Annotated in this window: 212 protein-coding genes, 3 tRNA genes, 3 pseudogenes, 1 CRISPR repeat array, 2 riboswitches and 4 other annotated features (2 of these 225 only partly in view); of the genes and pseudogenes, 47 read left to right on the forward strand and 171 right to left on the reverse strand. The window is 34.0% G+C overall.

The genetic code is table 11. The annotated features are described in order from the left end of the window. The 7 genes and pseudogenes from UMR38_02925 to cas9 form a co-directional block, all read right to left on the reverse strand. On the reverse strand, nt 1-640 hold the 5' portion of the coding sequence (locus tag UMR38_02925; GenBank protein MEC9484814.1) for a hypothetical protein. It extends 53 nt beyond the left edge of the window; only the first 640 of its 693 coding nucleotides appear in the window; it begins with the start codon at nt 638-640; the stop codon falls past the left edge of the window. Nucleotides 641-809: 169 nt separating this feature from the next. Continuing rightward, nucleotides 810-1,292 carry a hypothetical protein gene (locus UMR38_02930; protein ID MEC9484815.1) on the reverse strand — a complete coding sequence of 161 codons (483 nt, stop codon included), beginning with the start codon at nt 1,290-1,292 and terminating at the stop codon, nt 810-812. A gap of 336 nt (nt 1,293-1,628) precedes the next feature. Beyond that, a CRISPR array of direct repeats spans nt 1,629-3,714; the repeat unit is 36 nt; unit sequence GTCCTTGTATAGCAAAATTTTCGAGGGTGACAAAAC. Nucleotides 3,715-3,757: 43 nt separating this feature from the next. Next, entirely contained in the window at nt 3,758-4,633 is an 876-nt protein-coding gene (locus tag UMR38_02935) for a hypothetical protein (protein MEC9484816.1), read from the reverse strand. A 12-nt stretch (nt 4,634-4,645) separates the two neighbouring features. Then, a complete protein-coding gene (gene cas2, locus UMR38_02940; protein MEC9484817.1) occupies nt 4,646-5,059 on the reverse strand; it encodes a CRISPR-associated endonuclease Cas2 in 414 nt (137 codons plus the stop codon). Beyond that, a pseudogene (locus tag UMR38_02945) lies at nt 4,959-5,339 on the reverse strand (CRISPR-associated endonuclease Cas1). Before UMR38_02945 ends, cas2 begins: the two are co-directional and overlap by 101 nt. Further along, nucleotides 5,306-5,860, reverse strand: a complete 555-nt coding sequence (cas1, locus tag UMR38_02950) for a type II CRISPR-associated endonuclease Cas1 (protein ID MEC9484818.1) — start codon at nt 5,858-5,860, stop codon at nt 5,306-5,308. Before cas1 ends, UMR38_02945 begins: the two are co-directional and overlap by 34 nt. Before the next feature lie 133 nt (nt 5,861-5,993). Further along, nucleotides 5,994-9,161 (reverse strand): type II CRISPR RNA-guided endonuclease Cas9, encoded by a 3,168-nt coding sequence (gene cas9, locus UMR38_02955; GenBank protein MEC9484819.1) that lies wholly within the window; start codon nt 9,159-9,161, stop codon nt 5,994-5,996. Nucleotides 9,162-9,408: 247 nt separating this feature from the next. Next, nucleotides 9,409-9,516, forward strand: a riboswitch (SAM riboswitch). 42 nt (nt 9,517-9,558) lie between these two features. Between cas9 and UMR38_02960 the strand changes: the two genes are divergently transcribed. Then, a complete protein-coding gene (locus tag UMR38_02960; protein MEC9484820.1) occupies nt 9,559-10,377 on the forward strand; it encodes a hypothetical protein in 819 nt (272 codons plus the stop codon). A gap of 109 nt (nt 10,378-10,486) precedes the next feature. On the opposite strand, the gene UMR38_02965 is transcribed toward UMR38_02960, so the two are convergent. From UMR38_02965 to UMR38_03010, 10 genes are all read right to left on the reverse strand, one after another. After that, complete coding sequence (locus UMR38_02965) at nt 10,487-11,014, reverse strand: hypothetical protein (protein MEC9484821.1); 528 nt, start codon at nt 11,012-11,014, stop codon at nt 10,487-10,489. A 167-nt stretch (nt 11,015-11,181) separates the two neighbouring features. Continuing rightward, complete coding sequence (locus UMR38_02970; protein ID MEC9484822.1) at nt 11,182-12,648, reverse strand: HNH endonuclease signature motif containing protein; 1,467 nt, start codon at nt 12,646-12,648, stop codon at nt 11,182-11,184. A gap of 45 nt (nt 12,649-12,693) precedes the next feature. Beyond that, on the reverse strand, nt 12,694-13,440 hold the full coding sequence (locus tag UMR38_02975) for a nuclease-related domain-containing protein (protein ID MEC9484823.1): 747 nt from the start codon (nt 13,438-13,440) through the stop codon (nt 12,694-12,696). Nucleotides 13,441-13,468: 28 nt separating this feature from the next. Then, nucleotides 13,469-13,795, reverse strand: coding sequence for a nucleotide pyrophosphohydrolase (locus tag UMR38_02980; GenBank protein MEC9484824.1), 327 nt, complete (start codon nt 13,793-13,795; stop codon nt 13,469-13,471). Beyond that, nucleotides 13,782-15,410, reverse strand: a complete 1,629-nt coding sequence (locus UMR38_02985; protein MEC9484825.1) for a DNA/RNA helicase domain-containing protein — start codon at nt 15,408-15,410, stop codon at nt 13,782-13,784. Before UMR38_02985 ends, UMR38_02980 begins: the two co-directional genes overlap by 14 nt. Nucleotides 15,411-15,643: 233 nt before the next feature. Further along, nucleotides 15,644-16,966, reverse strand: a complete 1,323-nt coding sequence (locus tag UMR38_02990; GenBank protein ID MEC9484826.1) for a DUF3883 domain-containing protein — start codon at nt 16,964-16,966, stop codon at nt 15,644-15,646. A gap of 196 nt (nt 16,967-17,162) precedes the next feature. Continuing rightward, nucleotides 17,163-17,345 (reverse strand): nucleoside triphosphate pyrophosphohydrolase, encoded by a 183-nt coding sequence (locus tag UMR38_02995; protein ID MEC9484827.1) that lies wholly within the window; start codon nt 17,343-17,345, stop codon nt 17,163-17,165. Nucleotides 17,346-17,349: 4 nt separating this feature from the next. Then, on the reverse strand, nt 17,350-18,309 hold the full coding sequence (locus UMR38_03000) for an HNH endonuclease domain-containing protein (protein MEC9484828.1): 960 nt from the start codon (nt 18,307-18,309) through the stop codon (nt 17,350-17,352). Between the two features lie 44 nt (nt 18,310-18,353). Further along, the gene (locus UMR38_03005; GenBank protein MEC9484829.1) at nt 18,354-23,099 is read right to left on the reverse strand and encodes a RecQ family ATP-dependent DNA helicase; all 4,746 of its coding nucleotides are present in this window, start codon (nt 23,097-23,099) and stop codon (nt 18,354-18,356) included. Between the two features lie 264 nt (nt 23,100-23,363). Then, entirely contained in the window at nt 23,364-24,695 is a 1,332-nt protein-coding gene (locus UMR38_03010) for an MATE family efflux transporter (GenBank protein MEC9484830.1), read from the reverse strand. Between the two features lie 375 nt (nt 24,696-25,070). Between UMR38_03010 and UMR38_03015 the strand changes: the two genes are divergently transcribed. Continuing rightward, entirely contained in the window at nt 25,071-25,412 is a 342-nt protein-coding gene (locus UMR38_03015; protein MEC9484831.1) for a transposase, read from the forward strand. Nucleotides 25,413-25,835: 423 nt separating this feature from the next. Then, nucleotides 25,836-26,057, forward strand: a complete 222-nt coding sequence (locus UMR38_03020) for an IS3 family transposase (GenBank protein ID MEC9484832.1) — start codon at nt 25,836-25,838, stop codon at nt 26,055-26,057. A gap of 73 nt (nt 26,058-26,130) precedes the next feature. On the opposite strand, the gene UMR38_03025 is transcribed toward UMR38_03020, so the two are convergent. The 9 genes from UMR38_03025 to UMR38_03065 all read right to left on the reverse strand — a co-directional run bounded on the left by UMR38_03025 (nt 26,131) and on the right by UMR38_03065 (nt 38,187). Continuing rightward, nucleotides 26,131-27,390, reverse strand: coding sequence for an ABC transporter substrate-binding protein (locus tag UMR38_03025; GenBank protein ID MEC9484833.1), 1,260 nt, complete (start codon nt 27,388-27,390; stop codon nt 26,131-26,133). 43 nt (nt 27,391-27,433) lie between these two features. After that, entirely contained in the window at nt 27,434-29,614 is a 2,181-nt protein-coding gene (locus tag UMR38_03030) for a glycosyl hydrolase family 65 protein (protein MEC9484834.1), read from the reverse strand. Between the two features lie 96 nt (nt 29,615-29,710). After that, on the reverse strand, nt 29,711-30,568 hold the full coding sequence (locus tag UMR38_03035) for a carbohydrate ABC transporter permease (GenBank protein ID MEC9484835.1): 858 nt from the start codon (nt 30,566-30,568) through the stop codon (nt 29,711-29,713). Then, complete coding sequence (locus UMR38_03040) at nt 30,568-31,809, reverse strand: sugar ABC transporter permease (GenBank protein ID MEC9484836.1); 1,242 nt, start codon at nt 31,807-31,809, stop codon at nt 30,568-30,570. Before UMR38_03040 ends, UMR38_03035 begins: the two co-directional genes overlap by 1 nt. A 95-nt stretch (nt 31,810-31,904) precedes the next feature. Then, nucleotides 31,905-32,885, reverse strand: a complete 981-nt coding sequence (locus UMR38_03045) for a LacI family DNA-binding transcriptional regulator (protein ID MEC9484837.1) — start codon at nt 32,883-32,885, stop codon at nt 31,905-31,907. Between the two features lie 11 nt (nt 32,886-32,896). Then, a complete protein-coding gene (locus UMR38_03050; GenBank protein MEC9484838.1) occupies nt 32,897-34,357 on the reverse strand; it encodes a glycosyltransferase in 1,461 nt (486 codons plus the stop codon). Further along, on the reverse strand, nt 34,354-35,280 hold the full coding sequence (locus UMR38_03055; GenBank protein ID MEC9484839.1) for a PfkB family carbohydrate kinase: 927 nt from the start codon (nt 35,278-35,280) through the stop codon (nt 34,354-34,356). The genes UMR38_03050 and UMR38_03055 overlap by 4 nt, the downstream gene beginning before the upstream one ends. After that, a complete protein-coding gene (gene pgmB, locus UMR38_03060; protein MEC9484840.1) occupies nt 35,277-35,915 on the reverse strand; it encodes a beta-phosphoglucomutase in 639 nt (212 codons plus the stop codon). The genes UMR38_03055 and pgmB overlap by 4 nt, the downstream gene beginning before the upstream one ends. 10 nt (nt 35,916-35,925) lie before the next feature. Continuing rightward, complete coding sequence (locus tag UMR38_03065; GenBank protein ID MEC9484841.1) at nt 35,926-38,187, reverse strand: glycosyl hydrolase family 65 protein; 2,262 nt, start codon at nt 38,185-38,187, stop codon at nt 35,926-35,928. A gap of 192 nt (nt 38,188-38,379) precedes the next feature. Between UMR38_03065 and UMR38_03070 the strand changes: the two genes are divergently transcribed. Further along, a complete protein-coding gene (locus UMR38_03070) occupies nt 38,380-39,243 on the forward strand; it encodes a hypothetical protein (protein ID MEC9484842.1) in 864 nt (287 codons plus the stop codon). 416 nt (nt 39,244-39,659) lie between these two features. Here the strand turns inward: UMR38_03070 and UMR38_03075 are convergent, their stop codons facing one another. From UMR38_03075 to UMR38_03085, 3 genes are all read right to left on the reverse strand, one after another. Then, complete coding sequence (locus tag UMR38_03075) at nt 39,660-40,856, reverse strand: iron-containing alcohol dehydrogenase (protein MEC9484843.1); 1,197 nt, start codon at nt 40,854-40,856, stop codon at nt 39,660-39,662. 379 nt (nt 40,857-41,235) lie between these two features. Continuing rightward, nucleotides 41,236-44,109: a glycosyltransferase gene (locus UMR38_03080; protein MEC9484844.1), complete on the reverse strand. Its 2,874-nt coding sequence runs from the start codon at nt 44,107-44,109 to the stop codon at nt 41,236-41,238. Further along, nucleotides 44,102-46,123, reverse strand: coding sequence for a response regulator (locus UMR38_03085; GenBank protein ID MEC9484845.1), 2,022 nt, complete (start codon nt 46,121-46,123; stop codon nt 44,102-44,104). Before UMR38_03085 ends, UMR38_03080 begins: the two co-directional genes overlap by 8 nt. An 820-nt stretch (nt 46,124-46,943) precedes the next feature. On the opposite strand from UMR38_03085, the gene UMR38_03090 reads away from it, so the two are divergent. The 5 genes from UMR38_03090 (at nt 46,944) to UMR38_03110 (ending at nt 50,329) form a co-directional block, all read left to right on the forward strand. Beyond that, the gene (locus tag UMR38_03090) at nt 46,944-47,432 is read left to right on the forward strand and encodes a permease (GenBank protein ID MEC9484846.1); all 489 of its coding nucleotides are present in this window, start codon (nt 46,944-46,946) and stop codon (nt 47,430-47,432) included. After that, the gene (locus UMR38_03095) at nt 47,426-47,962 is read left to right on the forward strand and encodes a permease (GenBank protein MEC9484847.1); all 537 of its coding nucleotides are present in this window, start codon (nt 47,426-47,428) and stop codon (nt 47,960-47,962) included. The genes UMR38_03090 and UMR38_03095 overlap by 7 nt, the downstream gene beginning before the upstream one ends. 329 nt (nt 47,963-48,291) lie before the next feature. Next, nucleotides 48,292-48,990, forward strand: coding sequence for a GNAT family N-acetyltransferase (locus UMR38_03100; protein ID MEC9484848.1), 699 nt, complete (start codon nt 48,292-48,294; stop codon nt 48,988-48,990). 18 nt (nt 48,991-49,008) lie between these two features. Beyond that, nucleotides 49,009-49,809 carry a type II CAAX endopeptidase family protein gene (locus UMR38_03105; protein ID MEC9484849.1) on the forward strand — a complete coding sequence of 267 codons (801 nt, stop codon included), beginning with the start codon at nt 49,009-49,011 and terminating at the stop codon, nt 49,807-49,809. 13 nt (nt 49,810-49,822) lie between these two features. Next, nucleotides 49,823-50,329 (forward strand): hypothetical protein, encoded by a 507-nt coding sequence (locus UMR38_03110; protein MEC9484850.1) that lies wholly within the window; start codon nt 49,823-49,825, stop codon nt 50,327-50,329. 148 nt (nt 50,330-50,477) lie between these two features. Here the strand turns inward: UMR38_03110 and UMR38_03115 are convergent, their stop codons facing one another. From UMR38_03115 to glf, 8 genes are all read right to left on the reverse strand, one after another. Next, complete coding sequence (locus tag UMR38_03115; GenBank protein ID MEC9484851.1) at nt 50,478-53,360, reverse strand: glycoside hydrolase family 3 N-terminal domain-containing protein; 2,883 nt, start codon at nt 53,358-53,360, stop codon at nt 50,478-50,480. A gap of 57 nt (nt 53,361-53,417) precedes the next feature. Further along, a complete protein-coding gene (locus tag UMR38_03120) occupies nt 53,418-53,969 on the reverse strand; it encodes a hypothetical protein (protein ID MEC9484852.1) in 552 nt (183 codons plus the stop codon). 46 nt (nt 53,970-54,015) lie between these two features. Further along, nucleotides 54,016-55,128: a glycosyltransferase gene (locus tag UMR38_03125; protein ID MEC9484853.1), complete on the reverse strand. Its 1,113-nt coding sequence runs from the start codon at nt 55,126-55,128 to the stop codon at nt 54,016-54,018. Beyond that, complete coding sequence (locus tag UMR38_03130; GenBank protein ID MEC9484854.1) at nt 55,128-56,006, reverse strand: hypothetical protein; 879 nt, start codon at nt 56,004-56,006, stop codon at nt 55,128-55,130. The genes UMR38_03125 and UMR38_03130 overlap by 1 nt, the downstream gene beginning before the upstream one ends. A gap of 13 nt (nt 56,007-56,019) precedes the next feature. Continuing rightward, the gene (locus UMR38_03135) at nt 56,020-58,467 is read right to left on the reverse strand and encodes a glycoside hydrolase family 3 C-terminal domain-containing protein (GenBank protein ID MEC9484855.1); all 2,448 of its coding nucleotides are present in this window, start codon (nt 58,465-58,467) and stop codon (nt 56,020-56,022) included. An 87-nt stretch (nt 58,468-58,554) separates the two neighbouring features. Then, a complete protein-coding gene (locus UMR38_03140) occupies nt 58,555-59,883 on the reverse strand; it encodes a GHKL domain-containing protein (protein MEC9484856.1) in 1,329 nt (442 codons plus the stop codon). Continuing rightward, nucleotides 59,883-60,596 (reverse strand): LytTR family DNA-binding domain-containing protein, encoded by a 714-nt coding sequence (locus tag UMR38_03145; GenBank protein MEC9484857.1) that lies wholly within the window; start codon nt 60,594-60,596, stop codon nt 59,883-59,885. The genes UMR38_03140 and UMR38_03145 overlap by 1 nt, the downstream gene beginning before the upstream one ends. After that, a complete protein-coding gene (glf, locus tag UMR38_03150; GenBank protein ID MEC9484858.1) occupies nt 60,593-61,723 on the reverse strand; it encodes a UDP-galactopyranose mutase in 1,131 nt (376 codons plus the stop codon). The genes UMR38_03145 and glf overlap by 4 nt, the downstream gene beginning before the upstream one ends. A gap of 194 nt (nt 61,724-61,917) precedes the next feature. Beyond that, nucleotides 61,918-62,168, forward strand: a binding site (T-box leader). A gap of 45 nt (nt 62,169-62,213) precedes the next feature. Here glf and UMR38_03155 point away from each other — a divergent pair. The 5 genes from UMR38_03155 (at nt 62,214) to UMR38_03175 (ending at nt 66,224) form a co-directional block, all read left to right on the forward strand. Further along, nucleotides 62,214-63,197, forward strand: coding sequence for a methionine ABC transporter ATP-binding protein (locus UMR38_03155; GenBank protein MEC9484859.1), 984 nt, complete (start codon nt 62,214-62,216; stop codon nt 63,195-63,197). Further along, a complete protein-coding gene (locus UMR38_03160) occupies nt 63,187-63,843 on the forward strand; it encodes a methionine ABC transporter permease (protein ID MEC9484860.1) in 657 nt (218 codons plus the stop codon). Before UMR38_03155 ends, UMR38_03160 begins: the two co-directional genes overlap by 11 nt. A gap of 17 nt (nt 63,844-63,860) precedes the next feature. Beyond that, nucleotides 63,861-64,673 carry a MetQ/NlpA family ABC transporter substrate-binding protein gene (locus UMR38_03165; GenBank protein MEC9484861.1) on the forward strand — a complete coding sequence of 271 codons (813 nt, stop codon included), beginning with the start codon at nt 63,861-63,863 and terminating at the stop codon, nt 64,671-64,673. Between the two features lie 261 nt (nt 64,674-64,934). Continuing rightward, nucleotides 64,935-65,138 (forward strand): hypothetical protein, encoded by a 204-nt coding sequence (locus UMR38_03170; protein ID MEC9484862.1) that lies wholly within the window; start codon nt 64,935-64,937, stop codon nt 65,136-65,138. Nucleotides 65,139-65,606: 468 nt separating this feature from the next. Continuing rightward, nucleotides 65,607-66,224 carry a prepilin-type N-terminal cleavage/methylation domain-containing protein gene (locus UMR38_03175; GenBank protein ID MEC9484863.1) on the forward strand — a complete coding sequence of 206 codons (618 nt, stop codon included), beginning with the start codon at nt 65,607-65,609 and terminating at the stop codon, nt 66,222-66,224. Nucleotides 66,225-66,605: 381 nt separating this feature from the next. On the opposite strand, the gene UMR38_03180 is transcribed toward UMR38_03175, so the two are convergent. The 4 genes from UMR38_03180 to UMR38_03195 form a co-directional block, all read right to left on the reverse strand. After that, nucleotides 66,606-67,049 carry a hypothetical protein gene (locus tag UMR38_03180; protein ID MEC9484864.1) on the reverse strand — a complete coding sequence of 148 codons (444 nt, stop codon included), beginning with the start codon at nt 67,047-67,049 and terminating at the stop codon, nt 66,606-66,608. Nucleotides 67,050-67,069: 20 nt separating this feature from the next. Next, nucleotides 67,070-67,399, reverse strand: a complete 330-nt coding sequence (locus UMR38_03185; GenBank protein ID MEC9484865.1) for a Rieske 2Fe-2S domain-containing protein — start codon at nt 67,397-67,399, stop codon at nt 67,070-67,072. 72 nt (nt 67,400-67,471) lie between these two features. Further along, a complete protein-coding gene (locus UMR38_03190) occupies nt 67,472-67,798 on the reverse strand; it encodes a hypothetical protein (protein ID MEC9484866.1) in 327 nt (108 codons plus the stop codon). Nucleotides 67,799-68,111: 313 nt separating this feature from the next. Further along, nucleotides 68,112-68,309, reverse strand: coding sequence for a cold-shock protein (locus UMR38_03195; GenBank protein MEC9484867.1), 198 nt, complete (start codon nt 68,307-68,309; stop codon nt 68,112-68,114). 308 nt (nt 68,310-68,617) lie between these two features. Here UMR38_03195 and UMR38_03200 point away from each other — a divergent pair, with 308 nt between their 5' ends. Then, nucleotides 68,618-69,799 carry an L-serine ammonia-lyase gene (locus tag UMR38_03200; protein MEC9484868.1) on the forward strand — a complete coding sequence of 394 codons (1,182 nt, stop codon included), beginning with the start codon at nt 68,618-68,620 and terminating at the stop codon, nt 69,797-69,799. 46 nt (nt 69,800-69,845) lie between these two features. On the opposite strand, the gene typA is transcribed toward UMR38_03200, so the two are convergent. The 7 genes from typA to UMR38_03235 form a co-directional block, all read right to left on the reverse strand. Next, nucleotides 69,846-71,663: a translational GTPase TypA gene (gene typA / locus UMR38_03205; GenBank protein MEC9484869.1), complete on the reverse strand. Its 1,818-nt coding sequence runs from the start codon at nt 71,661-71,663 to the stop codon at nt 69,846-69,848. A 22-nt stretch (nt 71,664-71,685) separates the two neighbouring features. After that, nucleotides 71,686-73,284 carry a DEAD/DEAH box helicase gene (locus UMR38_03210; protein MEC9484870.1) on the reverse strand — a complete coding sequence of 533 codons (1,599 nt, stop codon included), beginning with the start codon at nt 73,282-73,284 and terminating at the stop codon, nt 71,686-71,688. A 138-nt stretch (nt 73,285-73,422) separates the two neighbouring features. Then, nucleotides 73,423-76,146 (reverse strand): EAL domain-containing protein, encoded by a 2,724-nt coding sequence (locus UMR38_03215; protein ID MEC9484871.1) that lies wholly within the window; start codon nt 76,144-76,146, stop codon nt 73,423-73,425. Between the two features lie 162 nt (nt 76,147-76,308). Further along, nucleotides 76,309-76,479, reverse strand: a complete 171-nt coding sequence (locus UMR38_03220) for a hypothetical protein (GenBank protein ID MEC9484872.1) — start codon at nt 76,477-76,479, stop codon at nt 76,309-76,311. Between the two features lie 48 nt (nt 76,480-76,527). Further along, nucleotides 76,528-77,268 (reverse strand): hypothetical protein, encoded by a 741-nt coding sequence (locus tag UMR38_03225; GenBank protein ID MEC9484873.1) that lies wholly within the window; start codon nt 77,266-77,268, stop codon nt 76,528-76,530. Nucleotides 77,269-77,289: 21 nt separating this feature from the next. Beyond that, entirely contained in the window at nt 77,290-78,279 is a 990-nt protein-coding gene (rsgA, locus tag UMR38_03230) for a ribosome small subunit-dependent GTPase A (protein MEC9484874.1), read from the reverse strand. A 177-nt stretch (nt 78,280-78,456) separates the two neighbouring features. Continuing rightward, the gene (locus UMR38_03235; GenBank protein MEC9484875.1) at nt 78,457-79,473 is read right to left on the reverse strand and encodes a serine hydrolase domain-containing protein; all 1,017 of its coding nucleotides are present in this window, start codon (nt 79,471-79,473) and stop codon (nt 78,457-78,459) included. Nucleotides 79,474-79,624: 151 nt separating this feature from the next. Here UMR38_03235 and UMR38_03240 point away from each other — a divergent pair, with 151 nt between their 5' ends. From UMR38_03240 to UMR38_03250, 3 genes are all read left to right on the forward strand, one after another. Next, complete coding sequence (locus UMR38_03240; GenBank protein MEC9484876.1) at nt 79,625-80,311, forward strand: Crp/Fnr family transcriptional regulator; 687 nt, start codon at nt 79,625-79,627, stop codon at nt 80,309-80,311. Nucleotide 80,312: 1 nt separating this feature from the next. Beyond that, nucleotides 80,313-80,741 (forward strand): DMT family transporter, encoded by a 429-nt coding sequence (locus UMR38_03245; GenBank protein ID MEC9484877.1) that lies wholly within the window; start codon nt 80,313-80,315, stop codon nt 80,739-80,741. Nucleotides 80,742-80,889: 148 nt separating this feature from the next. Next, nucleotides 80,890-82,872: an HD domain-containing phosphohydrolase gene (locus UMR38_03250; protein MEC9484878.1), complete on the forward strand. Its 1,983-nt coding sequence runs from the start codon at nt 80,890-80,892 to the stop codon at nt 82,870-82,872. On the opposite strand, the gene UMR38_03255 is transcribed toward UMR38_03250, so the two are convergent. Further along, complete coding sequence (locus tag UMR38_03255) at nt 82,873-83,769, reverse strand: hypothetical protein (protein MEC9484879.1); 897 nt, start codon at nt 83,767-83,769, stop codon at nt 82,873-82,875. It abuts the gene before it with no gap. A 99-nt stretch (nt 83,770-83,868) separates the two neighbouring features. Between UMR38_03255 and fabV the strand changes: the two genes are divergently transcribed. Next, nucleotides 83,869-85,065 (forward strand): enoyl-ACP reductase FabV, encoded by a 1,197-nt coding sequence (fabV, locus tag UMR38_03260; GenBank protein ID MEC9484880.1) that lies wholly within the window; start codon nt 83,869-83,871, stop codon nt 85,063-85,065. Nucleotides 85,066-85,086: 21 nt separating this feature from the next. On the opposite strand, the gene UMR38_03265 is transcribed toward fabV, so the two are convergent. The 3 genes from UMR38_03265 to UMR38_03275 form a co-directional block, all read right to left on the reverse strand. Further along, nucleotides 85,087-85,281 (reverse strand): hypothetical protein, encoded by a 195-nt coding sequence (locus UMR38_03265; protein MEC9484881.1) that lies wholly within the window; start codon nt 85,279-85,281, stop codon nt 85,087-85,089. 77 nt (nt 85,282-85,358) lie between these two features. After that, the gene (locus UMR38_03270) at nt 85,359-86,024 is read right to left on the reverse strand and encodes a phosphotransferase (GenBank protein ID MEC9484882.1); all 666 of its coding nucleotides are present in this window, start codon (nt 86,022-86,024) and stop codon (nt 85,359-85,361) included. Further along, complete coding sequence (locus UMR38_03275; GenBank protein MEC9484883.1) at nt 86,017-86,718, reverse strand: DUF2161 family putative PD-(D/E)XK-type phosphodiesterase; 702 nt, start codon at nt 86,716-86,718, stop codon at nt 86,017-86,019. The genes UMR38_03270 and UMR38_03275 overlap by 8 nt, the downstream gene beginning before the upstream one ends. Nucleotides 86,719-86,908: 190 nt before the next feature. Here UMR38_03275 and UMR38_03280 point away from each other — a divergent pair, with 190 nt between their 5' ends. Genes UMR38_03280 through UMR38_03290 form a run of 3 tightly spaced genes read left to right on the forward strand, consistent with a single transcriptional unit; the run spans nt 86,909 to nt 89,983 of the window. Continuing rightward, on the forward strand, nt 86,909-87,163 hold the full coding sequence (locus UMR38_03280) for a (2Fe-2S) ferredoxin domain-containing protein (GenBank protein ID MEC9484884.1): 255 nt from the start codon (nt 86,909-86,911) through the stop codon (nt 87,161-87,163). Then, the gene (locus tag UMR38_03285) at nt 87,151-88,848 is read left to right on the forward strand and encodes a [Fe-Fe] hydrogenase large subunit C-terminal domain-containing protein (GenBank protein MEC9484885.1); all 1,698 of its coding nucleotides are present in this window, start codon (nt 87,151-87,153) and stop codon (nt 88,846-88,848) included. Before UMR38_03280 ends, UMR38_03285 begins: the two co-directional genes overlap by 13 nt. Continuing rightward, the gene (locus tag UMR38_03290) at nt 88,832-89,983 is read left to right on the forward strand and encodes a SpoIIE family protein phosphatase (protein ID MEC9484886.1); all 1,152 of its coding nucleotides are present in this window, start codon (nt 88,832-88,834) and stop codon (nt 89,981-89,983) included. The genes UMR38_03285 and UMR38_03290 overlap by 17 nt, the downstream gene beginning before the upstream one ends. Nucleotides 89,984-90,262: 279 nt before the next feature. Here UMR38_03290 and UMR38_03295 read toward each other — a convergent pair whose 3' ends face one another. The 7 genes from UMR38_03295 to UMR38_03325 all read right to left on the reverse strand — a co-directional run bounded on the left by UMR38_03295 (nt 90,263) and on the right by UMR38_03325 (nt 96,711). Next, the gene (locus UMR38_03295; GenBank protein MEC9484887.1) at nt 90,263-90,976 is read right to left on the reverse strand and encodes an alpha/beta hydrolase; all 714 of its coding nucleotides are present in this window, start codon (nt 90,974-90,976) and stop codon (nt 90,263-90,265) included. Between the two features lie 327 nt (nt 90,977-91,303). Then, the gene (locus tag UMR38_03300) at nt 91,304-92,095 is read right to left on the reverse strand and encodes a carbon-nitrogen hydrolase family protein (GenBank protein ID MEC9484888.1); all 792 of its coding nucleotides are present in this window, start codon (nt 92,093-92,095) and stop codon (nt 91,304-91,306) included. Beyond that, nucleotides 92,096-93,088: a recombinase RecA gene (gene recA / locus UMR38_03305; protein MEC9484889.1), complete on the reverse strand. Its 993-nt coding sequence runs from the start codon at nt 93,086-93,088 to the stop codon at nt 92,096-92,098. 60 nt (nt 93,089-93,148) lie between these two features. After that, the gene (gene pgsA, locus UMR38_03310) at nt 93,149-93,703 is read right to left on the reverse strand and encodes a CDP-diacylglycerol--glycerol-3-phosphate 3-phosphatidyltransferase (GenBank protein MEC9484890.1); all 555 of its coding nucleotides are present in this window, start codon (nt 93,701-93,703) and stop codon (nt 93,149-93,151) included. Between the two features lie 112 nt (nt 93,704-93,815). After that, nucleotides 93,816-95,030 (reverse strand): MFS transporter, encoded by a 1,215-nt coding sequence (locus UMR38_03315; protein MEC9484891.1) that lies wholly within the window; start codon nt 95,028-95,030, stop codon nt 93,816-93,818. Nucleotides 95,031-95,096: 66 nt separating this feature from the next. Further along, the gene (locus UMR38_03320) at nt 95,097-95,804 is read right to left on the reverse strand and encodes a YebC/PmpR family DNA-binding transcriptional regulator (protein MEC9484892.1); all 708 of its coding nucleotides are present in this window, start codon (nt 95,802-95,804) and stop codon (nt 95,097-95,099) included. A 49-nt stretch (nt 95,805-95,853) separates the two neighbouring features. Further along, a complete protein-coding gene (locus UMR38_03325) occupies nt 95,854-96,711 on the reverse strand; it encodes a S1-like domain-containing RNA-binding protein (GenBank protein MEC9484893.1) in 858 nt (285 codons plus the stop codon). Between the two features lie 103 nt (nt 96,712-96,814). On the opposite strand from UMR38_03325, the gene UMR38_03330 reads away from it, so the two are divergent. The 3 genes from UMR38_03330 to rpsT all read left to right on the forward strand — a co-directional run bounded on the left by UMR38_03330 (nt 96,815) and on the right by rpsT (nt 98,147). Then, nucleotides 96,815-97,324 carry a putative ABC transporter permease gene (locus UMR38_03330; protein MEC9484894.1) on the forward strand — a complete coding sequence of 170 codons (510 nt, stop codon included), beginning with the start codon at nt 96,815-96,817 and terminating at the stop codon, nt 97,322-97,324. A 64-nt stretch (nt 97,325-97,388) separates the two neighbouring features. After that, nucleotides 97,389-97,823 (forward strand): DUF188 domain-containing protein, encoded by a 435-nt coding sequence (locus UMR38_03335; protein ID MEC9484895.1) that lies wholly within the window; start codon nt 97,389-97,391, stop codon nt 97,821-97,823. Nucleotides 97,824-97,883: 60 nt separating this feature from the next. Then, complete coding sequence (rpsT, locus tag UMR38_03340) at nt 97,884-98,147, forward strand: 30S ribosomal protein S20 (protein ID MEC9484896.1); 264 nt, start codon at nt 97,884-97,886, stop codon at nt 98,145-98,147. Between the two features lie 71 nt (nt 98,148-98,218). Here the strand turns inward: rpsT and mutS are convergent, their stop codons facing one another. From mutS to UMR38_03390, 10 genes are all read right to left on the reverse strand, one after another. Further along, a complete protein-coding gene (gene mutS / locus UMR38_03345) occupies nt 98,219-100,768 on the reverse strand; it encodes a DNA mismatch repair protein MutS (protein MEC9484897.1) in 2,550 nt (849 codons plus the stop codon). Nucleotides 100,769-100,782: 14 nt separating this feature from the next. Further along, nucleotides 100,783-101,775, reverse strand: coding sequence for a hypothetical protein (locus UMR38_03350; GenBank protein ID MEC9484898.1), 993 nt, complete (start codon nt 101,773-101,775; stop codon nt 100,783-100,785). Nucleotides 101,776-101,866: 91 nt separating this feature from the next. Then, a complete protein-coding gene (locus UMR38_03355; protein ID MEC9484899.1) occupies nt 101,867-102,187 on the reverse strand; it encodes a YlbF family regulator in 321 nt (106 codons plus the stop codon). Next, complete coding sequence (gene miaB, locus UMR38_03360) at nt 102,180-103,622, reverse strand: tRNA (N6-isopentenyl adenosine(37)-C2)-methylthiotransferase MiaB (GenBank protein ID MEC9484900.1); 1,443 nt, start codon at nt 103,620-103,622, stop codon at nt 102,180-102,182. The genes UMR38_03355 and miaB overlap by 8 nt, the downstream gene beginning before the upstream one ends. Next, a complete protein-coding gene (locus tag UMR38_03365) occupies nt 103,606-104,397 on the reverse strand; it encodes a TIGR00282 family metallophosphoesterase (protein ID MEC9484901.1) in 792 nt (263 codons plus the stop codon). Before UMR38_03365 ends, miaB begins: the two co-directional genes overlap by 17 nt. 209 nt (nt 104,398-104,606) lie before the next feature. Continuing rightward, nucleotides 104,607-105,143 (reverse strand): NUDIX domain-containing protein, encoded by a 537-nt coding sequence (locus UMR38_03370; protein ID MEC9484902.1) that lies wholly within the window; start codon nt 105,141-105,143, stop codon nt 104,607-104,609. 37 nt (nt 105,144-105,180) lie between these two features. Beyond that, nucleotides 105,181-106,743: a ribonuclease Y gene (gene rny, locus UMR38_03375; GenBank protein MEC9484903.1), complete on the reverse strand. Its 1,563-nt coding sequence runs from the start codon at nt 106,741-106,743 to the stop codon at nt 105,181-105,183. A 192-nt stretch (nt 106,744-106,935) separates the two neighbouring features. Beyond that, on the reverse strand, nt 106,936-107,904 hold the full coding sequence (holA, locus tag UMR38_03380) for a DNA polymerase III subunit delta (GenBank protein MEC9484904.1): 969 nt from the start codon (nt 107,902-107,904) through the stop codon (nt 106,936-106,938). A 61-nt stretch (nt 107,905-107,965) separates the two neighbouring features. After that, nucleotides 107,966-110,056, reverse strand: a complete 2,091-nt coding sequence (locus UMR38_03385) for a DNA internalization-related competence protein ComEC/Rec2 (GenBank protein MEC9484905.1) — start codon at nt 110,054-110,056, stop codon at nt 107,966-107,968. Further along, nucleotides 110,025-110,579, reverse strand: a complete 555-nt coding sequence (locus UMR38_03390; protein ID MEC9484906.1) for a helix-hairpin-helix domain-containing protein — start codon at nt 110,577-110,579, stop codon at nt 110,025-110,027. The genes UMR38_03385 and UMR38_03390 overlap by 32 nt, the downstream gene beginning before the upstream one ends. Before the next feature lie 93 nt (nt 110,580-110,672). Here UMR38_03390 and UMR38_03395 point away from each other — a divergent pair, with 93 nt between their 5' ends. Continuing rightward, complete coding sequence (locus tag UMR38_03395; protein MEC9484907.1) at nt 110,673-111,479, forward strand: DUF975 family protein; 807 nt, start codon at nt 110,673-110,675, stop codon at nt 111,477-111,479. A gap of 27 nt (nt 111,480-111,506) precedes the next feature. On the opposite strand, the gene UMR38_03400 is transcribed toward UMR38_03395, so the two are convergent. From UMR38_03400 to spx, 31 genes and pseudogenes are all read right to left on the reverse strand, one after another. Beyond that, nucleotides 111,507-112,172: a class I SAM-dependent methyltransferase gene (locus tag UMR38_03400; GenBank protein MEC9484908.1), complete on the reverse strand. Its 666-nt coding sequence runs from the start codon at nt 112,170-112,172 to the stop codon at nt 111,507-111,509. Further along, nucleotides 112,172-112,510, reverse strand: a complete 339-nt coding sequence (gene rsfS, locus UMR38_03405; protein MEC9484909.1) for a ribosome silencing factor — start codon at nt 112,508-112,510, stop codon at nt 112,172-112,174. Before rsfS ends, UMR38_03400 begins: the two co-directional genes overlap by 1 nt. Next, nucleotides 112,497-113,090, reverse strand: a complete 594-nt coding sequence (gene yqeK / locus UMR38_03410) for a bis(5'-nucleosyl)-tetraphosphatase (symmetrical) YqeK (protein MEC9484910.1) — start codon at nt 113,088-113,090, stop codon at nt 112,497-112,499. The genes rsfS and yqeK overlap by 14 nt, the downstream gene beginning before the upstream one ends. After that, nucleotides 113,090-114,196, reverse strand: a complete 1,107-nt coding sequence (gene yqeH / locus UMR38_03415; GenBank protein ID MEC9484911.1) for a ribosome biogenesis GTPase YqeH — start codon at nt 114,194-114,196, stop codon at nt 113,090-113,092. Before yqeH ends, yqeK begins: the two co-directional genes overlap by 1 nt. Nucleotide 114,197: 1 nt before the next feature. Beyond that, the gene (locus tag UMR38_03420; GenBank protein MEC9484912.1) at nt 114,198-114,749 is read right to left on the reverse strand and encodes a YqeG family HAD IIIA-type phosphatase; all 552 of its coding nucleotides are present in this window, start codon (nt 114,747-114,749) and stop codon (nt 114,198-114,200) included. Nucleotides 114,750-114,760: 11 nt separating this feature from the next. Next, entirely contained in the window at nt 114,761-116,548 is a 1,788-nt protein-coding gene (locus UMR38_03425) for a YgiQ family radical SAM protein (protein MEC9484913.1), read from the reverse strand. A gap of 4 nt (nt 116,549-116,552) precedes the next feature. Next, nucleotides 116,553-117,221, reverse strand: coding sequence for a M48 family metallopeptidase (locus UMR38_03430; GenBank protein ID MEC9484914.1), 669 nt, complete (start codon nt 117,219-117,221; stop codon nt 116,553-116,555). Then, entirely contained in the window at nt 117,202-117,891 is a 690-nt protein-coding gene (locus tag UMR38_03435; GenBank protein MEC9484915.1) for a 5'-methylthioadenosine/adenosylhomocysteine nucleosidase, read from the reverse strand. Before UMR38_03435 ends, UMR38_03430 begins: the two co-directional genes overlap by 20 nt. Before the next feature lie 54 nt (nt 117,892-117,945). After that, nucleotides 117,946-118,413 (reverse strand): transcription elongation factor GreA, encoded by a 468-nt coding sequence (greA, locus tag UMR38_03440; protein ID MEC9484916.1) that lies wholly within the window; start codon nt 118,411-118,413, stop codon nt 117,946-117,948. 20 nt (nt 118,414-118,433) lie between these two features. Then, complete coding sequence (gene udk, locus UMR38_03445; GenBank protein ID MEC9484917.1) at nt 118,434-119,066, reverse strand: uridine kinase; 633 nt, start codon at nt 119,064-119,066, stop codon at nt 118,434-118,436. Nucleotides 119,067-119,163: 97 nt separating this feature from the next. Beyond that, complete coding sequence (locus UMR38_03450) at nt 119,164-120,357, reverse strand: U32 family peptidase (GenBank protein ID MEC9484918.1); 1,194 nt, start codon at nt 120,355-120,357, stop codon at nt 119,164-119,166. An 11-nt stretch (nt 120,358-120,368) separates the two neighbouring features. Next, nucleotides 120,369-121,274 carry a U32 family peptidase gene (locus UMR38_03455; GenBank protein MEC9484919.1) on the reverse strand — a complete coding sequence of 302 codons (906 nt, stop codon included), beginning with the start codon at nt 121,272-121,274 and terminating at the stop codon, nt 120,369-120,371. Further along, nucleotides 121,252-121,866, reverse strand: a complete 615-nt coding sequence (locus UMR38_03460) for an O-methyltransferase (protein MEC9484920.1) — start codon at nt 121,864-121,866, stop codon at nt 121,252-121,254. Before UMR38_03460 ends, UMR38_03455 begins: the two co-directional genes overlap by 23 nt. After that, nucleotides 121,866-122,117 (reverse strand): DUF1292 domain-containing protein, encoded by a 252-nt coding sequence (locus UMR38_03465; protein ID MEC9484921.1) that lies wholly within the window; start codon nt 122,115-122,117, stop codon nt 121,866-121,868. The genes UMR38_03460 and UMR38_03465 overlap by 1 nt, the downstream gene beginning before the upstream one ends. Nucleotides 122,118-122,129: 12 nt before the next feature. Then, entirely contained in the window at nt 122,130-122,546 is a 417-nt protein-coding gene (gene ruvX / locus UMR38_03470; GenBank protein ID MEC9484922.1) for a Holliday junction resolvase RuvX, read from the reverse strand. Continuing rightward, nucleotides 122,543-125,170 (reverse strand): alanine--tRNA ligase, encoded by a 2,628-nt coding sequence (alaS, locus tag UMR38_03475; GenBank protein ID MEC9484923.1) that lies wholly within the window; start codon nt 125,168-125,170, stop codon nt 122,543-122,545. Before alaS ends, ruvX begins: the two co-directional genes overlap by 4 nt. 39 nt (nt 125,171-125,209) lie before the next feature. Further along, nucleotides 125,210-125,401: a binding site (T-box leader), on the reverse strand. A gap of 38 nt (nt 125,402-125,439) precedes the next feature. Next, a complete protein-coding gene (locus tag UMR38_03480; protein MEC9484924.1) occupies nt 125,440-127,773 on the reverse strand; it encodes an ATP-dependent RecD-like DNA helicase in 2,334 nt (777 codons plus the stop codon). 69 nt (nt 127,774-127,842) lie between these two features. Continuing rightward, nucleotides 127,843-128,388: a hypothetical protein gene (locus UMR38_03485; protein MEC9484925.1), complete on the reverse strand. Its 546-nt coding sequence runs from the start codon at nt 128,386-128,388 to the stop codon at nt 127,843-127,845. A 57-nt stretch (nt 128,389-128,445) separates the two neighbouring features. Beyond that, nucleotides 128,446-128,691 (reverse strand): adenylyl-sulfate kinase, encoded by a 246-nt coding sequence (locus UMR38_03490; GenBank protein ID MEC9484926.1) that lies wholly within the window; start codon nt 128,689-128,691, stop codon nt 128,446-128,448. 37 nt (nt 128,692-128,728) lie between these two features. Beyond that, entirely contained in the window at nt 128,729-129,988 is a 1,260-nt protein-coding gene (locus tag UMR38_03495; protein ID MEC9484927.1) for an aminopeptidase P family protein, read from the reverse strand. A 117-nt stretch (nt 129,989-130,105) separates the two neighbouring features. Then, entirely contained in the window at nt 130,106-131,161 is a 1,056-nt protein-coding gene (gene arsB / locus UMR38_03500) for an ACR3 family arsenite efflux transporter (protein MEC9484928.1), read from the reverse strand. Continuing rightward, entirely contained in the window at nt 131,161-131,559 is a 399-nt protein-coding gene (locus UMR38_03505) for an arsenate reductase ArsC (protein MEC9484929.1), read from the reverse strand. Before UMR38_03505 ends, arsB begins: the two co-directional genes overlap by 1 nt. Before the next feature lies 1 nt (nt 131,560). Further along, nucleotides 131,561-131,794 (reverse strand): annotated as a pseudogene (locus UMR38_03510) (thioredoxin family protein). 39 nt (nt 131,795-131,833) lie between these two features. After that, nucleotides 131,834-132,796 (reverse strand): permease, encoded by a 963-nt coding sequence (locus tag UMR38_03515; GenBank protein MEC9484930.1) that lies wholly within the window; start codon nt 132,794-132,796, stop codon nt 131,834-131,836. A 47-nt stretch (nt 132,797-132,843) separates the two neighbouring features. Continuing rightward, on the reverse strand, nt 132,844-133,134 hold the full coding sequence (locus tag UMR38_03520; GenBank protein MEC9484931.1) for a metalloregulator ArsR/SmtB family transcription factor: 291 nt from the start codon (nt 133,132-133,134) through the stop codon (nt 132,844-132,846). A gap of 138 nt (nt 133,135-133,272) precedes the next feature. Further along, nucleotides 133,273-134,142 carry a DUF1295 domain-containing protein gene (locus UMR38_03525; GenBank protein MEC9484932.1) on the reverse strand — a complete coding sequence of 290 codons (870 nt, stop codon included), beginning with the start codon at nt 134,140-134,142 and terminating at the stop codon, nt 133,273-133,275. Between the two features lie 97 nt (nt 134,143-134,239). After that, on the reverse strand, nt 134,240-135,190 hold the full coding sequence (locus UMR38_03530; GenBank protein ID MEC9484933.1) for a bile acid:sodium symporter: 951 nt from the start codon (nt 135,188-135,190) through the stop codon (nt 134,240-134,242). Nucleotides 135,191-135,314: 124 nt separating this feature from the next. Then, nucleotides 135,315-135,650 carry a hypothetical protein gene (locus tag UMR38_03535; GenBank protein MEC9484934.1) on the reverse strand — a complete coding sequence of 112 codons (336 nt, stop codon included), beginning with the start codon at nt 135,648-135,650 and terminating at the stop codon, nt 135,315-135,317. Nucleotides 135,651-135,730: 80 nt separating this feature from the next. Continuing rightward, nucleotides 135,731-135,815: transfer RNA gene (locus UMR38_03540), tRNA-Leu, on the reverse strand. A gap of 99 nt (nt 135,816-135,914) precedes the next feature. Then, nucleotides 135,915-136,928 carry a type I glyceraldehyde-3-phosphate dehydrogenase gene (gene gap / locus UMR38_03545; GenBank protein ID MEC9484935.1) on the reverse strand — a complete coding sequence of 338 codons (1,014 nt, stop codon included), beginning with the start codon at nt 136,926-136,928 and terminating at the stop codon, nt 135,915-135,917. Nucleotides 136,929-137,184: 256 nt separating this feature from the next. Beyond that, nucleotides 137,185-137,541, reverse strand: a pseudogene (gene spx, locus UMR38_03550) (transcriptional regulator Spx). Nucleotides 137,542-137,705: 164 nt separating this feature from the next. On the opposite strand from spx, the gene pepF reads away from it, so the two are divergent. The 3 genes from pepF to UMR38_03565 all read left to right on the forward strand — a co-directional run bounded on the left by pepF (nt 137,706) and on the right by UMR38_03565 (nt 141,634). Further along, nucleotides 137,706-139,466, forward strand: coding sequence for an oligoendopeptidase F (gene pepF / locus UMR38_03555; protein MEC9484936.1), 1,761 nt, complete (start codon nt 137,706-137,708; stop codon nt 139,464-139,466). Nucleotides 139,467-139,485: 19 nt separating this feature from the next. Then, nucleotides 139,486-139,686: a binding site (T-box leader), on the forward strand. 38 nt (nt 139,687-139,724) lie between these two features. Next, entirely contained in the window at nt 139,725-140,723 is a 999-nt protein-coding gene (gene trpS, locus UMR38_03560) for a tryptophan--tRNA ligase (protein MEC9484937.1), read from the forward strand. Continuing rightward, nucleotides 140,723-141,634, forward strand: coding sequence for a hypothetical protein (locus UMR38_03565; protein ID MEC9484938.1), 912 nt, complete (start codon nt 140,723-140,725; stop codon nt 141,632-141,634). Before trpS ends, UMR38_03565 begins: the two co-directional genes overlap by 1 nt. A gap of 23 nt (nt 141,635-141,657) precedes the next feature. On the opposite strand, the gene UMR38_03570 is transcribed toward UMR38_03565, so the two are convergent. Beyond that, nucleotides 141,658-141,933: a hypothetical protein gene (locus UMR38_03570; GenBank protein MEC9484939.1), complete on the reverse strand. Its 276-nt coding sequence runs from the start codon at nt 141,931-141,933 to the stop codon at nt 141,658-141,660. Between the two features lie 92 nt (nt 141,934-142,025). Further along, nucleotides 142,026-142,166: a hypothetical protein gene (locus UMR38_03575; GenBank protein ID MEC9484940.1), complete on the reverse strand. Its 141-nt coding sequence runs from the start codon at nt 142,164-142,166 to the stop codon at nt 142,026-142,028. 88 nt (nt 142,167-142,254) lie between these two features. On the opposite strand from UMR38_03575, the gene UMR38_03580 reads away from it, so the two are divergent. Next, nucleotides 142,255-143,166, forward strand: coding sequence for a hypothetical protein (locus tag UMR38_03580; protein MEC9484941.1), 912 nt, complete (start codon nt 142,255-142,257; stop codon nt 143,164-143,166). A 19-nt stretch (nt 143,167-143,185) separates the two neighbouring features. On the opposite strand, the gene UMR38_03585 is transcribed toward UMR38_03580, so the two are convergent. Together UMR38_03585 and UMR38_03590 are read right to left on the reverse strand one after the other, a co-directional pair. Continuing rightward, a complete protein-coding gene (locus tag UMR38_03585) occupies nt 143,186-143,446 on the reverse strand; it encodes an HPr family phosphocarrier protein (protein ID MEC9484942.1) in 261 nt (86 codons plus the stop codon). Between the two features lies 1 nt (nt 143,447). Then, nucleotides 143,448-143,774: an ATP-dependent metallopeptidase FtsH/Yme1/Tma family protein gene (locus tag UMR38_03590; GenBank protein MEC9484943.1), complete on the reverse strand. Its 327-nt coding sequence runs from the start codon at nt 143,772-143,774 to the stop codon at nt 143,448-143,450. Between the two features lie 101 nt (nt 143,775-143,875). Here UMR38_03590 and UMR38_03595 point away from each other — a divergent pair, with 101 nt between their 5' ends. Continuing rightward, on the forward strand, nt 143,876-144,295 hold the full coding sequence (locus UMR38_03595; GenBank protein MEC9484944.1) for a GNAT family N-acetyltransferase: 420 nt from the start codon (nt 143,876-143,878) through the stop codon (nt 144,293-144,295). Nucleotides 144,296-144,319: 24 nt separating this feature from the next. On the opposite strand, the gene mgtE is transcribed toward UMR38_03595, so the two are convergent. Further along, nucleotides 144,320-145,684 carry a magnesium transporter gene (gene mgtE / locus UMR38_03600; protein ID MEC9484945.1) on the reverse strand — a complete coding sequence of 455 codons (1,365 nt, stop codon included), beginning with the start codon at nt 145,682-145,684 and terminating at the stop codon, nt 144,320-144,322. Nucleotides 145,685-145,835: 151 nt separating this feature from the next. On the opposite strand from mgtE, the gene UMR38_03605 reads away from it, so the two are divergent. The 3 genes from UMR38_03605 to UMR38_03615 all read left to right on the forward strand — a co-directional run bounded on the left by UMR38_03605 (nt 145,836) and on the right by UMR38_03615 (nt 147,976). Continuing rightward, on the forward strand, nt 145,836-146,330 hold the full coding sequence (locus tag UMR38_03605; GenBank protein MEC9484946.1) for an inorganic diphosphatase: 495 nt from the start codon (nt 145,836-145,838) through the stop codon (nt 146,328-146,330). A 17-nt stretch (nt 146,331-146,347) separates the two neighbouring features. Further along, the gene (locus UMR38_03610) at nt 146,348-146,743 is read left to right on the forward strand and encodes an OsmC family protein (GenBank protein ID MEC9484947.1); all 396 of its coding nucleotides are present in this window, start codon (nt 146,348-146,350) and stop codon (nt 146,741-146,743) included. A 522-nt stretch (nt 146,744-147,265) separates the two neighbouring features. Then, nucleotides 147,266-147,976, forward strand: a complete 711-nt coding sequence (locus UMR38_03615; GenBank protein MEC9484948.1) for a peroxiredoxin — start codon at nt 147,266-147,268, stop codon at nt 147,974-147,976. 378 nt (nt 147,977-148,354) lie between these two features. Here UMR38_03615 and UMR38_03620 read toward each other — a convergent pair whose 3' ends face one another. The 6 genes from UMR38_03620 to UMR38_03645 all read right to left on the reverse strand — a co-directional run bounded on the left by UMR38_03620 (nt 148,355) and on the right by UMR38_03645 (nt 153,685). Beyond that, complete coding sequence (locus UMR38_03620; protein MEC9484949.1) at nt 148,355-150,298, reverse strand: EAL domain-containing protein; 1,944 nt, start codon at nt 150,296-150,298, stop codon at nt 148,355-148,357. Between the two features lie 1,462 nt (nt 150,299-151,760). Beyond that, nucleotides 151,761-151,834, reverse strand: a tRNA-Gly gene (locus UMR38_03625). Nucleotides 151,835-151,861: 27 nt separating this feature from the next. After that, nucleotides 151,862-151,935: transfer RNA gene (locus UMR38_03630), tRNA-Gly, on the reverse strand. 64 nt (nt 151,936-151,999) lie between these two features. After that, a complete protein-coding gene (rsmH, locus tag UMR38_03635; protein MEC9484950.1) occupies nt 152,000-152,929 on the reverse strand; it encodes a 16S rRNA (cytosine(1402)-N(4))-methyltransferase RsmH in 930 nt (309 codons plus the stop codon). Nucleotides 152,930-153,003: 74 nt separating this feature from the next. Next, the gene (rpmF, locus tag UMR38_03640) at nt 153,004-153,204 is read right to left on the reverse strand and encodes a 50S ribosomal protein L32 (GenBank protein MEC9484951.1); all 201 of its coding nucleotides are present in this window, start codon (nt 153,202-153,204) and stop codon (nt 153,004-153,006) included. Between the two features lie 13 nt (nt 153,205-153,217). Further along, the gene (locus tag UMR38_03645) at nt 153,218-153,685 is read right to left on the reverse strand and encodes a YceD family protein (GenBank protein ID MEC9484952.1); all 468 of its coding nucleotides are present in this window, start codon (nt 153,683-153,685) and stop codon (nt 153,218-153,220) included. 82 nt (nt 153,686-153,767) lie between these two features. On the opposite strand from UMR38_03645, the gene UMR38_03650 reads away from it, so the two are divergent. Continuing rightward, nucleotides 153,768-154,922: a nucleotidyltransferase gene (locus UMR38_03650; protein ID MEC9484953.1), complete on the forward strand. Its 1,155-nt coding sequence runs from the start codon at nt 153,768-153,770 to the stop codon at nt 154,920-154,922. 44 nt (nt 154,923-154,966) lie between these two features. Beyond that, nucleotides 154,967-155,956: a P-loop NTPase gene (locus UMR38_03655; GenBank protein ID MEC9484954.1), complete on the forward strand. Its 990-nt coding sequence runs from the start codon at nt 154,967-154,969 to the stop codon at nt 155,954-155,956. Between the two features lie 27 nt (nt 155,957-155,983). Here UMR38_03655 and UMR38_03660 read toward each other — a convergent pair whose 3' ends face one another. The 10 genes from UMR38_03660 to UMR38_03705 form a co-directional block, all read right to left on the reverse strand. Next, the gene (locus tag UMR38_03660) at nt 155,984-157,390 is read right to left on the reverse strand and encodes an MATE family efflux transporter (protein ID MEC9484955.1); all 1,407 of its coding nucleotides are present in this window, start codon (nt 157,388-157,390) and stop codon (nt 155,984-155,986) included. 56 nt (nt 157,391-157,446) lie between these two features. Then, nucleotides 157,447-158,712 (reverse strand): helix-turn-helix transcriptional regulator, encoded by a 1,266-nt coding sequence (locus UMR38_03665; GenBank protein MEC9484956.1) that lies wholly within the window; start codon nt 158,710-158,712, stop codon nt 157,447-157,449. A gap of 199 nt (nt 158,713-158,911) precedes the next feature. Then, complete coding sequence (nth, locus tag UMR38_03670) at nt 158,912-159,535, reverse strand: endonuclease III (GenBank protein MEC9484957.1); 624 nt, start codon at nt 159,533-159,535, stop codon at nt 158,912-158,914. Next, nucleotides 159,523-160,155 (reverse strand): DnaD domain protein, encoded by a 633-nt coding sequence (locus tag UMR38_03675; GenBank protein ID MEC9484958.1) that lies wholly within the window; start codon nt 160,153-160,155, stop codon nt 159,523-159,525. Before UMR38_03675 ends, nth begins: the two co-directional genes overlap by 13 nt. Before the next feature lie 86 nt (nt 160,156-160,241). Then, the gene (rnc, locus tag UMR38_03680) at nt 160,242-160,922 is read right to left on the reverse strand and encodes a ribonuclease III (GenBank protein MEC9484959.1); all 681 of its coding nucleotides are present in this window, start codon (nt 160,920-160,922) and stop codon (nt 160,242-160,244) included. After that, nucleotides 160,915-161,916 (reverse strand): phosphate acyltransferase PlsX, encoded by a 1,002-nt coding sequence (gene plsX, locus UMR38_03685; protein MEC9484960.1) that lies wholly within the window; start codon nt 161,914-161,916, stop codon nt 160,915-160,917. Before plsX ends, rnc begins: the two co-directional genes overlap by 8 nt. A 33-nt stretch (nt 161,917-161,949) precedes the next feature. Continuing rightward, nucleotides 161,950-163,962 carry an ATP-dependent DNA helicase RecG gene (gene recG / locus UMR38_03690; GenBank protein ID MEC9484961.1) on the reverse strand — a complete coding sequence of 671 codons (2,013 nt, stop codon included), beginning with the start codon at nt 163,960-163,962 and terminating at the stop codon, nt 161,950-161,952. A 79-nt stretch (nt 163,963-164,041) separates the two neighbouring features. Then, on the reverse strand, nt 164,042-164,281 hold the full coding sequence (locus UMR38_03695) for a DUF6054 family protein (protein ID MEC9484962.1): 240 nt from the start codon (nt 164,279-164,281) through the stop codon (nt 164,042-164,044). A gap of 170 nt (nt 164,282-164,451) precedes the next feature. After that, nucleotides 164,452-166,104, reverse strand: coding sequence for a DAK2 domain-containing protein (locus UMR38_03700; protein ID MEC9484963.1), 1,653 nt, complete (start codon nt 166,102-166,104; stop codon nt 164,452-164,454). 170 nt (nt 166,105-166,274) lie between these two features. After that, nucleotides 166,275-166,853 (reverse strand): class I SAM-dependent methyltransferase, encoded by a 579-nt coding sequence (locus tag UMR38_03705; GenBank protein ID MEC9484964.1) that lies wholly within the window; start codon nt 166,851-166,853, stop codon nt 166,275-166,277. A gap of 149 nt (nt 166,854-167,002) precedes the next feature. On the opposite strand from UMR38_03705, the gene rpmB reads away from it, so the two are divergent. Then, a complete protein-coding gene (gene rpmB, locus UMR38_03710) occupies nt 167,003-167,194 on the forward strand; it encodes a 50S ribosomal protein L28 (protein ID MEC9484965.1) in 192 nt (63 codons plus the stop codon). 79 nt (nt 167,195-167,273) lie between these two features. Here the strand turns inward: rpmB and UMR38_03715 are convergent, their stop codons facing one another. The 7 genes from UMR38_03715 to rlmN form a co-directional block, all read right to left on the reverse strand. Continuing rightward, nucleotides 167,274-167,888: a thiamine diphosphokinase gene (locus tag UMR38_03715; GenBank protein ID MEC9484966.1), complete on the reverse strand. Its 615-nt coding sequence runs from the start codon at nt 167,886-167,888 to the stop codon at nt 167,274-167,276. Continuing rightward, the gene (gene rpe / locus UMR38_03720) at nt 167,885-168,517 is read right to left on the reverse strand and encodes a ribulose-phosphate 3-epimerase (GenBank protein MEC9484967.1); all 633 of its coding nucleotides are present in this window, start codon (nt 168,515-168,517) and stop codon (nt 167,885-167,887) included. The genes UMR38_03715 and rpe overlap by 4 nt, the downstream gene beginning before the upstream one ends. A gap of 9 nt (nt 168,518-168,526) precedes the next feature. Then, the gene (rsgA, locus tag UMR38_03725) at nt 168,527-169,393 is read right to left on the reverse strand and encodes a ribosome small subunit-dependent GTPase A (protein MEC9484968.1); all 867 of its coding nucleotides are present in this window, start codon (nt 169,391-169,393) and stop codon (nt 168,527-168,529) included. Nucleotides 169,394-169,408: 15 nt separating this feature from the next. Next, nucleotides 169,409-171,775, reverse strand: a complete 2,367-nt coding sequence (locus UMR38_03730; GenBank protein ID MEC9484969.1) for an ABC transporter permease — start codon at nt 171,773-171,775, stop codon at nt 169,409-169,411. A gap of 1 nt (nt 171,776) precedes the next feature. Continuing rightward, complete coding sequence (locus UMR38_03735; protein MEC9484970.1) at nt 171,777-172,478, reverse strand: ABC transporter ATP-binding protein; 702 nt, start codon at nt 172,476-172,478, stop codon at nt 171,777-171,779. A gap of 10 nt (nt 172,479-172,488) precedes the next feature. Continuing rightward, nucleotides 172,489-173,097: a TetR/AcrR family transcriptional regulator gene (locus UMR38_03740; GenBank protein MEC9484971.1), complete on the reverse strand. Its 609-nt coding sequence runs from the start codon at nt 173,095-173,097 to the stop codon at nt 172,489-172,491. 74 nt (nt 173,098-173,171) lie between these two features. Continuing rightward, nucleotides 173,172-174,203, reverse strand: coding sequence for a 23S rRNA (adenine(2503)-C(2))-methyltransferase RlmN (rlmN, locus tag UMR38_03745; protein ID MEC9484972.1), 1,032 nt, complete (start codon nt 174,201-174,203; stop codon nt 173,172-173,174). Nucleotides 174,204-174,365: 162 nt separating this feature from the next. On the opposite strand from rlmN, the gene UMR38_03750 reads away from it, so the two are divergent. Further along, nucleotides 174,366-175,649: a PLP-dependent aminotransferase family protein gene (locus UMR38_03750; protein ID MEC9484973.1), complete on the forward strand. Its 1,284-nt coding sequence runs from the start codon at nt 174,366-174,368 to the stop codon at nt 175,647-175,649. Between the two features lie 80 nt (nt 175,650-175,729). On the opposite strand, the gene pheT is transcribed toward UMR38_03750, so the two are convergent. From pheT to UMR38_03770, 4 genes are all read right to left on the reverse strand, one after another. Further along, entirely contained in the window at nt 175,730-178,099 is a 2,370-nt protein-coding gene (pheT, locus tag UMR38_03755; GenBank protein ID MEC9484974.1) for a phenylalanine--tRNA ligase subunit beta, read from the reverse strand. Beyond that, nucleotides 178,096-178,803, reverse strand: coding sequence for an alpha/beta fold hydrolase (locus UMR38_03760; protein ID MEC9484975.1), 708 nt, complete (start codon nt 178,801-178,803; stop codon nt 178,096-178,098). Before UMR38_03760 ends, pheT begins: the two co-directional genes overlap by 4 nt. Further along, entirely contained in the window at nt 178,800-179,837 is a 1,038-nt protein-coding gene (pheS, locus tag UMR38_03765) for a phenylalanine--tRNA ligase subunit alpha (protein ID MEC9484976.1), read from the reverse strand. The genes UMR38_03760 and pheS overlap by 4 nt, the downstream gene beginning before the upstream one ends. Nucleotides 179,838-180,168: 331 nt before the next feature. After that, nucleotides 180,169-180,918, reverse strand: a complete 750-nt coding sequence (locus tag UMR38_03770) for a Bax inhibitor-1/YccA family protein (protein ID MEC9484977.1) — start codon at nt 180,916-180,918, stop codon at nt 180,169-180,171. Between the two features lie 236 nt (nt 180,919-181,154). Between UMR38_03770 and UMR38_03775 the strand changes: the two genes are divergently transcribed. Further along, nucleotides 181,155-186,500: a hypothetical protein gene (locus UMR38_03775; protein ID MEC9484978.1), complete on the forward strand. Its 5,346-nt coding sequence runs from the start codon at nt 181,155-181,157 to the stop codon at nt 186,498-186,500. Nucleotides 186,501-186,523: 23 nt separating this feature from the next. Beyond that, complete coding sequence (locus UMR38_03780; protein MEC9484979.1) at nt 186,524-186,871, forward strand: cupin domain-containing protein; 348 nt, start codon at nt 186,524-186,526, stop codon at nt 186,869-186,871. An 11-nt stretch (nt 186,872-186,882) separates the two neighbouring features. Here the strand turns inward: UMR38_03780 and UMR38_03785 are convergent, their stop codons facing one another. The 4 genes from UMR38_03785 to gmk form a co-directional block, all read right to left on the reverse strand. Continuing rightward, a complete protein-coding gene (locus UMR38_03785) occupies nt 186,883-187,761 on the reverse strand; it encodes a DMT family transporter (GenBank protein MEC9484980.1) in 879 nt (292 codons plus the stop codon). 102 nt (nt 187,762-187,863) lie between these two features. Then, nucleotides 187,864-192,306, reverse strand: coding sequence for a PolC-type DNA polymerase III (locus tag UMR38_03790; GenBank protein MEC9484981.1), 4,443 nt, complete (start codon nt 192,304-192,306; stop codon nt 187,864-187,866). 90 nt (nt 192,307-192,396) lie between these two features. Further along, complete coding sequence (gene rpoZ / locus UMR38_03795; GenBank protein ID MEC9484982.1) at nt 192,397-192,609, reverse strand: DNA-directed RNA polymerase subunit omega; 213 nt, start codon at nt 192,607-192,609, stop codon at nt 192,397-192,399. Nucleotides 192,610-192,611: 2 nt separating this feature from the next. Next, nucleotides 192,612-193,232 (reverse strand): guanylate kinase, encoded by a 621-nt coding sequence (gene gmk / locus UMR38_03800; protein ID MEC9484983.1) that lies wholly within the window; start codon nt 193,230-193,232, stop codon nt 192,612-192,614. A 129-nt stretch (nt 193,233-193,361) separates the two neighbouring features. On the opposite strand from gmk, the gene UMR38_03805 reads away from it, so the two are divergent. Further along, nucleotides 193,362-195,026: an NFACT RNA binding domain-containing protein gene (locus UMR38_03805; GenBank protein MEC9484984.1), complete on the forward strand. Its 1,665-nt coding sequence runs from the start codon at nt 193,362-193,364 to the stop codon at nt 195,024-195,026. A gap of 18 nt (nt 195,027-195,044) precedes the next feature. Here UMR38_03805 and thrS read toward each other — a convergent pair whose 3' ends face one another. The 15 genes from thrS to pepV all read right to left on the reverse strand — a co-directional run bounded on the left by thrS (nt 195,045) and on the right by pepV (nt 209,788). Beyond that, nucleotides 195,045-196,964 (reverse strand): threonine--tRNA ligase, encoded by a 1,920-nt coding sequence (thrS, locus tag UMR38_03810; protein MEC9484985.1) that lies wholly within the window; start codon nt 196,962-196,964, stop codon nt 195,045-195,047. Then, the gene (locus UMR38_03815; GenBank protein MEC9484986.1) at nt 196,957-197,274 is read right to left on the reverse strand and encodes a MazG nucleotide pyrophosphohydrolase domain-containing protein; all 318 of its coding nucleotides are present in this window, start codon (nt 197,272-197,274) and stop codon (nt 196,957-196,959) included. Before UMR38_03815 ends, thrS begins: the two co-directional genes overlap by 8 nt. A 273-nt stretch (nt 197,275-197,547) precedes the next feature. Continuing rightward, a complete protein-coding gene (dnaI, locus tag UMR38_03820) occupies nt 197,548-198,429 on the reverse strand; it encodes a primosomal protein DnaI (protein MEC9484987.1) in 882 nt (293 codons plus the stop codon). 8 nt (nt 198,430-198,437) lie between these two features. Beyond that, entirely contained in the window at nt 198,438-199,619 is a 1,182-nt protein-coding gene (locus UMR38_03825; GenBank protein MEC9484988.1) for a DnaD domain protein, read from the reverse strand. A gap of 12 nt (nt 199,620-199,631) precedes the next feature. Beyond that, on the reverse strand, nt 199,632-199,997 hold the full coding sequence (locus UMR38_03830) for a hypothetical protein (GenBank protein ID MEC9484989.1): 366 nt from the start codon (nt 199,995-199,997) through the stop codon (nt 199,632-199,634). Between the two features lie 3 nt (nt 199,998-200,000). Beyond that, complete coding sequence (gene coaE, locus UMR38_03835) at nt 200,001-200,597, reverse strand: dephospho-CoA kinase (protein MEC9484990.1); 597 nt, start codon at nt 200,595-200,597, stop codon at nt 200,001-200,003. Nucleotides 200,598-200,654: 57 nt separating this feature from the next. Then, nucleotides 200,655-201,479, reverse strand: coding sequence for a DNA-formamidopyrimidine glycosylase (gene mutM / locus UMR38_03840; protein ID MEC9484991.1), 825 nt, complete (start codon nt 201,477-201,479; stop codon nt 200,655-200,657). Then, nucleotides 201,479-201,982, reverse strand: a complete 504-nt coding sequence (locus UMR38_03845) for a nitroreductase family protein (protein MEC9484992.1) — start codon at nt 201,980-201,982, stop codon at nt 201,479-201,481. Before UMR38_03845 ends, mutM begins: the two co-directional genes overlap by 1 nt. Beyond that, entirely contained in the window at nt 201,979-202,851 is an 873-nt protein-coding gene (locus UMR38_03850) for a cation diffusion facilitator family transporter (protein MEC9484993.1), read from the reverse strand. The genes UMR38_03845 and UMR38_03850 overlap by 4 nt, the downstream gene beginning before the upstream one ends. 7 nt (nt 202,852-202,858) lie before the next feature. After that, on the reverse strand, nt 202,859-205,480 hold the full coding sequence (gene polA, locus UMR38_03855) for a DNA polymerase I (protein MEC9484994.1): 2,622 nt from the start codon (nt 205,478-205,480) through the stop codon (nt 202,859-202,861). A gap of 80 nt (nt 205,481-205,560) precedes the next feature. Then, nucleotides 205,561-205,791 carry an acyl carrier protein gene (gene acpP, locus UMR38_03860; GenBank protein MEC9484995.1) on the reverse strand — a complete coding sequence of 77 codons (231 nt, stop codon included), beginning with the start codon at nt 205,789-205,791 and terminating at the stop codon, nt 205,561-205,563. 70 nt (nt 205,792-205,861) lie between these two features. Beyond that, nucleotides 205,862-206,605, reverse strand: coding sequence for a type III pantothenate kinase (locus tag UMR38_03865; protein MEC9484996.1), 744 nt, complete (start codon nt 206,603-206,605; stop codon nt 205,862-205,864). Nucleotides 206,606-206,626: 21 nt separating this feature from the next. Then, nucleotides 206,627-207,694, reverse strand: coding sequence for a M42 family metallopeptidase (locus tag UMR38_03870; GenBank protein ID MEC9484997.1), 1,068 nt, complete (start codon nt 207,692-207,694; stop codon nt 206,627-206,629). Between the two features lie 10 nt (nt 207,695-207,704). Beyond that, on the reverse strand, nt 207,705-208,337 hold the full coding sequence (trmB, locus tag UMR38_03875; protein ID MEC9484998.1) for a tRNA (guanosine(46)-N7)-methyltransferase TrmB: 633 nt from the start codon (nt 208,335-208,337) through the stop codon (nt 207,705-207,707). A 101-nt stretch (nt 208,338-208,438) separates the two neighbouring features. Beyond that, the gene (gene pepV, locus UMR38_03880; GenBank protein MEC9484999.1) at nt 208,439-209,788 is read right to left on the reverse strand and encodes a dipeptidase PepV; all 1,350 of its coding nucleotides are present in this window, start codon (nt 209,786-209,788) and stop codon (nt 208,439-208,441) included. Between the two features lie 171 nt (nt 209,789-209,959). On the opposite strand from pepV, the gene UMR38_03885 reads away from it, so the two are divergent. Then, nucleotides 209,960-212,017: a heavy metal translocating P-type ATPase gene (locus UMR38_03885; protein ID MEC9485000.1), complete on the forward strand. Its 2,058-nt coding sequence runs from the start codon at nt 209,960-209,962 to the stop codon at nt 212,015-212,017. A 13-nt stretch (nt 212,018-212,030) separates the two neighbouring features. After that, nucleotides 212,031-212,330: a metalloregulator ArsR/SmtB family transcription factor gene (locus UMR38_03890; protein ID MEC9485001.1), complete on the forward strand. Its 300-nt coding sequence runs from the start codon at nt 212,031-212,033 to the stop codon at nt 212,328-212,330. 36 nt (nt 212,331-212,366) lie between these two features. Here UMR38_03890 and UMR38_03895 read toward each other — a convergent pair whose 3' ends face one another. From UMR38_03895 to UMR38_03975, 17 genes are all read right to left on the reverse strand, one after another. Beyond that, nucleotides 212,367-213,809: an EAL domain-containing protein gene (locus UMR38_03895; GenBank protein ID MEC9485002.1), complete on the reverse strand. Its 1,443-nt coding sequence runs from the start codon at nt 213,807-213,809 to the stop codon at nt 212,367-212,369. Nucleotide 213,810: 1 nt separating this feature from the next. Next, nucleotides 213,811-214,836, reverse strand: a complete 1,026-nt coding sequence (locus UMR38_03900; GenBank protein MEC9485003.1) for a rod shape-determining protein — start codon at nt 214,834-214,836, stop codon at nt 213,811-213,813. Nucleotides 214,837-214,848: 12 nt separating this feature from the next. Then, complete coding sequence (locus UMR38_03905; GenBank protein ID MEC9485004.1) at nt 214,849-215,871, reverse strand: rod shape-determining protein; 1,023 nt, start codon at nt 215,869-215,871, stop codon at nt 214,849-214,851. Nucleotides 215,872-215,882: 11 nt separating this feature from the next. Further along, entirely contained in the window at nt 215,883-216,914 is a 1,032-nt protein-coding gene (locus UMR38_03910) for a rod shape-determining protein (GenBank protein ID MEC9485005.1), read from the reverse strand. Between the two features lie 133 nt (nt 216,915-217,047). Next, nucleotides 217,048-217,131: riboswitch (cyclic di-GMP riboswitch) on the reverse strand. 212 nt (nt 217,132-217,343) lie between these two features. Then, the gene (tyrS, locus tag UMR38_03915) at nt 217,344-218,582 is read right to left on the reverse strand and encodes a tyrosine--tRNA ligase (protein ID MEC9485006.1); all 1,239 of its coding nucleotides are present in this window, start codon (nt 218,580-218,582) and stop codon (nt 217,344-217,346) included. Between the two features lie 40 nt (nt 218,583-218,622). Next, nucleotides 218,623-218,823 (reverse strand) — a binding site (T-box leader). Then, nucleotides 218,819-219,820, reverse strand: a complete 1,002-nt coding sequence (locus UMR38_03920; GenBank protein MEC9485007.1) for a LacI family DNA-binding transcriptional regulator — start codon at nt 219,818-219,820, stop codon at nt 218,819-218,821. It overlaps the preceding feature by 5 nt. A gap of 148 nt (nt 219,821-219,968) precedes the next feature. After that, on the reverse strand, nt 219,969-220,316 hold the full coding sequence (gene rplS / locus UMR38_03925; protein ID MEC9485008.1) for a 50S ribosomal protein L19: 348 nt from the start codon (nt 220,314-220,316) through the stop codon (nt 219,969-219,971). Nucleotides 220,317-220,438: 122 nt separating this feature from the next. Next, a complete protein-coding gene (trmD, locus tag UMR38_03930; GenBank protein ID MEC9485009.1) occupies nt 220,439-221,131 on the reverse strand; it encodes a tRNA (guanosine(37)-N1)-methyltransferase TrmD in 693 nt (230 codons plus the stop codon). After that, nucleotides 221,128-221,625, reverse strand: a complete 498-nt coding sequence (gene rimM / locus UMR38_03935) for a ribosome maturation factor RimM (GenBank protein MEC9485010.1) — start codon at nt 221,623-221,625, stop codon at nt 221,128-221,130. The genes trmD and rimM overlap by 4 nt, the downstream gene beginning before the upstream one ends. A gap of 8 nt (nt 221,626-221,633) precedes the next feature. Beyond that, on the reverse strand, nt 221,634-222,827 hold the full coding sequence (locus UMR38_03940; protein ID MEC9485011.1) for an ABC transporter permease: 1,194 nt from the start codon (nt 222,825-222,827) through the stop codon (nt 221,634-221,636). Continuing rightward, a complete protein-coding gene (locus tag UMR38_03945; protein MEC9485012.1) occupies nt 222,820-223,599 on the reverse strand; it encodes an ABC transporter ATP-binding protein in 780 nt (259 codons plus the stop codon). Before UMR38_03945 ends, UMR38_03940 begins: the two co-directional genes overlap by 8 nt. 1 nt (nt 223,600) lies before the next feature. Next, a complete protein-coding gene (locus UMR38_03950; GenBank protein MEC9485013.1) occupies nt 223,601-223,843 on the reverse strand; it encodes a GNAT family N-acetyltransferase in 243 nt (80 codons plus the stop codon). After that, nucleotides 223,818-223,973 carry a hypothetical protein gene (locus UMR38_03955; GenBank protein MEC9485014.1) on the reverse strand — a complete coding sequence of 52 codons (156 nt, stop codon included), beginning with the start codon at nt 223,971-223,973 and terminating at the stop codon, nt 223,818-223,820. The genes UMR38_03950 and UMR38_03955 overlap by 26 nt, the downstream gene beginning before the upstream one ends. A gap of 143 nt (nt 223,974-224,116) precedes the next feature. Beyond that, nucleotides 224,117-224,371, reverse strand: coding sequence for a KH domain-containing protein (locus UMR38_03960; GenBank protein MEC9485015.1), 255 nt, complete (start codon nt 224,369-224,371; stop codon nt 224,117-224,119). An 11-nt stretch (nt 224,372-224,382) separates the two neighbouring features. Continuing rightward, nucleotides 224,383-224,643, reverse strand: a complete 261-nt coding sequence (rpsP, locus tag UMR38_03965) for a 30S ribosomal protein S16 (protein ID MEC9485016.1) — start codon at nt 224,641-224,643, stop codon at nt 224,383-224,385. Between the two features lie 68 nt (nt 224,644-224,711). Further along, a complete protein-coding gene (locus tag UMR38_03970) occupies nt 224,712-224,948 on the reverse strand; it encodes a DUF2129 domain-containing protein (protein ID MEC9485017.1) in 237 nt (78 codons plus the stop codon). Next, a complete protein-coding gene (locus tag UMR38_03975) occupies nt 224,927-225,340 on the reverse strand; it encodes a YlbF family regulator (GenBank protein MEC9485018.1) in 414 nt (137 codons plus the stop codon). Before UMR38_03975 ends, UMR38_03970 begins: the two co-directional genes overlap by 22 nt. A gap of 148 nt (nt 225,341-225,488) precedes the next feature. Between UMR38_03975 and UMR38_03980 the strand changes: the two genes are divergently transcribed. From UMR38_03980 to UMR38_03990, 3 genes are read left to right on the forward strand one after another with little or no spacing between them, the layout of a single operon-like run. After that, nucleotides 225,489-226,730, forward strand: coding sequence for a hypothetical protein (locus tag UMR38_03980; protein ID MEC9485019.1), 1,242 nt, complete (start codon nt 225,489-225,491; stop codon nt 226,728-226,730). Between the two features lie 12 nt (nt 226,731-226,742). Next, entirely contained in the window at nt 226,743-227,027 is a 285-nt protein-coding gene (locus UMR38_03985; GenBank protein MEC9485020.1) for a hypothetical protein, read from the forward strand. Nucleotides 227,028-227,031: 4 nt separating this feature from the next. Next, nucleotides 227,032-228,177: a cysteine desulfurase family protein gene (locus tag UMR38_03990; protein ID MEC9485021.1), complete on the forward strand. Its 1,146-nt coding sequence runs from the start codon at nt 227,032-227,034 to the stop codon at nt 228,175-228,177. Here the strand turns inward: UMR38_03990 and UMR38_03995 are convergent. From UMR38_03995 to UMR38_04005, 3 genes are read right to left on the reverse strand one after another with little or no spacing between them, the layout of a single operon-like run. Next, on the reverse strand, nt 228,174-228,878 hold the full coding sequence (locus tag UMR38_03995) for a pseudouridine synthase (protein ID MEC9485022.1): 705 nt from the start codon (nt 228,876-228,878) through the stop codon (nt 228,174-228,176). The genes UMR38_03990 and UMR38_03995 overlap by 4 nt on opposite strands. 38 nt (nt 228,879-228,916) lie before the next feature. Further along, entirely contained in the window at nt 228,917-229,156 is a 240-nt protein-coding gene (locus UMR38_04000) for a UPF0223 family protein (protein MEC9485023.1), read from the reverse strand. Beyond that, entirely contained in the window at nt 229,156-230,283 is a 1,128-nt protein-coding gene (locus UMR38_04005; protein ID MEC9485024.1) for an ATP-dependent 6-phosphofructokinase, read from the reverse strand. The genes UMR38_04000 and UMR38_04005 overlap by 1 nt, the downstream gene beginning before the upstream one ends. A gap of 177 nt (nt 230,284-230,460) precedes the next feature. On the opposite strand from UMR38_04005, the gene def reads away from it, so the two are divergent. Further along, nucleotides 230,461-230,686, forward strand: partial view of a peptide deformylase gene (gene def, locus UMR38_04010; GenBank protein MEC9485025.1) — the 5' end (the start) only. It continues 380 nt past the right edge of the window; the window shows 226 of its 606 coding nt (coding positions 1-226); it begins with the start codon at nt 230,461-230,463; its stop codon lies off the right edge, out of view.

Raw genomic sequence — 230,686 nt, forward strand, 5'->3', positions numbered from 1 at the left:
CTTTATGATAATAGGGGATATTATAAAAGCATTTTGTATTTAAACGTTTTGGGATTGTATTACGATTGTCATAGTTGAAATAAAACACCTGTGTGTTTGATTTCAAGGCGGTTTCTACAATTCGATGGATATGGTTATCATCTTTAGAAAACGAATATCCAATTATGATTAAATGATTTTGTGTTTTAACGGCTTCTTCAAATTGATTAAACCGATGTCTTACTTGTGGGATGTTAAATGACTTTTGCGCACTTTGTAACATCAAGTATGGAAATGAGTTCAACTTAAATACTGAGTTATCGTAGTTACACATCCCAATCTCATGGTCATCACTATAATAACATTCCCAAAAGTTACCATGTAAATAATGGGTTTTTACGTTACTAATTTTATGAAACGCATCCGTGTAATTGGTTGTAAAGGCCACGGCGTTCTTAAACGCTTTTTTAAAGTACTGATAGAGATAGTTATTCTCTAAGTTATTTAACGAAATATGAGCATATTTATGTTTTAAAATCTGCCCAATTAACGCAAGATTAATCGGTTTAAAACGATCATCATCAAAGGCGGTATCAAACGTTGTATAGATATCAGATAAATACTGACTAAAGTCAGTGGTTTGAACTAAGTATCGCCTCAAAAAGACTACGAGTTTGACAAGCTTGTCATAATCTTCTAACTCCTGGATATGTTTAGAATCAGATAAAATATCTTTACGATACGTTACATTACGTAATACATACTCATAGATTGGTCGATTAAAATTACGCTCAAAATGGCGTTTATTTAGTTTTTTAAAATTGGTGATGTCATCTGTTAAAAATATGACCTATACGCATCATCACCGCTTCTATGTTTTCTGGGATATCAGTGTCATCTGGCATATCGAGAATCTTCGCTTGGATTAAGATATAGAGTGGTAAAATAAACAGTTTTCGCACATCTTTTAAAAACCGTGTCTCTGCCTCGATTAATTGTGTTGTTAACTGTTTATGTTGTTTAAGAATATCAATTTCATTGATCTCATCAAATGACTTACCATAGTAATCTTTAATAACTTCTTTAACCGTTTCAAGTTTATAACTTAAAAAAGACTGTTCACATAAATGATTAATATGTGTATCAGTATAGATAAAATCAATATGACTACTATGTTTTAGATTAATAAAAATATTTCCGGGATAACTTAAAAACACTTCGGCAAGAAAGTCATTACCTAACGGGATACCAATATCTTTCTCCGCACCAGAACCAACCAGATACACCACGCTGTCTTGTTTGTTTATTGTCATAAATACACCTTCCAATAGTTGTTTTAAAGACTTGTCTGAGTTAATGTATTCACTTCTACTTTACTTGTTATCTGTTTAGTTACTTGTATTAGCTAAATATGACTAATCATCACATCCTTTTAGTGTTTCTATTGCCCAGAACACTTATCTTATATTATAAAATGCTTTACCGAACTATTCAAGGACAACCTTTAAAGAAAAAAAGTTAGATGGATTCGTTTAATTAAAAGAATAAAATAATTTATTATTGTCTAATATTCATAGTTAGAAAGATCATAAAATAAAAAAACTACAAGTATAAAATTAAAAAAATTGTGAAATAGTATACTTCTAGATTATTTCATATTGCAAAATTTTCGAGGGTGACAAAACTGTACTAGAGCCCCTTTTTATATTTTGTTAGTCCTTGTATAGCAAAATTTTCGAGGGTGACAAAACGATTTCCGAGACTTAGAGAGACTATAAATAGTCCTTGTATAGCAAAATTTTCGAGGGTGACAAAACGGGACGCATTATGGGATTGGAAATCATTAGGTCCTTGTATAGCAAAATTTTCGAGGGTAACAAAACACAGGACAAGTTGGTAGTGCTAATGCAGATGTCCTTGTATAGCAAAATTTTCGAGGGTGACAAAACGCGCTTGAGTTGGTTGTGATACACCTAATAGTCCTTGTATAGCAAAATTTTCGAGGGTGACAAAACAGTAATCAAGTATTTATATATATACCAGATGTCCTTGTATAGCAAAATTTTCGAGGGTGACAAAACTATAACACACTCCAATATTCTTCATATTTTGTCCTTGTATAGCAAAATTTTCGAGTGTGACAAAACACAGACAAAACTTTTATTGGGTATAGTTGAGTCCTTGTATAGCAAAATTTTCGAGGGTGACAAAACGGAATTTATGAAGATATTTTTGGGATTAAAGTCCTTGTATAGCAAAATTTTCGAGGGTGACAAAACTCTCCATAGTTTTTTTATTTCTTATTATAAGTCCTTGTATAGCAAAATTTTCGAGGGTGACAAAACGGCTTTGGTCGGTCCAAATCAGTTTCCCATGTCCTTGTATAGCAAAATTTTCGAGGGTGACAAAACATTTTGGAGACTATGTAGACTTTATAGAAAGTCCTTGTATAGCAAAATTTTCGAGGGTGACAAAACTTTTAAATGTTTGAGTTTCTAAACTGTCAAGTCCTTGTATAGCAAAATTTTCGAGGGTGACAAAACGGTGGTAAAAAGAGGGTAGGGTTCAACATTGGTCCTTGTATAGCAAAATTTTCGAGGGTGACAAAACTCCTTACCAAGCAACCGTTAACGGTCACTTGTCCTTGTATAGCAAAATTTTCGAGGGTGACAAAACTGTAATGCAAATCGGCGTGGACTGCAAGTCGTCCTTGTATAGCAAAATTTTCGAGGGTGACAAAACACAAGTTCAATTACATATCCACCATATCGCAGTCCTTGTATAGCAAAATTTTCGAGGGTGACAAAACGTCTGTTGTAGGGTTCAGTCCCAAACTCGAGTCCTTGTATAGCAAAATTTTCGAGGGTGACAAAACCACTAATTGTTTGCACTGGTGTTCTTAATGGTCCTTGTATAGCAAAATTTTCGAGGGTGACAAAACATATGTTACATTTTCTAAGAAAAAAATAAAGTCCTTGTATAGCAAAATTTTCGAGGGTGACAAAACATTCTTCGCCTGTTTCAAATTTTTTCATTTGTCCTTGTATAGCAAAATTTTCGAGGGTGACAAAACCTTGTTCCAGCCAATCTTCTATTATTGCTAGTCCTTGTATAGCAAAATTTTCGAGGGTGACAAAACGCGTCTAAATTGTTTGTGCTTTGGTACAATTGTCCTTGTATAGCAAAATTTTCGAGGGTGACAAAACATCTGAGTAGACTTCGTCTATCATGCGTAAGTCCTTGTATAGCAAAATTTTCGAGGGTGACAAAACTTTCAAGAAGTATAGAGTGCCGCGATATTTGTCCTTGTATAGCAAAATTTTCGAGGGTGACAAAACGATTTAACTCTTGTGTGGGAACGTGGAAAAGTCCTTGTATAGCAAAATTTTCGAGGGTGACAAAACTTGTATATATATTTATATATATATTTTCTTGTCCTTGTATAGCAAAATTTTCGAGGGTGACAAAACTGTATTAATTCTTGTGGTGTGTCTGCTAAAGTCCTTGTATAGCAAAATTTTCGAGGGTGACAAAACAAGCATAGTGGATTATCTAAAACACAAGCAAGTCCTTGTATAGCAAAATTTTCGAGGGTGACAAAATGCCTATGGCTATGTCTATGCCGTTCTCTGGGTCCTTGTATAGCAAAATTTTCGAGGGTGACAAAACACTGTTAGTTTTGATGGGCTACAAGAAAATGTCCTTGTATAGCAAAATTTTCGAGGGTGACAAAACCTCAAATACATTATACCATGTATTTAATAGGTTTTGTTAAATTTTATAGTATTGCTTCTATTTTAGCGGTTTTTTGTTCTTTAATATATGATTTCAGTTCAGTTTTTGTAGTTTTAAGATCAATTAAATCAGAGTGTTGTAATGTTATTTTTTCATAAATTTGATTATCATCTGCAAAGTCAATCACTTCGTCTTTAAGATAAACAATATGTTCTAAATTAATATTTACTGGAGGAGTTGTATCAATTAAAATAATTAGATTAGGTGAGTTTAATTTATTCAACTGACTAATAATATCTTCATTCGTTTTTACCATTTTAATATAGCAGATATGAGTTTTATTTAAATTATCTTTCGCAATAGTAGAAAGCATCTCAATCCACAAAGTCATTTTTTCATTAATTTTTAGTTCATCAAAGTGTATACTGATTTCATCCTTCAAGATTCTAGGCTCAACCAACTTCAATATCTGTTTTATTGTTAACTCTGGTAACTGAATATCAAAGTTAATATCTTTATTAATAGAGTTTACATATGAATTAATAACCTCAGAAAAATCTTGAAATAGGATTGATAATGTCGTATATTCCTCATCTAGCTCAATATCTTTTAATTTCACTTCTAAGTATCTTTTTAGGACACTATTTCTTTTTAATTTTAACTCTTCATTAAAATTAATGTAAGGGTGAATAATAAATAAATTTGTATTTCGTTTTGTAATTTCATTATCATCAACTTTAATATAATTTTTCAAGTTATTATCTTCAGAATAATCACTGTCGTCTAGTTTATTAATATACATATTCATTAGTGTGGGTATAATTTGCTTTTTTAGTTGATTGGATCCAAGTAAATATTTTTTTACACCAGCGCCAAATTCTACATAATCATGATGTAGTTGAAATGTAAGTTTCTTCATGTCACTCCCCTTTCAAAATAAAACAAATGGTTCAATTGTCAGTTTATTTTCAATAAAAGATTTTCCTCCTACAATAACTTTAATATTTGCATATTGTTTTTCTGTAATCATCATTACTCTTATATTTCCTTTATTAGGTGCATTTTTCTTTATAAATTTAATGTGGTTTTTGGCTGCATCGCGATTGTTTAATATCTTTGAATAGACAGAGTATTGAATCATAGTATATCCATTTTTAATTAGTATACGTCTAAAGCGTCGGTATATTTTTTTATCTTTATTGGTTTTTATCGGAAGGTCATAAAAAACTAAGGTTCGCATAAACTCATATGTGTTCATATTTAATAATTGGATGCTCAAACGAGTTAGTAATATCTCCAGTTTCCAAAAAAGATACAATATAATCAACATATAAACGGATAACATTAAAAATGGTTTGTGATACATCTTTGAAATATATATTTTGTGTCAGATGTTTTACTAGATTAATTTTATGCTCTGAATTGAATACTGTTTCCTCTGTCACATGATCATACACATACTTATCAACTATAGGTCGAAATGGTTCTATTAAATCATCACTTAAATTGAAAAAATTATTCGGTCCTTTATGGAATAGTCCTAATGATGGATTTAATCCTTTTGCAATAATAGACTGGCTAATTTGCGATCTCAAGATCGCATAACCGTAATTAAGAGCTGCATTTCTCGGTGTTTCAGTAAATCGCTTGAAACCTTTACCATATAGTGCTCTAAAATAAACTTTGCCGAGAGGCCTTCTCTATTTGTTTTATCTCCAATTGAGACATCATTATAGTATTCGTCTAGTTTAGAAATCGCAAAATTATCCTTATTAAAATATTTAAGTAATTCTAATTGATTATATATTTTTGCTTGGACTATTTCTTTTTGAATAAACTCTTTGATATATGTAGACCACTTCAATTGTTTTTTCAACATTAATGCAGCTTGTGCATTACCTTCAATTGGAAAGAATAAAGATGCTGGCATATGATCAACACCACATGCTATAACATTGACATTCTCATCTGTTAACTTATTAATCAACTGTACTGTTAAAACCGCTTTATAATTATCTAGAATTAATGTATGTACATCTCTAATCGGTACCAGTAATTCATTATCATTTTGATCAATTATTTTAAGATTATCTAGGTATAAATTCATAAACTTACCGTCAGAAACATACAATACTCTCCAACCCATTAAACAAAAAAGAAGCGCAATAATTGCGCTTCGATTTCGGAACTGGGGCTTTCGCCCTGTCCTTGTTTTATCAGGTCCTCGAAAACCTTGCTATACAAGTGAGTATATTTCAACTCACCTATATAATACCATGTTACACACGCAATTTCAATATTTCATTATTAATTTTTCTATACTGCCCAATTGGACTTACTGCATATTTTTCAATTTTTTGTATATTTTTTGATATAGTCTTTAATAACCTTTTAGATGAAATGTGATTAATATACTTTAACTCAATAATATTATTAGAGTCATTGTTTATGCCATTAAACTTGTAATATTTTGGGCGTGCATTTTTTTGAAGCCATTTGATGATTTCATTTTTGTGTAATGAAAACAAAAATCTTGCTTCTTTAGAAATTTCCTTTTCTTTTAGTTTTTCTTGATAAACTTCTTCACTAACCTTAAATCCCTTTCTAAATGGTTTTAGATCATAATATCTAATCGTTACAAACTTATAATCTCCATTCGGTTCTTGGTATAAGTCTAATCGGTAGGCAGAAATTTTTTGCAACACAACTTTTTTATCAGTTTTATAATTAGAAGATATGTCAAGGTGATTCCCTAATTTTTTAGTTAAACATTTAACAAAAGTAATTTCTGGGCCATTATTTTGTTTAGCATATTTGGTGATTTTCTTACCTTGATTTTCTTGAAATGCTAAGAAGGGTTCTTTTTCTGTTTGATATTGTTTATAAGCCTTAATAAGTTTATCGTATGTCTTTCTATCATGTTTGTAGACAAGACATCTTTCTTTTTCCTTAATTAAGCGACGTTCAATATCCTTTGCTTTCATTTCATAAATATTATATTTTTGCACTACATATTCTTCATCTTGATGCACTCTTGTTGAATATATTGTCTCATTTGAAAACGCACGATTTACTTTTTTGTCGACTTTCCAAGCAAAGTTAATGTCATCATCAGTAATGTCGCCAAGTGTCGCTAGTCGTTCGACAAATGAATAATCTAAAATAGGGTTTTTATAGTAAAGTTCTCCTGTTTCTTCATCCATCTCTTGGTTACGTTCATCGATGATTAACTGTTTCAACAATTTTTGTTCTGAAAGCATTGCGACAATCAAAGCATCAATGGCATGGTGTCGATAATAATCACGATCTTTATGAAGTGGATTATCCATATCTTTAAGTAACTGTTTTCCATACTCATAAGCTGCTCTACTTCTAAACAAAGATGTATGTTTCCCTTTAACAGTAAATACTTTGGTATCAATATTATTGCTTTTATAATAATTTCTTAAAGACGTCATAAATTGTCTCACAGAATATGAAGTGTCAACAAGGTTTCTTGCTAGAAACTCTTCTTTAACATCAAATTTATTGACATCTTGTGCGAATAAGAGTAATTCTCTCTTGCGCTTTTTACCTTTATAATTTGAATTACCATTAATATGTTTTTTAAATTCAGTAAAGGTTGTTATTTTTCCATATGCTAACCCACGAGTGAAATACTCAAATGGTGTTTTATTGCCTTTTAGTTGATTTACTTTTCCTTCGACTAAAACTTTATTATTTTGAGAATTATCTAATGAAATGGAATATGGGATTATATGGTCAATTTCATAATCATCCGTTTGGTTAGCAATTGCTTTCAAGCTTAAGGCATTTCCTGTATAGGCGCATTTCCCATTTTGCTCCTCATACAACATCACTTTTTGTACCATTCGATTACTCATACGATCAGAACTATACTCACCAAGTATTTCTTTAGCTTTGTTACGTAAGTCTTCAAAGTATTTCTGTGTTTTCTGAATTCTACGACGTTGTTCAGCTGAATTTCTATCTCGAGTAGTTTCAATGACTACCTTATCAAAATTACCATACTTCTTTTGCAAAGCTTTTAGCACCTTAATCGCCTCACGCTGTACGCGCTTGACCACAGGCGACATTGGTTGTGTTTCATCAATATCTAACGATGTTTTACCCTGATCTTTTTTTAGATTTAAGCTCTCAATTAACTGCATTTGGTTTTGTAGTGTCGTCATCATTTCTTTATTTAACAAGTAAATAGCTTTAAATGATAGTCGATGGTACTGTGTATATCCTGGTAATGTTGCAATGGCTTTATATAGCGTTTCATTATCAATAAATTCAGCTAATTTTTCTAGTCGCTCAGATTCAGTTTTATGACTAGTTAAGATTTCAGCTATTCGATCCACTACTGTTTCATTTAAGTAAAGATCTGAATCAAGTTTTTTACATAATTTTGCTAGCCTATTATAATCACTAAAATCTGTCATTATTGGTTTATTACTTTTGTTGGTCCTAAACCCTGTAATATTTCGTTCATCTAAATCAAAAAACTTTGCCAAAGCCTTTGCGGGATTACTTTTCGGACTTAAATATCCCTTTTCTTTTATTACATCAATGACTTTCATTTTTTTCTCTTCGGTCCATTCAAAATCTTCATTAATAAAAGATAAATTATTTAATTCATTTAATAAGTTAAATTTCAAAGCAGAAAAAGCACTACTTGGTGCGCGTAACTCATCATCATATATAGAACATTTACCACGCATTTCTTCAATTAAATTTACTTTATATATCTTCCCTTCATCATCTTTTCTATAGCGCCCATAAGGGGTTGGTGATGTTTTTGATCCCGGCCCATCTGAATAATGTCGTTTTCGCTTAATTAATTCAATTATTTTATCTTTAGCCGATTCAGATAATGTCTGGTTTTTCAATATTGCTTTTGTTTCTTTAATATAGTCTTCTGTTCTAAAATTATTTGTCTCACCACGAACTTTTTGATGGTTTAACAGTCGGTCTAATTGCACTTCACAAACATACTTATCTGCTTTATCAAGCTGTTTTGTATTGTTCTGTAAGACACCCTTCATTTTTTTTGCTTCATCATCTGAATCATCCGTAATTACAATATCTAGTGATGACCCTCTACGTTTCACAATATGTAATAATGCAGTGGCGAGTTCACGATTGTTTAATTTTTCATTTAATCCTTTGACACGAATGTGATAAGGATTATCTAAATGAACAAAGTTATCATCAATTATATTTTCTCTTTTCAGCAATCGCTTCATTTCAACTATACGCTGTTTTCGACGTCGCTTAACTCTTCTAGACCCTCTTTTTTCTCTTCGTTTAGCATTAAGATCTTTGTCGGCCTCATCAAATAATCTCACTCCGCAATCAACTACTTCTTTTTCATGATTAATAATTCCCCAACCTACTGAAGTTATACCTAAATCAAATCCCAAAATTAATCCATTACTCATTGGCCTCATCCTTTCTTTTTCCTTCAAAAAATAATACTTAATTTATTTTGTTAATATATAAAAATAAAAAACTCCCCTTACAAGAAGTGATATAAAAACTATTGATTTGTTTTTTCCCTCCCCTATAATTTTAATTTTATCATATGGGCACCTTGCATACAAGAAATTATCTAAAGTACACTCTTGATAAACATAATGCATTTCTAAAGTTGAATTGTTTTTAATATTAAAACCTGTTATAATATAATTACCATAAAGAGTGTACGAGAGAGAGGCTCTATGACTACACAGCAACCTACTTTGACTAAAGCAAGGTGCTAATTCCTTACAGATGGCTCTTTTTTTATTAGGATAGATCCACTTAAAGGGATTAGTACCAATAAGAAAGGAAAGTATTATGAAAATAACGATCATTGATCCCTTTGTATCCGAACGCTATCATTTTCCTAGACATATATTCAAATTGAATGGCAAGAAATTATGGCGTGGATTTGGCAAGACCTCTGAGCATATTGTAGATGGCATTCCTAAACTCGAATTTAAACATATTAGTAAAATTTATCGAAACTATAAACCGATAAGGATTGAAAAGAACAAAGATTGTCTAATTAAAATCAAATGGATGATTCCTCTATTTACTTACCGGTATACTATTTATTACTGGGAAACAAACACGCCACCTTCACCATTAGGTCAACCACTGACACTAGAAGAACGAATAAAAAACACTACGAAATCTATAAATTATTATCGCCTGAGACACATCACAGATAATCTTGTAGATTATGAAGGAGACTATTTTAGATCATATGAAGATTGCACAAAATCTAACGAACCAACCGAAGTCACCATCTATGGAAAAACAATCGAAATAAAACAATACTATCAAAAGAATATATTACGTAAATATTATCCAAAGTCAGTTAAAGAAATCCCTTTTAAATCATATCGGTTTAATTTGATGCAGCTGATCAAATATGAGATAATTGACGGTAACCTTTATCGATTATGGTTTCATAAAGATATGAATGAGAAGAAAGAAATCATAATTTACAGAGGATTTGATCGTGAAAATCAAACAATCAAATATAATGGCAAAGTAGTGTTGGTTTCATCGGATAAACGACCTGAATTTGAAAGTCTTTTGAGTAAGTGGACCGAAGTTAATCAAGTGTATTATGATGTTGTTATGAGAATAATACAATCTTCTATATAAATAGCCTTATCGTATTTAAAACAACCGAGCAATTCACTAAAATCCGTGAATTGCTCGGTTGTGTCATTCTAATATATTGTTTTGTTAAAACATTACTATCGTTAACTTCTTAATCATTTATATAATGTTTAATTTTATCTTTCCATTCGGTTTTATTCATAAAAATAATATTCGTCTTATTTGGGAAAAAGAGATTATTAATAATTGGGATTAATAAAAAGATTAACCAACCTGGATGCCAAAAACTATCTCCTAGAAGTCTCAAACTATCTGGGAAAAATGCTCTAGGATAAATGATCCCAATAATAATGTATATAAAGGTAATCGATACGCTCACAACCTTACGTGCATCTATTTTCCCCTCATAGATCATATCTGATAATGGGATTAAGAAAAAGACAACCCATCCAGGATGTGCTAAATCAAATCCAAACGCTAACCATAAAAATAAAATCACAGTAATCAAGGGCATTGATTGATGTATTCTTTTCCCTAAATGATCACTGAGTAATATCCATGATAATGGCACTAAAAATAAAAAACTAAAGCCTAATTTCCAATTATCAAATACAAATCCACTCACTAATAACATAAACAGTGAGATCAGTGGCATTGTTGCGACAAGTCTTTGTTTCATTGCATATCATCTTCTTTCTCTTCAAAATAATTTAATTTCAATTTAGTTTAGAAAAATCTAATATTTTCCTATGATTTAAGAAGTAATATAACTTATTATATATCTAGTTTAGTAAATGATATATTAAAAAGGATAAATTATCCCCATACTGACTATCTTCTAATTACCTAATCATAATTTAAGTTCTTAAAAATTAATCTATGATAATCTAAATATTTTTTGTTTCCATAACTTATTGCTATTTTCATGTTCTCATTCAGATTGAGGGATGTTCTATTTGCCTTAGATAATCTATCTGAAATTAAAATTCTCCCCTCTACAGTAAATGAAATGTAGTGATTATCGAATAATTTATCGTGATTCGGGCATAAAAGTAACCCATTATCTTCATCCAAATGTTCACCATCTTTACAATCTTTCCAGGGTTTTATGTGACTTGCAATTAAAAACTCTGGATTTTCTACCCCGCACAGGACACATTTATTGTTAAATTTATCTAATATAAGATTTCTATATTGGCTCTGACCTACTCTAGATTTTATGAGAGTTTCTTTATATTTATCAGGAACATCTTCTAAATCTTTTTCAATTTTCTCTTTCAATCCTTGTTTGTCATAAAGACTAGGCCCCTTGTATTGATTAATATATCTAATAACTTTTACATTATATTTAGGATCACCGTACCAAATATTTGCTTGACCTATCTTATCACAATTAAACGTTCTCTCTTTTTCAGGAAGTAAAGTAGCATCTTCGACAGCACATTCAATGTAATACCCTGCTTCCTCCTCTTCTCCTCTATCATTAATAAACCTTCGTTTTTCATTATTTAAGGCCTGCTGCTTTCGGTATAGTTTAGCATTTCTGTACCAACCGGTAATTACTCTACCTTTTATATCATCAGTGCTTACCCATATAATGTTAACACCTTCAATAAAATCCTCATGAGATTTAGCTCCTAACCTCTCAATTCTAATCTTTGCTTGTTTAAATTTATCTATTGAGTTTTTAAATCTCACATTCGGATTCCCTGGTGGTGGTTGAACAAACCCATAATATATCCCATTAATTTCTTTAAAATTAAATAGTTCATCCCCAATGCCATGCTCCGCAACATATTTTCCACCATGAACTGATGGTGTTTCCTCGGGTCCTTGATATAGTTTCATAGGAGCAACATTACAAAATAGAATAGGAGACATTTCTTCTTCAAAATTATAGTTATCACAATGTTCTTCTATACTGGATATGTAGTTATTCAATTCTTCTTTTTTATCAACTTTTATAGGTCCTTGCGGTGCTGAATTTAATCCATTCATTTTTAGAGACTCTAAAGATAACTTTTCATCATCAAATGTTCTAATTAATTTGAATCTTGCAAAGGTATTTGCCTTTCTGTTTTTTTGTTCTTTCTTCCAATATTCCCAATCAGTTTTCATTTCATGAAAGGGAATATTGATTTTTTCTACAACACACTTAAACATTATTTTTTGATAAGGTCTAGTTGAGTAAATATACACAGTATCTCCTACTTTGTATTTTGTGTTATTCATTCTCCAATCAATAATTTTATTATCATAAAATGCTTTAAAGTGATCGTAAATGTTAGGATTAGCAGATATTAGCCATTTCATGTTATCTATCCTCCTATAGAATGGTAGTGTAACTTAAACTTCTAGTTAGTTCTCTCCGACTAGTGCTTTAACTTGCTCAATATGTTTTATCTTAACATCTTCTGGCATGTTACATTGCTTAACTAAATCAATTAGATATGCTTCTTTCATATCTATTGTAAGTATATCAATATCTCGTCGTTCTTTATTTTTAACAAATTTAATTGCATCACGATATTGAAATACATTGTGATTCTTGCCAACATTAATCTTGCTGAGTTTGCTATTATTTGAGAAGACTGTTACTGGAATAATTGAATCACTTTTGATACTAAGATACTTTTCAATTGCCTTTGTGTGCACATAATTTTGACGTAGCGGATTATAAAACTTATTCTTTACCCATTTATTTAAGACTTGAGTCCAATATCTATCTCTTTCCGAACCGTATATGTATCCTGAATAATTTTTCATTTCAAATACATATATACCTTTTGTTGAAACTGCGATTACATCAATCTCAGTTGAATCAGTATTAACATTTTCTAAATAAATATTGGTCAGTACAGATTTTTTATCAAAGGTTCTTATCAATTTCCTATACAAAATAAATTCCCCATAGTTTCCTTTATCAAAATAGGTTTTTATAAAACTATTTCCTGATTTTTCTTTGTACCTTGATGTATAAAATGTGATTAAATCAAACGAAAATACTATAATTCTAAATATTAATTTTATGATAGTTTTAATAATCAATATGATTAATAATACTAGTTGTTCAGCTGTATCTTGTTTTTTTCTTCTTCTGGCCATAGTTGTATTCCTTACTTTTATTAATGTCTTATAACTTGGTATATTTTTTTGAAGAACCGTATGCTTTACTTACAGGGTACTTCTTTTTATTGTCTTCAATCTTACGATGTGTCTCTTTTATTAAATCAATGTCTAAATCATGACATAGCAATAATAGATATCCAAAGATATCCGCAACTTCATCTTTGACATTGTCTATATCAGCATGTTCATTTCCCCACTGATAGTTTTCTAATAGTTCAGTGGCTTCTATGACAATACTTTTTGTTAGGTTCTCTGGTGTGTGAAATTGTTTCCAATCACGCTCTTCTCTAAACTGTTTAAGTTTTTGTAGTAGCTCATTAATTTCTTTCATCTTGCACCTCTTTTAAGCTGTTTTCTAAATATGTTCTAAAATTTTTGTTACATGCATACATGTAAATACCTTGTATCCCACGCGTCATCATCGTAACATAGATATTTTGAATATATTGTTTTAGATATTCTAAATTTTTGATACTCGCTTTCCCATTACGATCGTAGTATTTATCTTTATCAATTACGATTGTTTTATTGATATGATCATAATCAATTTCTTCACCAAATATCAAAAATACATAGTTTAAATCATACCCTTGAATAGTATGGATACAACCCACTTCATGAATAGCATTTTCTGAATTTGGCCAATCGACTTGTTCAACATTCCATTGTTTTTGAATACCTTCTATTTGGATATCAAATAGGGATGTATCTTTTTTAGATATCCAATCAAATGAATAACCTGAAACCATTCTTGTTAATCCATACTCTTTTTCCTTTTGATACAACATATTATTAAATGTTTTAAACGAGTAAAACAACTGTACATCATATGATTCTATATCATAAGGTCCTCTAATGCGATTATGCATTAAATCTCTAGCGTAACGAATAAATTCATTGCCACCTTTAACACGATGTTGTTGTTCTAAGGAATAGGTTGTTATCGGTCGGTCATCTAATTCATCAACTTTTAATTCTTCAAACTTATTTTTTGGTATATCAGTCGGCTTAATGGATTGATTCGCATCATAAAATAAGATTTGATGTTTAGATTGTTGTAAGATCCAATCTAATTGATCACCTTTGTCTTTACTTAAACTCAAGTAATCATTAACTTTGTCAAAGGTATGATATTCTCCTCCCGCAGATAGGTTTTGTCGTCTTTTTAAACGGTGGGCTTCATCAACAATCAAGACAGTATAATCATGTTTTACTACTTGACTAGGTTTAATAATGTTTTTAGCATATAAACCATCAATACTTTTTGCAACGTTTCTCAATGTTTTGTACAAGGAGTCCATTGATACAACTAACGCAACATTATGACGCCCATATTGTTTCGCCAATTGTTTTAAAAAATACATTGCTAAGACAGTTTTTCCAGTTCCTGGATTTCCTTCAATAAAGGAAATTGAGCGACCTTCTTCTTTTATATCACTCATTACCATCTTAGAAATAGCAAATTGTTCTATTGATAATGACTTGTATGGTGAAAATTTAAACAGATCTGAATTTTCGATCTCAAAGACTGTTTTATCTGCAAGGTGTTTTGCTCTTAGTTTATCCCATATTGGTTCAACCAAACTTAAATACTGTGAGCGATCATAATATTCTTGATTACCAATTCCTCCATTAGCATTCAATATCTTAAACTTATTATCAGCCGCAAAGTAATTAATCAACTTAGCCTCAATATCCAAAACAGCTGATTTGTTAAATGTATCATTAACGATACAATGAGATCTATTTAAATGGCTTCTTGTAGGATTATCTAAATGTTGTTTCATACGTCTTCTGAAATTATTCGTTTCACCAACATATAATTCTTTACCGTTTTCTAGTAAATATACGACAGGCCAGTTATCACCTTTAGAGAACGATTGTTCACTAGAGTCTTTTGTTGAATCAAATGCACCTTTGTTAAACTTGAACTCTTTTATATGCATAGGCCCCTCCAATCAAGAGTTATTATTTATCATTATGTGTATTTTACCATGAGTGTGTGATTCATTCAATGTTACTATGAGTTTACTAGTTTGCTATTTCCATTTCTATATTTTTTATTAAAACCATGACATATATTAAACTTAAATAAATCTATAGCTCAGGAACATTGAACACACTGATAATTATTTGTAATCAATCAAAAACAATCATAAGGATTATTGCTCTTCCTAATTCATTCTTTTATATATGCTTTGTATGAACTTGGTATTAACTCACACTCTTCTTCTAGTGATCCATTGAACTTGTAAAACATTGGTTGATTTGAATCTAAATTATAAACGCGGTAAATCCAATAATTATCTTTCTTTTCAATCGAAGTATCCACTTCATTTTTACTCACATCAAAAGGATGGCTTTTACCTAAAGTGGTGCCTTTAACTTCAATATACTTATCATTGCCATTTTCATCAAAAGATAGAATATCATACCCAAAATTATCAGCTTCTTTTGCGACCCACTTTACTTTATTGGCTAAATCTTCTCTGCCAATACTTATGAGATAATTCTTCTCATAAGCTTCTACTAGTTTTTCTGCAAAATACCCTTTTTTAATATCTCTTTCTGCTTTTTTAAGATAATCTGTTTTCTTATAACGAACTCTTTTCTTATTTGTGTTTGGTTTATTTGATTTTATGGGTGGGGCATCTTCGATTATCATCATGTCTGCTTCTGATAACCCTTCTGCTTCTAGAATTGATTCAAGTATTGTTTCTTCATCTTCTGAAATTTCAAAGATATCATCAATATGATCTGATTTATATTCATCACTAATAAATTGATTTAGATATCTTCCTAATTCATTACTAATCTTAAATAAGTACCCTACATTCCCATTTCCAGTTTCTTTTTTAAAGGGACTATATTTATCCGTAAGCATAGGTCGGATAATATCAATATGATCTTTAATTTTGATACCATCATCAACCATGTAGTAATCTACATCAACTAACCATCCTTCATTAATCCAAAGATCATTGTCAAATGGGTTAGGAGCAAGAATGGCTTTCTTTTCAACAATACCTTTTGCATTGACACGATTATTCACAATACTAAAAACAATATCTCCAGGCTGACAAGCAGTTAAATTTTTCCAATGAAATTTGGGATCAGATCCATTTTTACTCTTTCTAGGCGCCCATAAAATACCTTCTTTGTACTCCTCTTTATAAGTTTTGCCTTGGAAAACTATAAAATACTGCGGACCTTCTTGCTTGGAATTTTTGATTAGCCTAAATTCTTGATTTGGAGTGACCTTCTCATATTTTGATTCAAATAAGTATTCTCCAGAATGCATCGCAATATCACTGTCTTTTGAATATTTGTAAATGGTGTCTCGAATCTTCGCCTTTTTGGCAGTTTCACTAGCATAATTGTTAAAAATCGCTTGACTATTTTGACTATCAATAATATGATTCTGTATATTATTGAGCTTTACAAAGCCTTTATGAACTAAATAATTTTTCACCAAGTTTATAATTGTTTGTTCTTGTGTCATAGTGTATTACCCCTTTTTAGAATCAATAATTTTCCACTAGCATATTTGTTTCACATGCTTTCATCAACATGTAACAAGTACACTTTATCTTGAAATTTTCCCTTTTTTATATTTTTATCTTTTCTAGTCTTCTCGATAACTTCTTCACTAATTTTCATTACAGTAATTATATGCGACAATACTTCCTTAATGTCAGCTAACTCCTCGATAATATTTTTTGAGTTTTTGCTTCTATTAATTCTTGCGATTCCTCAATTAATTTTCTCTTTAATTCATGTACATATTCTGAATCAGACAATATTTTTGTTTTACAGTTCTTTCCTGCTTTTTCTATAATATCCGGTATGCCATCTCGAACGAGTTTATTATAAACTTTCATTAACCTATCCTTTCATATTGATATACAGTTTTTCTAATGAGTGATGCGTTAAAGAATATTCAATTTTTTTCCTTAATTTGTGGTTATCATGAATTGATTCCATTAATTCACTATTTCGCTTTTTGAGTTTCTCTATTTCCACTTTAGTAGGTGGTCTATTCCCTTTTTTCATATTGGTAGTAGATTTCGTTACGACCAAGTTCCAAATTTCGTTCGTATAAATGAAACTCCATGGAATCACATGATCAATATGGATATCTTTTATATCAATGACTTCACCGGTATAAAAATCTCTAACCTGTTCTTTATGATAATATTTTAACAATAAATTTTTATACTTTCTGAGGCTACTTCTTTTAATTTTCCTTTCAGAAGCTGCGTTTACTTTCTGTGAAATTTTAGGTGCTAAGTTAAATCTTTCTAGTAGTTGTGCCCATTTATAGTTTAATAGTTTTGATAAGACAAATGCATACTCTTTCAAAGTTGCTATATCTGTCTGTTTGAACACTAAAAGTCTTTCTTTATCTAAAATTTCATAAATCATTAAAGTGCCTGTTTTAACGTTCCTGAATCTTGGGCAAACATTTATACGTGCATTAGATAGAATTTTAGATATAACTTTTTTTAATAAGCGAGCATCTTTGTAGAAAAATGCCTCAACTTCATTCCATGGTTTTGGGTATGTATCAACTTCATTTTTGTAATACTCAATCAATACCTTTACTTGTTTTAGTATCACTGGGTTCTTCCCTTGGGATAGTCCAAAGAAGAAAGTTTGATTCCAATAATACTTGATCATCTTTAATGCTATATCAGACTGTTTCATAATGACATTATCATCTTCTATAGAATACTCATTTAAATACGCACATTCAATAATGCCTCTTCCCCAAGCAGTTTTATATGTATTATCATTTTTCATTTCTTCAATAATTTTAATCCATTGCGATAAATAATTTTCCATGAAACACCTCCATATAGCATAGGTCTAACATTTTATCTTATTGATTAATTCTCTTTTTGATATATTACGCGGGGTAAAGGTATCCAATAATATTTATCGCTGTCACTATCGTACCATTTCACAATATATTTAACATATGCCTTAGATAGTCTATATCCTTTTTCTAACTTGCTTTCTATATCTTCTTTCATTTTATTAGAAAAATATAAGGCATCCTTACCTAAGTATGTTAACTTATTCTCCTCAACATTAAGTTCTGTCCCTGTGTTTATCTTATTCATTATATGTTGAATATATTTGCCGCCACCGAGATTCACATCATATAATGTCATTTGAACACTTAGAGATTGTGGTCGCTCATATATTTTTTGATCTTGAGTTATTTTAGAATATGGCAAATCATCAAATAAGTCAGTATTTGTTAATATTACAAGGTTACTTTTTGCTCTTGTCATAGAGACATATAATGCTCTTAAGGTTTCTTGATCATGCATTTCTTTATCTACAAGAAGAAACACATTCTCAAACTCTCTTCCTTTCGATTTATGCATTGTTGAAACGGTGATTATACCGTTTTTTTCTTTGTATAAATCTTGTAAGTGCATTTCATCTAAATAGGTTTCTAAATCAACTCGGTACTTTTGATTAGGATATAATACATCAAATCCTAAAATGAGATTTTTAAGGTTTTCATGTAAATGATTATCTTTTTTACTTTTTAAGAACATTTGCGTTAATTCTTTCCATCGTCTTTTAGAAATCACATTATTATCTGAATCAAATAACCTTTTTAACTCATCGACCTCTTTTAACATCGATAAACGGTAGTTAGCATTATCTTGTATTAACGAGACATGAATACCGTGATCATCAAGTTCTCCAGCAATAATTTCAGATTGTTCATTTGTTGGCGTTAAAATTGCGGTTGTTTTTTTACTATCCATACTTTTAATCATATTTAATAATGGTGAATATAAGTATTCTGACTGGTACTTATAGAGCAAGATATTTCCATCTTCTTTAGTGTAAGATACACCAGATTTCTCTTTAAATCGGTCTTTTATTTTACGAACAAATTTCTGCGTAAAATCAACTAAATTTGCTTTGCTTCTAAAGTTTATACTTAACTCATATATTCTAGCGCCTTGCTTTGTGAGATCATAAAAATATTTAGCGTTTGATCCTCTAAAGGCATAGATGTTTTGATCATCATCTCCAACTGCGATTATTTTAAGGCCGTTGTTCCATTCCATTAATGCTTTAATTAATTCATAGTCCGACTTACTCATGTCTTGTGCTTCATCAATGACTAGTGTCGTTTTATTAACTATGCTTTCAACAACATTTTTCTGTTCAATTTTAGCAATAGCACGCTTGAAAAGTTTATCATTATAATCAATGTTTCCAACCTCCCCTAACACATCAAAACAAAATGAGTGAAATGTCTTGATATCCACATAATTAGCTTTTGGACCAATCAAGTTATAGAGTCTTTTTTTAAATACAATCGTGGCCGAGCGGCTAAATGTTAGCATCAATAATTGGTTAACTTTGACATCTTCAAGTTCTATTAACGAGGCAAGTTTATGGACTAATAATGTTGTTTTACCACTTCCTGGGCCTGCTAGTACAACAATATTTTCTTCTTTAGAGTTAATAATAGCTTGTTGTTCATTTGTTAAGGTTTTAAACAATTCATCATACTTACCCTGAGTCATGGGTCGATTAATAAAGTTTTTATACTCATCTGTGATATATTTATCCTCAAAGGCTTGATAAGATAAGTTAAAATAATCATCAACTAATTCTAATCCTTTTTGTTTATCTTCTTGCATGACACTAACAAAATGAATCAGTAGATGGACTTTCTTAATTTTATTCTGATAATACCGTTTAAAATAATCATAGTCTTCATCTTTATATAATGTCCGAGCGCCTTGTTCAATCCGCTTTATTTTCATTGGGTTATAAAGCACTAAGAAACCACCATCTATAATGAGTGACCCAACACGGTTAATCAGTAACAGTGCTTGTTCACATTCTAGTAAACTAGTTGTTGAATTAAATAGACTAGGTTGTTCATTATAAGCGTTTTTTATTTGAACTAATGAATACCCTATAGAATCTGTATTATGTGCAGCAAATTTTTTATACGAATAATTGATAATAAATTCTGTTAAACTTGCAAGGTTGCTTATATATGTCTCTATTTCTTCCTTGGGTTTTAATAATGATAAATATCTATGATGAACTTTTCTTGGTACTCGAGTTTCTCTGATATATTTTTGTTCTGACAAAAAGTTTATGACCCGTCTAAGAGCGTAACCATCTGATGCAGGAATATGCTCTTTGATTTCTGAGTTTAGTTTTTTCAGACTATAAAAATTCTTGTCATCATCAACTAAAGCAATAAACTTACGCATGATATTGATGTAATTTGTCATTACTTTTTGTGATTTATTCTTTTTGAAGTCTGTCGGTATTTGAACAACTAAGTCATCATCATCTTTGATAAGCTTAAAATCTTTTAAAATATTAATATATCTAATAATCTCACGCTTGGTTAAATCAAGTTCATCATATAAATCATCAATCATGGTAATAGGTTTAGACCCACGCTCTATCCGTGTTGTCTTATCAGTATATAATCGTGTCATGATTCGTTGTAATTGCATCTTTTCATTATCATCAAAGTTTTTAAGTTGTTCTATCTTCTTGGTAGCTTCCTTCATCGTTTTCGGGAGAATACTAGATGCGTAAACTGTGGCAGCATTTTCCTGTCGTTCAATATATTTTGCTTTTTCTAAAGCTAAAATACATGTCTTAACTTTTGTGGTCTCATCAAAGATTGTGGTTTCTTCATCCCACCCTGTTCTACGGACAAGTTCTTTGGCTGAAATGGTTAAATGATTCTGTTGTTTAGTAGAGCTTCTAATGGCTTTCCATACCTGATTTATATCACTCTTTGTTAATTTTTGACTTGTGAGCAAACTAAAATGCGCTTCAACATCTTTTTCATCATATAAGATGTGACATTGAGCATCAATATTAGGATCACGTCCACCACGGCCTGCTTCTTGCATATAATCTTCAATTGTTGAGGACACCTGGTAATGAATAACAAATGCCACATCACTTTTATCCACACCCATACCAAATGCAGAAGTTGCAACAATAATATTTACATCACCTTGACTAAAAGCTAATTGATACTGATTCTTTCTTTCTATTTCCATTCCACCATGATAAGATCGTGCAGTAAATCCACTATCATTTAACTCATCAGCAACTTTTTCGGCACTTTTACGTCGTGTTGTATAAATGATAACTGGCTTATTTCTATTATCTTCTAATAAATCCTTGATATATATCATTTTTTCTTTATGACCATCACATTTCTTAACATAAAAATGCAAATTATGTCGTCTTGTATTGGCTCTATAAACTTCCATATCAATACCTAAATTAGACTTAAAGTAATCTTGAATATCCTCAATAACTTCTTCCTTAGCAGTCGCTGTGAAACACGATACTGGTATGGTCTTATTTTTCAGACTTTCTTCTTGTAGGTTTTTGATGAATGTTGCAATATATAAATAGTCCACTCTAAAATCATGTCCCCATGTTGAAAAACAGTGGGCTTCATCAATTACAAATCGGCTAATATTACGTTTACTTAACCGTTTAAGTGTTGATGGTGATCGTAACATCTCTGGTGCAATATAGAGTAAGTTAATTTTACCATCACGTAAATCTCTTAAAGTATTACGCCGTTCTAGTGTATTCATTGAACCATTAATTGTTCCCACATTATTAATACCTTTTTGTTTAAGGTTTTCCACCTGATCATTCATTAATGACTGTAATGGTGAGATAACAATTGTTAATCCTTTAACGTTTTCTCCCATCATTAATGCAGGTAATTGAAATGTTAAGGATTTTCCACCGGCTGTTGGAAAAATAGCTAGAATTGACTTTCCATCTATTTGGGCATTAACGGCGTTTTCTTGTAAACTTTTCCCCTCAAAGCGTCTAAAAGAATCATATCCAAAATATTGCTTTAACGCATCCTTACTATTAAAATGATCCGTACAATAACTACAATTATGGCACGGGATACCACGTAAAGTATCCATTACAAACTGATAATTATTGTATTTATGGACGACCCAATTAGGTGCGATACTCTGTTGATCAGATACATTAATAACTGCTAAACAATAGGCTAACTCTTCAGGATAGTTATGAATCAGTTGACTTATATCAACACTAGAACATATCTGTCCATTAAAGCGTTCTAAAATTAGGGTTTTAAGATTTTCAACATATGGTTTGTATCCAACGTATTTAAAAAAGTCCTTAAATGCATCACTTGACTTTAATAACGCATAGTAAATTTGTTTTAAGTTATCATCTAGACGATTCCATTCTTCTACTTCTTCAACAAATAGATGATGTGATAGACTCGCATCTACAAAAGGATCATTATTTAAATCCCGCTTTAGCTTATAGTTTTTAACCAATGAATGGTAGGGTCTTTTCGCAAACAAAAGAGCAGACAAGGGTAAGGTATCTATTACTTGCTTTATGCCTGCTTTTTTTACTTCTTTATCTATATAGCGTAAGTCATGCATCAAAACATTATGACCACAAATTGTATCATAACGTTTTATAAATTTAATGAATCCCTTATTATTCCCATGGAAATGATGATTACGGTCAACAAAAGCTCCATAATCTTTAACATTATTCTTGCCATCCACTTCTAAGTCAATAAATACGATAGCCATTATATCCCTCTTTTGTAGTGTTTTCTATATTATTATATCATAATTTTATAAAATGGTTAACCCAATAAACCAATATTCATTAAAATGATTCTAATCTAAGTAAAATTTATATTTTAGTGCTTTAAGACCTGGCATACTTTTTATATTGGGATAAAATCCGTTTTGTACTAATTTTTAACTGTTCCACCCTGAGTAGTCTATACATATAAAAATGACTGAGATATAAAAAAACCTCAGTCATTTTAATTTTTTTAGAACTTACTATCAAGTATAAGAATGAACTAAATTAATCTTTGTCCACCTACGTAAATACCATCTCAATGCCATCGTTAAGCCTCTCAAGACTTCATCAATCATTGCGGCGATATAAACCCCTAAGATTCCCATTTCTAATCTTATGCCAAAGATATAGGTAAATAAGACAGCGATACCAAACATACTAATGACTGCCATTACGACAGGGAATACGGTATCTCCGGCACTTCTTAAGGCTTGGATATAAACTAAGTTCATCGCTCTACCGATTTCAATGAATACAGAGATATATAAGACTTGTCTCACCATTTTAATAATGACTGGGTCATCCGTAAATAAGCTAATAAGAGAATTGCTGAAGACATTTAATAAGACTGTGACAATCACAACAAATATAAAGGCAATACGTAAGGTCTTAAGTGTATGTTTATAAGCCGCATCAGGGTTTTTCTCACCAATGAAGTACCCAACAATAATACTATTACCACTGGCTAAGCTAAAGCTAAACATAAAGACAAATGGTAAGATTGCCTGAATATAACTTCTTGCGATGACAGCTTCCTCTGTCATTTGATTAATGAAGTAAAGTATGGCCACTTGAGCAATATTCCACATTAAATTCTCCATTGCACTCGGGACACCTATAAAAAGAATTTTCTTTAAATGTTCTAAGTGCAATCGAATATGTAATACTTTAATATGGAGTATTTTATATGAGCCGATGAGTAAGATGACAACCATCATAATCCGTGATATTAAAGTTCCGATCGCAGCCCCCGTCACGCCTAGACTAGGAAATCCTAATAAGCCATAGATCAACACTGCGTTTAGTCCAATGTTTAATACATTACCAAGAATCATAATCATCATGACAATCTTAGGCTTAGAAAAACTTCTAAAGCCGGTACTTAAACTCACGCGTAACGCTATAAAGACAATCGAATATCCAACAATCTTTAAATAGGCGACAGAATCATCCATAAATACATCACTGGTCCCAATCCATCCTAAGAAAACATTGCCAAAGACCACGACAATTAAAGAGAGTAAAATCCCAATAATCGTGTTACCAGCAATCCCTGTCGCAATCGTATCTTTTGCCTTTTGGACTTGTTTTGCGCCTAAATATTGCGCACTCACTACCCCAATACCAATTCCAATGACATTGACTAAAATACCAAACAAATAAAGAATTTGATTACTAACACCAACACTCCCTACCGCCGTATCACTATATTGTGACAACATAAATGTATCGACTGTACCAAGTAAGGTAAAAAATAACATTTCAATAAAAATTGGCCATGTTATTTTATATATATTTTTTTCAAGTTTCGCCATGATGATCACCTCTAGTATTTGTTACAACTGTAATAGTTTGCCACAAATCACTAGAAAACACAACTGTAAACCTCTCTCTTTTTAAAATACTTATCCTGGCTATATAATCCCTATATAAAAAGCATGATTCAAGTTGATATGATACCTCTAAAGTAGACACTCTAAAAAAGAAAATAATCGATAAGATTATGAGTAAAATATTATAGGACTATACTTTGGAGGTATTTTTATATAGGAAGAAAATCGGAATATAGCAAAGAACTAAGAATAGAGCTATCAGAAAGATGTCTAAATGGGGAATCAAAAAGTGTATTATCAGAAGTATATGGTGTTACAGTTGAGAGGTTAAACGCATGGAGCAAGCAATACGAGGCAATGGGTGAAAAGGCATTTGAACTGAAAACGAGAAACAAAAGATATAGCAAAGAGTTTAAACAGATGGTAATCAAAGAGTATTTAGAAGGGAAAGGATCACTAAACCAACTTGCTATTATGTATAATATTAGTAGTCATGAGGTTCTCAGAAAATGGATTATGAAGTATAATAGTCATATAGAGATAAAGGATTACAATCCTAAACCGGAGGTCTCTATGGCAAAGTCTAGAAAAACAACCTATGAAGAACGGATAAAAATCGTACATTATTGTTTAGAGCATACTTTAAGTTATAAGGAAACAGCAGTCAAATATGACGTTATTCATCAACCGAACTTATGAACGCCAGTACAACGTCAAGCGTATTCGTAGACATATGAGAGATTTGGGGGTGTCTTCAGCCATCCGCCGTAAGAAAAAGAATTATCTGAGATATAAACCTGAACAAGTTGGAGAAAACATCTTAAATCGTGAATTCACAGCATCCAAACCCAACGAGAAATGGCTTACGGATGTGACGGAGTATAAGATAATAGGGTCAACTAAAAAACTATATCTAAGTGCGATTCTAGATCTCTATGATAACAGTATTGTCGCTTATCGTATGGGTCTGTCCAACAACAACGATTTAGTATTCAAAACATTTGATGACGCAATCAAGGCATATCCGAATGTGATAAGATTCTATTCCATAGTGATCGTGGGTTTCAATATACTAATCGCACGTTTAAGAAAAAACTCGATAACGTTAAGTTTAGACAGAGTATGTCTAGAGTTGGCCGCTGTATTGACAACGGACCAATGGAAGCATTCTTCGGAGTAATGGAAGTTGAGATGTATAAGCTAAATAAGTTTTACGCCATAGACCAATTAAAAATGGCTATTGAAGAATATATTACATTCTACAATAACCAACGTTATCAACCAGTATTAAAAGGCTTAACTCCAATGGAACTTAGGAATCAAGCCTTTGCTCTAATACAATAATAATTTTATTTATTTACAGTGTCTACTTGACAGGGTGCAGTTCATCTCACTAAGCTTTTTTTGTTAATACGAATTATTCGATACTTTCAATTTCTGCTTCAAGTTGATCTACAAATTCAGTTTTGTTAATTCCTTGATCACCATCTGATGTTACATATTGTGCGAACAAGTCGTAGATAGGAGCAATTTGTCCCATACCGAAGTTTGAAGGCATATCATTTTGCCACCAAGCATATTTTTTGTTTGCTTGAACCCATTCAACTACAGCAGCACTGTAAGGTGAACTTGGCACTAACTCAACGCTATTGAATGCTGGTACCATGTTTGCTTCTTCAACCATGTATTGGTGTCCTTCTTCAGTTGCAGCTAAGTCTTCTAAGTATTGGCGTGCTTCTTCTATGTTATCTGAATTTTTGTTAATTACATAGAATGAAGGTGCACCAATAAAGATAGAGTCATTTTCTCCATCAGATGCAGCGTGTGGTGCTACACCAACTTCAAATTCAATGCCTGCATCTAGTAAGTTTGGATCAATCCAGTTACCTTGATGGATGAATGCTGTGTTACCTTCTGCAAAGTCAGCAACTTGAGTAGTGTAATCTCCTGCAAGTAATGAGTCAGTTGAATACATGAATAGTAATTCTACCCAATTAGCTAGATCTTCTAAACGATCACGATGTGCAATACCGTTGTTTAAGTCATCTATAACAGATGAGTCATCGTATTCTAATCCAGCACTTAAGTATCCATTGAAGTTATGAAGTCCAGTAACCCAAGCAAGTCCTGTTCCAGCACCCATTGAAACTGGTGCTTCGATACCTAACTCAGCTTTTTGTGATTCTAAGGTTTGGAACGCAGTTTCATAAGCTTCTAATGTGGTTAAATCGGCAGGATTAATACCCGCTGCATCTAAGATATCTGCATTGTATGCCATACCCCATGCTTCTACTGATACTGGGAATCCGTAAACAGATCCATCAACTGTAAATTCTAAACCTGTGTCATCGATCCATGCATCATCAGTGAACTCATAAATGATTTCTTCATATTCGTTATATCCACTCATACCTTCAATAACGAAGATGTCTGGTTGATCCGCTGATTGTAATTCAGCGAGTAATTGTGTTTGGTAACCACAAGTACTACCACCACAAGATACAATTTCTGTGGCAGTACCAGTACGTTGTGACCAATCAGCAGCATATGCTTTCATTGGTCCATCAATTTCTACTTTGTTTTGGAAAATACGTAATGTAGTGTCATCTGATCCACCACAAGCTGTTAAAGTGACAACCAAAATGGCTGTTGCTAAAACTAATAATAATTTCTTCAAATTTTTCTCCTCCTATTTTTTTTATTTTTTATTTTTTCGCATATTATGCGTTTGAAGATAATTTTAATCGTGTTTCATTGGAAATAACATATTTTTGTCCATATATGTCAAGAGATATTTCTTTATCTGTTTTGATTGAAATATTCTCTTTAACAGAAATGGTAATGTGTGCGCCTTTATAAATGAGCGACACGTCATATTCTTTGATATCTCCAGGTAGTTTAGGCGCTAATGAAATTCCGCCTTCACTAATATGAAGCCCTAAAAATCCGTAAACAACAGTTAAGTAAGTACCACCCATATTAGCTATATGTAACCCATGTTGTGTGTTTTTATGAGCATTATTTAAATCTGTCATAAGTTGCTGTTTGAAATACGCATACCCTGTATCAAGATCCCCAATACGACTGTTCATCACACTGAAGATACACTTTGATAAACTTGAGTCATGGATGGTAATATCTTGATAATATTTTAGCGAGTTATACATTGTGGAACGCTTTTCATTATTGAGTAACATATGCGACAAAATAGTATCGGCTTGTTTACAGACTTGATGTCTGTAAATGGTTAATGGATGCATATGTAATAATAATGGTCGTTTGGCCGTTTCTAAGTTCAGTTTCTTTTTCTGCATGAACGCTTCATCTTGTGGGTTAATATCAACTGTTGCATTGTAGGGTATAACCATTTTCTCTGCTGCTTCTTTTAAACGTTTTAGGTGATTTTTATTAACTTGTATGTCAATCTTATCTTTGTGGGTATTATAAACTTTAATGAGGGCTTCAATGTGATATTTTGCTAAACTGTTTGTGTAATAGTTATTGTTAACTATTGCAGTGTATTCATCGGGTCCTGTCACATTGTTGATATGAAACTTGCCATCATGAAAATGTCCGATTTCTAGATACACTAACGCTGTTTTGTAAATGACTTCAAACCCCTTCTTTAAGAGAAATTCCTCATCGTCAGTCACAAAATAATAATTTAAAAACTGAATGGCGATAATCGCATTAATATGGTATTGCGCAGTCCCTGCTGGGAAATACGGAGATACTTCATCTCCATTGATGGTTCGCCAGGGGAATTTAACGCCTATACTGTGATTCAATTTTTTAGCTTCTTGCCTCGCTTTATCTAAGGTGTTATAACGAAACAATAATAATGCCTTGGCTTCTTTGGGAGCGGTAAGTAAAAAGTAGGGAAACATATACATTTCACTGTCCCAAAAGTAATGGCCCTCATAGCCTTTTCCACTAAGTCCTTTAGCGGGTATACTGTGGTAATTATCACTGGGTCCACTCGCATAAAGTTGATACAAATTATAATTGAGTGCTTCTGTGATTACTGTATTGTCTTTGATGAAAATAGATTGGGTAACAGTGTTACTATAATCATCAATTGATTTATTAGGTAATATGTTAAGCATTTTTTTATTTTCTGAATATGGATTTGTTTCATAGATTGAACTTGTTATCACGACATATTTAGTCACTGATACCGGTGAGTCTTTTGTTAGATGATGGTATTTTTTAGCGGTTAACAACTCTCCTTCTTGGGATTGTTCATACGTCATCTCACAAGAATGATACATCCCGAAATAAATATGAAAATTGGTATGTATTGTTGAGGTTTTTACGGTGTTATCATCTATGAGTTCAAAGGTATGTGTGAGTTGGTTGGATTCATGAAATCTTGGATCGTGAACATGTTCATTTTTCCTGCGTTTATTATTGATGGTTGATACAAGTTCTATTTGCCCATCATAGTTTTCGGTTTCAACTGTGTATTTTGCAATGTATAAGTTCGGATGGTCAAATGGAGTGATGCGAGTCTCTTTAACATGGAAAATAAAGGTATCTTTTTGATACGTTGTTTGTCGAGAAACCTTTCCTGTTGTAGTATCAAATACTCGCGTCATAGATGTAATATTGGCATGATCTAGATTTAGAATGTCGCCTGCTACTTTAATATAAATCGTTTGAATGTCTGGTAGGGCAATGATAAATTGTCCATTATCGGGATATCCTTTGCCTTTTTCACCATAGGTGTATGGATAGGTTTCATAGACCCCGTTGATGAGACAATCTCTGTAAGTATTGAAGTGTGACTTCACACCTTCAGCAAGTGCGCCTCGAACGCCAAATCGCCTATTAGCAGTACTAAACAAACTTTCATCAATGAGTAGATTTTGTTCTGTTATGTCCTTGTAAGTTTTAATCATTGATTTCACCTCGTTTGTGTCGTATCAAGAAGCGCAGTTACGCGCTTCTTGGACACATGAAAAAATTATTACTGCTAATTATATAAATAAGAAGGGTTATTTGATCGCCCCTGATGTCATACCTTGAATAATATACTTTTGTGCAAAGATAAATAGCACAACAGCTGGCAATGCAGCTAAGAGTACCGCAGTTAGTAATAAGTGCCATGGGACAACATAACTACCTGCGAGTGACATAATGCCCATTGGGATGGTTTGTAAGTTACCACCTGTCCCAATAACTAACGATGGGAGTAGGAAGTCGTTCCAAATCCACATACCATTGAGGACAAGTAGTGTGACAAATATTGGCTTTAAAATTGGTAGCACAACTTTGAAAAACACTTGTGGCTTAGAACATCCATCAATGATGGCTGCTTCTTCAATATCGATGGGCACTGATTTTATAAATCCATGGAATAAGAACACACTAAGTGGTGCTCCAAATCCAATATATGCTAGAACAACACCCCATAAGGTATCTTTAAATGGAATACCAGTGAGGGCTCTTAGTTTGGTTAATTGTTGTACAAGTGGGATCATAACAACTTGGAATGGAATAACGAGCCCTGAAAGGAAAAACATAAAAATGAAGAATGAATATTTAGTTTTTCGTCTTACTAAGACCCAAGCAGCCATACCGCTTAGCACACCAATTGCCATTAATGAAGTCGATGTGATAAGTAATGAGTTAAAGAATGATTCTACATATCTAACAGAGTCATCATTTAAGATTTCTTCAATATTCAAGAATATTTGACCCCATGTTTCAGGTAATATTAATACTGCGTTTGGACTAACATACGATTTTGCAGCATTTAATATCACAAGAATAAAGGGTAGGAAGAATATAATTAATAAGATAAAAGTTAAAATTTCTAAAACAAGTATTTTAGTACTTTTACGTCGTTTCATTATAATTCCACCTCGCGTTTCTTATTGTAGTAAACTTGGAGTAGTGATATTACAAGCAATATAACAAAGAATAGAATGGCTTTTGCTTGTCCTAAACCAAAATTTTTGAAGGCAAACGCTTCGTTATAAATATTAACAGCCAGTAAGTTAAGTGAACGGACACTAATAGGACTAACATTAAATATATTTTGTAAGAACTCTGGCAACTTTCCAGTTGGTCCACCACCTGTCATTGAGAATATGGTATCAAATTGTTTAAAACTTGTCACAAGGGTTAAAAACATTGCGACAGTAAATGCTTGTGCAACGAGTGGTAAGGTAATATGTCTTAAGCGTTGAATTGGACTAGCACCATCAATTTCCGAAGCTTCTATGAGCTGTTTCGGAACATTTTGAAGTGCTGCGACATAAATCATCATAATGTATCCTGAATATTGCCAGGTAACTACGATTAAAATCGCAATCATTGACTTGGTTGCACCATCAGATATAAAACTTTTTTCAAAGTAAGGGATGTATGGGCCAAGTGCGACGAACACTTGTGCAAATATAAATTGGAAGATGAAACCAAGGACGAGTCCACCAATTAAGTTGGGAAGGAAAAATCCAGCACGTGCAAAATTTTTAATTTTGACCTTTTGTGTCACAAGTAATGCGAGACCAAAGGCAACTAAGTTAATCAATATAATATTTAGGAATGCGTAAAGCACTGTTCTGTAAAAGGAATAATAGAAACGCGGCTCACTTAAGATACCTTGATAATTTTTTAATCCCACATAATCTGCCGATCCAATTCCTCCAAAATCTGTTAATGAGAAATAAATTCCCCAAAAGAATGGTACGATGACCATCAAAATAAAACTTCCAAGTGCAGGTGCTAAGAAAAATGTGAACACACGGTTATTTTGTGCACGATCTCCGCGTCCAGTAAAAACCGTATTTACCCACGTTGTTGTATCTGGAAAAATATTTTCAAAAAATTTATATACTTTTCCGTGGGTAACATCTTCTTTTACAATTTCATTTCTTAATGCTATTTCATCGGCACCGCCAACATAATCTTTTCCTTTAATTTTAGCCCCAATCCAGCCTATAACATACATAATAAACTTAGCAATATAATGAATAGATTGGACAATTGTGTATACAATTACAACCAAAATTAAAACAATGATTCTAAATATTGGTATTAATCCTTTTTCGAGAATCTTTTGACCAATATTTTGTCGTTTTTCTTTCATAATCCACCACTTTCCTTGTTTTGTGAAAACCTTTCCACACTTTTATTTTATCAAAAGTTGTAAGCGTTGTCAATATCTTTTGTGTGAATTTATCCTTAGGTTGTATCTCCCTCTATAAACTCCACTGGAAGAATCACATTTTTAACGGGCTCATTATTGTAAAATTTAATGATCATATCACGCAGTGCTTGGGCAATTTTTTCTGGTGATTGAGCGATTGAACTAAGTTTTTTACCATAGTCAAAGAACTTTCTACCGCCATCAAATCCAATCACTTTAACATCTTCAGGTACGCGTTTCCCCATGTTTTCTAATTCTCTTATCAACGTAAAGGCTACTGCATCACTAATCGCAAAAATACCATCTACATTGGGGTATTTATCCAGTACTTCTAAGGCCTTTTCTCTCTTAATAAGGTAGTTACCAAGAGGATACTCAAAATTGTATATCTTTGTTTTGCCACATTCTTTTAAACGTTCATTAAATCCAATACGACGTTTCGATACTTCTGTTTGGATAGTCGTGTTTATACCTTGGGCATCATCCCCAATAAATAAAAACTCTTTACACCCTTTTTCCATTAACACGTCTGCGGCAAGTTGTCCTCCTGTATAGTTATCAGATGCGACAAGGGGGATACCTTCAATCACTCGATCAAATGAGATAATAGGTAAATCGGTGTCAATTTCATCTTCAATATCGTTATTAGTTAATAGGATAACGGCATCAACACGGTTATTTTTAAGCATGTTTAGAAACTCTATTTCTTTATAAGTTTCTTCACTTGAATTACAGAGCATTAACTTATAGTCATCATCAAAAAGAATTTGTTCTAACTCATAGAGTAATTCACTAAAGAACACATGTTTGTTGTTTGGCAATACAAACGCAACGATATGGTTCTTTTGACGGGTCATAGAACGTGCAATTTCATTGGGATGATACCCAATGTCTTCAATCACTTTAAGTACTTTCTCCTTTGTTTTAGCGCCTACATAACCAGAATCATTAATGACTCGGGATACAGTAGCAATTCCAACGCCAGCTTTTTTTGCGACATCTTTTATTGTTGACATATGATCATCTCCTATGTGTCTAAGTATTGTGTGTTAAGTAAAGTGCTATCGATATCTCTTTCGTTTTGGGAATAGAAATACTTGGGTATTTCTATTTTATCATATGGCATACGAAATGTCTTGATGGCTTCTTCATACTTTTTCGCTGCGATTTTCCAAGTGTAGTTTGTCAGTACGCGTTTTCTACCTTGGGTTTTATAGTAATGGTAATTGGCTAATAGTTTATGAAACCCAGCTGCGACATCTTCTGGGTCTTTGACATCAACAAGTACGCCAAATGTTTCACCTTGTTTTTCTAAGACATTGCTTGGACCACCGTATTTGGTTACCACGACAGGCAAGCCAGTGCTCATGGCTTCTATAGGTGCCAAACCAAATGGCTCATATAAAGCTGTTAGAGTGAATATCCCCTGTTTTGTTGTGAGATAACGGTAGGTATCTGCGAGTTCATATTGTGAGGTGATGTTTAAAAATGATACTTTACCAGTTAACCCATGAGTTTTAATTATTGTCATCAGCTGATTTAAAATGGCTTTTTCATCTTCGGATGCCTGTTCGTAGCCTTCAAATGCGTTTTCAATTCCACGTAAAGATATGAGTATATTCGCTTTTTCTTGTAAAGATTTATCATGCGCGTAGGCTTCGAGTAAGCCAACATGATTCTTTTTAGAATCTAAACGACTTGCTGCGATGATTATTGGTAAATCAAGACGATCTGAGTTAATATCTCGTGCTAACACCTCATCTATTTTTTCTGTAGTTTCTTTGGCGATATCTGATTCTTCAATTGGTGCAAATACGGTTGTATTTGCGCCAGGTGGCACGACTTTAAAGGTTTTGCCACTTGAATAGTGGTTATATAAGGGGTGTGTGTATTGTTCGTTTTTTTCCTGGTTTGTTGAAACAAAAATAACATCACTATATGTCATAGCTGTACGTTCAGCTAATATGCGTTTTGTAAAGTTGTATTTGGCATCTAATTGTTTATAGTTTGTTAGATTGCCATTTAATTTATCAAATTTTTGTGCGCCGAGTGAATGGCCAGTAAATGAATAAGGAATGCCTTCTTTGTCTTTCAACATTGCACAAGCTAGACCCCCATCGCCATAATGGCCTGTCGCAAAATCGATGGTTTGATTGCGTTCTTTGTAAAACGCGATGATATGGTCTACCCATTCTTCAAGGTATGGCCATAACTTTTCTTTATTTAAAAAGGTGTTTGTAGGACCGCACTTTAGTCTAATGATACGTAGATTGTCAATACCGGGGTATTGATCAATTTCACCATTAAATTCAGGAAAATCGGGGTCATCAATATAGCGTGTGACAATGTCAACTTGATGTCCTAATTTCGCAAGTTCTGTGGCGATTTCTTTTACATAAACCAACTGTCCGCCAAAATCAGGGTGTTCTGTCCAATATGAATCATTACGATCAAAGTTCCCTTGTGGGTTTAAGAATAATAGTCTCATTGTTCCTCCTTTAGCCGGTTCATAAGTGTGTTTATGGTCGGCAAGTTTGTCAATGCGCCTACTTGTTTTAAGTTGTATGCGCTACATATAGAGCCTATAATACAGGCCTCTTTAATATCATGGTTAGTTAGAAGTCCACCATATAAGCCACTCCAAAATGCATCTCCTGCACCTGTGGCATCTACTACTTCATCAGCCATTGAGTGAAAGCTGAAACGTTGTTTTCGATAAGAAACCAATATGCCATCTTTACCAAGGGTAAGAATGATGAGATCGATATTGTAAGATTCGTAGTGTTCCATGTATGCTTCTGGTGTTAAGTCAGGTCCAAAGATGCGCTTTGAATCGTCTAAACTTGGTTTGATGATATCGACCTTTTTAAAGGTGTCTTTAATGGTGTTTATGGCATTTTCTTTATCGGTTGTTAATGCACTATGAAAGTTAGGATCAAAACCGATTAATACATTTTCATCTTGAGCGATTTGGATTAAAGTGTTTATGGTGTCTCTGGCTGGTTTATCATTTAATGGCCAGTAGGTAAAATGAAGTATTTTACTGTTTTTTAAGTGATTTCTAAGTTTTTCAGAAAGAATGATATCTTTGTCTGCTTGACGTTTAAATGTTGGGGTTGGTGTGTCTTTTGTTTGGTTAAGTTCTACAATGGATGTTGGTTTATTTGAACGCCTAATAAATTTTAATGACAGGTTTTCTGCTTGGAGGACGTTATTTAGAAACTTACCATAATCATCGTTGCCTATTGTAGCGCAAAGATAGGGGGTAAACCCGAGTTTTTTAAGATTGATTGTAATGTTTGCAGGGCTTCCGCCAAACATGTGTTTTTTTTCGTTTTTTGTGGTGATAATATCAATTAAAATTTCCCCAACAAGTAAGATGTCATTTGGCTTGGTGACATCTTTAATCATTTGTGGTCCTTTAAGACAACATCTAATAATGCCTCAAAATCATGATCTTTTTCTTCTGAATCTTTCGCATCGCCAGTAGCAAACGCAAGCATTCTTGCTTTTTTAGCCGCTTGTATACCACTTTTCGCATCCTCTACAACCGCTAGATTTATGGGAAGAAGTTCAAGTTTGTTCGCGGCAACTAAAAATACTTCCGGATGTGGTTTTGAGTGTGTAATATCCGTACCATCACTGATGGCATCGAAGATTTCTAACAGTTCTATTTTCTTTAAAATTTTCTTTGCATTTTTACTCGATGAACCGATGGCAAGTTTAATGCCCGCTTCTTTTAACGCGGTCAATATGTCCATAATACCTGGTAATATATCCTCTTTTGATAAGGTTTCAAGTAACTCACGATAGTAGGTATTTTTAAAGTCTGTTAGGTCTTTTTTTTCTTCTTCTGAGTAAGTTTTTTCTGATTTTTCGAGGATGATATTCAGTGAGGCCATACGGGAAATCCCTCTGAGTCGGTTATTGATTGTCTTGTCAAAGGGAATATTTTCTTTGTCTGCCATTTTCTTCCATGCTTTGTAATGTAAATCATCTGTTGAGACGATTACGCCATCTAAATCAAAAATTACGCCTTTAATCATTGTATCACTCCTATAAATTTAGTGTTAGGTTCGTGGTTAGTTTTACAGTTTGATTGTTTACGGTTAAATGGATATCATCTGGTAGTGTATGATCAAATTCAATGGTAAGTGTTGCTTGTGTTATTTTTATGGTTGCAGGATGATTAAATACGACCAGTTTAAATGATAATTCTGTAACGTTTGATGGAAGATGTGGATTAAATATAATAGTATCTTCATTTTGACTGAATCCAGCAATACCATAGACAAAGATTTGCCAAGCGGCTGCGTTGGCTGCGGTGTGCATACCACCGATAAATGTCCCACCACTAACGGCTTCATTGGTGTTCATTATGTCAATTGATAAGGACTTTTTCATGTATTTTTTTAAGTCGTTTGTTTTATTTAGTCTGGCTGCTAATATTGCGTGTATTGAAGGACTTAATGAAGAAAAATGGAGTGTTCTAGGTTCATAGAACTCATAGTTTGCTTTCAGGGTTTTCGTATCAAAAAGGTTAGGATATAAATGGAATAGTTGTAAGACATCGGGCTGTTTAATACATTGTGTAAATACGGTAATGCCATTTGGCCATCCATAATATTCTTCATCATTTATTAGACGCTGTTTGACGTCTGTTGCGGGAATGATTGTCTCTAAATCAAAGTACCCATCAAACTGTTCAATAACGTGATGATGATTAGGTTTTGGGATATAAAGTTTATCGTGAATGTCCTCCCATAACGCTATTTCCTTTTGTGTTAGGGATATTGATTCTTTTATGGCATCAATGGTGTTTTGATTAAAGTCATTAAGATATGTTAAGGCAGTTTTTAAGGTGAATAATGCCTGGTAGTTTGTGAAGGCATTATTATCAATATTCTCGTGGTATTCATCTGGGCCTTGAACCTGGTGAATTTCATAACGATTGCGTCTTGGCATAAAGACCACACGTGAAGCAATAAATCGTGCAATTTCAAATACAAGTTCAATACCATAGTTGTTCATAAACTCATCATCATGCGTGACAGTATAGTATTTATTCACTGTATAAGCAATATCTGGGGATATGTGTATTTGCCACAAATTAAAATGGTTACGGATTTTACGCCCAGTGATAACATCTTTAAAAAAGAAATCTGGGCAAAGTTCTTTACCAGTTTTGCCACTTATCCATGCGTAAAAAGCACCTTCATATCCATGTTTTTGTGCTTTGTTTTTTGCCCCACTTAATGTGTTGTGGCGATAGATTAATATTTGTTTTGCGATATCTGGATTTGTGTGCAGATACATCGGTAAATTATAGATTTCTTGATCCCAAAAAGCTGCGCCTTGATACGCTTGACAAGAAAGCCCTCTTGCGCCAATGGGCAGTGATTTGTGCGTTGGTGTAGCAATAATCGCATGGTACGTATTAAAACGATAGGCGACTTGTGTAAAGATATCACCAGATATTTGGATGTCATAGTGTTCCCATAACGCTTCCCATTGTAATTTGTGTTGGGTTAATTCTTCTTGGTAAGATGGGAGAGACTGGTAGAGGTCTTTTATTTCTTTTAGCGGTTGCTCATAGTCATTTGATGATAAGGTCATCATTATTTTATACAAAGTAACAGGGGTATTTTCTTTTAAGTGAATTGTTGCCTTTTTGACTGTTTTTGTATCGGGTTTAAAATCAATACTGGAGATAAGTTTTTCATAGACATATACCTCATCTTCATATGTATTCGTTGTCCCAATAAATAACGCATTATCCAGTGATTTTAGTTTTTCATGTTTAAAGTGATGTCCATTAATACTCCAAATATTGGTATCCAATCCTGTTTTAATTGTTACTTTGAGATCAGTATCTGATTTCAATGTATACTTCATATATATAGCAGATTTATGAATCATACTGGCAAACTTCTCTTCTTTAATAGAGAGTACCGCTTTTTCAATCATATGCTGGGTTTCGCGTTTAGTAATTCCGTGTTTGATATCAAGCTCTCGGTTAAAATCAATTAAGTTTGTGTCAACTGTGATAGGAGAATCATTATGATAAACTGCGGTATATAAGGCATTAGGAACAGTACATAGTTCTTCCCATTTTCCATCTGCATTATCCCAAGTATCACTTAGAATACAGCCAACAAAATTATCTTTGGTATCTTCGGAAAACGTTCCTCTATATCCAAGATAACCATTTCCAATCATAAAATTACTACCATCCGTGATCGCTTCTCTTTTAATAAATTCTTTTTTGATGATTTGCCACTGATTGGATGTATATAAATGCTTACCTATTTCTGTCATAGTTATCCTCTTTTCATTAATTTAGTGAAAACCTTTCCATATTAATATATTATCAAGTAGTTTTACTGTTGTCAATATTGAAGTTTGTAATTTTGATATTTTGCTGTGACTGTTATAATGCTTATTTGTAGTTGTTTTCAATCAACGGTTCTAGTAAAATATAAGTAATAAAGGGCAATAAAAGGAGGAAAAATGAAGAAGATAATTGCGTTATCAATTCTTTTGTTTAGTATATTTTCAATATCTACAGAGACTACGCAAGCTGATTTCGGACCTAAAACTAGCGTTACAGTAACTATTGTTGGTGTTGATGTTGCTTATTCATTTGATTTATTAATAGAATATGGGAACGATGATTTATTTGAAGTCGATGATTATCAATTTGATCGATATTATAAAGAAACCTTTCCTGAAGAACTAATCACCTATCATGAAGATGGATTTGCTTCTTATTTCTTGTATTATGGGATTCCGAGTAATATTGATCAAGTTGATGAGCACACCTTTAATATGAGTTATATAGCCCCATCTAGTTTTAAAATTGTCATTGTCACAGAGACTGGAAATATCATTACTTCTGAATTTATCACAAAATCAACTTTTGACTCAGATATTACCTGGGATCTTAGTGGGGTTGATTTAACCACATCCCAAAATGATGTGGGAATATTATCGGGGAATATTGATGATCAAGACAATCAATTTTGGACATTGACCACACAAGTTATCTATCGTATTATTGGTACACTTATTGTTGAGTTAGGGCTTTTATTCTTATTTATGTATCGTAAAAAGCACACCTTTAAAATTGTCACAATCACAAATATCATTACTCAGTTGGTACTATCCATATTCACGGTGAATGCATACATTTATGGTGGTAGTCTTGTGTTCTTGTTTGCACTTCTCTTCGGAGAATTTATTGTAATTTCTGCCGAAGCAATTATTTATCTTATGACATTTAAAGAGAAACCAAAATGGCTGTCAATCATCTATGTTTTACTCGCAAATATCCTTTCGCTTATAATCAGCGTTGTACTAACAGGTGCCATTTAATTAAAAAAGAGTGCTTCAAAAGCACTCTTTTTTGATGGTCAACGATATTTTGTTTTAACTAAGGCTTATATGTAAACGTGGTTAGTTACTTTCAAACATATTATATAGGGTTTATTGGCAAGTTTTACCGATATTTCTTGTGATTTTCGAATTGTTTATAAATTGTTTTAATTAAGAAATTATTTGTAATTCTATTCTAATAATATTTGGTCTTTTTGATAGACTTTCTGAGTTTTTAATATTATAAGTCAGTATTTTTTTATTTATATCGAGATAAATAATATACTTATAATTATTATGGTCAATTTTTTATTAATTATATAAAACGCTATTTCAAGCCTATCAACTTGAATCATGCTTTTTGTCATAATACAATATTGCTTTTATTTGTGTTTTCTTAAATCATTAATATCTAACTATCTTGTTGTATATACTTGTTTTTCACTAGCTAGTTCATAAATTTTTCTGGCGTCATCCAAGGTTAGTGTCATAAAATTACCAAATGATTCCCCACGATTAATTTTGAGTTTTTCAATCAGTTTAGGGATATCTTCTTTTTTTGCATCGGCTTCTTCTAAGGTCGTTGGCATACCAATTTCTTTGAAGAACCCAACCAATCTTAAAATCCCTTCTTCAGCAACGTCTTTTTTATGATCGTAATTATGCGGTACGCCAAACACTTCAGTGGCTAAACGGTAATACCGATCGACATCTTGATTTAGTGTATACCGCATATATGCTGGGAATATTACCGCAAGACCTGCCCCGTGCGTCATATCATATAAGGCACTTAATTCATGTTCAAGACCATGGGTTGTCCACTCTTCTTCACGACCAACACCAAGTATACCATTATGCGCAATTGTCCCTGCCCAACAAATCGTTGCGCGGGCTTCATAATTATTTGGATCTGTGACAATCACACGAGCGGCTTCCATAATTGAGATTAATGTACTCTCCATTAAACGATCGGTTAAGACAACATCTTTAGAGTTTGAAATATAGCGTTCAAAGATATGGGCCATCATATCTGAAATCCCTGCGGCTGTATGCCACATCGGTAATGTGTAGGTTAATTCTGGATTAATAAAACTAAAGACAGGACGTAACAAGTCAGATCCCATACCCCGTTTTAATCCTTCACTTTCTTTGGTAATAACGGTTGCGCTTGATCCTTCAGATCCAGCAGCCGGAATAGTAAGAATAACCCCTACAGGTAATGCTTCTTCTACAACCGCCTTTCTATCATAAAAGTCCCAGAAGTCGCCATCATATTTTACGCCTGCGGCAATCGCTTTCGCAGAATCAATTACACTCCCGCCACCAACAGCTAAGACAAAATCAACGTTCTCTTTTTGACATAACTCGATGCCTTCATACACTAAAGAATCAACAGGATTCGGTTTTACCCCACCTAATTCAACAAACTCAATCTTTTCTTCATTCAACGCATTAACGACAGTATCATATAATCCCGTTTTCTTAATACTTCCCCCACCATAATGAAAGAATACTTTGTTTACCCCTTCTTTTTTTAACCGTTTGCCAATATCTTTTTCTACATCTTGTCCAAAAATAAATTCTGTTGGACTATAAAACTTAAAATTATCCATCGTATCACTCCTCTTAATTATTATAACATACTTTAATAAATTTGAAACTTAACTACATATACAAAAAAGTAGCCATTCCGGTGGTCATCTCAAAATCATTTAAGATTTTATTGGATGAAAATGACTCAAAAAATACACGTGATGCAAAAGAATCACACAAAATACACTTTCACTTAAAAAATGGCAAAACCACCATAGAGGTTCCACCACTTTTCTAAAGACTATTAATGTATCCTTTATTTTCTACTATTATTTAACACTAGTACGACCCCGATGAAATTGTGGATAACGTCTCACACATCAACATGATTAAAGTAACTTTGTTAAATCTAAAAATCATTAGTTGTGATTATTTTTTAGATACGACGCTCAAATGTATCTATTTTTTAAATCCTGTACGTTTCATAGCGCCCCACTTGCCACTATTTTTTAAAGCAGAGAAAAAACTTTTGACACGATGAATACTAACCATTTGACGGTATCCTAAGTTTTCCAAAAAAGCGTATGCAATTAACCATAAGGTTACTTTTCGATTGGTATATCGGTTTTTAGATTCATTCACATAAAGAGCTGATAAAGATAACACAATGCCATAAAAGATTGTGATCAGGAAAATTCCCAGTACAATATATGGTGATAATACACCAAGTGCAAGCCCAGTTAAAAGCATGGCATATCCAATTGTTTCTAAGAAAGGACCAACCATCTCAAAGAAGAAAAAGTATGGCATCCCGACCATCCCAGGGATTTTATATTTGTAATCAAAGATCATTTTACGATGAAAGTGTAAAATATCAATAAGCCCGCGATGCCATCGATTTCGTTGACGGAAAAGGATTTTAAAAGAACTTGGTAATTCAGTAAAACACATCGCATGATATACATAAGAAACACGATACTGTTCTTTGTTCTGTAGCGCATTGTTTGTCAAGCGTACAACTAGTTCCATGTCTTCTCCTACAGAATCCTTTTTGTAAACACCACTGCTTGAGAGATACCCACCGACTTCAATGATTTTGATCTTGTCAAAAATACCAAATGCTCCCGATATAAGCAATAGGCTATTAATTTCCGACCACCCTAAACGACCACTATTAAACGCACGCATGTATTCGAGTGTTTGCATCTTGACAATGGGATTCTTCCCAAGGTTGAAAGTTTCAACTTTCCCATGATCAATCGTACACCCATTTACTGGTGCAATTTGACCACCTATAGCAATATGGGGTTTTGGATAATCTAAGGTGATCGATATCGCTCTAAGCAGTGAGTCACTTTCAAGTAAACTGTCCGCATCAATCCCACAAATATATTGTTTAGAGCTATAGTTAATTCCTACATTTAATGCATCCGCTTTTCCCCCATTGATCTTGTCGATTACCTTAAGTTTCGGAATAAACGTGTTAGTGTAAATACCACGAACAAATTTTGTTTGTAATTTTTGTATATTAACAGGGTTTTTTCGCTCTAACTCAAAATACTCAATGAGTGTTTGTAGTGTCTTGTCACTTGAACCATCATTTACCACAATTACCTCATAATCTGGATATTTTAAATTCAACAATGATTTAACACTTTCAATAATAGATATTTCTTCATTGTATGCGGGGGCAATCACTGAGATTCCTGGTAACAAGCGATTCTCAAATAACATCGTGTTAGATTTAATATTCCACAGTGCAATTTGTTTTTTTGTGGAGAAAAATGACACAATGACAAATGTGATATAAATAGTGTTAAGAATTATAAAATATATTGCTAAGTTGTAATTAATGTTAATGATTAAATCATAAATCAAAGACATTCCCTTTAAGGTTAGAATTATATCATATGAATTAATAAGATAAAATATAGGATAAATCAGTAATGTAATAACAAGAATTACAAGCATCCAAACTATTTTGTTAATATCAATCGGATTAACTTGTCGTTCATTTTGGATTGGTTCTGCACGAGAGGTGCCAAGTTGTTCTAACAAAGATTTATCTAAATACATTCTCACTTCATGTTCAAATTCAGAATCTCTATCCATTTCAGATTTAAGTACCGGTAACAGTTTTTGTCTAATGGAGTCATCCTTATTCTCATTTAAAAAATCAATGATAGCTGCTGACTTTTGAAGACGGATCATTCTACTTGTTATCTTACGAATGATTTTTTCCTCATCGTGAATCTTGTAAAGGATATAGTCCGTGACACTTGATAAAGCTAATACAATGATATCTTTTTGATTATCAGAGATTTGTTTTTCAAATTCATTTAGCAACTTATTTATATAAGATTTATCGCGTTTAATAATAACTAAAATAGTATCTGCAATTTGCTCTTTACCAATAGCCGAATCAGCCAAGCTTAATAACTCTAAAATGGCATCAAACGAGTGTTCATCACGGTATAACTTTAAAGCATATAAACGGACCCATTCTTTTTTACAAAGTGCTAATTCGGATAAATTCAAATATGATCGGTCAATATTAAAAATAGCTTTCATACTGGCTTTATTCAATAACGTTTCGATATCATCTTTTGCCCAATCACCCATGATACGATCACGATGTGTTTCAAAATATGTTTGCACATATTGTTGTAAAAACGCGTTATTGTGATGCTCCGCAATTGATAATAGCAATAGAATAATTTCATTCTCTTCTCGATGTTCTAGGTTGAATAGATACGTATTGTTTAAGTTGAACCGATTGATGATTAATGCTGTAATTTTTTTCTGATAGTCCATAGAACTACCCACTAAGCTCTCTACGACATGTAAAAAAGCATCTTTATGTGTGTATTTTATGAGTGAATACACAATATAAAATTGTACTGATTCATCTTTTTCTTTTTGCAATCGTTGGACGAGTATATCGTAGACATCATTATAACGAAAAAGACCCAAATAATAAGCAGATAATATACGCTTTGTGCGCGAATATGAATTAAGATTTTTCCGATAGTATGCATATAGTTTAGTGTCTTTTAGGTCGTTTAAAATATGTTTGCGTAAGCGTGGTGGGAAATGAATTTGATCTTCCATACGATAAAACTCTTGTAACATAAAACGTTTATTGGTAGGGGGTTCAACTGTAGTATCACCCTTAAAGTATCGATTATTGATATAATCTCGAGTACGATATATCAGTTTATTATGTAATTCAGTTCGTCGTCGCTGCAGTAAGATGAGGATCACAAGAAAGATGATAGCAACAGAAAAGAATCCTAAAATTGAACCAATAATTAAATATACAAGGTCATCCATTTTTAATCTCCCTTCGTTGTAAACGTTGAACTAGACCAACGATTTCTTCGTGATAAAATGGTTTTTGTACAATAAAATCAATATCTAAATGATTGGCTTTAATGATCGAGTTATGATTTTTATTGTGGGATACTAAAATAAATGGAATATTTGCATACTTTGTCGTTTCATTCAATTGTTTTTTTAAAGCAAACCCATCTAATTTGGACAGGTTAATTTCTGAAATTATCACATCAATACGTTGTTTCTCAATAATGGTCATCGCTTCATAAACATCTTGAGCAATCACCACATCATAGTTATGTAATTGAAAGACTCGCATTAAGATATTTTGATAAATATCATCCTCATCGATAAGAAGAATCTTGCCATCAAAAAGCTCACTTTCATTTTGATGGTCCACTATATGACCTCCACCATATCGTTGTGATTCAATCATTCTGGTTTCTAACTTTGTAAACAGTTCATTAACCTGATCATCAATGTCTATGGATACAAGTTCAGATAAGCGAACGATACTAATAGATACTGATATTTGTTCTATAAAAGAATCTGATTCACCAAGCTCATTACGCAGTTCTAATGCTTTCGAATAAATAGTGGAAATATCCGATTTTGGTAAATAGATAAAAAATCCTGCACCAAAGTGTTTGAAAACCAATGTTTCTGTGTTCGTAATATCCTTAATTTTAACACTTGCAATTCGTATCGTTTCATCACCAATCCGAATCGTATGTTCAGCGTTGATTTCATCCATATTATCTATGGAGATGTAAATGACTCCATTGATATCATTGATCACTTCATCGGATTGTAAATCTTCGCGAACAAGTTCTTTAAAAGCATCAGTTAATCGGAGATTCGTAATCTGACAACGTAAATCATCTTGATCCCCTTGTCCCTTGTTTTCTGAAATAGCATCAATTTTCTTAAGCATCTCTTCTTTTTCTGCTTCTAGCTGTGATAATTTCATCGATGAATCTACTGCTTGTGCTTGATAAATTTTAGGGGGCTTAACATTGTATAGCCGCACAATTTTCTTTACAACCGATTCCAATATTGCCAACCACTCATGCCCTTTTTTAAGATAAATCTGTTCAAAAAAGTGGTTCCATAATCGATATTTGTTCTCGTGTTGTGATATAACAGATAACGTTTCGGGATCGATCTCAATAGTTGTATTGTCAAACACCTCTAAGATTTCATCGATTGAGTACAGGTTATTAAGTCGTAACAACATTTGATTTAAAAACGAATGAAAATTATATTCTCTGCGGTTGTTTTTAACATTCACTACTTGATATGAGTTGTTATAAAAATTGAGTTTATATAAAAATACAATGGATTTTCGTACTTGTTCATCACGTAAAATCGACCCATGTTGAGGTAATATATATAAAATATCCATTTTTAGTAGTTTTTTCATGATCGGACGAATAAAATCACTACTAGGCATATAATTCTCATGATAAGTCGCCATTGCTTCGTTATAATCTTCTCCTGCGAACAGTTCCCATCCCTTACTATAACCACCAAATAAATCACCAGAAAAGAGTGATTTTGATTGGGTATCATATGTCAAAAAGTTACCAGAATAATGGGTGAATGGGGCACGAATGAATTCAAGAACGCGACCCGTGTTAAGACGTAATTGCTTGTTGTGTTGCTGCAATGAGTATATCGGTGATGTAATTCCATAATATTTAAGTATATTGTAGGTTCGCCAATCACACACTACTTTGGCATGTAGTCCTGCTTTTTCAAAGAGTGGCAATGAACTGGCTAGGTCGGGATCAGGATGACTTATCACAATATACGTAATCTTATCCAAAGAGATATAGTGTTCGACATTCTTTTTAACTTCCTCAAAATCCAATACAGAACCAGGCTCAAATAACACCGCTTGGTCATCTTCAATTAAAAGATATGGATTACAGTGGATATAACTAATTTGTGACTTTGTGCCAACATAAAAAATACCATGTTGTTCCAATCGTTCTAATGCAACTTTCATATGATCACTCCATTATCATCTTACACATATTATATCATATTAAACTTTTCACTAAATGGTTTTATTATACTATTCATCCCATTCATTTATTCATAACTCATAATCTAACAAATTATCTAAAACAACATTTTCATAATCTTCAATATTCTAAAAGGTATCGTCATCTTTAACACTCAAGCAATGTCCAAGCTATAAAACTTCTATGGTTTTTGAGATTCAGCACTATCCATGTCATTTAGACCATCTCGCCTAAATCTCATTAAGTGTCATTCGTTGTCCATTTTGGGTTAGGGATACAAATTGAGAAATCATGCTTTAAGGCTGGTCTCTTTGACTCTATGATGTGACATAGAGTCCTTTAACCATATTTGGTTTATGACAATAAATCAATCCGATCAATCTCTTGAATGCGCATCTTGTGTTTTATCCGTTTTTATATATAGTACTGCAGTCACCCAGAAAGATTCACACATGATGGTGATTAAGTATATATGCTTAAACAACCTGCTATCGTCGACTTTATTTTTTTTGAATGTTGGGGGTTGTTTTTTTAAATTAAAAGGGATCCCTAGCCTATTCCTAAAGACATAAGGAAAAACTCTTCCACTTTATAATAGCAAGCAGATTAGATGCTAATCTATACTATCCAATAACGCAAAATAAATATTTTAATCTATTTTCTTATTAATCTAAGTATATCCTATTAAATCACATATGAAAAGCCCAAATGTGACCTGCTTTGATAAAAATACTTCTTATACAAACTTTTTACTTGCTTAATTAAGATAACTTACGTATACTAGATTTTGGAGTTGATACGATGAGCATAGAAACGATCATTATTTATGGTATAGCAATTATTTTACTCGTTATATCATTTATAAAAGATAAACAGAAAACAGCGTTAGCTATTAAAAAAGGGTATAAAAAGTTTATGAAGATCTTACCTGTCTTATTACCACTTTTTTTATTGATTGGAATTATTCTAACAGTCATTACACCAGTCTTTATTACACGTGTGCTTGGTGAAGAAAGTGGCTTCTTAGGTTACGTGATTGGCCTTACGTTAGGGAGTATTACCTTTATGAGTCCCTTTGTAGCCTACCCATTAGGGGCAGAACTCATTGAGCAAGGCGCAGCCTTACCACAAATTGCTGGCTTTTTAGTGACGTTAATGAGTGTAGGAATTGTCTATTATGCAATGGAATCAAAGTATTTTAATAAGAAAGCGGCTATTTACAGAAATGTGATTAGTTTTATAGGTGCGATTGTCGTCGTACTCGTGGTCTTGGTGATGCAGTCATGGTAAAACTATTGAAGCAAAATAAATTTTTAACACTAGGGATTGTATTATTAATCATTCTTAGTATTATTGATATCAGACTAACCTACACGGCATTAGAAAATACGGTTTTTCAAATTACAACAATGTTACTTATTATTCCACCCATTTTTATTATTATTGGACTCTTTGATGTCTGGGTACCAAGAGAAACGATTATAGAACATATGGGTGAAGAATCTAAAGCCAAAGGAATGGTTTTAGCGTTCTTCTTAGGAGCATTTAGCGCCGGACCCACCCTCGTTGCGTTTCCTATAGCGCATTTAATGCTTAAAAAAGGCGCTAAATATTCCAATGTCATCTTCTTTTTAATGGTTTGGAGTAGTTTAAAACTTCCAATCATCTTCTTCCAGATTACAGCTATTGGATATTATTTGCCTGCAATTATTAATATTACAATGTTAATTGTCTTTATTATTAGTTCCTTATTAACAGATATCTTTTTCACTAAAAAAGATAAAGAACTGTATTATGAAAAAGCAAATAAGTCAGAATAGCTTAGAGCAACATATTTAGGTACTAAACAATAACGACAGGTCGTTTTTTAACAGTAAAATAATACCTCTATAGTAAACACGATAAATAAGCAAATAATCAAACGGATTATGAGTATATATTTATAGATGTGATTTTAGAGGTATTTTTATATGGGAAGAACAACCATTTTAGCAAACCAAGTTAATGTATCATTTATCCAATGTAGTAAAAACAAGGCTTATAGATTGTGACTTTTAATAAACCAACCTTTTTATAGATAAGCCTTTATGATTGGCTGCTTCTTTGATAAAATAGAGTCAGTTATCAATGACTAAAGGACGGTAAAGCTATGCATCATTTTAAGGACTATACACATAGTAAGGCAATTATAGCATCACACCTAAATAACATGTATCCCCACCAACTTATAGATATAGAAACGTATCAGATTCTTTTTACATCTGTTGATTTTCACTTTGTTTGTGGGATACCACCAAAAGATTCTACTGTATTTAAACAACACTTATCATCATATATCCATACGCAAAATGTCTCTGAACTTATTTTTTTTGAAGATAATAAAAAGTGGCAATCATTTTTAACATCATTATTTAAAAAGATTAATGGCGTAATTGATACACGGATTGAATATCAACTCAATAAAGAACAGTTTTTACACCTGTTAAATAGACATCACTTTAAACACAAGATCATACTGGATTACATAACAGAACACGGATCAACCAAAAAGTTTCCTATCGCAAAAGTAGTAAAAAATGGAAAAACAGTGAGTTATTGCAAAGGGTTCTTGATGGGAAATGGGTATGTTGAACTAGATGTCTTTACTGATGATATTTATAGACGTCAAGAGATGGCTTACGAGTCCTGTCTAACATTAATGCATTATTTATTAAGGCATAATCTCACCCCGTCATGGAGTGCGTGGAAAGCTAAAGCATCTTCCCATCAACTCGCTAAACGATTGGGTTTCCATAATCCAACTGAGATGCCGGCATATATATGGATAAAAGATTTTGGCATGTTTTAATTGATTAAGGAGGATATGATGACAAAGACAAAACGATTGGTTTTATTTTTCTTATTTACGTATGTATTTACTTGGTTCTTTTGGGGCATATCGTTACTTGACTCAAAAGCCATCATTCAAAGTCCGATACCTGGGAATCTCTTCGGTATAATCGGAACATTTGGGCCTAGTATAATTGGCGTTATCTTTTTAATTAAATTTGATGAGAGAAAGTTCTTAAATATACTTAAAGAAACCTTTATTTTAAAAGGCGATCTTAAGTGGAAATTGCTTGCGATTTGTTTAATGCCACTTATTCTTGGATTAAGTTATATTATTTCGCGCTATCTATTTAAGGTAGACTATACATTAGAATGGTTTAAAACCCCACACATGATCCCCATTGTCTATCTATTTATTCTCTTTTTAGGAGGCCCTTTAGGTGAAGAAATTGGATGGCGCGGTTATGCATTAAAAGAACTATTAATAAAACACAACCCTTTTGTTTCTAGTATAATCCTTGGGCTCATTTGGACTTGTTGGCATATTCCGGCATTCTTTATTGAAGGTAGCGCCCAACAAGGCATTCCGTTTTACTTGTATACAATTAACACCGTTATTTTAACGTTTATTATTACCTTATTATATATTAAAACACATTACAGGATCTCCGCAGCGCTATACTTTCATGCGAGCGCAAACTTTGCGCTTGGTATTTTTTACATTATAGATGAACCCCTAGGACTTCTATTCACAGCGATATTTATCATTGGCACGTTTATCTTCTTACTCGTTAAGTATTCAGATCTCTGGTTCCAACCACATACAAAAAATAGTTAAATAGGTGAACACAATGACAAAAACACATAAAAAAGCAACCATTATTATGGGGCCACCAGGCATCGGTAAAACGTCTGTCGCTAAGGTCCTTTATCAACGTATTAACGCGTCACAATATATTGATGCGGATGATTTATGGCGAATTCATCCATTTATCGTCGATGACAATAATAAACAAATGGTTGAATCCAATATCAAACATCTCTATCAAACATTTGTCGATAACCCAAATTTATCGCATATGATCTTTACATGGGTAATTCCCCATGAACCATTATTTAACCTTGTTAATGAATGGTTTCATAAGACGGATAATACCTTTATTTTACTAACAGCAAATAAAGCTATCTACCATTCACGTTTAATCAAAGATGATCGAGATCTTTCTATCTTAAATGACTTACCAGCTATCAACGCTAACTATGATAAGATGGATGTCAAAAGGATTGATACCACTGAGTTGACAATTAAACAAATCGTCGATACAATCATATCTTTGATTAGTGAAATACGTCATTAGCATTAGCAATAATATTGATAATCCTTGCATCGGTTTGCACACTTTACAAAACTCTTTTATATACATAGTTAATAAGAAAAGACCTTTGACTTTTTTCGTCTAAGGTCTTTTCTGTCTATGATTATCATAAATAAGAGGTTGAAAAAAATTATTGTGTTTGTTGTTTGTGTTTCTTTAGTTTCATTGTTGTTTTAACAATGATAACAGAAGCTCCTATAAGAGCGAATCCATCGAGTATGTATAATGTTTTTTGCCACCATGGCATTATTTCGATAATTATAGATTCACTAGATAAGCCATTCATAGCATTGCTTTGAGCAACTGAATAAGCAATATTCTTGGTTGAGTTAAATACATTTGTCATGACTGTTGGATTATCAGTGTAGTCTGACATCTTCCACAATGTAGAGTTCGTATTCAACCATAAGTTAGTACCAGCATCTAATCCGGATATAATATCTTGATACAACATCGCTGGAACACTTGCTTGATCAGTTATCACAAGTCCTTCAAATCCCCATTCGTTTCTTAATACATTGGTCATCAAGCCCTTATGAGCCCCACTCCATCTCGCACCAAGACGATTCATTGAAGCCATAACAGCATGTGTACCGCCTTCTTTAGTAGCAATCTCAAATCCCTTTAAGAATATTTCTCTAATAGATTGTTCATTAGCAAAGTAGGCACCACCAAAGCGATTAACTTCTTGATCATTCAACGCAAAGTGTTTCATGTATGTCATCACACCTTTATCATTAGCGCCAGATATAACTTGACTTGCCATAATTCCTGACAAGAAAGGATCTTCAGAATAGTACTCATAGTTCCGTCCACTATATGGCGAACGGTGGATGTTTATTCCTGGTGCATACCAGCCGGTAACTCCAATTTGTAAACTATCCTCACCAATCATTCTTCCTATTTCATTAAGTAGTTCTTGATTCCAGGTCGCAGCCATTTGCAGTGGGGTTGGATAAGCCATACCTCTTCGACCTGGTATCAGTGTATCTGAGAAACCAGCAGTTCCATCTTTTGCAGCAGTTGGCGGCAAGCCAATTTTACTTGAACTAACAGTACCATAGCCTCCTAGTCTAACAATACGCGTCATATCTGATAAACTTAATTGTCCAATCAAGGCTTCCCAACGGGGGTCATTGTAATCAGCATCAATTAAGTCTGCAAGTTGTAATTCCCCATAGACTTCACTAATTGTCGAATTGAGAGGCATAGTTGCATTGGGATCATTGATGACTTCTTCTCCACGATAAAAGGTTAAATCGTCAAGTAACTCACTAGATGCTTCCCAAGATCCATTTTCATATAGTTCAGGCCATGTATCAACCCAGTTTGAACGAGATAAATATGTAAAGTTATCATCATAATAATGAATTGAGGTGTCATCAAACTGGTTCGTAATAGGCATCTCTGTAACTATAGAATGAGCATACATACCTGGATCAAACGACTCTACATCATATTGATATACCATTGTTTCATTACCGGCAACTTCTTTACTAGGCGATGGAACTAAAATACTTGAAAGACTATCATCTTTAGCTAACAAAATATTATTAATTGCCCCATGAGCATCTTTTGCTGCAGTGAAATAATATGTCCCATCATCTAAAATATATGTTTCTTCATTATAAGCATCATAACTCTTCATGTGTTCTTTATCAATTTCAATAACTATTGTTTCAGATTCATTTGGCTCTAACAACTGCGTTTTACTAAAACCAACTAACTCTACCGATGCTTTTTCAATCTGATTTTGTTGATCATAAGATGTATACGGTGATTGCATATACAGTTGGACAACATCTTTCCCGGCAACGTCCCCAGTATTTGTGACTGTTATAGAGGCTGTGAAGTGGGTTGTATTTTCAGAGACTTGATAATTACTCCATTCAAAGGAAGTATAACTTAAGCCATATCCGAAAGGAAATTGCACTTCATTTTCGTACTGATAACTACCAGCATTCCCTTGATTTAAGACTTTATCTTCATACCTGGTTTCATAATATCTATATCCAATATAAATACCTTCAGCATAGACTAAATAATCTTCACCTTTATCAACTGAAGAATTACTTATTGTATAATCTCCAAAATTAACTGCTGATGGTGCGGATGCCGAATCATAGGCAAAAGTATCTACAACACGCCCGGATGGATTAACTTCCCCATTTAAAATTCTACCAACAGCTTTAGCACCTGTTTGACCTAAGCCACCTATCCATAATGCGGCATTAATCGGATACTCTTCTAAAATGCCTAATTCAAGTGGACTATTACTGTTTACAACCAATATAATCGTTTCAAAATGTTCAACTGCTAGTTCAATCATGTCTCTTTCATTTTGATCAATCTCCAAGTAACGGTAACCATTATCCATTGGTTCTAAAGGTAAATCTGAGCTTTCTCCACCAGACCGACCGAGAAAAATAATAGCAGCATCATTATAATTATCAAAACTATTAATAACACTATCGGTATATTCTGAGCGTGGCACTTCATTTACTGCATACTCGCCTGACCCTGTTACTGAAGTGACTTCTTTTCGATAATCACTGCCAGGCCCCTCTTCATAGAAATCCCATAAGTCTTGGTTAATGGTAAACCCAGCGTCCTCAAATGATTCTTTTAACGTAGTTGCAGTAGATGTGTTTACTGCCCCAGAACCGTGCCCACCATAAACTGGATCAACAGAGTTTTGGCCCAATAAACTTATATGAGTAATATTATCTACTAAAGGTAATGCACCGTCATTGCTCAATAACACTGCACCTTCTTCAACAATCTTTTGTCCTAATTCAGCTTGATATGCATTCAATTCATCAATTGAATCGAAATCACTTTCATAGATATCTTCAACTCGATTCTCAATCCGATACGTTTTTGCATCTAGTACATTAGATATGAGTGTTGAGTATATACCAGTGGCAATCGTAATTGCCGCAAATAAAACAATCAATATTACTGCTAATAGGTATTTAATAATTGCACTTTTTACAATATTTTTTTGATTCATAAAATCCTCCTAGTAATAGTTTAGTGCAAAGGCAGCAAGGCTGCCTTTGCGTAAAAACTACTCATCACTACTAATTGCTAATTGTGATGTTTCTTCATTTAATGCATTTGTAACAATTTCAAAATCTTTGGTTGGAACATATGAGAAGAATCCTTTTTCAGTTTCAACCATAATTCCTCCACCAAGTTCGACTGTAGAGAAATCTTCAACATTTGCAGAATCATAATTAAATGCATATCCACCCATGGTCGAATATGATGTATAAATAGCACGTGTTGGATCATTTAAAGTTAGTGGAATGAATCCATCTACAGCTTCACCTTTTTCATACGTACCATAGTATTCCCATACGGTTGATCCTCCATTTGCACCACCAATAATACTTACTGATGTATTAACTACTTTATAAGTACCATCACTGTAAAGATTAACTAAGTAAACAGAGTGTGTGTCTCCTAAAACTGTTCCTTGATACTCAAATGGAACAGTATCACTGTAAGTGTGACTACTCTCTAAAGTAGCAGCTTCTTCATTACCACATGCTGCTAATGTGAAGATAGCTCCTAAAACTACAAATGCCATTAAAAATCTTTTGAAACCTTTTTTCATTTTTAACTCTCCTTTTTTTTATATATTAAGCCGTTTGGCTGAATATTCATTCATGTGTTAATATTAATTGTTTTAATTCTTGATGTGGATTTTTAGATCCCATGTGACAATGTTTCTTCATTTCTAAATACTTTTCATTACCATCAATATATGATTCAACTTCAGTAACTATTGATGATACATAAGGAATGTAAATAGCATTCCCATTTGTTACATGTAAATCTTTTATCCAATGTTCTAAAGGCGATGCACAATAATTTATGATTGCTGGAACATTCAATGCTTTTGCTTCCTGCAATGTGCTCGCTCCTGCCTTACCAATAAATAAATCACTTGCTGCGTTTAAAAGCAATATTTTATCTGTGAAGCCAAAAACTTTTAAGGTTATATTATCTTTTGTTTTAATATCATTAAGTTCATCATATAAGGTGTTATTTTTCCCGCAAACAGCGATAATTGTCATTGGCTTGTCACTGTCCAATAAAGCATAGATAGTTTTTTTCAGTTTGCCAGCACCATAAGCCCCATCAACCAACGTAATTGTAAATTTGTCCTTTGGAATCATTAATTTGTCTCGATAAGTTACCTTACTAAAGGTGTATTGATATACCTCTTTACGTAATAAGAAGGGGATTTTTTTAAGCGGTAAACTTTTATGAAGTTTACTTTCTAAAGGATCACTTACGATAAATAAATCAGCTCGTCTATCCCATTGCAAACCAACTATGGGATCTGGTACATACACAATATTTTTAGATTTAATTAGACCTTTTGCTTTTGCCTCACATGCATAATATAAAGTTGAAAAATGACTATGGAATATGACATCTGCATCAAGATCAATTAACTGTTGGATTGCATCATTATACGCCTTTTTATATTTTCTTTTAAAGAGAAAATCAAGCGCTAATTTTTGTGGAAAGAATTTTAACAATGTATATTGCAAAGTTCCTACACCTTTGATTTTATTGTGTTGCTTGACAGCATGAATAAAAGATTTTTCTACGTTTTTTAGTGCATCAGTTTGATGAAAAAAGTATCTCTCTTCAATATCAAGTTCTTGAATGTCATTTGGCATAGCTTCTAATGCTGCTTGCATAGGCATAATATGGCCATATCCTGCTTCAACAAAAAGAAATGCGATACGTTTTTCTGTCATTATTTTCCCTCCATTTCTTGAGGATTTTTAAAGATAAGTTTAAAGATTGGAAAGAACACCCAAAATGATATGGCACTATAGATAATCATCGTTGTTGCATCAGCTAATGATTCACCCGTATTACCTAAGCCAAGTGTTTCAATAAAGAATGTATAAATAGGCACTTTGTATAGCACGAGTGAAGCGCTCGCGATTAATGTTATCGCAACATACGCAATAAAATACCACATTGCTGCTTTATAAATGCTGGTCTTGGACTTGAAGGTTATATTTCTTTGTAAAAAGAAATTAATTACTTGGGCAATCAGTAATGTTAGCTGAACTGAAAGGAAATAAGCAAGTCCACCTCCACCACCTTCGGAAATGAATCCCGCTGGATAGTTGAACATGAAATAAGGATCACCAGATAACTCTTGTCCAATCTGACCGACTTGGAAGTTGGTATAGACTAAATTTGTTTGTTCAAACAAACTCTTAAACAGTGGCATTAGTAACATCTGTAGTAGTGTGACACCATTACTAAATGTGAAAAAGGCTATAAACTGAGCAAGATTCGGATGTTTATTTTGTAATGTCTTCCATTTTATGATAAAAAATTGTTTCGTCTTAATGACTTTTGTATTTATCACTGTTTGAATCTTCTCTATTTGCGATATTTTACGATATTTATTTAATCGTTCAATGGTATCCAAATAATCTTTTATAATAGCATCATATGATTGTTTTAAATCTTCTATGTCGTTATTATATATTGCTTTAATTTTATTTTTGTACTGCTCCTTCGCAGCCTTAAGTTTCTCATTTCTTTTTTTATTTTGATCAGCTGTTTCCTTGTGTTTAATCACAATTTCACCCTGCTGATGATTCAGTTTTCTCATATCTATCTCTCCATTATTTCTTTGTCTCTTGAATTCGCTTAATCTCACGTTTTGTTTGATATCTTTTTTCTTTTCCAGCTTTTATATAATGTACTAGTCCCTTTATGAAACTTCCATTGAACATTTTAATTAATCCAGATAATTGAGACCAGGAGATTATGCCACCGCTCATACGAGATAAAGATTTCAATGGTTGGTGATAGATACCCATAACTAAAGTATTTGCTTTTTCGGCTTTATGAATTCTACGTAAGAACCAAATCATAAATGTAATACTGAAATAAAATATTTTTCCACTAAACCCTTTTGCATGTTTTAGTTTGCTTACAGTTGTCAGTTCATTCACTATTAAAGGAGTTAGCGAGTGTTCTTCAGGAGATTGCAAATTGTATATTTCAAGATATTTATGATTCGATATTTTATGAATCTTCCCCTCTTTATATAGATTGGTTAAACTATTGTTATAAGACTCTAATTGCGTTCCTTCTAAAGTAATCTTTCCACTTAGGCGTGTATCTCGTGAAGAGGATTTAATAACAATCCTATATTCTCCATTTTCAATAACAAATTGGTGATTATTTTGGTCATATACTCGAAAAGTATAGTCATCAAACGGGATGGTTATCCTTTTGTTTTCGCCTTTTTTTATAAATGTTTTTTTAAATCCTTTGAGACTTTGTTTCTCTCTGTGTAGAGCTGAATCTTCTTTACTAATATACAGTTGAGAAACCTCTGCTCCATCATAGTTACCAGTATTTGTTATGGTGAAGCTGACTTTTTTCTCGGAAATATTTATGTTACTGTATTTGAAAGTCGTATAACTTAAACCATATCCGAAAGGATAACGTACTTGCAATCCAATTTGATCATAAAAACGATAGCCAACATAAATATTATCTTTATAACAGACATAGGTATCTTGATTACCAAAATCCTGAACCTTCTCAAGTTCTTCGAGATTAATAGGATATGTCTCAGCTAATTTACCACTTGGATTTGTATAGCCAAAAATTATATTCAGTACCGCCTTTGCTGAACCTTGCCCACCTAAATAAGCATGGATTAATCCTTTTGTATATTTTTCTAACTCAAGGTCCACAACACTACCGCTTGATAAGATAACGATAATATTAGGATTCACTTCAGATAACTCTTTAAGTAATTCAATTTGGTTCTTTCGGATAAGTATATTTGAACGATCAATACCCTCAGTTTCTTTACTCTCATCCAGTCCCATATAATATAAAACAACATCAGCATTTTTTGCGCGTGTCTTTGCCTTTTTAATTAATCTTCGTGAACTTTTATCACTGAATCGTTTAAATCCTTTTTCAAACCCAATGAAATGGCAGGGATAGTGTGAGATATTATCCAAAGTATGTTCAACTTTATAAGGGTTTACTTTTGATGATCCAGCTCCTTGAATGCGTGGGCTTTCTGCGAAATCACCTATAATTGTAACTCTTTTGCCCTCTTTTAAAGGTAAAATGTTATCTTCATTTTTTAACAACACAATTGATGCTTCAGCAGCTTTAATTGCGAGTTCATGGTGATCATCATAATTAGTGTTGACACTATTGTTTATGAGTGTATCATTTGTTTCTTTGCTTAGCCTTAATAATCTTTCTATAGATTGATCTAACAATTCTTCATCAATAAGTTGTGTGTTAACTGCCTCAACCAATTCACGGTTTGTTTCAAAATGTGTTGATGGCATTTCCAAATCATTACCATTTTTCAGTCCTTCAATCCGACTATTTGAACCCCCCCAATCTGATACTATGACACCATCAAATTTCCATTTTGTTCTTAAAATATCTTTAAGTAAGTAAGGGGATTCATTAACATAATGATTATTCACTTTATTATATGCAGACATTAACGTTTTTGTATGGCCTTCCTTAACGGCCATTTCAAATGCAGGTAAATAAATTTCATTTAACGTTCGTTCATCAATTAATGCATCTATAACCATACGTCTGTATTCTTGATTGTTTGCAGCATAATGTTTTATACATGCTGATATCCCTTGAGATTGTATCCCTTGAATCATTGAACTAGTCAACTTACCGGAAAGGTAAGGATCTTCACTAAAATATTCAAAATTACGTCCACATTTAGGGTTACGCTTGATATTTGTGCCTGGACCTAATAGAATATTCACTCTTTGATCAATTGCTTCTTTGCCTAAGGCTTCACCGATTTGTTTCAATAACCTAGTATCAAAACTATTTGCCAAAGTTGCCGCTGTTGGAAAACAAGTAGCTTTTTGACTTGGATTTAATCCTAAGTGGTCCGCCGATGCAACTTGTTTCCTTATACCATGTGGTCCATCCGCCAAAAACATACTTTTAATATTATATTTTTCTATGTCTCTAGACTCCCAAAAATTCTTACCAGAAAGCATTGATGCTTTTTCCTCTAAAGACATTTCCTTTATGATCTCGTTATTTTTTTTCATTTACTACACTCCAAAAATGTAAACGTTTTTTAATGCAAATGTATTATAGCACACAAAAAAAATTGTGCATGATTTCTGCACAATTTGTCATTTTTCTTTGATAATTTGTTGATTTACGGGGAACATGATGACTAATTTAAACCAATTATTCGTTGTATCAATGGATAACTCTCCACTGTGTTTTTCAACCAAAGCCTTAATGCTTTTCAAACCATATCCATGACGTTTCTTGTCTTTCTTAGTTGTAAGAAAAGCGTTATTTCCCTTTATGATTGGCGTTTCATAATAATTCTCTAGTTTTGTTATAACAAACTGGTTTTTAGTAATAATTGTTAGTTTAATAACACGTTTTTCTTCTTCACTAATTTGTGCAACACTTTCAATAGCGTTATCTAATGCGTTACCGAATAACGATACTAGATCCATTACCGGAAGAAAACTCAGAGATTCTCCTTCTGCGACACAGGTGAAATTGATCTTGTTTTTCAATATTACTTGTGACTTAGAAGCAAGAACAGTGTCTAACACATCATTTCCTGTATTAAACTGTAGCTCATATCCTTTTATATCATTTTCTAATGAGTTTAGATATTCATTCTTTTTATCTTCGTCATGCTCATTTCTAATAAGATTAATCTGATGTTTGAAATCATGATATCGTCGATTAATCATTTCATTGAGTTCTTGGTTAATCTTATACTGCTCATATTGCTTCTCTAAAACAGATTCTACTGCTGCTAGTTCTAAACGTGAATGTGTAGCAAGCCGATGTTCTCTTTGTGTATATAGCATTATGACACCAGAGAATAATACAAGCGATCTAATGTAAAATACTTCTAATGGAAACCTACCAGTAAATGGCGTATTAACATCAATAAAATTAAGGTTTCCTATTGCAAATGCTAAGGTACCAATAATAATTATAGTTATCAACTCATTGTTTCTTAAATCATATATTGAACTTTTCATTTTGTACCGTTTTTCAAGCAAATACATCACACTAAATACTATACCGTAAACAATAATTAACACAATATATTCAAAGAAAACTGAAATTAGATCATAATTTACCAAGAAAAAATAATATATTTGCCATTCTAATGATGCTGTAAACTCCGCTAAAATGAAAGCAAATACGGTAAAATATATTGCTGTTTTAACCGTTGTTTTAGTCACTGAATAAATAAAGGTAAACATGAGAATTACAGCACCAACCATACCTGGAATCCATAGGATTATTGGTAACTCTCCAGCCAATAATTGATAACCGATGAAAATTCCTAGAAAAAAGACAAGTAATGTGTATAACAATGTCCCTTTATAGTTCTTTTGCGTATGAAGTATAAACAATATACAAAACAGCCATTCAGCAAAAGCAGTATATGTTCTAGGTATGTTAATAAATATATCATCCACTATAATTGTCCTCCTAAGTACTTAGTCAAGGCTGTTTTAAATCCTTTTTTACGTGGCCTACTAATTTTCAACTCATTACCCATAACTTGTGCATAATCCTTTTTAACTCCATCAACCTTATCAAGATTAACGATATAACAACTATTTATACGATAATAATTATACTCTTTCAGTTTGGTTTGCATTTCCTTAAGTGTTGTATTTAAAACATACTCTTTCTCATCTATTGTGTGGATGATGACCTGATGTTTTATACTCTCCATATACCCTATATTTGAGGCGGAAACTTTGGCGATACCTTCAATAGTCGGCAAAACAAGATAATATTCCTTGCGCGATTTTATTTGTTGAACAGACTTTTCAATCTCTCGCCTAAAAGCAAAATACTCAACTGGTTTAAGCAAATAACTTAGTGCATTTACAGCATAACCTTTCACGGCGAATTTTGTCATGTTTGTTATAAATATAAGAACTACAGATGGATCAATTTCTCTGATTTTTTCTGCAGCTGTCATACCATTCATCCTTTTCATTTCTATGTCCATTAAGATGATATCGAATTCAGCTTCATATTGATCTACTATTTCATCCCCATCAGAAAAAACTGAGATGATAAAGGTATCATCACTTTCATTATCATATTTTCTAATAAATTCTTTAATTTTGATTTGGCTCTCATGATTGTCTTCAACAACTGCGATATTTATTTTCATATTATCACTTCTTTACTTAACAAACGATCAGCTAATTTTAAAGCCTCAATGATTGTATCATCCATATCAAAATATTTGTAAAGACCTAAGCGGCCACCAAAAAATACATTATTTTCTCTGTTCGCTAAATCCTTATATTTGTTATAAATCTTATTGTTATTGTCATCATTTATAGGATAATAGGCTTCCATCCCACTCTGATAATCTAATGGATATTCTTTCGTAATTACCGTTTTAGGTTGAGAATGATCTTCACCAAAAAACTTATGTTCCACAATTCTAGTGAAAGGCACTTCTTTTTCCGTATAGTTTACAACAGCATTCCCTTGAAAATTATCTGTATCTAGCCATTCAGTCTCAAAGCGTAAACTGCGATAATCTAATGCTCCAAACTTTTGATTAAAATAGTCATCTATTTTACCTGTATAGATAATGTTCTTAGCCATTTTTTCATACTTGTCTTTCTCATCAAGGAAATCTATATTTAATGACACTTCAATGTTTTCAAGTAATTTTTCTATTAATTCTGTGTACCCATTCACAGGAATTCCTTGGTACAAATCATTAAAATAATTTGAGTTATAAGTAAATCTTAACGGTAATCGTTCTATAATTTTAGTTGGTAGTTCAGTCGCTTTACGTCCCCATTGTTTCTCTGTATAGCCTTTAATCAAACGCTCATAAATTGTTTTACCTACTAATGATAAAGCTTTTTCTTCAAGATTCAAATACTTTTCTTTTATGTAAGGCATGGTTTCCTCTTCAATCTTCTTTTTAGCTTCCTCAGGGGTTTTAGTATTAAAGAGTTCATAGAAGGTTCTCATCGAGAATGGTAGAGAGTATATTTGATCCTGATAACGAGCCAATGGTTGATTGATGAATGGGTGCATTGAAACTTTATCAGTAACATATTTCCAAATTTTCTCGTCATTAGTATGAAATATATGTGGTCCGTATTGATGAATATTGATTCCATCGATAGATTTTGTATAAATATTTCCTGCAAGATGATCCCGCTTTTCAATAACTTTACACGTATATCCTTGTTTAGATGCTTCATGGGCGAAAACAGCTCCAAAAAGACCTGAACCCACTATTAAAAAGTCATATTTTTGTTTATTAGTCATTTCTTCTCACTCCGAATTAATATATAATCTTATATCATATTAGCATAAAAAAACGATTCTCACTATTTTATATATATTATTATCATATCATATTAAGTTAATTTAATCATTTATATTCCTTTTGATGAAATGTAAACGCTTTTTAGATGATTCTATTGACAAAAATACAATGACACGATATAATTTGACTTAATTGAAAGACATTGAAGAGAAGAGTAATTGATGAAACACATCAAAGAGAGCCCCGGATGGTGAGAGGGGGTATGTCATAGTCAATGAACATGGTCTCTGAGTTATCTATTTGAACACAAGTAGGATAGATCGGGTATGCCCGTTATCGCATTAGAGTATTAATTCCTTAGGTGGATGCGTACTTGATAAGGTGGATACTGTGAGGTGTCCATAAATAAAGGTGGTACCACAAGTAGACTTACTTGTCCTTTACATAGTGATATGTAAAGGGCTTTTTTTATTGATTAGGAGTGAAAATATGATAACAATTAAAAACGTCACAAAAAAATACCCAGGAAGTGGCGATGAAATAGCTTTAAATGATATTTCAACGTCATTCAAAGAAGGCTATATCCATGGCATTATCGGGGTTAGTGGTGCTGGGAAAAGCACCTTGATTCGGTTATTCAATCAACTTGAAAGTTATGATAAAGGTACCATAACCATATTTGATTATACCGACATCAAAGCCCTTAATAAGGAGTCAACCCGAATGTTGAGAAAGGATATTGGGATGGTCTTTCAAACCGATCATTTACTCAGCCGTAAGACAGTCATTGATAACATCTTATTACCGATTGGCTTTCATCGACCAATTACAGAAGAGGACAAAAAATACGCTTATACGTTGTTAGATGAAGTTGGTTTAACGGCATATAAAGATCGTTATCCTGCTCACCTTTCAGGTGGACAAAGACAACGTGTAGGCATTGCAAGGGCGTTAATCAATCATCCTAAATTATTAATTTGTGATGAGCCAACAAGTGCCCTTGATGTGATTACAACCGATCATATCTTATCATTAATCAAACGTCTCGCAAAAAAACACCACTTGAATGTCTTATTCGTGACTCATGATATGAATGTTATTGAAGCTATCGCAGACACAGTGACTGTGATGGATAAAGGTAACATTATTGAACAAGGTCCCCTTGAAGATATTTTATTTAAAGCAAAACATCCAAAAACAAAGGCCTTTATTAAAAAAGTTGGCCTTGATTTAGATACCATCACAGAAACTTTTGATAAATCCAAATTACTCCTATTAAAGTTTTCACAAACAATTGTGAAAAAACCCATATTAGCCAATATGGTGCGTGATATAGAGTGTGAAGTGTCTATTGTATATAGTAATATCACTCCCAATAATGCTGGGTGGATGATTGTATATGCCAAAAACAACCAACAAACAATAAAAAGGTATTTAAGAGAACATCAAGTGGAGGTGGATCATGTTATTTGAGTTAGAATATCATGTCTATTTAAATGCGCTTTATGAAACAGTGTATATGACACTGATTAGCACTATTTTTGTTTTCATTTTTGGTCTTATCTTTGGGGCACTACTCTTTACCACCGCTAAAGGGGGACTATTTGAGAACTCAGTTTTACATAAAACTCTCTCAGCCTTAACTAGTATATTAAGAAGTATTCCATTCTTAATCTTAATTGTGCTTTTAATTCCGTTTACACGGATATTAATTGGCACCATTTTAGGACCCTCTGCGGCATTACCGGCACTGGTGATTGGAGCGACACCATTTTATGCCCGACTTGTTGAAATTGCGTTACATGAAACAGCCACTGATTTACAAGAAACTGGTCTGTCCTTTGGTGCAACCAAACGACAAGTACTCATTAAGATTTTAATCCCTGAATCACTTCCCGCTTTAGTAAGAGGTATTACTGTTACATCTATTGCGATAACTGGGTATACCTCAATTGCCGGGGCTATTGGTGCGGGTGGGTTAGGTAATTTAGCCTATTTATATGGCTATGCTCGTAATCGAGTATATGTTACATTAACCGCTACATTTTTAATCGCAATACTTATTTTATGTATTCAAATTACTGGCGACTATATCGTCAACAAAACAACCAAAAAATAAAAAAGGAGAAAACACCTATGAAAAAATTACTTATAATATTAGCATTAATATTTACCATTACATTAAGCAGTTGTTCATCAAATGATACGTATAAAGTTGGGGCAACACCTGTTCCTCACGCAGAGATACTGACCCACATTCAACCACTTTTAGAGGAACAAGGATATCCCTTTGAAATTGTTGAGTTTACCGATTATGTTTTACCCAATAGTGCATTATCTAGTGGTGATATTATTGCGAACTTCTTCCAACATATTCCTTATTTAAATGCTCAAATTGACGAATATGGATATAACTTTGTCAATGTTGGAGGCGTTCATGTAGAACCAATTGGCCTTTATACTAAAGTCTATGATTCATTAGATACATTACCAGATAATTTAGAGTTGATTATTTCTAACTCACCAACAGATCGGCCTCGTCTTCTTGGTGTACTTGAAGAAAATGGATTAATTACACTCAATGATGATGTGACCGATACTGATATCATCAACGCAACAACAACCCAACTATCTACTTTATTCATATCTTCTAAAACCATTACGTTTACAGAAGTTGCTGCAGAGTTACTGGTTACAAATTACAATAATGAAGAAGGTGACGCCGTATTAATTAATGGAAACTTTGCATTGGACAATGGACTTAATCCGCTTGTAGATAGTATTGCTTTAGAAGGCAGCGCTTCTGATTATGTCAATATTTTAGTCACAACACAAGCTAATCATGATGACCCATTCATTGAAGCCCTCATTACGACGTTACAGTCTAAAGAAGTACAAGATTGGATACGAGACAATTATGATGGGGCAGTTGTTCCTGCGGCTAATTAATCTATTAGGATACTTTTTAAAGTATCCTTTTCTTTTTTACCATTATTCCATCGGTAAAATCACAAAACCTATAGTACTAAATAGAAAGGTACTATTTAGTTTTGTCACTAATAACTTGGCAAGCTTAAAAGGGTAGTTCTAGATATTGTAAATGCTGTCATCATACAATAAAGATAGCAAAAAAATTATGGAGATTACACAATAGAAAAAGGTTTACGTTTTTATATTCAACGATTCGGACATTTGTTAGGTCGTATGATTATGCCAAATATTGGCGCATTTATTACATGGGATCTTATCACTGCATCTTTTATCCCAACAGGATGGACACCTAACGAAACACTATCACAACTTGTTAGACCAATGATTATTTATGTATTGCCTGTATTAATTGGTTTCACCGGTGGTAAACTCATACATGGTTACTGGCAATGCTTGGTGTTCTTAAAATTAGACCAGTTGTAGAAACATTTAGTAATGGCTTAGGTAATGCAGTATAATGGTTTGTAGATAATGACTTCTTTGTTAATGATTTTGTGTAGTAACTTCATAGTATCAAAGTGCTTATTTTTTTATTATTTTTGTCCAAAATCATTTGCTTTATCATCCATTTTTTTTCACTAGCGAAGAAAATTAAATTATGATATAATATAATTAATTTTTTCTATATAGCTATATTTTGCAAATCAAATTGAAAATAAATACACATTTAGTTTTGATGTTTCTAGAGTGAATGTAAGTACAAAGGAAATTAAGATATCCATTGATGGAGAGTTCTTAAAATTTTTACACACGTAAGAGTAGTGACAAACCAAGAAGTCTACTATGGTCTAAATGTAGGTGGAATAATTCGGTAATGTAGATTTATGATATTGATTAAGCATGAGCAATTCTTTATTTTTCACATATTTTTTTGTAGACTGGAGGTCTTTTATGAGCAAGCAAAAAGGGGTAACACTTATAGAACTCTTGATTGTGATTGTTGTTTTAGGGATAATCGCATCTTTTAGTATCCCAGCCTCGGCACAATTGATTCGCAATGTTAAGGTTGGTAAAATTTTTAACGAACTAGTCGTAATAGAAACTGGAGCGAGATATTATTTTTATGATGTCGGTGAACGACCTAGAGGATCTTTAAGTGGCGCTGGAACATGTGCAACTTGGAATGCTGACAGCATTGAAGTTTTTATTGAAGGAGAAAGAGACGGAATACCAATTGAAGGGTGGAGTGGACCATACATGAACGATTGGGATGATGAGACTCCACTTGGTGGTTGTTATGTCTACCGCAATTATGAAGTGGGTAGTCAAAACTGGGCCAGAAGTAATTGGTACCGCTTCATAGATGATGTACAGTTGGATAATATTGCCCCTACTAACAAAGATATTGAACTTATTATGATCCGATTTTATCCTTTAAATGACCAAGCAACTATTGACAAAGCACTAGAGGTTGCTGAACAGTTGTTGGGTAAAGTTCCGGAAGAACAATTGTTTTATGTGGATGGACAGGCTGTCATAGGATATTATATTTTGCCTCAAACAGATTAAAACGTTTTGTTAAAAAAATGGTTAGAGTGAAATCTAACTATTTTTTAATTCTAATATTCTATATATATTTAAAGAAACATATCAAATAAAGCATGTCTAGATAAGGTAATTTTCTAGACACACAGTGCTTCAATATTTCTATGGTGTTCTTAGGGCAGAGTCTTCTATCATCATAGGTTTAAATCTATAGTTGAGTTGATTAAAGGCTTTAAAATTACATAAAATATTACAACAATGGGAGAATTAAACAAAACTAAAAAGAATGACTCCTTTTGAATTCAGAAATCATTCCTTGTGTTTAATTAATTATTAGGACAAAGTCCAACTTTTAATATTCAGTACAAAATCATCATTTTTGTTATCTTTGTCTATAATTATCACTCAGTAAAGCTTGTTTTGTTTCTCCGCATCATTTTCTTTGTGTTGCCCAACGGATAGTCCAACAGCAACACCAACAGCTAATGTAATAGCAATAAAGGCAGGATTGATAAACATAAAGACAGCGCCAAATGCTAACGATATCCCAATCCCCATCGACATATACTCACTAACGAGTTCACCTTTTTCTATGTAGCCATATTTGTCTCTTACAGTTTGTTTTAGTTCTTTAATTGTTTTTAAAAAGTGTTTCATTACTGATCTATTACCCTCTTTAACATCTTTTAACGTATCTTTTGCATGGTTAAGTAAAGCCTCTACTTGTTCATCCTCAGTATCACCAAGCTTATTATGAATCTTTACTAAACGAAGAGGTTTCAAGCGTTTTTGTAAATGCGCTGATAAGTCATCATTGAGTGCCTCAATCGTTTGATTGTATGTTGGCATTATCATCTCTCCTTACACCGTTATACCTTGATATACACTTTTTCATCTTTAATAACAACATCAAAAGTATGAATTTTACGGCTATATCGATCTAATCTTAAGTAATTTGCCTGTCTTTCACTCGTTACTTCACCTGTTTTCAAGGAAATTGGTAGGCCATGATCCTTACAGCGAATAACACCCTCTTGAATATTTCCTTTTTCTAAAGATATCCCTTGGTGTGGACATTTATTTTGGATGGCATAAACTGTATCGTCTGTATAAATCAGTAATATATCACGATACGTAACTTCTACTGCCATTCGTTTCAACTCTTTTAATGTTTTTAATTCTGTCACATAATGTTCCATCACTTTCACCCTATCATGTTTACTGTATTCAGTATAGCATATCCAAAAGAAATAAGGAATCAATGAGATTCCTTAGGTTTCATTTTGGATCACAATTTTAATACCAAATACTTCTTTGTTGTCTGTGACATCTTTTAACTCAGATTCATTGACGTATTGATAAATCTTATACGGTTTATATTTGAGCAATAGACATAACTTCTTATCATCAGGCATCTTTCTTAATTCAATTGCCCGTTTGTACCCTGTTTTAAAGTTACCATTTTTAATAGATCCACGTTTTAATACTAAAAAATGCTTAGAATTGAATGTTAACATACTGTTTTTTGTTGTCTTAATAACTTTGTAATAATACTCACTATCGACAAAGTCATAAGGCTTAAAATATACTTTTTTCATAAAACACCTCATCTTTGATTTATCTTATTATAACACATATTTCTCAATATGGCTATGTTATGGCTTAATCAACAACTTGATTTTTAAAAAAATATTTGATTGTACACAATTTAATATGTTTACACAGTCTATTTAAAGTAAAGTAGATCATCGTTATTATGAAATGTGTGACCAAGATGCATTAGGTGATGTGGATTATAATTTATAAAATGACATATTATTCCCAATAAACGCATCTATATAAGCGTTAGCAAATCGATTTTGATTAAAAACATAAAAAAAAGCCGACATTGTCGGCTTTTTAGTTAACAACTTATAAAACTTCGATATTTGTTGCTTGAGGACCTTTTTGGCCTTCTTCAACATCGAAACTTACAGTGTCTCCTTCATCTAAAGATTTGAATCCATCTTTTTGAATTTGAGAATAATGTGCAAATACATCTTCACCATCTTCAGTAGTGATAAATCCGAATCCTTTTTCAGAATTAAACCATTTTACTGTTCCTGTCATGACTGTTACCTCCGTTAATTTTATTTGACGTACTCAATTGCTACTATTAACTAAGGTAACTTTGTACACTTAATTCATTTCTCAATTTTTCTTTCATCAATACTAATAATACACTATATAAATTAAATTGCAAGTAATATCGACTTTTATTTTTATTTAAGCGGTTTTTCACGTATTAAAGCCATTATTTTTAACAAATTTTTGTCTATACTTTATTATCTCACAAAAAAGTCATTATAATAATGCTTGTACTTGTCAAAAACTATGTTATAATCCATATCGAAATCCAGGGTAAATGAGATTATAATATGGAATCGCTAAGATTATTATATAAAATAGGACATGGTCCAAGTAGTTCTCATACAATGGGGCCAGAACGAATCTGCCAAAGTGTACATAATATGTATCATGGGGATAAGTACCATGTAATATTATATGGATCACTTAGTTTTACGGGACGTGGTCATCTGACAGACTATATCATTCAAAAGACACTTCCTAACAGTCATGTTGAATTTTCAACTGACATTGATATTCCGCATCCCAATACGATGGATATCATTGTTTACAAGCATAATCAGCTAATTGCACAAGAACGTTATTTTAGTCTCGGTGGTGGATCATTTCGTCGTGATGGTGACGCTCCTAAGGACAATATGCAACGATATCCCCATCAGTCTTTTTCAGACATTAAAACTTATTGTCAAGAACAGAACCTTACTTTAGTAGAGTATGTCTATCATCATGAACCTAAGATAAAAAAGCATCTCAAAACGGTTTGGAATACTATGCAAGAAAGCATTAATCAAGGCTTGCATACCGAAGGGGTGTTGCCTGGTGCGTTAAACATTAAACGAAAAGCCCGATCCCTTCTTTACTCACAACAGAATAAAGTCTCAATTCAATTACGCCTTGTCAGCGCATTTGCCTATGCGGTGAGTGAAGTTAACGCAAGTGGTGGCAAAGTCGTTACTGCCCCAACTTGTGGAGCTAGCGGGGTGCTACCAAGTGTTTTATATTATTTAAAAGATGCCCACAAATATAATGATGAGCTTATCATCGATGCGTTAGCAGTGGCTGGATTAATTGGAAATATTATCAAGCATAATGGATCAATTAGTGGTGCCGAAGCTGGCTGTCAAGCTGAAGTTGGCACGGCGTGCTCAATGGCTGCGGCAGCCTATGCGTATTTAGAAAATGGTGACCTTGATGTTATTGAGTATGCTGCTGAAATCGCATTAGAACACCACCTTGGCTTAACCTGTGATCCTGTTCTTGGGTATGTTCAGATTCCTTGCATCGAACGTAACGCAGTGGCGGGGCATAGAGCGATTAATGCGGGTGAGTTAGCACAATTACTCACATCTACTCAAGTCGTCTCATTTGATACTATTGTTGAGACGATGATTGAAACAGGAAGAGATATCAATGCGTCTTACCGGGAAACGAGTATCGGTGGACTCGCTAAACGATTTAAGTTAATTGAATAGAAAAAAACAAAGCGATTATGAGATTTTTACTCATAATCGTTTTGTATTAATCTTGATAAGATATTGTTTTATTATAGCGTTTGCGTTTATTCTCATCTAAAATCTTTTTTCTTAATCGAATCGCATCTGGTGTGATTTCAACGAGTTCATCCAATTCGATAAATTCAAGGGCTTCTTCTAATGATAAGTCTAACGGATCGAGTAACTTGATTGCTTCATCTGAACCACTAGATCGTACGTTAGTAAGTTGTTTATTTTTACACGGATTCACGACTAAATCATTCTGTCTTGAATGCAGTCCAATAATCATACCCGGATATACTTTCGTCGATGGTGTAATAATCATCCGTCCCCGTTTCGATAGATTAAATAAACTGTACGCCATTGCAGTACCTTTTTCTTTCGCAATCAAAACACCATTTCGATGTTGGTCGATATCACCAGCATATGGTTTAAAAGAATCAAATGATTTCTCTAAGGTACCTTGGCCTTTGGTCGCATTGATGAATTCACTTCGGTATCCTATTAATCCTCTTGTTGGGACTAAGTATTGTAACTTAGTCATCCCTTCATCACTCATCATATGACGTAATTGTCCCTTGCGTTGATTAAGGGCCGATATGACATTGCCACTAAACTCATCTGGCAAGGTGATGATGGCTTCTTCATACGGTTCTAGTCGTTTACCATCTTCTTCGATATAAAGTACCTCTGGTTTACTAACGCAGAGTTCATAACCTTCACGACGCATATTCTCAAGTAAAATAGATAAATGTAATTCGCCACGGCCACTGACTTTAAACCCTTCAATCCCATTTAACGGTTCCACGGTTAGACCAATATTTGTTTCTAGTTCTTTAAAGAGTCTTGAACGTATTTGTCGAGTCGTTACAAGTGAGCCACTTTGTCCAACAAATGGTCCGTCATTCACTAAGAAGTTCATGGCTAATGTTGGTTTCTCAATTTCAATCATATCCATCGCTTCAACATGTTCAGGGTCACACAAGGTTTCACCAATAGAAATATGGCTAATCCCACTAAACGTCACAATATCACCAGCATATGCCGCTTCTTTTTCAACTTTTGCGAGACCTTCGTTGACATAGACTTTCCCTGTTTTAACAGTAACAGTCTCACCGTTACGTTTACTCAGTGTATAGGTTGTATTAGCTTTCAGCGTTCCTTTGGTTATACGGCCAATCCCCTGACGCCCTAAATAGTCATCATAAGCTAAACTAGATACTTGAAGTTGTAACGGGGCATTGGCTAAATCAGGATAAGGATTGGTGACACGTAATAAGGTTTCAAATAATGGTTCTAAGTTGTCACTGTCATCATCTAAATTATGTAAGGCAATCCCATCACGAGCGATTCCATAAACAATCGGAAAATCACATTGTTCATCTGTTGCGCCTAAGTCGATAAATAAATCAAAACACTCATTAACTATCTCTTCAGCACGTTGATCTTTTTTATCCACTTTGTTGATAAAAACAATTGGCTTTAAGTTTTGGTGTAATGCTTTTTCTAAAACAACACGAGTTTGTGGCATGGGTCCTTCACTTGAATCAACAAGTAAAATAACCGTATCGACTGTTTTAATGATGCGTTCTACTTCACTTGAAAAGTCAGCATGACCTGGTGTATCAACAATATTGATTTTTGTGTTGTTATGTTCGATGGCACAGTTTTTAGAATAAATAGTAATCCCGCGCTCACGTTCTAAATCATTACTATCCATGACTTGTTCGACAACGACTTCATTTTCATGAAAGACACCACTTTGGTTTAACAAGGCATCAACGAGTGTGGATTTTCCCGCATCAACATGCGCAACAACTGCAATATTTATTATGGATTTCATAATGACCTCCTAAAATAATTCATTACCGACGTTTACGGCGTTTGCCACCGCGTTCTTTGGCAACTTGAATTGATGTTTTTTTATTTAATATGTGTATATTTGTTAAAGATTTCATGATTTGGTTATGTTTTTTGCTTGGTCCAGTAAAGAAACTAGAACGTTTCGCAATAATTACGTTATTGATTTGTTCATTTTTTAACCGTGTCCGCTTCATAATCGTTTGAACTAACTCTTTTGGGTTTAATCCATCCTTACGTCCAATGTTAAAATGATAGCGTGTTTCTCCTTGACCAGGAGCATGTTTCTTTGGTCCTTTGAATTCAATATTTAAGTCCGCTTGATTGTTATCTGATTTAATTTTATCAGATGCCATTTTTAATAAAGCCGATACAACTTCAACGGGTTCATGTTTACTTAAGAGTTCCTGAGCCATTGTTTGATGTTTATTTAAAGACGATTCATCAATGACTTGAGTAACGGTTTCAATTTTCTTCTGTTTGGTGACATGTTCAATCTTCTCCGGTGTTGGAATATTCTGTTTTTTAATCGTTGACTTTGTGAAGCGTTCAATATCTTTGATACGATATCTCTCGCGTCCTGAGACCATCATCAATGCCAATCCTTTATTTCCAATCCGGCCTGTACGACCAATCCTATGAACATAGAATTCTGGTTTTTCCGGAACATCATAATTAAAAACGACTTCAACATTCTTAATATCTAACCCTCTTGCGGCAACATCTGTTGCAACAAGTATATCTAATACACCTTGATGAAAACTCTCTAATACTTGCATCCGCGAAGGTTGAGACAAGTCCCCATGAATTTTATTTACATTATATCCTTTTTCTGTTAAGGCAATAGTCACTTGATCAACTTTGCGTTTGGTATTACAAAAAATGAGTGATAGTTTTGGTTGATACACTTGAAGAAGACGCGTAACAGCGTCTACTTTATGTTTACTATGTACTTGATAATAATACTGTGTAATGTCTGTATTAGTCTCTTCATTAGACACAACACTAACTAACTCTGGATTGTTCATGTATTGTTTGGTTAATTTTACAATTTGTTTTGGCATCGTCGCACTAAACATCACTGTTTGACGATGCGTATTACTTTGATTAATAATTTTTTCAATGTCTTCTTTGAAGCCCATTTTCATCATTTCATCTGCTTCATCTAAGACTAAATAATTTAGGTTTTTTAGTTTAACAAGATGACGATTAGTCATATCAAGTAATCGACCAGGTGTCCCCACAACAATTTGTGGTTTCCGTTTTAATGCTTTAATTTGTCGATGCATTGAGGCACCGCCATAAATAGCGGTGGTTTTTAGTTTAGGTAAGTATTTACCAATTTTTTCAATTTCTGACTGTACCTGTACAGCGAGTTCTCTGGTTGGACAAATGACCAACGCCTGTACATGGGGATTTGAGTAATCAATTTTCTCTAAAAACGGTAAGGTAAACGCAGCGGTTTTCCCTGTACCAGTTTGTGAATGTCCAATTAAATCAGTGCCTGCTTCAATAAGAGGGATGGCTTGCTTTTGAATCTCTGTGAAATCCTTAAAGCCCATTTCCGTTAATGATTTTGCAACTAATGTATTTTTATAATTCATGATCTTCCTCCTTTGAAGAGCAATTAAGTATAACACTTAATTCAAAAATGTAAAGATGTAAATGCTTTTATTTAGTTTTATTTATGTGACCATGAAAAAAAGATGCCACTTTAAATCCATGGCATCTTGTTTTGATGGTTATGAATTGACATTGTCTAAGACAGTCAGTAAGTCTTTTGCAGGCATTGCTTTATAGTAATAATATCCTTGAAAGAGATGGCAATCGATTGATAGTAAATAATCTTGTTGTGTTTTCGTCTCAACACCTTCACAAATCGGATCAAGCGCTAACTGTTTCGCTAAATTGACAATCCCTTGTGTGACTCTACCCGAATGTTTTTCAGGATAATCCTTGATGAATAAGCGATCAATTTTGAGCCGATCAATGCTTAACTCTTGTAAATATTGTAGTGATGAATAGCCTGTTCCAAAATCATCGACTGCGATGCATATACCAAGTTCTTTGAATTGTTTTAGTTTATTATTTACTAATTGGAAGTTTTTCGCAAACACACTTTCAGTAATTTCTATTTCAATTTGGCTTAAATCAATGGTATATTTACGAGCATATTCTTTTACTAATGGAATCAGTTGAGCATCCTTAAATTGATATGGTGATATATTTAGTGAGAATGTGATTGAATCACTAATGCCGGCATTAATCATTTTAATTTGCCTGAATGTTTCTTCGATGATCCAGTGCCCTAACTCAATAATGTACCCCGTCTTCTCTGCCACCGTGATTAACTCTAATGGTGATACTTGACCAAGCTCATCATTATACCAACGTATCAAGGCTTCTGCCCCAATAATGGTTTTGGTGTAAGCATCATACTGAGGTTGAAATTGAATCGTTAACTCTTTATTTGAAATCGCTTCACGTAAGAGTAAAACAAGCTTTGCTTCACGTTCATAATAAACTTGAATGTCTTTTGTGAACACATAGTATTTTTGTTCACTATGTTCTAAAGCATAATCCTTTGCTAAATAGGAAGCTTCAATCATCGAATAGATATCTAAATGTTTTGATGGATAAACTGCTACACCTGCGATGGCATTGACATAGACATTATGACTTAATACTTTTAGAATCGATATCTCATTGTTTAATAAATTTTCAGTATACTTAATGACCTTGTCTTTTGCATCAAAAGCTGTGATACCAAGAATAAAAGTTCTTTTATCTACTTGCGCTAAAAATCCTTTACCATTAATACTTTCGGTTAATAGCGAAAGTATTTTTTGATTAATCTGGGCCTCAGTCTTTTCTTCCTTTAAATAAATATTACTAACACTTAATACTTCAATATTTACGATACCAAATACGCCTTTATTATTCTTTATTGCTGTGTAACATAAATCTGTCAAGAGAGTTTTGTTTATCGCGGCATTATTACTATGAACTGATTTAACTAAATAGCGTTGATGTTCTCTCACATCTGTTAAGTCTGATGATATAGAGACATACGTCTCACCTTCTTCGCGTGATTGTGAAGGTAATGCTGTAATGGTCATCCGTTTTGGAAAATAGACCCCCGATTTTGTTTGTTCCCAAAGTTCACCGGTCCATGTTCCTTTTGCATTAATATCTTGCCACATATCTTCATAAAACTCAGCAGTATGCAAGCCCGATTGTAATACTTTTGTCGGCTTACCAATAACATCTTCTTTCGTGTAGCCTGTTTTTTGTTCAAACGCTTTATTGACATATGTAATAATCTGATTATTATTACTAATAATTACGATATCATTGGTTTTATTTGCAATATTTTTCATAATTGCAAGCTGACTTAAGTCTCTTTTACGTAAGTAATAAATAGCACTGACAATTAAAGAAAGTCCAATTAATAACCCGATGATGATTAAATCATCCACTGTTAGATGGAAAACCAAGTAATCTCTCTCTGAGTCAAAATAAGCATCGTCAATAACGCTATATAACTGCCATTCATAATGATATTCTTCTGGAACGTCAACGATATGCTCAAATGGATGGATACGGTGTTTATAGATTACAGAATCGGATAAAGTAAGGTAGTCTTCATTATTGGAGAGGATAAAGGTACTTCCCTCAGTGTAATCATTTACAACCTTTTCTCCATCTCTGTCAGATAGCAACCAACCAAAGGTTTTACTGTCTGTTGTATGATATAAATAATAACCTTCTTCGGTAATGAGTCCAGTCTCTACATACTCGTCCTTTATGATTGTGTTATTAAGTGAGTCATAGATTATATCAGTATCCGTTGTGACCACAAGCACACCTAAAAACGTGTCGTTACTATATAGGGGTGTGGCGACATGTAAGACTTGATTATATGGGGTGATTACTGAGCCATTATCTGATTCTAATGTGAGCGGTGATATATATACTTCGTTATTTAATAATTGTGCTTCTAAAAAATAAGGTTCATTGCTTTGGTCCTTTAATACATCCCAAGTTATGACCTCATTCGTCTCTTGACTAATGTGAATAAGCTCTTGACCCGTATTGTCTAGCAAGCGAATATCTTCAATCTTAGGCGTATTAATTGCCATACGTGAGAATAATCCTTTCACATCTTCTTTCGTCGTCGCAATGGGGGCTATTTTATAGCTTGCCATTTCATCGGAATTTTCAATAATTTGAAAGACATCAATTGTTTCTTCATAGAAATGCTTTACCGCGTAATTTACAATCTGTACTTCATATTGATGCTCTAAGTTCATAGATTTAATATCTTGTGTAACATTCATTTGATCAATATACCAAGAAATAATGATATATACTAAAACAAGCGGTAAAATAATGACTAAATACCGCTTAATTAAATGTGTCTTTTCATTATTACTAAGACGTCTAAACTCCTCTGTTAATTTCATACGTGTCACCAGGTGCTTTCAATATCCTTTGTATCTTTAATTATAATAAAAACACATGATATTACAAGGGATACACACAAGGAAGGATCGTGTTTTCCTAAATTAGTACTAGTACTAACTATAAATATCATATTTTAGTAGGTAAAGTCATAAATTAACCCTTTAGGATATTATTTCTAACATCCCTTCATCAATACGTCTAGTCACTGTTTTTGTATAAGGTGTAAAATATTTCTCCCAAAAAACTCTTGCTAAAGGGTTCATCGTTTCATAATCTACCCCTAATTGAATGATCTTTTTATTATCTTTTAGATCGTTTACAGCGGTTAACAAAAGATGTTGACCAATGTATTTTTTACGTGCTTTTGGGGAAACAAAAAGTCACGTCACATTCATCATAGTGGAGACATGTGAAATGAATGATTCACCATGTGGTTCTATTTTAATGTATCCAACAGGTGTTTTATGATCATAAGCAATCCATAAATGGTGATTATCTGTGTAAAACCATTCGTCAAGTTCGCTTCTTATATCACCTTTACTGACAGGCATACATAACGGAGCTTCGGGGTAATATGATTGGTGACTGTCTTCTAAAGTTAACATATCTAAATAGGTTTCCTTTGATGCTTTTTTAATGGTTATAGTGGTAGGCTTCGGTGTTAATGGTGTAAGTGGTCTAATCCCATCACTACATCGTTGTCCGAAATCATTTTTAAACCAAAAATCTGTTAAGATATGATTATGTTCAAATATTCTAACAACCCACGATAATCTTTTATGATGAATCCAGGTTTTTGATACATGGTTTAACATTGTTTGATACATGGTGGCTGTTTTACTCGCTATAGAAGCATGTCCAAATAATGGCACAAAGGCACATTTTTGATTACCGAAGAGTTCATCTCCAAGGATATAAAACATATAGCCTAAAAGCTGGCCATTTTCTCGTATTAAAATGCCTTGATGATGATCTAGTAACATTTGTATTTTTTGCTCTAGCGATGATACTAAATCATCACCCTCTGGCAAACTTGAAACATGCGCTTTTTCTTGTTTATAGTTTGTGAGCCATAAAGCTATTATATCTGCTTTATCACTATGTGTAATAGATTGTATCATAGCATCTCCTTTATAGTCTGTTTATTTTTGTTGTAATCGTTCCTTTTGTCGTCTTCTACGATGATAGTAGGCTTGTACTTTAAGCATGTGATGATAACTAGCTAATCGTTCTTCTGATAGTTTTCCATCAGCCATTGCTGATTTAACAGCACATCCTGGTTCTGTTTCATGACTGCAATCACGAAATTTACATGTTGATGATAACTGTTTAATATCATCAAACGTCTCATCAACATCATCGTTTGTACTATGCATAATACGGATTCCTGGTGTATCGATAATTGCGCCACCAAATGGCAATGAAATCAACTCTCTATACGTTGTCGTGTGCCGTCCTTGTGCATCAGATAAACGGATCGTATTTACAGCTAGTTTATTCTCATTTAATAAGGCATTTATCATACTTGATTTCCCAACACCACTACTGCCAATCAATACAACTGTTTGATCTTGAATCATTGCTTTTAACCGTTGGATGGTGTCTGGTTTATAGATACTTAAGGGATAAGCTTCTTTTTCAGTCTCTTGGATTACTTTATCAAGATATATCGCTTGGTTGTGAGTCAAGTCAGCTTTTGTTAAAAGTATCTCATAACAGATATTTTGTGCATTAACCAATTGGACTAAGCGCAACAATTTTTTACGATGAAAGTCCTCGTTCATAGATAAACATATGAAGACTGTATCAATATTACTCGCAAGGACTTGTTCCTGATAATCACTCGTTATCGCAATCCGTTTTAAGAGATTATGCCGTTCACAAATTCTTTCTATAATGCCTTCATTTGGATTTGACTGTCGAAACAAAACATAGTCTCCGACAGTAGGAAACTCTAATTTATTAGTTAAAATATACTTTAGTCTACCACTTAGTTGTAATTGATATATGTGGTGATCATATTCCGCTATGTACTCAGTATAGTTCACACGGATAATTCTTGTTTTTTCTAATGTTTTTATGCGTGTTACCTCCTTTCTATATAATTTACTAGTCAAGGAAGATACAGGCATACAAAAAGGACCTACACGGCAGGTCCTCAACTTTAAATATGCAGGGTCTACTTTAGTGTAGTGATGTATCTTCGCTTGTCAATAAAATGCTTTGTTTTCATAGTACATCACTCCTTTTAGGATATAGTTTGTCTCCACTAATATACTACACAACTTTTTTATCATGTCAATCTTATTTTATAGATTATTAATCACTGTTTCAATCGCATCAACCAATGGCCAAGTCCCATCATGGGTATTAGATATCACTGTGAAAATGGATTGTTTTTTTGGATTATATGACGATTTGAATGATACGCCTGCGTCTTCTCCTGAAAGAATGAGTCGATACACATCCTGAACCTTTTCTAGCCATAAGCCTAGTCCATACAAAATTGTATCCGATTGGTACTCTAGTGTTGCCATTTCATTTAATGTCTCTTGTTTTATGATGTTACCTGTTAATAACGCTTGCCAAAATAATGCCATATCTGTCACTGTTGTATATAATCCCCCATCACCCCCAGCGATAATTGGTAAATGATACTGATTTGTTTTATATGACCCATCAGGTAACAGAATATATCCTAACGCTGTATTAAATGGTAGTTGATCAAATCGATAAGCACCTGAATATTCCATCTTGGCCTTATCGAATATCTCTTGTTTAATCCAGTCATGATAGTCGCCTGTTAAACGCTCAATAATAATAGCTAATAAAACATACCCGCTATTATTATATTTAAATTTAGTGCCCGGCTCAAACTCCATTGGTAAATCTGGCATTAATGGTATATAATCGGAAGGTTTTTCTAAGGCATACCATGGCAAATCTAGAAATAAATTCGATTCATCGTCTAATTGACTTTCATCAAAATAATCAGGAATACCAGAGGTATGCGATAATAAGTGTCTAATAGTAACTGATTGATTATAATTTAAAAAAGGTGTTTTAATGTGCGAAAACGCATGATCATCAAGTTGACATTTACCCTCTTCAACTAAACGCATTATCCCAAGTGCCGTAAAAAACTTTGTCCCAGAAGCAATACCAAACCGAGTATTTATTGTAATGGGTAGTTTCTCACTTTTATGCCGGTATCCAGCAACTGTTTCATATATTAGTTCATCTTGATAATACAATTGCGCAACACCGGAGAAACCTATTGTATCTACAACCTTACCTAATCTTTGTTGGATATCTGCTTTGTGCATCGTTTTATTTCAATTCTTTTATATTTCCATTATTAGTATACCAAATATCTTGTTATATATCATAAATTTCAAAAATAACTTGTAATTTACTGACATATGTCATACTCTGTAATCATACTTTTTATTATACTAGTAGTATTAGGAGGTTTTTATGACTATTAATGATAAAATAGATTTAATTTTTAACAAATATTTGACAAAACATCGCATAGATTCAGTACAGATTGTTAACTTTGAAGTAGGACAAGTAATCATCAAAGAAGGTGAACCTATGCAAAACTTGTATTTCACCTTAGAAGGTAAAACAAAAGTATTTAAAGAATATGAAAACGGTAAGACGTTCTTACTTGGATTTTTTGATGAGATTAATATCTTAGGTGACATTGAATATTTCCATAACATACCCGCTTCATGTACCGTAAAAGTTGTAGAGCCGATAAAAGCGATTAAAATTTCATTTTCAGCAATTAATATGTTTTATAAAGATGATGTGTCATTCGTGACAAATATGTTATTACAATTATCGAAAAAAGTATTACATAATAATTTAATAACAGCAAATAATATGGTGTATCCACTTCATGTACGCTTAGCAAGTTATCTCTTATCAATCTGTCCTGATAACTCACAGTACACACTCCCAAATTTGGAAGATTTAAGTAATAATTTAGGATCGAGTTATCGTCATTTATTCCGCAAATTAAGAGAGTTTGAAAACGACAATTTGATTCAACGAAATCGCCGTGAAGTATGCATCTTAGACCGTAACAAACTAACTGAAATAGCCCGAGGAAATATATACGAAAGTCCATTAAAAGATGAAAGCTCGTTTGCATAAAATGACCATCATTGCACTTCCGTTAATTGCTGGGCTAGCAATTACACTGCAAAGTGTCCTTAACAATCGGTTTGGTAGAGAGGCTGGTATGCTTGAAGTTGTTATTTTTGTGCATTTCTTTGGCCTACTACTTGCGTTAGCTATCTATTTGTTTTTAGGTAATTCACTGGCTACATTAGTAAAAAATTATAAATTCATAATTACAATCGCCGGATTTATGGGCGTTGCGATTGTCTACACCACTGCCTTGAGTATTTCTAATATTGGTGTAACAGAAACAATTATGATTTCCATTTTTGCCCAAATTGCCTTTTCAAAGATTATTGATCATTTTGGCCTTTTTGGCGTTGGTGTTGAAAAACTATCAGGCTATGAAGCACTAGCAATCGTCTTAATGATTATCAGCGTCATCCTGTTACGGATTAAATAAACATGTGAGCAAATCACATGTTTTTTTTAACGGGTGTAAAGTCCATTTTATGTTTTAATAGAAGATATTAGAAATATTATTGTAAGTTGTAAAGTTACATGATAAAATAGTTTAATAGACAAAACAAAGTGTCCATGGGGGAATAAGCATGTCAACACTTACATCGATCACCACAAATATCCTTTTACTGTTTGGATTAGTGTTGCTTTTGAACCAAGGAAACCGAGTCCGTCTAAAAAAGGCATTACGGACAGATCTTTTCTATGGCGTCATTATAGGGTTTATCACTGTCATTATTATGCTTAATGCATGGGAGATGCAAGAAGGGGTCTTTTTTGATACACGTTCTGTGATGATTGGTGCGACAGCTCTGTTCTTTTCCGGTGGTACAGCAATTATTGCGGCGATCATTGCGTCTATTTTCCGTATTTTTTCAGGCGGTCCAGGAACCTTTGTTGGTGTTTTAACCATACTATCCAGTTTAGGTGTTGGTATGCTATGGCGACACTATGTATCTCGTAAATGGAAATTCAATAATTTACTACAATACTATGTTTTTGGACTAATCATCCATATTGTTATGTTGGCAACCTTTTTACTACTGCCTTCCCCTACCAACATAAAGACGATTCAACAACTTGGACCAATTATTATATTAACCTATCCCCTTGCGACTATGTTTCTGTGTCTTGCCATCAAAAACCATGATGAACGTGTGAAAGCTCACCAAATGATTGAGTTTAGTGAGAAACGGTACCGTTCTTTAATTAATAATAGTGACGTGGGGATTATTCAATTTAATACAGATGGTATTATTGAGTTAACTAATGAGGCATTTGCGAGTATGTTGCATACAACCAAAAAAGATTTGATTGGGCTTAACATGATGACATTACCAAACCAAGATGTTGTTAAAGCCCTAAAAGAATGTTTAAATGGTAACAATTCTCTATTTGAAGGCATGTATCAATCTGTTCTCTCATTTCACATTTTCCCAGTGCGTACTCGTTTTTCACCAATAATACAAGACGGTGCAATTACAGGTGGAATAGGAATCATTGAAAACTTGACAAAAGAGTATGAACATCAAGAGCAACTTAAAAACTTACGCCTAACAGATTCATTAACCAAACTGCGTAATCGTTTAGCATTTGATCAATTACTCAATAGTTTTACTATTAAAGATAATCATTTACCATTAACTATTATAACTTGTGATATCAATATGTTTAGAATCATTAATACATCATTTGGATATGATGTCGGTAATCAAGTTTTAATCACTATTGCTAATTACTTAAAGGATTATATTGAAAATGAGAACCCTTATGTATTCCGGATTGAAGGCGATCAGTTTGTACTATTACTTAGTAATACTGATCATAACGATGCTGAAAAGATTAGTCTTGAACTTAAACGTGGCATAAATAATTTTGAATCCTTTGACTTTAGTATCAATACTAGTTTTGGTTATTATACAATTGACTCTTCTGATGAATCATTAACCAAGGGATTTAACAAGGCTGAAAAAGATTTACAAACCAAAAAAATATATGATGACTCCAGTATCTCTAAAAAAACAATCGATGTGATAATGACAACATTATTCGCAAAAAGCAAAAGAGAGAGAGATCACTCTGAACGTGTTAGCCAATTATCACGACGTATTGCTAAAGATTACAAAAATTCACCAAGCTTTGTTAATCGTGTTACCCTTGCGGCAAAGTTACATGATATAGGAAAAATCAATATCTCAAATGATGTATTAGATAAAACAGAAAAACTCTCTAATGATGAGTATAAACACATCAAAAATCATCCTGAGTCAGGGTATAGAATCCTTTCAGCAGTTCCTGAATACGCTCAAATTGCGAATATTGTCTTAGCTCACCATGAACGGCCTGATGGAAAAGGTTATCCTCAAGGATTAAGCCATAATGATATCCCTTTAGAAGCCCGTATTATTGCGGTTGCAGATGCATTTGATGCGATGGTTAATGATAGGCCATACCGTTCTAAACTTACCACACTAGAAGCTTTAGAAGAACTCAAGTCAAATCAAGGCACGCAATTTGATAAAGATATCGTTGAAGCCTTTATTAAAACCTTTCAAAAACCCTCTAACTCATGATTAGAGGGTTTTATTATTGTCTATTATCTCTTTTGCAAGCATCACTTTTTGGTAATGCATTACTTGAATACGCTTAATCGTCTGATTTAAAAGATTTAATGATAAGTCCTTGGGTAATGTGATACGTTCTTTAGGCCAAAAGGCAAAATGTAACGCCTGTTCATTTGATGCGACATAGTAATACTTTGCTTTAAATGTTGATTTAAGTTTATCATATGTCTTTCTAAGGATTGCAGGAGGATGTTCGTTATCTGAAGTTTTTAATATATATACTTTATCTTCTGCCGTTTTAATGCGCTTAAAAGATACTTTTTTTAAAGCAGGTCGACCAGCATTTCGTATTTGACTTGTCTCAAGTCCTTTAATTTCAACGACAGTATACTCCCCATCAAAATGAACCGATGCGGATTTTCCATTTGATGTCACAAGTCGCATATGCATCATTGAAACAGGTACATCTTCAATTTGTCCATCAATGCGATATTTATGACTAACACTTGCGTATCGTGTGAATAGGCCCATTTCTTGGTTAATCTTTGGATCTTTTTCTGGCTTCTCTTCATATGTAAAAGCTGTCTCATATGAAGTATTATAAGTCTTTATAGCATGAGGGTATACCACACCATACAAAATCTGTTTGCGTTCTTGAAAATGTCTCACTAAATAGACAATACCTAAAATTAAAAGGAATAACCCAATCATGATAAAATACATAATTAATATAAAATCAAAGATATAAAACACTGAGAATAGTATCACCAAGGTAACGAATAAAATCATCGATGTAATTTTATATAGTCGTCTTGAATATGCCTTACTCTCAGCCATCGTATCGTTTACTTTTGTAACAATCGAATTATTAACAACGTTATCAAATGTATCTTTAATGATTCTCACCTCTTTTTATCTATTATCCTTATTATAACATATTTTCAAAAATCATTTTAGCCGACAACCGTCTATTATTATGATAAAATATATTAAGGAGTGATTCCTATGCAAATAGATCCGTCAATTAGACAAAACTTTTTTACCAATGCGCATCCGTTAGGATGTGAACAAACAATCAAATCCTATATTGAAGAAGCGAAGTCTCAAGAATCCTTCAGTGGCCCTAAAAACGTATTAATTATCGGTGGTTCTAGTGGCTACGGCTTAGCCTCTCGCATTAGTTTATCATTTGGCGCTCATGCGAATACATTAAATATCAGTTATGAATCAATTCCCAGAGGGAAACGTACCGGGAGTGCAGGATATTGGAATAATGTATTTTTCCAACATCACACTAAATCACTGGGTACCATTCATCACGATATTATTGGAGATGCCTTTAGTAAAGGAATCAAACAAGATACCATTCAGTCTATCAAAGAGAACTACGGTAAGATTGATTTAGTAATTTACAGTTTAGCCGCTGGCGCAAGAAAAAATGAAACTACAAATGAACTCATACGTTCAACCATTAAACCGATTGGTAAGACAGTGAGTGGTATGACCATTGATATAGCAACAAAACAGTTTAAAGAGATAACATTAGGTCCTGCCACAGCTCAAGAAATAGATGATACTGTTTATGTAATGGGCGGGAGTGATTGGTCTGATTGGATTCATGTGCTTGACGATGCCGGTTGTTTAAGTAACGGCGCAAAAACAATAGCTTACACTTATGTTGGTGCTGAATCAACCAAAGCAATTTACCGCGAAGGCACGCTAGGCAAAGCCAAAGAGGATTTAGAACAACATGCCCGAGATTTACATGACTTCCTACAGACTCAGTTGAATGGAGAAGCCTTGATTTCATCGAGTAAAGCTGTCATCTCGAAAGCAAGTGTTTTTATCCCCAAAATGCCACTATATGTATCCGCATTATTTGATGTTATGAAAACACATAATGTCCATGAATCTATACTCGAACACAAATATCGGTTATTTAGTGATATGGTCTATGGACAGAAACGTCTAAAGGATGCTAAAGCGCGTCTAAGAATGGACCATTATGAACTCAATGATAAGATTCAATATCAAACACAAGCAAAAATGACTGAACTGATTGCACAAAAAGCTATACATTCTCCTAGTATCACCCACTTTTTAACAAAATTCTATCAAATCAACGGCTTTAAATATCCGCAAATTGATTATCATAAAGCTATTGATATTCCCCTTTTAAAACGCTCATACCCTCTAATATAAAAGTAAAATCCCTAACGCATGTTAGGGATTTTTAATTTCGTCATAGAGTTTACCATAATCGATATCAACAAATACTTTCTTCGCTTTAAAATCTGACTCGGCCTTTTCAATAAAAGCCCGTTGCCAAGGTTTTAATGCTTGATTCTTAAAAGTTGTCTTGATAGTTGCGTAAAGTTTTAATTGTCGAAGGCGCATTAATGTTTGTAAATGTGCCATATCAAAATGCACTTTATTGTTAACTGATTCATACCCTTTCATAAAGGCTTTAAATAATGTAATATTGGGTTCATACTCTATGTCACTTGGGTTACCCCTAATAAATAATAAAATAAATAAACCGCAATATCATAGAGATAAAAGCCGTACTCAATATCATCAAAATCAATAATGGTTAAACCTTTACTTTCATGATAAATCATATTTGAGAATACATAATCACCATGAATAATACCATAATTACGCGGTGTTTTATGCCATGTTTCTATACTATTTAAAGTGTGTTTTAACGTCTTTTTCGCTAATGGGTCCAAATCTTTAATCAGTTTTATATCAGGATGTTCAGTGAAATGTTGTCGTGCTAAATGATCGCTTTCATAACTAACCTGATGAATCTTAGCTAAATATTTTCCGGCTGTATAATACGTCGTATCATCATGGGTATATTGATGCCAAGCAAGGCCTTCAACTAAGCCAAAGAAAACATAGAAATAGTCCTCATGTTCATGGATGGCTTGGTTATTGATATAATAAGGCATGCCAACGGGAATATTCTTATTATCACACATTTCAATAAACGCGAGTTCTGCGAGTAATTCACGTTGTGTTCGTCTATCATTTATTTTTGTCACGCGGATGACAATCTTCTTATCATGATGTTTTGCTTGATACACATCATTATGAAATCCCGGTAGTTCTTGGATATCTGTAATGTCTAGTTGTTTTAAAAATAATTCATTCATTTTTGGTATCACTTTTTTGTTTTATCGTACGTAATTTTTGAATCACTTCATTGTATGATTTGTGAGCTTTTACGCCTACATCTGTCACTTGATAAACCCCGCGTTCAACCCGTTCAAACCATCCATAATGATTATCTTGTAATATCCGTGTGACTTTAGGTTTTTGTGTGTATTCTCTTAATGCCTTTGTTGTTTTTGGTTCATCAAGCATAAAATCTAGTGCCAATAAGGCCAATTCTCGGTAAGCCGTAATAATTTCACGTTTATGAGAGCCCCCAATATTAAATGCAGTTTGCCGTTGGTTAAATTCTTTTAATAATTTTTTACGTTGTTTCTTTTGTTTTTTGTGGTGATATGTCTTAGGATCAAGCAAAATCGTGACAAGTTCTTGCTCTAGATCAACTAAGATTAACCCTAATTCCAATCGTCTAATAAGTGTTTTCTTCTCTTTAAAAAGACGTGATTTTAAGATACGGTCTGTTGGTTTAGGAATCGCTAAATAAACATAATCTGTTATATGTTCACGTTTAATCCCTTGATACATCAATGTCGTGTTTAATGTTGTCTTCATTTCAACCGCAATCACTAAGTCATCTTTTTTCACTACGATATCAATATCATTAACTTCTGCCTTGACTGTAAAATCATGGGCTTCAAAGTATTTTTTTAAAATGGGAAATAATACTTCTTCCATATCATCACTTCTTTCACCAGTCGTATCACTCTTTTTATTATAACAAAATCAACCCATCATTTAAATCATTAACTTTTTTAAGTAAAGCGCTTACTTGTACTTTTTTTATTTATAAAACAGGTTTTTTATTTACTAAATCTTTTCAGTATCTGAATCTATGTTACATTAAGGAAGGTATCGAGGTGAGAATATGATTGATTTATCCATCTGTGTCGGTAGTGCCTGCCATATTCATGGAAGCACAAAGATGATTAGCTTATTTCAAGAAGCAATTGAAACTTTGGATATAGGTAATTACATCAGACTAAAGGGCGCGTTTTGTCAAAACAACTGTCAAAAAGCTGTTTGTGTAAAAGTCGCTCATAGACAATATGACAATTTAACTCAAGATGATGTGTATCCTTTATTAAAAGCGTTACAAAAGGAGTTCAAATGGAATACTTAAATTTTGAACAAGCTAACTGTCAATACTGTTTCAAATGTATTCGCCACTGCCAAGTAAAAGCGATTAAGATGTTAAATAAACAAGCTAAAATCATACCAGAATTATGCATTGGTTGCGGTAAATGTTTTGATATTTGTCCACAAAACGCTAAAGAAATTAAAACGGATATTAGCGCTGTTAAAGCCGCCATTCATCAAGGACAAACACTTGTTGTCAGTTTAGCACCTGCCTTTGCAAGTTTTGATCATATGAACGATCCTATGCACTTTATTAGTGCCTTGAAATTACTAGGCTTTAGCCGTGTAGAAGAAACAGCCATTGGGGCTGTTAATGTTTCAAAAGAATATGAAACCTTATATAAATCGAAGACACAGCACATCATTACAAGTAGTTGTCCTTCAACAAATTTTCTTATTACTAAGTACTATCCTGAATACACACAATATTTAGCAACAGTGTTATCACCAATGATGGCACATAACCGCTTAATTAAAGCAAATAACCCAAATGTAAAAACTGTTTTTATCGGCCCTTGTATTGCGAAAAAAGAAGAAACACGAGTCTGTACATCACCATCTTCTTGCATTGATTATGTTATTACGTTTGATGACATTCGAGAATGGCTTGAAGATGAAATGATTGATATCAATACATTATCTAAAGCGCCATTCGATCTATCTGCCCCAAAAAACACACGATGGTACCCACTCAGTGGCGGTATTGTTAAAGCAACGAATCTGTCTGAACAAACGCGTAGAGTGATTAAAGTTGATGGTCTTAAGTCATGTCAAATATTACTTGATCATTTATCTTCTATAAAACACCCTACTTGGATTGAAATGAATGCCTGTGATGAGGGATGTATTAATGGCTATGGGAATCATGATAGTGAGTTGTCATTATACGAAAAAATTGATGCGGTTAAAGATTATATTTATCAAGACTCGCTAACAAACAAAAGTTATGACTATACCCCAATTGATATAACCTATGACTATACAGACTTTTTACCCATACAATCAACTGATTACCCTGAAGAACAAATTAAACAGACTTTATTAAAACTAGGTAAAGCAACGAAAGAAGATGAACTTAACTGTGGTGGATGTGGATATCAAAGTTGTCGCGATAAAGCCAAAGCGATTTTAGATGGTAAAGCAACCATTGAAATGTGTTTACCACATATGCGGATGATTAGTGAGAACTTAAACAACATCATCATCAGTCAAACCCCTAATGCAGTCATTGTTTTAGACAAAGATTATCATATTATTGAGTTTAACCAAAAAGCAGTTGAAGCCTTTAACATCAGTAAGCAACAGGCAATGTATATGCCTATTGATACGATTTTAGGTGATGATTTATTCAATGATATGGCATGTAACACAAATGGGATCACCTTTAAAAAACGCTTCAACTCACACCAAAAAATATTTGATGTGACCTTAAAATATATTGAACATCGCGACTTATACCTAGGTATTTTTAAAGATGTCACAGCCATTGAACAAGAAAAACTTGGTCGAAAAGAGACCAGTTTAAATGTCTTAAAAATGGCTCAAGATGTGATTGATAAACAAATGGTTGTGGCCCATGAAATTGCTTCTTTATTAGGAGAAACAACCGCAGAAACAAAGGTAACGCTATCTCAATTAAAGGATTTATTCAATGAAGACAACTCATAATAATCACTTCATAGATATCAGTGTTGATGCGGTTAATAAATATAAAGAAGAGTTATGTGGTGACCATGTCGAAATCAGTCATAATGATTATTCGCATATCGTTGTATTAAGCGATGGACTTGGCAGTGGTGTTAAAGCAAATATCTTATCAACACTCACGTCTACAATCGCATCAACAATGTTAAAATTAGGTAGTAACATTTTTGATGTATTAGAAACACTAGAAACCACATTACCTGTCTGTCAAGTACGAAAATTAGCCTACTCAACCTTCACGATTGTTCAAATTTTTCACGATGGTAATGTTTATATCATTGAATTTGATAACCCTAAAATTGTCTATATTAGAGATCATCAGCGCCTAGCCTTAGATGAAAAAAAAGTAACATTTAAAGATAAAACCATTACTGAGTATCACACAACATTTCAAAAAGGAGACTTAATCTGTCTTTTTAGCGATGGGGTCATCCACACAGGTATTGGTAAACACATTGACCTTGGATGGCACCACAAAGAAGTTGTTAAAGTGTTACTCACTGAAAGCAAAAAACAACATACCGCCAAAGGTATTACACAAAATATCATTGATATATGTCAAACCTTTAATGACTATAAAGCTGGAGATGATACTACAGTGGTGGTGATTAAAATACGCGATGTAGAACCTGTCACCTTATTTACTGGACCGCCTGATAATCCTGACTATGATAAAAAAATCATCAACGATTTAGTCAAGGCACCAGGCAAAAAAATCATCTGCGGTGGAACCGCGGCACAAATTTATGCAAAACTGCGAAATAAAACAATCGATACTAATATTAAGGATACTGATTCAGATATTCCACCGTACGCAAAGATTGATGGCATCGATTTAGTGACAGAGGGCATCATTACCTTGTACAAAACGATTGAATTAATTGAAGCGTATCAAACGCATAACTTTAACCCCTCTTATTTAATGCAAAATAATGGAGCGAGTAAACTCGCAAATATCTTAATTAATCATTGTACACACCTCACCGTGTTAATTGGAAATAATGCCAATCCAGCGCATCAAAACCCATACTTTCCATCAGAACTATCCCATAAATGGAAAGCCATAAATAAACTCTCTCTCATAAAAAAATATATATAAAGATGTTTCTATCAAAACATACTAAAAACACGAACATTGCGTTCGTGTTTTTAGTATGCATATCGATAACTGAATAATGTCTGTAATCCGATTTACTTCAGACTAAAAAATATCTATCATCAACACTACTCAACTATCAAGTTGATTTTGATACTATTTGAATTACTTCAATAGACTCATGTCTAATGCTGTTCTTTGTATAGCTAATTTTACATGTTTTATCATATTAGAACCAGTTTTAAGTAAAAATATTTAGTCAAAACCAAAACTTTTATCTGATTACCCAAACAGGTGAGATAGCCAGTTTAGTGATAACTCAAACCACGCTTGAAAACGGTCGTTTACATACCCGTTTCTTTTATTAGCAACTGCTGGTGTACCTAATGATAATCCGTGTGGCCCATCTTGAAAAATATGCAACTCAAAGGGGATATCATATTGATCACATTTATTCGCATAATATAAACTATGCCCAACAGGACAGACATCGTCATTATCTGTATGGAAAAGAAATGTGGGTGGTCTCACGCTATCAACGGTTGGTGTTGGATATGGCCAATGGGTTTTTTCTTTTAATATAGCAGGATATCCTAAAATACAAGCATTCGGTCTATCATCCCCATTAGTCGATAGATGCGCTGCTAAATGCCCTCCTGCACTAAACCCAATTACTGCGATATGATTGTCATTTACATGCCAATCTTTAGCATGTTTTCGAATCATCTTCAGTGCCATTTTAGCATCTCTTAAACTATCTTCAAACGTTCCTTCCTCATGACATGTGTAGCGTAAAATAAAGGCATTGAAGCCAGATTTATTATACGCTAAAGCAATTGGCTCAGCTTCACGATCACTACAAAACTGATAACCCCCGCCAGGTAAAATCAATATTGCTTTACGACTTACCATATCGGCCATTTCATCTGAAAAATCAAGAATATAGGTTGTTAATGTGGCATTGTTTTTGCCTAAATCTAATGTTTTATGAATCATAACTTACCGTTCACCATCCACTTCTCGTCTTTGAAACTCTCTATTCTCACGCTTGAATTGATACATATTTTCATCCTCCGCTCGATACCACTTATTCAGTGTCAGATACTTGCTAAAAGACCTCGCCATAACTAAAATCAATCGACCTTGTTTCATCATTATCCTCATTTATATGATATCATAATTTTTTAACGATTGACATAAACTCTATCTTTTACCATAATCTTCTTTAAAATGTATTTCATATTTGTCTCAACATTTAAGACAAGTGTTATTTGTTCATAAGACTCTATCAAAAAAGCCAATATCAAAAATATTGGCTTTTCACTATATAGTTTTTTGATTGTTGATAATCGGAAGTTTCTCTCGTATGTCTCTTATCTTTTCAAGATCTAAATCAACAATTAATACATCTTCATATTCCAAACATTCATCGATAATCTCTCCAAGTGGATTAACAGCTAATGTATGCCCATAGACTTCATAATTACCAAATGATTCTCTTGCGGGACTACACCCTACGATAAAAAGTTGATTATCAATGGCACGTGCTCTAAAGGTTGTATGCCAATGTAAGGGACCTGTATATTGATTGAATGCGCCTGGGACGATGATGACATCAACATCTTGTTTCTGTAATGCCTCTGCCAGATAGGGGAACCGTACATCAAAACAAATCATAAGACCTAACTTACCAAATGGCGTATCCACTGTGACAATCTCTTCTCCTGCCTTTAACACATCACCTTCATTATACTGTGTCCCATCAGGATAGGTAATTGAAAATAAATGCATTTTACGGTATTTTGCGATTTGTTTGCCTGTTTCATCAAAGACGAAGGTGGTGTTATACAAGGTATCATTATCTTTTTCAGGGACACTACCTGCGACAAGATACACACTATGCATCTTGGCTAAATCAGCAATTGCGTGATATCTTTTATCGCCAACAGCAACACTATTTTGAGCAAAATATTGATTCTCATACGGTGTGATAAACATCTCAGGTAAGACCACAACATCGATATCTTGTGGCAGTAAATCAAAGATGTGTTTAATATGATGAAGATTGTCTTCTGCCTGTTCACGCACCGCTGACTGAACAAGAGCTAACTTCATTTATATCCCTAGTTTCTCGCGTACTTGTTTTTCTAAGTCTTTTAATAATTCAGGATGTTCTTCAAGATATGTTTTTACATTTTCACGACCTTGACCAAGTTTATCGTCTTGATAACTATACCAAGAACCTGATTTATTTACGATATCAGCGTCAACAGCAAGATCAATAATCTCACCTGTTTTAGAAATCCCTTTTCCATAAACAATATCAATCATAACTTGTTTAAATGGTGGCGCTACTTTGTTTTTAACAATTTTTACTCGTGCTTGGTTACCAACAATGTCAGACCCGTCTTTAATTTGTTGGCTACGTCTTATTTCGACTCGCACTGACGAATAAAACTTCAATGCACGCCCACCAGGTGTTGTTTCAGGGTTACCAAACATGACACCGACTTTTTCACGAATTTGATTAATGAATAACGCAATTGTATGTGATTTACTAATGGCACCACTTAACTTACGCATGGCTTGAGACATGAGTCTAGCTTGTAATCCAACATGACTACTTCCCATTTCACCACGGATCTCAGCTTCTGGCACTAGTGCGGCGACACTATCTATTACAACAATGTCAATCGCATCACTACGAATTAGTGCTTCGGTAATTTCAAGGGCTTGTTCACCTGTATCTGGTTGCGATAAAATTAAGTTATCGACATCAACACCAAGCGCTCTTGCATACTGGGGATCTAATGCATGTTCGGCATCAATAAATGCAGCGTAGCCACCAGCTTTTTGAATCTCGGCAATCGCGTGTAATGCGAGTGTCGTTTTCCCACTTGATTCAGGTCCATAAACTTCAATAATACGACCTCTTGGATAGCCCCCAATTCCTAATGCGTTATCAATTTGAATTGATCCCGTTGAAACGGATTCAACTTGACCATACAGTTCATCATCACCAAGAACCATGACACTTCCTTTACCGTGTTGTTTCTCAATTTCCTTTATTGCTTTCTCTAATGCTTTTTCTCTATTCTCTTTCGCCATTATTATTCCTCCTAATACGGTTTATCTATATGATACGAATATGTTGGTCTTTTTTCTTTTTTAAATGGACTCTAGTAATATATCTTTATTTTTAATAAAATAATCTATTCCACTAATAAGTGTTAAAAGTGTGCCGGCATAAATTAGTATAACGCCAACCATTTCAAGCGTAGGTATATAAAATGAAAATAACAATAACACGATTGCAACCATCGTCGTTGCGGTTTTATATTTCCCTAAGTTACTTGCCGCGATGACAGTGCCATCTTTTGCGGCGACAAGGCGTATACCTGTCACAATAAATTCACGCGATAAAATTAAGGCTGTTACCCAAATCGGAACCATTGCTAAATCATTTAAAATGAGTAAGGCCGCAAGGACAATAAGTTTATCTGCTAATGGGTCGATAAATTTACCAAAGGATGTGACTAATTGGTACTTACGAGCTATATACCCATCAAAAAAATCAGTTATACTTGCGAGAACAAAAATCGGTCCTAGTAAATAAAATGTTGTCCAAATGGTATGTTCAAATACATATGCTAAATAATAAACAACCAGTAAAACAGGGACTAAAATAATCCGAAACATCGAAAGTTTATTGGGTAAATTCATGTCATCACTCTTTCCTCATACTCACCTAAAATTATACCACAAATAGCCTTTCTTAACAATTCATTTATTTTTCTGAATTATTAAAAAAGCATACTGTTTAAAAACACTATGCTCAATTATTATGTACGTGATTACTTTGTCTGATATTGCGTCCAATTATAAGGAGTAAGATGAGTCCAACAATAAACATAATCGCACTAAAATCAAAGACCCACATGGTTTTATAATTGTAAATAAATCCACCAATTAGAGGTCCTAATACCATCCCAATAGAGAAGAATGATTGTCGAACACCCATCACTTGCCCATATTCACCTTTTTTGGCAAATGTCGAGATAAAGTGTTGTTCGAGTGGCGTATATACAGCTTTCAGAACAACATATCCCATAAACAAAGTATAAATGGCAATAATAAAATCATCTAATCTAAAGACAATAATGACAATAATAGCACTCAATAGTTGTATCAGAATCATTAATAAAAAGTCTTTTTTTAATAATGATAATAGTGGTGTGATGACCGCATTCGCGACTAACGAGACAAGCCCTGTGACAAATACAAAGCGACCAATGGCTTCTGGACCTAACCCAATATGATTCATATACACTTCAATATATTTAGAAACATTAATTGCGCCAAGTGAAATAAACGTTAATGAAACAAGAAAGATAATTAAATTACGGTCTAAGTATTTGATATCTGTGAGGTACTCTATAGCAGTTTTTCGCCGCGACTCAGTGACGATAGTCTCATCTTTTGTAATTAATAGATACATCATGGTCGCATGACCAACATTAACCAACGCTTGAATTAAAAAGATATTGGCAATATCATCAGTCCGTAACAAATTGATAAAGAACTCACTCTCATGAATGTAACCACCTATAAAGTAGCCAATACTTGATCCTAGTACAAATGCAGCAGCATGCCAGGCTAAGAAACGTGAGCGATTCTGATCATTACTATGTTCAATGATGTGTGAGACCATCAAGGTAATACTTGCACTTACGCCAAACCCACTCATAAAACGGAAGATTGACATCCAGTACATATTATTAGAAAAGCCAAAGCCAAGTTGTCCAATACTGTAGACTATCAATCCTAAAGCCATATACTTAGCTTTATTACCCCGATCGCCTAACGTTCCCCACAAGGGACTCCCAAGGACTAATCCTAAGGCCATCAATGCAAAAAAAAGACCAAACATATAATCTGGAATGCCCATTGTTGTAACTAATTTCGGTGTCACCGGGTGTCCTAAATTATGGATGATACCTTGAAAAAAATTAAGCATAATAACAAATATAATGGCACGTAAACGGTTCATACTATCGCTTCCTTAATACCTATAAGATAAAGCAGGTAACATGTCTACCTGCTTTAATTCCTCAGTTTATTTTGCATTGTGATAAACGTCTTGCACATCTTCTAAATCATTTAAAGCATCAATCAATCTATCAAATGTTTCTTGATCAGCTTCTTGTAAGGCAATATAGTCCATTGGATACCAGCCTTTTTCACTGTCAACGACTTCTGCGCCAGCATCTTCTAAGGCTTTTTGGACTCTGCTTAAATCATAACCATCCGCTTCAACTTCAATGACACCATCACTGTCTTCGATATCATTGATATCAATATCTTCCATCAGTAATGTCTCTAAGACAGTCTCCGCATCTAATCCTTTGACACTAATATATGACAAGTGATTATAGGCGTGTTCCACGCTACCATTTACCCCAAGTTTACAGTCTGCTTTTGTAAAGCATGCTCTAACTTCAGCAACGGTTCTGTTTACATTATCTGTTAAGGTATCGACAATAATGCCAGTACCACCAGGTCCAAATCCTTCATAACGGATAGGTTCATAATCTTCGCCAGTACCTTCTTCAGCTTTTTTAATATTTCGATTGATCACATCAACTGGGACATCATCATTTTTTGCACGTTGAATTAAATGTTTCAATTCTAAGTTGGCTTCTGGGTTTGTGCCACCTTTTTTAGCACAAACATAAAGTTCCTTACCATACTTTGAATATACTTTCGATTTTTTAATCATCGTTTTTTGCATGGCTTCTTTTCTTACATTAAATTTACGACCCATGGTTTCACCTCTTTAAATTTCATTGACTATTATAAATCAAAAACAGTGATTAATCAACTTCTTTTAATCGCGTTTGATCTTTTTCTAAGTCAACTTTATGAGCTTTATATAAGGTGCCTAATGCGCGTTTAAAGGCACTCTTTGACATATGAAAGGTATCTTTGATTGCTTTTGGTGATGATTTGTCTGTAAACTCCATAATGCCGTCATGTTCGTTTAAATAGGTTAAAATACGCATCGCATCATCTTCTAACATCAATTCTTTTTGTTCAATCATTGTAGCGTTATAAGAAAAATCGCCTTTATCAATGGTGATCGTCATTGATGCGGTTTCGCCTAAACGGTATTTTTTTCGCATGTGTTTACCATAGACAAAAATTCGGTGTCCATTGCGTGTGATAAATACCGCCCCTTCTTCTGCTTGATAAATTTTAATAGCCTCAACCTCGTCACCTTCTTTAAGTGGTGACTCAGGTTTCAGATAGTCTTTGATCTCAAACCGATTAATCCGTTTTGCGGTTAATTGGTTTGATGAGACTTTGATTTTAACAAAGATTTCATCCTCTTCTTCTGGCCACTCTTCAATTAATGGTGGTAAATCATCGATACTTAATAATAAATCCTTACGAAGCCCCATATCTAAAAAGACCCCTAGTTTGCGATGAATCCCAACCACTTTAGCAAAGTTTGGGGTGTCTTGATCAAGAATGGGTTTATGCATCGTTGCCGTAATGCGTTTTTGATTATCATAATAAAGAAATACCTCTATTTCATCTGCCACATCTAATGTGCCAATGGTTTGTTTTTTATGTAGAAAAACTTCGTCTTCTCCGTTGGTTAATATATACGCATAAGGTGTCTCTCTTAAGACGGTTAACGTATTATAATCTCCTAGTTTTAATTCCATAAATTTCACCTCAACTAATTATAACAAATATCATATTAATATGATACTATTTAACACAATTGTCAATGTTTTTGGTATAATGAAATTAAAGGATGTGTTTCATATGTTTCAGTATCTTTATTATTTAATCGTATATTCTATACTAGGCTTTCTTTTAGAACGCATCATTAACTTCATTGCGTATGGCTTTCCTTATGATAATTCTGTGATGATTGGTCCTTGGCAACCATTATATGGATTAGGAATTGTATTAGCGATTATCATCTATCATGTCATTATTAAAAAAGTCATTCCAACGCATTTTTTAAGGTTAACACTATTATTGGTTATAGCGATTATGACTACTGCACTTTCAGAAGCTGTCACAGGGTATGGGTATGAAGCATTGACAAATCTTACTTTATGGAATTATAATGCGTTTTTTACCTGTCAATCACCCTATGTTTGCTTTGTACCAACATCACTGTTTGGGCTTGGGTCCTTTTTAACAATTCTCTTTATTCATCCTTATATTAGCATGAGTTATAAAGTTGTTCCAAAACGTTTCATTTATCTTATCACTATTCTGTTTTTAAGTGATTTTATGTATACACTTTTTACTCTCATCATCTAAATAGAATGATTCGCCATAAAGGCTCAATTATGTTACACTAGGCATAGCGAAATGAGGTGATCACATGAGAATTCTTGTCGACGGGGATGCTTGCCCGGTAAAAGACATTATCATATCAATCGCAAAATCGTATAACTTAAATGTCCATATGTATTTTGATACAGCCCATGTTTATGATGATAACTATAGTACGGTGCACATCTTAGGAAAAGGCGCTGATAAAGTTGACTTTGCCTTGTTATCTGATGTCATGCACAATGATATTGTTATTACCGGAGATTATGGCCTTGCTTCACTTGCCCTGACTAAAAAAGCGCATGTGATTCATCCAAATGGATTGATTTATACTGAAGACAACATCTTAACCTTGCTTAACAAACGGAGCTCGCATCGTAAATTACGGAAGCATGTGAGGATAAAAGGTCCAAGCAAACGTCAAAAAGAAGACGATCAAGCATTTCAAAAATCGTTACTTACTGTAATTAATAGATATAAGTAGTTGCTTTTTAGAACGCTTTTTGATACAATAAATACGCTATAAAAAACGGAGGTGAAAGACATGGCAAATATCAAAGATCAAATTAAACGTAACAAGCAAAACGAGAAGACAAAAGCCCGCAACAACATTTTTCGCTCAGGCTTAAAATCTGCCGTTCGCAATGTCAAAAAAGCGGTTGAAGAAGGCGACAAAGAAAAAGCCTTAAATGCATTAAATCTTGCGAACAAAAAATTAGATAAATCAATCACTAAAGGATTAAACCACAAGAATAAAGTGGCTAGACAAAAATCTAGTTTAGCAAAATTAGTGAATACGTTATCATAATTCAAACGGTAATACAGCTTGTATTACCGCTTTTTTTATAACAAAAGGAAGTCACTTGACTGAGTGACTTCCTATTTTATTTTGGTCATTAATTCATGTAAGATATTTAATGCTTCAATTGGCGTGCATTCATCAATATCAATCTCTTTTAAACGTTCTCTCAATTCATCTTTTGGTGTGACTTCTTCTGTCTCATTAAAATCAAACAAGGTTAAGGTTTCATCTTGTTCTAAACGTTTATGATGAAACTCTAAATGACTCAACAAATGATGAGCACGTTTAATCAATGGGGCTGGTAATTCCGCAAGTTTAGCAACATTGATACCATACGATTTATCGGTCGGTCCATCTTTTATTTTATGCAAGAAGGTAATGTGACCTTCTTCATCTGTGGCACTTACATGCACATTCTTTAACCGGTTTAATGATTGGTCTAAATCTGTTAACTCATGATAATGTGTTGAAAACAAGGTTTTACAGCCAATTTGTTCATGGATATACTCAATGATAGCTTGCGCTAATGCCATCCCATCATATGTCGCAGTACCGCGCCCAATTTCATCAAATAAGATAAGTGACTGTTTGGTAGCAGTACTAATTGCGCGGTTCGCATCAAGCATTTCGACCATAAAGGTTGATTTTCCACTGACTAAATCATCTGCCGCACCTATACGGGTAAAAATCGCATCAAAAATCGGTATTTTTGCGCTTTTCGCAGGGACAAATGATCCAATTTGAGCTAGTATCGCCGTAATCGCTAATTGGCGCATATAAGTAGATTTCCCACTCATATTCGGACCAGTGATTAATAAAATGTCCGTTGCTTTATCCATCTTGATATCATTTGGAATAAATACCTCTTCTAAGACTTCACTTACTACCGGATGAAATGATCCTTCAATATCAATCACATGAGATTGTGTTAATATCGGACGGCTCAGTTGAAACTTTTCACTGATGATTGAAAAAGCAATCATCATATCGATTTCACTTATAATTGATGCATTGTGTTGAATATGTTCGATATAGTTTTTGGCCTTTTCACGAATGGATACAAATAAATCATATTCTAAGGTGACTTGTTTTTCTTCACTGGTAATAATTTTCTTCTCTTTTTCTTTTAACGTGTCTGTGATATAACGTTCACTATTGGCTAAGGTTTGTTTGCGTGTATAGCCAAACTCATCTTTAACATTACCGATTTGTCCTTTAGGTATTTCGATATAATACCCAAAGACACGGTTATAACCAATTTTGAGTTTTTTAATGCCTGTTGTTTCTCTTTCTTGTTGTTCTAAGTCATCTAAAAAGGCTTTGACGTTACGTGAGATATCACGGTATTGATCCAGTTCTTCATCATAACCATCTTTAATGATGCCTCCTTCTTTTATGGTTAATGGAGGGTCATCTACGAGACCTGTATGAAGCTCGTTGACTAAATCATCTAAGGTGTTTAGCTGATCAGCTAAACGCTTTGTATGCTTAGTATCTAATGTTTCTAGTTGTGTTTTCAAATAAGGCACGACACTAAGACTACGTCGCAGTTGAACTAAGTCTTTCGCGTTGGCATTACCGTAAGCAACGCGCCCAACAATCCGCTCTAAGTCATACACATCCGTTAAGGCATCCCGTAACTCATTTTTAATAATAAACTCTTTATTTAAAATATCGACAGTATCGTAACGTGTCTCTAATACTTTTTTATTGACTAATGGTCTTAATAACTGACGTTTTAAATACCGACTTCCCATCGCTGTCTTACATTTATCAATAAGCCAAAATAAACTTCCGTTACGATGGGCTTGACGCAATGTTTCTGTCAGTTCTAAGTTTCTTACACTATTACTATCAAGACGTAAATACGATGTTGCTTCTAGTTGCTCTGCAGGTTTAATATGCATGAGTTCGCGTTTTTGTGTGTCAAGAATATATTTAATCAGTCGACGATAGGTTTTTTTCGCATCTTTACTATGAATATTACTGAGTAATTGTTCAAACATATCAGGAATATCGGTATCATTTTGAATTGAGACTAAAATCCCTTCTTGTTTAACATACTCCTTTAAATAAGCTTCATCAAAGAAGTGTGATACGACTAGTTCTTTAGCATTGATTTGGAGTAACTCGCCGACTAAAATCGTTTTATCTTTTGGTAATTCTAAACTAAAGCTATCGCCGGTTGATACATCACAAAAGCTTAAGGTAAATTGATGAGGGTGAATCCCTAATGCGGCAATATAATGGTTTTCATTTTCTGCTTGGTCCATAAAGGTCCCTGGCGTAATTAGTCGAACGACGTCACGCTTTACAAGTTTCTTTGTTTTTGATGCGTCTTCAACCTGTTCACAAATGGCAACCTTATACCCTTTTTCAATTAAGCGTTCTATATATGGATCTGCGGAATGATACGGTACACCACACATCGGTACACGTTCCTTAGCCCCGGCATCTCGACCGGTTAATTGAATCTCTAACTCCCTTGATGCGAGATACGCATCGCTAAAAAACATTTCATAAAAGTCGCCCAGTCTAAAAAAGACTATCGCATCCTCATAGTCTTCTTTAATGGTTAAATATTGACGCATCATTGGCGTATACTGTGTTTTATCGATACCTTCCATAATGGTCTCCTAAACTATACAACGAAATTGATATATGCTAAGTAACCGACACCCGCTAGTACACTTAGTGCAATTACGATTAAAACAATCTTCTTAACAAATTTTTTGCGTTGTTCTTTGACTTTACTTGCAATTTCTTGAAATTTTATGTTGTATAAATATTCTTCAATGTTCCTCCCAGCAAACACTTCTAAACTCTCTGTGTATTTAGGCGCGGCCTTTTTAGGCATTTTAATTAAGATATATTCAATCATATCACTTTTACGCAACTCAATACTGACATTGACTTTACGACGTTTCGCATACCGTTCAATTTCTAAAATAGATTTTTTAGCAATTTCCTCCCGTTTTGCGTCATCAAAGCCGAGTTTTAAAGCCACAATATCAATGAGTTGTTTTTTGTTAATACGACGTGGTATTTCCACACCATACTTTTTACCCAGTTCACGAATTTCAGTCATTGTAGTCGCATTTTCTAATACTTCTTGGGCATCTTCAATTAATGTCCCATCAAAGTATCCATCGGGTTCAAAGTAAACTTCTTGGAAGTTTTTCATCATCTCTTCATAGGTTTCTTGGTCTTCTTTGGCATATTTCAAAGTTAAATTTTGTAATTTAACAAACTCCAAGTTATTAATCCCTAATTCACTGCGATTACGGATAATAATATCCCAAAAGTCTTTCTTGTACTCGTTGACATCAATCTTTAATTGATAGCCTGAAGCCAAACGTTCTAATTGGAAAATCGTAAAATCATCAAACCAGCGTAACCGATATTTCATTTCATCAGAAAATTTGTCACTGCTTTCTGCGTCGGCTATAGCAGGGGCGATATTTTTTCGGATTAAGGCTTTATGTAAGTAATTTGGTAAATAAATTTCCTTGTTTTTAAGGTATTTAACAATCTCACTACTTGGAATAACAATGAAGTCTTTCACAAGTTTACTGATCTTAACTTTTTTCGAATATAAGTAAATATATTCTTCCGTTTTTTTATTTTTTGCCATTCTAACACCTTCCAATCTATCTTTATTATAAAATAAATACCCTTATAAAGCAATAGGAAATCGCTTAAAAAAGCAATTTCCCACATTTTTGTTATTTTTCATTTATAGCTGATTCAAAGATTTTTTGTAGTAACACAAGATCATCATTTATCCATTCGAGTAAATCGATGAACTCATTAAATAATGGATGGTTTCCCAATTCTTCTAAAATGTTAGTGTACTGTGCTTGGGCTTTTTTAAGTTTTGGATCCTTATGGTGTTCGTAATTAACCAATACTTTTTGTGCCTTTAACAGCCGTTGATATTCTTTTTGTAAAGACGCATCGTTATTGATAATGGTCTCTAATTCTTGGAACCGTTTAACTTTATCATCATCTTGTAAAGCCTTGATTAAGGCATCTAACTTATTCAACAGCCTCACCTATCATGAACCATGTTTTGGCTTCGGTAATTTTCACATCAACAATATCACCAATTAAGGCTTTTGGTCCTTTAAAGTTAACCAACTTATTATTTTCTGTATATCCAGCTAAAACAGTGTCATCATTTTTAGATGGTCCTTCAACTAAGACTTTTACGACTTTACCTTCAAAGCGTTTAGTCCCATCTAGGTAACCATCATTAATTGCTTCATTTAACTCATGTAATCGTGCCTTTTTCTCTTTTATCGAGACGTTATCTTCATATTTTGCCGCAGGTGTTCCCTCACGTTTTGAATAGACAAAGGTAAAGGCCCCTTCAAACTGACATTGTTTCACGAGATCAAGGGTCTCTTCAAAATCTTTCCGTGTTTCTCCTGGAAAGCCAACAATAATATCAGTGGTTAAAGAAACATGGGGTATTTTTTCTTTAATTTCATTGACAAGTGCAAGATAAGATTCTTTTGTATATTTACGATTCATTTTTTTTAAGATTGCGTTACTACCCGATTGAACAGGTAGATGGATATACGGCATGAGATTCCCACCTTTAGCTAAGACATCCACTGTTTTTGAATCAAAATCTTTTGGATGAGAAGTCGTAAAACGTACACGGTTGATATCCATTTTATAAAGATCACTTAACAAATCACTAAATTGATATTCTTTATCCGTAAAATCTCGTCCGTAGGAATTTACATTTTGTCCTAGCAATGTGACTTCTTGATAACCCTGGTCAATCAGTTCTTGAACTTCTTTTAAGATATCTTCTTTATCTCTTGAACGTTCTTTACCTCGAGTATAAGGGACAATACAATATGTACAGAACTCATCACATCCATACATGATATTTAACCATGCTTTTTTGGTATGTTCTCTGACTTTAGGAATGTTCTCAACGATTGACCCCTCTTCAGAGAATACTTCAATCACCCGTTCTTTTGAAAATAAAACTGCCTCTAAATATTCTGGTAACTTGTATATATTATGGGTCCCAAAAACCAAGTCAACGTAGGGATATTTTTTTAATATACGATCAACGACAGACTCCTCTTGTGGCATACAGCCACATACGCCTAATATCAATTCTGGATTATTACGTTTAAATTGTTTAAGTCGTCCCAGTTCACCAAATACTCGATTTTCCGCATTTTCTCTAATCGCACACGTATTCAGAAGAATGATATCTGCCGTTTCTAAATCGTCTGCCTGCGTGAACTCAAGTGCTTCTAATATTCCCCGAATTTTCTCTGTGTCTGCTTCATTACCTTGACACCCATAGGTTTCTATACGGTATGTTCTCCCTTTTCCAACGCCTTTGATGTTGGCATATTCATCAAAATACAATGTCGTAGTTGTATTGTTCTTACGTTTTCTTGCATCACGAAGCGATGGCTTTTCAAAATATTTACTATAATCTTTGGCCATGATTAATTCCTCTTTCATCTGAAAAATATTGCAGGTGTTTAATCGTTGATTGATCCGTATCAATCAATACTGCATTAAACTGTAGTACATCTGACTTATCCTCTTCAATGCGGGCTGGCATCCCTGATATAAATTTCTGTATTTGTTTATCTTTTTGTGCCCCTAATATACTATAACGTGACCCTGTCATACCAATATCAGTAATATAGAATGTCCCCTTAGGTAATCTCATCGCATCTTTCGTTGGCACATGAGTGTGGGTACCAAAAACAGCCGTTACACGACCATCCACATGGTGTCCAAAGGCCAGTTTTTCACTTGTTGCTTCCCCATGAAAATCAATAATGATATGATCAGTATCGAGTGTTTTTAAGGTATCATCAATAACGGTAAATGGATTTTTTAAAGGGTCCCCCATAAAGATTCTTCCCATTAAATTAATGACCGCAACGGTTTCTCCATTATAGTTAAAGGTGTAAATTCCTTTACCAGGCACACCCTCGCCATAATTTAGTGGTCTAATAATAGTTGCGTCATCCATATAATCCATAATCTCACGCTTACTAAAGGTGTGATTACCCATTGTAATCACATGGATGTGCATGCTTTTTAGGTCATCATATAAGGCTTTGGTTAATCCAAATCCACCAGCTAAATTCTCACCATTGACAATGAGTAAATCTGGGCGATATTGTTCTTTCACTTGGGGTAAATACTGTTTTAAAGCTTTTAACCCATTGTTTCCAAATACATCACCTACCATACAAATACGCATGATATCAACTCTTTTCTAGAAAGGGTAACTTAAATATGTCCCTTTAGTATCTCTTATAGAGATTGTCTCTTTGTTAAGACATCTCTATAAACTAATGATAAATTACTATTTAACGGTTTTTCCTAATTGTGTGATGAATCCTATGCACAGGTGTTTCAAACTTACTATCTTGAAATCACGTTGATTAAATTAGTCAAAATAGACTCTAATTACCGTTTCCTAAGTCTTTCGTTTGATATCTTTAAAAGATCAAAGTAATCACGACGTTCTAATAATCGTGCATAGTTCCAAAAGGTGTTCTCTATTACCATTGTTTCAATCTGATCTAATGTTTTATAGGTAACTGCTTTAACTTCATGATGATCAAGTTGTAAGGATGATAATCTTACATCTTTTTCAACTAAGTACACATCGGTAATATAGTTTGATTTGGGATGATCAATCACATAACGCTTAATCCGTGTTAAGTCTTCTGGTGTTAAGTTTAGTCCAATTTCTTCTTTTACCTCACGCAAAGCGCCATCTATACTGGTTTCATTTTGAATAACCGCACCACTTGTACATCCCCATTGATTGGGAATGAGGTCAGTTGTTTTATTACGTTGTTGGATGAGATATTCGCCATCCTTATTGCGTATCCACACATGAACCACAAGGTGATATTCCCCTTGTGTATTGGTGCCTCCACGGTACATTGTTTTATCTAACTTATTACCAAGTTTATCATATAAATCAAATTTCTCCATCGTATCACCTATAAGGAAAGCCTTCTAAATAGAAGGCTTATTTTGCAATATCTTGAGCACGTGTTTCACGAATAACGGTAACCCTGATGGTACCAGGATATGACAATTGTTCTTCGATCTTATCTTTGATGTCACGGGCAATTTTATATGCCATTGTGTCATCAACTTTATCTGGTTCTACAATAACACGTACTTCACGACCGGCTTGAATAGCATACGCGTGTTCAACACCTTGTACATTGGTTGAAATGGATTCAAGTTGTTCAAGTCGTTTAATATATGAGTCAAGTGATTCACTTCTTGCGCCTGGGCGTGCAGCACTGAGAGCATCAGATGCGGCAACTAAGACTGCAATAATTGTTTCAGCTTCTACTTCACCATGATGTGAACGAATAGCATCAATGACTGCGAATGGTTCTTTATAGCGGTTCGCTAAGTTAATCCCAATCTCAACATGTGATCCCTCGACTTCATGATCGACAGCTTTACCAATATCGTGTAAGAGTCCTGCACGTTTTGCGAGCACTTCATCTTCACCAATTTCAGCAGCTAACTTACCAGATAAGAACGCTGATTCAATAGAATGTCTTAAGACATTTTGACCATAGCTGGTTCTAAAGTGTAGGCGTCCAAGTAACTTGACTAAATCTGGATGTATTTTCCCAATCCCGACTTCAAAGACAGCCTCTTCTCCTTTATCTCGGATAAATCGGTCAACCTCACTACGGGTTTTTTCGACAACTTCTTCAATCCGCCCTGGATGAATGCGTCCATCGGCGACAAGTGCTTCTAATGCGCGTTTCGCAATTTCACGGCGAATCGGATCAAACCCACTGAGTACGACGGCCTCTGGTGTATCATCAATAATTAAATCGACACCTGTTAATGCTTCAATGGTCCGTATGTTTCGTCCTTCTCGTCCGATAATACGTCCTTTCATTTCATCATTTGGTAAGGTAACGACACTTACAGTACGTTCTGATGTAACATCTTGTGCGTACTTTTGTAATGCGGTTGATAAGATTTCTTTTGAATTTTTATCAACTTCACGTTTTGCTTTCTCTTCTTCTTCTTTAATAAATTGAGCAATTTCATTTGCCATTTCGTCTTCTACTCGTTTAAAGATTAATTCTCTTGCTTCTTCGGTTGTGAAGCGTGCAATTTCAAATAATTTATTGTTTTGTTCTTCTACTAACTCATCCAGTCTGCGATTTTTATCTTCTAATGATTGTTTTCGACGTTCAATGCCGTCTTCTTTTCTGTCCAAATTCCCTTCCCGCTTGTCTAAATTAGAACTTCTGCGGTCAAGGGATTGTTCACGTTGTAATAAACGATTCTCGACATTACTTAATTCCTGTTTCTTTTCTTTGGTCTGTTTGTCGAGTTCAAGCTTCATCTTATGGATTTCTTGCTTGGTTTCAAGCAAGGTCTCTTTTTTATTCTTATCGGCTTGTTTACGTGCGTCTTCAATCAATAGATCTGCTTCTTCACGAGCTTTTAATAGACCTTTTTCCCCAATATATAAACTGAGTAAAAACCCTACTAAGGCTCCAATAGCGATAAATGCAAGACCGGAGAGTATGAATACTGTTATATCCATGGTAAAACCTCCGTCCTTCTTTTAACTTCTATAATATACGATAAAACATAATTTAATTATGAGTAGAAACAAATTAACAGTTTAATTATAACAATGATTAGGCCAAAAAGTCAATGCATAAACAGTGATTATTATCAAATGAAAATGGGAATGAAAACTGAAAAAAAGCAATGAGCGCCTACCCATTACTTTTTAGACTTGACCTAGGATAAATAATTCTAATGCAATTTTTTTATCAATTTGACCAGTTTTAATTTGATAATCGATTTTTTCAAGTGTTTTCAAATAATCCACAACCCGTTCTTTAACAACACTTTGGGCGTTTTTCATAATATAATACGTTCGACCTGGTGTCGCATTAAAGTAATCAGAAATCTGTTGTTTTGAGGCATTGTTTTCAAGCAATGTCTTTGTATGAAGTATCTCACGATATTTATTGACTAAAATACTGAGTATGCGTAATGGATCTTCACTGTGCATTATAAGGTCGTTATAGATTTCTAAGGCTTTTGCACGGTTATTTTCGAGTAATTTATTGGTAATCTCATAGACATTATCTTCGACGTTTTTAGTTACCACAAGTTTCACTGTTTCTAAATCAACTCGCTCAACTTCTTCTGCGTACAAAATAAGCTTTGTTGTCTCATTAACAAGGACTTCTGTATTGGTTTCTACGCGTTTTAATAGTTCTTCTAATGCATTTCCATCAATTGTAATCCCGTGTTTCCCTAGTTGGCGATTGACCCAACTGCGCATATTATGTGATTCAAGTGTTTTGCATTCTTCAATTGTTGCCTGTTCTTTAACAACTTTAGTTAGAGCCTTACGGGCATCTAATGCGCTATGGGGAACTTGCAAAATTAAACAAGTGTCATCAGATGGATGGTCAATATAACGTTTTAAGGCATCTAAATTATGGTTAATTTTAGATGTGTCTTTTTTACTCGTTAAAAAGAAACAATTTTTGATGATAATGACTTTCGTCTCAGCCATAAATGGGATTGTAGATGCGTCGTTGATTGCGACTTCAATGTCTGTTTCATCGGCATCATAAACTGTTACGTTAAATTCATCAACATCACATTGATCAATAATTGTTTTTGTCTTTGATTTTATTAAATAAGTATCATCGCCATAAAGTAAATAAAGTTGATTTTCCATTGTCAGCACCTCATCCATATTATAGCATGTCTGGATACTTCTTGCACGTTGAAATTACATCTTATGGTGGAAAATTATCGCGCCATGATATACCGAAAAACGATCGATATCGAATCGTTCCCGATTGGTCAGTTCGCAACACTTTAATATCATGATCCTGATATCTTTTTATTATCTGGTCATGGGGGTGTCCATGCGTATTATTGCGGTCCACATTTATTATCGCATGCTTTGGATTTATCGCTTGGATAAATAATTGACTTGATGAGGTATTACTCCCATGGTGACTTACTTTAAATCGATCCACATTAATATAGTAGTTTTTTACAAACGCTATTTCAGCGATTTCCTCTGCGTCTCCCATGAAAAAATAATGGGTCTGATTCATCCATATGCTTAACGGAATACTCCGGTTGTTGGGATTATCATCAGTGATCTCTAGCGGATAAATGAACAAAGAAAGATTGCCACACTGAATCATCTGGTTTTCATAGGCGCCCACATTGTCTGGTGTAATGAGGTGGCTCACTGTAAAGGATTCTAATAGATCCTCTGTTTCCCCATAATGATCGGCATGAAAGTGACTGACAATAACATAATCAATGCGTTTGATTTGCATCCGTTTCAAATAATTAATTAATGTGTTGTACTCATCAGGTTTCCCTGTATCAACAATGATATTACATTGATCAAAACGATCTTTAATAACGGTACTCTCGCCCTGTATATCTAAAAATGTAACATCTTGTATCGGGTTGAGTTTATGGGAAAATACGGTGACTATAAGATACACGAGAATCACTATTGCTAATCTGCGATAATGGTGTTTATCTAAAATTGCTAATAAATATAATAACAGATAATATAATATGATAAACAAAGGATGAAACAGATAAAGCGAAACCGGGATATAGAATACTTTGCTTAGTGTTAGAATCAACACGTCAAAGAAGCTGATAATATGCGCATAAAGGGGATCTAATAACGGAAAAATAAATGTGATATACCCAAGCGGGACAATCACAAGCGTCGTCAGGGGAATCATAACCATATTAACAAGGATAGTCATGAGATTTACTTCGTAGTTCATTTGAATGACTAATGGTACTGTGACCAAAAAAGCGATTAAGCTGCTAAACATCAATTGGGTTAACCCATACAAATCTGATAGTAAATCATAACTAATTATTAAAAAGAAAGTTACTAAAAAACTCAGTTGAAACCCAATATTTAAGTAATAGTAAGGCTGAACAATAAGTAACAACACGAAGACTACACTTAACATGTCTAAGGCTGAGATGTCTACATTTTTGAGTTTGACTATCATGACACCAGTTGCCATCAAGCTTGCACGAACGACTGATGGCGTAAAACCTGTGATAATCATATAGAGACTTAAAATGATGCATATAATGATATATCTCTGTTTATCTTTGATATTAAAAACCATTCCAATTTTATTCAAGGATAAGATAAGTAAGCCAATATGCATACCACTCACCGCAAATAAATGTGATATACCGAGTGTTGTAATCGCTAAGGATATCGTTTCATCAAAACCACTTGTATCCGCTAAAATAAATGTTTTGATATAGGCTTCAGAACGGGGTAAGAATCGCTCAATATAGGTTTTGATGACATCGTGGATTATTTGAAGAGAAAACCCTTCTCTAACCTTTGTTAGGGACTTCGCATCAAAAAGCAAACCAATGCCTTGACTTTTTAAATATTGGTCATAATCAAAGCCACCTGGAACAGTTGAGGATTCAGCCTCTCGTTTTTCACCACTCACTGTAATGACATCCCCTGCTTTAGTTTCCTCATAGCTGTATACAATAACTTTGCATAGACCTGTCCGACCAGTCATTTTATAACGATACAGTGTTGCTTCTACGTGGCTTACTTTTAAAGTGAACGAATCATCTATGCCAGTACATAATTGAGCGGTTACGATGCGACTCAATCCATAGATGGCTAGAATGATAAGAATCATCACTAACATATCTTTGTGTTGTTTAATGATAAACCATAAAAATGCACTTAATAATAGCACATACCAAAAGGATTCTAATGTCATTAGAAGCGTGGTTAGTGCTATAGCACAATAAACAAAACGATATTTATACTGTAATATACGGTTCAAGATCGGCAAGTGTCTGTTCTCCAATGCCACTTACATTTAATAACGCTTCAATTGTTTCAAAATCACCAAATTCTTCACGATAATCAATGATACTTTGTGCCGTACTAGGTCCGATACCTGGTAAGGTTTCTAGTTCTATTTTAGAGGCTGTGTTAATATTCACAATACCCGCCTCTTGATTTTCTGTGACGTCTGTGATTAGAGGATAGTCTTCACCAACTATTGGCACATAGATCACCATTTCATCTCGTAAAGATTGGCTTAAGTTAATGGCTAACTCATCCGCATCATGTAAGAGTCCACCCGCTTTACTAATAACTTGGAATAGACGACTATCTTCTTTGAGTTTATAGACACCTGGGTATTTTACTGCGCCTTTAATATCGACATAAATATATTGTTCTTCTGCCTCTTGTGTCTCTTTGATTGGCACAGTAAACTCTGGTGTATCATCATCTTTTTGGAACAGAAAAAAACCAATTGAAACCACTATGAATAATGCCAAAATACCATATTTTTTTATATATGTCATATCATCACCTCATATAATATGATATGGTTCATACAAAAATATTTCTTTTCGCCAACTAATTATGATATAACATGGGCTTAGGAGATGGTTAAAATGCATAAAAAAACACCTTATTCAGCCATTAAAGAAAACGCCAGAATGCGTCTCAACGAAAACTTCGGGACCGCATTCTTTATTATTTTTGTCATTGATTTTTTTTATTTTATAATTCGGTTCACATTGACATTACCTATCACCCTTAGTCATCCGATTATAGATGTAATCTATGATGATACAATTATGATTATTATCACTACGTTAAATACGTTAGTGACCTTAAAGTTACTGATTCCATATGTTCGCGGTAAGGACTCGTTTTCACTGAAACAATTATTTGATTATGACAAACGACTATTATCAATTCTTGTCTATACAATTGTCTTTTTTATCCCTACTTATATCACATCATACCCGATCATTGTTTATCTATTATCCCTTGTAGGATATGACGGAGCTAGTGATGTTAGTTATCAAGCAATGTCAATGTTTCATGCAAGTAGTGATACACATCTTTATTATCTTATTCCTGTTATTATACTATCGATTATATTTTTATACCTAAGTGTACGGTTTATGTTTGCCTCGTATCTTATCGTTGATCAATCGCTCCCAGTAATTGATGCTTTTAAGATGTCATGGCAGATCACAAAACATAGTGTCCTTCGTATCATTTTTTTTCCATTCAGTTATCTTCTATGGTTTCTTGCTATTCCCTTCCCATTTGGTCTCATAGGGTTTTATGTCATACCATATTACATCATTGGCCTTGTAGAGTTATATGAGACTCTCTTGATGGAAAGTGGCCAGAAAAGACGGCCAGAAAAAGAGGTTGTATTCGAATATGACCCCCTTGAAATTTAATATAAAAAAAGGCTTTAAAGCGGTGCTTTAAAGCTTTTTACATATAATAATGATGCGTTCTTTTGTTTTCTTTTTCTTAACAATATATAAATCTGCCTCTTCTAAAAGCCGTTTATAAGTTTTAAGCGGATACGTTTGTTGAAGGTGTTTCTCAGTTATGTCCTGAAAATTCAAGGTATGTTGAATTTGTCCAGGAATATCGGTGTGAGACACTTGCCAATGCATAGTATCTTGTGCTAAGTCAATGGTTTCTTGATACCCATCAAGTTCTTTAACAAAAGCTGGACGTAGGACATCAAAGACCAAAATAGAACGGTCATGCATGGCTTGGCTTATATTATTAAATACACTCAAGACATCTTTTTCTGACAAAACATAATTGATGACATCAGAGGACATCGTAAAGATATCATATGTGTTGGCAATTGGGTCTAATAAATCATGGATGAAGAAACGTATATGAAGATTATGTTCAACAGCATTATTATAAGCTTCTTCTAACATCGGCTGAGAGACATCTGTACCGGAGACAAAATAACCTGCTTCTGCGAGTTTGATGGCAAGTGGCGCTGTGCCACATCCTAAATCTAGGACAGTGCCATTTGCTTGATATTTTTGGATGAGTTCATAATACATCTCATATAATGCATCATCTAAGAAGAGATCATAATAATGACTCAATTGTTCATACATTAGATTTGATCACGTTTGATGGTTTCAATTTCTACCAACATTTTTTCTAGGTTGTAATATGTTCTCTCTTCTTTTGTGAACACATTCACAACAATGTCCTTACAGTCAAGTAATACCCATGCATTAGAATTTTTTCCTTCAACGCGTGGGACATCAAATCCAGCTTCTGCTAGATCGTCAGAAACGTGTGTAATTGATGCTTGTAATTGACGTGAACTGGTAGCACTTGAAATCACCAAGAAATCAAAGAATGGTGATTTTTCACGCATATCATAGATCTCAATATCCGCGAGATTCACATCTTCTAAGGCATCTAATATAATATCAATTTTCTTCATTTTGTTTCAACTCCTCTTTATAGTAGTCTCTTGCAAGATAAGCTAATTCAGGAATGTTCTGAGTCCCATCTTGAAATAATTTAATTGAATTGTCCATAATTGTATAAATTGCTTTTGTAAAATTGTCTTTAGCTATTTCACGAACCTGTTTACATGATTCATACTCTCGACTAGGTTCGATATAATCACTCACAAATAAAATTGCTTCGATATCACTCATGTTCGGCCGACCAACTGTGTGATGCATAATTGCCATCAGAATATCTTGATCAGTAATCCCATAAGTAATCGTCGCATAAGCCGCTGCGCTATAAGCGTGGTATAAGTTTTCGTTAAAAGACTCTATAATCCATTCACTATTATCGAAACCTTTTTTTATGTAATCGATGTGTTCATCTTTAGATAAATATTTTGTGCAGTCGTGCAGTAAACTTGCAATGGTTATTTTGCGTTCATCGACATTGAACTGCTTGGCGTAATATAACGCTGTTTCTACGACACCATACACATGTTTAAGGCGATGTGTTTTACCCGCCTTTCGATAAATCTTTTGTAAATCCTGTTTGATTGTATCAATCATTAAATTAGCGCCTTTCTAACATATGGCGTAACATGTTTAAATGTTGATACTTTAACCTTTGCTCTAGCGCGTACAGTCACAAACCCAAGGCCTGGGATTACAATATCACTTTTGTAATGTCCCATCGTAAGATGATAAGTTTTTCGTAACGTATCTTCTTCCTCTTTAAAAGGTGGCGTGAGTAATGTGTATTTATGTGTATCATAGAAGGCGTCATTATCTGCTGTTTTACGTCTATGTATGTTTAGTCGATTTGATACAAAGACAGTAACATTGATATCTTCTTCACCTGAAAACTCAAGTCGTGCTAGCCCCCCTAAAAAGAGTGTTTGATCACTGTACAATTGATATGTTTTAGGCTTTATTTCTTTATTAGGATTCACCATTGCGCGTGATTTAGCCGACAGTGTGGTTAACACACTATGATTATTCATTAAGCCTGGGGTATCGATGATTTCATTATCACCAATCGGGATGTGAATAAAATCTAACGTTGTGCCAGGATGATGACTCACTGTGATTAAATCTTTATCAATGGTTTGAGCACTTTTCAAGATATGATTAATAAAGGTAGATTTGCCAACATTTGTCATACCGACAATATAGATGTCACGTTGACCAGCTAAGTCAAGGATATCTGCAAGTACATGATCTAGTTCATAATTCTTTAAGGCACTCATTACCATTACTTGTGAGGGTTTTAATTCATTCTCTCCACATATCTGTTTCAAATTATGAATCAGTTTATTATGTCTAACGCTTTTCGGTAACAAGTCAATTTTATTTCCTACAATCACCAACTCATTATGGTTGGTCAATCGGTTAATTTGTGGAATCAATGTGCCTTCAATGTCAAACATATCAACGAGATGTACAATCAGTGCATTGTGTTTAGGGATGCGATTCAGCATTTGAAAGAAAGTATCTTCATTAATCGAAGTTGGCATTACCTCATTATAATGCATCAATTTAAAACACCGTTTACAGACAATTTCCTCATCAGGGTTGTCCGCAAGCGCATCTAACTTATGACCAGGAACAAATCCTGGTTGGTTTTGATCATCGCTTTGAAGCGTACTGCCACAACCAATACATTTATAGTCCATATTATCGCCTCTCATCTAGTTTGAGTTCTTGATAGGTCTTTGGATATTTTCGTTTGATCTTTTGCAACATTTTTACCTCTATCTTTCGATTAAAGCGGGTATACCATTTTTCGGTTTTACGCTTGATTGGATTAACCAAGACAACGCTTGCGCCTAAACGTTTAGCCGCCCAGACATCCGTCATTAATTGATCGCCTACAAGTAATACTTCATCTAACTTGTGATTCACAAGTTCTTTTTTGATATGACGTATCAGTGGCTTTCTAGCATTAGCAACACCTTTAATTTCTAATCCTTTAATGAAAACTTCCATCCGTTTTGGCACATTATTTGACATAATAATTACCTCAAATCCCATATCTTCTAAATCCTCAAATAACCCAAGTACTGATTGGGTTGGTCCTTCATCTTCATATGAAATTAACGTATTATCCAAGTCTGATACAATCAGACGTTTTCCTTGGTCATACCACTTTTGAAAATCAATATCAAATATAGATGGTTCAAAAGCATCCGGAATAAATTGTGTTGTTTTTAATAGTAAATGAATCATAAGTCCTCCTCTTAATGTGGACGAATTAAACAGTGTTTATCATAGCCGATTAGGTCTGTTCGTCCAGCTTTCATTAAGGCTTTTTTTACAAGCTGATAATTTTTTGGGTTTTTATATTGAATCAATGCCCGTTGCATTGCTTTATCTTCTTTTGTTTTCGGTACATATATTTTTTCCATCGTTCTTGGGTCTAATCCAGTATAATACATACATGTAGATAAGGTGCCAGGAGTTGGATAGAAGTCTTGAACTTGTTCTGGATAATATCCTAAGTCACGCACATAACATGCCAGTTCAATCACATCATCAAGTGTACTCCCTGGATGCGAACTCATTAAATATGGCACCAAAAATTGTTTTTTATTAAAGGCATCATTGTATTCATAGAATCGTTTGACAAAACGATCATATAATGCTCGCTTGGGTTTATTCATTTTATCTAAGACGCGGTCACTAATATGTTCTGGGGCGACTTTTAATTGGCCAGAGACATGGTGTTTAACTAACTCTTTAAAGAACGCATCATTGTCATCATACATCACCATATCATAGCGAATACCACTTCTGACAAACACTTTTTTAATGTTGTTAAGCTTACGGAGTGAACGTAAAATATCTAAATAATTCTGATGACTTATATCTAACTCAGAACATGGTTCATCACTTAAGCATTGTCTATGGGTACAGACTGAATCGTTTTTCTGTCGTTGACAAGCACGGTCATAGAAGTTCGCTGTTGGCCCACCAACATCATGAATATATCCTTTAAAATCAGGCATCTCAGTAATTGTTTTGGCTTCATTCACAATTGATTCTTTACTCCGTGATTGGATAATTCTACCCTGATGATAGGTTAATGCACAAAAACTACATCCACCATAACATCCACGATTACTGATAATAGAAAATTTCACTTCTCTAATCGCAGGTACTTCTCCAAGTCTATCATACATCGGATGGACTTGTCGCATATAATCAAATGAATATATATTATCCATCTCAAGTTGTGTTAAAGGACGATTAGGTGGATTTTGTACAATCGTATGATAACGGTAATGTTCAACTAACGGTTTAGCTGTTTTAGGATCTAACGCATTGTACTTCATCATAAAACTTTTTGCGTACATGTCTTTACTATCTAAAATATCATCATAACTCGGTAATGTGACGGCATTATGAGGAATATATGCCGCTTCTTTCGCCTTAAAGACTGTGCCTTTAATAAAGATAATATCTCGTATATCTAATCCACTATCTAAGGCATCTGCGACTTCTACAACAGACAATTCACTCATACCATAAATTAACAAGTCAGCTTTACTATCAATCAATATACTTTTTTTAACACTATTCGACCAGTAATCATAATGTGCAAACCGACGTAATGAAGCTTCAATCCCACCAATAATTATATTTGCGTGAGGAAAGAGCTTACGGACTTTAATACCGTATTTAATCGTCGCATAGTCTGGTCGCAATCCCATTTTTCCTCCAGGTGAATATTGATCTTTTTTACGGCGTTTTTTTGACACATAGTAATGATTAACCATAGAGTCAATATTCCCCCCACTGATTAAAAATCCTAATCGGGGTTCACCGAGACGCTTAAAGTCTTTCTCACTTGACATGTCGGGTTGAGCAATAATACCAACAGAATATCCATGTGCTTCTAAGACCCGTGAAATAATAGCGATACCAAAAGATGGATGATCAATATACGCATCACCACTAATCAATATAAAATCTAATTGGTCAATCTCTTGATCAATCATATCTTGTCGTGTTACAGGTAGAAACATAGTATCACCGTAATCGTATTTTCTTTAACCTTTTTCTAACCGATTTATAGTTTGGATAAATCCGTTCTAATAACGCGTAGAATGCTTTTGAATGGTTGGCCACTTCTAAGTGACATATCTCATGACAAAAGACATATTCTAAAAACAGAACATCATAATGTAATAAGTGGGTATTTATATGAATTTTCCGTTTTTGTTTATGACAGCTCCCATATCGACTTTTCATGTAAGAAAACCGGTAGGTAACATTATCTAAATTAATATAACCATTGTTTTTATAAGTTTTTATTAATGTGTCAATTGCGCGTTCCATGTGCCTTTTTTCAAATATTTGTAAAGCTTTTTCAGATGGTATCGAAATCGTTGACTCCTCTTCATTTATTGAGACATCTTCACTTGAGCCATCTAGACGTTTATATGTTTTATTGAATAGCGTATACAGTGTAGGATCTTGAGATTTAGGCTGCGCTTCAATAAACCGTTCTTTTAATTTTATTTGTTCATCTTCAATATGCTTTATCATGTGTTTCATCGACGTTCTTTTAGCCATATGGACCTTAATGATGCCAGGTTCATTAAAATAGAAATAGGTATATTTATTATTTTTTTTAATGAACTTAAATGGAATGTCTAATCCATCACAAGTTACTGTTTTAACATGACTTGATGACATCAAGTAACACCTTAGAAACGTTTTTGACCGCATCACTCAAGAACGATTCAAAATCGACGTGCTGGTTATAATCTTCAATGACATCTGATATCGAACGAAGTACTAAGAACGGTTTGTCATAATGGCTACAAACATGTGCGATGGCGGCCGCTTCCATTTCAATGGCCAAAATGTCTGGATATTGATTATTTATAACTTTTAGGGGTTTTTTATCATATACAAATTGATCACCCGATGCAATTTTGCCTAAATAGACAGGTAATTTCTCTGTTTTACCCGCTTTTTCTGCCAATTTTACAAGGTCTTTATCGGCAATAAAAGTGGGGGTCTGACCTGGAATTTGTCCATGTACGTAACGATCAAATTTTGTAACATCGACATCGTGATATAGTATTTCTGTACCGATAATTATGTCTTTATGGGTCACACCATTTTGTCCCCCGGCAACGCCAATATTGATTAAGTGGTCAATATCATAATGTTCAAATAATAACGTCGCTGTAATTGCGGCATTAACTTTACCAATTCCTGCCAAAGCGAGTACCACGTTGTGATTATGTATGGTGCCTTCATAAAAAGTTTTATGGCGCAATGATGTTTTTGTTAAATTTGTTGTATGTCGCAATAGTTCTGTCAGTTCTTCTTCCATTGCTCCAATAATTCCAATCATGACTTTTCCTCCTTTAAAAATGAAAATAAGAATGTACGATACATTCTTATTTAGTTATGAAAAATCAATTACTTTGACACGAATGTCTCGTCCAGTTTCTCCTTTAACAACAATTTCATCACCTTTTTTACAACCGATGATTGCTTTTCCAATTGGTGATTCATTTGAAATCTTATTGTTTAGTGGATCCGCTTCAATTGTACCAACTAACTTGTACTCATTTGGTTCTAAATCATTGATTTGAATTGTGACACTATTCCCAATGTTGACAATTTTTTTATCTGCTTTAGAACTATCGATTAATTCATAATTTTTTAAAATGCTTTCAATTTCTTTAATCCGCGCTTCAATGCTTGCTTGTTCATCCCGTGCGGCATCATAATCAGCATTCTCTGATAAGTCACCTTGTGCGCGAGCTTCTTTTAACGCTTCTAAGTTAGCCTTGCGGTCAACTGTTTTCAAACGTTCTAATTCATTTTGTAAATCTAATAAACCTTGTTCCGTTAATTTTACCTTTTCCATAGTGTAACCTCCATTACTTATTATACATCAGGTTTGTCTGAAATGATAGATTTTATTTTCGTGATAATGAGATCTACCGCCACATCATGCGTTCTATCATTCGGGATAATAACATTTGCATAACGTTTTGTCGGTTTAACAAATGCAAAGTGCATTGGTTTAACTGTTTTTAAATACTGAGCGATAACACTTTCCATTGTACGACCACGTTCTTCAATATCACGTTTAAGTCGGCGAATGAAACGTAAATCATCATCCGCTTCAACAAATAACTTAATATCGGATAAATCACGTATCCGTTTGTCTTCTAAAATTAAAATTCCTTCTAATATCAAGATCTTCGTCGGTTGCATAATCTCTGTTTTTTCTGAACGTGTATGGCGTTCAAAGTCATAGGTTGGTTTAACAATCTCTTCACCTTTTAACAACTTAAGAATTTGCTTATACATCAAATCGTTGTCTAAAGAAAACGGATGGTCATAATTCGTTTTATAGCGTTCTTCTAATGGCAAATCTGATTGATCTTTATAATAATCATCATGTTTAATGACCGTTACATTTTCATCTTTAAATGATTCCATGATTCTTTCAACAACAGTTGTTTTGCCTGAAGCACTACCTCCAGCAACTGCAATAATTACAGGACGTTTCATCCTATCACCAACCCTTAACAAAAGGAGTGCATTCACTCCTTCAGTAATATTCTAGAACTCATTCCTATTATATATGAAGGAAATATTTTTGCAATAGTTATTCTGTTATTTTTCGTAAGATGTCAAACTCATTGACATGAAATGGGATTTTGAACTTAAGCAATTGTTTCGGATGTCTTGCGACATCAATGTATTCATCAGTATCATAATCCATCATGTGATCAACTTTAAACTTGATTGGTGTAAATGATGGTGAGAACACTTCAACAACATCACCATTTTTAAAATAGTTTCGCTGTTCAACAAGCGCAATTTTGGTCTCTGGGTCATAGTCTCTAACAATACCAATAAACTCTTGCGTGGGATTTTCACTACGCATATTATAAAGTTGTTGGTTTATTGTAGTAATCCCATGCATAAAGCCATGAGATGTTAGACGATTTTCAGCTTTTTTAATTTGGAGTAAATATTTGGGTAAATCGATATCATAATCATCACAAATATCATCAATTAAGTGACGGTATGTATTCACAACCGTTGCGATATAATGAATTGATTTCATTCGGCCTTCTATTTTTAATGAATCGACACCCATATCAATTAATGAAGAAATATCTTTTACAGTCTGTAAATCTTTTGAACTCATCGAAAAAGGGATGTCTTTATTGATTTTTTCATCTTTATAATATAAGTCATAATTCCATCGACAACTATGTGCACATCCACCACGATTTGCATCACGATCTGTCATATTATTACTCAAGGTACATCTACCAGAGTAAGATACACACATGCCACCATGAATAAAGACTTCAATGTTGATAGGGGCTTTTTCAGATAACTCACGAATTTCATCGAGTGATAATTCTCTAGCAAGAACAACGCGTTCAGCGCCTTGGTTCTTCCAGAATCTCGCGCCGAATTCATTGGTCACTGATAATTGTGTGGATATGTGAATTTCTAAGTTGGTATGCGCTTTTGCTGTATCGATAATTATAGGTGAAGCACAAATAATCGCATCAACACCAACGGCTTCAAGTGATTGTAGATATGGCATTAATCCATCTAAGTCTTCATTATGTGGAATAATATTAGTCGTCACGTAGACTTTCTTGTTTAATCTATGAGCGATATCGCATGCTTTTTTAATTTCTGGAATATCAAAGTTCGATGCACGTGCGCGTAAACTAAACTTTTTACCCCCAATATATACCGCATCAGCGCCATAATGAAAAGCAACTTTTAATTTCTCTAAATCTCCCGCAGGAGCTAATAATTCAGGTTTTTTCATATCATCACACCTTAGAATGTATCGTATACAGTGCTTTTATCTAAAAAGCCTGTGTCATGTGTCGCTTGATATTTTTTAATCACAGCATCTTGTTTAGATGGCGCCTTTATGATTGTTTGATAATCTTTTAATACATTAATGGTATAGTTGTCTGATTGGAAAATAGAATCAATCATGAAAAGATCAATCGTCTCTTTTAAGGCTAAAATGACATGAAAACTATGCATTGGTTTTGCCCTAAAGACATGGGTTCCATGGGTATTTTCAAAAATAGGAAATTTATCTTGGCGTTTTTCTTCGATCAAGGTCATCTCATAGTTATTAAACAGTTCCGGTCGACGCTCTTTTTGATAAGTCAAAAAGTTCGTAATTAATGGCCGTTTAGAATGAAACATATTGAGATATCCATGACCAATCATCGCTGTATTAATCGGACTATTTTTAGCGATTTCGAGCACTTCATCTGTCGTGATTTCCCGTGCAACAAACATACCTTTTATATTATTTTTATGCCAAAAATTGGCATCATAAGCATTCGTTGTTAAGGTCCCTGGTTGGAAGATGAGTTTATCATGAATACCTAACTCTTTAGCCAGTTGATATACCCCAATATCACCAAATATAATACCATCTATCTGATGTGTTTTGGCAAATGATAAATAGTCTTTTACTGTCTTAACATGTGTTTGATGCATCATAATATTAAGATGTAAGTAAACATCCATCGCAAACTGTTTACATAATGAGACAATTTCTTCCATATCCTCTTTAGTATAAGACTTTACAGGGCGTGGGGTGATGTCATCATTTTGAATAATGATTCCCTTTGCCCCAGCATCACGTAAGGCTTGAATATTCTCTTTGTTTTGAAGAGGGACAATAAACTGCATTAAATCACTTCCTTTTGATGCTGACACTCATGCCATCACCAATGCTATAAATTTCTGTATCATAATCTGCTTTTGATACAATATATTGATTAAAGTTATCTAATTTACGTAATAACTGTCGTAAATTTCGACTATCAACATCTTGGTCGATTAAGCCATGAAATAGTAGGTTATCTGTCACAACAATACCGCCTACTTTTAAAAAAGGCGTATACTTTTCAAAAAATTTAATGTATTGCGCTTTAGCCGCATCAATAAAGATGAGATCAAACATTATCTTAGGTTTGGGCTCATAATTTAACGCGTCTGCTTCTATTAAGGTAATACGATCTGTTACATCAGCCTTGTTAAAGTTTTGTTTTGCCGCTTCAATCATACTTGGGTCACGTTCTATAGTTGTTATTGTAACAGGGTGTTTTTTAGTCATACTTATGGCGCTATAGCCAATAGCAGTTCCAATCTCTAAAATATGCTTTGCATTACTTAAAGCAATAAGCTGATTTAAGAACCGTTCCCCTTCCCGTGTAATGATGGGCACATTATGTTCCTTTGCATACTCTCTTAAGGTGATGAGTAGCGGATCGTTTTCTGGCATTAATGTATCTAAATAAGCAGTCATTAGTCTTCTTCAGTAAACGTATTTAATACTTCTTGGATCATCTCAAACTCTTCATCAGTTTGAATGTCTAATAATGTCCCTTGACCATCATCTTCTTCGACATATTCAGCGGCCATAACTTCTTCTAGGCTCTCTGGGTCTTTGTAGACAACATAGTTCTTTTTGGTTTTTGGATCTTGAAATGTTAAAATAATTTCAAATTCTACATCATTGCCGTTGTCATCTGTAATAACAATTGTTTTTTCTTCCATCATAGACTCCTTTCATTCGTTTCTATCTAAATAACTTTGTAATATAATCGTTGCGGCCATTTGGTCGATTGATTTTTGCCGCTTTTTACGTTTTAGTTTTTGTGTTTTCATCATCTGTGAAGCCGATTTAGATGATAAACGTTCGTCAACTAATATCACTGGTAAATTAGTTGCTTCTTCTAAATCTGCTTTAAATTGTTTTGTGATCTTCGCTTGTTCACCTTCGGTATTATCCATGTTTTTAGGAAAGCCTAAAACAATGGTATCAATCGGCTCTTTTTGACATAACGTTACAACATATTCAATTGCTTGGTTAAACGCTTGATGGGAAAACCGTACTGTTTCAATATCGCGTGCTAGAAACTTCATCTCATCACTAATCGCAACGCCTAACGTCTTATTTCCTAAATCAAGGCCTAATACTTTCATTGAACCAACTCTTTGACATGTGCTAAAGCCGTATCAACTTTCGATACATCTTTACCACCTGCTTGTGCCATTTGTGGACGTCCACCACCGTTCCCTCCACATATCATCGCCGCAGCTTTTGCAATTTTACCACTGTGATAGTCATCATTGTCACTTTTCGCAATAAACGTTACTTTATTATCTAACACATTTGCCAAAAATACAAATCCATTAGGTAAATGTTCTAACAACCGATCTGCCAGTGGTTTTAATGCGTCTTTGTCAATCGCATCAAGTTTTAACACTAAGGTATTGTTTTTGACGTGATCTAAATAATCATCTAGTTGATTAAAGGTTTGTTCTTTTAATGCTTCTTTCACATTCTTTTCTAAATCTCGCACTAATTCTTGTAAATGTTCAAATTCTAAACGCTTATCAATAACTGCTTGATAAGATGCTTTGATAGAATGATTAATCTGGTAATCAAACGAAACATCGATACCATGTGCTTTGGCATCTTTTACAATATTGTTGGCTTTATTGATCAGTTTTTTCATTTCTTTATGGAAACCAGTAAACTGTTTTCTAATATTGTCAGTTGCTTCATTTACGTGGGCTGTGATTCGGTAAATGCCACTTCCTTTATTCTCAATATTCGCTATCGCAAAGTGTCCGATATCCCCTGTATTATCGACATGGGTACCACCGCATAAATCAATTGTGTAATCCATATTTATAACCCGAACTTTATCGGTGTACTTTTCACCAAACTCGGCAATTGCACCCATAGCTTTTGCTTTTTCAAGCGGAACTTCTTCTTTAACAACAGGAATGCTTGCACGAATTTTGTCATTTACACGTTCTTCAACTTTAAGAAGTATCTCATCATCTAACGGATCATAATTATTAAAATCAAATCGTAAAGCGTCACTTGATACATTTGAACCTTGTTGGCTAACATGCTCACCAACAATCTCTCTTAATGCGCCAAATAATAAATGGGTTGCGGAATGATGATACATTGTTAATAACCGTTTCATCTCATCAACCTCAGCTTTTACGCTATCTCCATCGGTTAAATTGTGGTCATCTATATAATGTAAAAATTGTCCATTAGGCATCTTTTGAACATCTTTGACATAATATGTTTCATCCTTTGTTTGGATAACACCAGTATCTGCGACTTGGCCACCACTTTCTGCGTAGAATGGTGTGCATTCTAAGACAACACCTTCATCAAACGCTTTAAGGATGCGTGTTTCTTCAACCAATGAATCATATCCTGTAAATGTATCTTGCGCTCTGAAGTTTAGGTAAGCTTCGTTCTGTTCTTTCATACTCAGTGTATCTTTACGTGCATTACGAGCACGTTCTTTTTGTTTATCCATTTCTTCTTTAAACCCAGTTTCATCGACAATATACCCATGTTCTTCTGCGAGTTCAATGGTTAGTTCAATTGGGAAGCCATAGGTGTCATACAGTTTAAAGGCGTTGTCGCCTGTAATTGTTTGGTTGTCACTATCTTCAATTAAGTTTTCAAGTAACTTTTCACCTTGGGTGAGTGTTTCAAGAAACTTCTCTTCTTCTTTTCTTACCACCTTTTTAATGATGTCTGAGTTGTCGCTTAAGTAGGTGTAATAGGTCCCCATCTGTTCAATCACAGTATCGACCAGTTTGTATAAGAAGGCTTTACTGATACCCAGTTGTTTTCCATGTTTAACAGCACGTCTTAATAGTCTACGAAGTACGTAACCACGTCCTTCATTCGATAATATAGCCCCATCCGCAACAGCAAATGTGACGGTTCTAATATGATCAGCGATAACCTTGAATGACATTTGACCGGTATACTCAATATGACTAATCTCACTAATTTTTTTATTCAATGCCATAAATATATCTGTTTCATAATTTGTTTCTGCGCCTTGCATAACACATGCCATCCGTTCAAGTCCCATCCCTGTATCAATGTTTTTACTAGGAAGTTCAGGATATGCATCGCGTTCTAATTCTTTTTTGGCATTAAACTGAGAAAATACAATATTCCAAATTTCAATATAACGATCATTTTCAATATCGTGTTCAATCACATCTAGTCCAATATCACCAAACGCCTCACCACGATCATAAAAAATCTCTGTATCAGGTCCACAAGGACCCTCTCCTATTTCCCAGAAATTATGTTCACATTTAATGATATGGCCGCGTTTAACCCCAACATTCAACCATGCCTGAATAGTCTCTTCATCATCAGGATAGACTGTAAAATAGAGTTTATTTGGGTCCATACCATAATACCTGTCGTCGGTTAATAAAGTATAAGCCCATGGAATGATTTCATCACGAAAATAGTCACCAATACTAAAATTACCTAACATTTCAAAAAAGGTATGGTGCCGCGCAGTTTTACCAACATTGTTGATGTCGTTTGTTCGAATACATTTTTGGGCATTGACAATACGGGGATTACTTGGGATAATCGATCCGTCAAAATATTTTTTCAGTGGGGCAACTCCTGCGTTAATCCAAAGCAATGTTGGATCATTGTTTGGTATTAAGCTTGCGCTTTCTTCTACCGCATGCCCGTGCTCTTTGAAAAAATCTAACCATATTTGTCTGATTTCATTTGTCGATAATTGTTTCATCGCAATCACTCCTTAATATATAAAAATCGCCCTTAAATCATTAAGGACGAAGACTTTCCGTGGTACCACCTTAGTTCTAGTTTCCTAGCACTCGTACTTGTTAACGCAAAGTGTGCGGGTGCGATTAACACCTCTTAGAAGTAGCTTCATATAGTCACAATATTAGTTTACACCAACCACTAACTCTCTAGGATAAATAACTATATTACTCGGCTTCATCAACGATTTCATAAGTATTATACTAAAAATACCCTGTTAATGCAACTGAATTAGTCTTTTAAAAAGTCATAGGGACTTAATCCATTCAGCTTTTCACCTAATGTATCAAATGGAATGTCAGGGTCATCGATGATTGAATTGTTTGATTCGACCTTAACACGTGTCTCAGGCCTATGATTTAGACGCGCTGTAATGGCTTCTTGTAATTTACTTTGACGGGTATTTTCTATGTGTTCAACACCATAGCGCAACGCTGATTCATCCCCCATGATAACCAGTTTTTCTTTTGCCCGTGTAATTGCTGTATAGATTAGTTTTTTCTTCAACATAATCGAGTAGTTTTTAAAGATAGGGAGTACAACTACTTTATATTCACTCCCTTGTGATTTATGGATACTCATCGCATAGGCATGTTTTAAGTGAATCAAGTCGCCTTTTGTATAGGTTACTTCATTGCCATCAAAAGACACGATGACAGTACTTTCTTTCGTGACACCAATGACAGTTCCTTGGTCACCATTCATAATGTTATCTTCTACCTGGTTCGATAATTGAATTACCTTATCCCCTGTTTTAAAGGTTCTGTCTCCATGTTCTACGGTATGTCCTTTTCCTTTGTTAAAGGTTTTTTGAACAAGGTTATTAACCGCATCGATTCCTGTTGTTCCACGATACATCGGAATTAATATTTGGATATCATCAATTAAATCATACCCTTGATTCATTAAATATTCTAAACTTTTAACTAAGCGAGATTGAAAACTATGAGCGTGTTCTTTCACAAACATACGATCATCATACACCTGCATCAAATCACTCGGTAGTTCTCCTTGGTTAATATGATAGGCTAAATCAATGATATGTGAGTTGCTTGCTTGTCTAAAAATTCTCGTTAGAGCTAACGACGGGATCTCATTGACATTTAGTAAGTCATTCAATACTTGGCCAGGACCTACACTTGGTAACTGGTCTTTATCGCCGACTAAGATGACTTTTGTATCTTTGGGAATTGATTGAAACAATTGCGCAGCAAGATAAATATCAATCATTGATGCTTCATCAACGATAATCACTTTGGCATCAACTAAATTATCTTTATCATGGGCAAATTTACCATCATAGCCATATCCTAAAAAGCGATGGATGGTCTCCGCATACACTTTTGTCGTGTCATTCATTCGTTTACTTGCTCTGCCTGTAGGGGCAATTAACTTGATTTCAAATAACGGGTTATTGTATAAAATGGGAATATCATTTAATTTACTGTAGACAAACACTATACCTTGAATAATGGTTGTTTTCCCTGTTCCTGGTCCCCCTGTTAGAATAAATAGATGGTTTGTCATAGCGTCATGAATAGCTTGACGTTGTTCTTCTGTATATGTCATATCATGTACTTGTTCAAATAAATCGATTGTATCATCAATATCGCTTGAAGAATATTGAGATTCAGTCTCTTCACAGAGTTTAACGACTGTATTCACGACGTGCTCACGCGCATAATAAATTTGTTTTAGACTAATCTCCTCATCGTGTTCATCAAAAACATTATCGTCGATAAGTTCATCGATATAAGTGTCAATGACGGGTGTTTCAATAACAACATGTGATTTGTTGAGGGATGTTTCTAAAAACTCTAACAATTGTTGGCGTGATAAATAGGTATGTCCATAGTTGGTTCCCATATATTGATATAAGTAAAGAATCATGGCTTTGACTCTTAACGGATGATCATCTTCAAATCCCAGTTCTTTGGCAATTTTATCAGCGCGTTCAAACCCAACACCCTCTATGTCCATCATAAGTTGATAGGGATTTTGTTCAATGATCGCAATGGTTTTTTCACCATAATGATGAAAAATCTTCATTGCCATTTTGGGACCAATACCATAACTATAGAGTTTGATTAATGTGTGTTCGGCGGCTTTGTTTTCAACGAGCCCATCATAGATAACATCCGTGATTTTATCGCTTAATTTGGGGACTTTGTTTAACACTTCTTTATCATCAATGATTTTTTTTATCGCATCTTTACCGAGTGTATTAACAACATGCGTTGCGGTTTTAATCCCGACACCAGGAAAGAGATCACTACTGAGATATTCAATCAATCCCGGGATTGATGTTTCCTCAATTTTTTCATACTGACTTGCCACATATTGCATTCCGTATTTTGGATGATTTTTAAATTTACCAAAAAAGCGAATTTCTTCTCCTCGCATTGGTTTTAAAAAGTACCCAGTTACAGTGAGATAATCGCCTTGACTTTGCGTGATTAAATCCATCGGTTTACTTGTTTTTGTGACATCAATTTTAATAATTGTGAATGCATTTTGCTCACTATGAAAAATAATAGCTTTAACAATACCTTGAATATACTTCATTAAAAATCACCGGTTTCATTATATCATAGTTTTGTCCCTTGCGATACTGTAAAACCCAAAAAAAACACTCTACTTAAGAGTGTTTAATGTGGTTTTTTTAATCTGATTAAAGACTTCATCATAACTACCATCAAGTTGATACACATATGTCGTTATTGGGAGTGTTTTGATAATCTCTTTCGAAAGTAATTGACGGTCTTTAAAATATTGAATTATGCCTTCATAATCTGTATAGCCAAGTGTCTTTCCATAAGGCATGTCGCGGATATATTCGATGACACGATCAATCCAATCCTGAAATTTAGCTTTATCTGGTGATTTGCGTTCTTCACTTACGTGATCGATCGCCTTCTTTACATCCTTTTGTTCAACAAAAAACAAGATCGGATCATGCGACACCAATGGCTCTAAGAGTGCTTTGAAATAGGCTATGTGTTCAGGTAATGGTAAATTATATTTTAACATTAACTCATTAATGTGATTTTGTAAGTAGACACATTCAAAAATATAGATTATGTCAGTATCTAAAGTATTACTAAACTGTTGCCATAGTTTATGATGCCACTCTTTAAAGGGCTGTAATGTTTTTGAGCGAAAAATCTCATACGTATCCATTTCTTCATAGAACGCTTTAGGTGCGGCAGTATAATCTACTCTTGTATATGCAATAATCTAATTGTCATCGATATGCTTGGTATACTGTTTAATATCGTTTTCTAACATAGGATAACGATTAAGAATATCAACATACGTTGATTCATCCACAATCGCACACCAGGCAAGATCGATTGGATGTAAGTCTCCTTCTTGGTATTGTTTTACCTTATAACCTTTGTTTTCTAACGTTGTTTTTAGGCGTTTTGCATAAGTCGTTTTGCCACTCCCTGGATTTCCTTCAATAAATATAATGTGACCCATTGTGACCTCCTTTAAAAAAAGTGTTGCTAAGCAACACTTATTTTTTCATATATGCTTCGATATCATCAACTTCTTTAATAATATGTTGACTTAAGTTTTTTGCCCCCTCTTTGGTAATTAAAATATTATCTTCAATGCGAATACCAATATTTTCTTCTTTAACATACAGACCCGGTTCGATGGTTAAGACCATACCTTCTTGTAACGTTTCTATATAATGTCCCACATCATGGACATCAAGTCCTAAAAAGTGACCAATAGAATGGTAGTAATATTTTTTAATATCTTCTTTATTATCAATTAAACCAATATCCATACATTTTTCTGCGAGTAAGTCTTTCGCAAATGCATTTAAGTCATCCCAAGATAATCCTGGTTTCACATAATCAATCGTCGCTTTATTAACATCAAGTACGATATTATATAACGCTTTTTGACGTTTGCTAAATGTTCCGTTAATAGGATACGTTCTTGATATGTCTGCGCCATAGTTATTATAAAGTGCCCCAAGGTCTAAAAGAATCAAATTGCCGTCTTCAAGAGGTTCGTTATTATTCTCATAATGTAAGACGGTCGCATTTTTACCTGATGCAGCTATGGTATTAAAGCTATTGGTTGTTGCGCCGCGAAGCGTAATTTCATGTAGAAAGTCCGCTTCAATTTGCTGTTCGTTATCACGGTTTGCAAGTTCATCCATAACGCGTTTTAATCCTTTGTCTGTGATGTCAATTGCTTCTTGTAACTGTGATAGTTCATACGCATCTTTAAACATTCTTAAGTAACTGAGATGTTCATTGACACTCATAATATTTAATTCTTTATAATTTTTAATGATGTCACTAAAAACGCTCAGTGATAACGCTTCATCCATAGGTCTTGGTCGATATAAATCAAGATATAAATGCTTTGGTACCCGGACAGCTAATCCGCGTTTATATCCCATCACACGGTCGATAAATGTGTCAAACTCACTTAGATATTTAATGTTTTTGACATCGATACCTGAGATCTCACTCGCTTCTTCTTTACTCATGCGTTCACCAACCCATTGACGCATATATTCTGTCGTTTCTTCAATGAATAGGTAACATTTTTTTGTGGTTCCATCTTTAATTAATACCAACTTCATTTTTTGTTCCATTAACCCTGTTAGGTAATGAAAGTTTTTATTAGGCGTAAAAAAGTAATATTGATCAGTTGTTTTATGTGGCGCTTCTCCGCTATATAATATGACCATGCTGCGGTCATCAATACGGCGTAATAATGCATCTCTATGTTGCTTACTTAAATTTTTCATCGTGATTACCTCCAGTAACTAAATTATAACAAGTTTTCTTAAATTTGCAATGTGATACTTACAAATATTACAAAAAAGCCATATCAGGTGATATGACTTTTGATGTTATCAGCATATTTACGCTTCACTTGGTTGCTTAAACCAATGCTTCGTGTTGTTGACAATTTTAACGATCAATAACATAATCGGTACTTCAACCAGGACACCAACAATGGTCGCTAATGCCACACCTGGGCTTAAAGGAAATATAGCAATTGCAACCGCAACTGCTAATTCAAAGAAGTTACTTGCCCCTATCATTCCAGCAGGACCCGCCACATCATGTGGTAGCCCGATCAGTTTTGCTGTCCCATATCCAATAAAGAAGATAAGGAATGTTTGGATAATTAACGGGACACTGATTAATACAATATGTAGTGGATTCGACAGTATTAAATCCGTTTGTAACGAGAAGATTAATATGAGTGTTAATAAAAGCCCTATTATTGTAATTAACTTAAATTTAGGAATAAACATCATATTATATTGATAAAGCCCATGATTTTTAATATAGAAATAGCGTGTTAAAGAGGCCGCAATCAGTGGCACAACAACAAATAATACAACACTTAAAAATAAGGTTCCCCAAGGGACTGAAATACCTCCGATACCTAATAAGAGTCCAACAATTGGTACAAATAACACTAAAATAATCAAATCATTTGTCGCAACTTGGACTAAGGTATACGCTGGATTACCCCGTGTTAAACTACTCCATACAAAGACCATAGCCGTGCATGGCGCAGCGCCTAGTAAGACAGCGCCTGCTAAGTAGTTCTGAGCTAAATCATCTGATATAATTCCATCAAAGATAATAAAGAAAAATAAGCTTGCAATTAAAAACATGGTAAACGGTTTGATTACCCAGTTCACTACCCAAGTAACATACAGACCTACAGGATTTTTACCGACATTTTTAACTGATGTTAAATCAATTTTAAGCATCATGGGATAAATCATCACCCAAATTAATAATCCGATTGGTAAATTCACATTGTAAACCTCAAATTGATTTAAAAAAGTAGGTATTTGTGGTACATAATTGCCAATAAGGATGCCAATAGCCATACAGATTAATACAAACACCGTCAGATAGGTTTCAAAAAAGCTTATAGCTTTAGTATCTTTTGCCATTATAGGTTACCCGCCTTAATACGTGCTAATAAGTCAATGACTTTATCTTTAATGATGTCTCTAGTTTGCTCGAACGCTTCTTTTGGTCCACCACTTGGATCATCAAGACCCCAATCCTCACGATGTTTACATGGCACATACGGACATTCTACACCACATCCCATCGTGATTAAAATATCTAAATCTTCAGGTAATGTATCTAACAATTTAGAATCTGCATGTGACATATCAATCCCTGCATCTTCCATAACTTCAATCGCCATTGGCTTTGGTCCCGAATATTCTTCTGTCCCAGCAGAATAAGCATCAATTAAATCTTGACCCAAATGCTTAGCCCATCCTTCTGCCATAATGCTTCGACAACTGTTATGAATACAGACAAATGCAACTTTTTTCATATTAATCACCTAATACCTTTATCAATTGTTTCGCACTCAAAACTTGACCAGAAAATAAAACTTTTCCATCAATAACTAACGCTGGTGTACTCATTACACCATAAGTTAAAATTTCACTCACATCTGTAATTTATTCAATATCACCTTTTATATTGAGTTCTTCTAACGCTTCTTTAACATTGCGTTCTAAACGTTCGCAATTTGGACACCCTGATCCTAATACTTTTATTTCCATTATACTCTACACTCCTCGTATAATATAGTTGGGCTTTAGTTATATTGAATAATATCCGAAGATATTAAAGATATAGCCTGTAATAATAATACCGATTGTAACAATCGTGACAAACACCATTAAGAGTCGTGGTTTAACGACTTTTTTCAATAAGATGATTGATGGTAAACTAAGGGCTGTTACTGCCATCATGAACGCAAGTACCGTACCAATTCCAACGCCTTTTAATACAAGCGCTTCAGCAATCGGCAATGTGCCAAAGATATCGGCATACATTGGAATACCTAACAGTGTGGCTATAAGCACTGAGAATGGATTATTGTCTCCAAGGACATAACTAATTACGCTTGCTGGGATATAGCCATGAATAATTGCCCCAATACCGACACCAATCAACACATACATCCATACTTTATGAACGATAGCTTTAACCTGACTAACCGCATACATGTGACGGTCTTTTTTTGTTTGTTCTAATGTTACGCTAACATTGTTTTGACTTACAGGCTCTTTTACAAACGCTTCAACATCTTTCTCCATATTGAAGAGATCGATTAACGTCCCCCCAATAACAGCGATGACAAGCCCAATCACGACATACCACAAGGCGATTGTCCAATTAAATATACTCGCAAGTAAAATCACTGAGGCAAGATCCACTAAGGGCGAAGAGATTAAGAACGAGAAAGTAACGCCAATCGGTAATCCAGCTTTTGTAAATCCAATAAAAATCGGAATCGACGAACAGGAACAAAACGGTGTAACTGTTCCTAATAACGCGCCAAAGATATTACCTTTGATGCCTTTAAAACGGGTTAATATGTGTTTGGTTCGTTCGGGACTGAAGTAAGACTGAATATAACTTGATATATAAATCAATACCGATAATAATATAAAGATCTTGATCACATCATAAATGAAAAAAGAGAGCGTTTGAAACAGATAACTTGTGCGATCTAAATTAAAGACAATTTCTAACACATGATCAACTAGTCTATTCAACCATGTCATCTTCAGCAAAATGTCATTTAAAGAAACAAAAAATGATTTTATAAACTGCATTGTTCAGCCTCAACATCTCGCAAGTCTTCTAAAAACCTAATTATTGTGTTGAGGGCATCTTTATTGATATAATGTTTTATCCAATTCCCATCCCGCTCGGCTGTAGCCAATCCAGCTTCAGTAATCATTTTCAAATGATAAGACAGGGTTGGTTGTGACACATCAACATTATCAATTAATGTACACCCACATGTTTCACCTTTTAATAATAACTCAATTATTTCTAATCGAGTTGGATCAGATAATACCTTAAATTGCTTAGCGATTTTCTCTTTCATCTTTGCCACCTCACTATATAGATGTTTATCTATATTGAATATCATCTATATAGTAACATCTTAAAAGAATTTAGACAACTCTTTTAACAAAGTTTAACAAAAAAAAGATGAGACATTTACTGTCTCATCTTAAAAATGTTATTTTGTAAATGGAAAAATCATTGGTGTGTTAGCTTTATAGGTGTCCCATCCGTCATATTTTTCCATATGTTTTTCTAGCATTGGTGTTGAAATTTTAATCAATACCGTACTCATTAATACTGGTGAAATAATTAAAATTGCGTAAAAGCCAAGACTAATAGACGCATCAATTAACGCCACGCCTGTTATATACAAGCCACTCCAGATTAGAATTTCACCAAAATAGTTGGGGTGACGTGTTAATGACCAAAGTCCACTTGACATAAGTGATTTTGTTTGTTTATTGATATGCCGTCGTAATTGTTCATCACCAACGACTTCAAAGATTAATCCAATCGTTGCGACTAAAAGACCAAGATACACAATATATTGCGTCCAACCGTCAAAATTAAACTGATTAAATTTAATGACAGTATAACTCGCAGACCCTACAATAAAGTTAATGATCCCTTGAATCATAAATACACGGAAAAAGGCAATAATTACGACCCTATCTCCCCATTCTTCACGCCATTGTTGGTAACGAAAATCTTCTGGTTTTCCCCAATTTCGTCTAATTAAACGTGCAGATAAACGACTTCCCCATACTGCGATAAATCCTACAATAATATAAGACAGTGTCGTTGGATCATTCATAGTCAAAAGTGTCGCAACACTCCCAACAACAAAACCAAACCCCCATCCCATATCAACAATTGAGTTGTCTTTTACGATTTGGGCAACGATAAAGAAAATGGTGAAATAGCCTAATGTGGCTAACATTGGAATGAGAAGTCCATTCTCATCAAAATGTTGAAAACCTATTGTTGCAATCGCTAGCGTGGCCACAAACAATAGTGTATAAATAATAATACGTTTTGTATCCAAAATTAACTCCCCCTAAGTTTTTATTAACTTCATTATATCATATTTTTTATAAACTACTAAGGTGAGCGCTAATAAAATGATTTTGTGATTTATGGGATCACCTTAAGAATTTTGTGACATGCTTGACATTGAAGGCCGCTAACTGAACTTGAACGATAAAAGCGACCGCAATTAATAATGCCGCAATACTCGCTTCTTCAAACGTCTGTAATGTGATTGCTAAAGCAATTGATAAATTTCTGATGTATGTGCCATGCATTAAGGCTATCCCATCCGCTTTATTAAAGAAATACTTAGCAATCATAAAGACGATAATATAGTAAGTCACATATAGTAAAATCACAGGTAATATAATCTGTAACAATAAGCTTGGTCGAGCAAATAACACTCTTGATTTGAGCCCTGTTGCGACAAAGATAATTAATACCAAACCTAATGTAGAAAAACGAGGAAAAATAGGTTTTATACGACTATGAAATGTCTCTTCACCAACGTTCTTTATGATGATGTATTGTGTGATAAAAGCTAGTATTAAAGGTAGAAAGACAACCAATAATACTTGACTAAAAATATCTAAAAATGCTATATCAACATCATGTCCTAATAAATATGACAAATAAAATGGGCTCAATATGCCACCAAGCAACAGTCCAACAACAACCATCTTGATAGCTGCATGCACATTTCCCTTACCTAATACGGTCCAACTGATTGTCATACCGCTGGTGGGAAATAAACTAATCATAAACAGTCCTAAATATAGATAGGGCTCTTCTCTTAAAAAGAGAAAACCAATCGCAAATGCAATAAATGGAAAAACTAAAAAATTAATGAATTGTGTGGTGATTTGGAGTTGTTTGTTAGCCGGTCTTGTCATCTCCTTAAAATTTAGCGTTACCATCATTGGATAGACCATCAAAAAAGTTAATGGTAAAATGAGTTGTTTCATCCAACTTATATCGGTTAAACGGCCTATAATAAGACCGAAAATCATCGCAATAAGAATACTGGTCATAAGATGTTGTTTAATTGATTTAAGTAGTTTCATGATTACCTCCATTAAAAATTACTAATATACTATACCATATTTATAGTTTGTGTGTAAACTATATTGTTTTGAATCTATAATAGGCATATAAAAGAGCCATCATTGATGGCTTAATTATTTATGGTTATAAAGTAATCACTTTGGCATCAGATTGTAAAAAATCAGTCAGCAGTTCTCCTGTATACATAACGTTCACACCTAGATTTTCTAATGCTTGATCAACGTTTAAATCTTCTGCGCACTTCTTACACGCATAAAGTGGGATGTTTTGCTTAGTCATCAAGGCAACGCGTCGTTTGACATCATCGTTCTCTACAACAATTTTTTGGGATGGTCCCCAAATAATCACTTCTACACTGTCCCACCAACCATTTTTCTTTGAAGCAATGATGTATGGTGTAATCATTTCTTGAATATCGACTAAATTGTCGCTTTTCCATAATACAACTAATTTCGTCATTTTTATCCTTTCTTAAAGCTTATTATTTGAAAACTATAAAAAAAAGTTCTAACAGTCGTTAGAACCCATTAATGTACATATGGTGCGGTCGACGGGATTTGAACCCACACATCACAAGGATACTACCCCCTCAAGGTAGCGCGTCTGCCGTTCCGCCACGACCGCATTGCATTATAAATTGTATCATATTTTATAAAATAATCTAGTCTTTTTGCAAAAAAAATTAAGGCTTGCAAAGGCAAGCCTTAATAAAATGTTCATGAATTATTTTAAGTTTTCTGCTAATAACTTCATTGTACGAATCATTTGTGCAGTATAACTCATTTCGTTATCATACCAACTGATAACTTTAACCATTTGACGTCCGTCAACAGTCATAACTTTCGTTAATTTTGCATCAAATAATGATCCATAAGTAATTCCAATAGTGTCACTTGAAACGATTGGATCTTCAGTATATCCTAAGGTTTCATTAGCATGTTTTTTCATTGCAGCATTAACTTCTTCTTCTGTAACTTCTTTTTCAAGTTCAACAACTAAGTCAACACAACTACCAGTAACGGTAGGAACACGCATTGCCATACCATCTAATTTACCATTTAATTTAGGTAATACTTTACCTACTGCGACAGCTGCTCCTGTAGATGTTGGAACGATATTTGCTGCTGCTGCACGTCCACGACGTGAATTAATGCCTTTAGGGTTTGGACCATCTAATGTGTTTTGTGCATTAGTATATGAGTGAATAGTTGTCATAAATCCTTTTACTAATCCGAACTCATCATCTAATACTTTAGCAATTGGTGCTAAACAGTTTGTTGTACAAGATGCACCACTTACAATGTTTTCAGTTCCATCAAGTTCTTCATGGTTAACATTGTATACAACTGTTTTTAAGTCACCTTTTGCTGGTGCACTAATAACAACTTTCTTAGCTCCAGCGTTGATGTGTTTTTGTGCTTTATCTTTAGATGTAAAGAATCCTGTACATTCTAAAACAACTTCGACACCTAATTCTTTCCAAGGTAAGTCTTCTGGATCGCGTTCTGCGTAAATTTTGATTGGATCTCCATCTACAACAATTTTGTCTCCGTCAACAGAAATTGCATCTGTTTTGTACCGTCCTTGAGCTGAATCGTATTTCAATAAGTGTGCTAATGTTTCAGCATCAGTTAAATCGTTAATCGCAACGATTTCAAAATCTGGATCATCGTCCATTAAACGGAATGCTAAACGTCCAATACGACCAAATCCGTTAATTGCAACTTTAATAGCCATTAAAATATTCCTCCTAATTTTTTTACTTCAATTATATTATAAATGGTTTAATTCTAAATTACAACTGATAAGATATGAATACAAACGCTTTCTCAAGTATTTAATGCTCTAATTAATAAAAAGGTTAGCCCCATGGCTAACCTAATTTTTAAACTGTTTGTTGTTCTCTTTGTTTCAATTCTTTGAAGTAAATTTCAAGAGCATTTTTATAATCACAGTCTGCACCATTCTCACATGTAGTGCACATGATAATTTCGCGTAAACGTTTTGGGATGAATGTTCTAATTTCGTCTTCATTATAACCCACTTGCATTTTTTCGTCTTCAATAATAATCGGACGTCTTAATACACTTGGATTGTCAATAATAAATTCGGTTAACTCAGAGATAGACATTTCATCTAAATCTAAATCATTCTCTTGAAATACCTTTGATCGAGTGGAAATAATGTCATCGAATCCACCCATTGTGTTTTTTAACATCAACAAGATATCATCACGTGTTAATTGAATGTTAAAAATGTTTTTCTCGCGGTAATCAATACGATGATCGTCAAACCACTTTTTTGCTTTACGGCAAGAGGAACAACTCGGTGTTGTGTAAATTTGAATCATATGACTCACCTCTTTTTTATAATTTTTATAATAAAATTCGACTGCATAAATATTATAACACATTATAAATAAGATGCAATAGGTAGTTTCTACTTTGTGAACGTTTTCATTCCAATGCACGGCCCTGTGTGTTATAATTGAAAAGGATAAAAGGAGGAAAAACAATGAAATGGGACTTAACAAAGCTCTATAAAACCCTTGACGAATGGGAAAAAGACGTCGCTTATATCGAAAACATGATTAAAGACTTACCTAATTATAAAGGTAAACTAGGTGATTATGACACGTTTTTAGATTATTATAAGAAACAAAAAGAAGGTGCAGTAAAATTGATGAAAGCTTATCAATATGCTGCCTTGACATCAGATTTAAACAAAAAGGATACAAAAAATGCTGCACGGGTGCAACAAATGGCAAATATTGTATCAAACTTACAACAAGCTACTGCGTTTGAACAACCAGAACTGATCGCACTAGGTAAAGAAAAAGTCATTTCTTTTATTGAAAGAGATCCCTTACTTGAAGAATACAGATTCTCTATTGAAAAATTATTTCATGCACAGGAACATGTGCTAGATGGAGAAAGTGAGGGCTTATTAGCCAATTTTGCAAACTTAAGTAACCAAGGTAGTGAAGTGTACAGTGCATTATCAATTGCGGATAAGGAAGACCAAGAAGTGACACTGTCTGATGGTGAGACAATCACTATAACAAGTGGTAACTTTAGAAGTTACTTAGCTGATTTAGAAGATGCCGAAGATAGAAAGAAAGTCTTCCGCGCTATCTTTGATAATTACATGGACAACAAAAATACATATGCGCAAATTTATAATACAATTTTACAACGTGATATTGCGAATATGAAGAGTCGAAAATATAATTCATCTCTTGAATCATATTTATTTGGTAATAACATACCAACTGATGTGTATCACAATTTAGTTGACGTTGCTGAAGCAAGCACAGATTTAATCAAACGATACTATAAGATTCGTAAAGATGTGCTGGGTCTTAAACACCACCATACCTATGACCGTTTTATGCCATTAGCTGAAAGTACGACTAAGTATACGTATAAAGAAGCACAAAACCTCTTCTTCGATTCGATTAATCATCTAGATGAGAATTTCGTTAAAAAAGCACAAAGCGCTATTGAAGAAGGCTACGTTGATGTGTATGAACAAGAAGGAAAACGGACTGGGGCGTATTCATGGGGATCACTCAATCAACATCCTTATATATTATTAAACTATGATGATACCTTAAACAGTGTGTTCACATTAGCCCATGAAGCTGGGCATTCAATGCATTCATTATTTAGTGCAGAAAATCAACCTGTCGCGACACAAAACTATACCATATTTGTCGCAGAAGTTGCTTCCACCTTTAATGAACACAATTTACTCGATTATTTCATTCACAATAAAAATACAGGTAAAGACGATAAAATCACTTTATTACAACAATCAATCGATGATATTTTAGGTACATTTTATCGTCAAACCCTTTTTGCGACTTATGAACTGCGTGCACATGAACTCGCAGAAAAAGGTGTACCGATTACCCACGAAACACTATCAGAAATTATGATTGATTTATACAAATCGTATTATGATATTGATATTACAGAAGAAGAAAGCAAACAATTTGTTTGGGCATATATCCCTCATCTTTTCCATACACCATTTTATGTTTACCAATATGCGACAAGCTTTGCCGCATCATTAAAACTCTACGAAATGGTAAAAGAGGATAATGCCAACATCAAACATCATATGGATTTATTAAAATCTGGTGGTAATGACTTCCCTGTTGAACAGATTAAAAAAGCCGGTGTTGACTTAACAACAAAAGAACCTTTCTTGGCAGTTGTTAACCGCTTAGAAACGTTACTTGATGAATTAGAACTTGCACTGAAAGAATAAATGTTGTATTATAAAATCACATAACACGATGATTAGACAGAGTACTATCACCCTTATGTTTATAGCGAGTTTAGGATGGTGAAAGCTAAACAACACAAGCGATAGGAATGGATCTATGAGTGGCACTAACCCTGCCCGTTACTCTACGTTACAGAGATAAGCGCTAGTAAAAATACTAGAACTAAGGTGGTACCACGGACATATAACGTTCGTCCTTTTCAGGACGGACGTTTTTTATATTTTTAAGGAGGACTATTTATGAAACGTATATTATCAGGTATTCAACCAACAGGGTCTTTAAATATAGGGACCTATTTGGGAAGTGTAAAAAACTTTGTTAAATTACAGAATGACATGCCAGATTATGAATTCTTTATCTTTATTGCGGACTTACATGCGATCACTGTCCCTAAAGATAAACAAAAACTAAGAAAACTCATCAAAGAACTTGCTGCGTTATATATTGCGTGCGGGCTTGATCCAGAGCGTGTAAACTTATTTATTCAATCAGAAGTGCCTGCGCATGGACAAATGGCATATTTATTACAGTGTAATGCGTATATTGGTGAACTTGAGCGGATGACGCAATATAAAGATAAGTCTCGCAATCAAGAAACGGGTGTAACAGTGGGGTTATTTACTTATCCAACATTAATGGCCGCAGATATTTTACTATATGATGCGGAATATGTTCCCGTTGGGCAAGACCAAAAACAACATTTAGAGTTAACACGCGATATTGCACAACGTGTTAATAATAAATATAATGATATTTTCACTGTCCCAAAACCTTTAATCGCAGAGGTTGGCGCAAAGATTCAAAGTTTATCAGAACCCACTAAAAAAATGAGTAAGTCAGATGACAACGTCAAGTCTCGGATTAACTTATTAGACCCAGAAAACATCATCAAAAAACGCATCCGTTCGGCTGTGACAGATTCATTAGGAACCATCAAATATGATCCGGAAAACCGTGCTGGTATTTCAAACCTAATGACTATTTACTCTCTTATTGCTGGACTATCATTTGATGACATTGAAAAAAAATATGCTGATAAAGGATACAAAGAATTTAAAGATGACTTAGGTGAAATTGTCTACCAAGAATTAAAACCAATCCAAGAACGATACAACGAATTGATCAACTCTAAAGAATTAGATGAAATCCTAAACAAAGGCCAAGAACGGGCATTCAAAGTATCACAAAAGAAACTATATAAGTTTATGCATCGTATTGGACTAGGAAGAAAACGCTAGTGGCAGACAATAACTTTGCTCAGTTCATAGAAGAACTGAGAATTTCACGCAATTTAAGTCGAGAAGACTTTGTGGATGGTATAATTTCAACCAGACAATATCAGCGATTCTTAAACGGCGAATCATCAATTAAGAATAATAATATGACAGATTTACTTGAACGATTAGAAATCAATTCTATTGATATTTACTATCAGTATTTAGCAACTAATGATGATTATATAAAAAAACTAACAGATGCCTACCAGGCATACTTTAATAGAAATTTATTGAAAACAACACAAATACTATCTAATATCAACTCTGATAATATTTCGAACGATTATTACTTAAAGTACTATCGCTTTCTTAAAATCAATACTGATATACAACTAAAAAAAGTGCCTACATCTATGGGAATGGAAAAACTTAAAGAATTAGTGGATTATCCGAATATATTAGAACATAAAATTCTTAATTTTATTGAAATTAATATTCTTATAAGTTTATCTGATTATATTGTAACTGAGGAAAAAGATTTTAGAATAGCTAATTATTTATTTGATAAATTAAAAAGTAATCCCAAATTACCAAATCTATCACAGATTAGTTACAAACCTGCACTATACTCATATGTTGCTAGGACGTTGGGTCATATTAAAGAATATGAAAAGTCACTACAAATCGCTAAAACCGGATTAGAAATTTGCGAAAAATATCAGATTTATGCGGGTGTAAATTCTTTGCTTTACTATCATGCTTTAGGTGAGAAATATGTATATGATGATAAGCGACATCTTGAGACTCTACGTAGATTATATTTTAGTTTGCATATTTTTAATGAAACACCAAGGACCAAGACCTACAAGAAGTTTATACAAAAAAACTTTAGTGTCAGTTTTGAAGACCTATTTGAGATAAAAAATGCATAAAAAAAGAGGTTTCACCTCTTTTTTTACGCGAACTTAAACATAAACTCTTTTAATAATCTTTGTGTTTTATAATGAGAATCAACATTAATGACCCATCTATTTTCTTCTATTGCGGCAATGTGTTCTTCATACCATTCGTTTAATTTAGATATCATCAGACGAATCATTTCTACTTCTTCATTTTGTATTGCTTGTTTCAATTTATTTAGGTAACTAACTACATAGGGATCACATGAATACTGCTTAATCGTTCCTAACATCCCTTCATACTCAATTTTTAACTCTTGAATTGCTGTCATCGTAATTCCTCCTTATAATTTTTTTCATACTTAAAGACAAAACTTTGAAAAGTTAACAATTTATAGTAAAATATATGTGGGTCTCTTAATTCTTATAATGGCAATGTAGGCATTGGTCCTGGTAAATCTTCAAACTCATTATCTGCATCTGCGTTTACATTAAATTTTACTGCTTGCCCTAAGATTAACCCTACAGCGAATAATACTACCATTGCTTTTTTAATTTTTTTCATTTTTATCAGCTCCTTGTCAATATTTTATATGTATTATACCAAAAAGAAAAGGTCATATATGACCCATATTTTAAAAGGAGGTAATTCCATGAGTGAACAAACAAAAGAATTTGGCTTGTTTATTGACAGTTTACGTACTGATAGACAAATAAGTCGAGAAGACTTATGTGATGGAATTATTTCTTTGAGTCAGTATAAAAGATACCTCAGAGGTACTGCATCAATACCAAATAACAAGCTATTACAGTTGGCAGATAAGTTAAAACTAAGTATTAGCGAAATTCATACCTTGTTCAATAAACAATATAACCAACAATATAATCAAATACTTGATATTTATAACGATTTAAAATTAAGTAAATTTGAAATAGCATTAAAAAGAGCCTTAAAAGTCAAAAAGGATGTTATAGTTAGTTCTACCAATAAAATGTTTATTGATTATTGTATTATCAAAGCGCAATACCATTTAGATCTTGCATCAAAGGTTCAAGCTCTTGATGTTTATTCAGATATGATAAATTATCCTGCATGTATGGATAATTTATCATTTAATCGAATTGAGTTAGCAATTTTAATAGAAATTGTACAAATAGCTGCGAGCATGGAAAACTACGAACCCACTAACTTATTATACAAGGTTTTAATTTCTGAAGATTTTGAGTATATAACAAGTAATGACAGATCATTTGTACCATCATTATATTACACTTTAGCACTATCTTTGAAAGTACAGAGAAAGTACCAGGAAGTCTTAGACATTTGCAATCTTGGAATCGAATATTCATTAACATACGAAACCTCAAATGCTCTTGCTCATCTACTCTATATGAAAGCCTCTACGCATGATGATTTAGGTGACACAGAGCAAGCGTTAAAAGTTGCTAAAAAAGCTTTTATGCAATTGATCATTGAAGATAAGCCTGAAAAATTCAATAGTTTTAACAAGTTGTTTGAAAATAGATTCAATATGAAAGTAAGTGACATAATAAAAATCGATTGATAGTGAATAATCAATCGATTTATTTTGTGGATAATTTATTAATTAATTGGGTAATTTCTCTTATTGCTGGGACTTCATCAACGCCTTCTGCTTCAATTTCAATTAATGCCCCTTGGTTTACTCCCAAACTAAGTACACTCATGATTGACTTCAAGTCAGTTGAAACTCCTTCATGAGTGATCGTTATTTTTGATTGAAATTCATTGGCTTTGTGGACTAACATCGTTGCTGGTCTAGCATGTAATCCTTCTTTATTACGAATAACATACACGCGTTTCATTCTATTCACCAACCCATTCTTTCATTTGGTTATAATATGTTTCGTTTTTATCACCATCAAAATAGAATTTAATTTTATCGCCAATAACATGAATCCCTTTTGCACCAAATGCTAATAAAGCATCGGTATTAAACTTATTCCCATCAGGAACATGTAAAATGATTTTATTGCGTTTAAACTCTATTTTATTAACATCTTCATTTATAATCAATTGATGAAGTTCATCAATTTCGACTTTTTTTGGTTCAGGCTTACTATTCTTCTTTACAATAAAGATAACGATTGCGACTACGATCAGTAGTGCTATTCCAATATAGATATATTCCAATGTGACACCTCCTATCAATTATAGTTTATCATATTGATGGTTGTTTTAAAATATTAATGAGTTATAATTATACTATAATATATTATTAGGATGTGATTTTTATGGTTGTTGTTGCGAAGACGCAAAAAGAAATATTAGATAATGTGTTGGTTCGGGGAAAAGTGTTTATTGTCGAACAAGAAATTGATTGGGAAATTGAATTTGACGGTTTAGATGATCAATGTGTCTTATTTACTGCTTATGATGATAAAACCCATCAGCCAATTGGCGCAGCTAGATTATACAAAAATAAAGTTGGTCGCGTCGCAACCTTAAAAGCGTTTAGAAAACAAGGTGTTGCAACAGAGATTATGGCCAAAATTGAAGAATATGCAAACAATAATCAAATACCAGAACTTGTGCTTCATGCTCAGTTATATGTGAAAGACTTTTATGAGCATCTTAACTATATTCCAGTTGGAGACATTTTCGAAGAAGCGAATATCAAACACATTAAAATGGTTAAAAAAATAACACCTTGAGTCTAATGACTTAAGGTGTTTATATTATAAAGTGTTAATGATCAGCATTGTTGCTAAAGTGAAATAAACACTTAACGCAAGGATGTCGTTTATCACTGTAACAAATGGCCCACTTGCAACTGCTGGATCGATATTGATGGCATTGATTAACATCGGTATAAAGGCACCTGCAAAGGTCGATACCGTTAAACTAATAACAATTGAGATTGAAACAACAAATGCAATATCAAATGCATATACGTTATTAATCAACAGCAAGAAACTAAATGATACTAAAAATAAAACTAGGCCAATGATAATACCATTCAGTAGTCCTGTACCAATTTCACGTATAAGGTGATTTCTGATTAATGCCTTATTTGAAAAAGCATCATTATTTAATGCTCTTACGGTAACCGCAAGAGCTTGTGTTCCGGTGTTCCCTGCCATCCCTAAAATCATCGGCATAAAGAGTGCAATTGTTGGCACCTGATCTAAGGCTCCTTCAAACTGACTAATTATAGCAGAGGTAACAAACCCTAAAACACTTAATACAATTAACCATGGTAGACGTTTTTTTGTACTTAGCCATACTGTTTCACTACTACTATCAATTTCGATATCACTAACCCCGGCAAACATTCCATAGTCTTCTTGTGCCTCTTCTTCGATAACATCGACGATATCGTCAATGGTAATGATTCCTAACATTCGGTTAAGTGAATCGACAACCGGCAAGTTTGTGAAATCGTAATCTTTAAAGATACTGGCAACATCTTCTTGGTCATAATGGGTTTTCACACTGATGATTCGATCATTCATAATATCTTTTATCTGTTGGCCTTTTCTAGCTAAAATCATTTCTCTTAAAGAAAGTGTTCCAACCAAAGTATTTTTAGCATCAGTAATATATATCGTATTAATTGTTTCCGCTTCTACTGCTTGTTTCAATAGTTTTTTCATACCTGACTCTACACTATCTTTGACACTGATTTCAACATACGCTGTGGTCATGATTGCCCCAGCGGTATCTTCTTCATACCGAAGCAGTTGTTTTATCGTTGATCGATGCTCTTCGTCCATTAAACGGAGATATCCTGTTTGTTCTCCAGGCTCCATCATTTCAATAACATCAACCGCATCATCAATATCCAGTTCTTGAATAATATTTACAATTAATCGTGGAGGCATTTCTGTAAATAAATCTAAAATGTATTCTTCTTCTAAGAATGAAAAAATAAGTGCAAGTTCTTCAGCATTTAATTGTTCATACACGTTATCTCGCGCAGATTCTTCTAATGATAATATAGCCTGCGCCAAGTCATAGGGATGATATTCAAAAAGTGTTTCTGTATCGATGGTTTCAGCCATATATAATTCATGTATTTTCATTTCTACTGTATTGTCCATAATTGCCCTCCAATCTAATTATATTGTATCACACCTCTTTTTAGAATACCAAGCAAGACGATTATTAATGTAACAAAATTCTGATTTTCATTCTTTCATTGAAAAATTTTCATTGCTCGATTATAATTAGTATAGAGAGTAGGTAATGAATATGGAAAAAGTATATGAAGCAATTATTGAAATTCCCATGGGAACAAAGAATAAGTATGAAATCGATAAAGAACGTAATCGGATTAAACTCGATCGCGTTTTATATTCACCAATGACATATCCTGCAGAATACGGATACATAGAAAATACATTGGCTGAAGATAACGATCCGTTAGATATATTGGTCATTTCAAGCAGTAAAACATTCCCTGGATGTATTGTCGATGCAAGAGTTGTTGGATATCTCAATATGATTGATAATGGTGAGCCTGATCAAAAGATTATTGCAGTAATGAATAAGGATCCACGCTTTTCACATATCAATGAAATTAATGATATCCAAGAACATACATTAAGGGAAATCAAACACTTCTTCAAAACCTATAAAGACTTACAACAAAATAAAATCGTTGAAGTGAAAGAATTCCATGATAAAATTGATGCATTAGAGTTGATACAAGAGTGTAAAAAACGCTATATTGGAGTTAAAGAATAGTAAAGGAGAAATTTATTATGGCTAACAAAGTTAATGTAACGTTTTTAGAATCAACTGAAGGTGTCGCGAAAACTGAGCACTTTCATACTGACATCAGTTTTACAGGTAAGGCATTTGCCCCTTATGAGTTATTGTTAAGTGGGTTTGCATCTTGTTTGCATGCGACTTTCATGGGTATTGCAAAGAAGATGAAAGTTGATTATGAGTCTGTGAATTATGATGTCACTGGTGAAAAACGCGAAAAAGTCCCAACGTTTCTAAAACATGTATTAGTAAAAGTAACGGTTACTGGGGTAGAAGAAAACCAACAAAATAAATTCAAGAAAGCAATGGAAACTGCAGAACGGTATTGTAGCATTTCAGCAATGATAGCAAAAGTCGCTGAATTAGAATTTGAGTTTAAATTTGAATAAGAGGTAAATGTCTCTTTTTTTATGCATATAAAAACTGCCCCATTTTTTATATTTTTCTATATCAATATTTTTGAGTGCCAGTTCACTCGTTGCATCATTTTTACTCCAACTAATTCAATGTTATCTGTCAACTTCAAGATCTCAAATGTCTGTCTTTAAAAACAATCTTATCAATATAAATATGTAATTGTCATTGAATTCTTTTGTTCTACTATTTCTAATTATTTTATCAATGATCATTCACATTTTAGTGAATCGCTTTATTTAGAACACTCTATTATAATTTTACACAAAAACGGTATATTTTTTATAAAATAAGGAAGTATTGTATTTGTTACAATATTATGATATAATAAAATTGTAATGGTTACAATATCTAGTATTTTATAAAATTTATGACACCCAACTGTTGAAACCGTGGTTAATAATGATAATTTGAATGGACTCTTAATTCATTATAATGAACAAATAAAAAGATCTATGTCGAAGTTATCAAATATATAATATAAAGGAGAGCAAGATATGTCAGAAGAAGAAAACAAAGTTGTTAATGAACCATCTAAAGTAACTAGAATGCCACTAATTGGTGATGATGCACCAGCATTTAAGGCAACCACAACGCAAGGGGAGATTAACTTCCCAGAAGATTATGAAGGAAAATGGGTGATTTTATTTTCACATCCTGCTGATTTTACTCCAGTATGTACTTCTGAATTTATTACATTCGCAACAATGATTGATGATTTCAAAGAATTGAATACAGAATTGATTGGACTTAGTGTGGATAGTTTGTACGCACACATTGCGTGGCTAAGAACCATTCAAGAAAAAATTGATTGGAATGGACATAGTGGTGTGGAAGTAACATTCCCATTAATCGAAGACATTAGTATGAATGTAGCAAGTAAATTTGGCATGATTCAACCTAATCAATCATCAACACAGGCTGTAAGAGCTGTATTTGTAATTGATCCAGAGGCAAAAATTAGAACGATTCTTTACTACCCATTATCAACAGGTCGTAACTTTGATGAAATTAAGCGTATTGTTCAAGCATTGCAATTTGCAGATAAACATGGTGCGGCGACTCCTGCGGATTGGCGTCCGGGAGATGACTATATCGTGCCACCTGCAGGATCTTGTGGTAAAGCGAAAGAACGTATGGAAGGTGTAGATGCTGATTATTGTTTAGATTGGTTTATGTGCTTTAAAAAAGGTGAAAAAACAAAATAAAGTTACAAATAAAAAATACCCCAACAGTTAGTTAAAATGTTGATGGTATTTTTTTATGTCTTATTTAGATTTTAAAAAGGTGCCATTCCAAGATGATATAATTGTCAACTGATATTTATCTGATACCAATAATGGCTGTCCATATGACTTAAGAATATTTAAATATATAAGCTTTTGTATCTCTCGTTTTTCTTACATAAAACAATTCTAAAAAAGTAAAAACAGAGTAAAATAATGAACTATATCCTATCCAAAAGTGAATCCTAATGAATTTCTCTCACATATGAAAATTAGATGACATGCTCTTGTTTTATTTTTAATAAACTAAAGTTTTAAAGGATTATTTGAAATTGATACAAAGAATTTGAATCAGAATTACTATATCATCTTTGTCGGTCTATGATGCAAATATCCCTGTTGAAGAGATACTCCTAATTCATAAAAAAGTTCTGAGTCTCGAATAGTCTCAATTTTTTCAATTATAACAGTTTTATCTTTGCTTAAAGTTTCTTCAATAATCGGTTTTAAGATATCTAACGTCAACTCATCATGTACTTTATCGACAAATATTCCATCTAACTTTAAAATATCAAAAGGTACATCTTGAAGTAAACTAATTGAAGTGTATATGGAACCAAAATCATCTATTGCAATAGAAAAATATTTATGAATTCTTTTTATTATTTTAATTATGTCTACATCTTCAATAAAAACTTTTTCGCTTATCTCAATAACAATATCTTCTCTTTTAATCTCATTCTCTTCTAATAAATTTAAAATAAATTGAACAATACTTTTATCTTTAAGCGCATGAGTCGACAAATTTAAGGCCAATTTGATTGGGTTGGTAATTGTTTCTCTTACTAGTTTATAATTTTCTATTGATTTTTTAATAATAAGTTTATCAAGCTTATCCATAAAATTAAACTTATCGGCAATATCAAAAAAGACTTTTGGATGAACAAAACCTAATTCTAAGTCGTCCCACCTTGACAATGCCTCAATATATTTAAACTGTTGCTGATTTATATCGAATATTTTTTGAAAATATATGTCAATTTTACATTCTATAATTGCTTGGTGTAATTTATTTTTTAATTTATGGTTTTCTAACATTTGTTGATATTGCTCTTTAGAAATCTGTATTATTTCATTTATTTCATTTATCTCAGCAAAATAACTACTTTCTTTTGCAACTTTCATAGCTGTTTCATAATCTGAATGTTCATCAACTATACCATATCCAATAGTTAAGCTAAGTCCAAGGGTATTCTCAGTCTCTGTTTTATTCTTGAAATCTGCTAAACGTTTAAAATAGTGTTCATAATTGTCCAATTTATTAAAAATCAACACAAATGATCTTTCGTTATTTAAATAGATATCGCCTTTCTTAGTCGTTATTTGTTTTAAATTTTTTATAATGTTTTCTTTTTCTTTAATGATGCTTTTTTGTTTGTTAAATACTTTGACTTGTTCATAGTTGGATATAGATACAAAGAATATAATACCTTGAGATTGTTTATTCTTCGCTAAATCAAACATTTCAATGCGAGGTAAACCGGTATGTTTGTCATATAAATTTTTGTTCTTCAATTGATTGATTCTCATATCGAGCTCCGTGATGTTAATTATAGTAAGAAGTATGAGATCTTTTTCTAACCTTTTTAAAATCATTTGATGTGAAGTATGATTTAATACATTTTTTACGTAAAAGCTGTGTTTGGTTTTGTTTTTTTTAAGAATTTTATTTTTCATTAATTTTAATATTCTTTTATGGTCTTGGTGACCTAACTGGGATCCTTTTTTGTTTCTCAAACTCATATCATCTTTATCAAAAAATAAGCGAGCCTCCTCATTCGCATATGAGAATTCATAATCATATAATATATTATCTTTACTATAATTCATTTTCAAAATTGCAAGACCAAAAGGTATTTTTTGCAAGAGATTTATAGCATGTAAAAGTCTTTCTTTCTCTAATAGAAAAAAACCAATAAGCATCGTAATACGGTCTTGCGATATTACATTATTAATATAGAAGGAATATTTTTTAAAATTTTTATGTTTAAAATTTATTGGTTTTACTATATTCTTGTTTTGGTAATTTATGATAATATCAGTAATTTTCTCTTCGTTTTCAAGTACGTCATCATTAAAAACATCAATATCGAATGATAGAACATTTTGAACTGTTTTGTTATTATTTTGGTATTGATCTGAAAAAATAATCTTTACTATTCCATTAATATCATCTATTTCAATAATTGATTGTTCGTTTGTAATCGTTTTCTTTAATTGATTAATTCCACGATTGTTTTTCATAATTTCCTCCTACAATAACTCTATGGTACTACCGAAGAATTATCGCAAATGAAATTCAAATTTATTTCTTAAGTTACCATTAATATCATTCTAAAAATATGGTCACAATATACATACGCATACATAACTTTTTTTCTTGTCATCAACCAACTTTTGTTTATAAAATTATTATTTAATATATATAAATTATATTATGACATCATTTTCATGTCAAGAAAACGGACTCACTAAACTACAACTTAATTTTATTATCTACATCATATTAGTAATGCTTTCACCTAACAACTTCCAGATACGTTTATCCTAATCAAATAGATGTTTTGTGAATTGATGTGTAGAAATCTCACATAAAGTCTGCAAATCAAATAAAATCAGAAGCTTGTTTGTTTTTTTCTAGTTTTAAATTATTCTGTTTGTTTTTGACTAATCAAAGTGTTCAGATAGTTCTTTGTACATGTTGTTATATTTTTCTATATTTGTACTGGTTTTAGAGTTTTCTCTGAAAAATTTGTTGTATGAGTTGTAACCTGCTTATTTTTAATTTTTTTAATCATACTTAAATATTCTTACTGAATATGTCTTGTCCGTATCGTGTTTATCTCGATTTCAGGTGCTGTCAACCCGTGTTGCTTTTTCCAAATGACTTGTGTTTATTTTTTTGACTAACTTAGATCTAGATTTGTTGTATGATTTCTTGACAAACAATAACTCAATCATTCATATATATAACTGCACAAGAAAAGAAAAACTCCCGAGTGAACGAGAGTTAAATTTTAAATTACTTTCTTTGATGAAGAAGTACCCGCATCAAGATTTACCAACAATAACAATTGTTGATATTATATAAGTTGGAAAGAACACTATAAACACAAAGAATATCATATCACTATCCAATAAATATCTTATGATTTCATTAGTTGAATCAACACCAAATTTTCCAAGTATAAAATAAGCTACTAACATCAATGTACTTGTTATTTCTAAATAAATCAACATGGATTTATTATTATAAATTTATTAAACATTAAAACAAATATAATTGTTGATCCAACCAAAATAATTAACATGCATGGTTTGAATCCTATCATACCCATAGCCATAAAAACCCCAAATAACAAAACACTTGAAACAATTGTCAATATCTTCATCTGCACTGCTATGATTTTCAAGGACACATAGGTACCACCCTAGATATAAAAATAGTGGCATGCAACTTTCCTCCCAAATATTATACCATCTGATCAACTATATTTAAATACAATATTAGCCTGATATACTGGTTAAATGGCTTGATTACTGTAATCGTGTAGTGTATTTGTAAATTTAGCAAAAATTGTATCAAAATAGGGTGTTCCATACCTACTACCTATACTATTTTAGTACAATGTGAAAATCAAGAGATGGCTAAATAAAAGCAAAAAAAAGGTTTGATACAGAATGTATCAGACCTATTCTACTCTTATGGAGCGGGTGATGGGAATCGAACCCACACAGTCAGCTTGGAAGGCTGAGGTTCTACCATTAAACTACACCCGCAAAGGGATTTATCCTTCTGACAAAATTTGGAGCGGGTGATGGGAATCGAACCCACACAGTCAGCTTGGAAGGCTGAGGTTCTACCATTAAACTACACCCGCAAATTTGTCAGCATTAGTATATTATCATAAATGCAAAAACAAGTCAATATGAATGACTGAAAATTTATATTTTTTTTATTGCACGAAGTTTCGCACTATGCGCACGGTTGTTATGTTCTAACTCTTCTTTGCTTGGACGAATCACTTTCTTTGTGACAAGTTTAAAATCAATATCTTCTTTGATCTCATGAGGTAATAATGGGACGTCTTTTGGAATGTCTGAGGTGACTTTTTCTTTCATTAAAGATTTCGCAATCCGGTCTTCTAATGAATGGAATGAGATAACAACAATACGTCCACCTGTATTGAGTAGATCAAAGGCTTGTGTTAATGATTTTTCAAACACTTGAAGTTCATCATTCACAGCTATCCGTAAGGCTTGAAAGGTCTTTTTCGCTGGATGGCCTTTTTTCTTTAATACTTTTTGGGGTAAGGCATCTTTAATCACATCGACAAGCTCAAAGGTTGTTTCAATTGATGCGTCTTTCCGTCTGGCTTCAATTTTACGCGCAATTTGCTTGGCAAACGATTCATCGGCGTAGCGATACAAAATCTTTACTAACTCATGATAATCATATGTATTCACAATCTCTTTAGCTGTTAAAGATTGGCGTGTATCCATTCGCATATCAAGTTCGGCATCATAATTATAACTAAACCCACGTTCAGGATCATCAAAATGAAATGAAGATACTCCGAGGTCATATAATATGCCATCAACCTTCTCGATACCAAGATTATTTAACGCATCTTTGATGTATACAAAGTTCTTTCTGATAATAGTATAATTCTTATTTAGTGTATCAAGTTTTTTAGAAGCTTTTTCAACCGCAAAGTCATCTTGATCAAAGGCATATAAATGTCCCGTATCAAGGCGTTTTAATATCTCATAACTATGGCCTCCACCACCAAGTGTACAATCGACATAGATACCATCTGATTTAATATCAAGATAACTTATTGCTTCATCTAATAATACAGATATATGTTTCATTTTACCATCTCCAACAGTAAATATATAATATCATAATTTCCCAAAAGAAAAAACGCTTAATAGCGTTTTTCTTTTTACAGATCGAAATCTTCAATCTCAGTTTTTTCTTCTACAACTGCTTTACCGTTATAATGTCCACATTCTTTACATACGCGGTGAGCTAATTTCATTTCACCACAGTTTGGACAAACGACCATTCCTGGTACATTCAACTTGTAATGTGTACGACGTTTACGTTTCGCAGTTTTAGAAGTTCTACGAAATGGTACTGCCATTTTGTTTCAGCTCCTAATTCTTGTTGTTCTTGAGAGATGCAAATGCCTTGTTTATGGTCTCGTCAGATGATGGAATCTCATCGTTTTCAAAATCAACTTCATCATAAGCGTTATCAGAAACAACCCTCATTGGCTTCTCCAAGTATATATTAGACCATATTATCGGTAATAAGTCAATAGTAATCCCATTAATTTTTCGAGTTTCGTCATCTTCATAGGTCGTTAAGACCTCTTCAACCTCAAAATGCATAGGATATTCTATCTCTTTTAGAGTAATTGCACACTGTAATGTCAAGGTACAGTCAATCTCTAATAAGAAGTTGAACTCTTCTCCATCATAAATCTCAAAATCACCAGTAACATGGACATCTGATATATCCAAAATATCAGTACCTGCAATATAATCAGTTAAATCAATAGTCTCATCAATTGTATTATCAATATTATATTGTTTCATTAATTCAGCGATTGTCCATTTCACAGCACTCACCTCCAAGTGTTAAAAATTATACGATTACTGTGGAAAAATGTCAAATATACTGTATAATTTAATTGGTGGTTCGATGAAAGCAACTGGAATAATCGTTGAATATAATCCGTTACACAATGGCCATATGTATCATCTAAATGAAACAAAGAAATTGTTTCCTGATCGATGCACAATTGCGATAATGAGTGGCAACTTCACGCAACGTGGTGAACCAGCAATTGTTGATAAGTTTGCACGTACTGAAATGGCCATCAAAGCAGGTGTCGATCTTGTGATTGAGTTACCTTTTGTGTTTACGGTACAGAATGCTGATATTTTCGCTAAGACAAGTGTCCATTTACTGGATATGCTTGGTGTCGAAAATATCGTTTTTGGCAGTGAGACCGGTGATATGACAGTTTTAGAAGATATGTTAAAGCAAATGGATTCTAAAATTTATCACGATCGCGTTAAATATTTCTTAAAACAAGGAAATAGTTATCCTACAGCTAGTGCTTTAGCAATGGCTGAACAAGGCATTGATAAAGGATTTGATGCGCCAAATAATATTTTGGGTCTGCAGTATTTAAAAGCAAAAAAAGCGCTTAATAGTAAGATTACATTCCATACCATCAGACGTCAAACGACAGGGTATTATGATAAAATTAAACAAAATGCTTCTATTCAGAGTGCAACAGCTATTAGGGGCCTCATTAAAAATAATGAGTCCTACGAACGGTATGTTCCTAAACCCGTAAAAAGCATTCTTGACTCACATAAAAGCATTGATTATAACTTTTTTACAGATCATTTTAAGTATTTAATTAATGTGATACCGGTAGAAGATATTGGCAACTTATTTAATATGACTGAAGGTATTGAGCATCGGATTAAAAAAATGCGGCATTTCTCCACCACAAGTGAGTTAATTGAACAACTCATCACGCGACGTTATACGTATTCTTCGATTAAACGCACCCTTGCGCATTTACTATGTCAAACAAAAGAAACGCTGATTGAGAGTTTCATACCACCCTATCTTCGTGTTCTTGGAATGAACAAGGTGGGTAAGGAGTATTTATCACAAATAAAACATGATTTAGAGATTCCTTTAATTACCAATGTTAAAGAAGGTATACACCCGTATTTAGATCATGAATTGAAAGTCTCTCGAATTTATTCATTAGCCAGTGATAAAGACGTTTTCAAAATGGAATTTGACCCGACAATTAATTTGTATATTAATTGATTTAAACTGATAAACCGTTATAATAATTTTTGGGTGATATAAAGATGACTAAAGAAGAATTAAAAAAAGCATTAGGATCGATTACTGACCCCTCTGCGGAAAAAACATTAGCAGAAACAAACGGGATTAAGCATATCGATATTGCTGATGATGTTGTAACATTGATTGTTGGTTTAGAAAAAACTGATGATATTTATGTAAAAAGCATTAAACGCGATTTAGCCAGAAAGATTAAACTTGATTTAGGATTTAAAGGTGTTAAAGCTGAGTTCCAATTAAATAAATTATCTGACAGCATCTTATCAAGAGAAGTGAAATATATTGGTATTGCATCAGGTAAAGGTGGCGTTGGAAAATCAACCGTTACTGCCAACTTAGCGTATGCATTAAAACGCTTGGGTAAAAAGGTTGGAATTATTGATGCTGATATTTATGGTAGTAGTATTCCTACCTTATTAGATATGCCAATTAAAACACCACGTAGTACAAAAGATGAAAAAATCATCCCTTTTATTGTGGATGATATCGAAGTTATTTCGACAGCATTTTTCTTACCTCAGAACAAACCACTCATGTGGCGCGGTCCGATGTTAGGAAAAATGTTAAACCACTTCTTTTATGATGTGCTCTGGGCAGATGATATTGAATATATCTTAGTCGACTTACCACCGGGTACAGGCGATGTCGCAATGGATATTCAAAAACTGATTCCAGCATGTGAAATGATTATCGTAACAACTCCACATCCAAGTGCGTCTTTCATTGCTGTTAAGGCTGGTTTTGCAGCAAAAGAATTGAAACATGAGTTATTAGGTGTTGTGGAAAACATGACACAATTAGTTCATAAAGGCGAAAAATTAAAAATCTTTGGTGAAGGTGGCGGTGAAGAAGTCGCGAATAAACTCGACACTGAATTACTCGCTCAAATAGAAATTGGACAACCAAAAGATCACAGAACTATTTTTGATGTTAAAGAAGATATTGGTGTAAGCTATTTAGGCCTAGCCAATAAGGTATTAAAAGCGAACAAATAACTAGATATTAAAAGCAAATTATGCAATCTAGGCATAATTTGCTTTTTTCTTTAAAATATGCATTTCATATAAAAACATTGCTAGAGCGAGTAATCCTGATAATATATCAGCAACAAAGAACGTATACCATAGGCCTTGAAGTTCAAAGAAATAGGTGAATAGGAAGACTAGCGGGACAAACAAGATAAACTGTCGTGATAAGGCAACAAACATTGCCCGTTTAGCATACCCAAAAGATTGATAGATACTCGACATTAATATTTGGAAACTGACAAGTGAAAATCCAATCGAAATAATTTTCATGGTGTTAGATCCATAATGAATAAAGAAATCATTACTATCTGAATTAAAGAGTGTAAAGATATAAGGTGCGAATAGTTGGACGGCAATAAATGTTATTGTGAAGTAAGCAAGCAATATTTTAGCTGCAAACTTGCTTACATCAATTAATCTTCGATAGTTTTTAGCACCATAATTGTATCCAGCAATCGGTGCTAAGCCTTGGACTAATCCAAAGGCAGGCATAAATAAGAATAAGATAATCCGATTGATTACACCAAAAATAGATACGTATATCGCATGATCACCGCTTGTATATTGCTCAATCATTATAAAGATAAATATCGTTAGAAAAGCCCCTATGGCATTTCTCAAAAACGTTGGGACACCCACTAAGAAAATCTCTTTCATTATTGTAAAGTTAAATACAACAAGTTTTTTTAAATTGATGTATAGTACCGAATCAGGTCTAAATGTCATAAGAAAAATATAGAAAAAGCGGACTACTTGAGCAATGACGGTTGCGATTGCAGCCCCTTTTACACCAAGTCCTAAAGTGGGGAAGTTCAGTCCGAAAATCACGAGTTCATCAAAAATGAAAAAGGGGTCTAATATAATATTCAATCCAGCACCAATGACCATTGAGTACATAGCAACACGTACACGACCTTCAGCGCGCGTAAGATTGTTTAGAACCATTGATAAGGTTAAGGGAACCAGCCCAAGTAAAACAATCGATAAATAGTCTTTAGCATACCCTATGTTGGATTCAGTTGCTCTAAAGAATAGTAATAACTCATCAATGAAAATAAAGCCTAATATGGTCAGTGTTGATGCCAGGATAATATTAACTCGCAATGCTGTATTGACAGTTACATTCATCGTATCTTCATCATTACGACCGTAAGCTCTAGAAAAGACACTAGCGCTCCCGACTCCAATCATAAGTCCGGCAGACATTATAATCATTTGTACAGGAAACGCAAGCGATAGTGCACCAATAGCTATTTCACCAACACCACGACCAACAAATATTGTATCAGCTAAATTGTATAATGCGTTAATCATCATTCCAAGTGTTGCTGGAATAGCTAATGATATTAATAATTTATGGATATTCTTATTACCTAATTGTTTTGATTTTTCCGTTTGCATTACGGTCACCTCAGTCGAACCAATTATAATGCATTAGGAAAATTCTGACAAGTTATTTAACCCAATAAATCTTGCGTCTTTTTCAATTCCTTTTCATATTTCCGTAAATAGGTTAATCCTTCTTTATATCGATGTGTCTCATAACAAATGTCGATAATTTCATCGATGTAATATTTGAGTTTGTGAATATTCTCTGTTTTGATTGAAAATGGAATCGCTATATCTCGCAAATACTCTTTTTTATCATTTAAATAAGCAGTTAAATAATGCCAATGAATTTTGTGATGCATTTCTTCTTGGGTCGGATGATAGTCTTTTAAAATCATTTTAACATGCTTGATCATATCAAAATCATCTTCAATGTAGAAGATTTCATACATTAAGACCATTTTACGAAAAAAATGTTTGGATTCATCGGTAATACCTTTTAAAACAAGTAACGCTTTTTGATATTTCTTAAGCTTAAAATATATTTCAGCTTCTAAAATATGATAGGTATCGATATTATCAATTTGAACAATACCTTTTTTTAGTTGCATCAAAAGTTTTAAAGCCAAATCAGGATGTTCATTAGTAATCTGTATCACTTTCTCAATACCCATGCGTATCATTCTTTTCATGGCATTATAGTGCTGAAAGTAGAACAATGCTTTTTTGTAATCTTCTTGCGCAGAATATGACATGAGTAATCGATTCTTGATGTAATATTTAATCTCATATAACATGGCCGTTATATATTCGTTATCTGTGATAATTTCATCACTGATGAGTAAAAGTTCTAATGCCGTACGGTAAAGATTTTTCTTCATATAATAATGTGATGCCAAAAGCAAATAGAATTTCAACTCTAAATTTGTCATATTTCCCACTAATTCTTCTAACATCATGACGAAGGCTGAATGATTTTCATCATTAAAATAGATATAATAAGCTAACTTAACTAAGTTAATCATCTTATCATGTTTGATGTCTTCAATATCTTGATAGATTTGATGAATACAGTCATCTTGTTCATAAAAGAAAGCTTCGATAATTTGACCTAAATACTGTTTATGTTGCTTACTTTTAACATAGATTTCATCATCAATCTCTAATCTATTCATGATCTCATTAACATAATAGTCACTTGGTATGATTTGGTTATTTTCAATCTTAGATAAATAACTGATACTACAAATCCCTTTCGCTACGTCATCTTGCGTTAGGTTTTGTTTCTTACGTGTTTTTTTAAGAAAACTTCCAATATCTTTAAAATCATTCTCATATAATTCTTGATGTTGCCGTTTTTTGATAACTGTTCTCATTCTTCGTATACTCATCATGCTCGCTCCTTATCTTGTGTTTTGTCACCGATACCATTTTACCATTAAATAAAAACGCTTTCTCAATAATTTTATTGAAAAAAACCGTGACTTTTTAAACTTGACAATAAAAGACCACATTCCAACGGAAATGTGGTCTTTTAGAACAATTTTATCAAATATAGTTTATCCTGGGTTTCGTAAAAGTGACAAAAATGTCTTAAATGTGTGGGTATCTACACGGGTCTTTTAAAGGACATTGATCACAGTTTGGGTTACGTGATGTACAATGGTATCGACCAAAGAAAATCATTTTATGATGCATATCACTCCATCTATCTTTTGGGAGTTTACGCATAAGTTTTTCTTCAACTTTTTTAACTGAATCATTTTGATAGGCTAATTTAAGGCGTTTAGCAACCCGGTTAACATGGGTGTCCACTGCTATTCTTGGCACATCAAACCAGACACTTAATACAACATTGGCTGTTTTGCGCCCAACCCCCGGTAAACGCTCTAATTCTTTTTGACTGGAAGGGACTTTTCCATCAAACTCATCAATTAACTGCTTCGCCATCTTCTTCACATTTTTAGCTTTATTTCTATAAAGTCCTATTTGTTTAATATCCTCCATAAGTTCCTCAAGATTAGCGTTCGCAAAGTCTTCTACAGAGGTGTATTTTTTAAATAATGAATCTGTGAGTTTATTCACAGATTCATCGGTTGTTTGTGCACTCAACATGACCGCAACTAATAATTCTAAACTGTTGGTATGATTAAGTTCACACTCAGCATTGGGAAACATGTTGTCTAATTCTTGGATAATTTTTTTTACTCTGTCCATATCTTTTTCAAATCCTCAATTAACGTCGTTTGGTTATATTTTTCTTCTGGTTCTTCTTGTTTTAATAAAATGCCATCGACATATTTAATAGATAACTTCTTTTGCTTTGACGCTTCAAATAAGGCGTCTTTAATTTGATCAACAGTATAATGGTCTTCGTTTAACCATTTTGTAATAGTTTGAATATCAAGTACACCTAGGGGTTTCTTAAACTCTTCTTCGAACAACTCTACCAGTTCTTTTTCTTGAGATTGACGGGGTACAAGTGTATCGTCTTGTTTGCTTTTAAACTCTTCTTTAAGAATGCTTTCAATTAAAAAGTCAAGATTAAAAACTTCTGTTTCTTTTCCATTACCATTCTTTTTAAGTTCAATTTTAACAAATCCTCGATCGATTAATTTATCTAACCGTCTTTGTGTTGTTGGTGAGGTTATGCTAAGCATATCAGATAATTTTTTAGGATGTATAAAGGTTATATTCTTTTGCAATAGATAATGTAATTTAATTAAAATAACAGCATCAGTTTCGTCTAAATCTAGCGTATAATAGTTATTTAACACTAACTCAGAAAAATCGATGATGTTTTTTTGTATGAGTTTTTTTAACCGTTCTAATTCCATAGGTGACCCCCAAATCTCTCTTCAATTCTGGAATTATATTATACCATAGAAAAGATAAAAAAAAAGGTCATTATAAGAATAACCTTTTAAAATTTCATTGACCGAACAGCAAGTTTTTTTAAGGCTGTTTCAGCAGCATGTTGCTCAGATTCTTTTTTGGTTTTGCCGCTACCTTCACCCATTAGGATATCATCCATATACACCCGGGTTACAAATGTTTTGTCATGAGATGGTCCTTTTTCATCGACCACCTTATATTCTAAAGAGCGTTTGTCCGATTGGACTAATTCTTGTAAATAAGATTTATAATCTACGAAATTATCTACATCATCTGATTCAATTGTTGGAACAACGACTTTATCAAATACTTTTCTGACTTCTTCTAACCCTTTGTCTAAGTATATTGCTCCAACAAATGCTTCAAATGCATCGGCTTGTAATGCACTTCGATCACGTCCACCACTCATTTCTTCACCTTTACCAAGTAATAAATAATCTTTTAGATGGCATTTCTTCGCATATTCTACTAAGGCTGATTCACAAACATTTTTAGCTCGAATTTTGGTTAATTCACCTTCTTGAAACTTAGGATATTTTGCATACAGATATTCTCCCATTAAGACATCTAAAACAGCATCACCCATATACTCCAATCGTTCATTACTTTCAACATTATGCTCATTCGCATAGGATGAATGGGTCAATGCTGTTCTTAGAAGGGTGTCATTATTAAATGATAACTCAAAAAATTTTTCTAACTCATTCATTTTTTTCACCTTCTAACACAGCTTCTACTTTTTTTGGTACTTCTTGCCGGATAATGGACGCAGCTTGTCTAATCCCATTATAAAATCCCTTCTTTTTGGATGCTCCTTGAGCTTTCACAACAACACCGCGTAGGCCATAAATCATAGCGCCACCGATTTCATCTGCGGCCATACGTTGTTTAAACCGTTTTAAGTTAGGCATTGAAAACAATAATCCAAGTTTTCCTAAAATCCCTCTTTTTAATTCTTGTTTAAGCATTTTACCCATACCTTTTGCGGTACCTTCAATGGTTTTCATGACTATATTAGCCGTAAACCCATCACTAATTAAAATATCACACGGTGGATCAAGCACTTGCTTAGGTTCAACATTTCCTACAAAATTAAGATGCTTATTCTCTTGTAAAAGTCGATATGCTTCTTGATCAAGTTCGCGTCCTTTACCAACTTCTGTTCCGATATTGATTAACCCCACTTTTGGATTGTCAACACCTAAAATTTCTTTTGCATATATATGTGCATAGTGTGCTTGTTGGACCATATATTCAGGCTTAATGTCAATGTTTGCTCCAGAATCAATGAGAATGATATTTCTTCTATCGACTGTTGGAATTAATGGCGCGATCGCGGTTCTTCGCATACTTTTCATCCGGCCGACTAATATATGAGCCCCAGCGATTAACGCTTGCGTTGCCCCACTACTCACAATCCCATCATTTTCTTTTTTACGGACACTGGTAAGTGCCATTGCCATTGAACTTTTTCGGTTACTTCGAATGGCTCTAATCGGATCTTTTTCCCCCATATCAATGACACCCTCAGTTTGAACGATTGTAATACGCTCATCATTTGTTAGGTATTTTCTAATTTCTGTTTCGTCACCATAAAGTGTACACTCAATATCCGGAATATGCTTAATCGCAAGCATTGTCCCTTCTACTTGTTCTTTCGGTGCAAAGTCCCCACCCATGGCGTCTATTGCTATTTTTATCATATATGTCACCTCAAAATGTATTATAACATAATTTTAATCAAAAATACTTTTCTTAAGCGTTTTTTTAAGATACTGATATAACGGTTGATATTCTACGTTCGTGTAGGTTGTTTTATCTTTTAAAATATTAAGCGCATCCTCTTTCGCTAATTGTAAGATTTTTGTATCTTCTATGATGTCTGCATACTGAAAGTTTAGGACACCACTTTGTCGTTTACCAAAAAACTCCCCAGGTCCACGTGTGCGCAAATCTTCTTCACTGATGATGAACCCATTATTGGTTTCTTCTAAAACGCGTAGACGTTCTGGGTCACCGCTTGTGTCATCATAAACAAGAAGACAATATCCGCGTAAATCACCACGTCCTATCCGTCCCCTTAACTGGTGTAGTTGAGATAATCCGAATCGCTCAGCGTTCATAATTACCATCATCGAAGCATTAGGGACATCTACCCCTACTTCAATCACCGTTGTTGAGACTAAAATATCAATTTTCTGTTCTCTAAAGAGGGTCATAACTTCGAGTTTGTCATCATCTTGTATTTTACTATGAAGCAATCCGACTGAATAATCTTTAAAGATCTCACTCAATCGTTTATATACCTGTTGGGCATTTTTTACTTGTAATGCATCACTTTCAACAATCAATGGCGTCACAACATACACTTGATGCCCTTCATGTAATTCTTCAGTAATCAGTTTGTCTACTAAATCCATATTACTTTCTTTAAACAGGCTAGTCTCGACTGGCTTTTGATGTTTTGGTTTTCCTTTAATCGTCGATATATCCATATCGCCAAAGGCACTGATGGCTAGCGTTCTTGGGATTGGTGTTGCTGACATATAAAGCACATCTGGATAAGCACCCTTCTGGCGAAATTTTTCACGTTGTTTTACACCAAAACGATGTTGTTCATCTGTGATGACATATCCTAAGTTATGATAGACAACGTCCTCACTAAATAAAGCGTGTGTCCCAACCACCAAACACGGGGTATCTGTGTTGATATCATCTAAAATCAGTTGTCGTTCTTTATTACTTAGTTTCCCGTGTAGTAAGTATACTGGGAAATCTAATGGCTTAAACAACGTTTTAAATGTTTGATAGTGTTGTTTTGCTAATAGCTCTGTAGGTGCCATTAAAGCCACTTGCATTTTAGCGTATAACACCGCAACAATACTAATCGCAGCGACAACTGTCTTACCGCTCCCAACGTCTCCTTGTAAAAGACGATTCATCATATAAGGTGATTTAATATCCTTAATAATCTCATTTGTCGCTTGTTTTTGTCCTTGGGTTAACTCAAAGGGCAGTGTTTTAATGAATGCTTTAATTTTATCAAGATGATAGCTTTTAGGTGTTACTTTTTTTCGTCTATTCCGTAGTCTAATATACTGCATTTTCAGTTGAAATTTAAATAATTCTTCATATTTTAATCGTCTTGTAACTTGTCTTAACTCTTGATGTGTTTTAGGATGATGAGCATATTCTAATAAGGTATACATATCTACTAGTTTATACTTTTTACGTAAATGCGTTGGAATGTCATCTTTAATCATATATCCATAGGTTTTCAATGCTTCTTCAATCAATTTTTGAAAACGTTGGTTACTAATCTTATCAATATTATAAACAGGTTGAATCTCGTTCGTAAAGTTCTCTTCTTTCTTTAGTGTTGTTGCGGTAAAGGCATGGTGCAATCGATCAAGTTTACCGGTCATCACGATTGACACACCAGGGGCAAGCATTTGTTTCATATAAGCTCGATTAAAGATCGTAACTTTTAAGTGATGCTCATCAACCAAGGCATCAAATGATACCTTGTTCAGGTTTTTTCTAATGTAGGCAACTTTCGGCTGGCTGATAACTTGTGCTTTTAAAGTGACACGGACTTGATCGGGTGCATCTGCAAAAGTCACGATATGAAAATCTTCATAGCGTGTTGGAAATTGTCTTAATAGTTCAAAACAATCATGTATATCCTGGTTAATTAGATGCATTTTGAGTTTTGGCCCAATACCTTTAATTGTGGTTAAATCAGCCATTATGTCACCACCTCTCATTCTCTCATTATAGCACGATACTCCTTTAAAATCTAATATAAAAAAAGAGGCAAATACCTCTTTATTGAAGTTCGTTAAATGATATATTGTTTTGACTCAGTATCCTTGGAATTGCATTTTCAAATGATTCTTTTGCGCCCCAGTCAAATTTAAAAATCATCCCTTGGCCACCACCAGAACCCACGGCTTCAAGTTTACATGAAAATTCATCAATTGCACTAATAACAATTGATAAAGACGCTCGGCTACTGTTCCGTAAGAAAAATTTCTCAACTACTATGAAACGTGTGTCTTCATCCACTTGTGAATTGTTGATAATATTATAGTCTGATTAATATTCTGTAATTAGGCGTTTTACTTGTTTTGCATCTTTTCGTATGAGTAACTTCATCTGTCTCCTCCTACTTATGTTATCTCTATTATACCAAATAATTCTCATTTATAAACAAAAAAAAGAATAGGGGATGGCCCCTATTCTACTGCGATAATATACGAATAAATTTCTTGATTACCTTCAATGACTTCAACTTCTACATCAGGATGATGTGATTCAAGATGAAGCATGATTGATTCAAGTTCTTTTTCTTCGACACCATTACCAAACATCACGGTGATGATTTCTGAATCCTCATCAACTAACTCTTCGATGAGTTTGTTTACTGTGTCGATGCGTTGTGAGTTTGCGGTAATGATTTCACCATCACGAATACCAATGAACTCATCTTTCTTAATTTTGATACCTTTAAACTCTGTATCACGTACCGCATACGTCACTTCTCCTGTTTTAACATTGTCAATTAACTCTTTCATTTCAGCAAGATTTTCTGCCAACTCTTGGTTCGCATCAAACATTGTTAAAGAAGCATAACCTTGCGCAATTGTTTTCGCTGGAACTACACTAACACTATAATCTTCTAAATATTTTGCGGCGTGTTCTGCGCTTAACATAACATTACCATTATTCGGTACGATGATCACATGATCAGCTTTCATTGATTCAACAGCTTTGACAAAATCTTCAGTCGATGGATTCATTGTTTGTCCACCATCGATGATGCAGTTCGCACCCATTTCTTTAAAAGTATTTTTTAACCCTGTACCATTGACGACCGTAATTATGCCATATCGGCTATTTGGAATGTGTCCATGATCATGTCCACATTTTTCTCCATCCTCATGTGTGTGTAATAATGTCTCTGAATGTTGCAACGACATATTTTCGATTTTCATTGTCGCAAAACTACCATACTGTTGTCCAAAGTTCAAGACATCTCCAGGTGTTTTGGTATGAATGTGCACTTTTAAGATTTCATCATCAGATACAACAACTAAACTGTCTCCAAAACGTGAGATTTTCTTTCTAAATTTCTCTTCATTAAATTTTTTACTATCATTGAAGTGAACGATAAATTCTGTACAGTAACCAAAATCATCTGCGACACCAGAGTAACTTGCGATGCCTTGTCCAACACTTGAAACAGTGTTAAATTTAGAATCTTCTAAGATTTCGCCTTCTAATGCTTTAATGATTCCTTCAATAATCACATTGAATCCAGCACCACCACTATCAACAACACCTGCTTCTTTTAGTACAGCGAGTAAATCAGGTGTACGTTCTAATGATGCATCGGCTTCTTTTAAGTAAATGTTCATGATGTCAAGTAACCCCATATTTTCATCGGCTTCTTCTAATGCTTTATCAGCTGCTTCCCTAGCAACGGTTAAAATTGTTCCTTCAACCGGATTGATAACTGCACCATAAGCCTGTTCAACACCTTGTAATAATCCCTTAACAAACTCTACAGTGTTTGCCGTTTCTTTCCCCTTAAACGTTTTTGCAAAACCACTAAATAGTTGTGATAAGATAACCCCACTATTTCCTCTTGCCCCCATTAATAGTCCTCGTGATAGAGTTTTTGCTACTTTTTCAACGCTTTCATCATTTAAATTAGCAATGGCCTCCACACCACTCATCATTGTTGATTGCATATTGCTTCCTGTATCACCATCTGGTACTGGGAATACATTTAGTTCATTAATGCGTTGATGATCGTTACGTAATGCGATGGTTCCATTAGTAATTAAAAGCTTTAGCAAATTTCCATCAATTACAGTTGGGTTCATAATTTTCCTCCATTTATTGTTAATTAAGTATTCTAATTTGTTCTTATTTTATTTTATTTTACTTTTCATATTTTATCACATTCACTATTTGAATGCAACAAATAAGGTAGTAAGACTAATAGCCTATCATAATGATATTATACATCATATGCTTTGATATTCAAAATACATTATGTGACTGTTTTTTTAACAAGCTTTCCCGAGATAAATGATGTCATAAAAAAATGATCTTTTTGAATGACATCAAAGCCATTTTCCCTCGCTGTTTTTACAAAGTCATGTGTTAATGTGCATTCACGACTAAATAGCATCCATAGGGGATTAATAAACGTGAATATCACTCGTAAAAAACGATTCTTAGGTAGCACATGTTCTATAAAAAGAATCTGACCGTCATCTTTCAATACCCGTCTCAATTCTTGCATACCAACATGTTTGTGATTGACACTACAAAAGACTAATGTATGAACAATTGTATCAAACTGTTTATCTTGATAAGGTAAATCACTAGCACTCGCTTCTTCTAAGCACGCAATATCAGGTGCTTTCTTTGTTAAGTGTTTCGACAAATTAACATCTGTGATGCATAAGGAATGTATTTGATCCATATCATAATACCTTAAGTTAGCGCCGGTACCACTACCAATTTCTAATATATTTCCTTTTGCCTCTTTTAATATATCATATCGTCTTTTACCAATTCTAAGGCGCTCTAAAGGCGCCATAAATACATCATATATCGATAACATATTCTCACCTACTTATCATTATAACAACTATAGTTTACTCATGCATTTTTTATGCAGTAAAAAAAAATATTTTTTTCCTTGCTTTTTCCCCATTATGTGATATTATATTTATTGCTTGTATTCTATAATACAGAAACGGAGGAATAACAATGGCACGCAAATGTTATGTTACAGGAAAAAATGGTATGAGTGGTAATACGAAGTCATTCTCACTTCATACAGAAAAACGTCGATGGAAGTCAAACCTTCAAAAGGTTCGTATTATCGATGAAGATGGCAATGTGAAACGCGTATATGTTTCAGCTAGAGCCTTGAAAAGTGGTTTAGTTAAACGCGCATAGTGTTTTATAAGAGCCGGCAACGGCTTTTTTTATGGAATAAATGAAATATCCCTCTCTCTTTTTAATGAAAAAGCACCTTTCAGGTGCTTTTTTCATTTTGATGTATAACCAGTAAACATCCCTCGTCAAAGGCGATATTTCCTTCGCCTTCATTTGAGACACATAAAGGATCAAAGCGGTCTAAATTAAAGTATGTTAGAGGATATTTAAATCCAGAAAGAGATAAGTTTTTAACATCTTCTAATGCAAAGAAAGAAATGAAATCAAAGCCGTTTTCTATTGTATACTGACCAGGATCTAATGTATAAATTAAAGCATCATCTGTCTGGATGCTTATATTTCCTAATAACAATAAATCTAAATTCGCTAGTGTATGGTCTAGTCGTTTGCCGACACCGCCATATAGCGTGATTTCATCGTGTTCAATATACAGTGCTCGTGTCACTGCAAGATACGTATCGGTATAATCTTTTTTTGCTTTATACAGTTCTGTTTCTTTGGCATAACTTTCAATTTCTTTACGCTCATCTTTGGTGACACTATCGAAATCCCCAATCGCTAAATCGATGGGGATATTTTTTTCTTTTAAGGTTAAACATGCGTGATCCACAGCGATAATGTAGTCATTATCTTCATTCTCGTATAAGTTAAGGATTGCTTCTGTGAGTGGTTCAGCAAAGATTTTTACTCTCATCCTAGTTTGGCCATCCTTTCTGATGGTTTATCAGACTTAAAGATAAACGACCCAGCCACTAAGACATCAGCCCCAGCTTCTTTACACTGTGCCCCTGTTTTCTCATTGATGCCCCCGTCAACCGCAATTAATAAGTTTGGGTTGATTGTTTTTTTAAGCATTGCTAATTCTTTAATCTTATTCAACGCTTCTGGCATAAATTCCTGTCCGCCAAACCCCGGTTCAACACTCATCACAAGAACTTGGTCGATGAATGGTAAGTATTCCTTAATACTCTTTACTTTGGTGTCTGGCTTAATTGAAATACCCACAGCAACATCTAACTCATGCAGCATATCAATAACATATTTAGGGTCATCAACTGTTTCAACATGAAAGGTTATACGATTGCTTCCAGCATCAACAAATGCTTTTGCGTACTTCATCGGATCTGTAATCATCAAATGCGTATCCAAAACTTGTTTGGTATATTTTCGAATCCCTTTTACGACGACAGGTCCTATCGTTAAATTGGGAACAAAATGGCCATCCATTACATCAATATGGAGCCATTTTGCATTATGGACACGATCAATCGATGCTTCTAGGTTTCCAAAGTCTGCAGATAAAATCGATGGTGCAATAATCATCTAATCACCTCAATATTTCGGCTTTATATCTTTTACTTCTTCATAAATACGTTTATAGTTTTCATACCGTGATGGTAATATATCTCCATCATTAAGTGCTTGCTTAACGGCACATTTTGGTTCATTGATATGTGTGCACCCGTTAAACTTACATTGATGAGATAAGGCAAAGAAATCAACAAAGTTTAATGGGACATTATCTAAGTCAATATTTCTAAAATCCAGTTTAGAAAATCCGGGTGTATCTGCGATGAGACCACCTGATAACGGAATTAACTCCACATGTCGTGTCGTGTGTTTACCACGTCCTAAGGCATCAGATATATCATCTGTTTTTAAATTAAGTGTGGGGTCTATCGCATTTAATAGTGTGCTTTTTCCTGCGCCTGTTTGCCCAGCTAGAACACTAATTTTATCAGTAAATATGGTATCAAGTTGTTCAATATGCTCACGATGTTTGGCATCTACATAATATATATCATAAAACTCTTCATAATATGCAAGTTGTTCTTTTAAATTTATTAAATCATGATCACGCAGTAAATCAATTTTTGTCACCACGATAATAGGCGTAATATCTTCATTCTCTATAATGGTTAAAAACCGATCTAAGAGATTAAAACTAAACGTTGGCCGAGTAGCACTATGAATTAATAACGCTTGATCGACATTGGCAATGGCGGGACGAACTAAATCGTTATGACGGGGTAAGACTTCCTGAATGAAATCGTCATTATACGTGACTAAATCGCCCACTTTTGGGCTTGTATTAATGTGGCGCATTTTACCTCTGGGTGTTAACGTAATAACATCACCTTGTTCACCTAACACGGTATATTTTCCACCGATCAATTTAATGATTCTTCCATTTTTCAAATGTGTTGCCTCCTATTAAACTTGATACATTTTCATCGCTTCTTGTAATGCGACATCGTTTAAATGATGTTTCGCATTGAGGGCTCCTAAGTAAAATATCACAAGGTAAATCCCCAACCCAAGAACGGCGTGCCAAAGTTTAAATGACACCGGGAATAACAGCCCATAAAAGTCGGCAAAGAACTGTTCCATAAACTGAAAACCTGCAAACGCAATCGGAATTGTGATTAAGAAAATAATCACGCCATAGGTTAAGTACCCACCGAGAATCATCTTGTCGATTTCTTTATTATTATACCCCATTACTTTAAATAATGAAATATTATAAAAGTTATCTTCAATCGTTAGTAACGTCAAAATATAAATAATGATTGTTCCTAATACGATTGAGACACTTATCATAATCATGATAAACATATTGAAAAACGCTTGCATCTCTTCTGCTTGTTTTAATATATCATTAGTTGAGATAACATGCAAGTAATTGTCTTCATTCAAGTTTGTTTGACTATATACAGCATTGTAGTAAGTTGTATTATCCATTAAAAACGCTGATAGTGAACTACGGCTATAATACGCTTTACTTGCGCCATATTCTTCTGTAATACCAACAACGTTTAACGTTGTTGAATCGCTTCCGACTTGAACAGAAACCTCATCACCAATATCAATGTTCTCGATCAAGTGCATTGATGATGTAATTACTAGTCCATCACTAATTTTCTCAGTGATGATCTCCCCACTATCATTATACAAAGGATGAATGTCAGACGACTGATCAAGCCCGATTAACATAACATTACTTTCATTAACTAAAACACTGGATAGTTCAATCACTTTTTCATCATCATCTGACACTGGACAACTTGATTGGTAATCACAATACCCTATGGTCTCATGATGTGTATTCTCATAATAATCATAAATCATCCGGTCCATCATGCCGGTCATCGAGAAACTAAACAAAATGGTAAAGGCTGCGAAAAAGATGCCTATTAAGAAAACTAAAAACTTGACCATACTTCTGTAAAGTAATAAATGTTTTAACTTCGTCTTAATATTAAAAGGCTTTAATAACACTGATAACTTAGTGACTAGTTTATTCGTTTGACTGGTTACTACGGGATTAAGGAGGGTCACCGGATCTTTCTTTAACATCTTTTGTATGATGACAAAACTGATTAATAATAAAAACAGATAAGGCACAATAATTGCCACAAATACCGTGCTAATATCTTGTTCAATCGCTTGATACGGAAGCAAATAAAATTCTAAGTAAATGTTCTTAAACGGTTCAGCAAAATACCACCCAATAAAATACCCTAGTATAATAGTTGGTAGTGCTAGTATTGCGATAAAGAGAATATATGGTAATGTAATTTCTGTATTCGTATATCCCATTGCTTTTAAGATGCCAATAGGACCGCGTTGTTGACTTAAGACTTTAGAAATCATGATCCCCACTATAATTAATCCGATTGATGCGATCATTAAACTCAGAAAAATATTCATTGCACGGCCACCAGACAACTCTGAATAAATAGCGCCGCTTCGCATATTGTTAATTGTTAAGGTTGCGCTTGTAATATACGGGAGTCCTTGGTCATAAATAGTGTCAATTACAGTATCGGTAAATGCCTCATCTGTGAGAGATGTTGTTCCTGCTATATCGAAACCAATATCACTATTAATCCGTGTAAATTCACTATCTGTCACAGTGCCAATTGTTTGTGAGGTATTATCTATAATAAGTGTTTCTGACAGAATGGTTAAACTATAATCAGGGAAGAGTGTAAAAGCTGTTATTTCATAATCCTTTTCATTAATGGTCAATGTATCGCCAATCGATAAATTATGTTTTTTAGCAAAGATTTCTGTGATTGTTATGTGCCTATCATTTTGAGGTAATCCACCTTCAATAACATATGTTGTATTTATCATATCATTTTCTTTTAAGACACGCATTCTCACTGAACGATTATTGAATGTAAAATAGATATCTTTATACTCTCTTAATTCCAATGTAATATCTTCATATATTGACTCGATTGCTTCAATTCGATGTGTCATTACGCTCTTATAACATGTGCGGTCAATGTCATATAGCCCACTCACTGTATATACATCAGGATGATTTTGTAGTACTTGGGGACAGTTTGATTGAATCACAGCTAAATCGTCTTCAAATAAGCCATCCGCTAATCCAATCGCAAAATCTTCCTGATTCGCCTGATCAAAATATTCTTCTGTCGGTTCAAGGAGTGTATCAATACTATAACTCATCATGGTATATATAAAACTACTCATGACCATAATAAGTCCAAGCAAAAACAGTTGTAGCCATTTTTTCTTCAGTGTTCTAAACACATTCCGAAATAACATATTAACTCCAACTTATATGCTTTGCTTTGTGCTTGTCTGCGTTTTCAAAACTATCGATCACTTCACCTGAATTGAGCTTAACTATACGATCTGCCATCTTCGCAATATTTGGATTATGAGTAATAAGACAAATAGTTGTTTTATACTCAGCATTTAAGTTTTCTAAGACAGTCAAAATCTCTTTTGCAGTGTCTTCATCAAGTGCGCCAGTAGGTTCATCGCAAAATAGAATTTTTGGATTTTTAACGACGGCACGTGCTATACTAACACGCTGTGCTTCACCACCACTTATTTGATATGGATACTTATCAATATTAGGTGTTAACCCTACACGGTCAATGATTTCTTCTGTCTCAAATGGATCGTTACTCACAGCCCGACCAACTTCTACATTTTCTCTAACACTTAAGGTTTGTAAGAGATTATGTTGCTGGAAAATAAATCCAAGATTATCACGTCTGAACCTGGTTAATTCTTTTGTCGACATCTCACTAATAATATCCTCATCAATCTGAATCTTACCATCTGTTGGTACATCTAATCCACTGCAAACATTCAAAAGTGTCGATTTTCCACTCCCACTCGGTCCTAAAATAGCCACAATTTCGCCCTCTTGAAAGTTAATTGATACCTCTTTTAACGCCTTTGTCTCAACTTCTCCAGATCGATACACTTTCGTCACTTTTTCTAATACAATACTCATTGTTTACCTCCTACAGTCTTTCTTTTAGAACCATATAAACTTTATCTTCAACCGTGTTAAATAACATTTCTTTACTCCGCTTTTTATCGTAAACATAGATCATTAACTCATATACCATAATGCTATAGATAATTTCACTCATATACTTACTATTTAATGATTGAAAAAAACCACGTGCTTTTAACTGATTGAAGTATTCTTCAATTCGTGCCATGTATTGAAAATCTATGTCTGCATAATGCTTCAACTTACTTGGATTCTTTTTCGCAAGTTTTATCGTTTGAACAGTCAACTCCGCCAAAAGGCGTTTTGGTAGTTTTAAAAGTAATTTCAAAATGCGTTTCATTTCGGTAACAATAGCTTTTGCGATGTCTTTCTCTTCCTTAATTGTATCATGCCAAACAGTCATTTTTTGTTGGATATCTTGATTAATTATTTCGAAGAACAAGTCTGTTTTTGAGTCAAAGTAATTAAACAATGTCCCTTCTGCAATTCCCACTTCTTTCGCAATCGTTTTTGTCGATGTTGCTTCAAATCCGTGTTCTAAAAACTTTTTTGATGCGACTTCAATTATACGTCTTTTACGTTCTTCTTGTTGCTTTTTTGTCGTTCTAGCCATAGGTCACCTCCTAATATGAGTACACTCATATAATAAATGACTTTTTATATAAATGCAAGAAAAAAGAGAATGCATCACGCATTCTCTTTGATATCTTTTGAACGTAATTGACCACAAGCAGCATCAATGTCGCCACCTTTTTCATGTCTTAATGTTGCAGTTATACCGCGTTCCATTAACCGATCATGAAATGCTTTAGCTTGGTTTTGAGGCGTGCCTTGATAACTAAATTCTTCGACAACATTATAGCGTATCAAATTGACATAACAATTGATCCCCCGCAACACATTACTTAACTCGTCGGCGTGAGCAATGGAATCATTGACACCTGACAGTAATATGTATTCGAAGGTTACACGACGGTTAGTTTGGTCAATATAATACTTCACCGCTTTTAAGATATCCTCAATTGGATAGACGTTATTTATTTTCATAATTTGCGTTCGTAAACGGTTATTTGGCGCATGTAAACTAATTGCGAGATTAACTTGTTTTGGGTCCTTCGCAAAATCATATATCCGTGGGACAATGCCACTTGTAGATACGGTGATGTGTCGTGCCCCAATCTCTAAGCCGTAAGGACTATTAATGATATCGATAAAGGCCATGGTGTGATCATAATTTTCAAAAGGTTCGCCTATACCCATTATAACAACATGACTAATACGCTCATTAATCAATGATTTTACGGTCATGATTTGTTGAACAATTTCACCCCGTGTTAAATCACGTGTTTTTTTGTAAAGTCCCGATGCACAAAAGCTACATCCCATATTACAACCGATTTGGGAGGTAACGCATACACTGTTTCCATAGTTGTGTTTCATCAAAACCGTTTCAATAACTTGTCCATCTGTTAATCTAAATAAAAACTTTTGTGTACCATCACGACTTGTTTGGTGTGATACGACAGTTAATGTGTTAACTGTCATCGTCTCATCTAAAAAACCACGCAACTTTTTACTTAAGTTGCTCATCTGGCTAAAGTCTGTTTCATCTTTTTTATATATCCATTCAAAAACTTGTCTTGCATTAAACGCTTTAAAGCCTTTATTAACAAGATATTCTTCAAGTTCTTGTAACGTGTAATTAAATAGATTTTCCATTTTAAAACTCCTCAAATATTCATTCATCTAATGCTTATAATATTGTATCACACTTCTTAAATAATGCAATGTGTATACGATTCTTGTTTGTTATTTCAGACGATATGCGATATAATATTGTCATTCTAGAAACATAAATTATCACCAAAAGGAGATGGACAGATGGCTAAAAAATTATTATATGAAACAGTCTATGAGACCTTAAAAGCAAACATCATGAATGATTATTACCCCGCAAATAGTAAATTGATGTCAATTAGGCAATATGCCAAAACACATAATATATCCACCACAACGGTAGAAAAAGCCTATCACCAATTAGCTGTTGAGGGGTATATTGCCTCACGCCCTCGTAGTGGATATTATGTCATGAATATCCATAATGTTGCTTCGACATCGACGTCTTTATCACTCGAACCAATTGGATATCATAATCATCCAAATGATCAAATTACACCTTGCATGTTTGAGACAAAAGAGTATAAAAGAATGCTCAATCAGGTATTGAATTACGAAGAAGATAATTTACGAAAGCCGTGTCACCCAAGTGGTGAACTTGCTTTACGTAAAGAAATCCAAGCCTTCTTGAGAGATGAACGAAACGTCATGTGCGATGTAAATCAAATCATTATTGGTGCGGGAATACAATCATTACTACACATCTTGCTTGGATTAAGCAATCGTACGAGTGTTATGTATTTAAAACCAGAATTCACAAAAGCCATCAATATCTTTAGACAATACGATTTTCAATGTATCGGAAGGAACACCTTTGATAACTTACTCAAAACAGAGGCCGATTTTCTGTATATATCTCCTTCAAATATGTATCCAAGCGGTGATATATTAAAAGTCAATGACCGAAACAAACTTATCACCTGGGCACATACTTTTGATAGCTATATCATAGAAGATGATTATAATTTTTTAATGCGGTATAATAGTCAGATTATACCCGCTATTCAAAGTTTTGATCATGCCCATGTAATCTATATAGGATCCTTTTCAAAAACATTACTTCCCTCACTAAGAATGAGTTATATGGTCTTACCCCCTAAACTGTATAATCTATATAAAAAAGATTTCTTCAATTACGCCCAAGGTGTGAGTAAGTTAGAGCAATTAAGTGTCGCTAATTATATGAAAAGTGGTCTTTATTACCGCCATCTAAAAAAATTATCAAAAATTTATAAAGATAAAAATGAAATTATGCTCGAGGCAATAAAACGATACCAAAAAAATCATTTTACTATACGCTCAACAGATGCTAACTTACATATTGTGTTTGATTTTAAACAAAAACACCATCTAAATACGTTTATTAAAAAGTGTCATCAATACGCTTATAAATATCAATTAATTGATCAATCCAACAGTATAATATTTCCCTATTCTGGAATAGAGAATAAAGATATTCCTAAAGTCGTAAAACAATTATTAAACTAACGCCTATTTCAAATATTAAAGCAGATAACTATACTAAAAAAACACTTCATAATGAAGTGTTTTTAAGTGGATTAATCCTATTAATAATCTCTAATAATCGCATCAATATTACTTTTAAGACCTTTGACAATCGCATCAACACGTTGGTCAACGTCTTTTGTTTTAAGCGTTTTATTCTCGTCAGTAAATGTAAGACGAATAGTTAATGATTTTTGATGCGCTTCAAGGTGCTCACCTTGATATAAATCAGTAATCTCAACATCTTTTAATAATCGTTTACCATCTTTTTGAATTTGATCAACTAATCTATTAGCGGTAACTTCTTCAGTAACAATAACCGATAAATCACGCGTCACTTCAGGATATTTATTTATCGCTTTCGCACTCCTTAATACCCGTCTATAGTCATAAAGACGTAATAGATCCAGTTCGAAGACATACGTATTTTCTAAGTCATGCTTTTTAGCATATTCAGGGTGAAGTTTTCCTAAAAATCCAACTTCGCCTTGATAATCTTTAATGATGGCTGTTTGACCTGGATGACATTCTTTATATCGATTTGTTGGTTCAAATGTTAAATGGGATAAACTCAACACCTCAAACAAACTGTTTAAAATACCTTTTACAGTAAAGAAATCAATCTCTTCAACTTGTCCTTGCCAACTTATGTGGGACAAGTTACCGGTTAAAACACCACTTAAGATTTCATCTTCACCATCTTTTGCATAAGACTTTCCGAGTTCAAATAGTCTAATATCTGTTTGTTTACGGGCATAGTTGTATTTTGCTACTTCCAACATATTAGGTAACTGACTTAACCGTAATACGGACTTGTCCGCACTCATTGGTAACTGTAATTGAACTGGGGTGTCATGTTCTACTGTAAACTCATGAACTCGTTCTATAGACGTTAATGAATAGGTAACGACCTCGGTTAATCCAAGATGCGCTAAGGTGTGTTTGATGGTGCGTTTAAATTGTTGGTAATCTGTCAATTTACCTTGATTAATGGTTGTTGGCAAGGTTACAGGTAGTTCATTATACCCCAAAATACGTCCAATTTCTTCAATGATATCTTGGTATGTCTCAATATCCTGGCGTCGCGTTGGGACATGAACAATGATCATTTGATCTTTTTCTGACAGATTAAAATGTAATCGCGTTAAAATTGTCTTTATCTCTTTATCACTTAAACTTGTTCCTAATGTCTTATTGACAAGCTCTGCGCTGATTGAAATCAACAATTCTTTATGGGATGTATTATCGACTTTTTGTATTCCTTTTAACACATCTGCGTGCGCATATTTATTAAAGTAATGTGTCGCTAGTTCTAAGGCGTATTGTGTCCGTTTAGGATCTACTTTACGCTCAAAACGCATCGATGCTTCACTACGAAGATTTAAACGCGATGATGTTTTTCTGATATGTGTTGGATCAAAGACCGCACTCTCTAAAAGAATTCGTTTTGTACTCGATGAGATTTCAGTATCATACCCACCCATCACACCACCTAGTGCGACAGCCTTTTTCCCATTCGTTATCACAATATCATCGGTTAATAATTGCCGTTCAACTTCATCAAGGGTGCGTAGTGTTTCTCCGTGTTTAGCCAAGCGAACATCAATTGTATCACTGTCTAATAAATCATAATCAAAAGCATGTAACGGTTGACCTGTCTCTAACATAACATAATTTGTAATGTCAACCACATTATTAATTGGACGAATCCCAGCGGCAATTAAACGTGATTGCATCCAACGTGGTGATGATTTTATTTGTGCATTTTCTAAGACTCTAGCGTAGTAACTCATGCATTGGTCTGTCGATAATTTAATAGTGACATCGTTCGGTTTATCAATTTCATCCACACGAATCTCTTTTAATGTAATCGGCTTTTCTAAAATGGCGCTCACATCATATGCAACACCCATCATGCTTAATAAATCAGGACGATTTGGTAAAATGTCAATCTCTATAACTTGATCATCTAACGCCATAACAGAAAGCGGGTTATCCCCAGGTTCGCATGTTTCTTGAATGACGTGGATACCACTCGCATCCGCATACTTTTTGTCGATACCCAGTTCAGGCAAACTACAAATCATCCCATTGCTTTTTACGCCACGAATAGTCGATGATTTAATTTTAAAATTCCCCGGTAAGACTGCGCCCGGTTTTGCGACAATGACCATTTGTCCAGCCTGAACATTTGGTGCCCCACACACAATTTGTTCTGTAGAATCGCCTAAATCAACTTGGCAAACACTTAATTTATCCGCATTTTCATGCGCTGTTTTTTCTAACACTTTTCCGACAGTTAATTGATTAGCATTGACTAATTCTTTTACCGATTCTACTTCTGCGGAATGTATATTAAATAGATTTGCTAAAGTGTCTTTATCAATGGCCACATCAACAAAGTCTTTTAGCCAATTTAGTGAAATATTCATGATATCTCCTCCTTCAGATAGTCATCGATCGTATGGATGACATCGTTGCGCACACTTTTATCAAAGAATAAGAAATGACTCGAATCCACTTTGTAACGTCTAAATGGTACATCCCCCATACTTTTTTCAATTTGATCGATTGACTTTTTCTTCACTAACTCATCTTTAGTAGTTTCAATCACTAAGGTAGGTACATTAATCATTTTTAAGTACCGTTTAGTATAGTGAAGATATAACTGCAAATGCCAAATATGAATCTTTGGCACTAAGACAAAACGTCTTATAAACTCTTTATAAAAAATTTCTTGAACACGGGTTAACTTTTTAGAATGGGCTAAGCTTGAACTGAGACCTTTTAAAAACTTTCGATAATTGGGATTCTTAACAATCGGTGCGATTAATACGACTTTATCTACACGATGGTTTCTAGCCGCTAAAATAGCTGCGGTACTCGCGCCTAAAGAATACCCAATCAAGTAAACATTTCTAAAGCCTTTTTGGTTAATCACTTCCGTAGTTTCATCAATAAATTGAATGAAGTCTTTCGTTTTTGCTTTAGGGAAATAGTTTCCAACAAATGCCCCTGGCATGATACCTGGATAATAGACAAAATACTCATCATTCTTCTTTAAATAGTTATATAAGCCACGTAATTCGCCACCAGTTGTCCCAGCGCCATTGATAATAACAACTAAATCTTTCATGACTTAAATTGCTTGTTAAAGCGTAAATCATTGGTATAAAATTGACGTATATCGTTAATCTTATACTTTAACATCGCAATTCGTTCCACTCCTACACCAAAGGCAAATCCTTGGTACACACTACTGTCATAGCCACTGGCTTCTAAAACATTATTATTAACCATACCAGCACCTAATACTTCTATCCATCCGGTGTGTTTACAAATATGACATCCTTTTCCATCACAGTTATGACAGCTAACATCGACTTCAACACTTGGTTCGGTGAATGGAAAATAGGAAGGACGTAAGCGAATATCACGATTTTGTCCAAACATCTCTCTTGCGATGACGAGTAATGTCCCTTTTAAATCCGCCATGGTTGTATCTTTATCAACCACTAGCCCTTCTATTTGCATAAATTGATGACTATGCGTTGCGTCATCTTCATCTCGTCGATAAACTTTGCCAGGGCATATAATTTTAACAGGTTCTTTACCGCCCTTATCAAGCATTGTTCTAACTTGTACTGGTGATGTATGTGTTCTTAATAACAATGTGTCATCAATATAAAAGGTATCTTGCATGTCTCTTGCGGGATGATCTTTCGGCAAATTCAGTTTCTCGAAATTATATTCATCAATTTCAATCTCTGGTCCTTCCATCACTTCATACCCCATACCAATGAAGACATCTTCTATCTGATCTGTTATTTGAGTAAGAAGATGTGTTGTCCCTGGATGAAACACTTTTCCTGGCATTGTCACATCGACGGTTTCTTCTTCAATCTGTTTTTGTACTTCTAAATCATGAAGTTCTTGTCGCTTCTCGTCTATCCAGGTTTGAATATCACGCTTAGCAAGATTGGTTTCTTTTCCAACAACTGGGCGTTCTTCTTTAGACAAGTCTTTCATCGATTTCATAATATCATTAAACGCACTTTTCTTTCCTAAAAATTTCGCTTTAATGTCATTTAGATCTACCATTGTTTGCGCTTGGTTAATGGCTTTTTTGGCCTTCTCTTTAATTGAATTTAACCGTTCTTTAATGGCCATAATTGTCACTCCTTTGTCTTATTGTAATAAAAAAATCGTCCTTTATAAAAAGGACGAAATAATTTCCGCGGTACCACCTTTAGTTCCGTTAGGCTCTTAAGCATCTGTTAACGTGGATGAGACGGACGGGATTGGCGTCACTCGATAGTTGAATTCATAACAAGTCGATAAAGGTCATCACACCATTGCAACCTCTCTCTGATATCGTCTTTTGTGTTACTACTATGACTATGTCTACGTTTTACAATTAGTATTATAACATGATGATAATATAATGCAACTGTTATTCAAAGGAATAGGTGTTAAGCATAATGCTTAACACCTATAATTATTAATCTCGTTTTCCAGCGATAATCGCAAATAAACGCAAGAGTTCTAAGTATAACCACACAATAGTAACAACCAACCCTAATGCAAGTGACCACTCCATTTCTTTTGGGGCCCCCGCATCAACAAACTCTGTGACCATTTTAAAATCATATAATAAAAATAAACTTGAGATAATAACACTTAACACGACAATCCCAATATAAAGTGTTTCAAACGTCTGCATAGCAATTCCTGTGAATGATAAAATCAATAATAAGATTGAGGCAAAGATTAATCCTACTAAGGCACTCATCATCGCTTTTTTAAAGAAATTCCCCACGCGAATAATACCTGTTGAATATAAGAACAACATGCCTCCTAAAACACCAAAGGTTCCCATTAAGGCCATTTGTATGATTTGACCACCATACATATATCCATACAAGGCACTAATAAAACCGATAAATGTCCCTTCTGCACCAGCATAAATCAACGTTGTGAACATTCCTATTTCAGGTTTGCGATGAGTAACAATCACCGCAATAATCGCAATAATTGGGGCTCCAATCATAACTCCTATCATTCGTCCTGTACCAAATGTTTCCACATTTAAACGATACGCAAATACCAATGCAAATGCAGCTGTAATGACTAGTAGATAAAACGTCTTTAAAGCAACCCCTTGGTACGTTGCACTATAGCTATTACCATAGTCATAAAGCCCACTTTTTTCAGCGTATTTATAGACAGGATTTTCTCCTCTTAATTTCATTTCTAACACTCCCTTTTTTGAAATCGTTGATTATTATATCATATATTTTTTTAAAAGTCATCGCTAAACATTCAATAACTCATATTGATTTTCTTGTTTTCTGTAAAACTCTACGATATAATATAAATGAAAAGTGTAATATACATCACGAATACATAGATTTGGTGTGTATTGTTTTTTTATTTAAAATTTTTATGAAATAATAGATATGTACAAAAAAATGTGAGGTTGATGTTATGCCACAAGGATTAAACTACGAACTATATTTTAATATTGCATTCTTTGGTGTCATTGGACTAGGCTTCTTAATCGGGTATTTTCGAGGGCTGAAAAAGACATTGTACAACTTAATTGTGCTTGTTCTTTTCTATGCCTTCTTTTTTATTACGATTGATGCCGTTGTCGATGCCCTTTGGGTCTTAGAAATGCCAAGTGTCTTTGATATGGCAGCGCCCTATGTTCCAGAACTTTCCGGTGTTACGACACTCGGTAATGCCGTATTTACACTTGTAGAAACATATGCAGGTAGCTATGTTGGTGATACAATGAGCAATGATGTATTCATCTCGTTTGTCACGGGAATATCGCTATTTGTTGTGAAGATAATATATGCGATTGTATACTTTACTATCGGACAAATTGTGTTCCGCTTTATCGCGTATGTCATTCGTGTCTTATTCTTCTCAGGAAGCAATAAAGAGGTTATTCTAGACTATAATGGTGAAGAACGTACATTAAAAGGCAAAAAAGACCATAAAAAGTACCGCAAGGAAGAAAAACGTCATCGGAAAGACATGAAAAAAATGGTTAAACAAATGTCACGAAAAGAAAAACGCCAACATAAAAAAGATCAAGCCAGACTGGCTAAGGATCAAAAGAAATTTGCGAAAAAACAAAAAATCAAAAAGAAAAAACCATTACTTGGTGCGTTTGCCGGTGCTGCAAAAGGTACAGTAAGTGCGTTTGTTGGGTTGATCATGCTTGGTGGTATGCTAAATATCACAGAAAGCTTCTTAGTCTTATTACCTGAAGAAACAACTCAAACAGCCCAAACCATTGAAACAATCTATTTGGCCAATGATTATAATCCATATGATCCCCTATATCAAAACAATATCTCGCCTGAGCCGATGGCGACAGGTTTAATTGATATCCCAACAAATATGCAATCGACCATTACAGAAACACGTAATATGATTGATGGCTACAACAACAACCTATTTGTTGAATACGCTTATAAAGTGACTTATACGGATGAAAATTATAATGCCCAAGTACCGTTAAACTTATATTTATTTGACACCGTCTTCTCTTTCTATATAGAAGAAGATAAAGTTTTATTACGTAATGAACTTGATACTATGGCTGAAACAGCCAATATTTTACTGAGTTCAGATTATAGACAAACAAACGATATCAGTGACATTACAGGTGATGAAGTCACAGCTTTATTCGTTACCTTATCTGAAAGTAAATTTGTCACATCAATGATTCCACTGGGAATTGACATTGCAAGTGGCTATTTTGAAACCCCATTAGAGATACCAACTGAGGATTTATATGCCATTGATTGGGCGAGTGAATTATCTACTTTGGGTGCAGTAGCCGGGACTGGTTTTGATTTAATCAATACGGCCGGCATTATGAATGATGATACAGATTTAACTACTGTCACATTAGATGGTACAGAAGTCAAAGACTTATTCGATTCACTTAGCCAATCAGAAATAGCGACACTAGCTGCCTACGTTGCTCTCGAGCCATTATTAGAACGTCAAAGCGGACAATTAAGTGCCGTTATCACGGTACCACAAGGCGTGACATGGGAAAATGAATATCAAGCTTTTGGTGAAGTTGCTAAAGCCGTATTAGATACGAATATTACTGTAGGTCAACTTCAAGCAGGGGATCCGAATGTTTTAATAGGTGCTTTATCAGACATGGACTTCACCGTTTTACTACAATCAGAAATTGTAAGCCACGCACTAAAAAACATCTTTGATGGAACCGCAGGTATTGAGGGACTTGATGTCATTGTTGTACCCGATGGTGTGAATTGGTTTGATGTGTATGACAATGATGGCAACTTACAAACTGCCGGAGAGTTACGTAATATATTAGAAGCCGTCAATGCCATTACTAATGTGGCAGAAGACTTTGACTTTAATAATATTAGTCTCGATGTCATCGCAAACTTCGATGACCCAACAATTGATACCATCTTTGATTCAGAATTACTGGTTGCGACGATTAGTGATTTCTTACTTAATATGGATTTAGGAACCACACCATTAATCATTCCTGACAGTGTGTTAGATGCGAATAACTATTTACTCGCGTCAGAACTTAAAAACGTGGCAAGTGCAGCTACAGTTCTTGTCAATGATTTAGCGTGTGATGAAGGTGACACAGTCTGTGAAGAACAAGGCTTTGATATTGCCAAAGCATTTAGTTTAAGCGACACCTCTATTAATACCTTAACCACATCAGATATTTTATCCGCTACGATAGGTAATATTATCATCGATCAAGGTGGCAGTATTTTAACTGTGCCTAACAGTGCATTAACCACAATTAGCGTTGATGGTGTCAATCAAGATGTTGTCAGTAAAACTGAAATCAGCAAATTATTCCAAGCAGTGGGTGTTTTAGGTTTCACTGACCTGGAAAATATGACATTTGATGCCTCAATTATACAAAATCTTGGCACAGACGCTGATCCTACCATTTTAGACACAACAAAATCTAACACACTATTTGACTCAAAGCTTGTCCATGCGACGCTCTCACAAATGTTATTTGAACAAGCAGAAGGCGCAAGTGCAATATTGACTGTCCCTTATTTCACAGAAACAGGCGGAAACGTCATTATTGAAGATACACAAGATAGCCTAAACTATGTTGCACAAGCAGAATTAAATGCCATGCTGCAAAGTTTATTAACGTTGAATATTACTGATTTTACCGCTGTCGATAGTTTAGATTTAACTGAAGTCATTGCAGATGCAGATACCTTATTAGATTCTTCCATCTTACATGCGACTATTTCAAAACAAATCTTTGATTTAGGCACTGAAACGATTAAAGTCCCATATGAAGACGTTGATACGAATCCAATCCGAATTACTGTCGGCGATACAAATGATAGTACCGATACTGAATATATTACTGAAGATGAAATAATCGCTATACTAGATGCATTAGAGATTCTTGGTATTACAGACTTTGATACATTTACAGGATCAATTGATCTTGCTAGTATTACAAGTGATCCTAATAATATTATTACAATGCTAGATAGTGCAACATTGCATGCGACAATCTCGGATCAATTAATCGATCAAGATACCGCAGGTAATATCTCAATACCACATTTTGCTGAAGATAACAGCACAACTATCCGTTTACTCGTTGGCCCAAGTGGTAATGAAACAGAGTTTATTAGTAAAGATGAAATAGAAGCTATAATAGATGCCCTTAACATTTTAGGATTAACAGATGTTGGGTCATTTGATGGTGCGATTGATCTAAGTACTATTTACGACCCAGATGCCACAACTCCTGTGGATAACAGAAGTGAGTTTCTAGCATCTTCTACCATTCAAGCAACCATCTCTAAACAAGTCATTGATTTAGAATCTACTGCCACAACGGCATTTGTTGTTCCTCATTTCGCAGAAGATGACACAACAAAAATACGTGTTGCTGTCGGAGATCCACTGAATAATACGGATACAGAATATATTACTAAAGCAGAATTAAGTGCTGTATTTGAAGGCATGGATTTACTCGGTATCACAGACGTGACATCATTTAATGGAAGCATTAACCTAACAACATTCTTTGATGAAACAAAACGTAATACCTTATTAGCATCATCGACAATGCAAGGAACTATTTCTAAACAGTTGCTAGATTTAGGTGATGGAACATTACGCATACCATCTACAGATATTGACAGTGTTGCTGTTAAAATAGATGTTGGAAATGCAGGAGATAATACCGACTTCACCTATGTTTCTAAAACTGAAATAGGGGCGATGTTTGAATCACTTGAAGTACTTAATATAACCGATATCAATTCATTTACTGGTTCAATTAATCTATCAAATATATATGATGATACAAATCAAGATGTATTATTAAATAGTGCCGCTATGCATGCAACTATTACAAAACAAATGGTTGACTTAGGCGATACCTTCTTGAATGTTCCGGATGTAGATGTGAATAATAATGTCATTCAAGAAACAGTCAATAGTACTTTATTTATTGTAAAGGATGAAATCAAAGCTACCATTGAAGCATTAGAAGTCTTAAACATTTCGGATATAGGAAATGTGGATGGAACATTTGATTTTACCTTAATCTCTAATACAACTAATCAAGATATTTTACTCGGCAGTGCTTCTATACACCGTACAATCACGGATAAAGTGATTGCTTTAGATGACACAGATAATCTTGTTATTGTACCAAACTATACACAAGATGGGGAAACTGTTGGTAATGAAATCCGATTAACTGTTGCGCCTGAAGAGTATATTATTAAAGAGGAAATTAAAGCGCTTATCGATGCCTTTACAGCAATGGGTTATAGCAACCTAGACACCTTTGGTGCTGAACTTAATTCAAGTGAATTCTTTGCTGAAAGAGATACGATTTTACTCTCCTCAATACTTCAAGCTACTTTATCAAACAAACTCTTAAATACTTCAGGGGGAGATACCTTAGTTATCCCTGATGTAAACGTGAACACTAGTGACACAATACGTATTGTACAAACGGATGTCACTTATGTTAATAAAACCGAAATTGATGCGATTATGGATGGGTTAGAAGAAATGGGATTAACGGACTTTGGCGCTTTAACATTTGATCCTACAACCATCTTTGCGGCTGACTTTAATATCGTTTTAACAAGTGCTTCACTACAAGCAACCATTTCAGGTAAAATTTTACCTACTGCAGGGGATGAAACAACACCAGTTGGAACAACAACATTACTCGTTCCAACAGAATTTAGAGAAGCAATCCATGTAAATAGTGTTGGCGATACGCACATTGAAAAAGTTGAACTAATACGATTGCTTGAATCGCTAGAAGTCCTTGGTGTTAGTGACTTTAATGGCGGTATGAATGCATCGACTATTACATCAATGAGTGACACTGATTTAACGACTTTATTAATTAGTTCTAGTGTTCATACAACACTCGATAATATGTTAAGAGGAAATGCTAATATTGCTTCAGACATTCCTGCTTTAGCAGAAAACACATTCAGTTATGCCGGTACCCTAATAACTAGAGATGAAATTAAATACTTTATTCAAGCTACACAAGAAGTAACCACTGATTTCACCAGTGTATCATTCGACTTAAGTACGCTAAATAGTCTAGATGCAGCTGGACAAGATACAGTTGCAACAAGTATGATTGTTAGAAATATAGTCACACCTGAAATCGTTGGCCCATATGAAACAATTAATGGTGCTGATAGTTATCCAGATACTGAGTATATGAATAATGATGATACAACATTCTTAACCAAAGATGGTGTTCTCAACCCAGTTACACCTTAAACACATCTTACAGGAGGCAAATAATGATTATTAATCACATTAAACAAACACAAACTAAGCAAATTGTTAGTGACTTAGTTAAAGATACATCAATTCAAGTTTTAGTTGGTGAAAAAGAAGGGTGGGATAGCCATGTTATGCGTGTACTTACCGTTGAAAAAGGTGGGCATACACCAAAACATGAACATCCTTGGCCACATATTAATTATGTCCTTGAAGGACATGGTTCTTTACAGATTGATGATAAACTACATCCATTAAGTCCGGGATCCTACGCTTATGTTGATGCGAACACATTACATCAATTTAAAAATACATCTAACGAACCTTTTAAGTTTATTTGTATTGTACCAAAAGAAGGACACCAATAAAAAAGAGGAATCTAAGCTACTTGCTTAGATTCCTTTTCAGTTATATAAAGACCAATAATGATAATGAGTGTTCCAAATGTATTAAGTAATGTAATGGGATCATCTACTATTATGTAACTCATTATCATCGTGACAACAGGAACCATATAGATAAAGACATTGGTTTTAAATGTTCCAATTAAGGCAATCGCTTTATTCCATAAAAGAAAGGCAAGTGACGATGCTGCGATAGCTAAATACAAGACGCCAAATACTGTCGTTTTGTTTACTGTTTCCCAGATTAATGTCGTCCCAAAGAAAAGATGATAGGTGATTAAGACTAAGAAGGTATAGATAAAGACTTTACGCGTTTTTTGAATAATGTGATACTCTTCATAAACAGATGCTAAAAAGGCTGTATAAATTGAAAACATTAAAGCTGCTAGTATAGCTAAAAAGTCTCCTAAAGGTTCTATGCCTTTGACACCACTATTGCCAAACACAACAAACCCAACACCAACTAATGCCATGATTAAACCGATAATGTTTTTTAAAACAAAGTATGACTTATCTTCACGAAAAGAACTAATGATAGCTGTAAAAAGAGGGGATAAAGCAACTAACAAGCCAACATTACTTGGATACGTCATATCCACCGCGGTATTTTCAAATATAAAATATAAGCCTAATCCTAGACCACTTCCTAAAAACAAAAGTTCTGTTTTTATTGATGTTGGTTTGCGAAACTTAGGATAGATAATAAATAGAAAAAGCGTCGCAGTCAACAATCTCACTGTTAATATTTGTAATGGAGTAATATATTCAAGTACTAATTTAGTGATAACAAATGTTGAACTCCATATAGTTACTGTTGTCATCGCAAGTAAATAACCTATAAATTTATGTGTCATAAACATCACTTCTTTCAATACCGTTATTATATCAGGTTTTATCTCATTCTCAATACAAATGTAAAAGAATGGATACATTGATTGTAACCATTCTTTATATTATTAAAGATTGAATAAATTCATTTGTGAGTCTTCAGGTATGCCCTCAAAGACATCTAACATATCAAGTTTATTGAATAGTGTTTTTGATAGACTCGTTCTATTTTTTATATCTTCTTGTGTTTTAAAAGGGGCTTCTTCTCTTGCGGCAACAATGGATTGTGCAACTTTGAGGCCTAGTCCATCAACCGTGATAAACGGTAATAAGAGTTGCTTCTTATCATCTGTAATCTTAAACTCAGTAGCATCAGACGCATTAATATCAATTGTTTTAAAGCTAAATCCACGTTTGACCATTTCAAGTGCAATTTCTAAAACAGTGTAGACACGCTTGTCACGATCGGATGCACGATTACCTTGCTCATCAATGTCATTCATCCGTTTTCTTATTTCATATTCGCCACCTAAAAAAGCGTATATGTCATAGTCACTTGCGCGTTTAGAAAAGTAGGCACTATAGAATAAAATTGGATGATAGTATTTAAACCAAGCAATGCGTAAAGCCATCATTACGTATGCTGTTGCGTGGGCTTTTGGGAACATGTACTTGATCTTCCCACAAGACCAAATATACCAATCAGGAATGTTGTGTTGCTTCATAATGTCCTTATATCCATCCCACTTATCTGGTTGAAATTGTGCTTTTCCTTTACGGATAAACTCTGATATTTCAAAGGCGACATCTTCTGGCATATTGTTTTGGATTAAGTAGACCATAATATCATCACGACATCCGATAACGTTTTTAAATGGAATCGTACCAAATCGTTGATTATGACCTGTAACTAGGTCTTTTGCATTGTTAATCCATACATCTGTCCCGTGTGATAATCCACTGATTTTTACTACATCAGCGAATGTTTTTGGTCGTGAATCTGTCAACATATCACGGACAAATTTGGTTCCCATTTCAGGAATTCCAAAACTTGCGACTTCACTATTTAAATCCTCTTTAGTCAGTCCAATGGCTTCTGTCGAGTTAAGCATTCCATAAATATGAGGATCATCTAATGGGATATCTCTTGCGTCTGTAAATGGAAAGTCAATAGGGTGTTCTTTGACATAATCCATTAAGTAACGAATCATTGTTGGATCATCATGTCCTAAGACATCTAATTTAAATAAGTTGTCTTCAAAACTGTGATAGTCAAAGTGCGTGGTTCGCCAATTACTTGATGTATCATCAGCTGGATATTGTACTGGAGTAACATCATAAATCTCTTTATAAGTTGGCACGACAACAATTCCGCCAGGGTGTTGACCAGTTGAACGTCTAACACCAGTAATTCTGGTGGCGCTACGTTGAATTTCGGCGCTACGCATCGTCATATTTTTAGACTCAAGATAGCCTTTGACATATCCAAACGCTGTTTTTTCCGCAACGGTTGAGATAGTTCCTGCCCGAAAGGCGCGTTCAACACCGAAGATTTTACGTATATATTCATGTACTATAGGTTGATATTCACCACTAAAGTTTAAGTCAATATCTGGGACTTTATCGCCTTTAAATCCTAAGAAGGTTTCAAAAGGAATTGAGTGTCCATCTTTGTGAAGTTCTTCGCCACATGCAGGGCAAATTTCTTTAGGCAAATCAAACCCTGTATCATACCGATCAAGGATTGCTTGTAACGTTTCTTCTTCTTGTGATAACCCATAAGTCATTTTTTGTTCTTTGGTCATTTTAAATGATGAGAAATGACATTTAGGACAGACATAATGTGGAGGCAAAGGATTCACTTCTGTAATATCCATGAGTGTTGCGACTAATGAACTTCCAACTGATCCACGACTACCGACTAAATAGCCTTCGTCAAGCGATTTTTTAACGAGTAAATGAGAGATAAAGTAGACTGTAGAGAATTTATTTTCTGTAATACTTTTAATTTCTTTATCTATTCGGTCTTGAACAAGTTTTGGAACATCATTACCATATATTTCTTTCGCTTTATCGCTAACCATTTTGATGAGTTTATTTTCAATAGATGGTATGCCTTCTAACGCTAGAAAATCATCGTTAGGGGCATAGAGTTCTTTTTGGAATGCCTTGACAAATTCAATTTTGTTGTTAATTAATTGGGTATTTTCTACGACGATTTTATGTGTTGTTTCATCATTTAAAAATGGAAAGGCATCAAGCATTTCATTGGTTGTTCTAAAATACTGACTTGGAATATTTTTAAAATTCGCAAGTGGGTGTAAGCCACCGCCAACGACAGGTGTTTGAACATAGATGTCTCTGTACTTCTTCTCACTTTTCAAGACATGGTGAACATCTCCTGTAGCGACAACGGGAATATCTAATGTCTCGCCAACTTTTATGATATTTTCAATGGCCGTTTGAATGACAGTATTTACATCATCCATGCGTTCTTCTAAGTAAAGATAATCTTCGAATGGTTGTACTTCTAGAAAATCATAATACTTCGCCGCTTCTAATAAATCATCATATGGTTTATTTTTTGCTATCTCAAAAAGGTAGCTATTCATGCAGCCACTACCGACAAGTAATCCGTCTCGATGGTGATCTAAAACTGATTTTAGTAGCCTCGGTTCTTTATGAAAATATTTTGTGTTTGCTAAGCTGACTAATTTATACAGGTTTTTTAATCCTATTTGGTTTGTGACAAGTAAATTAATATGGCTTGGAATAGCATGTTTATAGCCGTCACTCCCGTCACTTAACATATTCATTTGATTAACATTCAAAATGCCTACTTCGCGCATATGCTTTAACATATGTAAAAAGATTTCAGCGGTAGCTTTTGTATCATAAATAGCTCTATGGTGACGTTCTAGATGAACTTTAAAATAACGGCTAACAGCCTTTAAATTAAACCGTTTCAAGTCATCACCAAAGGCATTTCTTGCAATCTGCAAGGTATCGACTGTCGGTAATGGGCCATCATATAAATCATGATCTTTTAGTGATTGATAAATGAATCCCATATCAAAATGGGCATTATGCGCTACCATAATCGTTCCTTCAAAGAATGCTTTAAATTTAGGAATAACCGCATCAATTGTCGGTGCTAAGGCAACATCCTTATTTTGAATTGAAGTTAACTTAGTGGTTAACATACTGAGTGGTTGTTCTGGATTAACAAACATTGAGAATTCTTCAACAATTTGATTGTTTTTAAGTTTCACTGCCGCAATCTCAATAATTTTATCATGTAATACGCTGAGTCCCGTTGTTTCAATATCAAATACCGTATAGACAGCCTCAGTTAAGGGTAAGTCTATTGGATGTTTAATGACATCAAGTTGCCTTTCATCGATAAATGATAATTCACATCCATAGATCGGTTTAATCTTCTTATCTTTCGTGGCGTTATATAATTCAGGAAACGATTGTACCGTTCCGTGATCAGTCACAGCTATCGCGTCATGTCCCCATTTCTTCGCTGTTTTCACATAATCTTTCATCGATGTAATACCATCTAATGTCGACATTTTAGAATGTAAATGGAGTTCAACACGTTTTTCTTTAGCTGTATCTTGACGTGGGTCACGTGTAACAGTGTGATTACTTCTTTCGATTGTAATCGCTGTGACAGTGACTTCTTTTGAATACTCATCAAAAGAAGCTATTCCGTTTATTTTGGCAAGCATGCCAACTTTTGTTTGTTTCATAAAAGCAAGCTCGTCTTGATTTTTAACAAACTTTTTAACATAGATTGAGTCATTATCATTTGAAATAATCCACGTAAATAAATGACTTTTTTTACGTGTTACAAAATGTTCGATGTGCGTTATTTCACCTTCAAATGCCACTTTGGTGTTATTGTGCATACTTTTATATTCTATAAGTTCTTGTTCCGTAATCGGTATTTCTTCAATTTGATGTGTAATTTTCCGAACTTTCCCGTCGTTATAGGACATAAAACGCATTGGTTTTTCTTGTTCAATCGTTTCTTCACTTTTGATTGAAAAGTCAGATGCTTCTTTGCTGATTCTATCTTTAATCATCGGTGATTTTTCGCATATCCGTGTGGCTAAAATAACGTCAAATCCATAACGTTTAAGTTCTTTTTTAATCTCGTATAACATATTCGTTACAAAAGTCCCATCTTTAGGGCATATAACATTAATTTTATTGTTTTCTTGTTCGATTTTAAAATCTAAAATTGCATTGAAACGCGGACGTTCTTTTGCGAGTTTTCTTAAGACATAATCATAATATGATTCGATATGATCATGATTGGGTTCTTTATATTCTAATAACAATTCTGTCTTATCACAGTGTGAAAGGTACTTTGGTAATTTTTCGAATCGTTTTTCAAATGTTTCTAAATGTTCAATTGATAATGGTGCATTAAAACGCACACGAAAAGACCAACAACTGTTAGTCTCATTTATCGTCACATCTTCGAGTGACCCTTGGTATATATCTGTTTGTTGATGTAAGTCTAGTTGCTCTAAAAGCACACGAAATTCTTTGTTCATAATTTACCACCTGTTTTGTGCTAATTCATTATACCATTTTTTAAGGTTAAATTGTATATCCACATAAAAAAAGTAGAATGATTTCTACTTTTATTGTTCAAATTCAATATCGATTTTTCCTTCTAATATTTCTTCAAGCGCAATCCCAACCGGTTTGCTACATTTGTGTTCGATAGTCACATCGTCAAACTCTTTAATTTTCTTTGCGCGTTTTGCTGATGCATATGCTAATTTGTACTTCGAATCAATCTGTGTTAATAAATTATCAATTGATGGGTAACGTAATCCATCTTTGTTTGCCATGTTTAATCAACCTCCAACATCTCTCTATACTTATATATGGCACGCTCTGTTTTAGCGTGTTCTGCACGGATAATCGCAATTATACGATCGGCCGCATTCATCACTTCATCATTTACAACAATATAATCATATTTATGTGCAAGTGGGAACTCACGTTCAGCTTTTATCATACGACTATCAATCGTTTCTGGATCTTCAGTTCCGCGTCTTAATAAGCGTCTAAATAATGCTTCTTTATTCGGTGGCGCAATAAAAATAAAGACGGCATCTTTAACTTTTTCTCTTACTTGCAATGCTCCTTGCACTTCAATCTCAAGGACAACTTCCTTACCTTGTTCTAATTGTGCATCAATTTTATCTTTTGGAGTCCCGTAATAATTCCCAACAAACTCAGCATATTCTAAGAATTGATCATTTTTTATTCGCTCTAGAAACTCTTCTTTGGATACAAAATAATAATCCTCGCCATCGATTTCCCCTTCACGTGGTGGGCGTGTCGTCATTGATATAGAGTAAACCAAATCATGTCCTTCCATTTCGAATAACGCTTCCCTTACTGTTCCTTTTCCGACCCCTGAGGGACCACTAATTACAATCAATAACCCACGTTGGTTGAGTTTCACATCGTGTCCCTCCTTTAAGACATACTAATTTATTATATATGATAACACTAAACACATAAAAATGTAAGGTTTATGTAACATTTTTTTATTATTTTTTCATCGTGTGTTATAATACCTATGGTGATTTATATGAGTTTTGATGGAAATGTTGTTCATTCCTTAGTAACGGAGTTTAAAGAAACGATAGAAAATGGTCGAGTTAATAAAATATATCAGATTACAGATACCGATTTGTTGTTTTTTATCCATACCAAACAAGGAAAACAAAAATTATATATTAGTGCATCTCCAAACTATGCACGCATACATTTAACAGACTATAGTTATGATAAACCGTCCCACCCTGGTACATTTGGGATGTTTTTAAGAAAACATTTTGATGGTGGCGTATTAACAAATATTACGCAGGTAGATAATGATCGTGTGATTATCTTTGACATTTCAAAGCGTAATGAATTAGGGGATTTTGAAGCCAAAAAACTAATTGTCGAGGCAATGGGAAGACACAGCAATATCATAGTTACAACAAAGGATAACACGATTTTAGATGCGATAAAACATGCGATGCCATTTGATGGTAATGATCGTACAATCTTTAGTGGCGCGACTTATGAAACGCCAAAAACCAACCAAGTGAATCCTCAAAAAGGTCCAGGCGATTTTTTCAACAATCCTGACCATTTTAATCATAAGAAAATTCGCCAACATTTTATGGGATTTTCACCGTTAGGTGCTAGAGAAGTTTTACACCGCTATGAACATAGCGATCAATCCATGGATGATATTTTTAAAGATTTTATGTCCCCAGGGCAACCTGAAATGGTTAAAACTGAGAATAAAGATTTCTTTTATTTTACTAAGTTATCTCATAAAGAAGGAAACCATATCCCAAAAGAGACAATGAATCAATGTGTTGATGACTTTTATCACAATCGAGATCACCATGATAAAATTCGCCAACAGGCAAAACACATCATCAATTTAATACAACGTAAACAAAAGCAGTTGAAACACAAAATTGAAAAACTTAACTTACAGCTTGAACAAACAAAAACGCGCGACGAGTATCGCATAAAGGGTGAATTGATACAAGCATTTAGTCATATGATTGCCAAAGGGGATCATCACGTTACAGTTGATAATTACTACACAAACGAGCCCTTAACAATCGAACTTGATAGTCGCCTCTCACCTATTGAGAACAGTAAAAAATACTTTAAACGCTATAAAAAGATGAAAAAAAGTATTCCTTATATCAAAAACCAAATCACTGAAGCCCAAAATGAATTAATCTATTTCAATGAATTGGATTATCAATTAGATAATGCCTCGATAAAGGATATTGAAGAGATTAAGGAAGAATTGATTGAACAAAAATATATGAAACGACGACACCACAACGGTAAAAGATCAAAACGCCCTCAATATGATACCTATATTGATGATGATGGCATCCAGATTTTAGTCGGTAAGAATAATAAACAAAACGCCTATATAACCCATAAAGTTGCGCATTATACCGATGTGTGGTTTCATGTGCAAAATGCGCCCGGTAGTCATGTTGTAGTTAGAGAAACATTCCCTCTTTCAGAAACAACAATTAGAACTGCCGCACAACTCGCAAGTTACTTTTCAAAAATGAAACACTCCTCAAGTGTCCCTGTAGATTATACCTTGGTAAGACATATTAAAAAGGTGCCTGGTCAACTCAATAGTTTTGTGACCTATACCAATCAAAAAACAATCTATATAGATCCTGATGAAGCATTGATAAGACAATTAGAAAAAAAGTAGGTCAGAGACCTACTTTTCTTATGCTTTATCCTTAATTTCTTTTTTAACAAGCGCAATAAATTCATCAACCGTAACGGTAGTTTGTTTTTTCTCACCATATTTGCGGTAAGTTACTTGGTTATCATTTACTTCATTGTCCCCAACAACTAACTGATATGGAATTTTTAATGTTTGTGCTTCTCTGATCTTATACCCTAGTTTTTCTTCACGTAAATCGAGTTCACTCCGTAAGTCTTCATCAATAAAACGATCGTTTAAAGCTTTCGCATACTCTGCGTGATATTCATTATTAACAGGGATAAGCTTAATTTGAACTGGCGCTAACCATGTCGGGAATGCACCTTTATATTGTTCTAATAGAATACTCATTAAGCGTTCCCACGTTGAGATGAGTCCTCGGTGAATAACTACTGGACGATGTTTATCGCCATCACTACCTATATAGGTTAAATCGAATCGTTCTGGTAATAAGAAATCTAGCTGAACAGTAGACATCGTAATGACATGTCCCATTGCGGTACGGACTTGGATATCAATTTTAGGTCCATAAAAAGCAGCTTCTCCAGTCATTTCGGTATATTCAATATCGTTTTCATCGAGTAATTCTTTTAGGGTTGCTTCTGCTAAATCCCATAATTTATCATCATCATGAAACTTACCTTTGTTTTTATCACGTAAAGCTAGTTCTACATAATCAATTTCAAGTTTTAAGTCGGAGATGGCTTGCTGGATTAAATGATACGCAGCTAATACTTCTTCTTTTATCTGATCACGACGGACAAATAAATGTGCATCGGTCAATGTCATTGCACGGACACGTTCTAGTCCACTTAATGCCCCGCTTGCTTCATAACGATGTTGGGTTACAATTTCTGCGTAACGAATTGGTAAATCACGGTAACTTCTTAAATCAGATTTATAGATTAACATATGGTGTGGACAACTCATTGGACGTAAAACAAATGTCTCGTCATTGCGTTCCATCACAGGGAACATGTTGTCTCTATAATGAGACCAGTGTCCACTTATTTCATAGAGTTTCTTTGTCCCTAAAACAGGGGTGCTTACATGTTTATACCCTGCTTTACGCTCTAGTTTATAGACATAATCTTCTAGCGCTTTACGGATGGTGTACCCATTTGGTAACCATAAAGCAAGGCCTTGACCCGCATCATTATTAAGATCAAAGATACGAAGTTCTTTTCCGAGTTTACGGTGATCGCGTTCTTTGCGTTCTTCAAGGACTTCTAGATGATGTTCTAAATCTTTTTTTGTAAACCAAGCGGTTCCGTATATACGTTGTAGTTGATTACGATCTGAGTCACCGCGCCAGTAAGCACCTGCAATGCTCAACAGTTTGAAATGACGAATATTTTTTGTTGAACCAATATGTCCCCCTCGGCACAAATCTTTAAATTCACCTTGTGTATAATAACTAATTGTTTCACTTGGGTTTAAATCGGTTATCAACTCTTGTTTGTATTCATCATCTTTGAATAGCTCAAGTGCTTCTTCCTTAGTACATTCATGACGCTCAATTGCGGTTTGTTCTTCACTAATACGATGCATGACTTTTTCAATTTTAGGTAAATCATCTTCACTTAATTGGGTATCTATATCAATGTCGTAATAGAACCCTTCACGAATAGCTGGTCCGACACCAAATTTAGCTTCTGGATATAGACGTTTGATTGCTTGCGCCAATAAGTGGGCCGCACTATGGTTCAATACTTCAAATGCTTTATCGTCTTTTTTAGTCACAATTCTAACATCTGCATCTTCTTCAATTGGACGGTTTAAATCATATAGATCGTCATTGACAAATCCAGCCACGCTGGCTTTTTTTAAACTGCTTGAAATATCGCCAGCTATCTCTTCTACTGTAATACCTTTGTCATACGCTTTTTGACTTCCATCTGGAAACGTAATATTAATCATTATTCTCACTCCTATTTCGTTTAAATCTTTGATCGTTAATGGCATCTTTTTCTAAAATTGCTTCTTCTAAATCGATGTCATAAATATTCGCAATATGATTGATGAAATGAAGCACATCATACAGTTCATGTTTGAGATTGGTTTTAATAGTATTTGTTAAGCCATGGGTAATTTCATTGTTAATTTCTTCACTTAACTCACCAATCTCTTCGAACAATTTTAAAACCACTTGTAATTTCTTTTCAGGATGATGGTCAACCATCTTGATATGTTTCTGTAATGCTTTAATTGTTAAACGTGGTTCTAACACCACACTCACCTCCAATAAATAAAAAAATCGTCCTTAAATATAAAGGACGAAATAATTTCCGCGGTACCACCTTAGTTCTAGAACTTAGCACTTAAGCTCTTAACGCGAGCACACGGAAGTCTTTTTCAAGTTCTACTCAAAGGGAGTAATGGTTGAATATATGGGGTAGCTTTCACCGTTCTACCTCGCTGTGCCATAGAGCTTCAAACATCATAGCCTTATCATCATATGTCATTCTTATTATAATACAGTCTGTTTATTTGTCAAATCAATTTACATATTATATTCGTCACTTAATGAATGAATCCGTGCAAATATGCGCGCTGCCTTCATTTTTTCAGCTTGTTGGGAATTGACTTTCATATAGTTCACCAATTCTTTTTGACTCACATTTGATGAGAAAAAGGTTGGTAATTCATCAAGTAAACGATGTTGTAAGATAGGACCGAGTACTTCATCTCGAATCCATGCTGATTGTGCTTCTCCACCAATATCATCTAACATTAAAACATCGGCTTGTTTTAACTTACGAATCATGAATTCAAGTGAGTTATCTGAAATCCGTGATTTCATTTCTCTTACTAAATCAGGATAATAGGCAATAATGACATGAGCACCAAGTTTACTCAACTCATTCGCTATCGCCGCGAGTATAAACGTTTTACCTTTTTGGTATTCACCATGTAAATACATGCCTTTTGGTTGATCGTTATGACGATAATCTCGTAAGAATTTAGTGATACGATTATGGATTTCCATACGATTATTCCCACGTTTAAAATCATAGTCACTTAAATCCGCCTCAAAAATCATTTTTGGCATATATAAACTATCAATATTCGCTTCTTTATTATGTTTTGATGCTTGAGCAACATGGTATTGACACCCATGATATACCAAATTGATTTTACCATCTTTATAGACTAATTTTGGACGGTACCCAGTAATATCTTGTTTGCACTCAAAGAGACCTTTACAATCCTTACAATAGGTATTCTCAGTTCTAAAACTAAGCAACCGATTAAGTGCAGGTTCAATATCATCACTCGATAAATCTTGTTCGATGAAAAAGGCATTAATGGCATCATCTTCCATTAACTCTTCTATAATCGCTTCTTTATCAATGTCTGTGTTTTGATTAAATAATTTCTTCATGTTATCACCTAAATATTATCTAGATAATCATCGAGCCAATCAGCTTCAATATCATCTGGTATACGGTTTTTTTCGTTACGACTGCCCTTGGTTTTCAATCGTTGATCACGACTTTTAATGACAGTTATTGCTTCATCAACACTTTTAACCCGTTTGCGTCGCCATTCACTCGCTATCTTATCAAAGTAATTATAGGATGGAAATTCTCCTAAATTCCCAATAACATAAACCAGTAAAAAGTTAATGACTTCTTCATTCAGTTCGAAATTATCCATGATTTTTTCAATAATTTTCAACTCACTAATGGCTGGTTTACCACTCGATAGAATAGAAAGGATCTCTGTCGGTGTCGATGTTTTACATTTTTGCAAGAGTTCTTCATTAGAGATTTTCTTGAGCTTTTCTTTATTGTCTTCTGGTTCTTCTTTTTCGAATTCAAACCAGACACGTGCGTTTTTACTTAGTTTATTCACATCAATATTACGATCTTTGTCAACGCTATCCATAAAGACCTTTTGCATCGTGATTTCATCAAGGTCATACACATACGAGAGTCCGATAATTTTTTCTTTAATCGCTTTTGTAATTTTACGTCGATCAACATAGTTTTTTGATAACCCTTCTAAAAAGACATCAAAATCAAACGCATGATTCACTTGAATTTTCGGCTTATTGCGTTTTACATAATCACCCTTGGTTTCAACTTCTTGATCAAGTGATTCAAAGATCTCATCGAAATGGGTCGAGATATTTCTGTACCCATCTTTTTCTTTGGTTGAGATTCGGAATAAAGATACCAAATCGTCAAAGTGTGATTTCCCAATTTTATTATATAGGTATGCCCCTAATGAGCCGTCTTTAATAAACTCTTCAGCTTGTAATGGACAGATTAATTCATAGAGATATGTTTCGTCATTATGATACGCCACTAATAACCCAACCGCTTCTAATTTCTTACGTGCTTTGATAAAACTATTCGGATTACACTGCATAATATCATATATTTTCGAATGAAAGTATTCTGGACTTTTTAAACGTGCGCGATCGATTAAAGACCAAAGAGTAAAATACAGTGTGGTTGCTTCGCATCCTAAAAGAGGCTGATAGAGTAATGTAAGTACATTACGTTCATCAGCGTCCAAATTTTGATAGGTAATTAATTTAAATTTATCAAGTGAATGGACTTCCATGCGGCCCTCCTATTATGGATGTAGACTGATTCCTTTAAACGGTAATTTTTGATCTAAATAATCGTATACTTCTTGAATTGTTTTTTTCGGTTTGTTCCAACCAATTAAGCCATAGTATTGCACTTTCAAATCAACTGCCGTTTCGACGGGAGTGACTTGTACAATCGATACAATAATATGTGACTTTTTACCTTGTAAATATATTTCGCCATGTGTATCATCGATTGTTTTTGTTGTATAGTCAACGCTTTTGACATAATTCAAAACCCATTCTTTTACTTTCGTGTAATTCGTCTTGTAATAATGTGTTCGTAATCCTTCAATACTATGCATTTCGCGGGTTTCAAGTATCGTTTTTAAAAAGTCTAAGGCACCCATATGTCACACTCCTAGTGTTTCAATTAAGTTATTAAATTGCTTTTTGGTTTCAATAATTGATGTCGAGTTATCAATTACATAATCTGCTTTTTTACGTTTCTCTTCTAAAAACATTTGTGCATTGATTTTTTGTTTTGCAAAGGTATCACTAATTTCATCACGATCAACCAACCGCTCAATTTGTTTTGCTTGATTAACATATACTAATACACTCATATCAACTAATGTGATAAAATCTGTTTCAAACAATAACGGTACATCTATAACAATCACCGGTACATCAAGTACTTTTAGCTTCTCAATTTCCGATAATACAACCCGCTTAACATGCGGATGAACAATATCATTTAATTCTTGTCTAAGTTGTTTATCATTATAGATTAATGCCCCAAGCCGTTTTCTGTTAATCGATTGATCAACGCCTAATATTTTATCACCAAATGCATTGACTAATTCATGATATACAACAGAGTGCTTGTGATATAAATCATGTGCAATTTGATCCGTATCAATAACAGGAATATCAGCTTCTTTGAACATTGAAGATACCGTTGATTTTCCAGAGGCTATCCCGCCTGTTAATCCAATAATCTTTGTCATATAATCACCCACTTTTCCTCAGTAGCATTATATCATAAAACCGTACTAAATTATAGATTAGTATCGTTTCTTTTGACATTTTTTACAATAGTAGGTCCCTCTGCCACCAACTTTAATCTTGAGTATCTCTTGCCCACATTGTTTACATATGTCTTGGCCATGGACATTAAGTTGTTGTTGGAAACGACCAGTAACTCCTAAACTTGAGGTATAACTTCTAATTGTTGTACCACCTTGTTTAATCGCTTCAGTTAAAACATTTCGACTGTATTTTATAATATTTTTTACATCTTTTTTGCGTATATTATGACTCGGTGTTTCAGGGTGAAGTCCACATAAAAATAACACTTCATTCACGTATATATTTCCTAATCCAGCGATAATGTTTTGATCTAATAACGCTGATTTAATTGCGATTGTTTTCCGTTTCAATATAGGATATAAATAATCGACAGTCATCCTGTCATCAAAGGGTTCTGGACCCATCTTTTGAATTGGTTCAAAATCAGGTAAATCAGATTGTTTAATTAAATCAAATGTACCAAATTTACGTGTATCATGATAGCGCATAGTTAGTCCATCTTGAAAATAAAATATGACATGTTCATGTTTATCTTTACCTTGGTCTAAGGGTTTAATAAAATATCGACCTTCCATGCGCAAATGACTAATTAAAAACCAGTCACCAAGATGAAACAAGAGATATTTACCAATCCGACTAATATCTGCGATCGTTGTATTCTCTAAAATGCTTTTAAATTGTTCAATTGATGTATTTCTAACCATTTTTGGAATAAAAACATCCACATCACGAATTGTTTTACCCGCAACAAGATGTTTTAAAGAGCGTTTAACCGTTTCTACTTCAGGTAACTCAGGCACTACTCTTCTCCATAGGTATTATAGTGAACCCGTTTAGGGTCATAACGTAATGTCACAGATGCTTCTTTTTCAGGATACCCTAAGGCAATCATTGAAAATGCATGGCCTTTTTTGATATGTAAGACCTCATCAACATGTGTGAAACGCTCTTCTTTTGGAAATACACCAATCCATACGGCCCCTAAGCTAAGTTCTGTGGCACGTAATAAGATATTTTGGGTAGCGGCTGCACAATCTTGTGGCGCCATTACTGGTGATTTATCCGTTTCTTTCATCACAACAACAATCGCTTTACTAACGTCTTTCAACATCCATGCGCCACGAGATGTCTGCGACAGTTGTTCTAATAAAGAGGCATTATCAACAACAATAAATTCCCAAGGTTGTTGATTGACAGCGCTTGGTGCTTGCATAGCTGCCTTTAATAATTCATCTATGATATCGTTTGGAATTGGTTGGTCAGTATACTGTCTAATACTTTTTCGCTGTAATAATAAACTCATTCTTCTCCTCCTGGGTTAACATGGACACTTACGTGACATATTTTCTCTTGATTTTGTAATAATTCATGAACATTATGCGCAATATCGTGACCTTCTTTCACACTTAAAGTGCCATCAACACGAATATCGACAATTGCTTGAAAGTATGGTCCATAGGCAATCATATCAAGGTGATCAACATTTCTCACACCAGGCACATCTTCAATCAATACCTGATATTTTTCACAGATCTTTTTAGATACACTCTTACCTTGTAGTGAATGAATTGCTTCAAGGATAATCATCAATCCAATACGAACAATGAATAATGCGATGAGTAATGATGCAACGCGATCTCCTTTTTGAAGCCAAATGATATCAAAGTATTGACCAATATATACAAAGATTATCCCAAGGAATACAACACCACTACTAATCATATCACTAAATGATTCCATCCCTGATGCGCGAATAATTTCACTGTTCTCTTCTTTTCCTTTGCGGATTAAATAACGTGCAATTAATAACTTAACGACAATTACAAACGCCACAACTAACAAGGTGATTTGTCCTGGAATCTGAATCGGGTCGTTAAAAGTCATGATCACTCGTTTTCCAAGGTTATACGCAATGGTGATAACTGATATCCCTAAGATTAAACTTAAGACATATTCAAATTTACCATGGCCAAAGGGATGATCATCATCTGCTGGTTTAAAGGAATGACTTATTCCAAGAATGACAAAAACATCACTTAATAAATCACTAATCGAATGCACCCCATCGGCAACAAGGGCAATACTGTTAAATAAAAACCCTGATATAATCTTAACAACAATCAGTAATGCATTCACTGCAAAACTGCGATACATAATTCGTCTTAAACGCATAGGTCACCTACTTTGTTTCGAAATAATTTAGACCTGTGTTTTGATCAACTTTTAAGGGAACATTTAAGGATACACAGGTTTCCATTGTTTCTTTTACTAACTGTTTCATACTATCTATTTCGTCTGGGTGTATATCAAATACAAGTTCATCATGAATTTGTAATAACATGGTTGATTTCAACCCTTTTGCTTGCATTTTCTCATTTAGTCTATTCATTGCTATTTTGATAATGTCAGCGGCACTGCCTTGAATTGGTGCATTCATCGCATTACGTTTACCAGCTTCTTTTTGCATATAAACGCTTGATTGGAGTTCTGGAATATATCTACGACGGCCATACATCGTTTCAACGTAGCCTTCTTCTTTGGCATGCTTGATGACTGAATCCATAAATGTTTTGATACTTGGAAAACGTTTATAATAGCGTTCAATAAATGTTTTCGCATCTTTTTGATTCAGCTCAGTTGAGTCGCTTAAACCCCATGCACTTTGTCCATAAATAATACCAAAATTCACTGCCTTAGCTTGACGGCGTTCTAACGAACTAATATCGTCCTTGTCAAAAAGCAACTTAGCTGTTGCTAAATGGATATCTTCATCATTTTGGAAGGCTTCAATCATTGTCGGTTCATCTGCCATATGTGCTAAGACACGTAATTCAACCTGCGAATAATCTGCGGCAAGTAATTGATGCCCTTCTTTTGGAACGAAAATCTTTCTGATTTCACGACCTTCTTCATATCGAATAGGAATATTTTGTAAATTAGGTTCTACTGAGCTGAGTCTTCCTGTCGAGGTAAAAGCTTGTTTATAGATTGTGTGAATACGCCCATCATCTAACACAGCATTTTGTAATCCTACAATATAGGTTGAATGTAATTTTGATAAGGTTCTATAAGTCATAATTTTGGGTATAATCTCATGATGGTCAACCAACTTTTCAAGAATACTAACGCTGGTTGAATACCCTGTTTTTGTTTTCTTTTTAAACGGCAAATCAAATTTTTCAAATAGAATTTCACCAAGTTGTTGCGGTGAGTTTACATTAAATGTTTCACCCGCTAATTCATGAATCTCTTGGGTAATATGATCAATCCGTTCTTGTAGATTTTCATTTAATTCTTGGAGTTTATCTTGATCAATCAATATGCCTGTATGTTCCATTTTCGCGAGGACACTTGCTAGTGGCAACTCAATATCTGAGAATAATTCATATTGCTTGTTCTCTCGTAATGTTTTATTCAGTTTTGGCATAAGTGTCTGCATTGCGACCGCTTTTTTCACGGCATACTGTGCATAGATTTTTTCTTCAGGGATATGGTATTTAGCCCCTTTGCCATAGACTTCTTCATGGTAAGCAATATCTTCATAATCAAAATGTGATACAATCACTTTAAAGTCTTCCTTGGTATTATTTGGATTCAAGACATAAGCGGCAAGTAATAGATCAAAGCGGACACCATCAATGTCAAGTCCATCTTGTAATAAACACACACGCATTGTTTTTAAATCATAAACATATTTATCCAGCTGATCATCTTTTAAAAATAGTTGGAACTGAAGTGATTGTAATACCACATCATACGGGATAAAGAACTGCCCTTTATCATTGACAAGGCCAAACCCAAGTTTGTCTGCCTCATGATAATAACTATTAAAGGTTTCTAATGTTAAAAAGGTTCGATCTATTAATAGTTCATCTAACTCATAGACATCCTTTATGACTTTATATGATATTTCTTGTTTTTTTGGTATATCATGTTTCTTTTTATACCGTTTAATGAGTGAGTGTAACTCAAGTTCTTGATAAAACGTCATTAGCGCTTCTTCATCCTCTCCATTGAACGCTAAATCATCAAGCGTAAAGGATAACTCTACATCTGTTTTAATGGTCGCTATTTTTTTACATGTACGCGCCATGTCTTCATGAGCCCGCACTTTCTCACCAAGTTTTCCTTTGATGTCATCTTTATGTTCGAAGACACCTTCTAAGGTGTCATATTTTTTCAAGAGTTTTGCGGCTGTTTTTTCACCAACACCTGGGATACCTGGTAAGTTATCACTTGAATCTCCCATGAGTCCTTTCATATCCGTCACTTGATTTGGTGAAACACCTAAACTCTCTTTAACAAGCTCTGGTGTGTATGAAATATAATTTTGCATGCCACGTTTTGAGGCACGCATGGTAACTTTATTGTTAACAAGTTGCAAGAGATCTTTGTCATTACTAATAATTTCAATCTCATCAAAGTCATCCTCATAGGTTTTTGCCAATGTACCGATAATATCATCAGCCTCAATTAATTCCATTTCATGTTTGGTAATCCCTAAAACATCACAGGATGATTTAATCAAATCCACTTGCGACTTGAATTCTTCTGGCATAGGCTTCCGACCACCTTTATATTCTTCATAAGTATCATGTCGGAAAGTTTTACCGCTCTTATCAAAAGCCACTAGAATATGCGTAAATGGCTCTGAAATTAAAGAGTTCATCATATTCACAAACCCAAAAACAGCGTTGGTATATTGCCCTTTTGAGTTTTTCATTAATTGTCCTGAATATGCGGTTGCATAATACGCTCTAAACATTATATTCGATCCATCGACTAGTAATAGTTTTTTCATTAATATTCCACCTCATTCGTTATATCTATTGTAACACAATTCACGCTTTAAAGAAAAAAAATACTCAGGCAAGCTGAGTATTATTTTTCTAATTTTTCTAGGTAATCAACAATGTCATGGACAGTCTTAATTTTTGTAGCTTCACTATCTGCGATTTCGATATCAAATTGTGATTCAATCTCCATAATTAATTCAATTGCATCCAATGAGTCTGCGCCCAGGTCCTCTGATAAATCAGAGTCTAATTTAATATCGTCTGCCTCTATACCTAATTCTTCTGCGATGATATCTTTAACTTTATCAAAAATCATTGTGTCATCCTTTCAGTGAATTTACTCTAATTATAGTGAATTATAAAGTTTTTGTCAATAAGTGTCCTGATTAAGCCTTGTTTTTTTGATAAATCTTAATAAGTCCATGTAAAATTAATTCTGGCTCTAGATGAAAATCAGATGGTAAAATACTCTCGATAAAACGACTTGCCCCACCAGTAATAACGACGGGAGCATCTATCTTGTATTCTTCTTTAACACGCTTAATCATGCCTTCTAACATCGTTATATGTCCAAATAAAATACCTGCGTTTAAACAATCAATTGTATTAGTTGCTAGGACTGAGCGTGGTGTTTTGAACTCAAATTGGCTTAATTGAGAGGCACCACCAACTAAACAATCTCTTTGACTAACAAGACCAGACATAATAGCAACACCGGTAATCACTCTATTTTTAATCAGTGTTAGTGTTGTCGCTGTGCCCATATCCACGACAATAACATTGTCGCCAAATGTGTCTAGTGCGCCTGCGGCTGCACTGACTAAATCTGCGCCTACTTCTTTAGGATTATCTACTTTAATCTTTACCCCTGTTTTAATTCCTGGTGATATAAACATCGGCGTAAAGTCATAATATTTTTCAAACAGACTCTTAAAGATTTCATTCAATTCGGGTACAACGCTTGATATAACAGCATATGTTGCCTGTTCAATGACTGGTTTTAAAATGACATAGTATTCATCTGTTGTTTTAGATTTGTCAGTTGTATAACGATATGTCTCAGATAATGTATTATTATCATATTGACTCAGTACAATATTTGAGTTTCCAATATCTATTAATATAACCATGTCAATCCCAACTTTCTCTATTTATACGTTTTCTTTGATTTGTTTTACTGTGTCTTGATCAAACATTTTCAAAATGGTAAAAATAATCTTTCTCACTTCTTGATAATCGTCTTCTGAAATCATTGATGTCGTTGAATGAATATATCGTGCTGGCATACCGATTGTTGCGACAAGTGTTCCACCATTTTCTAATTGTACACGTGCTGCATCAGTACCACCCATTGATTTGTAATATTGGTATTTGATGTTATTTTCATCTGCGACTTTTGTAATAAAGTCTTTCATTCCTTGATGCATAATAGCACTTGGGTCATAGAATCTTAGTAAGAATCCATCACCAATTGTTCCACTCACATCATCGCCATCAAAAACATCTGCACAAGGACTACAATCAACGGCAATAAAGACATCAGGTTTGACAAGTCCTGCGGCTGTTTGAGCTCCGCGTAACCCGACTTCTTCTTGCACAGTTGCGCCAGTATATAACTCGCATTTCAAATCCTCTTTTGATAGATTTTTAGCTACTTCTAAACTCATACCGCAACCGAATCGATCATCCCATGCTTTAGAAAAATACTTCTTTCCATCTTTTGATACTGTGTAATTGTTATGTGGGACAACTTGTTGACCTATTTTAACACCTAACTCTTTGGCATGGTCTTTTGAATCAGCACCAATATCTAATAATAAATCATTAAATTTCAAAGGTTTAGGTTTCTCGCTACTACCGCGTGTTAAATGCGGTGGTTTAGAAGCTGTAACACCGGGAATTTTTTCTAAATCATCTGTAATGATGTCCATATGTTGACTTAAAAAGACGTTCCCATGAACACCACCTAAGTTTGTCATTTTCACTAATCCATTATCTTTGATTCCAGTAACAACGGCACCAACTTCATCCATGTGTCCAGCAATCATAACTTTTGGTCCATCAGACCCTTTGTTTATGATGCCAAAAACACTCCCTAAACGGTCTTCAATGACGTCTTCGGTAAATTCTTCTAAGTGCTTTTTCATATAATCTTTAACGGATTTTTCAAAACTTGGAGCACCAGGTAAATCAACTAACTCTTTGTAAAATTTTTCCATTCATATCCTCCTAAAATTTAGCAATTAATTTATTAATATGTTGATGTAATTTCTTAAATTTTTCTTCAAACTCTGTCATTACATTCGGATGAGAAGCATCGTTATGTAAGTCACGTGTTTGATAGGTGATTGTCATTGGATATGATGTAACTGATTCCAATGAATACGTAAAAAATGGATCATTATCCGTCTTAAAATGTAAATCCCCATCATCTATCAATAATGTCTCATACATCTTCAGAAAACGATGATGTGTTAAGCGTCTTTTCTCATGGCGATTTTTCGGCCATGGATCACTAAATGTTAAATAGATTCGTTCAATGCTGCTGGGATTGAAAAAATTGAGTAAGAAGTTCGCATCAGCACGTAATAATAACAAATTATCTAATGGTTCTTCAATTAATTTTTCTAACGCTCTAACGATGACACTGTCATATTTTTCAATACCCACAAATTGAATATCAGGATGGTTCTTAGCCAACGTATAAATAAACTGACCTTTACCCATGCCAATTTCTACATGGATCTTTTTTTTAGTAAATTTTTGATCTAATAATAACGTTTCACCCTTCGTGTGGTCAATAATAAATTTCGGATGATTTTTGATTTTTTCTTTGGCACCTTTTACATGTCGTAATCTCATATTATCACTCTTAAATTTAACTTAATTCTCAATAGCATTATTATAGCATTTTGTGTTATCAAACTCAAACCTAAAACCAAAAAAGAAGCACGATGTGCTTCTTAAGCTTCTTTGGTTAATTGATATAACGATTCCATATAGATAGCTGTTGCTTTTAAAAGATCTTCAACCACCATATATTCATCCACTTGATGCGCTACTTCTTTACGTCCTGGCATTAATGGACCAAATGCGACTGCCTTATCTAGTGAACGTGCATAAGTTCCGCCACCAATAGTAATCGGTTCAGTATCATCATCAGTATATTTTCGGTAAGCTTTAAGTAAGGTTTGTACAAGACTATCTTCTTTTTCAACGTAATGTATAGGCATGTCATTTTTGTTCGTGTATATAAAGCCATTTTCTTTTAAACTACGTTGAATAGACTCAACAGCTTTTTCCTTGTTCCATCCTTTAGGATAACGACAATTGACACCAATTTTAAAGTTTGCCCCGTCATAATGAAAAACAGCAGGGTTCATTGTGAACTCTTTCATTTCATCATCGTAGTGATCAATTTCTAATTTTTCACCTAAATAATCAAATGACAGATAATCATTAATATATTTAATAAAGTCATTATCAGTATGTTCATTTAAAAATTGCGCTAAGATAAATGCAGCATTAATGCCAACATTTGGTTGCATCGCGTGTGCGCGTTTTCCATATACAGTGTATGTATCACCTTCTACTTTACCTTTAAAGCCATTAAAACTTAAAAAGTTTTCAAAAGCCTCACTAACATCTTTTTTTAGCACGCATGTAGCGACATCAGGTACGACGTTATACCGATTTCCCGATTCAAATGAAATAAGGGTATCATCTTTTACTTCGCCTGTTAAATCAAATGAGAAAATACCCTTTTCACCATATATTAACGGAAACATCGCATCAGGTGCAAATCCAACTGACGGCATCTCTTCTGTTTTAAAATATTCATGAATACCTCGCCACGCTGTTTCTTCATCTGTACCTAATATGATACGGATCCGTTTTTTAGGCGTGAACCCTGATTCTTTTAATAATTTAAGGGCAAAATAGGCTGCCATAGTAGGTCCTTTATCATCGTTTGAACCCCGGGCGAAAATCTTGCCATTTTTTACAAATGGATCAAATGGTGGATGTGTCCATCCATCTCCTGAAGGAACAACATCTAAATGACATAATACACCAATAATGTCCTCTCCTTCTCCAAATTCGATATGACCGGCGTAGTTCTTAACATTCTTAGTAATGAAGCCATCTTCTTTGCCAAGTGTTAACATATATTGTAAAGCTTCTTGGATAGATTCACCGAATGGTGTCTCACTGTTTTCATCAAATTGGTCCAAGACACTCGGTATCGATAATAACTCTTTTGTCTTCTTAATAATCTGCTCTTTATTATCAAGAACATTTTCCATAAAATCCATGGAATCACCTCTTCAACTAAATATAACACTTTATTAATCTTTTTGCAATTAGGAAGTATGCTTTTTATGATCAGGTTTTCAGTAAAAAGATTTGACATGTGAGTCGTGATTCATATATAATAGACTAAGGTATAAGTATAAGGGGGAAGGAATCTCGAAGAGGTGACTTTCATGATAACAAAAATAGTAATGAAAAATTTAATGTGCTCAACATGTGCGGGAAAAATAGAACGTGAACTTAAAAAATTACCCAACATAAATTCAGCTACATTTAATTTTCCTAATCAAGTAATGTTAATGGATGTAACAGAAGATTTTGATGAAACTGATGCATTACCAAAAATAAAAGAAATCGTTGATTCAATAGAAGATGGTGTAGAAACCTATCCATATAGTAAACGTAATCTCATTGAAACAAAAAAACGTATTGATACATATTATACGTTTTTCATTGGGGTCACGATCTATATTATAGGCTTTTTACTCCAATATTTTAATATCTACTGGATAGAATACTCATTATACTGGGTAGGTTATCTCTTTATCGCTTATAAAATTATGTCCAAAACAATACGCGGTTTAAAACGAAAAGATTTCTTTAATGAAAACACCTTAATGATCATCGCAACCATAGCTGCTATGTTTGTTGGCCATCCGTATGAAGCAGCGCTTGTTATTATCCTTTATACTGCAGGTGAGTACTTACAACATCGTGCTGTACATCGCAGTAAAAATGATATTTCTAATTTAATTGATTTAAAAGTAGAATATGCCAATATTTTAGAAAATGATGAGATTGTTATTAAAGATCCCATGTATATCACTAAAGGTGATATTATTGTGGTTAGAAACGGCGAAAAGATACCGATAGACGGTTTCATTATTAAAGGAACGACTTCCTTAAATACTAGTGCATTAACGGGAGAAGCTAAATTATCTACTGTTAAAAAAGGTGACTATGTATTAAGTGGAAATATCAATGTGGGTAACGTGATTCACATAGAAGCAAAAAAAGAGTATAAAGAATCAACCATTTCCAAAATGCTTGATTTGATCGAAAACTCAACCACACACAAAGCAAAAGCTGAAAACTTTATCACTAAGTTTGCGCGCTATTATACACCAACAGTCACAGCCCTCGCATTATTAATGGTTATCATTCCAAGTTTAGTTAACCCTAGTGGTTATCAAGATTATATTTACCGTGCAGCCCAGTTTCTTGTGATTAGTTGTCCATGTGCTTTAGTGCTTGGTATCCCTCTATCTTACTTCGCCGGTATTGGTGCTTCAGCAAGACGCGGAATTTTATTTAAAGGTAGCAGTTATCTTCATATGATTACCAATATCGACAGCATTGGTATTGATAAAACAGGTACCTTAACTCATGGCGACTTTCAAGTCAGTGATTACACAAGTGATCTTGCCTTAGAACTCGCCGCAAGTGTTGAAAACTATAGTAACCACCCCATCGCAAAATCGATTGTATCATATTATAAAGGTCCGTTAAAAGAATTTGACAATGTCACTGAACTACCGGGATTTGGACTTGTAGTTGAAGACAAACAAGGTAAAATTTTAGTCGGAAACCGTAAACTCATGAATAAAAATAATATTTCTGTAAAAGATAAAAAAACACTCACTGGCTCAAATGTATATGTCGCTAGATATGGAAAATACATAGGTAAAGTTGTGGTAAGTGATACAATTAAGAACTCAAGTTTTAACACATTAAGACGGTTATCTTATGAATATGATATTACAATGCTTACTGGAGATAACGACGCCATCGCAAAAGAAGTATCAATGGAACTTGGTGGTATCAAATACAGAAGCGATTTATTGCCTGAAGACAAAATTGATGCGTTTAACGATATTGAATCAAAAGGATATAAATTATTCGTCGGAGATGGAATCAATGATGCCCCATTACTAAAACAAGCAGATATTGGCGTTGCCATGGGGGATGGAAGTGAACTAGCCATTGATGTTGCCGATGTTATCATCATGAAAAATGATATTGGCTTACTAGAAAAAGCATTCCGAATAGCTAAAAAGACAAAGCGTATTGTCTATCAAAACATCACTATTAGTTTAGGCGTCAAAGCCTTATTCCTTCTTCTTGCAGCTTTTGGTATAAGCCGGATGTGGATGGCCATATTCGCTGATGTTGGCATCACATTAATCGCTATTCTTAATAGTTTACGTTTAATCTATTCAAAACGATTATAAGGGGGGTATTTTTATGAGTAAGAACCATTTATCAGATCTTGAAAGAACAGTTAACCTATTCAAGATTTATTCAGACTATACACGACTCAGAATCATTGATTTGCTATCTAAAGCAGAGCACTGTGTTCAAGAAATCTCGCTTGCGTTAGATACTTCACAGTCAGCTATTAGTCATCAACTAAAGCAATTACGGGACAACAACGTGGTGTCTGCTCGAAAAGAAGGCAAACAGGTCTTCTATTCACTAAAAGATAATCATGTAAAAGAAATATTTTTAACCGCTTATTCACATATTACAGAATGTGACGACTAAAAAAGTAGAGCTCTCACTCTACTTTTTTTATTGGTGTTAAAACAAATCTTGAATACCGTCTCGATATTTGTATAGATATTCATAAATCAATGTTTTGTTTAGAGGTGGGGTGAAATAATAGCCCTGTACATAATCAACACGGCACTCCCTTGTAAATTCAAGTTGTTGCTTTGTTTCAACACCTTTACTCATTATTTCATAACCAAAGTGGCGTGCAATACGCACAAATTGCTTATAAAACGTCTGCTTTGTTTTCCCACTATATTTATTAGGTAACATTTTAGCATTTAATTTAATGGTCTTGATGTCAACATCGAGTAACGAATCAAAAATATTATGAATTGCTTCTATGGTGTCTACTGAGAATCGAAACCCAATTTCTTCTAAATTTTTAATGGCTTTGATTACACGCTCATCGTGTAATGACTGTTCTGAAATATCAAATTCTATATTTCTTAAGTCAATATCATACGTATGAATGAGTTCTAACAATTCCGCTTTTTTTATTGATGTTAAAGCGCGTGAAGATATATTTAAAACAATTTTAAAAGCATCAGAAACTAATTGTTCTCTTTTCCAATAGGCGTACTGTTTAAAGGTTTTTTTTATGATACGTAAATCAATTTCGCGCATAATATTTTTTTCATATGCGATATCTTTAAACTTATTTGCCTCAATCACACGATAGCCATTTTGTTCCCACCGTAAGAGACTCTCAACACCAACAATATTTAAATTATCTTTAGAGAATATCGGTAAAAAGTGGGGTTCAAACTCATCCAAATCTAATCCTTTTTCTAATGTTTGATAGAATAATCTCGTGTCATTATAAACGATACGCATTTTATCATCAGCTATTAAATAGTGCTGATGTTTTATTTTTGCTTGCATCATTGCAAATTGTGCTAGTGATACAAGTTGATCAAATGATTTGATGTGTTGGCTATAACCAATACTTCCGGATCCAATCACACAATCACCGTAATACATACTGCCATGAATCTCAAATTCTGTCTGTCTAATGTGTTTATAAAGTTTACGCATCATAGTGAGTTGTTCATCATGGCGCAATGCTTCATTAGACAAGTCATCTGATGAGAACTTACCAACGACAACCAGTTGATTAACCGCATATAGAAATGTTGGTGACTCAAAGGTGTCTTTTAAACTGCGATAAATATTCTGGGCAATAGAATCTGTTAGTTTAAGGTCAAAAAACTGGCTATACATTGGCAAATTTTTTATTTCAATAAACATTACAAAGTAATGTGTACTGACTCTACGGTTAAAGTGTTTCGCTATTTTCGCTTTTGAGACCACTAATTTGACATCTTTTTGCTCATTTTGATAATACAGTATTAAAGCAAACCCCATCAAACTTAATAGTACAACGATTATATTTTGTGTAATAATGGATTGGATAATTAAGATACTGATTCCAAGTAGCCCAAAATAGAATGTTGCCGAAAACTTCTTCACATTATTCCACAGGTTTTACGTAATAATTACCACGGTTTCGCAATAAAACTTTGGTTCCCTCAACAATCGCAGTCAGTGGATTTTTAGCAATGTGTACTTCTAATCCAACTTCTTCTTCGAAGAATTCTTTGACGCCATCAATTAAGGCACAACCACCATTAACAAACATACCGCTTTCAATAATATCAGCACTTAATTCCGGTGGTGTACTTTGCAAAACCTTTAATATAGTATTGGTAATGTTTTGGAATGGTTCAATGAACAAGTCTCTTATTTCAGACTGCTTGACTTCAATTTGTCTTGGTAACCCTGATACAATATCGCGTCCATTTGCATGGGAAACTTTTTCTTCTTTAAGGTCTTTACGCACGGTCCCAATGTCTTCTTTAATCCGCTGCGCTGTTTTCTTACCCACTAAGATACCATGGTTATATTGTAAATGATTAATAATTACATTATCGAGATAATTCCCTGCCACTCGCAGTGATTCACTGACAACAATATCTCCAAGTGATAATACACCAATATCAGTACTCCCGCCTCCAATATCTACAATTAAATGTCCTATACTATCATAAATATCTAGACCAGCACCGATTCCACCGGCTTTTACTTCTTCTTCGATGAAGACATCTGGAACATTCATACTTTTTGCTAGATCTGTCATCGCATCCCGTTCAATTTGTGTTACCTCACTTGGACAACAAATTAGCAATGTTGAAGTTTTTAACTGAACATCGACTTTTTCAGCTTTTTTGACGGCAAATTCAATCATTTTTTTAGCCGCATACATATCGGAAATAACACCTTGATTTAACGGACTTACAATGCGAATTCCATGATGTCCCCGTCCAATCATCGTGTCAGCACTATTACCAACGGCAATAACTTCATTTGTCTCATAGTCTAACGCTATTACACTTGGTTCGTTAAAGATGATTCCTTCACCTTCAACATACACCAATAAATTTGCTGTTCCTAAATCTATTCCAACCTTAATGGCTTTTAAATCGTCTTTTTTACTCATCATTTTCACCTCTTATAATTTCAATGGATTTACTAAATAATCGCCACGATTTTTCAGTAAATACTTAGAGCCTTCAGCGACACAAGTCAATGGATTAGGAACTACTTTAACTGGTACATTGATGCGTTTTTTAACAAATTCTTCAACGCCTTTAACAAGGCTTCCGCCACCAGTTAAATAGATACCATGCTTATAGATGTCCGCACTTAGTTCAGGCGGCGTATCCTTCAAGACTGCACTGATTAGTTTGACAATTTCTTCATAAATTGGTGTGATGACTTTTAAGACATCTTCGTTCGTGATTGTTACCCATTTAGGCACACCACGTACAATGTCACGCCCTGCGAAGCGCATTGATTTATCAACGGCGTCTTCACGTAAATCAGCCAAATTAATTTTAGCCTTCTCACTTGTTAATTCACCAATTTCAACTTTATCTTTTTGTTTGACATATTTTGCTAATTCGCTATCAATGTAGTTACCTGCCATACGAATTGTACGCGATAATACGATGTCACCATAAGACATGATTCCAACATCAGTAGTTCCACCACCAATATCGACCATCATGACACCTTTCGATTCAAAAATATCAATATTTGATCCGAGGGCTGCTGATTTGATTTCTTCATCAATCAATACTTCTTGCATACCCATATTAGTCGCTAACTCAATAATGATATCCCGTTCAATTTTTGTTACTTCACTTGGGCAACACATTACACTAGAGGTATTACTTAAATCTTCATCTGTTAAATCTTCAATTTGAGTAAGAACATATCTAAGCAATAATTTAGCAGCTTTCATATCACTAATAACACCATTTTTTAATGGTTTGATTACTTCTATTTTACTGTGCACTTTTCCTAACATTTTGTGAGCATCGGTTCCTGCTGCAACAATTTTACCACTTTCACGATCAAACGCGATTACGCTTGGTTCGTTAAATATAATGCCTTTTTGTTCTAAAAAGACAAGCAAATTCGCTGTACCGAGGTCAATGCCAATACCAATTCTTTTTTTATTTTTTGCCATTGTTTACCCTCCTAAAATTCTCCAAAATAGTGTTTTTGATCTATTTTGAGTAATTTTTTTGTTCCATCTACGACGTCCGTCAATGGTGTTTCTGATATATGGATATCAACATGCGTTACATCTTCAAAATATGTCTTTATACCACGTATCATGGCACCACCACCAGTGATGATAATTCCATTATCAATAAGGTCTCCAGATAATTCAGGTGGGGTCGATTCTAAGGTTCCTATTAAACTTGCTTTAAGTGCTTCAAAACATTCAAGCAAGACTTTACGAATTTCTTCAGCTTTTAGGACAACCATTTTTGGTAATCCCCCAACTAAATCACGACCCATCACTTCAAAAGTGAGCACATTACCATTCTCATCTGTTGGTAAATCTCCCGTTAAAGAAGCTAGATGAACCTTTGCGTTCTCTGCTGTTTGTGGTCCGATTTCTAATTGATGTGTTTCTTTGACATACTCCGTAATTTGCTTATCAAAATATGATCCTGCAACAGTGATCGTTCTTGATAAAACGACATCACCAAGTGATAACACACCAAAGTCTGTCGTTCCACCACCGATGTCCATAACGAAACGTCCTGATGGATGGAAGATATCGACGCCGCATCCAATGGCTGCAGCTTTAATCTCTTCATCAATACGGGTGTCTTCTACACCAAGTTCTTTCCCCAATCGTAAGATGGCAGCTTTCTCTGTTTCTGATATCTCAGATGGGATACAAATTAATAATCGAGCGATCTGATTTGTACTATTCACAAATAACTTATCAAATGTAAATAGAAGAATTTCTTTTATCATTCCGATATCAGAAATCACTCCATTGCTGAGTGGTTTAATGACTTCAATTTTGTCATGTACTTTACCGACTAATTCAGCCGCTTCGTAACCCACTGATACAACCTTTTGTGTCAATTTATCTACTGCAATATAACTAGGTTCGTTAAAAACCGTCCCTCGGCCTTCAACATAAATCAGAAGATTTGAAGTTCCTAAATCCACACCAACGTTTAGTTTGCCTTTTGGTTTGTCACTCATTTAAAAATCCTCCTATAGTTTATTTGCATAAAATAAATAAAAAATACGCCTAATAAATATTAGGCGTACGCATTTCGCAATATAAACAAGATGTCTCAAAAAAACAACATACATGTCCTGTTTCATAATAAAATATTGCGGCCCAGCCGGCATCGGTAAAACCATTAGCCCTGTGACTTTGCGTCTACACATTTCTGTGTATTTGCCCTTTGAATATTTATCTTATACAATTACAGTCTACGTGAGAAAATGCCCTTTGTCAAGGTATATTTTTAAATTTGGACAAATATGATAAAAGTATAGATTATCTCTTATCTAGGCTGTATATTGATTTTTGACATCATTTTACATATATTCTTATTAACAGAGTTAATAAAAATTAATTTATATTTTTTTCTTTACAAAAACACATCCCGAAGGATGCTTTTGTTATTTGTGTTTGATTAATGCATAACGTTTTTTACCACGTCTTAAAACAGTAAATGTTTGATCTATTGCGCCACTTTGTTTAATAATGAACTCAAGATCTTTCACTTTATCTCCATTCACACTGATGGCATTATTTTTAATAAACTCGCGCGACTCACGTCTACTCTTTGCTAAGCCAGCAGCTATTAAGGTATCAATAAGTGAAGTATCTTCTTCTAATGTAATACTTGGCACGTCTTTAAACCCTTCTGATATCTCAGAAACGTTTAATGATTTAATATCACCTTTGAATAATGCATTAGAAATTCTTACAGCAGACTCGTATGCTTCTTGACCATGTACTAATGTAGTTAGTTCTTCTGCAATTGTTTTTTGGGCTAAGCGTCTGTGTGGTGCCGCTTTAAATTCTTCAATAATTGTTTGTGTTTCTTCAACCGTTTTAAAGGTGAATTTTTTCAATAATGAAATCGCATCATCATCACTTGCATTAATCCAATATTGGTAGAATTCGTAAGGTGTTGTACGTTTAGGATCAAGCCATACAGCCCCACCTGCCGTTTTACCAAATTTAGTCCCATCCGCCTTAGTTAAGAGTGGCCATGTCAGTCCATAAGCCTTGGCTTCATGCCCTTGTGTCTTACGAATCAACTCAAGACCCGCAGTAATATTACCCCATTGGTCTTGGCCACCAATTTGTAATGTACAGTTTTCTTCTTTATATAGATGCATGAAATCTAAGGATTGAATAATTTGGTACGTAAACTCTGTAAAACTAATTCCATTTTCTAAACGTGATTTCACACTGTCCTTTTGGATCATATGGGTGATATTAAAATGTTTTCCTATATCTCTTAAAAAACGAATAATATCAAATTTCTTGATCCAATCATAGTTATTGACCACGTGTGCATCTGGCAAGATATTAAGTACTTGTTTAGTAATGGCTTCTGCGTTACTTAAAGTCTCTTCTAACGTTAGCAAATTACGTTCATTACTCTTCCCACTTGGGTCACCAATTAACCCTGTTCCTCCACCAATGACTAAGATTGGGTTATGTCCTCTGTCTTGTAATCGTTTTGATACTAAGTAGCTAATAAGATGTCCGACGTGTAAACTATCCGCAGTTGGATCAGCCCCCACATAAAAGGTTACTTTTTCATTTTCTAACACAGATTCAATTGCTTCATCAGTTACATCATATATTAAGCCACGCCACTTTAATTCTTCTAATAATGTCATTTCTATTTCCTCCTTTTTCATATAAAAAGTCCGTCCTTCATAAAAGGACGGACAATATTTCCGCGGTACCACCTTAATTCTAAGACATTTGTCTTAGCACTCAATGAAGATAACGGATTCACCGTTTATGCTTTGCACATAAATGCTCCTAAGTGTAACCATATCACTTATTCTCAGTTTCCACCAACCACTGATTCTCTATCCAATAAGTCTGATATGCATGCTTAATCATTGCATTATTTTGTTGTTTTTCTTAATACAATAGAGTGTGGTAACTTAACCACTCGCTCATCTACTTCTTCTTTGTTCATTAATTTTGTTAACAGGCGCATTCCAACAGCCCCTAAGTCATAAATAGGGACATCGACACAACTTAATTGTGGTCGAGATAATCGAGCATATTTCGTGTTTTGGAAACCAACAACACCAATATCATTTGGTACGTTTACTTCATTCGCAAATGCGACATTCATAAATGAAATCGCAATCGAATCACGTACAGCCACAACACCATCAACTTTATTATCTTTAAAATATTCGTTAAAGTGTTCAGTATTAATTGAAATACGACCACTTGTGCGCATCACTTTTGATGGTAAATTCGCTTCATTTACAGCGCGTAAATATCCCGCTTCTTTGAGATCATTTACCATATACTTTCTCACTGTTGATACCATATAAATATTTTTTCTACCTTCATCAATTAACTTTTTCGTAATTTCATATCCAGCACGTTCATAATCAATCGATACCGATGGTATTTCATTATCCTCTGGATAGAAGGTATTGGTTAATACAACTGGAATTTGATATGTATTTTTTATCGTTTTTAAGAAAGCATACTGTGCCTCAGTAATTTCATCATTAAGATATAAAATACCATCCACTTGTGCCGCTATAATCTCTCTTAAAATATCTTCCTCACTCGCTTCTTCACTTTCTAAGATATAGAGCAAGATAGAATACTTATAAACTCGGGCAATATCGGCAATTCCATTCATCATCTCGGCAATACTTGCACGAGACATATCTGGTACAACGACAGCGACTGTTGTACTTTTGCGACTAGCGAGTCCTTTTGCGAATGCATTAGGTTTATAGCCTAACTCTTCAATTACTTTTAACACGCGTTCGCGTGTTTCTGGTTTTACTTTTTCTGGATTATTAATAGCACGAGATACTGTTGCTAAACTCACACGAGCAGCACCAGCTACATCATAAATTGTTGCTTTACTCATACTTTAGCACCTTCTTTCTATCATACTAAATTATATCACAAGTGAAAATGTTTTCAAGTAGAAAGGGCACAAAAATGAAAAGTTTTCATTTTTTTGTGCACATTACACATATGTAATAAAAAAACCATCCTTCGATGGTTTTTTAATGTTATCTACGTTCTTTAATACGAGATTGTTTTGTAGAACGTCCTCTGATGTAATGTAATTTCGCGCGACGCACTTTCCCACGACGTAAGACTTTAATGTCTGCGACAAGTGGTGAGTGTACTGGGAATGTCCGCTCAATTCCAACACCGAATGAAACTTTACGTACTGTAAATGTTTCATTAATACCGCCGCCGCGTTTTTTAATGACTAATCCTTCAAAAATCTGGATTCTTTCACGGTCACCCTCTTTAATTCTTACAGATACTTGAACAGTATCACCAGGTCTGAATGTCGGTACCTCAGGTTTCTTAAACTCATTTGTTATTGCTTCTAACAATTGCTGTGACATGGTTTCAACTCCTTACTTTTTTACATTTGCTCATAAGGAATTTCCCAAGCGGAGCAAACACTTAACGATAGATTAAACAGCGTTAATTATTATAGCACAACGTTTCTCTGAATGCAACAGTTTTATTCACCTGTTTGTTCATTGAAAATCTTATACAAATCAGGACGTCTTTCTTTTGTCCGTTTAATAGCTTGTTCCTTGCGCCAAGCCTTAATATTCTCATGATGGCCACTTAACAGCACATCAGGTACGGTCATTCCTTTATATTCTCTAGGTCGTGTATATTGGGGATATTCAAGTAAGTTTTCACTAAAGGAATCTTCTTCATGTGATGCGGCTTGTCCAATTGCACCATCGAGTAACCTGACAACACTATCAATGATTGTCATTGCCGCAATCTCTCCACCAGTAAGAACATAGTCTCCAATTGAGAGTTCGAGATCGAAGAACTGTCTGATACGTTCATCAAACCCTTCATAATGGCCACATAAAATAATGAGATGGTCTTCTTCACTTAAAGTATATGCTTTTTTCTGAGTGTACTTTACCCCTTGGGGTGTCATGATGATTTTTAAGGCGTGTTTGTATCCTTTAATCGATTGTAAAGCTGCGTGAACAGGTTCAACCTGTAAGACCATACCTGCCCCACCGCCATAGGGGGTATCATCTACTTTATGGTGCTTGTCCGTACTAAATTTACGGAAATCAATTAAATTAATAGTGACTAAATCTTGTTCAATTGCCCGTTTGATAATGCTATTATTGAGAACACCTTCAAACATATCAGGAAATAATGTTAACACATCAATTCTCATAGTAATCCCTCAATTTCTTTAATCACTATTTGTCGTGCTTCTAAATCCACATCTTTTATAAAGGCATCCCGAAATGGAATCAAGGCATTTTTCGCATTAGACCGTTTCACTACTAATATATCATCATTAGTATGGGTATATACATCCACTACTTCACCAATCAATGTATCTGTAAATACCTTTATACCCACTAAATCGCGTACATAAAATTCATCCTCTTTCAAAGTATGCAAATCATCTTCATGAACATAAAGCGTACTTCCTTTATATTTTGCGATGTCATTGATATCATCAAACTGTTCAAAGGTTACATAAACAAGTCCTTTTGTTAAACGGTATGAAGTAATTATAACAGGAAATTTCTCTCCTTTATGTTCAATAAAGATCCGTGAACCAACATCAAAACGTTCTTCTAAAAAGTCTGTGAATGGTTTAATTTTCACTGTACCTTTGAGTCCATGTGTATTAACCAACTTACCAATTGTATAAAACATTGTATCACCTAGCTTTGGAACATGATTTTTTCTGATTGAAACATTTGTGTCATAAAATAAATTAATATAACGACATAAATCGTATTTGATATCACCATCACGATGAGATGCATCATTATTACATCGAAAGTTAAAATGGCGATGAGTAAATTAATAGTGTTATAAATAGGGATAATATAGGCCCATAAATCAGTTGCTGCTTCACCATTAAACATACTTGATACACCAACAATAATACTAATAAAATAAAATGGTAAAATTAACATTCCTGCTTCTTTTATCGTTTTTGCATACGTGCTTACTAAACTGACGATACCAACAATAAAGAAGACAGTCATTAATAATACAAGCAGAATCATCAAATAGTCCTGTAATCCATATATATTGACATTCCCCCCAAGATTATCCATATTCATTAGCTTCGGTAAACTCAATAAAATGCCAACAAACGAACTCATTGCGCTAAATAAAGAGACGACTGTTAAACTTATGACTTTACCAATAGCAATTTGACTACGTTTGATTGGGGTAACTAATAACGTTGCGACAGTTCCACGTTCTTTCTCACCAGCAATACTGTCAGGACCAATACTCATCGCACCGCTAAAGAGAAACATCACAATAATCATTGGTAGAATTGAGGCAAATATTTGCCCAGTTGCACGCGATTCATCGACTGTATCAGTGATGCTTGAATGAAATGCTACAATACCATCACCAAAACGACCATATAGTATCTCATTCGTATAGCTGTTAAGGGCATTAGCGATAACACTATAACTGTTTGAACTATATTTTTCACCAGAGTTATAAATGATGTTTACACTTGGAATAGTATAGTTAGGATCATCATAATCAATAAGATCTTGGGTAAAATTTTCTGGGAATGATAGATAAATATCCATCTCGTTCTGACTTAACATTTCTTTAATTGTGTCTTGTGATAGTGACTCACCGTCATGAAAAGCAAAGTCCCTATTTAATGATGTTAAATGTGTTTTGTAACTGTCAGGCATATTATCATGATAGACAATAATTTCATGTGATGTAATATCGTCTACTTCTCCGTTAATAGCACTACCCATAATTGAATACATTACATAAATAGCTAACCCCGGCAATATAATCGCAGTAAAAATTAATCGACGATCACTAAATACACGATAAAACTCTTTTTTAAAGACAATTAGCCAACTATGCATGTGTCTCACCTGCTTCTAATAACTCAAAAAACAATGTTTCTAAATCTTCATATCCTTGATTCACTAAATTATCATACGAATCAGAAAGTTGCATTTTACCATCTATAATAATACCCACACGATCACATATCTTTTCAACAACACTTAATATGTGAGTTGAGATAATGACTGTTTTCCCTTCATTGCGTAATTTAATGAGGTAATCTGTGACACTTTTCGCAGTCAAAACATCTAAGCCATTTGTTGGTTCATCAAATATGATAAAATCTGGGTCATGAACTAAACTAATCGCAAGCGATGCCTTTTGTTTCATACCAGTTGATAAGTCAGCCACCTTCACCTCTTTAAAATCAGAGATACCAAATTGTTGAAAAAGCGTTTCTTTTCGTTTTGGTATCATATCATCATCTACACCATGTAGGTGTGAAAAATAGTCAAATAAATAATTGGGGGTGAAATGATCTTCAAGTTTTAATTCACTGGTTAAAAAACCAATCTTTTTCCTCACATCAATTGGTGTTTTTAATACGCTAGTCCCACCGACAAACACATCACCCTCATCCGGTTTAATTAATGTCGCAATCATCCGTAATGTGGTTGTTTTACCCGCCCCGTTGGGTCCAAGTAATCCATATATTTCACCGGGATAAGCAGTAAATGATAAAGCATTAACCGCTACTTTTTTCTTGTGATCTGTCTTTTCAATTTTACGTTGTTTACGTGATAAATGGAATGTTTTTTTAACATTCTTCACCTCTAATATCTGTGCCATATTATGCCTCCAGTATTTGTCTCATTTGATATAATTCTATATAATGGTTATCAATGAAAAAACCATTTTTTATTGTCCCTTCTATGTAAAACCCATAGCGTTTATATAATCTAATTTCAGCGTAATTATCTATACGAACATCAAGTTCCATTTTGTTTTTACCCATTTTTATAGCCGCCTTGAGTAAAGTTTCTATCATCATTGATCCAATCCCAAGATTATGAAATTGCTTGAGCACACTCATACACGCCCACAACATAATGGTTCTTTGAGGATTGATTTGATTTAATAAAGACTTGTTCTTGTTCAAGTGTCATCGTAAACTCTTCAGGTTCGCGTAATAAATACATTGTTTCTAGATTGGCTTTTTTCATATTATCTAAAACAACTTTTGCATCTTCAACCTAAGGTGTTCTAATAATTAAATCTAATCCATTTTTCAGTTTCATCGCTTCCCCTCACCATATTTATTATATGACAAAGTGACTGAAATTAAAACAAAAAAAGACCTGAAAAATCAGGTCTGAAACGAGTCAATGTTAATCGTTATTTTTTTGCCTTCACGCGATGCACTCGCGTAACAGATTGTCCGTATTGCATTGGCAATTCGTCCGTTCTTTCCGATTACTCTTCCTAGGTCATCGTCATTGACAATGACTTGCATGGTAAGCATGTTATTTTCCTCAGAAAACTTTTTTACCATTAGGTCTTCTGGGTGAACAACTAATGGCTTGACTAATTCTTGAATTAATTTTTCATAATTAACTGCCATGTTTTTACCCACTACTTGTTAGATTTTCTTGATAAAAGTCCAGCTTCCGAAAATAAGTTGCGAACTGTGTCAGTCATTTGTGCACCTTCATCTAACCATTTTCTTGCTTTCTCTTCATCAATTTTGACAGTAGCAGGTTCTGTTAATGGATTATATGTACCAATGATTTCTAAATATCTTCCATCACGTTTAACACGTGAATCGGCTGCTACTAATCGATAGAAAGGACGTTTTTTTGCACCAAAGCGTTGCATTCTTAATTTAACTGCCATCGTAATCCTCCTTTTTCTAATTTACCATGAAAAATTATACCATTATAATAAAAGGGTGTCAAGTATTTTTACTTGACATCCAATTCTATTTCGTATCGATCCATATTAACGTGTGATGGTTCAACGTTTCTAACATGTCTTAATTGCTTTAAACGATTCATCACATCAGTCATTTTGTGTTCGTCAGTATACACTACCGCATACCGTCTTTTTTTATGATAGTATGATACATTACAAATTTTTCTTACGCGCCTTAAAACTTTAGGCGTTTTAAAATATACGATTAAACTGATTCGTTTGAGCATGAGTTCTCACCTTTTTCTACTTGAAGTATCCCTAGCTCATTAGGGTGGGGAATATGGAGTGATATCGCGTTGGCAATCGTTTTAGATATACGATCGAGTTGTTTTTGTAGTTTTATCTCAAGTTGTTTATATCTAGCAACCGATGAATAACTATACAGATTTTTTTTAACATCTGCTAAGGTACGTTGCCGTGATTTTAAGTCAGGGTGATGCTTGCCATATTGTTTGGCTTCTTCGTACGCTGATTTTGCTTTTTGAAACTGGGCAACAGTTTCTTGTATATCTTTATTATTTGCGATATCATTTTCTAATTTTATATACTCTTGATAAGCGTCTGATGATTTAATTTCATCAACTAAGTCATACGCTTTTATCATCACTTCTTGATTCATTTTCTCACCTATTACTAGTATACGGAAAAACACACTTTCATGCAAGAACTTAGACTATGAAATTATTTTATACCTTTATTTGACTTGCTAGTAGATGTCGACTTATAATAAGGGTATACAGAATATCAACAAGAGAGAAGTGCATTATATGAAAGCAACCAAGCGATTATTGTTCGTGTTCGTACTACTTATCGTCAGTCTTATTTCAGTACCTACTACACGAGCTGAAACAACCCGTACTGCCGTATATTTTAAAGAAACAACTTGTCTTATATGTGCTGAGTTACAAGGGCTTCCTGATGGACCAGGTGGTACGTATATAGAAGATCAAGACTATATCCAAAAATTGAGAAATCAAGGTGTTAATGTCCTAATATACGACATTATGTTAAACGATACCATTGATGAATATAGTTATACAAATGATGATGGAGAATATATTGAGGTGCGTGCATTAGATGTATTTTCTGCTTTTAATGAAACCTATGAACGAGATTCAGGTGGTGTCCCCGTTATATTTGTTGGTGACACCTATTATGATGGCTTAACGGATATTCAAGATGCTGTTGATAACGGTGAAATCTATGAACTAAGTGATACACCTCTAAAAGACGTGAGTGTTGAAGAGGGGAATGCATATGCTCAAATCACTGGTTTCATAGGGTTTTTAACTGTCTTATTCGCGGGGTTATTAGATGGATTTAATCCGTGCGCAATAGCGTTACTTTTACTGTTTGTCAGTTTACTTGGATTTAGTGAAAATAAACGTTTCTTAATTCTTGTCAGTGTCGTTTATATTTTTGCACTATTTATATCTTATCTTCTTATTGGTACCTTATTATTAAATGTTTTAAGTCGTTTTCAAGCTCAAGCAGCATTTATCGCAACGATTGTTAATTGGTTTGTCGCAATCCTTTGTATTTTCTTATTTGCGATTAATCTCTATGATTATTTTAGAGCAAAAAACCAAGATTATGGAAAAATTAAGAATCAATTACCAAAATTCATTCAACGCTATAACAAAAAATTAGTCACATTTTTCACAGACATGATGAATAATCAAAGTAAAAAAGGTGTTATTGGTGTCTTAGTTGTGACATTCATTCTTGGCATCACATTGAGTATTACAGAGTTGCTTTGTACTGGCCAAATATATTTTAGTATTCTGTATGGTATTCATACTGTTAATTCAGTCTATGGATACTTTGCTTTAATTGCGTATAACATTATGTTTGTATTACCTCTTATTGTTATTGCCGTTATTGCCATTAAAGGACGCGGTATTATGGCAACAAGCAATTACATCCGTGAACACCTTGATACGATAAAACTACTCAATGCAGTACTGTTTTTAGGTATTGCTATTTATTATATTTCACGTATTTTTTAAAGGAGGGTAACGATGAATCAAAAGTTGCTTATCACCAAGAATGACAAAATTATTTTTGATAGCAAATTACTTAATATTCCAATTAAAGAAGATATTTTAATCAAACGTAGTATCGAATTGTTTGATGATGAAGACCCCTGTATTATTCATCAATCATACATTGTTAAAGAGTTTGCACAAAAATTGTTAGAACTTTTTGATGCAAGCACAATCATTGAAGGCGAGCAATATCAAGATGACTTAAACTTCTTAGATTTTACTGATATTGACCAATTAACATTTCGATTAGAGAGGTGACACGATGGAGGTCTATTTAGATCATGCCGCTACTACCCAAGTAAGTCCACGCGTACTGGAAAAAATGATCCCCTATTTTAAACAAGGATTTGGTAATCCCTCTAGTATACATAAACTAGGCTTTTCTGCTAGAAAAGCCTATAATCAATCAAAACGTAAGATTGCTCGAGTACTTCATTGCGATAAAGATGAAATTCATTTTACAAGCGGTGGGACAGAAGCGACAAACTGGGCATTAAAAGGATTAGCTTATAAATATCCTAATAAAAAAGAGATCATTACCACTAAAATAGAACATCATGCGACATTGCACACTGTCGCATTTTTGGAAAATCAAGGGTATACTATCCATTATATCAATGTGGATGAACAAGGTTTCATTGACTTAGATATGCTTAAATCAACAATAACTGAACAGACTCTTGTGGTGAGTATTATTTATGCGAACAATGAAATTGGCACCATTCAAGACATCTCTACGATTGAAAAAGTCTGTCATGAACATAATACATTACTTCATATAGATGCCGTCCAAGCAACATGTCATGTCCCTTTAAATTTGCATCAATCGAATGTCGATTTAGCCAGTATCTCAGGCCATAAGTTTCATGCCCCAAAAGGTGTTGGAATCCTCTATAAAAAATCAGGTATTGAAATAGAAAACTTAATCCATGGGGGCCAACAAGAAAATGGATTACGTAGTGGCACAGAAAATATTCCGTATATCGTTGGCCTTGCAGAAGCTCTTGAAGTAGGTATGGAAGATATCATTCATTACCGCCAATATCTCGATCAACTAAGCCATCAATTTTTACAGCAACTTGATGATGCCGGGATTGACTACATTTTAAATGGACCTAAGGTTGGACCTAATCGATTACCTGGTCATTTAAACCTAGCCTTCAAAGATTTGGATAATAATGACATCACTTTTTACCTTAATCAAGCAAATATTTATGCTTCTACGGGCAGTGCATGTGATAGTGAATCGATTACACCTAGTCATGTATTATTAGACATAGGTGTTGATGACGCCTACTTAAGAGGCGCTGTTAGGTTTTCTATGGGCAACGAGACAACTAAAGATGATATAGTTTATGTCACCAAAGAACTAATCACAATCATCCAAAAATTAAGCGCAAATCGTTAATTAAATAACGATTTGCGCTCTTCTTTTGTCAAGGGTCTAACCTCACCAGGAGATAAGTTTTTATCTAATCGTAAGCGTCCAATTTGGGTACGCTTTAAGGCAGTAACGTTACGATCAAAATAGGCAACCATATCTTTAATTTGGTGATGTTTACCTTCATGAATAGCAATTTCTACTACATGTGAAGATATTGGCTTCACACGAACATTGTTGGGTGTGTATGGCCGGTCACGTTGATCATATAAAGTGTACTTACTAGCCAAAACACTTACATCATCAAATGGTCTATCAATCGTAGCCTCATAGACTTTATAGATGTCTTGTTTAGGTGAGATAATTTGATGGAGTAACTGCCCATCATTAGTGAGTAATAATAAACCTGTTGTATCTAAGTCTAACCGGCCAACACTATTCAAGTCAAGGCGCTTATATTTTTCATCTAACTCTGTAAAAACGGTCGGGTATTGTTGATCATGATTCGCGCACACAGTGTGCATTGGCTTATTCATCATAAGGATGATTGATGACTGATAAAATATCGTTTCACCAAAAAACGTGATGGTATCTTTTTCTGGATTAACATGTTCTTTAGGAGATGTAACTACCTCTCCATTGATAGTCACTTCTCCGTCTTTGATATATTGTTTAATTTCTTTCCGACTTCCATACTGTAAATTTGATAATACTTTATCGATTCGCATACAAACATCCTTTCCAAAAATAACCCTGCAAAGCAGGGTTATTGTATATTTTTAATGGTTTGATAAACAGAATAACCTGATACTTTCTTAAAGGCTTTATCAATCTGTTTTTCCATAGATTTTGAACGAATAATATTTTTATATGTAGTGTATTTATCTAGTAATTCGGCCCTATCAAACTTACCTTCATTCGCTTGTTCAATAAGGTTTAAAAAAGTTACAATTTCAATAATTTGTACAGTGCTAAATTGTTCGTAATCAATGGGATATTGATACATTATTCACCGAATGTGATGCCAATTGCTTTTGCAGCTTGAACATATTGACCATCTGGATCAACTTGTTTTCCACCACCTGTCGACGTTTCTCCCATTTCTCCGCCACCTACGACGTCTTCTAGTGGGATAGATTCAATTTTACGACCACGTAATTGAACCATGCGCCCTGCGCCACCGTTCATCAGTAAGTCTACAGCGTTAACACCAAATAATAATCCTAATGCTCTATCAAATTGTGATGTAATCCCCCCACGTTGAATATATGCTAAGTTTGTATAACGTACTTCATGTTCAGGGATTAGTTCTTGTAGCTGATCGGTAAGTATTTTACCAACACCACCTAAACGCACTGAGTCAGCACTATCTTCAACATGCTCTCTGACTGTGACATCACCACCTTTTGGTTTCGCTCCTTCACTAATAACGATAATTGAGAAATTGCGTCCAAATGCATCGCGTTGTCTAACTTTTTCAACGATTTTTTCAATATCATACGGAATCTCTGGAATCAAAATAACATCTGCACTACCAGCTAATCCACCTTCAAGTGCTAACCATCCAGTATGGCGCCCCATAACTTCAACAACCATAATACGGTCATGTGAATACGCTGTTGTATGGATTTTATCTAATGCATCTGTAATTGTTTCTAATGATGTATTATACCCAAATGTGACATCTGTGGCTGGTAAGTCATTATCAATTGTTTTTGGTACACCAACTACTGGCAAGCCTTTGCGATAAAAGTCACGAGCACTTGTTAATGTTCCGTCACCACCCATAACAATTAATGCGTCGACACCAAGATATTTCAAGTTTTTAATTGCCTGATCTGAGACATCTTTATATTCAACAGTACCATCTTCTTTCATCACAGGATAATCAAATAAATTATCTTTGTTAGATGATTTAAGAATGGTTCCCCCTTCATGCATAATGCCTGAAACACTACGTAAACCAAGTGGTCTGTAATCATTTTTATATAGTCCGCTGTATCCTCTTGTGAAACCTACAACTTCTACACCATACTTATTGACAGCTGTTTTGGTAATACCATTGATAACGGCATTTAATCCAGAACAATCTCCACCACCTGTAATAATTCCGATCTTTCGAATCTTGCTCATTATTATTCCTCCTTAAAATCAACTTTATTATATATGTTTTTTGACAAAGAGTAAACCAATAAACCATATTGAAAGCGTTTTTAATATTAAAACATCAAATAGTTTGAAAAATTACACCATTTTAATATATTCTTAGACGATATTTTGGTATACTATTATATGTAAGTAGGTGAAAACATGATATTAATGAAAGATATAATTCGAGAAGGTCATCCAACTTTAGAAAAACGCACAAAAGAGGTTGAACTGCCTCTCGATACAGAAACTAGAGAAACCCTAAAAGATATGATGGCATATCTGGAGAACTCGCAAAACCCAGAAACTGCCGAAAAGTATGGGTTACGCCCCGGTGTTGGTTTAGCGGCACCACAAATCAATATTTCAAAGCGAATGACCTGTATTT

This window comes from Candidatus Izemoplasma sp. (assembly GCA_036172455.1).
Classification (GTDB): Bacteria; Bacillota_I; Bacilli_A; order Izemoplasmatales; family Izemoplasmataceae; genus JAIPGF01.

Excerpts from the sequence above, each read along its gene's own strand:
- UMR38_02930 (MEC9484815.1), bottom strand. The coding sequence starts at position 1,292 with ATGACAATAAACAAACAAGACAGCGTGGTGTATCTGGTTGGTTCTGGT.
- UMR38_02935 (MEC9484816.1), bottom strand. The coding sequence starts at position 4,633 with ATGAAGAAACTTACATTTCAACTACATCATGATTATGTAGAATTTGGC.
- cas2 (MEC9484817.1), bottom strand. The coding sequence starts at position 5,059 with ATGTTATCCGTTTATATGTTGATTATATTGTATCTTTTTTGGAAACTG.
- cas1 (MEC9484818.1), bottom strand. The coding sequence starts at position 5,860 with ATGGGTTGGAGAGTATTGTATGTTTCTGACGGTAAGTTTATGAATTTA.
- cas9 (MEC9484819.1), bottom strand. The coding sequence starts at position 9,161 with ATGAGTAATGGATTAATTTTGGGATTTGATTTAGGTATAACTTCAGTA.
- UMR38_02960 (MEC9484820.1), top strand. The coding sequence starts at position 9,559 with ATGAAAATAACGATCATTGATCCCTTTGTATCCGAACGCTATCATTTT.
- UMR38_02965 (MEC9484821.1), bottom strand. The coding sequence starts at position 11,014 with ATGAAACAAAGACTTGTCGCAACAATGCCACTGATCTCACTGTTTATG.
- UMR38_02970 (MEC9484822.1), bottom strand. The coding sequence starts at position 12,648 with ATGAAATGGCTAATATCTGCTAATCCTAACATTTACGATCACTTTAAA.
- UMR38_02975 (MEC9484823.1), bottom strand. The coding sequence starts at position 13,440 with ATGGCCAGAAGAAGAAAAAAACAAGATACAGCTGAACAACTAGTATTA.
- UMR38_02980 (MEC9484824.1), bottom strand. The coding sequence starts at position 13,795 with ATGAAAGAAATTAATGAGCTACTACAAAAACTTAAACAGTTTAGAGAA.
- UMR38_02985 (MEC9484825.1), bottom strand. The coding sequence starts at position 15,410 with ATGCATATAAAAGAGTTCAAGTTTAACAAAGGTGCATTTGATTCAACA.
- UMR38_02990 (MEC9484826.1), bottom strand. The coding sequence starts at position 16,966 with ATGACACAAGAACAAACAATTATAAACTTGGTGAAAAATTATTTAGTT.
- UMR38_02995 (MEC9484827.1), bottom strand. The coding sequence starts at position 17,345 with ATGAAAGTTTATAATAAACTCGTTCGAGATGGCATACCGGATATTATA.
- UMR38_03000 (MEC9484828.1), bottom strand. The coding sequence starts at position 18,309 with ATGGAAAATTATTTATCGCAATGGATTAAAATTATTGAAGAAATGAAA.
- UMR38_03005 (MEC9484829.1), bottom strand. The coding sequence starts at position 23,099 with ATGGCTATCGTATTTATTGACTTAGAAGTGGATGGCAAGAATAATGTT.
- UMR38_03010 (MEC9484830.1), bottom strand. The coding sequence starts at position 24,695 with ATGGCGAAACTTGAAAAAAATATATATAAAATAACATGGCCAATTTTT.
- UMR38_03015 (MEC9484831.1), top strand. The coding sequence starts at position 25,071 with ATGGGTGAAAAGGCATTTGAACTGAAAACGAGAAACAAAAGATATAGC.
- UMR38_03020 (MEC9484832.1), top strand. The coding sequence starts at position 25,836 with ATGTCTAGAGTTGGCCGCTGTATTGACAACGGACCAATGGAAGCATTC.
- UMR38_03030 (MEC9484834.1), bottom strand. The coding sequence starts at position 29,614 with ATGATTAAAACTTACAAGGACATAACAGAACAAAATCTACTCATTGAT.
- UMR38_03035 (MEC9484835.1), bottom strand. The coding sequence starts at position 30,568 with ATGAAACGACGTAAAAGTACTAAAATACTTGTTTTAGAAATTTTAACT.
- UMR38_03040 (MEC9484836.1), bottom strand. The coding sequence starts at position 31,809 with ATGAAAGAAAAACGACAAAATATTGGTCAAAAGATTCTCGAAAAAGGA.
- UMR38_03045 (MEC9484837.1), bottom strand. The coding sequence starts at position 32,885 with ATGTCAACAATAAAAGATGTCGCAAAAAAAGCTGGCGTTGGAATTGCT.
- UMR38_03050 (MEC9484838.1), bottom strand. The coding sequence starts at position 34,357 with ATGAGACTATTATTCTTAAACCCACAAGGGAACTTTGATCGTAATGAT.
- UMR38_03055 (MEC9484839.1), bottom strand. The coding sequence starts at position 35,280 with ATGATTAAAGATGTCACCAAGCCAAATGACATCTTACTTGTTGGGGAA.
- pgmB (MEC9484840.1), bottom strand. The coding sequence starts at position 35,915 with ATGATTAAAGGCGTAATTTTTGATTTAGATGGCGTAATCGTCTCAACA.
- UMR38_03065 (MEC9484841.1), bottom strand. The coding sequence starts at position 38,187 with ATGACAGAAATAGGTAAGCATTTATATACATCCAATCAGTGGCAAATC.
- UMR38_03070 (MEC9484842.1), top strand. The coding sequence starts at position 38,380 with ATGAAGAAGATAATTGCGTTATCAATTCTTTTGTTTAGTATATTTTCA.
- UMR38_03075 (MEC9484843.1), bottom strand. The coding sequence starts at position 40,856 with ATGGATAATTTTAAGTTTTATAGTCCAACAGAATTTATTTTTGGACAA.
- UMR38_03080 (MEC9484844.1), bottom strand. The coding sequence starts at position 44,109 with ATGGATGACCTTGTATATTTAATTATTGGTTCAATTTTAGGATTCTTT.
- UMR38_03085 (MEC9484845.1), bottom strand. The coding sequence starts at position 46,123 with ATGAAAGTTGCATTAGAACGATTGGAACAACATGGTATTTTTTATGTT.
- UMR38_03090 (MEC9484846.1), top strand. The coding sequence starts at position 46,944 with ATGAGCATAGAAACGATCATTATTTATGGTATAGCAATTATTTTACTC.
- UMR38_03095 (MEC9484847.1), top strand. The coding sequence starts at position 47,426 with ATGGTAAAACTATTGAAGCAAAATAAATTTTTAACACTAGGGATTGTA.
- UMR38_03100 (MEC9484848.1), top strand. The coding sequence starts at position 48,292 with ATGCATCATTTTAAGGACTATACACATAGTAAGGCAATTATAGCATCA.
- UMR38_03105 (MEC9484849.1), top strand. The coding sequence starts at position 49,009 with ATGACAAAGACAAAACGATTGGTTTTATTTTTCTTATTTACGTATGTA.
- UMR38_03110 (MEC9484850.1), top strand. The coding sequence starts at position 49,823 with ATGACAAAAACACATAAAAAAGCAACCATTATTATGGGGCCACCAGGC.
- UMR38_03115 (MEC9484851.1), bottom strand. The coding sequence starts at position 53,360 with ATGAATCAAAAAAATATTGTAAAAAGTGCAATTATTAAATACCTATTA.
- UMR38_03120 (MEC9484852.1), bottom strand. The coding sequence starts at position 53,969 with ATGAAAAAAGGTTTCAAAAGATTTTTAATGGCATTTGTAGTTTTAGGA.
- UMR38_03125 (MEC9484853.1), bottom strand. The coding sequence starts at position 55,128 with ATGACAGAAAAACGTATCGCATTTCTTTTTGTTGAAGCAGGATATGGC.
- UMR38_03130 (MEC9484854.1), bottom strand. The coding sequence starts at position 56,006 with ATGAGAAAACTGAATCATCAGCAGGGTGAAATTGTGATTAAACACAAG.
- UMR38_03135 (MEC9484855.1), bottom strand. The coding sequence starts at position 58,467 with ATGAAAAAAAATAACGAGATCATAAAGGAAATGTCTTTAGAGGAAAAA.
- UMR38_03145 (MEC9484857.1), bottom strand. The coding sequence starts at position 60,596 with ATGAAAATAAATATCGCAGTTGTTGAAGACAATCATGAGAGCCAAATC.
- glf (MEC9484858.1), bottom strand. The coding sequence starts at position 61,723 with ATGACTAATAAACAAAAATATGACTTTTTAATAGTGGGTTCAGGTCTT.
- UMR38_03155 (MEC9484859.1), top strand. The coding sequence starts at position 62,214 with ATGATAACAATTAAAAACGTCACAAAAAAATACCCAGGAAGTGGCGAT.
- UMR38_03160 (MEC9484860.1), top strand. The coding sequence starts at position 63,187 with ATGTTATTTGAGTTAGAATATCATGTCTATTTAAATGCGCTTTATGAA.
- UMR38_03165 (MEC9484861.1), top strand. The coding sequence starts at position 63,861 with ATGAAAAAATTACTTATAATATTAGCATTAATATTTACCATTACATTA.
- UMR38_03170 (MEC9484862.1), top strand. The coding sequence starts at position 64,935 with ATGCCAAATATTGGCGCATTTATTACATGGGATCTTATCACTGCATCT.
- UMR38_03175 (MEC9484863.1), top strand. The coding sequence starts at position 65,607 with ATGAGCAAGCAAAAAGGGGTAACACTTATAGAACTCTTGATTGTGATT.
- UMR38_03180 (MEC9484864.1), bottom strand. The coding sequence starts at position 67,049 with ATGCCAACATACAATCAAACGATTGAGGCACTCAATGATGACTTATCA.
- UMR38_03185 (MEC9484865.1), bottom strand. The coding sequence starts at position 67,399 with ATGGAACATTATGTGACAGAATTAAAAACATTAAAAGAGTTGAAACGA.
- UMR38_03190 (MEC9484866.1), bottom strand. The coding sequence starts at position 67,798 with ATGAAAAAAGTATATTTTAAGCCTTATGACTTTGTCGATAGTGAGTAT.
- UMR38_03195 (MEC9484867.1), bottom strand. The coding sequence starts at position 68,309 with ATGACAGGAACAGTAAAATGGTTTAATTCTGAAAAAGGATTCGGATTT.
- UMR38_03200 (MEC9484868.1), top strand. The coding sequence starts at position 68,618 with ATGGAATCGCTAAGATTATTATATAAAATAGGACATGGTCCAAGTAGT.
- typA (MEC9484869.1), bottom strand. The coding sequence starts at position 71,663 with ATGAAATCCATAATAAATATTGCAGTTGTTGCGCATGTTGATGCGGGA.
- UMR38_03210 (MEC9484870.1), bottom strand. The coding sequence starts at position 73,284 with ATGAATTATAAAAATACATTAGTTGCAAAATCATTAACGGAAATGGGC.
- UMR38_03215 (MEC9484871.1), bottom strand. The coding sequence starts at position 76,146 with ATGAAATTAACAGAGGAGTTTAGACGTCTTAGTAATAATGAAAAGACA.
- UMR38_03225 (MEC9484873.1), bottom strand. The coding sequence starts at position 77,268 with ATGATACAATCTATTACACATAGTGATAAAGCAGATATAATAGCTTTA.
- rsgA (MEC9484874.1), bottom strand. The coding sequence starts at position 78,279 with ATGCCTGTATCTTCCTTGACTAGTAAATTATATAGAAAGGAGGTAACA.
- UMR38_03235 (MEC9484875.1), bottom strand. The coding sequence starts at position 79,473 with ATGCACAAAGCAGATATCCAACAAAGATTAGGTAAGGTTGTAGATACA.
- UMR38_03240 (MEC9484876.1), top strand. The coding sequence starts at position 79,625 with ATGACTATTAATGATAAAATAGATTTAATTTTTAACAAATATTTGACA.
- UMR38_03245 (MEC9484877.1), top strand. The coding sequence starts at position 80,313 with ATGACCATCATTGCACTTCCGTTAATTGCTGGGCTAGCAATTACACTG.
- UMR38_03250 (MEC9484878.1), top strand. The coding sequence starts at position 80,890 with ATGTCAACACTTACATCGATCACCACAAATATCCTTTTACTGTTTGGA.
- fabV (MEC9484880.1), top strand. The coding sequence starts at position 83,869 with ATGCAAATAGATCCGTCAATTAGACAAAACTTTTTTACCAATGCGCAT.
- UMR38_03265 (MEC9484881.1), bottom strand. The coding sequence starts at position 85,281 with ATGGCACATTTACAAACATTAATGCGCCTTCGACAATTAAAACTTTAC.
- UMR38_03270 (MEC9484882.1), bottom strand. The coding sequence starts at position 86,024 with ATGAATGAATTATTTTTAAAACAACTAGACATTACAGATATCCAAGAA.
- UMR38_03275 (MEC9484883.1), bottom strand. The coding sequence starts at position 86,718 with ATGGAAGAAGTATTATTTCCCATTTTAAAAAAATACTTTGAAGCCCAT.
- UMR38_03280 (MEC9484884.1), top strand. The coding sequence starts at position 86,909 with ATGATTGATTTATCCATCTGTGTCGGTAGTGCCTGCCATATTCATGGA.
- UMR38_03285 (MEC9484885.1), top strand. The coding sequence starts at position 87,151 with ATGGAATACTTAAATTTTGAACAAGCTAACTGTCAATACTGTTTCAAA.
- UMR38_03290 (MEC9484886.1), top strand. The coding sequence starts at position 88,832 with ATGAAGACAACTCATAATAATCACTTCATAGATATCAGTGTTGATGCG.
- UMR38_03295 (MEC9484887.1), bottom strand. The coding sequence starts at position 90,976 with ATGATTCATAAAACATTAGATTTAGGCAAAAACAATGCCACATTAACA.
- UMR38_03300 (MEC9484888.1), bottom strand. The coding sequence starts at position 92,095 with ATGAAGTTAGCTCTTGTTCAGTCAGCGGTGCGTGAACAGGCAGAAGAC.
- recA (MEC9484889.1), bottom strand. The coding sequence starts at position 93,088 with ATGGCGAAAGAGAATAGAGAAAAAGCATTAGAGAAAGCAATAAAGGAA.
- pgsA (MEC9484890.1), bottom strand. The coding sequence starts at position 93,703 with ATGAATTTACCCAATAAACTTTCGATGTTTCGGATTATTTTAGTCCCT.
- UMR38_03315 (MEC9484891.1), bottom strand. The coding sequence starts at position 95,030 with ATGAACCGTTTACGTGCCATTATATTTGTTATTATGCTTAATTTTTTT.
- UMR38_03320 (MEC9484892.1), bottom strand. The coding sequence starts at position 95,804 with ATGGGTCGTAAATTTAATGTAAGAAAAGAAGCCATGCAAAAAACGATG.
- UMR38_03325 (MEC9484893.1), bottom strand. The coding sequence starts at position 96,711 with ATGGAATTAAAACTAGGAGATTATAATACGTTAACCGTCTTAAGAGAG.
- UMR38_03330 (MEC9484894.1), top strand. The coding sequence starts at position 96,815 with ATGTTTCAGTATCTTTATTATTTAATCGTATATTCTATACTAGGCTTT.
- UMR38_03335 (MEC9484895.1), top strand. The coding sequence starts at position 97,389 with ATGAGAATTCTTGTCGACGGGGATGCTTGCCCGGTAAAAGACATTATC.
- rpsT (MEC9484896.1), top strand. The coding sequence starts at position 97,884 with ATGGCAAATATCAAAGATCAAATTAAACGTAACAAGCAAAACGAGAAG.
- mutS (MEC9484897.1), bottom strand. The coding sequence starts at position 100,768 with ATGGAAGGTATCGATAAAACACAGTATACGCCAATGATGCGTCAATAT.
- UMR38_03350 (MEC9484898.1), bottom strand. The coding sequence starts at position 101,775 with ATGGCAAAAAATAAAAAAACGGAAGAATATATTTACTTATATTCGAAA.
- miaB (MEC9484900.1), bottom strand. The coding sequence starts at position 103,622 with ATGGCCAAAGATTATAGTAAATATTTTGAAAAGCCATCGCTTCGTGAT.
- UMR38_03365 (MEC9484901.1), bottom strand. The coding sequence starts at position 104,397 with ATGCGTATTTGTATGGTAGGTGATGTATTTGGAAACAATGGGTTAAAA.
- UMR38_03370 (MEC9484902.1), bottom strand. The coding sequence starts at position 105,143 with ATGGAGAAATTTGATTTATATGATAAACTTGGTAATAAGTTAGATAAA.
- rny (MEC9484903.1), bottom strand. The coding sequence starts at position 106,743 with ATGGATATAACAGTATTCATACTCTCCGGTCTTGCATTTATCGCTATT.
- holA (MEC9484904.1), bottom strand. The coding sequence starts at position 107,904 with ATGGAAAATCAACTTTATTTACTTTATGGCGATGATACTTATTTAATA.
- UMR38_03390 (MEC9484906.1), bottom strand. The coding sequence starts at position 110,579 with ATGACATATATAAAAAAATATGGTATTTTGGCATTATTCATAGTGGTT.
- UMR38_03395 (MEC9484907.1), top strand. The coding sequence starts at position 110,673 with ATGCATAAAAAAACACCTTATTCAGCCATTAAAGAAAACGCCAGAATG.
- UMR38_03400 (MEC9484908.1), bottom strand. The coding sequence starts at position 112,172 with ATGTATGAACAATTGAGTCATTATTATGATCTCTTCTTAGATGATGCA.
- rsfS (MEC9484909.1), bottom strand. The coding sequence starts at position 112,510 with ATGAAGAAAATTGATATTATATTAGATGCCTTAGAAGATGTGAATCTC.
- yqeK (MEC9484910.1), bottom strand. The coding sequence starts at position 113,090 with ATGATTGATACAATCAAACAGGATTTACAAAAGATTTATCGAAAGGCG.
- yqeH (MEC9484911.1), bottom strand. The coding sequence starts at position 114,196 with ATGGACTATAAATGTATTGGTTGTGGCAGTACGCTTCAAAGCGATGAT.
- UMR38_03420 (MEC9484912.1), bottom strand. The coding sequence starts at position 114,749 with ATGATTCATTTACTATTAAAAACAACACAATTTATTCCGGATGCTTTT.
- UMR38_03425 (MEC9484913.1), bottom strand. The coding sequence starts at position 116,548 with ATGTTTCTACCTGTAACACGACAAGATATGATTGATCAAGAGATTGAC.
- UMR38_03430 (MEC9484914.1), bottom strand. The coding sequence starts at position 117,221 with ATGTCATCAAGTCATGTTAAAACAGTAACTTGTGATGGATTAGACATT.
- UMR38_03435 (MEC9484915.1), bottom strand. The coding sequence starts at position 117,891 with ATGATTGGAATTATTGGAGCAATGGAAGAAGAACTGACAGAACTATTG.
- greA (MEC9484916.1), bottom strand. The coding sequence starts at position 118,413 with ATGGAAAAGGTAAAATTAACGGAACAAGGTTTATTAGATTTACAAAAT.
- udk (MEC9484917.1), bottom strand. The coding sequence starts at position 119,066 with ATGAAACGTCCTGTAATTATTGCAGTTGCTGGAGGTAGTGCTTCAGGC.
- UMR38_03450 (MEC9484918.1), bottom strand. The coding sequence starts at position 120,357 with ATGAAAAAACCTGAATTATTAGCTCCTGCGGGAGATTTAGAGAAATTA.
- UMR38_03460 (MEC9484920.1), bottom strand. The coding sequence starts at position 121,866 with ATGACTGCTTATTTAGATACATTAATGCCAGAAAACGATCCGCTACTC.
- UMR38_03465 (MEC9484921.1), bottom strand. The coding sequence starts at position 122,117 with ATGGAAGAAAAAACAATTGTTATTACAGATGACAACGGCAATGATGTA.
- ruvX (MEC9484922.1), bottom strand. The coding sequence starts at position 122,546 with ATGAAAGTATTAGGCCTTGATTTAGGAAATAAGACGTTAGGCGTTGCG.
- alaS (MEC9484923.1), bottom strand. The coding sequence starts at position 125,170 with ATGAAACAATTATCGACAAATGAAATCAGACAAATATGGTTAGATTTT.
- UMR38_03480 (MEC9484924.1), bottom strand. The coding sequence starts at position 127,773 with ATGAAGTATATTCAAGGTATTGTTAAAGCTATTATTTTTCATAGTGAG.
- UMR38_03485 (MEC9484925.1), bottom strand. The coding sequence starts at position 128,388 with ATGGATACGTATGAGATTTTTCGCTCAAAAACATTACAGCCCTTTAAA.
- UMR38_03490 (MEC9484926.1), bottom strand. The coding sequence starts at position 128,691 with ATGGGTCACATTATATTTATTGAAGGAAATCCAGGGAGTGGCAAAACG.
- UMR38_03495 (MEC9484927.1), bottom strand. The coding sequence starts at position 129,988 with ATGAAAAATTTAAGTAAGCAACATAGAGATGCATTATTACGCCGTATT.
- arsB (MEC9484928.1), bottom strand. The coding sequence starts at position 131,161 with ATGGCAAAAGATACTAAAGCTATAAGCTTTTTTGAAACCTATCTGACG.
- UMR38_03505 (MEC9484929.1), bottom strand. The coding sequence starts at position 131,559 with ATGAAAAAAGTTGCATTTGTCTGTATTCATAACAGTTGTCGAAGCATT.
- UMR38_03520 (MEC9484931.1), bottom strand. The coding sequence starts at position 133,134 with ATGAAAGAGAAAATCGCTAAGCAATTTAAGGTATTATCTGATCCAACT.
- UMR38_03530 (MEC9484933.1), bottom strand. The coding sequence starts at position 135,190 with ATGAAACTACTTAAATCAATTAAACAACATCTTATGACCAGTATTCTT.
- UMR38_03535 (MEC9484934.1), bottom strand. The coding sequence starts at position 135,650 with ATGACGAAATTAGTTGTATTATGGAAAAGCGACAATTTAGTCGATATT.
- gap (MEC9484935.1), bottom strand. The coding sequence starts at position 136,928 with ATGGCTATTAAAGTTGCAATTAACGGATTTGGTCGTATTGGACGTTTA.
- pepF (MEC9484936.1), top strand. The coding sequence starts at position 137,706 with ATGAAATGGGACTTAACAAAGCTCTATAAAACCCTTGACGAATGGGAA.
- trpS (MEC9484937.1), top strand. The coding sequence starts at position 139,725 with ATGAAACGTATATTATCAGGTATTCAACCAACAGGGTCTTTAAATATA.
- UMR38_03570 (MEC9484939.1), bottom strand. The coding sequence starts at position 141,933 with ATGACAGCAATTCAAGAGTTAAAAATTGAGTATGAAGGGATGTTAGGA.
- UMR38_03575 (MEC9484940.1), bottom strand. The coding sequence starts at position 142,166 with ATGAAAAAAATTAAAAAAGCAATGGTAGTATTATTCGCTGTAGGGTTA.
- UMR38_03580 (MEC9484941.1), top strand. The coding sequence starts at position 142,255 with ATGAGTGAACAAACAAAAGAATTTGGCTTGTTTATTGACAGTTTACGT.
- UMR38_03585 (MEC9484942.1), bottom strand. The coding sequence starts at position 143,446 with ATGAAACGCGTGTATGTTATTCGTAATAAAGAAGGATTACATGCTAGA.
- UMR38_03595 (MEC9484944.1), top strand. The coding sequence starts at position 143,876 with ATGGTTGTTGTTGCGAAGACGCAAAAAGAAATATTAGATAATGTGTTG.
- mgtE (MEC9484945.1), bottom strand. The coding sequence starts at position 145,684 with ATGGACAATACAGTAGAAATGAAAATACATGAATTATATATGGCTGAA.
- UMR38_03605 (MEC9484946.1), top strand. The coding sequence starts at position 145,836 with ATGGAAAAAGTATATGAAGCAATTATTGAAATTCCCATGGGAACAAAG.
- UMR38_03610 (MEC9484947.1), top strand. The coding sequence starts at position 146,348 with ATGGCTAACAAAGTTAATGTAACGTTTTTAGAATCAACTGAAGGTGTC.
- UMR38_03615 (MEC9484948.1), top strand. The coding sequence starts at position 147,266 with ATGTCAGAAGAAGAAAACAAAGTTGTTAATGAACCATCTAAAGTAACT.
- UMR38_03620 (MEC9484949.1), bottom strand. The coding sequence starts at position 150,298 with ATGAAAAACAATCGTGGAATTAATCAATTAAAGAAAACGATTACAAAC.
- rsmH (MEC9484950.1), bottom strand. The coding sequence starts at position 152,929 with ATGAAACATATATCTGTATTATTAGATGAAGCAATAAGTTATCTTGAT.
- rpmF (MEC9484951.1), bottom strand. The coding sequence starts at position 153,204 with ATGGCAGTACCATTTCGTAGAACTTCTAAAACTGCGAAACGTAAACGT.
- UMR38_03650 (MEC9484953.1), top strand. The coding sequence starts at position 153,768 with ATGAAAGCAACTGGAATAATCGTTGAATATAATCCGTTACACAATGGC.
- UMR38_03655 (MEC9484954.1), top strand. The coding sequence starts at position 154,967 with ATGACTAAAGAAGAATTAAAAAAAGCATTAGGATCGATTACTGACCCC.
- UMR38_03660 (MEC9484955.1), bottom strand. The coding sequence starts at position 157,390 with ATGCAAACGGAAAAATCAAAACAATTAGGTAATAAGAATATCCATAAA.
- UMR38_03665 (MEC9484956.1), bottom strand. The coding sequence starts at position 158,712 with ATGATGAGTATACGAAGAATGAGAACAGTTATCAAAAAACGGCAACAT.
- nth (MEC9484957.1), bottom strand. The coding sequence starts at position 159,535 with ATGGACAGAGTAAAAAAAATTATCCAAGAATTAGACAACATGTTTCCC.
- UMR38_03675 (MEC9484958.1), bottom strand. The coding sequence starts at position 160,155 with ATGGAATTAGAACGGTTAAAAAAACTCATACAAAAAAACATCATCGAT.
- rnc (MEC9484959.1), bottom strand. The coding sequence starts at position 160,922 with ATGAATGAGTTAGAAAAATTTTTTGAGTTATCATTTAATAATGACACC.
- plsX (MEC9484960.1), bottom strand. The coding sequence starts at position 161,916 with ATGATAAAAATAGCAATAGACGCCATGGGTGGGGACTTTGCACCGAAA.
- recG (MEC9484961.1), bottom strand. The coding sequence starts at position 163,962 with ATGGCTGATTTAACCACAATTAAAGGTATTGGGCCAAAACTCAAAATG.
- UMR38_03700 (MEC9484963.1), bottom strand. The coding sequence starts at position 166,104 with ATGAACCCAACTGTAATTGATGGAAATTTGCTAAAGCTTTTAATTACT.
- UMR38_03705 (MEC9484964.1), bottom strand. The coding sequence starts at position 166,853 with ATGTTATCGATATATGATGTATTTATGGCGCCTTTAGAGCGCCTTAGA.
- rpmB (MEC9484965.1), top strand. The coding sequence starts at position 167,003 with ATGGCACGCAAATGTTATGTTACAGGAAAAAATGGTATGAGTGGTAAT.
- UMR38_03715 (MEC9484966.1), bottom strand. The coding sequence starts at position 167,888 with ATGAGAGTAAAAATCTTTGCTGAACCACTCACAGAAGCAATCCTTAAC.
- rpe (MEC9484967.1), bottom strand. The coding sequence starts at position 168,517 with ATGATTATTGCACCATCGATTTTATCTGCAGACTTTGGAAACCTAGAA.
- UMR38_03730 (MEC9484969.1), bottom strand. The coding sequence starts at position 171,775 with ATGTTATTTCGGAATGTGTTTAGAACACTGAAGAAAAAATGGCTACAA.
- UMR38_03735 (MEC9484970.1), bottom strand. The coding sequence starts at position 172,478 with ATGAGTATTGTATTAGAAAAAGTGACGAAAGTGTATCGATCTGGAGAA.
- UMR38_03740 (MEC9484971.1), bottom strand. The coding sequence starts at position 173,097 with ATGGCTAGAACGACAAAAAAGCAACAAGAAGAACGTAAAAGACGTATA.
- rlmN (MEC9484972.1), bottom strand. The coding sequence starts at position 174,203 with ATGGAAAATCTATTTAATTACACGTTACAAGAACTTGAAGAATATCTT.
- UMR38_03750 (MEC9484973.1), top strand. The coding sequence starts at position 174,366 with ATGGCTAAAAAATTATTATATGAAACAGTCTATGAGACCTTAAAAGCA.
- pheT (MEC9484974.1), bottom strand. The coding sequence starts at position 178,099 with ATGAATATTTCACTAAATTGGCTAAAAGACTTTGTTGATGTGGCCATT.
- UMR38_03760 (MEC9484975.1), bottom strand. The coding sequence starts at position 178,803 with ATGAAAGATTTAGTTGTTATTATCAATGGCGCTGGGACAACTGGTGGC.
- pheS (MEC9484976.1), bottom strand. The coding sequence starts at position 179,837 with ATGGCCATTAAAGAACGGTTAAATTCAATTAAAGAGAAGGCCAAAAAA.
- UMR38_03770 (MEC9484977.1), bottom strand. The coding sequence starts at position 180,918 with ATGAAATTAAGAGGAGAAAATCCTGTCTATAAATACGCTGAAAAAAGT.
- UMR38_03775 (MEC9484978.1), top strand. The coding sequence starts at position 181,155 with ATGCCACAAGGATTAAACTACGAACTATATTTTAATATTGCATTCTTT.
- UMR38_03780 (MEC9484979.1), top strand. The coding sequence starts at position 186,524 with ATGATTATTAATCACATTAAACAAACACAAACTAAGCAAATTGTTAGT.
- UMR38_03785 (MEC9484980.1), bottom strand. The coding sequence starts at position 187,761 with ATGACACATAAATTTATAGGTTATTTACTTGCGATGACAACAGTAACT.
- UMR38_03790 (MEC9484981.1), bottom strand. The coding sequence starts at position 192,306 with ATGAACAAAGAATTTCGTGTGCTTTTAGAGCAACTAGACTTACATCAA.
- rpoZ (MEC9484982.1), bottom strand. The coding sequence starts at position 192,609 with ATGGCAAACAAAGATGGATTACGTTACCCATCAATTGATAATTTATTA.
- UMR38_03805 (MEC9484984.1), top strand. The coding sequence starts at position 193,362 with ATGAGTTTTGATGGAAATGTTGTTCATTCCTTAGTAACGGAGTTTAAA.
- thrS (MEC9484985.1), bottom strand. The coding sequence starts at position 196,964 with ATGATTAATATTACGTTTCCAGATGGAAGTCAAAAAGCGTATGACAAA.
- dnaI (MEC9484987.1), bottom strand. The coding sequence starts at position 198,429 with ATGAAGAAATTATTTAATCAAAACACAGACATTGATAAAGAAGCGATT.
- UMR38_03825 (MEC9484988.1), bottom strand. The coding sequence starts at position 199,619 with ATGGAAGTCCATTCACTTGATAAATTTAAATTAATTACCTATCAAAAT.
- UMR38_03830 (MEC9484989.1), bottom strand. The coding sequence starts at position 199,997 with ATGGGTGCCTTAGACTTTTTAAAAACGATACTTGAAACCCGCGAAATG.
- coaE (MEC9484990.1), bottom strand. The coding sequence starts at position 200,597 with ATGACAAAGATTATTGGATTAACAGGCGGGATAGCCTCTGGAAAATCA.
- UMR38_03845 (MEC9484992.1), bottom strand. The coding sequence starts at position 201,982 with ATGAGTTTATTATTACAGCGAAAAAGTATTAGACAGTATACTGACCAA.
- UMR38_03850 (MEC9484993.1), bottom strand. The coding sequence starts at position 202,851 with ATGCGTTTAAGACGAATTATGTATCGCAGTTTTGCAGTGAATGCATTA.
- polA (MEC9484994.1), bottom strand. The coding sequence starts at position 205,480 with ATGAAAAAACTATTACTAGTCGATGGATCGAATATAATGTTTAGAGCG.
- acpP (MEC9484995.1), bottom strand. The coding sequence starts at position 205,791 with ATGATTTTTGATAAAGTTAAAGATATCATCGCAGAAGAATTAGGTATA.
- UMR38_03865 (MEC9484996.1), bottom strand. The coding sequence starts at position 206,605 with ATGGTTATATTAATAGATATTGGAAACTCAAATATTGTACTGAGTCAA.
- UMR38_03870 (MEC9484997.1), bottom strand. The coding sequence starts at position 207,694 with ATGGAAAAATTTTACAAAGAGTTAGTTGATTTACCTGGTGCTCCAAGT.
- trmB (MEC9484998.1), bottom strand. The coding sequence starts at position 208,337 with ATGAGATTACGACATGTAAAAGGTGCCAAAGAAAAAATCAAAAATCAT.
- pepV (MEC9484999.1), bottom strand. The coding sequence starts at position 209,788 with ATGGATTTTATGGAAAATGTTCTTGATAATAAAGAGCAGATTATTAAG.
- UMR38_03885 (MEC9485000.1), top strand. The coding sequence starts at position 209,960 with ATGATAACAAAAATAGTAATGAAAAATTTAATGTGCTCAACATGTGCG.
- UMR38_03890 (MEC9485001.1), top strand. The coding sequence starts at position 212,031 with ATGAGTAAGAACCATTTATCAGATCTTGAAAGAACAGTTAACCTATTC.
- UMR38_03900 (MEC9485003.1), bottom strand. The coding sequence starts at position 214,836 with ATGAGTAAAAAAGACGATTTAAAAGCCATTAAGGTTGGAATAGATTTA.
- UMR38_03905 (MEC9485004.1), bottom strand. The coding sequence starts at position 215,871 with ATGGCAAAAAATAAAAAAAGAATTGGTATTGGCATTGACCTCGGTACA.
- UMR38_03910 (MEC9485005.1), bottom strand. The coding sequence starts at position 216,914 with ATGAGTGACAAACCAAAAGGCAAACTAAACGTTGGTGTGGATTTAGGA.
- tyrS (MEC9485006.1), bottom strand. The coding sequence starts at position 218,582 with ATGACATTATTAGAAGAATTAAAGTGGCGTGGCTTAATATATGATGTA.
- UMR38_03920 (MEC9485007.1), bottom strand. The coding sequence starts at position 219,820 with ATGAGTAAAGCAACAATTTATGATGTAGCTGGTGCTGCTCGTGTGAGT.
- rplS (MEC9485008.1), bottom strand. The coding sequence starts at position 220,316 with ATGTCACAGCAATTGTTAGAAGCAATAACAAATGAGTTTAAGAAACCT.
- trmD (MEC9485009.1), bottom strand. The coding sequence starts at position 221,131 with ATGAGAATTGATGTGTTAACATTATTTCCTGATATGTTTGAAGGTGTT.
- rimM (MEC9485010.1), bottom strand. The coding sequence starts at position 221,625 with ATGTTTTATACAATTGGTAAGTTGGTTAATACACATGGACTCAAAGGT.
- UMR38_03940 (MEC9485011.1), bottom strand. The coding sequence starts at position 222,827 with ATGCATAGTTGGCTAATTGTCTTTAAAAAAGAGTTTTATCGTGTATTT.
- UMR38_03945 (MEC9485012.1), bottom strand. The coding sequence starts at position 223,599 with ATGGCACAGATATTAGAGGTGAAGAATGTTAAAAAAACATTCCATTTA.
- UMR38_03950 (MEC9485013.1), bottom strand. The coding sequence starts at position 223,843 with ATGAGTGTGCTCAAGCAATTTCATAATCTTGGGATTGGATCAATGATG.
- UMR38_03955 (MEC9485014.1), bottom strand. The coding sequence starts at position 223,973 with ATGAAAAAAGCCAATCTAGAAACAATGTATTTATTACGCGAACCTGAA.
- UMR38_03960 (MEC9485015.1), bottom strand. The coding sequence starts at position 224,371 with ATGGCAGTTAATTATGAAAAATTAATTCAAGAATTAGTCAAGCCATTA.
- rpsP (MEC9485016.1), bottom strand. The coding sequence starts at position 224,643 with ATGGCAGTTAAATTAAGAATGCAACGCTTTGGTGCAAAAAAACGTCCT.
- UMR38_03970 (MEC9485017.1), bottom strand. The coding sequence starts at position 224,948 with ATGCTCAAACGAATCAGTTTAATCGTATATTTTAAAACGCCTAAAGTT.
- UMR38_03975 (MEC9485018.1), bottom strand. The coding sequence starts at position 225,340 with ATGAATCAAGAAGTGATGATAAAAGCGTATGACTTAGTTGATGAAATT.
- UMR38_03980 (MEC9485019.1), top strand. The coding sequence starts at position 225,489 with ATGAAAGCAACCAAGCGATTATTGTTCGTGTTCGTACTACTTATCGTC.
- UMR38_03985 (MEC9485020.1), top strand. The coding sequence starts at position 226,743 with ATGAATCAAAAGTTGCTTATCACCAAGAATGACAAAATTATTTTTGAT.
- UMR38_03990 (MEC9485021.1), top strand. The coding sequence starts at position 227,032 with ATGGAGGTCTATTTAGATCATGCCGCTACTACCCAAGTAAGTCCACGC.
- UMR38_03995 (MEC9485022.1), bottom strand. The coding sequence starts at position 228,878 with ATGCGAATCGATAAAGTATTATCAAATTTACAGTATGGAAGTCGGAAA.
- UMR38_04000 (MEC9485023.1), bottom strand. The coding sequence starts at position 229,156 with ATGTATCAATATCCCATTGATTACGAACAATTTAGCACTGTACAAATT.
- UMR38_04005 (MEC9485024.1), bottom strand. The coding sequence starts at position 230,283 with ATGAGCAAGATTCGAAAGATCGGAATTATTACAGGTGGTGGAGATTGT.